The sequence below is a fragment of the Burkholderia sp. YIM B11467 genome (genome assembly GCF_052952715.1).
This window is the reverse complement of record NZ_JBQVSQ010000011.1, coordinates 1-230,686: the sequence shown is the minus strand read 5'-3', so window position 1 is coordinate 230,686 and position 230,686 is coordinate 1. Positions and strand designations below refer to the sequence as shown.

Below are 230,686 nucleotides of genomic sequence, written 5' to 3'. Positions count from 1 at the left end.
TGTTCTCGCCAGAAAGGACGTTCGTAAGCAACCAGTGCCTTTATCACCGAACCCATCGGCATGCGGGCATGGAGCTGCATGCGCATCGCGGGCAACGGTGTCATGAAATCGATGCGCGCAGCAAGAGTGGGGGCAACTGCTACGATGAGACGCGATGCCCGCACCTCGCCGCCCGCATGCCGGATCGTCACTTCGGACTCCGACTGCTCGATCGCGTATACGGGCGAATTCAACTTCAGCATGCCCGGTGGAAGGCGTTGGGCCAGACGCTCGGCCAGCTGGAAGGCACCACCGCGCACTTTCAAGCGCTGCGCCCCGTCGCCGCGAACTTCTACCTGTGTCTGTATCGTTCCGGCGGCGGCGACAAAGCTCAGAATACAGAGCAATGAAACTTCGTGTGGCTCACTGGTACTTAAGGCACGCGTGACGGTCTCCATCAACCTTCGGCCGCTGCGTGTATGCATCGTCTTTTGTATCCACTGGTCAACGGTCATTCGATCCCAGAGCGGTGCATTCGGGGCCTCCCATGGCGCCCGCGGATCGATCGTCTTCGCAGCGCGGTTAATACGCCGCATGGCACGATCCGTGTCCAGGAGGCCCATGACCGACATGCGGGGAATGGTGCCACTGTAGCCTCGAACCTTACCCTCAATCTCCATTACCCTCCGACCGTCCGCATACTGCTCATAGAGCTCCAAATCGAGCTCTTTACACATCGCGACCGCTCGAGTTTGACCTATCCCGATCCACTGACCACCCAGATCAACGGATTCACCGCATAACGTACCGCCTTGGGTGCGGCCACCGACGCGATCTCGGGCTTCAAGCACGCACACACTATGACCGCGCTCAGCGAGTTGCTGTGCTGCGCGGAGCCCGGCGAGACCGGCGCCGATAATGCATACGTTGACTCGCTCTCTTCCGCTCATGACGAGGCCCTCGAAAGCTTCCACAAGATGATGTTCGCCGAATTGGACGCCGACATGAATACCCCGTTAAATTCTCTACTGCCCTGAAAGCCAAGCGACTTCTGCCACGACTTCGCTGGCAGGATCCGGCACTCGCTATGCGGTCGGCGATGAATCCTTCCTATCCACACATAGCCATTATTTATTCGCATTCCTATTTATGTTGGTTAAAAAATAATTCATTCTTTCTCCAAGATACCGTCACATGGTCTGAACGACACGATCTTCGAAGTGCTGACGCAACTACCAGCCGAAGACGAGCATCCGCGCGTCATTGTTAGTACGTCTAGAGTGAGTCGGAAAAGGCCGACAAAAAAGAGCCCGCTCCCAAATCTTCAGCAACAACGATCCTCTCCAACGTGCTTTCGTGGGCCGATTGCCGACAACCGACGACCAGAGAAGAACGGCAGGTCCTTCGACCCGCCACTGTCCTCCTTGAGCTTCGTGCGCGATCGTGATCCATGCTTTTGCCGCTGCAGCCCTCCCGGCGATATCGCCGACGAATGCAGTTGCGACAAGAGGCACGATAGAGGCCTCAGCAATCCCGCCGGTGCCATATAACATCATTGCCAGTATCGCCACCTCATCGAACGCGCCATTTTCCGACGCAACGCGCAATTGCGAGCAGTTGTAAGATCCGCGAATCCATCGCAAACCACAATCACATCACAGTGAACATCCGACGCCACACTCTTCGACTAGAGACCTACAGCCGAAGGTTGCGTCACGGCTGCCAGCGAAACATCGCTGACCATTGCAGAGTCTGCGAGCGCTGTCGCGACTGCTCCACGCAGGGACATACGTCGATCGATACCCTCTTTCCGATCCTCGCCCTCAATAAAAAGGTCATACGACCTATTTGTGTTATACATTGACAACATTTTGTACAGCAACTCTCGTTTACCCGCCTCCGAAGGAAGATAGCGCGCATGAGCTCCATCGCGATTTGTCCGCGCATAAATCTATGAAAATCAATTACATGCCGGCTTTTGTTCGCTTGAAAACCATCTTGGACTCGATCGGATTTTAGGTAGCAACCAGCTCGCCTCAAAATCGAAGGCATCACACATATAGGTTGGAAGACCTGTCATAAATCAGTCCTGCCGACGCTGAGCCCGAATGTCTGCGGCCGATATCGGCAGCGCCACCGAGTGAGCCCGTGCGCCGACAACTGGATTCAACCGGTGGGCGATGGCGTCGCTGATCGAACCGATCGGGAAATGACGGTAGTATCCCCAGCCTCCCTGCAGTCCAGTTGCATACTGCTCACGCGCGCGACTGTGGGCATCGAGCAGAAGGAGACGGGCGTTTGGCTCGTGAATCCATTGCAGTGATTTTTTATTGTGCATCGCAGCAATATTCCGCTCGCCGACCGCTACGAGGCGAGTCCATCCAGCACGATGAGACGCCATTGCGGGCTTGCACGCGGTTGATTAGACGACCCATAATGTCACTCCACAACCGTAATGACGGTGTTGCCCTCGCCAACACCCCGGAAGACAAATCGATGTCGTCGAAAACCATAAACCGCGACCTGCATGACAAGGCTGGTGGAAATGATCACGTCGATCCGCAGACGAGCGCGTTTCCATCACTGCTTCTCGGGGACAACCCGCGCCCGTTGACCGAACGCGGGCGTCAGACGATTGGTCGCATCCTGACGAACGCGATCGAGATTTTCGTCACGGATGGGTATGGCGAGTTGAGTATGAGGAAGGTCGCGACGAAGACCGGACTGTCGCTGTCGAATCTGCAACATTACTTTCCGTCCCGCGAGGACCTCTTAGCAACGATCATCAACGTAACGCTCGCCAACTATGCGGGTTCGTACGACGATCTTCGCGCCGACACAACGCTTACGCCCGAGGCACGCCTCGAGAAGCTGGTGCGGCTGCTGATCGAGGACAGCAAGCAATCGAAAACCCAAGGACTTTTCGTCAATCTGTTTGCACTGGCGCAATCGCAGGAATTCGCGCGCAAAACCATCGAAGAAGCGTATACGCTCCAGCGTCACATGGTTGCCGAGTTCGTGATGGCCATCAACCCTGCGCTGCCGCCCCCCGTGCTCGCGCGAAGATCGGCATTGATTACTGCCCAGATCGAGGGACTTGTCGTATTCATTCCTCAACGCAACCGCTTCCCATCGGACCTCAAAGGCCTGGAAGACGACGCTGTCAAAGCGGTCCTAGCGCTCGCGAAAATGCCGTAACCAAAGCCGGCCTTGCGACGGTTTCCTGTAGATCGCCGCACGGGTAGACGTACACAATTAGCGCTAGTTGCGTCCGCAAGAGCGCCAGCAAGTTCAATAATTCTCCTAGCAAAGGGTTCGGAGTCGGGCAGTTCGGTTGCTTATTATTGCCCGGAGCGTGGTATCGAAGTTGTCGGCTTTATGAAAATCGGATGCCTGAATCAAATCCCGCATACTGTGAAGCGTACTTCAGTATTCTGCTGCCGGATCCACCATTCTTCTTCTATCGCGGTCTGTAAATGTCGGCTTCATTGAGCACGAGGTATCTGAAGCAAGACACAAGATAGCGCTGTTCGATTATCTGTTCGGACGGTGTCTGGATCTCCGTCAATCCAACGGCTTATACACTCCGATGTCGAGAGCAGATCCAAGGCGATGCTGCCACCGGAGGAAGCAATGACCCTGGCCCACAAAACTGTCCCGGTTGAAGTGAAGTGGGAAATTCCGGCGTGACGTTGTCATCAAGACCAGTTGGTCATGCCGTGAAGGAAGACCTTCACACCAGACTCAATGGTGAAGCGAGCATGATCGGACAGTTCCTTTCCTCGATCCCAGGTCAATGATCGCCACAACAGGGCAGGCACCAAGAGTTGCAGCATTACGCGCGAGCTCTCGTGAGACCGTTGACGCGCTGCGGCCAATACGGCGCGCGATCTCACGCACTCCGACGCCTTCGGCTTTGAGTAATCCCATCTCTTCACGCTTGGCATCGTTGGGCGCGTTACAGCTTCGGCGATTGCCTCGGCGTCGAGCGTGTCGTTCTTGTTCGACTTCAGGTGGGGCTTGACGAATTGGGCCGCTATCAACTTGATGTCGTGGCCGAACGCGATCAGTTTCCGTGCCAACCAATGCAATCCCGGACAAGCTTCCATGCCCACGCGTGCGGGAGAAGCTGTTGCAAAGAACGGTAGCAACGCGCCGCGACGAAGCTTGATTCACAGGGTGGGCTGTCCATGCTTGTCGGCTCCGGCAATGTGAAATGTCGTCTTGCCCAGGTCGACGCTGTAGACGGCGCAGCTGTGAGGAACGATACGCATGATCATTCTCCGATGGTTTCAGGGGCTTCAGTATCCCCCTTGGGGGAGGGGCGGACCATCCTATTAGCGCCGAGGCCTTCTCGGCCCCGTGAACTGGTCACGGACTTGATGCAGCGTTTCTGCGCAAGCCAGCGACAGACCAGTGCGTTGTTGCAGCTGTCCCGCACGGTCTACCGTTACGAGTCGGTCACGCGTGCTCAAAGCGCGCTGGAGATGCGCATCAACGGGATCACGGAAGTTACGGTACGCCCCGCCCCGCGGGTACGTGATGCTTCGCCGGGAAGGCTGACGAGACAACCATCGACACGTTGAACGCGTGTATCGGGAACTGGGGCTTTCGTTGCGCCACAAAAGACCTCGACGGAACAAGTCGGCCCGGAGCCGACAGCCGAAGCAGCCAGTGAGCGCAATCAACGAAATCTGGAGTATGGATTTCGTCGTTGATGCGCCGTTCAATGGCCGTCGCTTATGTACGCGCACGATCGTGGACAACTACACGCGGGAATGTCTGGCCATGGAAGTCGACGGCTCATTGCGTGGCGGGCACGTTGTCGCCGCACTGACCCGGCTTGCGTAGCATCGTCCGCTTCCCTGCCATATCAAGGCGGACAATGGTAGCGAATTCATTTCGAAGACGCTGGACAAATAGAATGGCGTCGAGATTGACTTCTCACGTCCTGGCAAACTGACCAACAATGCGAAGAATGAATCCTTCAACGGACGCTTATTGGGCTAGCCTCAGGTGAGAAAGATTAACGACTGGACGCGAATTATCGCCCCAAATGCTGCGCGGCACACGATCCGAGGTCGGACCCGGACACGCAAACCGTTACCGCCGGCGGAACGCCGTTGGCTTATAGTGCGGAGTGCCCATTCAACGAGGAGAGCTGCAATGAAACTGCTGGCCAACGGTCCTTTTGAAGTGAAGCTGAATCCGGAAGCCCTGAGTAACGTCGCGGAAAACACCGGGCTCGGCCGCATGTCACTGGACAAGCAATTTCACGGCGACCTGGAAGCCGTCAGCCACGGAGAGATGCTCGCGTTCCGAAGCAGTGTCCAGGGCTCCGCTGGCTACGTGGCAATGGAAACCGTGCAGGGTGTGCTGGGTGGACGCCAGGGCAGCTTTGTCCTGCAACATAGCTCCACGATGACGCGCGGGCAGCCGAAGCAATCGATCACCGTCGTGCCCGATTCCGGGACGGGAGAATTGCTCGGGCTCTCCGGCTCGATGATCATCAACATCGACAACGGCCAGCATTCGTACAGCTTCGACTACGCGTTGCCTGAATCCGCGCAGTGAGCCGCGCACGCACGAGCGCCACTGATTCCGTGTGCCGTTGTTGACCCGATGCGATAACGCGTTCCAGTGTCACGCGACGGCCTCTTCACGCAGTCGGAACTGCGCGACCGCCGCGCTCAGCCGCGAACCCTGTTCGTCGAGCGACAGCGCCGCGGCCGCCGCCTCCTCGACCAGCGCGGCATTGCGCTGCATCGTCTGCTCGATCTGGATGACCGCGGCGTTCACCTGCTCGATGCCCGACGACTGCTCTTCGAATGCGTTGCTGGTTTCGCTCATGATTGCATTGACGCGCTCGACCGCGGCGACGAGTTCGGCCATCGCCGAGCCGGCCTGCGTGACAAGGCCGCTGCCGTCCGCGACGCGCCGCGTGGAATGGCCGATCAGGTCCTTGATTTCCTTCGCCGCCGACGCACTGCGCTGCGCGAGCCCGCGCACCTCGGTCGCGACCACCGCGAACCCGCGCCCCTGCTCGCCGGCACGCGCGGCTTCGACAGCAGCGTTCAACGCGAGGATGTTCGTCTGGAACGCGATGCTCTCGATCACGCCGACGATGCCGGAGATCCGCGCGGAGCTGCTGGAAATCTCGGACATCGTCTCGACGACGCGCTGCATTGCATCGCCGCCGCGCGACGCGATGCCGGCCGCGCCCTCGACGTACGTGCGTGCGTCGCGCGCGTTGTCCGCGTTCTGACGCACGGCCGCCGTCAGTTGTTCGACGCTCGCCGCCGCCTGCTGCAGCGACACGGCCTGCTGCTCGGTGCGCGCGGACAGGTCGACGTTGCCGCTCGCGATCGTGCGGACGTCGACGACGATCGTCTCCGTGCTCGCACGCACCTGGTTCACCGTATCGACGAGGCCGTCCTGCATTCGCTTCAGCGCATGCAGCAGATAGGCCATCTCGTTTTTGCCCGGAATGACGACCGTCCCGGTCAGGTCGCCCTTCGAGATCCTGTCGAACTGGCCGACGGCCAGATTGATCGGCTCGATGATTGCCTTCGCAAGCATGCGCTGCGCAAAGAAACCGACGACCAGCGCAAACACCGCGACCGCCGCCATCCCCCACACGATCCGGTGGAAATGGACGCCGGCCGCCTCGTAGCGGGCCTTTTCGCGCGCGACCTGGAACGATTCGAGCGCATCGATCGCATCCTGGTACGCGGCGAACAGCGCGGGCGGCGCCGTACGCTGCGTGTCGAGGAAGTTGAACGCGTCGTCGCCGTCGAGCTGTGATAGCGCCTTCAGGAACACCCGGTCCAGCAACGCACGACGACGGCTCTGCAGCGTGTCGAACAGCGCCTGTTCATTGGCGTCGCGCGCATGCAGACGCGTGTAGGCATCCAGTTCGTCGTTACTCTGCTTGAGGAGCGTGTGGAGCTGCGCAATTCCGTCCTTGCCCGACTGGCCGGCGCTGATGATCTGCGCGACGTCGCTCATGCGTTCGCGCAGCACCAGCATCCGCTCGGAGCTGGTCTTCAGGTGCAGCAGCGACGCGGTGTCGTCGCGGTACATCGCCTCGAGCGAAGCGTTGCCCTCGTAGAGGGCCGCGATGCAGGCGCCGACCACCAGCACGAGCAGCACGGTATAACCGGCGATGGTCGCGATGAGTCCACCACGAATAGTGAGTTGTTTTCGCATGACGTTCCCTTGCGCTGGCCGGGCGCGGCCAACAGCGGATGTGGACTACGGATCACGAAAGACGGGCGTCACGTCGCAACACGTGGCGCGAGGGCTGCGAACGGGTTAACGGCGGGCTGGACAGGAAGGTTTTACCTGCACGCGACGTGAATCTTGACGATTACGACAGATTTGACCGGCGGAAGACGCATGACGCTGAAGCGTGTGCTGTCGCGCGAAGCCCTGTCGGTGGCCCCACGGATGGATGTCGGACGACCGTGGACGGGAAACGAGGTGCCCGACGTGCTCCCTGCCCGGCAACGATCGGCTATCCGCCGTTGGCCAGCCTCGAGCGGATCTCGTCGGCCGAGAGGTCGCGCTGGTGCGTGGCGATCTGCCACGTGTTTCCCCACGGATCTTGCACCATTGCCCGCCGGTCGCCGTAGGGCATGTCGGCGGGAATTTCGAGCGAGATCGCATTCGCCGCGATCGCACGCCGATAGGTCGAATCGGCGTCCTCGACATAGACGTACAGAAACGCCGGCATCGGTTCGCGCAGGCCGTCTCCGCCGCTGATCATCACGACGGAATCGCCGATCCGGATTTCGGCAGGCAGCCCGGCGCGGAATTCGCCCTGTGCGTGAAATACCGTCCTGACGAACAGGATCAGGTTCTCCGGATCGCGCACAACGATTCGGGGCGTGACGGTATGCCATCCATCGGGCTGAAACGTGGCCATGATGCACAACCTCCGACGAGATTTCCGGGGGTATTGTCCTCCGGGTGCGGATGGTCTGCAAAGGGGCGTGTGCGGCTACGCTCACTGATTGCGGCAATCGTTGGCGGGCTGCTGCCTGTCGCAGCGTTTTTCGGCAACGGCGTTCCGGGAAAAGACCGGCAGACCACGGGTATGGAGAGAGGGTCGTGCCGGGAAAATCGCCTGCATCAAGGAGTCGATGAGTTCACGGATCGATTCCGCGAACTCACGTACCCGTGATTTATTGCGTGGACATCTGCGACATATCGACGAACATCACTTCCCAGATATGGCCATCGGGGTCTTCGAAGCTGCGGCCGTACATGAAACCGAGATCCTGTTTCGCATTGACGTCCGCTTTGCCGCCGTGCGCCCCGGCCGTTTCAGTCATCTTGTCCACGCTCTCGCGATCTTGCGCGCTGAGCGCCAGCATCACCTCGCTTTCGCGCCGCGAGTCGACGATCGGTTTCTTCGTGAAATGCGCCCATTTTTCATGCGTCATCAGCATCACGAAGATCGTGTCCGACCACACCATGCAGGAACTCGTATCGTCGCTGAACTGCGGATTTCTGCTGGCACCGATGGCGGTATAGAACGCCGTCGCCTTCTGCAGGTCTTGCACCGGCAGGTTGATGAAGATTTGCCTGGACATATTTTTTCTCCTTTTAGTAATGGTTGAGACAAAAATGCGGCGCGGTGCCTTTCATGACCTTCAGAGGAGATGCAGGCCGCCATCGCATTCCATGATGCTGCCGGTGGTGTAGCCGTTTCCGATCAGGTAGGCGATCGCCTGCGCGACATCGTCAGGCTGCCCGACGCGCCCCACCGGCAATTCGCTGGCATGCTGTTCGAAGAATGCCCGCCGGGCTGCGTCGGGCATGGCGTTCCACCACGCCGTCTCTACCACGCCCGGGGAGACTGCGTTGACTCGGGTCGGTGCCAATTCGCGGGCAAGCACCGGCACCATCGCCTCGATCGCCGCATTGATCGCGGCCAGGCCGCTCGTGCCCGGGTTGGCGATGCGAGCGGAAATCGCGGTGACGAACGTTATGCTGCCGCCCTTGCGCAGGGTCGGCAGGACAGTCTGCGCGGCCTGTACATGAGGCCAGAATTTCGCCTCGAAGCCACGACGCAACGAGGCTAGATCGAGATCCTTGAACGCGCCGGCGCCTTCGCCACCGCTCAATGCGATCACCAGATGGTCAATGGTCCCGATGCTCGTAAAGAAACGTTCCAGTTGATCACGCTGCGCGCCATCAAACGCTTCGACGCGCACCGATCCCTTGATCGATGCGGCCACTGTCTGCAGCTTGTCCGCATCACGTCCCGTGGCGATCACTTCGTAACCGGCGCCAGCCAGGCGCCTCACCGTAGCCAGTCCGATACCGGACGAGCCGCCTAGTACCACCACCTTGCCAGTGTCGCTGTTCATTACGCTCTCCTCCCTTTACGCGGCCGCTGTTGCGGCGGGCGGAGATAGCATGCATGCTAGGCGGACTATTATTCCAATTGCTTATTGTGATGACATCCATCATCGAGAATGATCTTCGGCGATTCGATCTCAATCTGCTACTTGTCTTCCATGCACTCATGAAAGAGCGCCATGTCACGCGCGCAGCCGAGCGGTTGTTCCTCGGTCAGCCCGCCGTGAGCGGCGCACTGAAACGACTACGCACTGCGTTTGGTGACGAGTTGTTCGTGCGGAGTCGTTCCGGAATGGAACCCACACCGCGTGCACTGGAGCTTTCCCGGCAGATCGACACGCTGCTGATTGGCCTTCATGAAAGCATGCGCGTCGGCCAGCCATTCGATGCCCGAAATTCCGATCGAACATTCCGGGTCGGTGTTTCCGAAGCGATAGCGGTGACGCTTTTTCCTGCCTTGTTCAACAAGCTCGCCGTCGAAGCGCCGGGCGTGAAGCTCATCTCCCTGGATGCGGACTGCCACCGTGTCTCCAGCATGTTCGAGCGCAACGAGATCGAGGTCGCATTCGGCGTGTTCAACGAATGCGCGCCATGGCAACAGCAGTGCGCGCTATTGGACTGGCGCTTTGTATGCCTCTACAACCCGACGCTGATACGGACGCGAGGCGAAACCTTGAGCATGCGCGAGTTTCTGGCGCATCCGCATGCGCTGACCTCGTTCAAAGGCGAGCTGCGAGGATTCATCGACGAACGGCTGGAGGCGCTGGGCAAGCAACGGCGCGTGATATTTTCCAATCCTCACTTTGCGACGCTGCCTTTCATTGCGCGCGACAATCCCGTGTTCGTCACGGTGCCCGACTACATCGCTCGCATCTGGAGCCGCAGTCTTGGCCTGCGCATCAGCACGTTGCCGTTCGAGACGCCGACACATCAGATCAGCGCGCTGTGGAAGACTGCGCATCAGGGCGATCGCGGCCTACGTTGGCTCATCGGGTTGGCCGAGCAGGTGGCGCGAGCTATCTGAGCGCTCGCACCGAGAAATATCGACTGCACCGGGCGACAATCGGCCAATTGCCTACCTTCGACAACCGCACGTGGATCGCTGACAATGCGGACTACTCGCTCAGGAATCATCCCTCGGCAGCGGTGAGGGTTCTGAGGGTGGCACCTGATTTTTTGGATATATCGATTACTTCATGAAGCGCGTTCTCCTTCCCCTGATTCTTTCCCTGTTTGCCTCGGTGGCATACGCTGGACTCGACGTCACGGCATACAGTGGATTGAAACGTGTCGAATTTCCTACCCTGTCATCGGATGGGGAGCCACAAGGAAAAAATCAAGTCATTCTGTCTCCCGTGGATTTCCCTGAGCGTTTTCGCGGACTCGAGAGTGGCAAGGTGTACCAGTTCGACTCGTCATTCGACTTCAGAGCGGGCTCCTACTCGGGCTACAACGCATGGCGAAACGAATTGGCCAAGCTCGCCGGATACCAGCCAAGCGCATCCACGCGGAACAACGTGGTTGAATCGAGATACGACGAAACGGCATGGAAGCTTGACCATGGACCGTTTTGGGAATTGATCAATTTCTCCGACGCGGAAGGCGTGATCGGTCCGGAAGTGTGCCGCAAGGTCTATCGAGATTTCGTCCAGTACCGCGATCAGGCAGCACACGTACCTGATGCATACTTTTACGAGTCTTATGGCGACTGGATGAAGGCCTTCGAGATGTGCGCAGACAATGGCGCGATTGTGTTTCACTAGCAAGAGTAGAGCCCTCATCGCACAATCGACGTAACCGCGGCTTGCGTCGCATCGATTTCGAATGGGCAACGGCCAGGCTCAATCGACCGGATCTGGCCGTGGCCGCCGCCAGTTCGAAACACGCGACTGCCACGACCGGATTGCCGACAACCGTTGGCATACGGGTGCCGCCGCACATCAGGGCAAGCCATCGGCCACCACTACTGCGCGAGCATCAGGTTCAGGTTCTGAACCGCAGCGCCGGCTGCGCCCTTGCCGAGATTATCGAAAACCGCGGAAAGAAGAACGTGCCCGTGCTCCATGTTGGGAAACACGCTCAAGCGCATATCGTCGGTACCGTTCAGACCTTGCGGATCCAGCTGCTTCATAGCGCACGATTCGTGCAGCGGCACGACATGTACGTGAGCCGCCTCGGCATAGTGGCGCGCGAGGCACGCGTGTAACGTGGCGCCGTCAGCGTCGGGTGCCAGCAGCCGCACATCCAGGGGCACCGTCAGCACGATGCCCTGGCGGAACGCCCCATACGCAGGGACGAAGATCGGACGCCGCGCGAGCCCGGCGTGCTGCTGGATCTCCGGGGTGTGCTTGTGCGCGAGCTCCAGACCATACACCTGGTACGACGGTGCGTTGACGGCACCCGGCCCTTCGTGTTCTTCCACACCGGCACGCCCGCGTCCTGAGTAACCGGACACCGCGTAAATGCTGACCGGGTGGTTCCCTGGAATGAGCCCGGCTTGCAGCAGGGGACGCAACAAGCCAATTGCACCGGTCGGATAGCAACCTGGATTGGTGACGCGCCGTGCGGTCGCAATGCGCTCAGCCTGTCCCGGCGTCATTTCCGGAAAGCCGTAGGTCCAGTCCGGCCGTGTGCGATGAGCGGAACTTGCGTCGATGACTCGGACGGCAGGATTGACGATGGCGTCCACCGCCTCGCGCGCGGCGCCATCGGGCAGGCACAGGATCGCGATGTCACAGGCGTTGATGGCTTCGGCGCGACGCCTGGAATCCTTGCGTTCCGCCGCGGGAAGCGTGACCAGTTTCAGATCGGTCCGGCCGCGAAGCCGTTCGTGAATTTGCAACCCGGTGGTGCCTTGGTCGCCGTCGATGAAAACAAGGGGAGAGCTCATGCGCGCAATACTCCGGTGACTGGTAACAAGCGGAACGAGCCTGTTATCTTCCGCGCGCCGCTAGAATAGCGAAAGTTGAATTTCATAACGCTGACATTCAGTTTTTCTGAATCGAGACGCCGACATGCGAGAGATCAGCCTGGACCGCTTGCGCACCCTGGTCGCGATTGCCGACCGTGGTTCATTCGCCGACGCGGCGCGTGCGTTGCATCTGGCGCCACCAACGGTCAGCCTCCACATCGCCGAACTCGAAGAGCGCATCGGGGCTCCGCTCCTGTCGCGCAAGCGTGGACAGATTCGGCCGTCGGCAACCGGCGAGTTGTTGATCGAGCGCGCACGCCGACTGTTGGCCGACGCGGAACAGGCGTTGGACGATGTTCACCGCCAGGTTCAAGGGCTGGTCGGACGCGTTCGGCTCGGCGCATCGACCGGCGCGATTGCGCATCTTTTGCCGCAAGCGCTTGACGTGCTGCGTCAGCAGCATCCCGCGATCGATATTCAGATCGCGGTACTCACCTCGCATGAAACGCTGACCCGATTGGCGGATGGGACGCTCGATATCGGGCTGGTCGCACTGCCTCAGCCTCCGGTGGCCGGACTCGTGATAAAGCCTTGGCGCCGCGACCCCGTGATGGCCTTTGTACCGGCGCACTGGCGGTGTCCGGCTCGCATTACGCCTGAATGGCTCGCCGCTCAACCGCTCATTCTCAACGATGCGACCACGCGTCTCTCGCGTCTGACCGCGGAATGGTTCGCGGCCGGAGGGCACCATCCCGCGCCGCGCATTCAGCTCAATTACAACGATGCGATCAAGAGTCTGGTCGCGGCAGGTTATGGCGCGGCGCTGTTGCCTCATGAGGCCACGACACCATTACCCGACAAGCGCATTGTCATGCGTCCACTGCGCCCGGCGTTGTGGCGCCGGCTCGGCATTGCGCATCGTGCGGGGCACGTCGAGCGTTCCACGCAACATGTACTCGATGCGTTGTGGGATCTGCGATTGGCGTAGGCGTTTGCCCTTTCTCGCGTCGGTTCATTCTCGCGACGGGGCGGTGGCCTATTGCTCGCCACGACGAACAAATGGCCGGTTTGTCGATATTTGACCGGCCGAATCCGGTCGTTCAAAGCCATCGGCCAAATCGGCCCCTGCCGAACCCGCGCGCCATGCCAGGCACGGCGCACAGCCAAGCAGGGCCACATCGCCTCACCCACAAAACGGACCGTCCGGAGACACAGTTACAAGTTAATCATTGACGCCACCCCTGCCCGACCGTTAGTGTGTGCCCCGAAGTCCAAGAAGTCCGATTGCTGTTCATCAATTGCTCGCTCCCCAGCGGTATTCGTTGTCCTCTCCCTCCTTGACGCTTCAAGCGCTCTTCAACAGAGCAACTCTTCTTATTTTTTCCTCAAGGATTCTTCATGGATACCGGTATCGTTAAGTGGTTCAACGACAGCAAAGGCTTTGGCTTCATCACTCCGGACAACGGCGGTGACGACCTGTTCGCGCACTTCTCCGAAATTCGCGCAGACGGCTTCAAGACGCTCGCTGAAAATCAAAAAGTGAGCTTCGAAACGAAGCAAGGCCCGAAGGGTCTGCAAGCGGCCAACATCAAGCCGCTGTAAAGTTTGAAGGACCCGGCCTCCCACGACGGACGCCGGGTCGCAGCGACACCCTCACGGAGCTTTGTCTCCTAAAGTTGGCGCGATCGCTTTTAGCTGCATCTGTTTGTTCAGCAGCCTGCCAAGCGCCACACGCCTCGTTGCACTTCACTCTCCCCTCCGGCAGCAACGCCTTTTTTCGCTTTCCGACTGCTTCAGATTCAGCTCGCAATGGCTTTGAATCGGCGCACCCGTGCACATTCGGCACGGCACGCGCGCACTCGAACATCATTAAAATTAAAATGCAAATGCAAATGCAAGACAAACGAACTCAACAGTACAACGGCTATGCCGTCCAACCCTCGGCGCATCGCTTGCCCGACGGTAGTTTTTCATCCAACCTGCTGCTCGAACGCGCCGGCAGCTCGCGCGCCGAAGGCCGCTACCAGTTCTATTCGCTCGATTACTTCCCGAGTGAAGTGCAGGCGCTGCAGCACTCGGCACGCTGGGCACGCAACTGGGTCGACACGCGCGGTTAAAGGCGGCGCACCCAACGCATGTAAGTCACCAGGACGCGCGCAACAAAGCGCGCCCGAACATCACGCCCGGTCGATTCGTTTTCTTGCGATTTGATCGGCGCGCTCGGTTCGAACTTCCGGATCTGCTGCACCGCCTGTAAGGCCAGCGCTCAAGGAATGAGTGTGGCCGCAACGACAAGGACGTGCGTAGCACACGCCACCGGCAACGACGCTGCTACGCACCTACTGCGGAAAATAGACCTACAGAACGCGGTTCAACGCGTCGGCGAACCTGGCGACCGCGCCGTCGACATCATGCAGTTTGTCCAGGCCGAACAATCCGAGGCGGAAGGTCTTGAAATCCTCGGGCTCGTCGCATTGCAGCGGAACGCCCGCCGCGATCTGCAAACCGACATCGGCGAATTTCTTCCCGGAGCGGATGCCGTCATCGTCCGTGTAGCTGACCACGACGCCCGGCGCCTGAAAACCTTCGGCCGCCACGCTTTTGAAACCCTTGTCGGTCAGCAGTGAGCGAATGCGCTTGCCGAGTTCAAGCTGCTCCGCTCTCACCTTTTCGAAACCGTATGCCTCGGTTTCCTTCATCACGTCGCGCAGCGTCGTGAGACTGTCCGTGGGCATCGTCGCGTGGTACGCGAACCCGCCGTTCTCGTAGGCTTCCATGATCTGCAGCCACTTGCGGAGATCGCAGGCAAAGCTGGTGCTGGTCGTTGCATCGATTCTTTCGCGGGCGAGCGGGCTGAGCATGACCATTGCGCAGCAAGGTGACGCGCTCCACCCCTTTTGCGGTGCGCTGATCAGGATATCGACACCACTGGCCTGCATGTCGACCCAGACCGTACCGGAGGCGATGCAATCCAGGACGAACATGCCGCCGACGGCATGCACGGCGTCGGACACCGCGCGCAAATAGTCATCGGGCAACAGCATCCCGGAGGCGGTTTCGACATGCGGCGCAAAAACGAAATCCGGCTTGTTTTCCTTGATCGCAGCGACCACTTCGTCGATCGGGGCCGGTGCATACGGGGCCTGTCTTCCCGGTTCGACCGGACGCGCCTTCAGCACGATCGATTCGGACGGAATGCTGCCCATGTCGAAAATCTGCGACCAGCGGAAACTGAACCAGCCATTGCGGATAACCAGACACTTCTTGTTCGTCGCGAACTGCCGGGCAACGGCTTCCATGCCGAACGTCCCGCTGCCGGGGACGATCACGGCCGACTTCGCGTTGTAGACGTTTTTCAGCGTAGCGGAAATGTCGCGCATGACGCCCTGAAAGCGCTGCGACATATGGTTGACCGACCGATCCGTGTAAACCACTGAATATTCGAGGAGCCCCTCGCGGTCGACATCGGGAAGTAAACCTGGCATGCCCGCCTCCGGTAATAGATGAACAATCGAATCAGGGCGAGCAGCGTCTGTAACCGGATACCGCTCTGCACCAATGCAAATACGTTGTTTCCTCGACGAAAGCAGATTCTAGCGAACACCGCGTGCCACTTGGGCATATTTTGTCTGCTGTCTGGCGCGCGCACGAAGGTGTGCGGCCGCCGCCCCAAGCAGGACATCCGCGAGGACGCCCACGTCGGCTCACGGGCAACGGCCAATACAGTTCGGGATCACGAGTCGGACTTGACGATGCGACTTAGGGCAAACACTCATCACCGAATCGGGTCGACTACGACCAACCGAATCTGGTTGCAACCGGTTCAATCAACGATGAACAATTTGGCGCCTGCCTGCGTGGACGACCGGTGCGCTTCCGCATTGTCGGCGACCTGGTAGCTCATGCCCGGTCGAAGGATGAACTGTCGCCCATCGTCGAGCTCTGTCAGCAACTCGCCCTCAAGGCAATAGAGGATGTGACCTTTGACGCACCAATGATCCGCCATGTAACCGGCCGAATATTCAACGTGCCTCACCCGAATATCGCCGAATTGCAGTGTCCGCCAGCGAGCGACGCCGCGCTCTCCGTTGTGTTCCGTCGGTTCCACTGCGCTCCAGTCGGTCGTGCCGAACGGGATGCCAGTCATTTTCATCATTCATCTCCCTTTTCTAAGCGCTTCTCAGATGATCTCCACTTCGATGAACACGACTTCGTGTTCAGTCGCGTTGACGACATTGTGTTCGACGCCCTTCAACCCCGCATAGCTGCTCCCGGCATGCAGTTGCGACTCGCGGTTGCCTTGCGTGGTCTCGAGGAGAAGCTGGCCGTCCGTTTGCGGCACGACGACATAGTCATGCTGATGGATATGCCAGCCGGTCTCGGCACCGGGCGCAAATCGCCATTCGGTGACGATCACGCGCTCGTTCGATACCTGGCGTGTCGGGACTGCTTTCGGACGGTCGTGCATCGTGTTTCTCCCAAAGTAAAGTCTGCGACGAGGTCCATCGGTCGGCCGTCAGACCCTGTCGACGGCCGAACCATTGCGTATTGAAAGCGCCCCGTCAGACGCGACACCCATTCTAAAGATGCCGCGCATCTTCAGACACAAACAGATTGCTCGCGAAGACGCCACACCCTGTTTGCGTGAGAAACAACGCGGCAAGGGTGTTGCATCGCCGAATGACGGAAGACACAGGACGGATACAAAGGGGATCTTGCATCAAGACTTTTCGCGCGAGCAACCGCAGCCAATGGCATTCGAGTTGTCCGCGTTGTTCTCTTCGAATCGCTTGGCTAAGGCGCGCTCGTTCGGATGGCCGACGCGATATCGCGACTCACTGCGGCAATCGCACGATCGTACGCGCCGATGAGTGCCTCGTAACCGTTCCCCTGCACGGGCTCGCGCGTAACGGAACGGCCCGTCACCGCCGCCGCCTTCCCCGGCGGCCGCACGGCCCACTGGGCTTCGACCGTGACCGATTCGCCCGATATCGCGTCGAAGCGCATGACGTCAACACGAACACGCCAGGCAGGCGCCGCAGCCGCTCCCGCGTCGAACACGTTGACGCGCGGCGAGCCCAGCAACTGGCCAACATCGGCGGCGATGACACGGGCGATATCGGACCTCAACGGTTCCGCCCAGCGCGCAAACTCATCCAGCGACACCTGATTGCCGGCAACGCGTGTAACGATCTGCGGGCGATCGACGAGTTCAGGCACGGTTACCGGATTGACCACGACAGAAACCGGCATGGCGGCACCGTCGGCGGTGAGCGTCGCATCGGGGCTCAGCGTGTAGAAACGGGCCGTCGGCGAACTGCCGCAGCCGCCGAGCAATCCGGCCATCAGCACCACGGGGACGAGCGAATGGATGCGTGTCATGGCCGGCCCTCCGCCTTGCCCCGCACCAGTGCTTCCGGATGCCGCTCGAGGTAGTCCGCCAGGTTCCTGAACGCCGCAGCCGTGCGGGCAATCTCCCGCATCGCGTCGCCGGTGTTCTGCTGCAGATCCGAGCCCGGCTGCAGCGCACTGTTCGCCGAATCGAGCGCGGAGTGTGCCGATGCCAGCGTATCGCGCGCCTGCGGTACCACGGTGTCGAGTTGCTTGAGCAGCAGGTTGGCACTCGCCAAGGTCTGTTGCGCGTTGTTGCCGATCTTGTCGAGCGGCATGCCGTTGAGCTTCGCCATCAGGTGCGTCACCGAATCCTGCAGCGATTGCAGCGATCCCGGAATCGCCGGCAGTTCAGGCGGGTTGGAGGCCCAATCGATCGACGCCTTCGCTGAACCCGGAAAGAAATCCAGTGCGACATAGAGTTGTCCGGTCAGCAGGTTGCCGGTCCGCAACTGCGCGCGCAGCCCGCGCTCCACCAGCATGTTCGCCAATTGCTCGGGGTGCTGGGAAAGGCGCCCGCCTTTGGCACCTGTCCGGTAGCGCGACGTGAAACGCTCCGGATATAGATTGAATTCGACAGGAATGCTGAACTTGCGGGTTTCGCGATCGAAGCGCGTATAGATTCCCGTCACTTCGCCAACCGTCACGCCGCGGAAATCGACCGGCGCGCCGACCGTCAGGCCGCGCACCGAATCGGTGAAGTTCACCAGATACTTCGCGACGATGGCGTCGTGGCGCTTCATCGCCTCCGCGCGGTCGTGGTACAGCGTGAACGTCATGTCGGTCGGCGCCGCCGCCTGCTCGAGCGGCTCGCCGGGCGTCTCGAACGCGATGCCGCCAATCATGATCGACACCAGCGACTGCGTCTCGACCCGCAAGCCGTCGGGGCTGAGCGCGACGTCGATGCCGCTCGCGTGCCAGAACCGCGAATCCGTGTTCACGAACCGGTCGTACGGCGCATTGACGAATGCGTGCACCGTCACGCCCTTGCCGTCCGCGTCGAGCGAATACGAAACGATCTGCCCGACCTGGAGCCGCCGGAAATAGACCGGCGTGCCGACGTCGATCGACCCCATGTCCATGCCTTTCAGCACGAACGTCCGGCCCGGCTCGTCGCTCGTGAACACCGGCGGGGCCTCCAGGCCGGTGAAGTCGCGGCGCGCGCCCTTCGCATCGCCGACGTCGGCGCCGATGAACGAACCGGACAACAGCGTGCCGAGGCCCGACACCGTGCCGCCGGCAATGCGCGGGCGGACGACCCAGAAGCGCGTGTTGTCGACCAGCAGCGTCGTCGCGTCCTTGGAGATATCGGCGGTCGCCACCACGCGCTTGTGATCGGTGGACAGCACCACCGACCTGACGACGCCGATATCGACGTTCTTGAACTTGATCTTCGTCTTCCCGGCTTCGAGACCTTCTCCGGTCCTGAAGGTGATCGTGATCGTCGGGCCTTGTTCGATGACGGCCTTCACGGCCAGCCATCCGCCGATCAGCACCGCGACAATCGGCACGAGCCACACGAGTTGCATGCGCCAGCGCGAGCGCGTCGTCGCGACGGCGTCCGGTATGTCCGGCATGTCAGGCTTCTGCTCGGGGCCACCCATGATGCTGCTCTCCAGTGTCCCAGATCAGGCGGGGGTCGAATGTCGTCGCCGCGAACATCGTCAGCACGACCACCGCCCCGAACGCGATCGCCGCAGGACCGGCCTTGATCGTCGCCAGCGCCTGGAACTGCACGAGCGCGACGAGCATCGTGATCACGTAGATGTCGAGCATCGACCAGCGCCCGACGAATTCGACCATCCGATAGATGCGCGTACGCGGTTCCCGCAGCCATCGCGAATGCCGCTGGACCGTGAATGCGAGATATGCGAGCGCGAGAATCTTGAGCAGCGGCACCGCGATGCTCGCGACGAACACCACGACCGCGAGCGGCCACGAACCGGAGACCCACAGATAGACCACGCCGCTCAGGATGGTGTCCTTCTGCGCGCCGAACAGCGAACTCGTGTACATCACCGGCAGCACGTTCGCGGGAATGTAGAGGACCATCGCGGCAATCAGGAGCGCCCACGTGCGCGACACGCTCGCGGGTTTGCGCAGGTGCAGCGCCGCGCCGCAGCGCGGACAGGCCAGATCGTGCACGTCGGCCGGCGCACGCGCGAGTTGCCCGCAGTCGTGGCACAGCGCGAGGCCGCAATCGGCGGCCGTGACGGCACCGCGCGGCACTGGCATGCCGCTGCCGCGCCCGTCGCCGTGGCCTCGCGCCGCGTCGATACGCGACCACAATTCGTGCGCATCGAACGCCGCGCCGGCAGCTGCAAGCACGAGCATCAGCCCGCCGAACGAATAGAGCGCGACGCCCGTCACGACACTCGCGATGTGGGCCAGCTTGACCAGCGCCACCAGCAAGCCGAGGATCAGCACTTCCGTCATCCCCCACGGCGCCGCGAGGTGGCAGAGCCGAAACACGAGCGCCGCGCACGCGGGCACGCGGTTCATCCGCAACGGCACCAGCAGCCAGAGCATGCCGGCGATCTGCACGAGCGGCATCAGCATCGTGGTCGCGAACACGAGGCCGGCGAGCGGCCAGATCCCGTCCGCATACAGCACGCGCACGGATCCGGCGAGCGTCGTCTCGACCACTGTCCCGCCGACCGACAGGCCGACAATCGGGTACAGGTTGGAAATGACGAACAGCACACCCGCGGCCGTGGCAAACGCCAGCGCGCGCGTCAGGCTGTCCTCGCGATTCCGGTAAAGCTCGGCGTGGCAGCGCCGGCACCGCAGCGCGCCGCCAGGTGCCACGGGCACGTTCCGCTGCAACAGGTCGCATTCGTGGCACACGATCAGGCCGGCGCGGTTCATCTCGGCCCCTCGTCGGAAACGGGTCGATTGGCGTCGGCGTGCGGCGGTGCGGTCGTCCGCTCGGCCGTGACGACCCAGCCCCCGCCCATCGCCATGTAGAGACTGACGAGCGACGTGAGCGTCGCGCTGCGCGTCTGCGTGTACGACAGCTCCGCGTTGAACAGCGTGCGCTCCGCGTCGAGCACCTCGATATAGCTCGTATAACCGCCCTCGTAGCGCAACCGCGCGAGCCGCTCGTAGGTGCGCAACGCGTCGATCTGGCGCGCCTGCGTGGCGAGCTGCTCGCGCGACTTCTGCGAACCGATCAGCGCGTCCTCGACCTGCTGGAACGCGACCTCGATCGCCTTCTCGTACGCATAGAGCGCCTCCTGCTGACGCGCCTCCGCCTGGCGGACCTGGCCCGTAATGTTGCCGCCGGTGAAGATCGGCAGCGTCGCCGATCCGGCAAACGACCAGACGCGCGCGGGCCCGGTAAAGAGATTCGAGAACTGCGCGCTGACCGAACCGAACAGCCCGGTCAGCGAAATCGACGGGAAGTACAGCGCGCGGGCCGCGCCGATCAGTGCGTTCTGCGCGATCAGGTTCTGTTCCGCCTGCAGCAGGTCGGGCCGGCGTTCGAGCAGATCCGCCGGCAACCCCGCGGGAACCGCGGGTGCCTCCAGCTCGGCGAGCACGCGGCCGCGTACGATCGGGCCGGGATTGCGGCCGAGCAGCACGGACAGCGCGTCCTCCTGTTGCGCAATCTGCGTTTCGAGCTGCGGGATGGTCGCCAGCGTCGTCTCGTATTCGGACTGGCTCTGCGCAAGCTCCATCTGCGATACTTCGCCCCCGTTGAAGCGCGCGGTAAATACCTTGACGGAGTCCGCGCGACTCGCTGTCGTCGCTTTCGCGATCTCCAGCTGGCGGTCCAGGCTGCGCAGCGTGATGTAGGACGACGCAACCGACGCCACCAGCGTCAGGATCGTCGCGCGGCGCGCTTCCTCGCTCGCGCGCAGGTTGGCACGCGCGGCTTCCGTTTCGCGTCTGACCTTGCCGAACAGGTCGAGGTCCCACGTGGCGGACAGGGTCGCCTGAAACTGGTTCGAGACCGACGGCACCGTCGGCGGCAGCGGAATCGCGCCGCTGCGCGACGAGCGCTGGCGCGTGGCGTCGAACCCGGCGGCGACTTGCGGAAACAACGCCGAGCGCGTGCTGACGAACTGACCGAGGAATTCGTCGACGCGCGCCGACGCCACCTTGAGGTCGCGGTTTTCCGCCAGCGCGGTCGCGATCAACGCGTTCAGTGTCGGGTCCTGAAACTGCTCCCACCACGCGCTGTTGGCGACGTCCACGGCCTCGCCGGACGCGAACCGGAACGACGCCGGCACGTCGACCTTGGGCCGCACGTAGTCCGGGCCGAGCAGGCATCCGCTCAAGCCCATCAGCAAGACCGGCGCGCAGAGGCGCCAGAACGCGGCGCGTCGCATGTCAGCCGTCCTTGCGGGGTGCGGATGGAGCGGTGTGCGGCGACCCGGGGCCGGCCCCCGGGGAAGGCGGCAGGGCCTGGTCGCGCGAGCGCGACGACAGCGCCTCGAGCAGGTAATAGAACATCGGGATGAAGAACACGGCGATCGCCGTGGCCCCGAGCATCCCGCCGATGACGCCCGTGCCGATCGAATGGCGGCTGTTCGCCGACGCGCCCAGCGCGATCGCCAGCGGCACGACGCCGAGGATGAACGCCAGCGAGGTCATGACGATCGGCCGCAAGCGCTCTTCCGACGCGGTGAGCGCCGCGTCGTAGGGCGATGCGCCCGCCTCGCGGTTGATCACCGCGAACTCGAAGATCAGGATCGCGTTCTTGGCGGCCAGCGCCACCAGCATCGTCAGCCCGATCTGGAAGTAGACATCGTTATTGAGCCCGCGCAGCATGATCGCGACCAGCGCGCCGAACATCGCGAACGGCACCGCCATCAGTACGCCGAACGGCAGCGACCACTTCTCGTATTGCGCGGCGAGGATCAGGAACACCATCACGAGGCCGAAGCCGAACACCAGGCCGGACGTTCCGCCCGCCTTGCGCGCCTCGTAGGCCTCGCCGCTCCATGCGACGTCGTAACCGGGCGGCAACTGTGCCGCAAGCTCTTCGAGCACGGCGATGACCTGGCCGGAGCTGTAGCCGGGCGCCGCATTGGCCGTGATCTTGACCGCGGGAAAATTGTTGAACCGCGTGATCAGGTCCGGGCCCGTCACGTATCGGTAGGACACCACGGACTTGAGCGGCACCATGTTGCCGTTCGTGCTGCGCACGTAGATCTGGTCCAGGTCCTGCGGCTTGAGGCGGTAGGACGGTTCCGCCTGCAGGATGACCTGCCAGAGCCGGCTCGCCCGGTTGAATTGCGACACGTAAAGCGAGCCGAACATCGTCTGCATCGCGCTATACACGTCCTGGATCGGCACGCCGAGCGTCTCGGACTTGTCGCGATCCACATCGACCAGCAGCTGTTGCGACGATGCGTTGAAGGTCGATGTCACGCCCGACAGCTCCGGCCGCGCTTTCGCCTTGTTCACGAAGTCCTGCACGACACCCGCCAACTGGGCAATCGACGCGTCGCCCTTGCTCTGCACCCATACCTCGGTGCCGCCGGTCGTACCGAGCCCCGGAATCGACGGCGGATTGACCGGAATGACGATGCCCTCCCTGATCCCGGACAGGTTCACATACGCGTCGACCAGCACGGCGCGGGCGTTCTGCGTCCTGATGTTCGCGAACTTGTAGCGCTCGTCGAAGCCTTTCAGGCCGATGAAGAACGTGCCGGCGTTGTTCTTGTTCTGACTGTCGAGCAGGCTGAAGCCGTCGATCGTCGTCACGCTGCTCACCGCCGGCTGCTTCATGAAGTAGTCGGCGACCCGCTGCGACACGTCGCCCGTGCGGTCGAGGCTCGCCGCATCCGGCATGACGATCGCGCCGAGCAGGTAGCCTTGATCTTCCGGTGGCAGAAACGCGCCCGGGATCGTCCTGAACATCAGCACCGTCAGCACGATCATGCCGCCGAACAGCACAAGCGCGAGCACGAAGCGCTTGATGACGAACCTGACCGCGCGCGCGTAACCGGCCGTCAGCCGCGCGAACACGTTTTCGAACCATCGGAAGAAGCCCTTCTTCTCGTGGTGCGTGCTCGTGAGCAGCAGCGCGGCCAGCGCCGGCGACAACGTCAGTGCGACGACGCCCGAGATCACCACCGAAATCGCGATCGTGATCGCGAACTGCTTGTAAAGCTGCCCCGTGATGCCGCCGAGAAACGCGACCGGCACGAACACCGCGCAGAGCACCAGCACGATCGCCACCACCGGCCCGGCCACCTCGTCCATGGCCCGCTTGGCGGCCGCCTTCGGGTCGAGCTTGTGCACCGTCATGTTGCGCTCGACGTTCTCGATCACGACGATCGCGTCGTCGACCACAATGCCGATCGCGAGCACCATCCCGAACAGCGTCAGCATGTTGATCGAGAAGCCGAGCAGCGCCATGCCCATCGCCGTGCCGAGAATCGACACCGGCACGGCCAGCACCGGGATGATGGTGGCGCGCAGGCTTTGCAGGAACACGAACACGACGATCACGACCAGGATCAGCGCTTCGAAGAAGGTGTGCACGACGTCGGTGATCGACGCGCGCGTGAATTCCGTCGTGTCCATCGCGATCTGGTAGTCGAGCCCTTCGGGAAACGACTTCTTCATGTCCGCGAGCGTCGCGCGCACCTGCTTCGACACATCGAGCGCATTGGCGCCCGGTTGCTGATAGACCGCGATGATCGTGGCCGGCTTGCCCTGGAAACGGCTGCGAATCGAATAGTCCTTCTGCCCCAGCTCGGCCCGCCCCACATCCTTGAGGCGAACGATCGCCGTGCCCTGGCTCGCCGCACGGATGATGATGTTGTCGAAGTCGGCCGGCTCGGCGAGGCGGCCCGGGGTCGTCACCGCGAACGACTGCTCGACCGCGCCGCCGGTCGGCGCCTGACCGAGCCGCCCGACCGCGAACTGCTGGTTCTGGTTGGCGACCGCGCGCTGGACGTCGGCTGCGGTGATGCCCAGTTGCGCCATGCGGTCCGGCTTCAGCCAGATGCGCATCGCATAGTCGGGCGTGCCGAAGATGGCGGACTGATTGGCCCCGCCGATGCGCTTGATCGCATCGAGCACGTAGATGTTCGCGTAGTTCGCGATATAGGTCGCGTCGTAGCGTTCCTGCGGCGAATAGATCGCGATGACCATCATGAACGCCGACGATTTCTTCTGGATCTGCACGCCCTGTGCCTGCACCGATTGCGGCAGTTGCGGCAGCGCCAGGTTCACGCGGTTCTGCACGTCCACCTGCGCGAGTTCGGGGTTGGTGCCGATCTCGAAGTACGCGTTGATCGTCAGGTTGCCGGTCGACGAGCTGGACGAATTCATGTAGATCATGTTGTCCGCGCCGTTGACCTGCTGCTCGATCGGCGCGGCCACGTTGTTGGCGACGACGTCCGCGCTCGCGCCCGGATAGGCGGCCGCGATCGTGATCTGCGGCGGCGTGACGTCCGGGTACTGGGCCACCGGCAGCGCAAGCATCGTCAATGCGCCGCCCAGCGTGATGACGATCGAGATGACGGACGCGAAGATCGGCCGGTCGATGCAGAAGTGAGAGATGTTCATGAAGCCGCCCGTCACTGGGCCGCGGCGACGCCGGATCCGCTCGCGGCCGACGGCGGCGCTCCGGCAACGATCTTCAGCGGCGTATCCGGCGCCACGCGGATCGCCCCGTCGACCACCACGCGCTCGCCGGCCTTCAGCCCGTCGGTGACGAACCAGTCGTCGCCGTGCCATTCCCCGACTTCGACGACGCGCTGATGCGCCTTCGATTCGTTGTCGACGACCCACACGTAGTGACTCTTCGCGCCCTGCAGGACAGCGCGCTGCGGTACCAGCACCGCGCCGGGCCGCGTCGCGCCGGACACGCGCGCGCGCACGAACTGCCCGGGGCGCAACGTGCCGTTCGGGTTGTCGAACACGGCGCGCACCAGAAACGTTCCGGTGTCGGTGCTGAATGCCGGATTCGCGAAATTGATCCGCCCGCGCTGCGGAAACTCGGTACCGTCGGCCAGCACGAGTGTCACGACGAATTCGTCGTTCGGCGGAAAGCGCAGCTTTCCTTTCGCAATTTCATCGCGGCGCTTGAGCATCTCGTTTTCCGAAATGCTGAAGTTCACCCACATCGGGTCGAGCTGGTAAATGTACGTGAGCAGTCCCGCTGCAGTGGCCGTGACGTAGCTGCCGTCCTGCTGCCGGGCGAAACTCGACAGGCCGGTGATCGGCGACTTGATCGTCGTGTAGCCGAGGTTGAGTTGCGCCGTCTGCACCTGCCCCTGCGCGGCGATCACGGCGGCCTCGGCCTGCTGCACGTTGCCGACTGCGTCGTCGAGATCCTTCTTGCTCAGCGCGTTCTGAGCGGCGAGCGGTCTGACCCGCGCGAGATTTTCCTTCGCGACGTTGAGCCTCGCCTGCTGCTGCGCGAGCTGCCCCTTCGCAGTCTGCAGCGCGGCGTCGAACGGCTTGTGGTCCATCTGGAAGAGCGTCTGGCCAGCCTTCACCATCTGACCTTCGACATAGGTGCGCTTGTCCAGGAATCCGTCCACCCGCGCACGAATCTCGACCTCGTGCGAACTCTGCGTCTGCGCGGTGAATTCGAAGTCCACCGGCGTGTCGCGTGGCGCGATCGTCACGACCGTCACTTCAGGCGCACCGAGCGTCGGGATCGCTGCGGGCTTCTTGCATCCGGTGCAGACGGTGAGGGCCGCGATCAGCGGCATCGAAAGAATGAGGGTTACGGGCTTCATGGGATGATTCCCGACGCTACTTCGCCGTGCAGTCTCCGAACACCACCACGGCGTCTTCGCGATTGACAAGGGTCGCGGTGATGGTCCCGTCGCGCGTGTCGAGCACGAGGGTCCACGCGAAGCCGAGTTCGGTGCCCTGCATCGCGATCTGGTTCTGGCCTTGCTCCATGAATTGAATCGGTGCGCTGCGCGCGGGCCCGGCAATCGTCTTCTTGTTGAAATCGATGGACAGGAACCTGGGCGCACCGACGTCCGCGGGTAGCGCACGCACGCAAGCAAGACCCGGATCGCATGCGTGGGCCTCGACCGTCGCGCATAACAACGGCTTGCTTCCGTCGAAATCACCTGCGCATGCGCCCGCACAATCCAGCAGGAAGGTTGCCGCCAGCGCCGTCCGTACGAGGTTGTTCATGGTGCGTCCACCGCTCGGCTCCGATGACTATTGGCTCGTGTAACCCCGCCCGTTCATGCATGCGGTCACGGCGCGCATGAACGTCGACAACTGGCTCGCGGTGCTGCTCTCCACGGCCTGCTCCTGCCGGGCAGCGGCCTCTTCCCGGCGCAGCCGGCGCATGCCGCCGCCGGCCGTGCCGGTGATCGCGCCGATCGCCGCACCCTTGCCGGCATCGCCCGCGATCGCACCGATCGCCGCCCCCATGGCTGCACCGCCCGCGGCACCTCGCAACATGCCGCCCTGCGGTGGCGGCTGAGCGGACGGCGAGGCGGCGCGCTGCGCGAGGGCAACCGGATCGACGCCCGTGGTCTGCTTCGCCCATACCTGGCATTCCGCCGTATCGGTCTGCTGCTTTTGCGCACTCTGCCCCTTCGCGGGATAGAAGATCGGCTGTTGCGCAACAGCGAAGCCGCCAAGCGTCAATGCGACAAGACCCGTCGCGAAGGATGCGAATCGCCGCTTGCAGGCCGCGCCATGCTTACCTGGCCGTGCAGGCTTCGATCGCTGCAACGCGCATTCCATGTGTGGCCTCGCTTCCACCTGGTCTTCCGACCGCCATCCACGCCACCGTTCAACTGCGTGCGGCAGGCAAGCGGCGCCTGCTTCATCGATTGAGGCGGGTGATCTTCGATCCTCTCAAGCCGATCCCGGCCATCAATCCCTTCTGGTCGAAGATGAACGCGTAGATATCCGACTGTAGCGTGGCCGTAGTCAGATTCCTGGCGGCGCCGGCATCGCCGATCACGACGGTCGGCGCCATGCCGACTTCGAAACCGGCACTCGTCTTGAGGTTGTCGAGTGCCTTGTCCGACATGAACATCATCACGTACCCGTAGGTCTGGACACCCGCCTGAAGACCGTAAGTCACCGATGTCGTCGCGTAGTATCCGGTGACCTTGCCACCCTCGATCAATTCGCCCGTACCGTGCGACGCGCCGGCAATGAACCCGGCTCGCACCACGCTCGGAAACACGAGAATGCCCTTGGCCTTGGCCGCCACGTCCTTCGCCTGCGGCGTGGCGACATACAGATTCGCCAGCGCTGCCTGCGCATCCTGGTCGAGGACGGCGTCCCCGGATTCGGTACCGGATTGACTGGTCGAGCAGGCCGCCGTCACGGCGAGCAGCGAGATCGCGGCCAGCTTGCGTATGCATTCGATCATGATGCGTACTCCCGTTGAATTCCCGCAATCGTGCAAGCCCGCGCCATCGCCGATGACATCGGCCGCACGTTGTCGGATTCCAGTGTGGTTGCCGCATTCATCAAGAACAATGGGACTTTGGTCCCATAGGGCACCGGCGGCACCGGCGCGGATATGCCGTCACGACGGCGACGCGATACCCAGTGCCGTGCACACGGTCTTGATCAGCAGTGCATCGTTGAACGGCTTGCGCACATAGGCGATCGCCCCGGCCGCGAGCGCCTGTTCACGCACGGCGACGTCGTCGTAGGCGGTGATCACGATCACGGGCACGCCGGTGCCGTCGAGGCGCCGTTGCACCTCGAGTCCGTTGAGCCCGGGCATCTGTATGTCGAGAATCACGCAAGCCGGGCGGTATGACGGCATCGACGCGAGCGTGTCGAGAAAATCGTCGCCACTCTGAAAAGCGTCCGCACCGATGCCGACGGATCGCAACAGACGCTTGATCGCCCGGCCCACCGATTCATCGTCGTCGACAACCGCAACGAATTGCTTGACGTTACCCATTGTGAGAATTCCGGATTCGGCCGTTGACCGCGTCACAGCGATCCCGCAAATTGAGGCTATCAGGCGCAAAGCGAAACCGGTATAAGACTTTGGTCCCGCGTCGTGACGGTGGATGCGCCGAGCGGGGGGTCAGCGCGCAGGGCGCATGGATGTCGAAGCGCCGAAGCCGAGCTTGTCGGCGAGGCGCACGAGGTCCGCCAGCGACGCCGCCTCCATTTTCTCCATCACGCGTGCGCGATGAATCTTGATGGTTTTTTCGGCGATGCCGAGATCGTCGGCGACCTGCTTGTTCAGGCGGCCCGTCACGACGAGCGTCATGACTTCCCGCTCTCGCGGCGTCAGGCGATCGAAGCGCGCCTGGAGGCTCGCGAGTTCCCGGCGACGTTCGCCCATCTGCATCGAACGCTCGAGCGCGCGCCTGATTGCGTCGAGCAGAACCGTGTCGCTGACCGGCTTCGGCAGGAAGTCGGCCGCACCAGCCTTCATTGCGTCCACGGTCGTGCCGATATCGCCGTGCCCGGTAATGAAGATGATCGGCAGCGCCGCATTCAATGTGCGCTGGATTTCGAGCCCGTTCACGTCCGGCAGCTGGAGATCCAGCAGCAGACACGCCGGGCAATTCGTCAGGTCGGCTGCGTCGAGAAACGCGCGTCCCGACTCGAACGACTCGGCCCGGTAGCCCGACGACCGGACGAGCCGTGATAGCGCGTGTCGTACCGAAGCGTCGTCGTCCACGATGAAGACAATCGAAGCGGGATCGCTCATGGCTGCCGGTGCGCGTGGTTCGATTCCGCCGTACCCGATGCCGGCAACGCCACATGGAACGACGCGCCGCGGTCCGCATTGTTTTCCGCCCAGAGACGGCCGCCGTGCGCGGCGATGATCGTCCGGCTGATCGACAGGCCCAATCCCAACCCGTGCGGCTTCGACGTGAAGAACGGCTTGAAGATCTTGTCGAGCTGGTTGACCGTCAGCCCATGCCCACGATCGCACACGCAGATACGCACGGCCCCATCGGGCTCGGCCCATACCCGTGTGGTGACGACACGATCCACGGCAGGCCCGTCGTGTACCGCGTCGAATCCATTGAGCAGAAGGTTGAGCACGACCTGCTGAAGCTGCACCCGGTCGCCGCGCACGACCGGGAGTTCGTTTTCGATGTCGAGCGTCGTCCGGATCCCGCGCATGATCGCGTCGCTATGCACGAGCAGCACGACGTCCCGAACGACACCGCCGACGTCGAGCGGCTGCAGATCCACGTCGCCCTTACGGACGAGCGCGCGCATTTTTCGGATGATTTCGCCCGCGCGGCAATTGTCATCCACGATGTCCTTCAGGGTTTCCCGCACCTCGTGCAGGTCGACCGGGTCCGCCACCAGGAAGTGCTGTGCGGCCTGCGCGTTGCTGAGGATCGCGGTCAGCGGCTGGTTCAGTTCATGCGCGAGCGACCCCGCCAGTTCGCCGAGCGCGGAGATACGCGTGAGATGCGCGAGCTCCTGCCGGCTTCGCTGCAATTCGACCCGCTCGCTGCGATCGACGATCACCGCGAGCCGGGTCGGCGCGCCGTCGACGCAGCATTCGCTCGTCGTCACTTCCGCCGGGAATTCCGCTCCGTCGCTGCGTCTCGCCACCACCGATTGCATCGACTGCACCCGCGGCGGCATGGGTGGCGCAACCTGCGCCCGCGCATCCCACTCGACGCCTGCGGAACAACCGATAAACAGCATCCGACCGGACACGCCGGTCAACGCATCGCCGTGGTACCCGAACAGCACCATTGCCCTTTCATTGGCAAAAGCGATTTCATTGCGCTCGTTGAAACCGATGATCGCGACCGGCACGTGTTCGAACGCATCACGCATCGGCGTGTCCGTTTCACGATGCTCCGGACCGGGTTTCAACCGCTTGCCGAACCAGGGGATGCGTGCTGCCGCGTCCGACGCGCGGCGCAGCGCCGGCGGAATGTGCAAGCCCGCATGCGCGATGATTCCTTCGCCGCGGGGCTCCCGCCACGCTGCGGCGCATTGCGGCGCAGCAATGCCTGACGGCACACTGCGCGCATGCGCGTGACGAGATGAATGCCGGCCTGCGGGGCCGCTGATCGAGCCGATCGGCGATTGCAGTTGCGTGTGCAAGTTATATAAGCGCCACACGAACGACTCCATGGCCGCCGCCAGCACGACCCCGATATCCAGCGTAGGGACAGACATGACTGCCTCTCTCCGTGGCGACGCGGCCCCCGCGCACGGTCACACCTGCTGCGGCGCGCAGTCGCTCCGGCAGTCCGCCCCATGGAACGGACCGCGATAGCCCCGATGCTCCACCGTGTTCCGGCGCTTCATGCGTGGTGTTGCGTTTGCTATCTGCCGTCTGGGAATCGGTGGCGCAAGCCGTGATTACTCACGTACTCGCAACCAATTCTAGGTATACCGATCGATTAGATTCCAGTTCCGATGGAAATCTTCGCCGTCGCAACGCGGATATTTTCGATAGGCTTGATCGAAGTCATTGATATGCCGGAACACTGTTCATCGCATCAATCGTGCCGGCGCCAGCGCGATCACGTACAGCACCGACTACCCGCTCGTCACCCCTGCGCGCGAACCGAACCCGCTTCGTCATAAGCCACGATGGTCAGCCCTTCCGCCGGATCCGGCGCGACGAAGTAACGCGTGATCTGCTCGAACTCGGCGTCCGATGCCTGGAACGGATGCTCCCCTCGCGCATTGCGCACGCGCAGACGCGCCTTGCAAACCGCATCGCTTACATCGAGGTAATGCAGTCGATGGTCGCAACCGGCAGCCTGCGCAACAGCCCGCCCCCATGCACGCGCAACGATCGTATTGAACGGAAGATCGAGAACCACCGAGACGCCGGCCTGCAACACCGCGGCGACGTGGTCGGCCATCACCTCCTTGATGCGCTTTGCACATCGGACATAGTCGTCGATCGACAGGATCTCGCCCGGATACAGGCGAGCGAGCCAGACGTCTTCGCTGATCAACAGGGTCCGCTGCGCGCTCGCGAGCGTCGCGGTAAGCGTCGATTTTCCGGATGCGATCTTGCCGCATACCATGTGGAGCAATACCGCGTCGTTCGAGGTTGTCGTGTGATTGTTGTCGGTCTGCATTTCCAGGCGCTCCATCGAATGCCCAGAAAGCAAAAACCCGCCTTCCGGGCGGGTTGTGATGACATGCATTCAGTCGATGGCTACCCCGCCGGCGAAATTGCGGCGCAAATAATCGAGCGGGTATGCGATCGGTTCATGTGCAGCAGAATAACCAAGTGCCCGATCGCGAGCAAGCCGGGTTGAGATCGACACCGATGGCTACGCAACCATCAGCGAACGACGCGCGCCTTCGCGCGCTAACCATCCGCCGTGCCTCGGCGTAACCGCGACCGGCTCCCGAAGCACGCGCCTCACGCCGCCGCACCGCCGCCCTTCGGAAACACCCCCTTGCTCATCGCATCCAGTTGCCGAACGATCTCCGCACGCATCTCGGCCGATACCTCGACGCTGTCGAGCAATTCCGAAATCCACAGCCCGTCGGCCGCGAGCCGGCAGATCATCAGCGTGGCGGCTTGCTCGAGCGGCACGGGATCGGGCCGCGTCCATTCCCGCATCGGCACCGACCATCGCGCGCGCGTCTCCTGCTCGGTAATCATCGACGCGACCAGCACGCGCAGCACATCGGTACTCGCGGCCGGATTCGCCGCATCGAGCACCGCATGCAGATAGGCCCGCGCCGCCGCGCCGTCGCCGCGTGAATCCGCGGCCATTCGCGCGGCCATCTGCGCGGTGAACCGCTTGGTCGCCTGCCCGAACAGCGCATCCAGCAGCCCCTGCTTGTTCGCGAAGTGATACTGCAGCGCGCCTTTCGTCACGCCCGCACGCTCGGCCACCGCATCGAGCGTCAACGCGGCCACGCCGTGATGCGTCGCAATCTCCGATGCGGCCGACAGCAACTGCGCGCGCACCTGATCCGGCGCTTTTTTCCGCCGCACACCGGCGGCTACGGCCACCGCCGGCGACGATGATCCTTCGGACGCCCGTGCGCCGGCCATTTCAGCCGGTTCGACAGGCACGGACACATCGCGCGGCGCGGGTTCGAGGCGTTTTTTCATAGCGCGGATGGTAGCACCCGAGCGTCTCGAGATAAACATTCCGGCTGGATGGTATGATCTGCCGCATGAATAAACCGTCCCCCTCCTCCTGGTCCGCGCTCGACACCGCCATCGCCCGTGGACGCGACGCGCTCGTGCGTCTTCAGCAGCCCGACGGCAGCTGGTGTTTCGAACTCGAATCCGACGCGACGATCACCGCGGAATACATCCTGATGATGCATTTCATGGACAAGATCGACGACGTGCGCCAGGAGCAGATGGCGCGCTACCTGCGCGCGAACCAGCGGCTCGACACGCATGGCGGATGGGCGCTGTACGTCGACGGCGCGCCGGACGTGTCGTGCAGCGTGAAGGCGTATTTCGCGCTGAAGGCGGCCGGCGACAGCGAACACGCGCCGCACATGGTCCGCGCACGCGACGCGATCCTGCAGCTCGGCGGCGCGGCGCGTTCGAACGTGTTCACGCGCATCCTGCTCGCGACGTTCGGCCAGGTGCCGTGGCGTGCGGCGCCGTTCATGCCGATCGAATTCGTGCTGTTCCCGAAGTGGGTGCCGATCTCGATGTACAAGGTCGCGTACTGGGCGCGCACGACGATGGTGCCGCTGCTGGTGCTGTGCTCGCTGAAGGCGCGCGCCCGCAATCCGCGCAACGTCTCGATCCGCGAGCTGTTCGTCACGCCGCCGGACGCCGAACGTCACTACTTCCCGCCCGCGCGCGGCATGCGCAAGCTGTTCCTCGCGCTCGACCGCACGGTTCGTCATATCGAGCCGCTGATGCCGAAGCGCCTGCGAGCGCGCGCGATCCGACATGCGGAGGCATGGTGCGCGGAGCGCATGAACGGCGAGGACGGGCTCGGCGGTATCTTCCCGCCGATCGTGTACAGCTACCAGATGATGGACGTGCTCGGCTACCCGGACGATCATCCGCTGCGGCGCGATTGCGAAAACGCGCTGGAAAAGCTGCTGGTCATGCGGCCGGACGGCAGCGTGTATTGCCAGCCGTGCCTGTCGCCGGTATGGGACACCGCATGGAGCACGATGGCGCTCGAGCAGGCGCGCGGCGTGGCGGCGCCGGAAGCCGGCGAAACGGCCGGCGCGCTGCGCGAACTCGACGCACGCATCGCGCGCGCGTACGACTGGATGGCCGAGCGCCAGGTGAACGACCTGCGCGGCGACTGGATCGAGAACGCGCCGGCCGATACGGAGCCGGGCGGATGGGCGTTCCAGTACGCGAACCCGTACTACCCCGACATCGACGACAGCGCGCTCGTCACCGCGATGCTCGATCGCCGCGGCCGCACGCATCGCAACGCGGACGGCACGAACCCGTATGCGCCGCGCGTCGCGCGCGCGCTCGACTGGACGCGCGGGCTGCAATCGCGCAATGGCGGCTTCGCGGCATTCGACGCCGATTGCGATCGCATGTACCTGAACGCGATCCCGTTCGCCGATCACGGCGCGCTGCTCGATCCGCCGACGGAAGACGTGTCGGGCCGCGTGCTGCTGTGCTTCGGCGTGACGAAGCGCGCGGACGACCGCGCGTCGCTCGCGCGCTGCATCGACTACGTGAAGCGTACGCAGCAGCCCGACGGCAGCTGGTGGGGCCGCTGGGGCACGAACTATCTGTACGGCACGTGGAGCGTGCTGGCCGGCCTCGCGCTCGCCGGCGAGGACAAGTCGCAGCCCTATATCGCGCGTGCGCTCGACTGGCTGCGCGCAAGGCAACATGCGGACGGCGGCTGGGGCGAGACGAACGACAGCTATATCGACCCGAAGCTCGCTGGTACGAATGCCGGTGAGAGCACGTCGAACTGCACCGCGTGGGCGCTGCTCGCGCAGATGGCGTTCGGCGATTGCGAATCCGATTCGGTGAAGCGCGGCATCGCGTATCTGCAGTCGGTGCAGCAGGACGACGGTTTCTGGTGGCACCGTTCGCACAATGCGCCGGGTTTTCCGCGCATCTTCTACCTGAAGTATCACGGGTATACCGCGTACTTCCCGCTGTGGGCGCTTGCGCGGTATCGGCGGCTGGCGGGAATGACGCTTGCATCAGACCACGATGCAGCAACGACCGAACGACGCGTGTCGGAGACCGTCTAGGCCCGGGGCCGCCGGGCGTCGCTCACTCGGTACATTGAGGCACGTCGGCGGTGCCGGACCCTTGGTAGCCTGGATGGACCGGCACATTGCATCCCTGCCCAAACAGCGGCGTCTCGGGTATCTCTGAAGCCGGCGCGCTCGCGGCAGCAGCGCCCGCCGCCGAACGTGCCGGTGCGTGTGCGTCTGCCGCCCATGACGTCGCAGCCGATATCGCCATGGCCAGGCATGCAAGACAGGCCAGTCCGCGTGACCGAGATTTCATGATGGTGCTCCCCTTCATCGTTGCAACCAGGCGCCGCGTGCATTCCGGTCGGAATGCACCGGTCGGCCTGAAGCGATTCCCGTGATTCGAACGTACGCAGTCACTGTTTGGTTGATTGCCCTTGCCCCGGCAGCGACACGTACCGGTACCCAACGACTACCGGGTGCTCGAACGTCTGCACCAACGAGATTTCGTTGTCGCTGATCGTCGCGATCGAAAACGACGATCCCGGCACCGGCGACGAACTCAATTGCTGCGTCTGACTCTGCGTCGACGCCAGCAGCGCGTCGAGATCGGACTTGATCGCGGCGAGCGCGTCGGCCGACGGACTCGCCGGCGGCGCACCGCCCGCGGCGGCCGGCGTGCCGCCCGCATCGGCGGCCTGGCCCGCCTTCGCTTTCACCGGCGTATCTTGCGCGGGCGCGTTCGTGCCACCCAGCGCCGTTTTCAATGCGGCCTGGTTCGCCAGGACCTTCTGGAGCAGTACGTACACGCTCCCCTGCGCCGCCGTCGACGACGACGCCTTGTAGGTGAACTCGATACTGCGCGTCAGGTAGATCCGGTTGACCAGTGCGATGGCCACGTCCGGCGGCGGCCCCTTGCCGCTCAGGTTGGCGATTTCGCTTTCGAGCGCCTGCTTGAGACAGAATCCATATTTCTGCGAATTGCTCTTGCAATAGGCAAACAGTCGGATCTTCGCGGGATAAGCCGGCACGCCATACGTTTCGGCCTGGCGAATGGTGACCGATATCTGATCCTCGCTGCGATGAGAACCGCTGAAGACGGCGTTGAAGAATCGCAGCGGCAGGCTGCCGCTGAACTGTTCCGCATTCCCATGCGCAACGGTGAATGCCGGGAACGTCGCGATCGGAAGGCGCATCCATGTCCCTGTCCGCGCGAATACGTTTGCGCTGCTGCATCGTGCGGATGGGGCCGCTGCATGGTGGGCAGGCTGTTCTGCGGTCTGCGCGGCGTGCACCCCGGCGGCAGCCGCGTGGTTTGCCGCGACTTGCTTCTTCGGCTGGTGCGCCGATGCGGGCGCCGGCGCTGGCGCCGGTCGTGCAGCCGGAGGTGCATCGGTACACGCTGCCGTCGTCGGCTGATGCCAGATGGCCGTGGATGACGCAGGCGTGTCGTCGGTGGCCGGGAACGTCTGCACGCGCGAATAATAATCGTTGAGTTCCTGGTCCAGCGGGATGAAATCGAGTTTCTCCGATCCCCACAGCGCGCCTTCGATAGGATTCCCGCTGCTGTCGGTTTGACCGATCGCGATCGCATAGACGTCGCCGACGTGCAGATCTTCGGTAGGGGGATAGACCGGCCGGATATTGTAGGTTTGCATGGCTTTCGTCCACTGCGTCGAAAGCCAGTTTTCGTCATAGGTCGGCGCGCATCCGAAAAGAACGGAACTGGCAAGTACGCCACCCGCCATGGCAAGTATGGTTCTCACATTCACCCCGGACTTGTTTTGTTGATATTCGATTTCCCCCGCTCATCAGTTCTAGCGGATAAAAATGGGCGATTCAAGAATCGCGCGGGAAAACATCCTGCGAGCGCCTTACGTCCCGTAATATCAATAGCTGTGCTGCATGGGCATTGCTCGTGCAGATGACGTTCGACGACTGCGAATCCGACTCGGTAACGCACGGCATCGCGTATTTACAATCGGTTCAGCAGGGCGACGGATTTAGGCGGGAGCACCCATCACGAATATCTTGCTGCTTTTCATGAAGTGCTCCTAGGGCGTGTTATGCACTTTGAAGGATCGGTACGGCATGGACGAGCATGAGGATGGCGAAGACAACGAAATGCAACCCGGCCAAGGTCTCGGGCAATCGCTCGTAGTCCCGGGTGAGCCGCCGGAAGCGGTTCGCCCAACCGAAACTACGCTCAACAACCCATCGGCGCGGCAGCAGCACAAAGCCGTTTTTCGCCTCCGGCAGCTTAATAACCTGCAAGTCGATGCCTTCGTCGCGAGCGGCTTGTGCGGGCGCTTCGCCCGTGTAACCTTGATCGGCACAGGCCAGCTTCACTGTCTGTCCCGTCACATGCTGAACTTCCTGTGCCAGCGCCTGGACCTGCGCGCGCTCTTGCTCGTTGGCCGGTGTGATATGCACGGCCAGCAGATGACCCAACGTATCCACGGCCCTATGCACTTTGCTTCCATTTTTGCGTTTATAGTCGTCGTAGCCCGCACGCGGGCCGCTTTCACACGTCGATTGCAGCGTGCGCCCATCGAGAATCACCGCGCTGGGCTGCCCCGGACGACCCTGCGCCACGCGCAGCACCGATCGTAGATCGTTGACCATCGCCTCGAAGCAGCCGGCCCTCAACCAGCGCTGCGCTTGCTAATACACCGCTTCCCAAGGTGGGAAATTCGTCGGCAATAGTCGCCAGGCCGCGCCCGCCCTGGCAAGCCAGCGCAGCGCGTTGTACAACTCCCGCAACTCATACTCTCTTTGTGGAGCGTCTTCTTTCATCAAGGTCAGATACGGCGCCACAAAGCTCCATTCGCCGTCTGAGACATCCGTCGGGTACGGTCTGCGTTTTTCCATTTTCCTGCGACCATATGCGATACGAACAATGTATAACACGCTCTACATCACAAATATCTCAACTTCCTGAAGTTATGTTTTTTTACAAAAACAATCCAACCCGGATCCACATACGGAACTACCACCTGAGCATACTTACCCCCCCATAAATTGGCACCAGAGAACAACAAAGATTTTAAATAATGCTGACTCAAATTAGAATTTTCAGACAGGGAGTCGCTCAGCATTATATTCCAAACAGAATATGAAGATTGCAATGCAAGATTGCGCGGAACTTTTAGCTTGATATGAACGATATTTCGTTTGTGATCGGTAGCACAATCAGAGCCATCAAATCCTCCGAACAGGTCCTCTATCGCCTGCGCTTGTACTCGCCGACTGCTAAATTTCTCCCATGCCCATATAGGCGGATTGGTCAGTTCCGTGCCCAAAAAATTCGACAATCTCGTCGTCATCCATTCGTACGCAGGACGCCATGTCTTTTCTACAAACTGCCATTCGAAGAAGAATCGGCCTTTCAACAGCAATTCGACCGGGAATGGCTGAATGTGAAATGTGTGAATAATTAAATGGCGACGCCCCCTCCGCTTTGCTTGCCGCCGAATTTTACTTCCGATTTTCATGAGCGACCGCCAACAAAATCTCTGAATTCAAATAATATCGATACATTAAATCGCGCCTTGTTGCAATAGCCTCGCACACGACCACTCATTGCGTAGATAGGATTGTTCAACTCCTCCACACATGCATTCGACACCCGCGCCACAATTGAGTTCGTCATACCCAAACGTCGACTCTCAATCTCATCTGCAATACGTGTGAAAGCGGGATTGGGATTTCGGTCGGACGAACCGCTTCCGGCGGCTCACCCGGGACTACGAGCGATTGCCCGAGACCTTGGCCGGGTTGCATTTCGTTGTCTTCGCCATCCTCATGCTCGTCCATGCCGTATCGATCCGTCAAAGTGGATAACACGCTCTAGGGCGTTACGGTCATGCGGCACACGCCTCGCTGAATATGCTGGAAGTCGTGCGGCGCAGTATCGGCGGACGATACCACCCCGGGGAAAGGCGCGAATTGCCAAAACAGTTTTGAGTTCAACGAGATGATCGGCCGCAGTCACTGACCAGTCGCGTCAAACAAATCCCTCGTCAACCAGCGTGCATCCATTCGCCGTGATCTCGTGCCGCTGGCCCGAGCCGCCGACCACGCGGCTCCAGCTCTCGGACACGAGCACGGCCGCGTCACCATCCGTGCGCAGCGCATAGCCGAATCCGCCATACATGCCCGGCACCGCGAACCACATGCGTGCGGCCTGCGCGTCGAGTTCGAGCAGCGGTTCGAGTTCAGGCAAGCGCAATGCGTCGACACGCAGGTGCGCGATGCGGCCGACGATCATCGCGTGGAAATGGCGCTGGATTTCAAGCACCGTGTCGTCGGGCACGAAGCGTTTCGGTCGCGGCGTCAGCCAATCGACCAGATGCCGATGCCCGCGCGCCACCGCAATATCGACCGCGCGCTCGCGTTGCGCATCGCGCAGCATGCGCCACGCACCGAGCCGCAGCAGTTCGGCGACGACCTCCTTCGGCGCGCCGCGATACGCGGCCTGATGCAGCGGCGCATAAAACGACGTGCCGCCGAGCCGTGTCGCATTGACGAGTTCAGGCTGCTTCGCAACGAGGTCGAGCATCGTCGCCCAGTCGCCGTTCCTCGCTGCGTCGGCCAGCGCATGCCGGCTCGCGACCTCCGTTTTGCCGAGCACGTCGGCGCTCGTGATTCCGTCCCATGCGATGCTCAATCGGCTCTCCTCGTGTGTCGCATCTGCGTAACCGCGTCGACCGCTCATCATAAGCGTTCGTCACGACTACGACCGTGCGATCACGCATCGCTTCTCCGGGCCGACGACGCATCGAGCGCGTCATGATCCAGCAGCAGGTTCAGCAACTGGCGACGCGATTCGATGCCGAGCTTCGCGAATGCACGCCGTGCGTAAGTATCAATCGACGACGGCCGAATGCCGAGTTCCTGCGCGATGTCCTGCGTCTTCCTGCCGCGAATGAGCCGCGCACATACCTCCGATTCGCGGGACGTCAGCTTCTCGAACACGTGGATCAGCCGCTGCGCGGCAACACTTTCGTTGCTGCGCGCCGCGTCCGCATCGGCCGGCCGGTCGCCGACGATCCGTCGATGTGCAACAGCCAGCGGCAACACGATCAGCGCGACATGCCGGACGATGCTCAGCTCCTTGAGCGTAAACGGCGGCAGCCGTCGCGCACGGCATACCGACAGCGCATAGGTGAGTTCGTCCACGCGGTACGTGACCACGCACTCGTCGTGAATGTCCTCGCTGTCGTAAAACGCGCGCCGAATCTCGGGGTTCAAGCGCAGCGTCGACAACTGCAGCAACTGCGTATCGCGTTCGCCGCGGATGCAGTCGAACGTCGTATCGATCCGCGCGAAATCGCGGTAGTAGTGCGTCATCGTGCGCTCGATCTGGTCCGGGTACGTTCCGTAGCTGCCGATCCAGCCGACCCGGCGATCGAGCAGCGACTCGTCCTCGTAATCCAGATGAATGGAATCGCAATCGACGATGCGCGTCAGGTTCTCGAACACGACCGCGACGAAATCCGGCGAGCCGATCGCGCCGGCCACGGCCGACAGCGCGTCGGACATGAACACGAGCTGGCCCAGCTGGATATCGATCGTCGCGTCGGCGTCATGGTCGGTCATACGATGCACGGAAGAATGGGACGGTTACCGTTACCACGCCAAAAGTGCGTTGCCAATTCCCTCGCGCGGGTTTCCGGTGCACACCGCCGCCCGGCTGTACGGATTTCATGGACAGACAGCCGGATGCCCGCCGCATACAGTCATCCCCGATATCCGGCGAGGCCCGCCAGTGCATCCCTGGTTCGAAGCGAACCGTTGCGAGCCTCATCGACCGCCCCGCGGCGCGCGTGCGCAATGCAGCGCCCCGCCCTCGTTTCGAAAGGGAGTGACCATGATCGTCCGCGTTTTTCGTCTCGCCTTCCCCGTCGCCATCGCGACCGCCGCATGCTTCGCATCGCTGTCGGCAACGCCGGCCCGCGCGTCGGACGCCGAACTGAACGTCTACAACTGGTCCGAGTACATCGCGAAAAACACGATCCCCGACTTCCAGAAGCAATCGGGCGTACGCGTGCGCTACGACGTCTACGACAGCGACGACACGTTGCAGTCGAAGCTGCTGGCCGGGAGCTCCGGGTACGACATCGTCGTGCCGACCTCGAACTACATGGCCAAGCAGATCCAGGCCGGCGTCTACCAGAAGCTCGACAAGACGAAACTGCCGAACCTGGCAAACCTCGACCCCGCGCTGATGAAGAAGATCGCCGAATCCGATCCCGGCAACCAGTACGGCGTGCCGTGGGCCTACGGCACGGACGGGGTCGGCTACAACGTGCAGGCGGTCAAGAAGGCGCTCGGCGACAGCGCGCCGCTCGACAGCTGGGCACTGGTGTTCGATCCGGCCAACGTGTCGAAGCTGAAGAGCTGCGGCGTGTCGTTCCTCGATGCACCGGACGACGTGTTTGCCGCCGCGCTCCAGTACCTCGGGAAGGATCCGAACAGCAAGAGCCCCGCCGACTATCAGGCCGCGTTCGAGATGCTCAAGAAGGTGCGTCCGTACATCACGCAGTTCAACTCGTCGGGTTACAACAACGATCTCGCCAACAACGACGTCTGTGTGGTGCTGGGCTGGTCGGGCGACGTGAGCGTCGCGCGCCGCGAAGCGGTGGCGGCGAAACGCGGTTACGAGATCCGTTATGCGAACCCGAAGGAAGGCGGCATCCTGTGGTTCGACGTGATGGCCATTCCGAAGGACGCGCCGCATCCGGAAGCCGCGTTGCAATGGATCAACTACATCGAGGATCCGAAGGTCAACGCGGACATCACCAACGAGATCTACTATCCGAGCGCGAACAAGGCGGCCCATCAGTACGTGACGCCGGCCGTCGCGCACGATCCGAACGTCTATCTGCCCGCCGACGTGCTCGACAGGATGGCGCTCTCGAAGCCGCGTTCGGCTGACATCGCGCGGCTCGAGAACCGGTTGTGGCAACAACTGAAAACCGGCAACTGACCAGCCCGGTCGCAAGTATGAAATCATGCGAACGCGCCGTCGGCGCGTTCATTCCAACTCGACGAAGACTGCCCATCATGATCGACGTTTCATCCATTACCGACGCGCTCATCCCGAGCGGCGAGCCGACGCAGTACCGTGTGTCGCCCGAGAAGCTGATTGCGGGCGATCCGCTGCAAACACTCACGCCGGGTTTCGCGAGCCCGTGCGGCCGTTTCTCGACCGGCATCTGGGAAAGCACGCCCGGTTGCTGGCACGTCGCCTACACCGAAGCAGAATACTGCGAGATCCTGGCAGGCACGTCCGTGATCACGGACACGGAGGGAAACCGGAAGACCGTTCGTGCCGGCCATCGTTTCGTGATTCCGCCGGGTTTTCGCGGTACCTGGGAAGTCGTCGAACACACGCGGAAGATCTTCGTTGCGTACGACGAACAACCGCCCGCGTAAGCGCCACCGCTTCGTCGGCCGGCATGCGCCGTTCGCAACATTGCGCCCCAATTTGCCACGTCGCTCCACCGCAATGACACGGAATTGACACGCGCGGCCGGTAAGTTCCGCTCGTCTCGTTCCGTGTCTCGCCATGCTTGCCCTGCTTCTCGCCGCCTTCTATGAAACCGCCCGCCAGGGAAGCGTGACTGCGGCCGCGAAGCGCCTCGACGTGAGCCAGCCGACGATCACGTCGCGCATCCAGCAGCTCGAACGCCATTACGGCGTCGATCTGTTCCATCGCCGCGGCAACCGTCTCGACCTCAGCGACGCCGGCGCGTCGCTGATGCCGATGATCGGCCAGATGCTGCAGATGGAGAACGATATCGATTTCGCGCTGCGCAACGAGCGCGAACTGCACACGGGCAACCTGCGCGTCGGCACGACCGGCCCGTTCTACATCCTGCCCGCGATCGCCGCGTTCCGGCGCCAGTATCCGGCCGTGAAGATCAACATCGAGATCGGCAACTCGCAGCAGGTGCTCGACGCGCTGGTCGATTTTCGCGTCGACGTCGCCGTGTCGTCGCAGCGCGACGACGATCCGCGTTTCGTCCGGCATACGATCGCGAACGATCCGCTGGTGCTGGTCGTGCACCGCTCGCATCCGCTCGCGACGCGCGATACGACCCGGCTCGCCGCGCTGGCCGGCGAGACGCTGCTGCTGCGCGAGGCGGGCTCGCGTACGCGCGCGCTGATGGAGCACGTGCTGAAGGATGCGGGCATCAGCCTGCCCGCGAACGCGATCGAACTCGGCAGCCGCGAAGCGATCCGCGAAGCCGTGCGGCACGACATGGGCTGCACGCTGATGCCGCGCGGCGAGGTCGGCGCGCATCCGGAACTGCGCGCGATCGCGCTCGCCGACGACATGCCGCCGATGCACGAATACCTGTACTACCTCGACGCGCGCGCCGATACGCGGCTGATCACCGCGTTCATGGCCAATGTCGAATGCCGCGACGAGCGTACGCCGTCACGCGCGTAACGACACCCGCCTTCACACCGTCTCGAACAGCTCGATGATCTGCCAGCCGCGCGCCATTGCGAGCGCGCGCAGCCGCTCGTCCGGATTGGTTGCGACCGCATCGGTCACTTTCTCGAGCAGCGGCACGTCGTTGTGCGAATCGCTGTAGAACCAGCTGCGTTCGAAATCGGACCACGCGAGGCCGCGCGACGCAAGCCACGCATCGGTGCGCACGATCTTCCCTTCGCGGTAGCTCGGCACGCCGGCCGGCCGCCCCGTATAGCGCGAGTCGGGGTGTCCGTCGACGGTCTCGAGTTCGCACGCGATCAGTGCGTCGATGCCGAACGCATGCGCGATCGGCCGTGTGATGAACGCATTCGTCGCGGTGACGACGCAGCACAGGTCACCGCGTGCGCGGTGGTGGCGCACGAGGTCGAGTGCGGCGGGCGCGATCGCGGGCAGCACGACGTCGTCCATGAAACGCGCGTGCAGGACGGCGAGCCGCTCTCGCGAATGACGTGCGAGCGGCGCGAGCATCGCGCACAGGTGCGCATGGATGTCGAGCGTGCCGGCTGCATAACCGGCCGAAAACGCGGCGTCGAGCCGGTCGAATTCGTCGGCATCGACGAGGCCGTGTTCGACCATGAAACGGCCCCAGGCCTGGTCGCTGTCGAACGGAATGAGGGTGAGGTCGAGATCGAAAAGCGCGAGTTGCGGCATCGAATGAAGCGTGTGTGAACGGAAAGGAATGAAAAACGCGCGGCCCCGTCGACGCGAGGCCGCGCACCCAAGCCGCCGGCGCGGGTCGGCGCGCCGGCGGCAACCGGTGATGCGACGCCGGCCGCGCGGCCGGTGCCGGTCAGCTGGACACGCCCATCGCCGGATCGCTGATGCTGTCCTTGCCGGTCTCGACGCGGCCCGCGAAGCGGCGCACGAGGCCGTTCTCGGCCGCCAGCGTGAAGTCGTACCAGCCGCTCGACGCGGCGAGCGTCCAGTACGGCTCGACCTGCATGCCGGCCGGCACCGCATAGCTCCACGGGCCGTCGGTGCGGTACGCGTTCGACGTGACCGTGACCTGGCTCGCCGCGTTGCCGACGTTCATGATCGTCAGGTACACGGCGTCGTTGGCCGGGTCGTAGCACACGCGAATTTCCGGCACGGGCCCGCTCGCGGCCTTCGCGACGTTGCCCTGGAATTCGCGCAGGAAGCCGTTCGGCCCGAGCACCCACAGGTCGTAGTTGCCAGCGTCGTCGGCGACCGCGCGCCACGAATCCGACAGCTGCTTGCCCGCTTCCACCGTATAACGACGCGGCGCGCGGTCGAGATGCAGCTTGTCGTACACATGGAACACCGCGCCGACCGTGCCCGTGTTGCTGAAGGTGAGCCACAGCAGCCCGCCCGACACGTCGGCGTTCGCGCTCGTGTGCAGTTCGTACGGCAGCGCGCGCGACGGCCGCGTGCCTTGCGGCTGCGTCGGCATCTGCTGCGCGCCGACCGACGGCACCGGCACCGCGCCCATCAGGCTCTGCTGCACGTGCTGCGCATCGGCCGCGGCCTTGGTCGGCGCCGGCAGCGACGTCGTCGGGTTGCCGTTCGGGTTCCGGAAGTTGAACGCCGACGTCATGTCGCCGCACACCGCGCGGCGCCACGGGCTGATATTCGGCTCCTGCACGCCGAAGCGCTGCTCGAGAAAGCGCAGCACCGACGTATGGTCGAACACTTCCGAGTTGACCCAACCACCCGTGCTCCACGGCGACACGACGAACATCGGCACGCGCGGGCCGGGCCCGTACGGGCGGCCGTCCGGCGCGAGCGGCGACGAATCGCCGGGCGGGTTCGGCAACGTGAAGTACTCGTACTGCGTGGTCACGGTCGACTTGCCCGCATACGTGCCGTCCGCGTTGCGCGACGGTGCGTTCGGCGGCGGCATGTGATCGAAGAAACCGTCGTTCTCGTCGTAGTTCACGAACAGCACGGTCTTGCTCCACACGTCCGGGTTCGCGGTCAGCGTGTCGAGCAGGCGCTGCAGGTAGTACGCGCCCTGCCCCGGCGTCGATGCGCCCGGGTGCTCGCAATACGCCTGCGGCGACACGATCCAGCTCACCTGCGGCATCCGGTTCGCCGCGATGTCGTCGGCGAGCGACTGCAGGAAACCACCGTCGGGCATCGTGTTGCCGATCCCCTTGTACAGCGGCGACAGCGCTTCCATCGCCGGCGTATAGGGCGCGTTCGGCGAGCCCGGCACGGTCTCGTTGACCTTGCGGAACGTCGCGAAGCCCGCGAGCGGGTTGTCGGTGTAGTTGTCCGGCATGTTCTGGTAGACCTTCCAGCTCACGCCGGACGCCTGCAGGCGCTCCGGATAGGTCGTCCAGGTCAGGCCCGTCTTCGACGCGCCGAGGCCGTCCCAGCCGTCGTTGTTCACGACGGCCGTGTTCGAGCCGGTCGGGCCGTTCGTGCCGGTCCACAGGAAGATCCGGTTCGAGTTCGTGCCGCCGTGCAGCGAGCAGTGATACGCGTCGCAGACCGTGAACGCGTTCGCGAGCGCGAAGTGGAACGGCAGGTCGGACTGCCGCAGGTAGCCCATCGACGCATCGCCCTTCGACGCGGGCCACGCGGTCATCCGGCCGTTGTCCCACGCGGTATGTGAATCGGTCCACGAGTGCGCGCCGCCGACGAGCAACGCATTGCCCTTCGTGCTGTCGAGATAGAACGGCAGCACCGGCCGCTTGCCGTCGCTCTGCTGCCAGACCGGTGTGCCGCCCGGCTGCGGGATCGTCAGGCGGTCGCCGAAACCGCGCACGCCGGGCATCGTGCCGAAGTAATGATCGAACGAGCGGTTTTCCTGCATGAAGATCACGACGTGCTGGACGTCGTTGATCGTGCCGGTCTGGTTGTTGGCGGGAATCGCGAGCGCACGCCGGATCGCCGGCGGGAACATCGAGAAGGCCGTGCCGGCAGCGGCGGCACGGAGAAACGAACGGCGGTCGATGGAGGTCATGGTCGAGAAGGAAGGTCGTCCCGGAAAGGCGCGCGCGTCACGGCGCGCAGCGCAGCTGCGAGTTCAGCGACGGCGACTGCAGCGCGGCCGTGCCCGATGCGGGGCACGGGCCGGCGCCCGGCAGCGCGACGATCGGCACGGGCGCGCTCGCGCCGCCCGCACCTGCCGGTGCGGCGTTCGTCTTCGCGGCGCTCGCGGGCGTGCCGTTCGACGCATCGTCGCCGCCGCACCCGGCAACCAGCGCGCTCAGCACACAGGCGGCGAGCGCGACGCGCACGCGGCGCAGGTCTGTCGTGTTCATGTGAGGACTCCGTCAGTGAAGGATTGTCGACAGCGGCTTGCCCGAGCCCGCGATCGACTGCAGTTCGGTTTCGGTCACGACGCGGCTCCACATCGCGACGTCGGAGAAGCTCTCCACGTTCGGCTTGACCGTCGTGCACGCGTTGACCGTGTAGCCGCCGCTGTAATGGCTCGCCGGGTAACCGCACGCGAGCATGTGGTACTGGCCCGTGCCGTCTTCATTCACGCCGAACGTCTTCGTGCCGAGGCCTGGCAGCGCGCTCGCCGACACCGTGAGCGGCGTGCTCTGTTTCTGCTCGCCGAGCACCGGGTCGAACGTGTAGGCCGTCATCGTCTTGCCGACGGTGTCGATCACGAACGCCGCGTACACCCACTGGTTCGCGGTCACGCTCATCGTCTTCAGGTCGTTGCGGTTCGTGCCGTCGCCCGCGTTGTACTGGATGTTGCAGGTGCCCGACGGCGCGCCCGACGCCTGCGGGAACAGCCCGATCGCGATGCCCGCGTTCTTGCCGCTCTGCCAGTTCTTGTTCGCGAACACCGGCGTGCCAAAGCCGACCACGTCGGTGCACGGCGTCTTCACCCACATGCCGATCGTGAACTGCGCCTGCGTCGCGATGTCGGCGTTCTGCACGAGCTTGTAGCCGTCGTAGCCGTTCGTGTCGACGGTCTGCGTCGTCACCTGCAGCGCCTGCCCGCCGAACGGATCGGCGGTGAGCGAACCGCCGTTCGCGGCGGCCGAGAACGGGCCCATCGTGCTCGCGTTCAGCGCATCGACGGCCGGCAGCGCGCCGAACGGGTAGTACGACGCGAGGCCGTTCTTGAGCGTCGTCGCGAGCGGCGGCGGCGGGGGCGGCGGCGGCACGTACGCGATCTGCGCGATGCTGCCCACGGGCGCGCCGCCCGCCGTCACCACGTAGTCGAAGCTGTAGGTGCCGGCCGCGGTCAGGCCGAGATTGCTGTCGGTATAGGTCGTCGCGCCGGCGGGCAGCGTCGCGATCTGCTGGCCCGCGCGGTAGATCGCGATCGCGCCGCTCGCGGGTGCGGCCCACGTCAGCACGACGCTGTGGCCGTCGGTGCTCGTCGTGCCGGCGAGCTGCGACACCGGTTGCGCGCCGATCAATTCGCCGCCGTCCATTTCATATGCGGACGGCGCGGGCAACGCACCGAATTGCGCGAGCACGGTCGGCGCGATGTCCGCGATGCTGGCACGCGTGTGCAGGTCGGCCAGCGACGCCGGCTGCGCGGCGCTGCCGAGGCGCCCGTTGTCGGCCTGGTTCATCGCGATGAAGGTCGTCGATTCGGACAGCAGCGGCAGGCCGTCGCTGCCGCCGGCCGCGTTCAGGCCGTGGCCGCCGGTCACGACGACCAGCCAGTTTTCCTTGTTGCGCTTGGTGGTTTCCGCGACGAGCGCGCCGACGGCCGCGTCGAGCTGCTTCAGCGTGTTCGCGTATGCCGACGCGCCGAGGCCGTAGTTCAGCGCCGCATCCTGCGCCGAGTGGTATTGCGCGACGACCAGCGAGTAGCCCTGCTGGATCATCGTGGTGCTTTGTTGCGTGACGCAGCTGTCGACCGCCGCGCAGTTCGCGAGCGTGTCGAGGTTGCCTGCGTTGCGCCCGGCGGTCAGCAGCGACGCCAGCGCCGGCGACCCGACGGCCGCGCCGAGCAGGCCCGCGTTCGCGGTCTTCAATGCGTCGAACGCGGTCGGCGCCTGCAGCGCCTGGTTCGGCGCGTCGGACAGCACCTGGTGGCGGTTGCCCCATGCGCCGGTCAGCAGCGTGGCCCAGCTCGGCGTATCGAGGTTCGGCTGCTGCGACAGCAGCCCGTTGACGCCGCCGCTATAGGCGGGCGCGACATGCAGCTTCGCGAGGTTCGGCAGCGTGCCGCCGGCGATGCCGGCCGTCAGCGCCGCGTACGTCACGCCGTCGAGCTCGATCACGAGCGCGCGGTTCGCGACCTGCTGGCCCGGCGGCGTGCCGCCGTTGCCGGTGCCGTTATCGGTGCCGCCGGCCGCGTTCGACGCCGTGCCGCCGGACCCTGCCGTACCGTCCATGTTGCCGCCGCACGCGCCGAGCGTGCCGACCAAGGTCAGCCCGCACAGCAACCGTGCGAGAGTGGTCTTCCGCATGTTTCCCCCTGATTGGAATATCCGGACACGCCCGGAGATCTGCCCGGATTCTGCTCAGGGGATGCGATGCGCGTATTTCGTTTTGCAGAAGCGCGCCGATACAGGTATCAGTATTTTTGGGGCGGGCCGGACCCGCGGAACGGCCGGCCCGCCGGTGGAAACGTTACCGCCCGTCGCCGAGCGAACCGAGAATCTGGTACGCGACCTTCACGCGATCCTCGATCGGGTAACTACGATTCGCGAGCATCACGATCGCGATCCGCTTCGCGGGGACGAACGCGACATACGTGCTGAAGCCGTTGGTCGAGCCCGTCTTGTTGATCCACCTATTCGGGTTCGGCGCCAGCGGCGGCGTGATCGCGCTCGCCGGCGTCGCGTTGAACAGCATCTTCGGCGCGTTGCCTTCGAGCAGCGTCGGCAGCGCGACCGGATACGGATACTGTTCCCAGATCAGGTCCTGCGTCAGCGGCCCCGAGCGGAAGTAGCCGGTGTGCGTGCGTTCGATCGCGCGCTGCAGTCGCGGTGCCGTGTCGACCAGCCCCATGTTCGCCTGTACGAAGCGCAGCAGGTCGGCCGCCGTGGTCCGCACGCCGTAGGCCTGCTGCCACAGCATGCCGCCCGTCATCCGGATCGGCTTGCCGTCCTGCGTATAGCCCTGCGCATAGTCGGCCTTGCGTGCGTCGGGTACGTTGATATACGTATGCGTCATCCCGAGCGCGGGGAACAGCCGCTGCTCCATCAGCACGGCGAAATCGCGGTTCATCGCCTTCGCGGTAAGCCACCCGAGCATCCCGATCGCGACGTTCGAATACGTGCGGCGCGTGCCGGGTGTATACGCGGGCCGCCACGCGTCGAGATAGCGCATCAGGCCGGCTTCGTCGTGGATGTTGTCCGGCACCTGCAGCGGCATCCCGCCGGGCGTGTGCGTGCCGAGCTGGAGCAGCGTCAGGGCACCGAACGGCTTGCCCTGCATCGCGGGCAGGTACTTGCCGGCCGGGTCCGACAGCGACAGCTCGCCGCCCTCCTGCGCGTCGGACGCGAGCGTCGCCGTCAGCGTCTTGCTGACGGAACCGATCTCGAACAGCGTGTCGCCGGTGACGGGCTTGCCGGTTTGCGTCGACATCACGCCGTAGTCGAACACGTAGGGCTTGCCGTCGGCGACGACGCCGATCGCCATGCCGGGAATGGCGTACTGCTTCATCAGCGGCGCGATGTGGCGGGTCACGGTGGCGTGGATGTCGTCCTGCGTGACTGCGGCCGCGCGGCCGGCCGTCGCGGTGGCGCACGCGGCGACGAACAGGGTCGCGGCGAAGCGGGTCGCGTTGAATCGCATGGTTGCGGTTCCTTTGGTATCGGATGGTTGCGTGAACAACAGATCCGGCCGCACCGCGCGAGAATCACGGCGGCCGGCCTGTCGAAGCAGGACTATCCGCTACCGGCCGGCCGCCAACAATCGACGATATGTTGCGCGAGCCTAAAGAAAATCTTATGAGATACGCGCGTTGCTGGAGTGGCTCGCGTGCAGCCGTTTCAAGCGCCGTGAATATGAACGGCCTATGCGCGGTTGCAGGAAGCCGAGCGCGACCGGCAGATCAACGACAACCAAGCGATCGAGATGGGCGCGCGCGTCAGCCCGGCAGCCGGTCGAGAAAGTCCAGCATCGCCGCGTTGAACCGCGCGGGCCGCTGCAGCGGCGCGAAATGGCTCACACCGGGCAGGATTGTCAGCGTCCCGCCCGGAATCGTGCGCGCCAGATACGCCGCATGCTCGGGCCGGATGAATTCGTCGTGCTCGCCCTGCACGATCGTCACCGGCACGGCGATCGCCGCAAGATCCTGCGCGCGGTAATTCGGTTGTGTGCGCATCATTTCGCTGACGGCCGCGACGAATGCGTCGAACTGGTCCGGCGTCGTGGACAGTTGCGCGTAGTCCTTCCTGTGTCGCGCGAAACAACGGTCGATCAACGGGCTCGGCACCATCTCCTTCGTGCCGCCCGGATCCATGTTGCACGCGAAGAAGAACACGCCGGCCGCGCGTTCCGGCGCGCGGGCGGCGAGCACGAGCGCGATGCACGCGCCGTCGCTCCAGCCGACGAAGCGCGCGCGGCCGATGTGCAGCGCGTCGAGGACCGCGAGCACGTCGGACGCCATGCGTTCGTAGGAATAGGGTTGGTCGTCGCGCGTGCTGCGGCCGTGGCCGCGGCTGTCGATCAGGATCGCGCGGTAGCCGGCCGCGAGCAGCGCGGGCACCTGGTTGCCCCAGTTGCCGCCGTGACCGAGGCCGCCGTGCAGCAGCACGACCGGCGGGCCATCGCCGAACGACGCGTGCCAGATGCGCGCGCCGTCATGTTCGAGCCATCCTTCGGCATCGGCCGCCGGCAGCGGCGCGCCACCGTGCGCGTCGAAGCGGACGAGTTCGTCGTCGTCGAGTTCCGCATTCATCGTTCTGCCGTCCTTTCGAGGGAGACGAGCTTGCGATTGTAATGCGTACGACGAAAGCGGCCGCGACGATCGCGCGGCCGGAGCGCGTCACGCCTGCGTCGACACCAGCCCGCCCGACGGCGAGCCGCCCGACTTCTCGATCGCCGCGGCAAGCTGCGAGATCGCCGTCGCCAGCGCCCCCGAGATCGCGCTGGCTTCCGCGCTCAGCGATTGCTGTTCGATCGCCGCGGCCGGGTCGTCCTTCGCGCGCTGGGCCGCGCTCGCCATCTGCCGCTCCAGCGTCGCGAGCTGCTGCTGCAGCCGCTCGATCAGCGCCTTCAGCTGGTTGACCGCCGGGTTATCCGACGAGCCACCCGATGCGCCAAGCGTTTCGCCGGTGCCGCCGGCCGAATCCTTCGTGCCGGTGGTGCCGGTCGTGCCCGTGGTACCCGTCGCGCCATCGCTGGACGACGTCGCGGCGGATGGGGTCGACGTCGCCGTCGCGGCACCCGGCGACGCGTTCGCGCTCAGGCTGCCATCGGTAAGCGGGGATCGCGCGGTCGTGGAGAAATCGATCTGCATCGTATCGGTCCGTGTATCGGTAAATGCATCATGACAGGGGGCAGGAATTGCCTTCCAACTCGTTTACGGCATTCGTCACATGAAACTTGAGTATCGGGGCCGGACTGATTTTCACGAGGATCGCAGCGCTTGAGCCACGAAAGGGCCAGATTCGCGACGAAGCGACGCTGGTAAAATTGCCGCTTCGCCGGCCGGATCCGCGCGCCGATCGCCTCCGGGCTCGATCGCGCAACGCCGCCGGTGTCGGCTCCCGCCCGTTCGGGCGCGGCACGCAACGCGTGCCGGCGCCGCCGTCACGGCTTCGCGGGTCGCCTTTTCCGTCCGCCTTCGTGTCCCGCTCGCCGGTTCGAGCGGTCAGCACCGTGCGGCACGTTGACGTCATCACGCATTCGAGGAACACACGATGGCCCGCATCGGCGCCTTCTGCATCACGACGTGGCTTGCCGCCGCGATTCTCTACTTCGGCCAGCACTCCGTCGCGATGATGGTGCTCAGCGGTGTCGTCGTCTTCGGCGGGTTCGATCTGCTGCGTCCGTAACGCGCATCAGCAGACCGCGAACGTCGGCACCGCCTGATCGACCGCCAACGCGCGCTCGTTGAACACCACCGGCACACCGCCGAGCCCCAGCCTGCAGTTCGGGCGATCGAGCCTCCACCCGTCGACGCGCAACGCGACGCGCGACACCGGCGCGCCGTTCGCGTGCGGCAGGTCGATCGCGATCTGCCGCTTCGCGCCCGGCACGAGGTTCAGGTAGTTGTCGCTGTAGAACGCGGGCAGCACGCGCGCACCGGTCGACGGATCGAATACCTGCAGGTGCGTCATCAGCGCGAGCGTCGCGCCGACGTTGGCGACATCGACCGTGATGCGTGTCGTCACGTCGTCGGCCTCGGCCGCCGTCGCGCTGATCGCAACCGCCGCCCCCGGCATCGTGTCGAGCGATGCGTACGCGTCGTCACCACCGTCGCGCTGCCGCCAGTAGACATTCTCCGCCAGCGGTTTGCCGCCCGAATCGACCAGCGCGAGCGCGACGATGCACACGTCGGATCTCGCGGCGGCCATCGCCGACGCCAGGTTCGCCACCACGCGATACGACGCCTTCGCGACGCCGCCGACATCCGCGGTGGTCCGGCTGCTCAGCGTGCCGTCCAGGTTGTACACGCGCATCTCGACGCGGCCGGTGACCGACGCCGCCGTGTGATTCGCGATCGTCACGTCGGCGGTATTCGCATCGAGGATCGCATTGACGCGACGGCACCCGTGCCGAACCGCAAAAAACGACGCGTGCTCCTCGAGATCGTGGCTGTACATCTGCCACACGAAGCTCGGTTGCGCGGGGTTCGTCATCCACATGATCACGCCGGTGGCCGGCGACGTGATCTTTCCGGCCACCGGGCCGATCATCACGGCCGCATTCGCCTCGTAGATCGAGCGAATGCATTCGTAGTTCATCATCTGCGCCTTGCGCACGAAGTCGGCGAGATTCCGGATCGCGCCGTAGCGCAGCGCCGTCATCGCGATGTACCCCGCGCCGCCCTGCTTGCCGACCGCGTCGTAGTACGCGCCGTTGCCGTTCATGTCGCGGTCGGCCCAGAAATCGTCGGGGCATTCGACCGAACTGGCCGGCAGCATTGCTTCGACGCATTCGAGCGTCGGGATCGAATGCGAGCCGACTTCGTTGTGAAACGCAACAGAAGTCGTGCCGTAGCCGCGGCCGAACGCGGCCTGCGGCGACGCCCAGTTGTACGGGCCGCCGGACGAGTAGCCGTTCACCGCGCCGGCGCCGGTGTCGCCCGCCGAACTCGTGAGGCACAGGCGTTGCGGGTCCAGCTCGGCAACGAGCGCGTCGAGCCCCTTGACGAGCGCCGGCGGCGGCGCGCCTTCGTTGCCGCCGCACCAGAGCAGGATCGACGGGCGATGACGGTTGCGCGCGATCACGTCGCGGATGTTGTCGAGATCGCGCGGCACGTTGGCGGCGCCCGACCCGTCTCCTTCGGTCGAGAAGAAGAAATCCTGCCAGACGAGGATCCCGTAGCGGTCGCATGCGTCGAAGAAATCGTCGCTCGTGCTCTGCCCGTTCCAGTTGCGGATCAGGTTGAGATTCGCGTCACGATGGAGCCGCACCTGGTTGAACAGCCGTTCGCGCGGAATGCGCTTCAGCGCTTCGTCGAGCCCCCAGTTGCCGCCCATCACGAGGATCGGCAGCCCATTCACGGTGATGCTCAACTGCGGGCCCATGCCGATGTCGCGCGCGTAGTCGATGCGGCGCAGGCCGATGTTCAGCGTGCGCTCGTCCGACCGCTTGCGCGCCACGTCGATTCCGATCGTCACCGCGTAGAGATTCGGTTCGCCATACCCGTTCGGCCACCACAGGCGCGGCTGCTTGATTGCTAGCGCCGCGATATCCGACGACGTGAGCGACACCTTCATCGTCGTGCTCCATGCGGGAATCGCGATGTCGTGGCGGAACGGCGTGCCGTTGCCGATGGTGCCGACGACGGTCGCGACGAGGTCCGTGCCCGAGCCGTTGTCCAGTTCGAGATCGAGGCGCAACTCCGCGCGCGAAAGATCGGCGGACAGCGTGTGGGCGATATTGATCGCCGCGATGCGCACCGCGCCGGTCGTGAACCACGCGACCGGTTGCCAGATACCGAGATTGCGGTCGGGGATCGTCGGCAGCCAGTCCCAGCCGGCCGAGCAGAAGAACGTCGGCCCGTTCTTCAGCGTGACGCCGGTCGGGCCGCCATTGCGCCCGCCGCGCGTGACGCCGCTCTGGTAGTTCGGCAGCAGCGGCCCTTCCGAGAAATCCAGCTTGACGACCCGCACCGCAAGGCTGGCCGCGCCGCCCGCCTGCGGCAGCCGCCGCGTGATGTCGAACGCGCCTTGCTTGAACGCGCCTTCGAGCCGGCCGACGAGCGCGCCGTTCAGCCAGATCTCCGCGCAATAGTTGACGCCGCCGAAGCGCAGCCACAGCCGCTGCCCCGGCTGCCGGGCCGGCGCCGCGAAGGTCGTCCGGTACCAGTAGTCGGTGTCCTTCAGCGTATCGGGAATGGTGTCCGTGACGATGCGGCCATGGAACGGATCGGGATACTTGCCGTTGACGATCATGCTGTTCAGCACGGTGCCGGGCACCGTCGCCGGCGCCATGCCCGTCACGCCGGCGGCGCTCGACAGTTGCGCGCCGCTCGCGCCCGGCAGGCTGCTCGCGGACGCGAACGTCCAGTGCTCCGACAGTTCCTGCGCGGCCAGCAGGCTGTGTTCCGGGTCAGCCGGCACGCCCGGCGCGATGGGCGTGACCGTCGCCGGGCCGTCGGCGCCCGATGTGCCGGTTACGCCCGACGTCGAATCGATGTCGCCATTGCAGCCGGCGAGCCAGCTCGTGCCGACCAGCGCGGCGCTGTAGGACAGGAATTTCCGGCGTTCTTTCGATGTCACGTTGTGTTCCTCCCTGATTGCGTCGTCGTCAGTGCGAGCTGGCCTGGCGTATCCGCATCACGTCGGACGAACCGCTGGCCGTCATGCGCGTGTAGTCCGCATTCGGCCCGGACGGCGGCGTCAGGTTGTCGGCGGCCGCCCATTGCGTCGGCGTCGCCGACAGCGCGTAGTTCATCGTGCCGCCGTTGGCGATCGTGCCCAGCGGCAGCCACGAGCCCGCGTAGTCCGCGCCGTTGACCTTCAGCGACTGGATATACGCGAACGACGGGTGACCCGAGTCGTCCACCGTGACCTGCTTGTCGCTTTCGAGCCGCAGCGTCTTGCCGTTACCGAACCAGACGGTGATCCCGCTGAACTGCGGCGTGGACAACGTCAGCCCGGCTTCCGACGGAATGACCGGGAACATGCCGAGCGCCGCCCACACGTACCAGCTCGACGTCGCGCCCATGTCGTCGTTGCCCGGCAGCCCGTCGCGACCGGTCGTGAATGCCTCCGACATGATGATCGGGAGAACGTACTGTGCGCCGCTCGGCTGCCCAGCCCAGTTGTACCCCCACGGCGACTGGAATGACGGTTCGTTGCCGATGTACAGGTTGTCGGACGATTGGCCACCGTTCAGGTCGCTGGAGGCCGGCACGGTCGAGAACGGCGTCGTGATCCCGAACAGCTTGTTCAGCCGCGTGACGGCCGCCTGCTTGCCGCCGATCGCGTCGATCAGCGCGGTCCAGTCCTGCGCGAAGGTCCAGAAGTAGTTCGGCTCCGTCGATTCATGGAACTCACCCGACACGAGCGTGCCCAGCGTACCGGGCGGCGAGCCGGCCGGCGGTGCATTGCGCGCGGCAATCACCTTGTTCGTGTAGTCGAAGATGTTGCGCCACCAGCCTGCCCGCGTGTACAGCGTGCCGATGTTGTCCGGCGTGACGCTGACCGACGGCGCGTTCAGCACGCTCGCCGGCAGCGCCTGCAGGAATGCGGCCGCCGAGCGGTCGCTCAGCACGCGCTCGATGGTCGCGGACGACGAGTGACCGTCGTCGCTCTGCGACAGGTAGTGGGCCGACAGGAAATGGGCCAGCCCCCCATCGCTCGGGCGGTCGTTGCAGGCACTCGACGGGTCGAACACGGATTGCCTGGTCAGGCGCGCGGCCGACACCAGATCGAAGTCAGTCGCACCGAACTTGTAGGCGCCTGCAATCACGTTCAGCGCGTTGTCGCCCGCCATCGGCGTCGAGTCGTCGCTGCCGTCGACCCAGTGCGGGAATGCACCGCACTGCAACGCGTCGACGACGAGTGACTGCATCATGTCGCTCGATTCCTTCGGCGCGAGCAATGCGAGCAGTTGCGCCTGCGACCGGTACGTGTCCCACAGCGAGAAGCCCGTGTAGTGGTTGCCGGCTCCGCCCTGCGAACCGTCAGCGCGCCGGAACGCGTAGTCGCCGACCCTGGCCGTCGCGCGCGGCGGAATGGTGCCGGTCTGGTCGACCGACTTCGGATAGCTGCCGTCCGGGTTCCTCGGCTGGCGCATGCTGCGGAATTCGCCGTTCGTGTCGCTATAGAGCGTCGGCGTGCCGAACACGTGATAGAGCGCGGTATAGAACTTCGTGAGGTTCGCCTTCTGCGTCGCGTTCAGCGACGCGGGATTCGCGGCCTGGTCGATCTGGATCGTGTTGAGGCGGTCGTTCCACAAGCCTGATGCGTTCGTGCGTGCATCGTCGAACGCCAGCTTCTCGCCTTCGTCGTGCAGGTTGCGCTGCGCGTTCTCGACGCTGACCGACGAGACGCCGACCTTCACGGTCACCGTCCTGTCCGCGTCGGTCAGGTCGAATTGCAGCGTCGCCGCGCCGTTGCTGGCGGTGTTCACCGCCGACGTGCCCGTTTGCTTGCGCAACGGCTTGTCGAAGGTCGCGTAGAAATACACGGGCGCATTCCACACGGTGCCGTACGGCGTACAGAATGCAGGCGCCACGGCCTGCCCGCTCATCGACTTGCCGTCGCTCGCGATCGCCAGCGCGACGTTGTTCGCGGTGACCTTCGTGCTGCCCGAATCGCTGTTGCCGTTCAGCTTCGCGTCAATCGAGAAGAAGCCCTTGTCCTTGTTCGTGTACGTGAAGCGCGCGATGCCGGAGCGGGCGGTCGCGCTCAACTCCGTCACGATCCCGTTTGCGAGGCGGACCTTGTAGTACCCGGGTTCGGCCGTTTCATCCGCATAGCTGTACCCGATGCCGGTCGGTTGGCCGCCGGACGCGACCCCCGTCGCCGCATCGCTCGGCAGCATCGCGACCGCGCCCTGCCCCGGACAGCCGACGCCGCTCAGGTGCGTTACGCTGAAGAAGTCGATCGTGCCGCCCGACCCATCCGACGACAGGTAGCCGCCCGAACCGTTGAAGTCGTAGCGCGGCGTGTTCGGCCCGAAATTCACCATCCCGAACGGCACCGTCGCGCCCGGACTCACGTTGCCCGCATAACCGGAGTCGGAGTTGACCTGCGTGCCGATGAGCGGATTGACGAACTGCGTCAACTGCATGTTGGTGCGTTTGGGCGGAGTCGGCTGCGACGGCTGCCCCGGTTGCGACGGCCCCGAAGTCGGTGGCGGCAAGGTCGACGGCGTGTCTCCCGCGCCGTTGCTTGCCGTCGAAACACTATTCACGTCGTCGCCGCCACACGCGGCAAGCGCTGCGCAAGTCAGTGCAGCGACGATCAAGAGTCGTGGATTTTTCATTTTTCGTTTAGTGATGTTAATTAAAATGAATCGTCCGGCGTCGACCACCGCCGCCCTCCTCCTGCATCCGGGAATGTCACAGGCTTCCCAGGGGCTTACAGTGCCGTAACGACTGTTTATTCACCACGAGAAGTTTCCCGAATTTTCAGTTTGTTTAACTAAACAATTGGGAGTTAAGTGGCTTTGGGTACAAATTGCCGCTATATGTTGCGTTGCAGCGGCGCTGGAGAGGGTCGTCCATCGGCAAGCACCCGGCAAAATCCGGGCGCCGCGTGACCTCGGGGATGAGAATGAATCGCCGATGCTCGCGCCGGCACGTGCGTCAGTGCCGGCGTCGGAGCGATACGACGCGCATCAGCGCGGCAACGTCCTCAACGACGACGGCCCGCCCGTCAGCGCGATCCGCTTGCCCGTATCGCGCAGCTTGCCGCCTTCCACCGCATACAGCGCAAGCTGCCGTTCGACGTTGAACTGCACGATCACGTGCCGGCTGTCGGCGGTGAACACGATCCCCTGCGCCGCTTCGCCGCCGGGCAACTCGCTGGTCTTCACCGCCTGCCCGTCGCGGATCTCGAACAGCAGCACCTTGCCGATCTTGTGGCGGCCCGGATTGTCGGGCGTCAGGTTCGAGCCGTCCATCGCCTGCACGGCGATCCACTTCCCGTTCGGCGAAATCGCGACGCCTTCCGGCAGCGACGGCACCGTCAGGTACTGGACCGTGCGGAACGGCACGCGCGACACGTCGATCAGCGCGATCGAATCGGCGTCGCCCGCGAGCGTGCCCGTATAGCCCGGCAGCCCCGCGAGCCCGACGTTGCTGACGACGGCCCAGCGGTTGTCGCTCGACACGTCGATCGTGTACGGCGCGACGCCGGTGCTCAGGCGAGTGCCGCTGTCGGTCACCTTGCCGTCGTCGACGTTCAGCACCGCGACGCCCTGCTCGTCGCGCAACGACACGAGCGCATGCTTGCCGTCGTGCGTGAAGCTGATCCCGGCCAGCCGCTTCTTGCCGATCTTCAGGTTGCCGTCGAGCGTCGCATGCGTGCCGTCGATGCGCAGGATCGAGACGCTGCCGTCGACGTTCGCGACGAGCGCGAGCCGGCCCGAGCGGTCGATCGCGATCCCTTGCGGATGGGCGCCGAGCTCGATGCGCGTGATCGCGGGCGGCGCGGCGTCGAGATTCACGACCTGCAGGAACGTGTCGTACACGAGCTGCTTCGCGGCCGTATCGTAACGCGTCGGTGCGCCGACGAGCGCGAGCTTCGCGTCGGACGTAATCGCGACGGCCTGCGGCGGCCCCTGGATACCGTTCTCGACGTCGACCTGCAACGCAACCTTCGGCGGGAACGTGCTGGCGTCGAGCAGCGTCAGCGTGTCGGCAGGCGGTGAAGCCAGATAGGTGTCGCGGCCTTCGACGCGTTGATACTTGCCGTCGTTGCCGGACACGATCCAGTCGGCGGCGTGCACGGCAACAGCGGTCGTAACGAGGGTCAGCGCGGCGAGCAGGCACGCGCTGCGCAGGTGGAAAGGCTTCGAATGCATGGCGGTCGGGTCTCCGGGTCGGTTGCGGACGCAATGGATTGCTCGACCCTGCTGCTCGACGGGTCGATGCCATCGCATGATGCCCGAAAGCGGACGAATCCGGCGTCTCGCGCCCGTTTCCATCAGGCCGTCGTTCGCGCGCCAGGCTCCCACCGGCCGACATCGTCGAGCGGATACACGGGCCGCGCAAGCCGCTCGTAGCGAAACAGTCCGTAGTCCGAGCCCGTCACGCCGCGGCTGTCGCATTCGACCAGCGCGGCCGCGATCGGCACGAACACCGGCCGGCAATACATCCGCGACTTCAGCAGCAGAAAGCGCGCGCGGCGTGGATCGACGCCGACGCTCTCGAACACGCCGAGATCCCACGGCTCCTGCGTGCGCTCGGTGACGACGAGCGTCGCCGCGCCGATGTCGAGCACGGCGGTGCGACCCATGTACGCGCGCTGGCCCGTATAGGTCGGCCCCGTGATCACGTATTCGCCGTCGGTTATCGCGCGCACGACGCCCGTCGCGCGAAACGGCTCGCGCCGCACGCCGCCGTGCGACGGCAGCCGGTTGCCGACCGGCACCGTGACGGTCGCGCCGACGCCGGCATCGATCAGCGCCGCGACGGCTTGCGGGTCGCACAGCGGCCCGCTAACGATCCCGTCGAGCCCGTGCGCGAGCGCGGCCTCGAGCAGGTCCATCGTGTCGCACGGGCCGCCCGACATGCAGTTGTCGCCGTGATCGAGCATCAGTACCGGGCGGTCCGCGTCGCGCGCGAGCGCCGCGGCCTGTGCGACCGATTCCGCGAGCGGCGCGCTGCGGTACACGAACGCGTCGCGCGCATCCCAGATCTGCCGCGCGATGCGCTCGGCCACCGCATCGGCCGCGGCGCGATCGCCGTCGGCGACCACGACGACGCTGATGCACGGCGCGGGAATATCCGCAAGCGAAAAGCCGGGCAACACCGACACCGCGAGCATCCCGTCGGCCTCGGCGGCACGCGCGGCCTCCACCGCGCGCCGCATCGCGCCTTCCGCGCTCGCGCTGCGCAGCGTCGACGTCATCAGCGGCGGCTGCCGCCACGCAAGCACGGGCTGCGCGCGACCGTGAAGCCGGTCGAGCAGCACGCGCGCCGCATGCTCGCCCGTCTCATACATGTCGACGTGCGGATAGGTCTTGAAACTGACGATCACGTCCGCGTGGTCGATCATCTTCTGCGTGACGTTCGCATGCAGGTCGAGCGCGACCGCGATCGGTGCGTCGGGCAGCGCCGCGCGCACGCGCGCGAGCAGGTCGCCCTCGCCGTCCGCGCTCTGCTCGGCGACCATCGCACCGTGCAGGTCGAGCATCACCGCATCGCAGCCGGGCGCGGCCGCGACGATCGCATCGCAAATCGCCGCGTAGGCGTCGGCCGCGACGGGCCCGCTCGGGTTCGCGGCCGCCGATACCGGCGTCACGATTTCCGCGCCTTCGCGCGCAGCCGCGTCGAGGAATGCGGCCATCGCGGTGCGCATCCCGTGGTTCGCGCGATACGCGTCGTCGCCCCAGTCGGGGCCGTGGCGGCCGAACGCGGCAAGCGGCGTCGGCACCGGCGAGAACGTGTTGGTCTCGTGGTTCATCCGGGCGATCAGGATCTTCATCGCGCGTCACCCTCCGCGATCCCGGCAGCACCCAGCATCGCCTGCAGCAGCACATTGCAGCCGGCTTCCAGATGCACCGGATCGGCGTCCTCGATCTCGTTGTGGCTGATCCCGTCCTTGCACGGCACGAAGATCATCGCGGTCGGCGAAACACGCGCGAGATACACGGCATCGTGGCCCGCACCGCTGATCACGTTCATCGACGACAGCCCGAGCGCGCTCGCGCCGGCGCGAACCTGCTCGACCAGCGTCGCGTCGAACGGTTGCGGCGGGAAGTACACGACCTGCTCGACATCGATGCGCATGCCGGCCGACGCGCCCAGGTCGGCACACGTCGCGCGCAGTTCCGCATCCATCGCCGCGAGCGTCGCATCGTCGGCCGCGCGCAGGTCGACGGTCAGCGTCACGCGGCCGGGAATCACGTTGCGCGAATTCGGGTGCACGTCGACCCAGCCGACCGTGCCGCGTCCATGCGGCGGATGCGCGCGCGCGATTCCGTTCACCGCGCGCACGAGATCGGCCGCGACCAGCAGCGCGTCGCGTCGCAGTTCCATCGGCGTCGGGCCGGCGTGCGCCTCCATCCCGTGTACGGTCACGTCATACCAGCGCTGCCCGAGCGCGCCCTCGACCACGCCGATCGTCGTGTCGTGCGCCTCCAGCACCGGCCCCTGCTCGATATGCGCTTCGAAATACGCGCCGACCGGATGCGCGCCGCGCCCATCGTCCGCATCGCCCGCATAACCGATCGCGACCAGCGCGTCGCGTACCGACACGCCGTCGCGGTCGCATTGCTCGAGCGCATGGTCGAGCGTGAACGCGCCCGCGAACACGCCGGAGCCCATCATCACGGGCACGAAGCGCGAGCCTTCCTCGTTGGTCCACACCGCGACCTCGAGCGGCGCACGCGTGCGCACGCCCGCATCGTCGAGTGTGCGCAGCACTTCAAGGCCCGCGAGCACGCCGTAGTTGCCGTCGAACTTGCCGCCGGTGGGCTGCGTGTCGATATGGCTGCCCGTCGTCACGGGCGGCAGGTCGTCGCGTGCGCCCGCACGCCGCGCGAAGATGTTGCCGATCGCATCGACCCGCACCGTGCAGCCGGCTTCCTTCGCCCATGCGACGAACAGGTCACGCGCTTCGCGATCGAGTTCGGTGAGCGCGAGGCGGCACACGCCCCCCTTGTCGGTCGCGCCGATCCGCGCGAGACGCATCAGGCTGTCCCACAGCCGCGCGCCGTCGACGCGCAAGCCGGACGCCGCGACGCCCGGTGTCGAATCCTGAACTTGCATCGATGGAATTCCTCGCAATGAAAGGGCACGGCGCTTACGCGACGCCGACGCCCAGGTAACGGTCCTTCACCTCGTGATCGGCGGCGAACGCCGCGTTGCTGCCTTCGTAGACGATCACGCCCTGTTCGATCACGAAGTGGCGGTCCGCGAGCTGCGTGCACACTTCGAGGTTCTGTTCGACGAGCAGGATCGCGACACCGGCCGCCTTGATCCGCTTCAACTGCTCGACGATCTCCTCGACGATCACCGGTGCGAGCCCCTCGACCGGCTCGTCGAGCATCAGCAGCCGCGGGTGGTTCATCAGCGCGCGGCCGATCGCGAGCATCTGCTGCTCGCCGCCCGACAGCTGCGCGCCGCCGTTGCGGCGGCGCTCCTTCAGGCGCGGAAAGATCCGGTAGATGTCGTCGAGCTGCCACGGCGAGTCGCGGCGCGCACCGAGCCGCAGGTTTTCCTCGACCGACAGCAGCCGGAAAATCCCGCGATGTTCGGGCACGAAGCACAGGCCGCGCGCGGCGATCCGGTGCGCGGGCTGCCCGGACACCAGCCGGCCCGCGAACGTCACCGTGCCGCCGCTCGGCGCGACGACGCCCGCGATCGTCTTGAGCGTCGTCGACTTGCCCGCGCCATTGCGGCCGAGCAGCGTCACCGTCTCGCCTTCGTTCACGTTCAGCGCAATGCCCTGCAGGACATGGCTCTTGCCGTAGCAGGCATGGACCTCCTTCACGTCGAGCATCACGCGCGGCCTCCCGTGATCATGTTGCCGAGATACGCGCTACGCACGCGCTCGTCGCCGCGAATCGCGTCGGGTTTGCCTTCGACCAGCACGCGGCCCTGCTGCATCACCGTGATCGTGTCCGAGATGTCCATCACGATTCCCATGTTGTGTTCGATCAGCACGACCGTGTAGTCGTCGCGCAGGCCGCGGATCAGCGCCTTCATGTCGTCGAGATCGTCGATCCCCATGCCCGAGGTCGGCTCGTCGAGAAAGATCGCGCGCGGCCGCGCCGCCAGCGCCATCCCGACCTCGAGCCGGCGCTGCTGGCCGTGCGACAGCACGCCGGCCGCCGTGTCGGCGAAGCGCTGCAGGCCGAGCCGCTCGAGCACGTCGTCGACGATGCCGTCGTGCGCAAGCGCGCCGCGCGGCGGCGTCCACGGATTCAGCGCGCGCCGCGATTCGACGCCCTGTGCGGCAACCCGCAGGTTCTCGCGCACACTCAGGTTCGGAAACAGGCTCGTCACCTGGAACGAGCGGGCGATGCCGCGCCGCACGCGCTTGTGATCGGGTTCGCGCGACACGTCGTGACCGTCGAACAGGATCGAGCCCGACGTGATCGGCAGCGTGCCCGTCAGCGTATGGAACAGCGTCGTCTTGCCCGCACCGTTCGGGCCGATCACCGAATGCACGGTGCGCGGCATGATCCGCAAATCGACGCCGCCCAGCGCCGTGAACTTGCCGTAGCGCTTGACGACGCCGCGCGCCTCGAGAATCGCTTCGCTCATTGCTGCCCCCTGGCATCAGTCGCCACGCCTTCGGTGCGCCGCAGCTTCGCAGCGACGCGTTCGCCCAGCCCCCACAACCCGCGCTGCATGAACAGGCTGACCGCGATCAGCACGAGGCCGAGCAGCAGCAGCCAGCGCGGCCACAGCGTCGACAGCCAGTCCGCGAACAGCACGTAGAACGCCGCGCCGAGCACCGACGCGAACAGGTTGCCCGTGCCGCCGATCACCGTCATCACCAGGATCATCTCGCTCGTGTGATAGTCGATGTTCGACAGCGGCGCGATGCCGGTCATCAACGCGTGCAGCGCACCCGCGAGGCCCGTGACCGCACCCGAGATCACGAACGCCGCGAGCTTGAAGCGCTTCACGTCGTAGCCGGCCGCCGCCGCGCGCGCCTCGTTGTCGCGGATCGCGAGCAGCGTACGGCCGAACACCGAGCGCGACACGCGCAACAGCAGCCAGAACACCGCGACGAACAGCACCGCGACGAAGCCGTAGTAGCGCCACGGCGAGTCGAGCGAGACGAGCGGATGCCCGAACGCGGCGAGCGCGGGACGCGGGATGTCGAGCAGCCCGTTGTCGCCGCCCGTGACGTCCGGCGTCGTATAGGCGAGAAAATAGAACAACTGCCCGAACGCGAGCGTCAGCATCACGAAATAGGTGCCGCGCTGCCGGATCGAGAACCAGCCGACGAGCGCGGCCGCGACGGCACCGAGCACGGCGGCCGCGATCAGCGCGGCCGTCACCGACGCGACGCCATGCGTCAGCACCAGCCCCGCCGCATAACTGCCGAGCCCGAAGAAGATGCCCTGCCCGAACGACAACAGCCCCGTATAGCCGAGCAGCAGGTTGCAGCCGAGCGCGGCGAGCGCGAACACCAGCACTTCGGTCGCGAGCGAGCCCGAGCTCAGCGCGACCGGCAGCACGCACACCACGGCCACCGCGAGCCAGCCCTCCGGCCGCTGCAGCGCGCCGCACCACGGCCGCGGGCGTTGCGAGGTTGCCGCCCCCGGCGGCAGCGGTTTCGACGATTCGATCATGCAGCCCTCCCCAGCAACCCGTTCGGACGCAGCAGCAGCACGGCCGCCATCGCGACGTAGATCATCAATCGCGCGCCTTCCGGCCACAGCGTGCTCATCAAGCTCTGTACGATGCCGACCAGCAGCCCGCCGACGAGCGCCCCGAGAAAATTCCCCATCCCGCCGACGACGACCACGACGAACGCGACGCCGAGCGCCTCGATGCCCATGAACGGATCGACGCCGCGGATCGGCGCGGCGAGCACGCCCGCGAGTGCCGCCGTCGCCGCGCCGAGCGCGAACACGAGGCTGAACACGCGCGTCACGTTGATGCCGAGCAGCGAGACCATCTCCGTCGATTCGCTGCCCGCACGCACCGTACTGCCGAGCCGCGTGCCTTCGAGCACCCACCACAGCAACGCGGCGAGCACGGCCGTGAAGCCGATCACGAACAGCCGGTATTTCGGGTAGACGAAGCCGCCCCAGATCACGACGCCGTTCAGCGCATCGGGCGGCGGCACGTTGTCGCCGAGCGGGCCCCATGCGAGGATCGCGCACTCCTGCAGCACGAGCGCGAGCCCGACCGTCGCCAGGATGTGGAATTCATGCTGCTGCGCGTACACGTGACGCAGCACGAGTTTTTCGACGCCCCATGCGAACGCGCCGACGACGAGCGGCACGACCGCGAGCGCGACCCAGAAATTCGCCGACCATTGCAGCGCCTGGTAGCAGAGATACGCGCCGAGCAGGTAGAACGCGCCGTGAGCGAAATTCACGAAGCGCAGCAGGCCGAACACGATCGACAGGCCGACGGCGAGCAGGAAATACAGCATGCCCACACCGATGCCGTTGACGATCTGCAGCAGATAGACGTTCATGGCTTCCGTGTCAGAAAGGAAGGTAACGGACGTCCGCGGCGCACGACGGCCGCGGACGCATGCACCGCGTCACGCGAGCTTGCAGCTCGTCTTGTCGACCGGCAGGAACGACTGGCCGGAGCTGACGATGTCGGCGTAGTCGTCCGCGTTCTTCATCCGGCCCTTCGGCTTGCCCTTCAGCAGGTAGTAGTTCTTCAGCACCTGGTGGTCACCCTTGCGGATTTCCTCCGGGCCCGTGAGGCCGTCGTACTTCATGCCCTCCATCGCCGCGACGACCTTCTTCGGATCAGCGCTGCCGGCCTTCACCATCGCGTCGATCAGGATCTTCGAGCAGATGTACGAACCGGCGAGGCTGTAGTTCGGGTTCGCCTTGAACGCCGTGTTCGCGCGCTTCACCAGGTCGCGGTTCAGCGGCGAATCGATGCCGTGCCAGTACTGCGCGCCGAAATACACGCCCTCGCAGATGTCGGGCCCGAGTGCCTCGAACTGCTCGAGGCCCGACGCCCACGCGAGCAGGATCGTGCAGTTGCGCTTCATCCCGAAGCTGACGGCCTGGCGCAGCGTGTCCGACGATTGCGAGCCGAAGTTCAGGATCAGCAGCACGTCCGGCTGCGCGGCCGCCGCGTTCGTCAGGTAGCCGCTGAACTCCTTCTCGGCGAGCGAGTGATAGCTGTTGCCGACATGCTCGATGCCCTTCTCCTTGAAGATCGCTTTCGCGGCCGACAGCAGGCCGTCGCCGAACACGTATTGCGGCGTGATCGTGTACCAGCGCTTCGCCTTCGGCAGCATCTGGATCAACGGGCGCACCGTCTGCTCGATCGCGCCGAAGGTCGGCACCGACCAGCGGAACGTCGCGGCGTTGCAATCCTTGCCGGTGATCTCGTCCGCGCCGGCCGTCGTGATGAACACGCCGCCCGCCTTCTGGACTTCCTTGCCCATCGCCAGCGATTCGGACGACAGGATGCCGCCCGCGAAGAAGCGCACGCCCTTCTGCTGCGCGATCTCCTGCACGCGCCGCACGGCGGTCGCGGGCTTGCCCTCGGTGTCGAGCGCCGTATACGCAAGCGGCGCGTCGAGCACCTTGCCGTATTGCTTGACGACGAGCTGCATGCCGAGATCGGCGTACTTGCCGTTGGCGGCGAACGGCCCCGACATCGGCACCGGGCACGCCAGCTGGATGGGCGAACCCTGCGCGAACGCGGCACGGGACGACATGCTGCCGAGCGCACCCGGCACGGCCGACAGCGCGGCCAGTTTCAACAGTTCTCGGCGATTCAAGTTGACGCTCCTGATAAAGGGGGACACACGCGATGCGACCGACTGCCAAACCGTGCCCACGCCCTGCAGGATGCGCGCCGCCGGTTGATCCTATTTATCATGATAAATAGAATGAACCCGATGCTAAAGTTGATCAAAATTAGTGTCAATCAGGCAAAATTCCGTACCCTGCGCCGGAACGGATCGTCGACGATGACGTGGCGCGCAGTCAGACAAAGGAGTCTTGAAGATGGTCATGGACCGAGCCAGGGCGGGCCTCGCGGTCGAAATCAAGCAGCCGAAGCGGGCCGACCTCGTCGCCGAGGAGATCAAGCGGCTGATCACCGAGAAGGACCTGAAGCCGGGCGACCGCCTGCCGCGCGAAGCCGAACTGCAGCAGCTTTATGCCGTCAGCAAGAGCACGATCCGCGAGGCGCTGAAGTCGCTCGAGGTGCAGGGGCTCATCAAGGTCACGACGGGGCCGTCGGGCGGCGGGATGGTCGTCGAGGTGCCGCTCGACCGCACGTTGCAGCTCCTGCAGAACTACCTGTTCTTCAAGGACGTGACGATCGACGACATCTATACGGTGCGAAAGCTGCTCGAACCCGAGCTGGCGGCGGGCGCCGTGCCGCACCTGACCGAGCGCGACTTCGCGGCGCTGGAGTCGAACATCGCGTGTTGCGACGGCGCGTCGGGCGTGCACGACCGCGGCCACATGCTGCGCCAGCGGCAGGAGGACACGACGTTCCACGACATCCTCGCGGCCGCGAACCCGAACCCGTTCCTGCGCTTCAGCTGCGAGCTGATCAACGAGATGATCCGGCAGTTGATCGAGTTCCGGAACGACACGCCGCTCGTCGAGCACAAGCGCTTCGGCGAAGCGAACGTATCGATCCACAAGGCGATCCTGCAGGCCGCGCGCGAGCGCGATGCCGAGCGCGTCCGCGCACTGATGGTCGAGCACATGACCGAAGCGCCCAAGCATGTGAAGCGGATGAAAGGCAAGCTGCGCGGGCGTCTGATCCTCGACTCCGAGATCCGCAGGCGGGCCGCCGCTCACGTGGCGGGATCCGATGCGGCCGCAACGGATCCCGACGAGGACTGAGCGTCGGCCAACGCGGTCGCCTTCGGGCCGACTGCTTCGCGGCGGCCCGAATATCCCTACCGCGCCGTGAATGCCGATGACACGCCGTTGCGGCCGAACGCCGCGAGCGGCGTCGGCACCGGCTAGAACGTATTCGTCTCGTGGTGTACCCGGGCGGTCGGGATCTTCAGCGCACGGCGCCTTCCGTGTACCCCGTCGTGCCCTTCGTCTCCAGATATTCGACGAGGCCGAACTCCGCATACTCGCGCCCGTTGCCCGAGCGTTTGTAGCCGCCGAACGGCGCGGCCGGGTTCCATGCCGGGTAGTTGATGTGGACATTGCCGACCCGCAACCGTGCCGCGACCCTGCGTGCACGCTCGAGATCCTTCGACTGTACGTAGGCCGCAAGCCCGTAGACCGAATCGTTCGCGAGCGCGACGGCCTCGCCCTCGGTCCGGTAGGTCATGATCGACAGCACCGGCCCGAAGATCTCCTCGCGCGCGATCGACATGTCCGGCGTGACGTTCGAAAACACCGTCGGCCGCACGTAGAATCCGTCGCCGAGCCCGTCCGGCCGCCCGGGGCCGCCGGCGACGAGCGTGGCGCCTTCTTCGATCCCGAGCCGGATGAAATGCTGGATGCGGTCGAACTGCGTGCGGCTGACCACCGGCCCGATACCGGTTTCCGGCGAACGCGGATCGCCGACGACGGTGCGTTCCGCTTCGCGGCGCGCGGCCTGCTCGGCCAGCGCCAGATGATCGGCGTGCACGAGCATGCGGGTCGGCGCATTGCACGACTGGCCGCTGTTGCTGAAGCAACTGCGCACGCCGCGCGTGACCGCATCCTCGATGTCGGCGTCGGGCAGGATCAGGTTCGGGCTCTTGCTGCCGAGTTCCTGGTGCACGCGCTTCACGGTATCGGCCGCGGCCTTCGCGACCTCGACGCCCGCGCGCGTCGAACCCGTGAACGACACCATGTCGACATCCGGGTGCCGCGACAGCGCGTCGCCCACTTCATGCCCGTAGCCATGCACGAGGTTGAACACGCCGGGCGGCACGCCGGCCTCGTGCAGGATCTCCGCGAACAGGATCGCGCTGAACGGCGCGATCTCGCTCGGCTTGAGCACCATCGTGCAGCCGGCCGCGAGCGCCGGCGCGACCTTGCACACGATCTGGTTGATCGGCCAGTTCCACGGCGTGATCAGCGCGCACACGCCGATCGGCTCGTGCGACACCAGCAGCGAATCGGTCTGCGTGCTGAACCGGAACGACTGCAGCGCGCGGATCGTCTGCTCGAGGTGCGCGGTGCCGACCGCGGCCTGCATCGCACGCGCGAAAGCGATCGGCGCACCCATTTCCTGGCTGATCGTTTGTGCGACCTCTTCGTAGCGGCGCTGGTAGATCTCGAGCACGCGCCGCAGCAGCGCGACCCGCTCGTCGACCGGCCAGCGCGAGTACGTGTCGAATGCGCGCTTCGCCGCGCCGACCGCACGGTCGACGTCGGCCGCGCCGCCGATCCTGAGCTGCGCATACGGTTGCGCGGTGGCCGGGTCGATCACGTCGATCGCCGGTGCGCCGGCCGGATCGAACCACTGGCCGTCGAGATAGGACTGTTGTGACGTTCGCATCGAATGCTCCTGTTGTGACGGATGCCGGCGCCGCGCTCAGCGCGTCGCTCGCGCAAAGGTATCGACGAGGATGTCGCGAATCTGCGCGACGAACCACACGATCTCGTCGCGCGACATCACGAGCGGCGGCGAAAACTGCACGATCGGCGTGCCTTCGTGATCGACGCCCGCGCGGCACAGCAGCCCCGCGTCGAAGATCGCGGGCGCGAGCAGCGTCGACACGAACGCCTGCGCGCTGATGCCGGCCGCCCAGCGGCGCGCGGCCTTGTCGGTCACGAGTTCGAGCGAGTAGTGGTAACCATCGCCGCGCACGTCGCCGACGCACGGCAGTTCGAGCAGCCCGTCGAGCGTCTGGCGGAACACCGCTTCGTTGTCGCGGACGTTCGCGAGCACGCCTTCGCGCTCCATGATCGCGAGGTTCGCGAGCGCGGCCGTGCATGCAACCGGATGGCCGCCGTACGTCGCGCCGTGCAGGAACATCTGCTGCGGCCCGTCGAGCACCGTATCGACCACCGCGTCGCTCGCGATCACGCCGCCGAGCGGCACGTAGCCCGACGCGATGCCTTTCGCGAACGTGATGATGTCCGGCTTGAGCCCATAGCGCGCCGAGCCGAAATATTCGCCGAGCCGGCCGAACCCGCAGATCACTTCGTCGGCGACGAGCAGCACGCCGTGCCGGTCGCAGATGTCGCGCAGCCCGGCCGCGTAGCCGGCCGGCGGCGTCAGGCTGCCGCCCGCGTTCTGCAGCGGCTCGACGACGATCGCGGCCACCGTATCGGGCCCTTCCTGCACGATCAGCGATTCGATCTCGTCAAGCAGGTGGCGCGTGAACTGCGCTTCGGTCTCGCCTGCCGGGCGGCCGTAGCGCTTGGTGTTGCCCACGTGCCGCACACCCGACATCAGCGGCTCGAAATGCTTGCGGAAGTTGGTCATCCCGTTCAGCGCGAGCGCGCCGAACGACGTGCCGTGATACGCGACGCGACGCGCGATGAACTTGCGCCGCTGCGGCTCGCCGCGCGACTGGTGATACTGGCGCACCAGCTTGATCGCCGCTTCGTTCGACTCCGAGCCGCTCGACGTGAAGAACACGCGGTTCAGGCCTTCCGGCGCGAGCGCCGCGAGCTTGTGCGCGAGCCGGATCGCCGGCTCGTGGCCATAGCCCCAGTTGGTCGCAAAGGGCAGCCGCACCATCTGCTCGCGGATCGCGTCGCCGATCTCCGCACCGTGGCTGTAGCCGACCTGCACGCAGTACAGCCCGGCCAGCGCATCGAAATAGCGCTTGCCGTTGCGGTCGACGAGCCAGCAGCCTTCGCCGCGGTCGAACACGGTCAGCGCGTGGTCGCGATACGCATCGGCATGCGTGAAGTGCATCAGCAGGTGGCGCTTGCCGAGCGCCTGCAGGTCCGCATCGAGATTGACGTCAACAGCGTTCATGGATCATTCCTCCTTCAGGGTTTCAAGGCCGGCATCGCGCGGCCAGCCATTCAATTCATCGACAGCGTCGGCGCCGGGCGCGTGAAGCCGCGCGTCAGCCACACGAGCTGGCAGAGTCCGAGCACGAGCCAGCCGATGCCGACGTAGAACGTCTGGCGCGACAGTCCCGACCAGAGCCACACGTTCATCGCGAAGCCAATCGCCGGCATCACGCCGAACGCGATCCAGCCCGCGACATGACGGTGCTCGGGCCGGCTCAGATAACTGCGCATCACGCACAGGTTCACGATCGCGAACGCGACGAGCGCGCCGAAGCTGATCATCGTCGACGCAAGATCGAGCGTGATGAACAGCGCGGACAGCGACACGACGCCGACCGCGAGCGTCGCGCGCACCGGCGTGCGCAGCCGCGCATGCAGGTGACCGAACACGCGCTCGGGCAACACGCGGTCTCGGCCCATCGCGAACAGCACGCGCGTCACGCTGGCCTGCCCGGCCATCGCGCTCGCGAAGCAGCCGGCCACGTACACCGCGACGAAGAACGCCGACAGCGTGCCGCCGCCGATGCGCCGCATCAGTTCGAGGCTGGCCGAATCGAGATCCTTGAACGCGTGCCAGTCGGGGAACACCACTTGCCCGGCATACGCGATCAGCATGAACAGCAGGCCGCTCGCCAGCGTGCAGAGCAGGATCGCGCGCGGCACCGTGCGCCGCGGCTCGCGCGTTTCCTCCGACAGCGTGGTGACCGCATCGAAGCCGAGAAACGACAGGCACAGGATCGCGGACCCGGCGAAGATCGCGTGCGCATCGCCGGACGTCGGCAACGCAACCGCCAGCGACAGCCCTTCGCCGACCGCGACCTGCGCCGATGCGATCACGAAGATCGCGATGAACACGAGCTGGCTCGCGATCAGAATGAGGTTCACGCGATTGACGAGCCGGATGCCGACGATGTTCAGCCCGGTGATCAGCACGATGCTCCCGACGATCCACACGCTGGCCGGCACCATCGGAAACAGCTGCTTCATGTAGATGCCGATCGCGAGGTAGCTGATCATCGGGATGAACAGGTAGTCCATCAGCAGCGCCCAGCCGACCATGAAGCCGGTCGACGTGCCGAAGTTGCGGCTCGCGAACGTATAGGCGGACCCGGCGCTCGGCATCAGCCGCGCCATGTGGCCGTAGCTGCGCGCGGTGAACAGCATCGCGATCAGCGTGACCGCATACGCGGCCGTCAGATGCCCGTTCGTTTCGCTCGTGACGAGCCCGTAGGTCGTGAACACCGTCATCGGCAACATGTACGCGAGGCCGAAGATCACCAGCGTCGAGAGTCCGAGCAGATGCGGCTTGCGGCGTCCGTCCGCGTCGTCTCGATGCATGCGCGGCCCGATGTCATTCATCGCGGCGACTGATGCGGATCGACCTGGCCTGTCGTTGTCCATGCTGTCCTCACGTGGGTGGCTTCCATGACTTCAACGCTCGTTCGCGCGGCACGGCCGGCGTGTCACGATTCGAAGAAAGTGTGGTGCGCCAAAAAATCGAGGACGAATGAGAAAAGCGGACGTAATCGGGGGATATTTCCGGACGCATTGCCGTGCGTCGCGCCGGCCGGTCGTCACGGATGCTGCGCCGCACTGGCGTTTCGCGGACATTCCGGCTATGTTCTACGCGAACCCGTCGCCCCGTCAGCCCCATGGATAGCAGGTCACATCGAAACCAGAGCAGGGCCGAGCGCAGCCTGCGTTCGTCACTCGGCCTCGCGCGTCCGGCCGGACGCCAGGAGGACATTCCCGCCACTGTCCATGCGATCGCGGTCGCGCTGGACGAGTGCCGCGTGCGGCACATCGACGGCGCCGCGCTGCTCGAAGGCACGGGGCTCGGCGCGGACGAAGTCGCATCGCCGAACCTGCACGTGAATCGCGGCCAGGAGCAGCGCTGTTTCAGCAACCTGCTGCGCTGCAGCGGCGTGCCGTCGATCGGGCTGTCGATCGGCGCGCGGCTGCACGTGTCGACGCTCGGCCTCGCCGGTTACGCGATGCTGATCAGCGGCTCCGTGATGCAGGCGTTCCGCTGCATGAGCCAGTTTCCGCTGTTCATGGGGCTGTATTTCGACGTGCGTATCGACGCGCACGCGGACGGCATGAGCGTGACGATCGGCCGCTACAACGGCGAGCCCGATCTCGAGGTGTTTCAGGTGGACATGTGCCTGTCGAGCCTGCGCCTGATCGTGTCCGATCTGGTCGGCAAGCCGGTCTGGCCCGAACAGCTGCAGCTCGCGCGCCGCACGCCGCGCAACGCGGCCGATTACGCGCGCCACTTCGGCTGCAAGGTCGCATTCAATGCGGGCGACAACCGTCTCGTGTTCACGTCCGTGAACGGCACGGAAGCGCCGCGTCTCGCGAACGAAGTCAGCTTCAATGCGCTGCACGGCCAGTGCGAGGCGCTCGAACGGCAGTGGGCCGCGTCGGTCGGCACGCGCTTTGCCGATCGCGCGAAGGAGCTGATGGCACGCGACCTCGCACGCTTCAAGTCGATGACGGCGCTCGCGAACGCACTGCACCTGACGGAGCGCACGCTGCGCAGGCGGCTCGACAAGGACGGCATCACGTTCCAGTCGCTGCTCGATGAAGTGCGTCACGACGAAGCAGTACGGATGCTCGACGATCACACGCTGACGGTTGCGGCGATCGCCGAACGTCTCGGCTACAGCGAGCCGCGCAGCTTCCGTCACGCGTATCGGCGCTGGACGGGCAAGACGCCGCGCGCCGACGCGGACGTCGACGCGTGAAGCGGACCGGTTACGGCTGCATGACCGGCATCACGACTTCTTGCACACGTAATCCATCACGAGTTTCTGCATGGAATCGGGCACGACATTGTCGTAGTCGTCCGGGTATTCCGGAGACACGCTCACCTCGCCGGGCGCTGTTCCAACCATCGTCGTCTCGCCCATAGACCAGGTCTTGTCGGCGCAATTGAACGACCACAGGGACACCATGCTCTTCGTCGGAAACGGCGCCGAATAGGGCTGGGGATCGCCGAAGACCACCCTGACCCGGGTCCGGGTCAGGCTCTTGTCGTGAACGACGGAAGATGTGTCGACATAGACGGCTGTGGTCGACCCTTCGATGAGCGTGGTCCAGTTCGCGGCACACGCCCCGTTGATCATGAATGCAAGCACGGCACCCGCGAGCGCGCTTCTTTTCATTTTCGTTCCTTGAGTCTTGCCGGGGAATTCCGATGGCGTGATTCTACGTTCTTCGCTTACGCGTCATGCAGGCGAATCGACTCGCGTAGAATGCGCGCATCAAATCAACCAGAACGGGGCCGCGGCCGCTTGCCGATTCCACCCGAGACGCGTCAGCCGATGCGGTCGATACGACTCGCAACGACGCAGCGCAATCATCGGTAACCGCGGCGGCGATCGACGTCGTCGCCTGCCCGGGCGAACGTCGCCGCGACGCTCGTCGACCGACGAAGCATCCATGAGCAAACCGATCCTGTACCTCCTCGCCGGCAACGGCAGCGCGGCCGACTGGTGGGACGATGCGCTGCCCCACTTCCGGCACTACCGGCCCGTGCCGCTGGAACTGCCGGGCTTCGGCGACCATCCCGCGCCGCCCTGCGAAGACCTCGCCGCCTACGCGCAAGCGTTGCTGGAGGCGACCGAGCCGGGCCACGCGATCATGGCGGTCGGCGTGAATGCGCTGCTGGTGCTGCACGCGTTGCAGCGGCGCCCCGGCCACTTCAGCCGCAGCGTGCTGCTCGCGCCCGTCGGTGCGTTTCTGTGGGAGCGACGCCTGCCGAAGCTGATGGCGCCGAAGCCGCTGCGCAAGACCATCCACTGGCTGCTCGCGCACTACCCGACGCTGTTTGCACGCAAGTTCTCGAACCAGACGTGGACACCCGCGCAGTATCGCCGCATGGGCGCCGGCTATGCACGCTGCCGCGCGTTCCTGCCGCACTGGGATCTCGTGCGCGCCGATACCGCGCTGCCGCTGCTCGAATGGGTCACCGATCGCATCGAACTCGTGTGGGGCGATCAGGACAACGTGCTCGGCGTGCGCCAGGCCGCCGCGTGGTCGGCCATCCTCGCGCGCGCCGACCTCACCGTCACGCTGCAGGCCGGCTGGGGACACTATCCGTGGATCGACGCGCCGGCGGCGTTCGCGCAGTGGCTCGAAGCAGGCGATGCCGGCTTCGTCGCACACACGAAAGGCGGGCGCCTCGCGCTGGCCACGATGGCCGGGCTGCCCGTGCCGCCCGCGCTTTCGTTGACCCGCGCCGACGACCCGCGCCTGCCCGGCTTTCTCGCGAGCCAGCCCGACGCCGTGTGGGCGATCCGCTCGTCGAGTCATGGTGAAGACCAGGCCGATGCGGCCAATGCCGGCCTGCACACCACGTTCCTGCGCGAACCTGCGTCGCAGGCGGCCGCGCGCGTGGCCGAACTGCTCGACGGCGGCCTCGAGGAAGCGGTCGTGCAGCGCTTCATCACGCCGGTGCTGTCCGGCATCGCGTTCATGCGCCATCTCGCGGTCGAAGTGGAATGGGTGCAGGGCCACCTCGAAACGCTCGCCGACGGGCAGGCGAGCCCGCAGCGCGCGATCCTGTCGCGGCTCGGCGAGCCCTGGCAGAGCGGCACGTTCCCGACCGCGCACGGCCTGACCGCACAGCAGCTGTGGGCCTTCCTGCAACGCGTGCTGCGCGCGTTCCATTACGTGCCGGGCGATGTCGAATGGGCGTGGGACGGCACGCAACTGTGGCTGCTGCAGTACCGCCCGATCAGCAGCTACGGCTGGCACCGGCACCTGACCTCGGCCAACATCGCCGAGATCCTGCCGCCGCAGCCGAGCCGGCTGGTCGAGTATGCGCAACGCCGCGCGGCCGGCAGCATCCCGGCCATCATGGCGCGCTGGGATGCGCGCGTGCTGCGCGACAACGAACCGTTCACCGCGCTCTATGGCGGCGCGTCGTACATCAACAACGACCTGTTCCTCGCGCGCCTGGCCGACTGGGGCGTATCGGCCGGCAACTACAGCGGCGAGATCGGCGGCGCGACGCCGCCGCTGCGCTGGCGCCCGCTGCGCCTGCTGCGTTCGCTGCCGGTGTTCTGGCGCATGCTGCGCGTCGCGCGCGGGCACCTGCCGACGCTCGAGCGCGGCTTGGAGCGCTTCGACCGGGAACTCGCGACGCTCGTCGAACAACGCGCCGACGGCCAGCAACTGGCCGACTGGTTCACGCGCTTCTACGTATTCGTCGTGCAGGGCAACCTGTGCATCGCGGCATCGCTGGCCAGCAGCGGCGGCGCGCTGTGGGGACGCCCGCCCACCGTCTACGGCCAACTCGACGACAGCCCGCACCGGCTGCCGTGGGAAACCGATCCGGGCACCGCGCGGCCCGCGGCCACGGACCTGCCGCTGCAGGCGTTTCCCGACTGGCCGCTGCCGGTCCGCATGCTCCACGCGCTCGGCGCGCCCGGCCTGCGCGGCTGGTATCTGCAGGTGCGCGAGTGGTATCGCGACAACCTGATGCGCGTGTTCTTCCGCCTGCATCACGCGATGCCGGCCGCCGAGCGCGATGCGTGGTTCGCCCCCCATCCCGAGCGCCGCGAACGCAACGGCAGCTTCTGGCAGGACGGCGGCGAAGGCACCGACGAGGCAACCGGCTTCATGATCTATCCGGGCCACACGCAGGGCGTGCTCGGCCACGACATCCTGCTGGAAGACACGCTCGACCCGGGCCGGCACGCGCAGTATCAGGCCGCGCGTGCCGTGATCGCACGCATGGGCGGCCGGCTGTCGCACGGCGCGACGCTGCTGCGCGAACTGCGCAAGCCGTCGGCGGTGCTGCCGCGCGTCGATGCGGCCTGGGTCGGGCGCGAAGTGCGGCTCAGCGACGGCCGGCTGACGTTGGTCGAGTAAGCGCCCGCCGTCGTGTTGAACGGCACGGCGGCGGTCGCTACACTGGTCCGGCGAATTCCGGAGACCCCACATGAAAGAAGCGCTCGCAAAACTGTCGGCGGACCTCGAACGGCTGCTCAAGCTGCGCAGCATCCCGTTCGGGATGAAGCTGTTCGAACGGCGCGAGGACATGGAAGCCGTGCCGCGCATTCGCCGCCCGACAGCGATCCATTCGCTCGACCAGATCGTCGGGCAGACGGCGCGGCTCGGCTTCACGCTCGGCATCACCGCCGACGACCTGGTCGGCGCGCAATGCCGGTCGGTCATCGGGCTCGGCCACGCAAAAGATGTCGAGTGGACCTCCGGGCAGCAGATGGCGGGTGTCTGGTATGCAACGCAGGAGGATTCGCGTGCCCATCAGGCCGCGATGCACTGCGTGCCGGACGGCAAGTACGAAGCGCTCGTCGTGTCGCCGCTCGCGGCCGGCCGCATCGAGCCCGACATCGCGCTGTTCTACGCGACGCCCGGCGCGATGATGTACTTCATCAACGGGCTGCAATGGTCGGGGTACAAGCGTTTCGACTGGAGCGTGGTCGGCGAATCTGCATGCGCGGATTCGTGGGGGCGCGCGCTGGCGACCGGGCAGCCGAGCCTGTCGATCCCGTGTTACGCGGAGCGCCGCTACGGCGGCGTGCTCGACGACGAGATGCTGATGGCCTTGGCGCCCGATGCACTGGAACAAGCCATTACCGGGATGGAGGCGCTGGCGCGGAACGGGCTGCGCTACCCGTTCGCGCAGTACGGCATCCAGCAGGACGTTCGCGCGGGGATGGAAGTCAGCTACCCGAAAACGACATGATGCGTCGCGATTGACCCGCGCCGGAATCGGACCTCAGCGCAGCGGCGTGCGGATCTTGCCATCCACCTTCAGCGTGCGCCTGTCGTGCGCCGCCTCGTATTCGACCGTCTGCGCGGGCGTGACCGCGCCGTACGACCGGCCGTTCACATAGACGATACCGTCCCGCAGTTCGACCTTGTCGCCGTTGACCATCGCGGTGGCCCGCTCGCCCTGCAACACCGCGCCCGAACACCCGGCGGTCGAAAAGCTGCGGACCGACGTGCCCGGCATCGCGGCGTTGCCGCCCGGGTCCGCCGCGTTCGCCGCGCTGCAGGGCGGCGCATCCATGCTGCCGGCCGCGCGGAGCGTTCCCGCGCTGATGCCGCATCCGGCCAGCAACGCAATCGTCATCGGCAACAGCTTGTTCATGGTGATCTCCGTGGTCCGTGGCAGCGAATCGAGACCGCGGCATCACGTCGGCTGATGGCCCTTGCCTGCAGGTCGGCCAGATGCGCCGAGTATGCGACCACTTCACGGCGCCCGGCCATCCGCTTCACTACCATTCACCGCCGATCCCTGCCGGCTGGTCCCGACCCCTGAATCCGCTTCGACGCCGCCGCCGGAAACAACCGGTTCGCGTGAAAATCCGCCTTGATCAAGTTGCGTATCGCAACTATTATTGATTGCGATACGCAACCATTCCGGGCAAACCATGGATCTCATCGACGCTCCCGCCAAGCCTCGCGAGGCGACCATCCTCGAGCTTCGCGACTTCTCCCGCAAACTGGTCCGCGAGCTCGGCTTCATGCGCGCCACGCTGGCCGACAGCGACTGGGCGCCGTCGGCCGTCCACGCGATCCTCGAGATCGGGATGACGCCCGGCATCAACGCCAGGGATCTGGGCCATGTCCTGCGGCTGGACAAATCGAACACGAGCAGGCAACTCGCCCGGCTCGAGGCGGCCGGTGTCGTGGAGCGGCGCGTGTCGAGCGACGACGCACGTGCGACCGAGTTGTACCTGACGGCCGACGGGAAAAAGCTCCAGAAAAGAATCGACAAGTTCGCGACGGATCAGGTGTCGAATGCGTTGCGTCGCATGATTCCCGCCGACCAGCAGGCGCTGCTGCGTTCCCTCGCGCTGTATGCCGATGCGCTCGCGCAGGACAACGCGGCCAGGACGCCCGCCGCGACACCCGAGGCGCCGCCGATTCGCGAAGGCTATCAACCGGGCTGCATCGGCGACATCGCGAGCCTGCACGCACGCTTTTATTCGGAGCACTGGGGATTCGGTGCTTTTTTCGAAAAGCGCGTGGCGACCGAGCTTGCCGAGTTCGCGAGCACGTTGCCGGCCGACGGCAAGGCGCTTTGGCTCTGCCAGGAAGACGGACGCACGCTCGCGTCGCTCGCGATCGACGGAGACCCGGCAACCGGCGTCGCCCACCTGCGATGGTTCATCGTCAACGATGCGTTGCGCGGATCGGGCGTCGGGCGCCAGCTCATGACGCAAGCGATGCGCTTCGTCGACGCGCAGCGGTTTCGCGAGACCTACCTGTGGACGTTCAAGGGCCTGGATTCGGCGCGCCATCTGTACGAGTCGTTCGGCTTTGCGCTGACCAGCGAATCCGCGGGCACGCATTGGGGAACCGAGGTGGTCGAACAGCGCTTCAGCCGTCCGGGGCCGGGCCGCTGATGGTCAACGGGCAGCGTCCGTTCCGAATGCCGCTATAGTCTGTCGACGAACCATTCCCGATTCGCCGACACAAGGACGCAACGCATGTTCGAACGTCTCGCGGCCCTCACGCTCTGCGCGGCGATCACCGCGCCAGCCGCCGCAGCCGACATCGACCCGATCGACCAGCAGATGACGCTGTGCCTGAACGACCCCGAGCACGCATCGACGGGCGGCCAGGACGAATGCATCGGCGACGCGGGCCGCGCATGGGACGCGCGGCTCAATGCCAGCTATCGCGCGCTGCAGGCATCGCTGCCGGCCGCGGACCGCCCGGCACTGCTGCACGCTCAGCGCGCCTGGCTCGCACGCCGCGATGCCGACCTGAAGCTGATCGATGCCGTCTACGCGACGACGCACGGCACCGTCTATGCGCCGATGAATGCAAACGATGTGATGAGGCTGACGCAGCGACGCGCGCAGACGCTGCAGCGCTTCGAATCGGATCGCGCCGCACACCGCTTCAGCATGACCGGGCGTCTTCCGCCGGCAACCGAAACAAAGCCCGAACGTGTCGCAACCGTCCCGCAACGCGGCGCGCGCTTCGAACGCGCGCACTGTGCGGCACTCGTCGATCTCGACGCAATGGGCCGCTGCGCGGCGCAGGCCACGCCGCTGTATCTGCAAGACATCGACGACGCGACGAAGGCGATCGAGCGTCGCCTGCCGCGCACATCGCGCGATGCGATGCGGATGTCGTCGCAGAAATGGCAGGCGTTTGTCGCTGCCCAGCCGCCGCTGATCAGCGTGCTCCACCCGGCAGCCGATCCTGCCGGCGTAAAGCCGCAGATCGCGATCGAAATGCGCGACGAGGCCGCCGCACGCCTGCAGCAGCTCGTGTACGCCGAAGACAAGATCGGCGCCGATTGATGCGCCGGCATGCTCACGACAACCGTCTCTCCATCTTCACGATTTCCAGCTGAATCGGGCTGTTCCCGTGGGAGAAGTGCCCTCGTCCGATCACGTCGAAACCATGCCGGCCGTAGAACGGCACTGCGTTGGTCGTCGCCTCGAGATACACACGGGCATATCCGGCTCGCGCGATACCGGACACGGCGGTCTCCAGTAGCGCCTTCCCCGTGCCACGCCGCGCGCGATCGCCGCGAATGAACAGCTTGGTCAGTTCTTCGCCGGCCGTTTCCGCGAATCCGAGCAGGTCGCTGTCTTCGGCAACCCACAGCGCGTGACGCCGGATCGCATCGAGATACATCGCCGGCGTGCGCCCGTCCAGCCAGCTGGCGATCTGCTCGCGCGAGTAATCCCCGGCACACAATCGCGCGACGGAATCCAGATGGACATCGAAGATCCGCTGTATGTCGGCTTCGTTCGCGGCTCGGATTTCAAAGGCGGACACGTTCGCTCCCGGTTAATCGCCGCACAGCGGTGCAGGCGGCAGACCGTCGAATATTCTCATCGCCTCCGACGCATCAAGACCCGGGAAAACCCTCGCCGACACGCCATTTCGCGGAGCGTGGTTTCTCGCGCCGAACGCACTCATCGGTATTCGAATCACTAGGGAAAATCCGGAGACATCCTTACAGCGATTTACCTGATGATTCACAGGAGCGTCATGCTTCGGTGATTCCGCAGCATGCCAAGCTTTCAGTCCGCGTCACGAAGCCGATGCCGCCGCGCGGCAATCGCGATGCCTGAAGATTGAAACGGCAGTCGTTGGCGTATCGTCAGGTGTTCAATACTTTCAACAACCCGGTCGAGAGTAATCGTGAGAATCCGTGGCCCGCTGGTGCGGTGGAGACGAGGCGATGCGCGCAACCTGCGCGCCGCGATCGCGTCCGCCGACGACAGTGACGGCCGGCAAAGTCCTCGCCTGCCTCTGTCGATCTACACCATCCTGTCCCGCCGTTCCGTGCGCCGTCACAACGCCGTCGCCGCGCGCGCCTCCGTCGCGATCCATACCGACGACGTGGCGTCGCTGCTGCCGTAGCGCCCCGCCTCCTTTCCCGTTTTCCGTTCGACCTGCCCGCCGTGTCGCCCGACTGGTGAAGGGATCAACTCGCGCTTCGTTTTCACGCGAGCCGGTGCAAGGTCGAACGGACTCCTGATCGTCGTGCCCAGCCAGCGCTCGTGTGAGCGGCGGTCGTGCACGCCCGTTCCATCCGAAGAACCGTCGCGCAACGACCCGCGAATCGCGGATCGATACGCGCACCGCCATGGAAAACCTTGTCATGCGAATCCGAACGCTTCGCCGCACCATTGCAACCGCCGCCGTCATGTCGGTTGCCGCCTACGCCAGCACAAACGCCCATGCGGCCGGCGAACTGAACATCTACAACTGGTCCGACTACATCGCACCGGACACGATCCCGAACTTCCAGAAGCAGACCGGCCTGCACGTCCGCTACGACAACTACGACAGCGACGACACGCTGCAGGCGAAACTGCTGTCGGGAAATTCCGGCTACGACATCGTCGTGCCGACGTCGAACTACATGGCCAAGCAGATCCAGGCGAGCGTCTACCAGCCGCTCGACAAGTCGAAGCTGCCGAACCTGTCGAACCTCGATCCGCTGCTGATGAAGATGGTCGCCGACGCCGATCCGGGCAACCAGTACGGCGTGCCGTGGGCATACGGCACCGACGGCATCGGCTACAACGTGCAGGCAGTGAAGAAGGCGCTCGGCGACAAGGCGCCCACCGACAGCTGGGCGCTGGTGTTCGATCCGGCCAACATGGCGAAGCTGAAGAGCTGCGGCGTATCGTTCCTCGACCAGGCCGTCGACGTGTTCGCCGCGACGCTGCAGTACATGGGCAAGGATCCGAACAGCACGAACCCGGCGGACTACCGCGCCGCGTACGAGGTGCTCAAGAAGGTGCGCCCGTACATCACGCAGTTCAACTCGTCGGGCTACATCAACGATCTCGCGAACAACGACCTGTGTGTCTCGCTCGGCTACTCGGGCGACGTCGGCATCGCGCACCGCCGCGCGGCCGAAGCGAAGCGTCCGTACGAGATCCGCTTCGCGAATCCGAAGGAAGGCGGCCTGCTGTGGTTCGACATGATGGTGATCCCGAAGGACGCGCCGAACCGGGATGCCGCGCTGAAGTGGATCAACTACCTGCAGGACCCGAAGGTCAACGCGGGCATCACCAACGCGGTGTTCTATCCGACCGCGAACAAGGCTGCGCGCCAGTACGTGAAGCCCGCGATCGCGCGCGACCCGTCGGTGTATCCGGCCGACGAGGTGTTGAGCAAGATGACGCTGCTCAAGCCGATGTCGCCCGAGATTCGCCGGTTGCAGAACCGGCTGTGGGCGCAGTTGAAGACCGGGCGCTGAGCAAGCCGCCGCGATGCTGGATCGTGCCTGCGGCGGCTTGCGCCGCGGGCACGCGTCGCAACGAACACGGTCGAAATCGATCGCGCAAACTATCGCAACGCCTGCGCCGGCTCCGCCGCAAACGCGTCTTCCACGAACCGGATCACGTCATCGAGCGACGATGTGCACACCGCGCCGGCGGCAAGCTCCCGAAACGCGCCGTCCGGGCCGAAGCAGACGAGCGGCTTGCGCCAGCGCTGCGCGAGCGAAATCTCCTCGGCCGTGCCGGGCCCGCCCGGCAGCGCGACGATCAGGTCGCTGCTCAGCACGTTCACGTAGTTGCGGTTGATCATCTGCGGATCGGCGCCCGGTTCGCGGCGCGGCAGCGGCGTGAGAATCGGGATGTCGACGAACGGATGCGGGTAGCCGTCGAGCGGCACGAAGCCCGCGAGCGGATCGGCCTGCGTCGGCAGGATGCCGATCGATCGGCCGGCCCGCCCGGGCACGCCGGCGAACGCGCGCGCGACCGCCAGCATCACGCCCTGCCCGCCGCCCGTCAGCAGGTTGAACCCGGCCTGCGCGAGCCACGCACCCAGCGGTTCCGAAAACGCGAGCCACGGTTCCTTGCCCGAGCCCATCACGCCGATCGTCTTGTTCTTCTGTTGCATCGTGGTTTCCGGTGAAGTCGTTGCGGCGCGCCGCACTCATTCGAGCTCGATGCCCTTGAGCTCGGGAATCAGGAACAGCGTCGCGACCATGTCGAGCACGTAGAGGCCGGCGAGCAGCGCGATGGCCGTCTGGAACGAGTAGTGCGCGGCGAGCGCGCCGACCGCGACCGGACCGAAGCCGCCGACCGCGCGGCCGATGTTCCACAGCACGTTCTGCGCGGTCGCGCGCGCGGCCGTCGGATAGCCTTCGGACATCAGCGTCCCGTAGCCGCCGACCATCCCGTTGACGAACATGCCCATCAGCGCGCCGGCCCACAGCATCGCCGTCGGGTCCGACAGCCGCGCATACGCGATGACCGTCACGACCGAGCCGAGCTGGTACAGCAGGAACGTCGGCTTGCGCCCGATGCGGTCGGCCAGTTGCCCGAACACCCACACGCCGATCATCATCCCGACGACCGTCGCCGCCGTCCACAGCCCCGACTTCGTCAGCGAGAAGCCCATCTGCTTCGACAGGAAGGTCGGCAGCCAGATCATGATCCCGTAGTAGCCGAAGTTCTGGACCGAACACAGGATCACGATGCCGAGGCTCGTGCGCGCGGTGCGGCCGTCCGCGACCAGCATGCGGAACGCGTTGGACTTCGGCTGCGTCGCGCGCTGCACGAACGCTTCCGGCTCGTGCAGCTTGTTGCGCATCGCCCACGCGAGCAGCGCGGGCAGCACGCCCACCAGGAACATGCCGCGCCAGCCGATGTGGAGCAGCAGGAACGGCGTCAGCAGCGCGGCCAGCAGCACGCCGGCCTGCCAGCCGAGCGCGACGTAGCACGACACGCGTGCGCGCTTGCTGGCGGGCCACGCTTCCGCCGCGAGCGCCATGCCGATCCCGAACTCGCCGCCCAGCCCGATGCCGGCGATGGTGCGGTAGACCAGCAGATCCCAGAAGCCGCGCGCGAACGCGCACAGGCCGGTGAAGATCGCGAACAGCAGGATCGTCCAGGTCAGCACGCGCACGCGCCCGTAGCGGTCGCTCAGCGCGCCGAACACGATCCCGCCCGCGACGGCGCCGATCAGCGTCCACGTGACCAGCGCGCCGCCCTGCCCGGGCGTCAGGTGCAGTGCCGCCGTGATCGCCGGCAGCATGAAGCCGAGGATCAGCAGGTCGAAGCCGTCCATCGCATAGCCGATCGCCGAGCCGGCCAGCGCTTTCCACGCGTACGGCCCGACCTGCTCCACGCGCGGGGCCGACGGGCCGCCGAGCGTCGAAGATTTCATGTTTGCTGCCATGGTGTCCTGCCACGAATGTCCGGCGACATTCTAAGGCCTGTGCCCGCGCACGACGGGCCGGCGAACGTGCCGGCGGCGGCCACCCGGGCGCGCGTCGGCGCCCGCTTGCGGGACGGCAAGCGGGAATCTGCGGGCAATGAACGGGAAAGCGGCGATCCGGTGTCGGCGGCGAAGCCGGCGATGTCGCGGTCAGGCCGGACACCGGATGAAAGACAGCGTGCCGGCGAAGTATTGCCGGCGGGCCCGCCTGCGCGGCCCGGACAACGCCGGGCGGCCTGGCGGCGCGGCCGGCTTCAGCCCTGATCGTCCCCGGGCCACCAGGCCTTGGCCTCGCGGTCGACGACGAGCATGTCGAGATCCTTGCCTTCGAGCCATTTCGGGCGCGGGCCGCGGCCCGACCACGAGCGGCCCGTCGTCGGGTCGTAGTACTTGGCAGGCGCCTTGCGTTTTCGCTGGACGATGTAGCCGAGCGCGCTCAGCACTTCCTGCTGCGAAATTCCCAACAACTCGACCTGTTCCTTGAATGCCGCGAGCGCGGCCTGCTTCTCCTTCTGCTTCGCATCCGACAGCTTGATATTCAGGTCCCGAAGTTGTGCTTCGAGTTCCTGCAGGGCCTGGGTCATGTATTCATCCTCTCTGGGCATGTTTTTGCAAAAAGCTCCGATGGGCGAACCTACCACGAAGTTCCGCGAATCGGTGCTGTCATATGTGTGAATCGTTTGCCTGATCCGGCATGGTTTGCGCAACGCGCAAAAAACGACGTCGTGCGTCAATGACAGACAGGGCTGGGCCGGCAGCGCGCGGCACGCCGCATGCGGATGCGCGGCGAACCACTGCGGCAAGTGTTGCGCCGCACCTGGCATTGGCGCGGCATGGCGCGAATGATAGCAGGCGTATTGCAGGAGTCGCGGGCCGGAGTCGATGCGGGCCGGCGGTTTACCGGTCGGCGCCGTGGGCATCCCACGCGATCCGGTCGAGCAGCGCGCGCAGCTTTGCGCCGCGCGCCGCGTTCAGCGCGGCCGCATGCGCGACGCGCCCGGCGAGATGCGCGCGGAAATCCGGATGCGCGTCGCGATTCTGCGAAGCCGGGCCGCGCCGGATGCAATTGGTCAGGATGGCCTTCAGGAGATCGAACTCATCGCGCGCCAGGTTCGGATGACGATTGACCACCACGCCGGCCAGTTGCTGCCGCGTGCCGCGCCGCATCACGCGCGTCTTGCGCAATTGCAGCGCGAAGCCTTCCTCGAGCGCGATCGCGGCAACCCTGACCTGCAGCCGTTCGACTTCGCGCGCGAGCGCGCCGCCACCCGAAAACGCGAGATCGTCGGCATAACGCGTGTAGGTCGCATCGAGCGAACGCGCGAGCGCGGCAAGCCGCATGTCGAACCGGAAAGCGCTCAGGTTCGCGAGCGCCGGCGACGTCGGCGCGCCCTGCGGCAGGTGCCGTTCGCGATAGCGCTGCCGGCCGATCCAGTCGAACCGGTCGCGCAAGTCCCGCGCGAGCAGCCGCGCCGACGGCACGCGATTGGTGCACAACCCGGTGAGCGTGCGCGCGACTTCGGCCGGATACCCGAGCGTCACGAACAACGCATGGACGCGTGAGGCGCGCACCGACACGAAGAAATCCGCGAGATCGAAGCGGACCACGACATCGCGATCCGCGTGCGGCGCCGCAAACGACACGATCCCGTGCCCCTTGCGGAAACCGTGTACGGCGCCGTGCGGCGCAATGCGATCGAGCAGCCCGTGCAGGATGCGGCGTTGCGCTTCGCGCAGCCGCCCCTTCGGGATCTCCACCAGGCGGCAGCCGCCGCTGCGCTTGTCGACCGCGACGTACATGTAGTGATGCAGCGGCGTGGCGCTGTCGCGCGCATCGACGCGCCAGTGGTCGGACAGCCAGTCGAGTTCCGCCGCGCTCATGCCGAGCCAGCCGGCGAGATCGCCGGGCGTCGCCCATTGCGGCACGTCGCAGCCGGCAAGCGGCGCCGGCAACGGCCGCTGGACCAGCGGCCGCCGCATGACGCGGATCACGGTCGGCCGATGGTCGCCGTACCATGCGCTCACGAACCCGGGTGTATCGGCTACGACCGCGGCAACGGCGTCGACGCCGGCATCGGCCCAGTTCGTGCCGAAGCGCGCGAGCGCGTCATCCGCGGCTTCGTGCGCCCAGGCCGGCGCATCGCCGAGCACGGCCGCGATCCGCGCGACGACACCGCCGCGTTCGGGTGAACCGGCCAGCATCGCTTCGGCAATCACGTGGACGGTATCGCGCAGGGATGAGTGCATGGGCAGAGATGGGCGGGACGATGAGTCAACGTGACCGGTACTGCGAGAGCCGCCGTTGCGCGACGCGCAACTCGGGCTCTTGCGACGCATCGGGGTGTCGATCTCATCCACGGGGTAGCCCCGTAGTCCTGGAACATCGAATGCCTGTTCCGGGCGTGTGCTTGACCCACCGCCCCGCGACGCGACTTTAATGGCCGGGAAGGTGGCATGTCAAACGTGACGGCGATCCGGCGACGCCCCTGCGCGCCGGATCGCGTTGTGGGGCTTACCTGCTCCGGGCAAACAGTTCGCTGAACGCGATCGGCGCGACACCGACGCCCGCCATGTTGTTCAGCATCGCCGCCCAGGTCGCGTCCGCGACGCTCACCGGAAACGACCGCGCGCGATTGGCGAGCAGCCAGTAGGTGCGCGTCATGCCGTTGCTCATCGCGACTTCGTAGCCGCGTCCGTCCAGCCAGTAGCCGACCGGCGGCAGCTCGACCGGCTCGAGGCGGCCGGCCCGGAACGCGGCGGCGGCCGACGCGTACTTGCCGTCGAGCGGCATGATCCGGCGCGGCACGCAGTCCTGCGAATTCGGTTTCGGGAAGGCCGGGCTCGTGCCGAGCCACAGGCCGTAGAACGTTTCCGCGTCGAGATGCACGACGTAGCGCTCCGTCTCGCCCGGCGTCGCCGCCAGATAGCAGTCGGCCTGGCCCGGAACGGCGACGCGCCACGTCGCGCGCTTCGCGTTCAGGTCGACCAGTTCGCTGGCCCGCGGGCGTGGCTGGATGGGAGATGGTCGTCCCGCGTCGCGCAGGTCGCGCGCACGATCGAGTCCGATACGAAGACGTGTCAGCATGGGCCCTCTCTTTCTCTCGTGATTTGTTCGAATCGGTCAGGGCGCGGGCCGACACCGTGTGGCGCGTGTGCGGCCGGCCAGCCAGCCGGTGCGGGGCTGCGGGTCGCGCCGTCGCGATACGTGTGCTCGGCGCCCTGACGTTCCCGACGTGTTCGGGAACCCGCGCAGTGTATCGCCTTTCCATGCCGCATCCGCGACACGGTCTCAGGGTGCGGGCAGCCGGCGCCCCCGAGGTCTCTCGTGCGACACGCGAGCAATCCTCGAACGCATGACGCAACGGATCGAGACGCTTCGCGCTCGGATCCACGGTCCGGACACGCATGCCTCACGCCGGTGCTCAGAGCCTTGCCTGGCAAGGGTTGCCGGGCGCACTCCCGGTTCAGGGGCGTCGGGCGTCGATGCCCATGACGACGGCTGCTCGCCGAATGTTCGTAAACGACAAATATGAACATTTTATGAAATTGTTTACATTTCATTTCGACGTTGGTAACGTTCGCAATCGAACATTTGGCGTTCACTTCTGTTCGTTCGAAGACCCGACGGACAACAAGACACGCGCTCGCCCCTTCACAACAGGGCTGCGTGCGCGGCGAGTTCCGCCCACATGCGCCCTCCCGTGCGACTGCACGAGCCGCACGCAATCATGGGCAAACACGAAACTCGCAGCTTAGTTTTCCTAAGTAAAACGTTTTCGTACGAAAAATACAAATCACTCGAAGGAGACACAAACGCATTCCTTGAGCAGGCCGACGTTCAAATTATCGAGCCGCACCATCCTGATGCAGACGGCTCAACGGAGGAGACACATGAAGTCGAATTTGTACAAACGTGCGGGGGTTGCACTCGCGCTCGCAGGCATTTCCACGTTCGCACACGCCGCGACCGAAATTCAATTCTGGCACGCGATGGAAGCCGCACTCGGCGAGCGCGTCAATGAAATCGCTGCCGATTTCAACAAGTCGCAGAGCGAATACAAAATTGTCCCGGTCTTCAAGGGAACCTACGACCAGACGCTCGCGGCCGGTATTGCCGCGTACCGCAGCGGCAACGCGCCGGCAATCCTGCAGGTCTATGAAGTCGGCACGGCGACGATGATGCAGGCGAAAAAGGCGGTTGTTCCCGTCTCCGACGTGTTCAGGCAAGCCGGTGTTTCGCTCGATGAAAAGGCGTTCGTGCCGACCATTTCGAGCTACTACAGCGATGCGAAAACGGGGCACCTGGTCGCGATGCCGTTCAACAGTTCGACGCCTGTCCTGTACTACAACAAAGACGCCTTCAAAAAGGCAGGACTCGATCCGAACAAGCCGCCAAAGACGTGGGCCGAAGTCAAGACCGACGCGGAACGGCTACGCAAATCCGGCATGAGTTGCGGCTTTACGACCGGCTGGCAAGGCTGGATACAGCTTGAAAATTACAGCGCCTGGAACGCTTTGCCGTTCGCAAGCCGCAACAACGGCTTCGACGGCACGGATGCAAGCCTGGAATTCAACAAGCCGCCGCAAGTCGCGCACATCGCGCTCCTGCAGCAAATGGCGAAGGATGGCACGTTCACTTACGCCGGCCGCAAGAGCGAAGCCGAATCGAAATTCAACAGCGGCGATTGCGGCATTATTTCCGCATCCTCGTCGGCGCTCGCGAACATCAAGAAATACGCGAAATTCGATCTCGGCACCGGGATGCTGCCCTACGACGCCAGCAACAAGGGCGCGCCTCAAAACGCGATCATCGGCGGCGCGGCACTTTGGGTACTCGGTGGCAAGGACGCAGCGACCTACAAGGGCACGGCCGAGTTTCTCAAGTATCTGGCATCGCCTGCCGTTGCCGCGAAATGGCATCAGGACACGGGTTATCTGCCGGTCACGACGGCCGCTTACGATCTGACACGTAGTCAGGGCTACTACGCGAAGAATCCGGGCACGGAAACGGGCATCAAGCAAATGATGAACAAGCCGCCCCTGCCTTTCACGAAGGGGATGCGACTCGGCAACATGCCACAAATCCGCACCGTGATCGATGAAGAGCTCGAGCAGGTCTGGACGGGTGGCAAGACGCCGAAAGACGCGCTCGATAGCGCCGTTGCACGCGGCAACGAACTGCTGCGCCGCTTCGAAAAATCCGCCGGCTGACCTGTCGTGGATCAAAACCGCACGCTGCTTCCGTGATGTCGCGGAAGCAGCGCGGATACAACGAAAATCTCTCGATGGAGACAAGCCTTGTATTCCCGTTCTTACTACGGCAGAAGCCTGTTGCCCTATCTCTTGATCGCGCCTCAGCTTGCGATTACCGGCGTGTTTTTCCTGTGGCCTGCCGGCGTTGCATTGTGGCAAGCGATGCAACGGCAGGATGCGTTCGGCACGTCGAGCGAATTCGTCGGCCTCGCGAATTTCGCACAACTATTCGCTGATCCGCTCTATCTCGACTCGTTCAAGACGACCATTCTTTTCAGCGCAATGGTGACGGTCAGCGGTCTGGTCGTGTCGCTGCTGCTCGCCGTGTGCGCGGATCGCGTTGTTCGCGGCGCCAGGATCTACCGCACGCTGCTGATCTGGCCGTACGCCGTCGCGCCGACCATCGCGGCCGTGCTGTGGGCGTTCCTGTTCAACCCGAGTATCGGCATTGTCACCTACGTCCTGTCGAAATACGGGGTCGTCTGGAATCACGCACTCAATCCTGGCCAGGCGATGTTTCTTGTCGTGCTTGCGTCGGTGTGGAAACAGGTGAGCTACAACTTCCTGTTCTTTTACGCCGGGTTGCAGGCCATTCCCCGCTCGCTCATCGAAGCGGCCGCTATCGATGGCGCGGGCCCGGTGCGCCGTTTCTTCAACATCGTGCTTCCGTTGCTGTCGCCGACGAGTTTTTTCCTGCTGACGGTAAACCTGGTCTACGCATTCTTCGACACGTTCCCGGTGATTGATGCGGCGACGGGCGGCGGCCCCGCGCAGAGCACGAAGACGCTGATCTACAAGATCTTCACTGAAGGTTTCCAGGGATTGGATATCGGTAGCTCCGGGGCGCAATCGGTTGTGTTGATGGTGATCGTCGTCGGCCTGATGGTGATTCAGTTCAAATTTGTGGAACGGAAGGTGCAATATGCATAGGGTGATGGTCATGCGCGTACAGCGCACGAAAGTCCGTCGTGCGAAAGCATCCAGAATCGAATCGTCCATGATCGAGAATCGAAAGGGTTTCGATCTGTTCTGTCACGCGATCCTGATCGCGGGCATCTTGTTGATCGTGTTTCCGCTTTACGTTGCGTTCTGTACGGCGACGATGAACTCGGAACAGGTTTTCACCATTCCGCTGTCGCTCACCCCAAGTACGCACCTGTTCGAGAATATCGCGCATATCTGGCAGCACGGCAGCGGCGGCACGTCGGCCCCGTTCGGCAGGCTGCTCGTCAACAGTTTTCTGACGGCGTTGGCCATCACGGTCGGCAAGATCACCGTGTCGATCCTGTCGGCGTATGCGATCGTTTATTTCCGCTTTCCTTTTCGCAACCTCGCGTTCTGGTTGATCTTCGTGACGCTGATGCTGCCGGTCGAAGTGCGGATTTTTCCGACGGTGCAAGTCGTGTCGACGCTCCATATGACGAACACGTATGCGGGCCTGACGTTGCCCTTGATCGCATCCGCAACCGCTACGTTTCTTTTCCGCCAGTTTTTCATGACGTTGCCCGCCGAACTAATGGAAGCCGCACGCATCGACGGCGCGGGCCCACTGCGCTTCTTCTGGGATATCGTGCTGCCGCTTTCGAAAACCAGTATCGCGTCGCTGTTCGTGATCACCTTCATCTACGGCTGGAATCAGTATCTCTGGCCGATCCTGATCACGACGGATGCATCGTTGTCCACGGCAATCGTCGGCATCAAGACGATGATCGTGGCCGGTGACGCGTTGACCGAATGGCATTACGTCATGACCGCAACGCTGCTCGCGATGCTTCCGCCGCTGGCAATCGTGCTGATCATGCAGCGCTGGTTCGTGCGCGGCCTGGTCGATTCTGAAAAGTGAATGGGGAGATTGAAATGGCTACGCTGAGCCTGAGGAACGTCAAGAAATCCTACGACGAAAAGCATACCGTCCTGCACGGTATCAACGTGGATATTGCCGACGGTGAATTCGTCGTGCTCGTGGGTCCGTCCGGTTGCGGGAAATCGACGCTGCTTCGCATGATCGCGGGGCTGGAAAACATCACGTCGGGCGACATCGCAATCGGCAAGCGCGTTGTGAACACGCTGGAACCGAAGGACCGCGATATCGCGATGGTATTTCAGAACTACGCGCTGTATCCGCACATGACGGTTGCTCAGAACATGAGTTACGGCCTCAAGATTCGCGGCGTCGACAAGAAGACGATCGATACGCGAGTGGCGGCCGCCGCGAAAATTCTCGACCTGGAGCAGCTGCTGGAACGCAAGCCGAGCGCGATGTCGGGCGGTCAACGCCAGCGCGTGGCAATGGGTCGAGCGATTGTGCGCGAGCCGTCCGTGTTCCTGTTCGATGAACCGCTGTCGAATCTGGATGCGAAGTTGCGCGTGCAAATGCGTCTTGAGATTCAGCGGCTGCACGCGCGTCTGAAAACGACCAGTGTCTACGTCACGCATGATCAGATCGAGGCGATGACGCTGGCTCAACGCGTGATCGTGATGAACAAGGGCTACGCGGAGCAGATCGGCACGCCGATCGACATTTACGAAAAGCCCGCAACGACGTTCGTCGCCAGTTTCATCGGTTCGCCAGCCATGAATCTGCTGCACGGCGAACTGAGCGAAGACGGCAAGACGTTCAACGTCGCCAACGGCCCGGCGCTTCCGGTCGCCGGTGCGCAGGGTATGCCCTTCGCGATTGCGCGCGGACGGGAAATCATTCTTGGCATCCGCCCTGAACACATGACGCCGCGTGCCGATACACCATCGGCGACGCTGTCTGTCGACTCGTGCGAATTGCTTGGCGCAGACAATCTGGTGCATGGCCGGTGGGGCACGCACGATCTTTCAGTTCGGCTGCCGCACGCTGATCGCCCTGCACGCGGCGCCAACCTGCAGGTGTCGCTACCTGCGGACAAGCTGCATTTCTTCGATCCGCAGACGAAACAGCGCGTGAACTAGTCACGGGCACCCGGCTTCATCGACGCACTTTTCCAGCAGGAGGAGACACATAGGAAACGTCCAACCATAAAAAAACGAATTCAAATTTTAGGAGACCTCAGTGAAAAACAAGTTCGGATGGGTATTGGTGGGCACTGCCGCACAAGCGCTGTTTGCACAAGCGACGTTCGCTCAAAGCAGCGTGACGCTGTACGGCCTCGTCGACAACGGCCTCGCTTACGTGAGCAACCAGTCGTCGGTCGGTTCCACGAGCGGCGGAAAATCGGCTGTCAAATTCAACACCGGCGCGTGGGCAGGCAGTCGATTCGGCCTCATGGGTTCCGAAGATCTGGGCGGCAATACGAAGGTGATCTTCAGGCTCGAATCCGGGTTCAACACCGCCAACGGCAATCAGCAGTTCGCGAACGCCGAGTTCGGCCGTGAAGCGTCGCTCGGCGTGACGAACCCCGCGTTCGGTACGTTCAAGCTGGGGCGCATGAACACGGCCTATTACACGATGCTGTCGCCGTACAGCCCGACGAATTACCTCACCGGCTTTACCGGCGCGCATCCGGGCGATATCGATTCGCTCGACACCGGTTACCGTGCGAACAACACCTTTCTATACCAGACACCGACGTGGAACGGCCTGACGGCCGCAGCGTCCTACTCGATGGGTGGCGTTGCCGGAAGCTTCAACAGCGGTTCCACGATCGCCGCGGGCGTGCAGTACCTGAACGGGCCATTCGGTATCGCCGCCGGCTACACGAAAATCAACAATTCCACGTCGGGTGGTGGTGCGTGGGGCGCGAACTCCACCACGTCATCGGGTGGCCAGGCGGGAGTTTCAGCGCTCACGAACGGCTACCAAACAGCGCAATCCCAACAGCGAATTGCCGTGACGACGGGCTACCAGATTTCCGGTGCGTTTGATGTCTCTGCGTCGTATTCGAACGTGCAATACACGCCGGGGACGGGCTCGAGTTTCAGGAACAAGGCCGTATTCAACTCGGCCGGTGCCGTGCTGCACTGGAAACCGTCCGTCGTCTGGGATTTCGCGGCCGGCTACGCCTATACACGCGCATCGCAATCGAACGGCATCGAGAAAGCCGCGCAATACCAGCAATTCAGCCTGTCGCAATACTACAGCCTGTCCAAACGCACGGGCCTCTACCTGGTTCAGGGCTACCAGCGCGCGACCGGCGAAACGCTCGGCACGAACGGCGGGATTATCCAGGCCACCGCGAACGTCGGTGACGGCATGAACGGCACACCGTCGTCCGGCCGCTCGCAGTTCGTCGCGGCGGGCGGTCTGATCCATCGCTTCTAAATCAACCGGCGCTCGGCGTTTCCCGACGTCGAGCTTTTCGACGAGAAGATATATGACGACAAAAAGCGCTCCGTGGGTCTACCCGACTTTTCTCGCGCATCGTATCGGCGGCACGCTGGCCCCGGAGAATACTGTTTCAGGTATCGACGTGTGCGTGAAACACGCCTACCGAATGGTCGAATTCGACGTGCGCCTGACCGCAAACAACGTGCCGTTTCTGATGCACGACGATACGCTGGAACGCACGACGAATGGGCACGGGATGTCGAACGAATGGCAATGGATCGACCTGTACAACCTCGATGCCGGTTCGTGGTTCGGTGAGCAATTCGCAGGCGAGAAGTTGCCGGCCCTCTACCAGATGGGGATTGTTTGTCAGCGTCACGACATCCTGGCCAACATCGAAATGAAGTCCTGTCCCGGAAACGAACGGCGCACGGCTACACACGTTGCGCGCGCACTGAATATGTTCTGGAAGGGCCGGTGGCCGCTGGTGTCGTCTTTCTCCCAGGAAATGCTTGCCGTGTTCCGGGAATGCGCGCCGGACTTTCCGGTCGGGATGCTGTTCAAGGACATCCCCGCGGACTGGAAAGACATCGTCAAACGGCTCGATTGCTCATCGGTTCACGTCAAGCATACGTTCCTGAACGCGGAAATCGCCAAGGAAATGCACGCGCTGGGGCTCAAGGTGATGGCGTATACCGTGAACGACGTCGACGCGGCGCAAGCGTTGCTTTCCATGGGCGTCGATCACATTTGCACGGATCGTCCTGATCTGCTTCGTTGCTGAATCAAATCAGAACTTAGGGGGAATAAGCGGGTCATGCTTATTTTGCTGAATCTTCTTTCTGCCGTCGCGCTGCTTGTGTGGGGTTCGCACATCGTGCGCACCGGTATCCTGCGTGTATTCGGCTCGGACCTGCGCACCGTGATCAGCCGCAGCACCGATGGCAAGCTCAGAGCATTCGCGGCGGGCATCGGTGTGACGAGCCTCGTGCAAAGCAGCAACGCGACGGCGGTCATCGTCGCATCGTTTGCCGCGCAAAATCTGCTGCCGCTGACGAGCGGACTTGCCATCCTGCTCGGCGCGGATGTAGGTACGGCCTTGATGGCCCGTGTGCTGACGCTTGATCTATCGTGGCTGTCTCCGCTTTTCATCCTCGTCGGCGTTTTTCTGTTCCTGTCGAGAAAACAACATCGCGTCGGGCAAATCGGCCGCACCGGGATCGGTCTGGGCATGATCCTGCTGGCCTTGCATTTGATCGTCGAAGCGGCGCAACCGATGATGGAAGGGAACGGAATTCGCGTGATGTTCGGCGCACTGACCGGCGATACGATGCTTGATGCGTTGGTCGGCGCCGCGTTCGCGATCGTGTCCTATTCGAGTCTCGCCGCGGTCTTGTTGACCGCCACGCTGGCTGCCTCCCACGTGATTTCATTGAAAGTGGCGTTGTGTCTCGTCGTGGGCGCAAACCTCGGTAGCGGCATGCTCGCGATGTTCGGCACACTCGCGCAGAACGCAGCCGCCCGTCGTTTGTCGGCCGGTAGTTTGCTGTTCAAGTTTGCAGGCGCCGTCCTGATTCTTCCGTTCGCCGCAATGCTCGCAGACGGATTGCCGCTGTTGACTGCCGATGCACGCGAAACCGTCGTGACTTTTCACCTGGTCTACAACGTGGCACGTTGCGTCGTGTGCCTGCTGTTCATCGGCCCGGTCGCGACTCTCTGCACCCGCTTCCTGCCGGACAAGCCCATGCCCACAGACGGCATTCGTCCGCTGCATCTGGACGAAACCGCGCTGACTACGCCGACCCTGGCGCTCGCGAATGCCGCTCGTGAAGTGCTGCGCGTTGGCGACATCATTCGGTCGATGCTCGGCAACGTCGGGGAATTGATCCGGAGCAATGACGCCACGAAAGCAACGGAAACGGTTCTGCTCGATAACGACGTGGATGAGCTTTACCGTGCGACCAAGCAATACCTGTCTCGCATTTCCCGTGAAGACCTCGACGACGCGGACAATCAACGCTGGACGGACATATTTGCGTTGACCATCAACCTTGAGCATGCGGGCGACATCATCGAGCGCATTGCGAACGACGTGAAGGAAAGGAAGATAGCGCAGCGTCTGGAGTTCTCGGAAGAAGGTGCCGCGGAACTCAACGACTTGTACACGAGGCTTCAAAGCAATCTGCAGCTCGGATTGTCGGTGTTTTTCAACAACGACCTGCGCTGCGCGGAACAACTGTTGATCGAAAAAGAATGCTTCAGGGATCTGGAACGGAAGTACGCGAACGCGCACGTCGATCGACTGGTGAACCAGACGTTACGCAGCATCGAAACAAGCGCACTGCATCTTGACATGCTGAGCGATATGAGACGATTGAACTCGCTGTTTTGCTCAACGTCTTACTCGGTGCTGGAAGCGGCGAGCAAGCTGCACCGATCACGTCTGCGTGGACGCACGAACGGTTAAGTTATTGACCCTGCATTCGATCGAAAGAACGACCTTTTGATCGTCCTTCCCATTGACCCTTATGTCGTCTCTCCATCCAGGGTCAATTTTTCGGCGGGCATTCTGGAATCCGGACGCCCGCCATTTTTTCCCTGGACCGACGAGCGGCACGGCGTGAATGGCTTCGCCGGCCGCGACTGCGTTGACGGGTTCCCGTTTGTTCATGAATGGACCTCGTGCGGCGAGTCAGACTCCCTCCTGCCGCACTGACCGACGCCGGGGCAAACCCGGACTGCCGTCGTCATGCGTCCAGTAGCGCCCGATCCTACAGCGCCTGCGGCGCACCGCCCAGCACGGTGCGCAACGCGCTATCGAACGGCGTCGCGTAATCGATCCCGAGCTGGCGCACGCGCGAGGCGTCCAGATGACAATCGTACGGGCGCGGCGTCGCATCGGTCGGCTGGTCGATCCGCGTGAGCGATGCGTCGATGCCGAGCGCGGCCGCGATTCGCCGCGCGATGTCGTACTTCGTCATCGGCTCTTCACCCGACCAATGACGGATGCCCGTGACGGAGGTGCCGGCGAGATGACGCAGCGTCAGGTCGCGGATGACCTGCGCGACGTCCGGTGTGTAGGTCGGATAGCGGATCGCCCATGCGTCCATGCCGACGGCGTCGGCACCCGGGCGCGCGGAGGCGACGATCGCCGGGACGAGGCTCGTGACGGCCGATTCGCTCCAGTCGGCGATCGGGCCGTACAGCAACGGCAGGCGCAGCACGCATGACAGCGGCGACGCGGCGAGGAGTGCCGCCTCGCCTTCCAGCTTCGTGCGGCCGTAAATGTTCAGCGGATTCGGGGCGGCGTCTTCACGGTACGGGGCGGCCTTGCCGTCGAATACGTAGTCGGTGGAGATGCCGAGCGTCCACGCGCCATATCGCGCGGCGAGCGCGCCGATGCGGGCCGGGGCGTTGACGTTGATCGCGCGGGCGGCGGCGGGGTTGTTTTCGCAGACGTCGGGGCGGCGTTCGGCGGCGCAGATGATGACGGCGGCGGGTTTGCGGGTTTCGAAGAGGTGTTCGAGGGCCGGTTGGTCGAGGGCGTCGAGCTCGGTGATGTTGTCCGGTGGTAGTGCGAGCAGTTTTGCGCCCGCGCTTTGCGGGTTCCGGATGGTCGCGATGAGGGTCAACGACGGTTCGCTGACAAGGGACACGGCGACCGCTCGGCCGAGCAGGCCGGAGGCACCGATGAGGAGGACGGACGGAAGTTCGGTCGACGAGGGTGTACGTGGCATGGGTTGCGACTCGGAAAATGATGCGGGTGGCGCGACGAGTGGCCAGCGGCCAACTCGAAAAGTTTACGCCATTGCTCCGACATTCCACTACAAAAACCGGCTCGGTGCGATATCAAACGGTGTCGACGGCGCGTGGGTCGCTTATAGCCTTCCGGATACCCGAGCCCGATTTCCCCATCCTATCGTCATAGAGCTCGCCAATTCATTTCAAGCAGTTCATCCGACAGACAATCTGATCAACTCCATCACGTCTTTTACATATTTTTTTGCAGCCGGAATCCGTGATTTTTTTACATACTCTTCGAGATACTGTTGCCCCTTGATCCCCAACAGAAACTCAATGGCATACATCACCAAAATTCCACGAGAAAAGCCAAGGATCTTCTCCTTTTTGTCGAAATCCTCAACCTCCTCTCCCTTCGGGAAATCCTGCTTGGTCTCATGCGTTCTGAAGAAATCGATCTTTGCAGCACAAAAATCGATAAATCTTTTATCTTTCTCCTGCACCAGGGCCTTGATTTCATCCGAGCCCAACCCGGACGCCTCAACCCTACCCTTATCAAATCTGAAAATTACATCGTTATATTGCGCATGAATAGATATACCTTCCCGCCCGCAAAGTTCATCAAGGACCTCTTGATATTGAGGAGAAAAAGCAAATTCATACAAACCGTGGATATCCTCTACCATGTGTCTATTCCCTTTATAGTGCTGATCAAGTCTTCGCCGGTGTGTCGATAAGGATCGACCGCCTCATGCTGCCAGGGCGTCAACTCGCTGAGGTTCGATGGCGCATGCACGCCTGTTCCCCCAACACGCTGCGGTATCGTGGTGTGATGCAGTTCCATCGCAACGTCCTTGGTTGAGATCGCGCCTGTCTTCCGGTTGATAACCTCGACTGTCATCTTTGGCGCTCTACCCGCCGCCATTTCGTTGATGTTGTTTTGCGAATACCGTCCGGTCGGGTTCAAACTTTCGTTCTCACCGACGGACTTCCAATAATTCTTGCGCTCGGTACTCCAGCACGCCCAGCCCCACGGATCGATCCAGCTTAGCGGATTCGGCGCATACCGATACTGATTCAACCCACCCGCCAACCCGATCGGATCCGGCGTGATGAACCGCCCGACGTCCGGGTCATAGTACCGGAACGTGTTGTAGCAGAACCCCGTCTCCAGGTCCTCATACTGCCCCTGGAATCTCAGCGTCTGGGGCAGCGGCTGCATGACATCGCCGACCGGGTTCGGCTGGAACTCCTGCGCATACTCCTGCAGCACCGTATTGCCCCACGCACGATACCGCGTCCGCCACACCACCTTGCCGTCGCGGTCGGTCAATTCCTCCGGCGCACCGCTCACGTTCGCATGGAAGTAATAGATCTTCGCGTCCGGCTTCGCATCCGCCGGCGGCTTGTTCCGTTCATCCTCGTGATACAGCCGCCACAGCCAGTGACTGTCTTCATGAAGCGCGTCGATTCGCGCGAGCGGCACATACCCGCCCCCCTCATACAGATACGTCACCGCCTGATGCCCGCGCTGCTCCTGCGCGAGACGCATCCCGTCCCACACGAAACGTGTCGTGCCGAACGCATCGCGCTTTTCGGTCCGGCGTCCAAGCGCGTCGTAGCGGAACCGCACCGTCTGCTCGACACCGCGTCGATTCGTGTTCACCTCGATCAACTGATGCTCGGCGTTGTACTTCAAACGCTGGATCGTATGACCGCCGGTCAGTTTCTCGATGAGCCTGCCATGCACGTCATACCGGTAGCGCCGGTCACCGCTCATCAGCAGGCGGTTACCTTCGACGCGGCCCGGTTGCCCGGACGGCCGCAAATTCGACGCCGCGTCGTACGCGAACTGCTCCGTCAGCACGCCCGCCGCATCCGTCCGCCCGCCCGTGCCCGCTGCGGCGCTGCCCAGCAAGCGCCCGGCAGGGTCGTAGCTGTACGTCAGTTCGCCGCCGAGCGGATCGATTCGCGCGGTCAGTTCGCCCGCACGGTCATACGCAAACGCCTTGCGCAGCACGTCCTGCCCCTGCCGCGCGCCGAACGCGGTCCATGCGCCCGGCGCATGCTGCGCATCGCCGATCCATTGCGCCACTTTCCGCGACAGGCTGTCATACCCCGTCGCCAGTGTCAGCGCACCCTGCGTACGACTCACCTCGCGATGCAGCCGATCGCGCTCGAAGTCGCACACGACCTCGTCGTTCGATGCGATCTGATGCAAATGGCCGCTGCCGTAGTACAGCCAGTTCACGGTCCGGTTGCCCGGCAGCGTGGTTGCCGTCCGATTGCCAAGCGCGTCGTATTCGTGCGCCAATCGCGTCGCCAGCATCTGGCCATCGTCGCCGACCGTCTCCGACACTTCCTCGACCAGCCGGTCCAGCGCGTCGTACGCAAACGTCACCGTATCGATCGGCTGGTTGTCGCGATCGGTTCGCGCGACGCGTTCGAGCCGCCCCGCCTCGTCGTAGCTGTACGTCGTCACGGTCTCAGGCGTACGCTTGCGGACCAGACGCCCGAGCGCGTCGCGCGTCAACCCGACCGTGATCTGCTGCGGCGTACCGGCACCTTGCCTGACCACGATCGGCGCACCGCGCGCGTCGTGCTCGTATTCGACGCGCATGCCGTCCGGACCGACCTGTTCGATCACCCGATCGGCGGCGTCGTACGCGAACCGGTAGCTGTCGCGGACTTCGTTGTAGAGCGTGCACAGGTTCCCGGCCGCGTCGTATTCGAGGCTGACCCGATGCCCGTTCGCATCGGTTCTCGATGTCACGCGTCCGGCCGCATCGTAGTCGAACGAAGTGGCATGACCATTGCCGTCGACGGCAGCCGCGAGGCCGTCGGCCGCGGACCAGCGGTACTGCTGGCCGCTGCCGTCCGGCAACTGAACCTCGATGGTCCGGTCACGGCCGTCATGACGATAGCGCGTCGCATGGCCGAGTGCGTCGACGAGCGCGGTGACGCGCCCCCGCGCGTCATACTCGAACCGCGTCGTGATCCCCGAACAATCGGTACGGGCGATCAACCGGTGCTGCCGGTCCCAGCCGAACTGCGCGATCCCGCCGCGCGCGTCGACGATCGCTGCCGGCCTGCCCTGGCGGTTGAGCCGGAACTCGGTGCGCTGCCCGAGCGGATCGATCTCGCCCACGCAATTGCCGCGCATGTCGAACTCGTATTCCCACAGGCGCCCGTCCGCGAGCGTCTGGCGCTCGAGCGTCATCCACATCGGATGCCACTCGAACTGCGTCGTCTGCCCCAGCGCGTTCGTCAGTTCGGTCGGCAAACCGCGCTCGTCGTCGTAACGAAGCTGCGTCGTCGCATCGCCCGGCTCCACGATGCGCAGCAGCTCGCGAGACGGACTCCAGTCGAACCGCCAGGTCTGTCCGAGCGCATTGGTATGCGCGGTCACCAGGTAATCGGTATTCCATTCGCACAGCTGCACGCGGCCGAGATGATCGGTCACATGGGTAGCTTGTCGCACGAAATCGTAGGTCAGCCGATAGCGCTCGCCGTCATCCGTCCAGTGCTCGACGACACGCGCCTCGCGCCCCGTGAGGCCGTTCTCTTCCGCAAGCGCGTCGCGCTCGAACTCCTCCCATGCATAGAACGCCGATTGCCCGCTCGGCAGCCGATGCATCGTCATGCGCGCGGCCGGGTCATAGGCGAACCGGCGCCGCTCCGTGCCGTCGCCGTCGGCAACGCGCTCGAGCAATCCGTCGGCGGTATAGCCATAGTTCACCAGGCATTCCGTTCCGCCGTCGGTATGCAGCATCACACGCGCCATCCGCTGCGCATGCACGGCGTCATAGTCGATCGTCACGCGATGGCCGGCCATCGTCGCGAGCTCGACCAGCCGCCCCTGCGCGTCGTAATGGAAATTGAGCCAGTTGGCGTTGCGATCCTCGATCACGCGCGGGCGCAGCGTCTGGACCGTTTCGCCCGGCACCGGCAAACCGAAATCGAAACAGGTGCCGTCGTCCTGCTCGATCATCCAGTGGCCGCCCGGCGTGCACGCGAAGGTCAGTGCCTCGCTGCGGTTGAAGTATTTCTGCCCCGGCTGGAGATCGGGCACGGGCGTCCGCCGCCCCTGCGCGTCGATCCACAGATGCGGATTCTCGCCGCCGGCGCCGAGCCGCAGTTCGACCGCATACGGCACGTTCCAGCCGCGGCCGAGCGGCCGGTCCGTACGCGGATCGAGACTGCTGTAGAAGCGTTGCCAGACGATCGGCACTGGCGCGTCGAGCACGAAATCCAGATCCTCGTTTCCGTCGAGAATCTTCGCGCCGGTCGGCAGGTGAACCGGGTGGCCGAGGCGGCCGGACATCGCGGTGCTGACGAGTTTGTCCGCGGCGACGTTGATCGCAAAGTTCATCGCGAAACACGCCAGCTTGCTGGCGAGCGATCCGTGACCGCGCAACGCCTGGCAGATCGCGATTGCAAGACCCGCGTACTTCGCGATCGTCGCGAGCCAAGGCGGCATCTCGCTCGTGACTTCCCGCACGCGCAACCGCTCGCCGCCGATGCTGACGTTGGTGGAGCCGGTGTTGATCTTGCCGTCGCAAGTCGTCGCATCCTTGATGCGCGATGCGGGCCGGCCGTTGATGAAGACGCTCGACGAGCCCTCGGCCAGATGCTCGCCTTTCGGATTCGGGTGATTCGAGCAGCCGACCAGATCCTGGTCGACCGGCGTGAACAGGTCGGCGACCGACTGCGGTTCGACCCCCACCGGAAGCGGCGGTTTCGGAACGCCTGCCGCGCGCGCGGCGCCCTTGCTGTTGACGAATACATCGGCGGAGCCGGTCAGGATCGCGCCCTTCACTTCGCCGGGTATGAGGCTATCGATCAGTTCTCCTGCCTTTTCTGATAGATATCCCTCCAATGAATCACTGCCGAGGAACTTCGACGTCGCGGCGTTAACGACTTGCGACAGCACCGCACCGACGATCGCGCCCACGACGACCGCGCCAAGCCCGCCCGTCCCGACGATAAAGACCGCCGCGGCCCCGATCGCCGCGCCGACCAGCAACCCGGCCCCGATGGTCGACGCAACCTTGAGCATCTGCGCGAGCAGGGACGTATGGGTAAAGGTATCGCCCAGGCGGGCAGCGGCGAGCAGGGACATGACGGGATCGATCCTGATTCGTTACGGAATGGCCGCGCCGGGAACGCAAGCACGGGCACTCGGCGTTCGATGAAGTAGATGTGTCCTATCCGTGAGGGTGATAACTGTCCAGCAGCTGCTTCCACGCGGTGCGATGCTCGTCCGACAGCGGCGTCTGGCTCGACAGCGTGATGACGAGAAGGCGCGGCGCGTCGACGACGGTCATCGCCTGGATCTGGTGAAACGTCGAACCCGACTGCCGGAACGTGCTCTCGAGCTCCAGCGCCGGCACGTGTTGCGCACCGATCTCGACCTGCCGCCGCGCGATCTCCTTGAAACCCGTCACGTGCCGCGTCATCAGGCCGATCTGCCGCTGCATGCAGCGTTCGAGATCCTCTCCTCCGACAAGCTGGTCACGGCTGACGACGATCTGGTACGTGCCGCTCGTCTGCGGATGCTCGAGCGTCAGCACGTTGACGGTGCGATCGTCGGTCAGCGACGGCACATCGAAACTGCCTTCCTGAATGAGATATTTCATATGCGTTGTCGTCTTCGGAATAATCCGGCGCCCTCGCCGGTCAGGGGTTCAGATCGATCTTCTTGCCCTGCATCAGGAAGTAGTCCGACGCGTTCTCGACGATCTGCACACCTTCGAGCCGGATGACGCCGTCCTTGGTCAGCGTGATGCGCGCCTTGCCGCACTGGATCACGATCTGTTCGGTGACGTTGAGCGTGTAGGTGCCGGCGTCGGGCGGCGGCGCGTTGTCGGGCGGCAGTGCACCGACCGTCATCGCAAAGCCGCTGCCCACGCCGACCGTCTGGTTGTTGCCGGTGTTCGACGCGTGATCGACCTTGACGTTGAGCGTGTGATTGCGGCCGACGGCCCAGCGATGATCGTTGCCGACGACGCGCAGCTCGTCGTGCTCGACCTCGGTGCGCATGTCGCGTTCGGCCTGCAGCCAAAGCTCTTCTTCGCCCTGCTTGTCCTCGAAACGAATCGCGTTCGCGGTACCCGAGTGGCCCTTGGTCGAGCGCGACAGGATGCCGCTTTGCGTCGCATTCTCCGGCAGCTTCCACGGCGGCATGTTCTGCGCGTTGTACACGCGCGAGATGATGATCGGCCGGTCGGGGTCGCCGTCGAGAAACGACACGACCACCTCGTCGCCGATACGCGGAATCTGCACGCCGCCGAAGCCGCCGCCCGCCCACGGCTGACCGACACGAACCCAGCACGAACTGCTCTGGTCGCGCTTGCCGAGGCGATCCCAGTGGAACTGCACCTTCACGCGGCCGAGCGAATCCGTGTGGATCTCCTCGCCCTTCGGCCCGACGACGATCGCCGTCTGCGGACCGGCGATGACCGGCTTGACCACCGACAGCAACGGCCGCCACGGAATCTTCTTGCGGATGCACTGGAAGCTCGCCGAGTACCGGCCCGAGCCCTCGTTCGACTGGTAGTTGTTCATGCCGTGGTGCCGCACGGCCGTCACCAGGAATTGCCGGTCGGTCTCGTTGGCACTGCCGGGATCGTAGTGATCGGTCAGTTCGAAATAGCGATCGGGCGACAGCGTGCGGCAGTTGGTGGCGCCGGAGAATGCCTTGCCGTTGGCGGCCAGCGCCTCCAGCCGGAAGCGCGCCAGCTCTTCGCCATGATCCGTGGAATCGAAACCGTACCCGCCGAGATAGTCGTAGATCTCGTAGTGGTCGACGTCGCCCTGTTTGATCGGTGCGTCGCCGGACACATAGCGCCGCGCATTCGGCACCTTGTAGTCGAACGTCTTCATGCTGACGCTATCGGACGACAGGTGTCGCTGCGCGACCCATTGCGTGACCACGCTTTCGTCGTCGAATGCTTCGCCGGCCGCGGCATAGCGCAGTGCCGACGGTCCGTCGATCGGCTTCGCATTGGTCGACGCGTCGGTCACGATCAGCTTGTGGCTGTCCTTCGCATGCTCGAAATAGAAGAACAGCCCGTCCTGCTCCAGCAGGCGCAGCACGAAATTGAGATCGGTTTCCCGGTATTGCGTGCAATAGCTATACGGCTTCAGCGTTCTCGATACACGAAACTCGTAGGACGCAAGTTTCGCGTAACGCGAAAAAACATCGCCGAGAATATCCTGGACATTCTTGTCCTGGAAAATGCGCGAATCGACGCGACGCGACAGCATCCACAACCACGGCCGCACGGTTGCCGTATAACTGGCCAGCCCGCCGTCGGTTCCGGTATGCGCGAACTGCGTCACGTAACCATGGAAAACCCGTTCGTCGCTGCTCGCCAGCGCATTGCTCAACTGCAACGATACCGTCACGGGTTGCCCGATCATCTGCTTCAACTCGATGTTCGGGTTTCTCGACGCGAGTCCGAGTTGCATGTCGTACAGAACCGACAGCCCCTCATTGCATTGAAAGTCGCCCAGCACGAGTTCCGACGCCCCGGACAAGGGTGTTTTGATCGTCAGCAGACGGCTGTTCTGCAGGTTGAGAAAACCTGCCAGATCGGACAATTGCATAATGGCCCCCTCAGATTGCTTTTGCCCTTGTCTCGGGTATCAAGCCGCAAAATCATAATCCACGACCGGCCAAAAAGGGGACTCCGGAATCGTTATTTGACAGTTCAACGAACGAACCCCAATAATCGATATAGAAATAATTACCGACATAAAATCGACTTGAAATACAGTCCGGGAATTATTACCTTTCCGTTGACTTTCCCTTTATTGACAACGACTTCCTTTCGTCCAACCGGCTGGTTTTCGTCATGCAGCCGGATTATATTTGCGGCTGATCGCCGAAAGCGTCGGCACGCTCACTGGCCTCATCGATAATCAACTCAGCATTATTAATACGACGCCATGCCGAAATCACCCGCACTGTGGGAACCCTATTGCCACCGGGCCGATGCCGAGTTTCACCTGTCGAATTTCGCCGGACGGGTACTCGGCCCCAAGGCGGGTGTGATCTTTTTCGACGGCCTGGCCGCGGCGCGGCTCAAGCCCGCGCTTCCCGACGCCGACGGCCATGCGCTGGATCTGATCGTATCCGCGTCGAGGTTTCCCCTTGCGGCGCCCGATCCGTTGAGCAATGCCAGCCCGCAGACCATCGCGCAGCTATCGCACGCCTGGTCGCAACGCGTCGCGGCGGCATCGGGGCCGACGGCGCTCGACAGGGGGCTCGCGGCGACACGGCAGTTCATGGGCGAGCACAAGATTGCATTTGGCGCGGCGGCCGTCGCCGGCGATGCATTCGGGGTGCTGGCAGGCGTCGTGTCGCTCGGCCTGCTGTTCGCCGGGGGCGCCGTGCTTCTCCCGGCCCTCGGCGTGGTCGCCGGCGCCGCCTCTGCCGTGCTGCTGTTCGAGGACGGCAAGATGCTCTACTACGAGCTGAGCGGCGACGAAGTACACCGGAAGGCGCTCGAAAACTCGTGGCATTACAAGCTGGTCGAAACGATCGGCCCGATCCTGCTTTTGCCCGATCTCGCGTTCAGCGGTGTACGAACACTGGCGTCACTGCCCAGGCTTTCACGGGAAGCCGGCGAAGCAGCGGAGGAAGCCGCTCAAGCGGTCAAGCGGCTGGCCAATCAACGCAAGGACATCGATACGTTTACCCGCAACAACCTCGATCACCCGAATCAGGCGCTGATGCGTGAACAGGCCAATCAGATGCGCGGACAGGCAAGCGGTTTCGCGAACGACGTGCGTGAGGCACAGAGAAAACTCGACAAGGCCCACCGCGAGCTGATGCTGGCGCGGACCATCGGCGCGCCGGCATACTTGACGACGACCTACGGCACCGGTGTCTACGGCGTCAATTCGCCCAACAACTGGCCGGAAATCATCGCGTGGGTGAAAGAACATACGCATCAGTTCGCGGACCATGCAGCCGGTTTGCTCATGCCGCCGCGCGTGGCCAACGATACCGGGGCCGGCGACCCGATGACCGTGTTGCAGTTTCAGGTCGGTATCAGCCGCCATCCGGAGCACGCGCAATGACCGACCTCGATCGACCGTCGATCGCTTTCGACGACCCGCAGCCGGAGCGCCCGGGCGATCGTCCGCGCGGTGCGCCCGCACAAGCCGTCCTTGCAGGCGGTGCGTTCTTCGTGGCGGCGGGATTCACGTTCGTGGAACTCGTCTATGGCATCGCCTCGCTGATGCACGTCGGCGACGAAGTCGTGATGCTGCCGACATGGATCGTGCTGTCGATCGTCATGCTCACGGTCGGTATCGGCGTAGGCCGCGGCAAGCTCTGGGCCGTCCGCCTGTTTCGCTGGCTCTCGTTCGTCTCAATGGCGCTCTATCTTCCGTTGCTCGTCCTCGCGCTCTACCTGAACGCGGGCCCGATACCCATCGATCGGGGCCTGGCCGTCGTCATGTTTGTCTCGGCCGTCGTCAAGCTCCCGCCGTTCATCATCATCTACCGCGCGCTGCGCAAAGTCCGCTGGCTCGACCCCGATTCGCTGCCCCATGAATGGGAACCGCCCTACATCCAGCGCTGACCCGATCGAGGATGGACGAACTCCTGCCCCACTACGAGCGCGAGCTGGCGCTGCTGCGCCGCTCGACGCGCGAGTTCGCCGCGCGCTTTCCGAAGATCGCCGCGCGCCTCGGGATGACCGACGGCGAAAACGACGATCCGCATCTCGGCAGGCTGCTGCAGTCGTTCGCCCTGCTCGGCGCGCGCATCAGCAGGACACTCGACGACGACTATCCGGCGTTCGCGCAGGCCGTCATCGACACGCTCTATCCCGAGCAGCTGCGCCCCATTCCGTCATGCTCGATCGCGCAGTTCGACGCAGGCGTCGCGCTCGGCCAGCTGACCGAACCCGTGACGGTGCCGCGCGGCACCGAACTCGAGGACCGGGCCGGCACCTGCCGGTTCCGGACCAGCTACGACGTCACGTTCGCACCGATCGCGATCGATCGGGTCGGCGTCGCGCCGGCCGCCGCATTGTCGCCGCGCAGCAAGCTGCCGCCGAATACGTCGATCGTCCTGTCGATTACGTTCGCATCACTAACGGATGAAGCGGCGTTTCGCGCGGCAACGCCGGAGCAGATCCGCATCCACTTCCACGGCATGCCGGCACTGTCGTCCACACTGGCCGATGCGATGCTGCTGCATGCGCCGATGGCGTTCGTCGAAAGCGATCGCGGCGGCCACTGGAAACGCCTGCCGCACTTTCCGCTGAAGCCGGCCGGGTATGACGAACGCGACGCACTCGTGCCGCACGCGGAAGCGGAACATGCGCCGTGGCGCCTGCTGCGCGAATACTTCGCGTTTCCCGACAAGTTCGCATTCGTCGACATCGACTTCGGGATGCTTGCGCGCGCGGCCGGCCCGTGCCGAAAGCTGACGCTGCACGTGCCGATCGTCGACGTGCCGGAATCGTCTGCCGCACGCGTGCAGCTCGACGCGATCACGACCGACCACCTGCGGCTGTGCTGTACGCCGATCGTGAACCTGTTCAGTCGCGACGCGATGCCGATCACGCTCGGGCCCGACGCCACGACCTATGCCGTCACGCCGCACGTGTTGAGCATGCGCGGCATCACCGTCCGCTCGATCGATTCGGTTCGGCTGGCTGCCGAGGGCGCACCGGAAACCGCGGGCGGCACGCCGGTGCCGTGTTACCGCGGCTTCGTGCATGAACGGTCGTCGCGCGACGCGCCGGCCTACTGGCTCGCATCCGGACGCGAACACGACGACGACGCCAACGTGTCGCGACACCCGGAGATCATGCTCGTCGACCTGACCGGGCGTGCGATTGCGCGATCGGGCGGCCAGCTGATGCTCGGCCTGACCTGCACGAACGGCAACCACCCTGCGACACTGCCGTTCGGCGCCCCCGACGGCGACCTGTTCAACGAGAACGACAATCTCGCGGGCCACGTGACGCTGTTGCGCGCCGCGTCTCGCTGCCGCACCGTGCCGCGTCGACAGCGTGCGCTCTGGCAGCTCGTCGCCGGCCTTGCGCCGCATGTGCTGACCCTGAACCCGGCCAGCGTCGAAACGCTGCGGGCATTGCTGCGCCTGCTGGCGGCCGACGCAGCGGGGCCGACGCCGATCATCGACGCGATCGTCGGCGTCTCGCACCGGTCCGCCATGCAATGGACGGCCGTCAAACCCATGTCGACGTTCGTGCGCGGCATCGAGATCACGGTAAGCATCGAACCGGCCGCATTGAATACGGCAAGCCTGTACGCATGCAGCCGCATGCTCGACCCGTTCTTCGCCCATTTCGCGCCGGCTAACGGCTTCGTGCAATGCGTGATCCGCGATGCGTCCGGCCGCGAGCGGGTGCGCTGCCCGCCGCGCTTCGGCACGACGGCGGTGCTGTAGGCAACGCCTGCGCGCAAGCCCATCCACCACCAACAAAAACAAGGCCCGGTGCAGTTCACACCGGGCCCATCCTGCTTCACGAAATTCCCGCGTTATCTCACTTGCGGTCGAGCGAATACCGCCCCGGCCCGCTCAGCGCGAGCAGCAACATGCCGCCGATGATGCTCACGTTCTTGTAGAAGTTGATCATCGCCATGTACTGGTCCATCCCCTGCAGCGCCCAGTAGCGATGGCCGATCAGCGCGGTTGCGAGCGTATAGGCGGCGAACACCAGTGCAAGCGGACGCGTATAGAAGCCGATCGCGATCAGCAAGCCGCCGGCCAGCTCGACCGCCACCGCGATCGCGGCCGCCAGCTCGGGCGCCGGGTTACCCGTCGACGCCATGTACGCGACCGTGCCCGAGAAACCGGTTAGCTTCTGCCAGCCGAACAGCACGAACAGGATCATCAACAGCACGCGAGCCGCCAGCAGCAGCTCGTCCTTCTTCGATTCCAGCGAAAAGTAACGCATGACAATCACCCTTGATTTGACGGTTTGATGCACCCGGTGCCGATGCGCGTCGAATCGGCGCGCCAGTCCGGCAACGGACCACTCCTCGCACAATCGGACAGCGGGCCGACCGGCCTGCCGCCGGGGAATCCGATCCGGAGAGCGCCGTTCCTGGCGCGCTCCGGATCGGTTCTGGCGAAGCACGAGTGCAGTCTACTGTCTCACCAAGAATCATCAATCCGTCAAAACATGATTCGCTGTCTCGAAAAAGTGGACAATCGGAGACGACGAGGCCGTACATGGCAGCAGACCGGGCAGCGCCCACGAACCTGTTCCCGTGTTTCAAGAGCGTGAAAATTACCCGGCTTTTTACCGGTCACCGTCTCCAATAACTATTCCCGACTTCAATTGACGCGAACCAGCCGCAACAACGCGCCACAACCGCTATTCAGTGACATGCTCAATACGCGACTCGCTCGCGATCACTTCAGCCTGACAACTCGACGGTCTTTGCAATTGCCGAAGCATCATGATCCGCATAAGGACACATGGCCCGGGAATGCGGATCGGCAAGCGAAAACATTTCACGTGCATGTGGCCTGGTGTCGCACGTGACGAGATGACGTCCGGTGGGCAAGGCTCACAGCTCGATGCCCGCCGGGAAGCACGCGTTCTCCGCGCAGTCGATCCGCTCGATGTTTAGCGAAATACACGAAAACTTCTTCATCAAACATTCATGCTTTCAGCAAGATTTCAATGCCGGCGGAAATCCTCGAATAAATACAATTAAAATCATGCGCTTACGAAAAAAAATCGCCAACCGCCCTCGCGCATCCACCCGCCCGCACCCCGTCTACAATTTTCTCAAGAAGCATTACAAAAAATTACCAATTAATACCGATTTAAATATAGGATAGCGCACTGTCACGTTCTTACGTTTCCCCGACACCGCCCGTGGACCCGGAAGGCGTCGCGCGGGAAACGGCATGCAGGCGAATCGCGACGAGGCCGCCCGGATCTCCGCATGCGGGCTCGGCAGCCGCTCGTCTGAGGATCGCCTTTCAACCGGAGCTCACCCATGCCAACGAACACGCCTGTGAATAGCAGCGCGAACGCAAACAGCCTGATGCAACAGGCGGCGCAATCGATCATCAACGGCTCGACCGGCAATCCGTCGATGGACATCGGCTCGCTCGTCAAGACGCTGGTGAACGCGAAGACGGCCGGCCATGCCGCGTCGCTTACCGCGTCGCAAACGTCCAGCAGCACGCGGATTTCCGCATTCGGCGCGCTGTCGTCGGCACTGGGCGCGCTCCAGGCGGGCCTCACGTCGCTGACGAACGGCGGGCTGCAATCGACCTTCACCGCCGTCGCGAGCGGCAAGGGCCTGACCGCGACGTCGGGTGCGGGCGCGGTCGCCGGCACCTACACGGTCGGCGTCACGCAGATCGCCACCGCGCAGGCGCTGTCGTCCGCGGGTTTCACCGGGAACAAGGCGCTCGGCACCGGCACGCTGACGCTGTCGCTCGGCAGCCAGTCGTTCAAGGTCGAGGTCGGCGGCACGAACAACACGCTGTCGGGCATCGCGGCCGCGATCAACTCGGCATCGAACAACCCGGGGATCAGCGCGACGGTCATCAACGGCACGGACGGCGCGCACCTCGTGCTCGCGTCGTCGAAGACGGGCTCGGCGAACGCGATCAGCGTCGCGGTCGGCAACGTGGCCAACGACAACGGGCTGTCGAGCCTCGGCGTCACGTCGACGGCCGACACGACCGGCGGCGCATCGAAGATCGACTCGGCGAACAGCGCGGCCGCGTGGCGGCAAAGCGCCGCCGCACAGGACGCGAAGTTCACGATCAACGGGATCGCATCGACCAGCGCGAGCAACGCGGTGTCGGGTGTGTTGACGGGCATCACGCTGAACCTGTCGGCTGCCGCGGTCAGCGCGACCGATACGCAGACGCTGACGGTCAGCACCGACACGAAGTCGCAAGCGGCGACGATCACGAATTTCGTGAACCTGTACAACACGGCCGTCAAGACGATGGGCGCGCTGACGAGCTACACCGAAGGCGCGAACGCGCAGGGCGCGCTGATCGGCGATTCGACGCTGAACACGATCCGCAACTCGCTCGCGTCGATCGTCGCGCGCGGCGTCGACGGCGCCGCCACCGAGAACGGCCACGGGCGCATGAACCTGATGGCGATCGGCATCAAGCTCGAGAAGGACGGCACGCTGAACGTCGACAGCGCGAAGCTCGGCGACGCGCTGTCCGCCAACCCGACGGCGGCCGCGCGCCTGTTCGACCCGACGAACGGGATCGGCACGCGCCTGAACGATCAGATCACGCACTTCACGAAGAAGGACGGCATGATCGACGTGCGCACGAACGCACTGAACGCCGACCTGAAGCGCGTCACGCAGCAGCAGTCCGATCTATCCAACTACGCCGCGCAACTGACCAAGCAGTACCAGGCGCAGTTCACGGCGCTCAATACGCTGATGGCCAGGATGAACTCGAACACGCAGTACCTGACGCGGCTGTTTGGCGGTGCCAACAGCAGCGGCACGCTGGCGAACAAGTGAACGGCCGGGCAGCACGCTGAACGCGCCGGCGGCTCGCGCCGCCGCGCGCGGTGTATCGCCTCGCGGTATGGTTCATGCCCGGCGCTGCACCAGCGCCTGCCGGGTGCGCTTGCCCGATTCATGCGATCGCGGCAGGCGGCCTGCACTCGGTTCGTCGCCCGACATGGGTGTGCCGTCAGCCGAGACCTTCGACCCGATCGGCGAACAAATCGATCGCACGCGAAACCTGACGCCCGAAATAGCCTGGCCGCTCGCGTTCGTACGCGCGCAGCAGCGACGTGCATTCGCGTTCGGCCCAGCGCCACACCGGGCCCTGCTTCGCGAATGCCGGATGATCGAGCAGTTCGGCAGGCACCGTGTGCTCGTCGTCCCAACCCCAGAAATAAGCCTGATACGCACGGGCAAACGGCATCCCCAGATTGGTCGCGACGGTCTCGTCGTGGCGCAGCGTGAAGTCGACGATCTCCTTGCGCGCGCGGCCGCCGACGTCGTCGTGACGCGCTTCGATCCAGCAGTGATAGCGCGCGAGTTGCGACAGATGCCGTGCGGTCCGGCGCCGCTCGCGCGTCGTGCACAGCGCGTACAGGTTGCCGGCGCCGAAATCCATCACTTCGCCGCCCGCGAAGGGCCGGTAAGGCTTACCGGTCAGCAGCGTCAGCACCTGCGCGCCGACGATCGCGTAGTCGGCACAGCGCATGTAGCCGCTGCGCGTCGTCGCCTCCGATACGCTCCGGTGGACGGCCTCGTCGATTACGGCGTGCAGCATGGCATCAACCGGCGCCGCCAGGATCGGTGGCTGGCTTGTCGTCGTCACTTGTTGCATGGAGGGTGAATACGGATTCAACGGTTCGTCGGTAAAAATCACACCGCGGCATAATATTACGAATTGTTACGGGAAACGACGGGAAGGTTTGGCTAAATTTGTGTGCTTTTGTCGTACGGCACGGCGGCACGTCGGACGGCCGGTGGAAGCAGCAAACGCGGGACGCAGCGCGGCACGCCGGACGAGCGTCGGTGACGCGCTCGCGGATCGCCGGCGGCTCGCTGTGGTGATGTGGTGAAGGAAGGTCGGACAGCGCGTCGGCCTCGTGTCGGCGATGCGCTGTCGTTCGTGGCGATGGGTATCGTGACGGACCGGCCGGCTAGTGTGGACTTGCGGGCGCGGCAGACGGCTGTGCCGTCATCATCGACGCGCTCGGGAATCCCGGCGGTTTCGTCGCGTGGCGCACGCGGCCCGGTCGCGGCGCCGGGCTCATGTCATCCGGGGCATTGCACGCACACCGTTGACCCCGCATGGCGCGACGCATCTCGAGGTGCCGATTCTTCTTGCAGCAAACGCACGCGCCGGCCGCGCGCTTCCTGACGATCAAACGCAAAGGCGGCCGCACGCGCGGCGCGCCCGGGTATCGCGCGCCGCCCGATCCGCACGGCACACGGCGCGCATCACGCGCTATTGCGCGGCGATCCGCCGGCGGAAATGCTCGGTGCCGGCCACGATCTTGTCGAGCACCGCGTCGAGCGCCCAGAATCGTTCGCGCACGTCGTAGTCGATCGCGCGGCACTTGATCGACCCGAAGGTGCCGATCCGCTGATGGTAGAGCTTCGCGAGCGCCGGGTAGCCCAGTGCCTCCGATACCGCCGAGACGACCAGGAACGTCGACAGCTCGTCGGCCAGCGCCGGATTCGTATGTCCTTGCGTGCGCAACCACCGGTAGAGATCCGGATGGAAGTTGGTGAACACGCCGTTGAAGCCGGCGGACCCCGCCTTCATCGCGTCCCACGCAATCGCCGCGTTCGCGTTCAGGATCTTCAGCGGCGATCCCGCAGCGAGCGCGACACGCCGCTTCACCGTCTCCAGGTCGCAGCTCACGTCCTTGAGCATCACGAACCGGCCCGTGTCGATACACGCACGCAATTCGTCGTCGGACAGCAGCCGTCGATAGGGTGCCGGACACTCGTACAAGCCGAGCGGCAGATCGGACGGCAATCGCGCGAGCAGCTTGTGAAGATGGTCGAGCAACGCGGCGCTGCCCTTGCGCTGCGGATCGAGGCGGTTGGTCACGAGCACGACGCCCTGCGCGCCCGATTCGGCCGCCGCGCACAGCTCGGCCACCTGCGCATCGAGATCGTCGCTGATGTGCCCGGACGCGACGACGGGCACGCGCCCGGCCACCCGCTCGACCACGAAGCGCGCCAGTTCCGCGCGTTCGGCAAGCGTCAGGAACTGCATCTCGCTCGATTGCGCCACCGCAAACAACGCATCCGAGCCGTGCGCCAGATACCATTCGATGAGCCGTTCGAGCCCCGCGTAGTCGATCGCGCCGGCGTCGTCGAACGGCGTCAGCATGACCGGCACGATCCCCTCGATGGTCACGCTCGATTGCTGCTGGTGTTGCATCTGTTTCTCCTTGCTTCAGTGAATACGTGGTGCGAACCGCGGGCTCAGGCCGGCAACGGGCCGGGCGCGGCGTTCGCGGCGTGCTCGGGAATCGGCTTGCGCACCAGCAGCAGGTACGCCATCGCACCGGCGAACGCGATCGCCGCGGCAGTCAGCAGCGCCGGCACGAACGACCACTTCTGCGCGATGACGCCCGTCAGGATCGGCGCGAGCGCACCGCCGATGAAACCGCCGAAATTCTGGATCGCGCCGAGCGACGCGATACGGCTCGGCGGCGCGGCCGCCGTCGCGAGCGCCCACGAGCAGGCCGACGCCGCGTTGGCGAGAAAGATCACGACCGAAATGCACGCGAGCGCGACCACGTTGCTCTGCACCAGCGCGGCCGGGATCGTGAATGCGACCATCCCGAGCATCGCGACCACCACCGCATTGCGCCGGCTCACGACCGGCGAACGGCTGCGACGCGTGACCAGGTCCGACAGCCAGCCGGCGACCAGCGAGCCGATGAACCCGCACAGGAACGGCACCGACGCGGCGAATCCGGTACGGATCAGGCTCATGTGCCGCTCCATCGTCAGATAGCCGGGCAGCCAGGTCAGGTACACCCAGTTCAGGTACACCGACCCGAAGAAGCCGATCAGCATCCCCCAGGTCGTGCCGTGCGAAAACAGGCTGCGCCATTCGGCGAAGGTCAATTTCGGCGCGGCGACCACGCTTTGCGCATCGGCATCGAGATAACCACGCTCGGCCGCGGTCAGTTGCGCACGCACCGGATCGCGGTACAGCGCGAACCAGACCACGGCGACGACGAGACCGAGTGCGCCCGTCACAATGAACGCCCAGCGCCAGTCGAACGATACGACGAGGATCGACAGCAGCAACGGCGCGAGCGCGGTGCCGAGCGGCGACGCGGCGTTGAAGATCCCGGTCGGCGTGCCGCGCGCGCGCAGCGGAAACCAGTTGCTCACCACGCGCGCGGCCGACGGGAATTGCGGCGCCTCGCCGATGCCGAGCACGATGCGCGCGACGATGAACCAGCCGAAGGTGGACACGATGCCGCCCGCCGCCTGCGCGAACGACCAGACGATCAGCCCGATGCCGAGCAGCCGGCGCGGACCGATGCGGTCGACCAGCCCGCCGACCGGGAACTGGCACAGCGCATAGCTCCACGAGAACGCCGACAGCAGCAGCCCCATCTGCGCGAGCGACAACCCGAGATCGCCCCGGATCGCCGAGCTCGCGACAGCCAGCGTGCCGCGATCGAGATAGTTGACGATCCCGCTCGCCATCAACAGCGCGAGCGCGATGCGTTGCCCGCGCCGGATCCGCGGCGGCGCATGCGGAACAGATTGGTTTTCGCTCATTTCGATTGTCTCCATGTCATGGGTATCGGCCGGATCCGGCCGTTCCGTCGTGTGCGGAATTCAAGCGTCCATGCGTGCCACTTCTTCGCGTGTCGGGATCGACGTCTGCGCGCCGTAGCGCGTGACGCTGATCGCGGCCGCACGCTGGCCGAAGCCGATCGCGTCGTCCATCGATGCGCCGTCTGCCCGGGCCGCGGCGAACCCGCCGACGAACGTGTCTCCGGCCGCGGTCGTATCGACGGCGACCACCGTCATCGCCCGATGGCGGCCGTGCCCTGCGCTGCCGCGCCAGCACACGCCGCGCGCACCGAGCGTGACCAGCACGTTGCCGACGCCCTTCGCGCACAGCGCATCGGCGGCGCGCACGGCCGACGCATCGTCGCCGACGGCGATGCCGGTCAGCGACTCGGCTTCGGTTTCGTTGACGACGAGGTAGTCGACCCGCGCCTGCAACGCGTCGAACAGCGGCTGCGCGGGCGCGGGATTGAGCAGCACCGGCGTGTGGTGTGCGGCCGCACAGGCAATCGCGTGCGCCACGGTGGCGATCGGCACTTCGAGCTGGCACACGAGCAGCGCCGCTCCGGCGATCGTTTCGCGCGCCGCGTCGATCCGGTCGGTATCGACGCACGCATTCGCGCCGGGCACGACGACGATGCTGTTCGCACCGCGCGCGTCGACCGTGATCGTCGCGACTCCGGTTGCCGTGCCGCCGACGCGATGCAGGTGCGTCACGTCGATGCGCTCCGCCGCCAGCGCGTCGTGCAGGCGCGCACCGAACGCGTCGTCGCCGACGCAGCCGATCATCGCGACCGACGCGCCCAGGCGCGCGGCGGCGACTGCCTGGTTCGCCCCCTTGCCGCCGTGAACGGTCTGGAAATCCGTGCCGAGCAGCGTTTCGCCCGGCACCGGCAGGCGCGGCGCGCGCGTGACGAGGTCGATGTTCACGCTGCCGACGACAGCGATCCGCGGTGAATGAGCGCCGTTCATTTTCGAATGTAACCGCTTACATTTTCGGCGGACAAAATGGCCGGGAAGGCCGTCGTCGATGAAAATTTCGCCATGCGGATGGAAGGGTCGTCTGACATAATAGGAATACAGCATCAAGATAGCGCTTACATTCTCACAGGGTCGAACGGGAATGCAAGCGGGACCATCATGAATCGAGGGTAAACAATGACGCTTTTGACAGCACGCGGCGCCGGCCACCCCGCCACGCCGGGAGACGGCCGATGAGCACGACCCCGTCCCGCGGCGGTGCATCGCGTGCGCGCCGCGGCAGCGGCCGCTCGGTGCTCGGCGATGTCGCGAAGCTGGCCGGCGTGTCGACCGCGACCGTCTCGCGCGTGTACAACGATCCCGGCAAGGTGTCGGCCGATGTGCAGCAGCGCGTGCGCGATGCGGCGCGCGCACTGAACTGGATTCCGAATGCGGCCGGCCGCGCGCTCGCGTCCACGCGCACCCACATCACGGGCGCGATCATTCCGACGCTCGACGACCAGGTGTTCGCGTCGCAGGTCGCGGGCATGCAAACGATCATGGCCGAGCACGGCATCACGCTGTTTCTGGGCTGCTCGAACTACGATCCGGCACAGGCGCTGGCCCAGGTGCGCGCAATGCTGTCGCGCGGCGTGGAAGCCGTGTCGCTGGTCGGCGAAGCGTATCCGCCGGAACTGTTCGAACTGCTCGCGCTGCACCGCGTGCCGTACGTCGTCACTTACGCGTATCGCGACGACAGCCCGCACTGCTGCATCGGCTTCGACAACCGCGCGGCGTTCGCGCGCCTCACCACCCACCTGCTCGACCTCGGCCACCGCGATTTCGCGATCATCATGCAGCCGTCGGCGGACAACGACCGCGTGCAGGCGCGCCTGCGCGGCATTAACGACACGCTGGCCGCGCACGGGCTCGCGGTGCGACCGGTACATCAGCACGAAGGCGCGGCCACGATCGCGTTCGGGCGGGCCAGCCTGCGCGCAATCGCCGACAGCGACGCGGCGACGCGGCCGACGGCCGTGATCTGCGGCAACGACGCGCTCGCGCTCGGCGCGTTGCTCGAGGCGCAGGCGCTCGGCATCGACGTGCCCGCGCAATTGTCGATCACCGGGTTCGACGACATCGCGCTCGCGCGCGAGATCCAGCCGCCGCTGACGACGATGTGGGTCGACACCGATGCGATCGGGCGCCAGGCCGCGCATGCGTTGCTCGACGCGCTCGAAAACGGCGCGACGGGGCCCGGCCGGGCGGTGATGCCGGAGTTGCGAACGCGGGAATCGGTCGCGCCGCCGGCGCAGGCGCACGCATCGCGCAAAAAATGAAGCGGCGCAGGCCGCTCCGCGCGCTTACTGCATCACGTCGATCGGCAGCGTCTTGTCGAGATTGTCGTGCCACGCCTGGAGGGTCTTCGGCACGGTTTTCTTCCACGCCTGCGCGTTCGAGTAGTAGCGCATCCTGACCTTGTCGTGCGCGTCGAACACGAGCAGCCCGATCCACAGATCGGTGCCGCGGCTCATCACGATCGCCGCGTTCGTCGTCGCGATGCCGCGCACCCAGTACGACATCACGCGCGCGTGCAGCCCGTCGAGATCCTTTTCGTCGGCACTGCTGTTGACCATGTCGACAAGCGTCGCGTAGTCGGCGCCGAGCAGCTTGTGCGCGATCGCGTTCTGCGTCGCGTCGGTCACGACCTTCAGGCTCAGCAGGTCGGCCTGCGGCCTGGCCTGCACCTGCGACGCGGTCACGTAGTCGCCCGCATAAACGACACCCGAGCCGGCGCCGCAATCGAAATCCGCGCCCTGCTGCGTGACGCGGATGCGTCCGCCCTTCCGTTCGAAATCGAGCCGGCATTTGTCCTTGCGGTAGGTGCCGCTGTCGCCATGCAGCACGACGTCGCCGTCGAGACCGCCGGTATTCGCGCCGTTGTTGGCACTCAGCTCGAAATGCAGGCGCGGCGCGGTGCCGGTCAACGTCAGCACGCCGCCGAACGACGGGTTGTCGCTCGTCATGGTCCAGGTCTGCTGCCAGCGATCGGCGGCAAGCGGCGTACCGTTCAGGCTCGCGAGCCGTTCGCGATAGCGGTCGCCAAGGCATGGCGCATCGGCGCCGCACTGGTCGCGCTGCTTGAGCCACTTCAGCTGCGCGGCCTTCAACGTGGCCGTATCGCCGCCCTTCGCGAGCGCCTTCTTCCACGCCGCCGACAGATCGCCGTCGAGCTTCGACAGCGCGGGGTCCGCGCAGATCGTCTTCTCGGTCGGCGAAGCGGCCTTCGCGCAGTCGAAGCCGGCCGCGTGCGCGGCGATCGGCAACAGCGACAGCAGTGCGGCCATCGCGACGGATCGCAGCGGCGTGTGCCGCGCATCGCATGGAGCAGTCGCGGCCGGGCCGCGCACGTTCGATCGGATCTGGAGGGTCATCGGCTTGGCTCGTCGCTGGTTTGCGCGCTTGCAGAAGCTACCTGCACGCGACATTCGAGGTAAAAACGCCCGGCCCGGCATGCGGCGCATGCCGTCGCCCGCCGAAGCGTAACCCGAATGCGCGACACCGATCAATCGACGTTCGATGCCATCGCAACCGTCGCGGCTGCCACGCTGCATTGCACGATGCCGTCGCGCAACCCGGCTTCCGCAGCGGTGTCGATGATCCCAACGAAGACCATCACGCCGTCGGCCCCTGTGGCCGGGCGCAAGCCCGTCGAACCGGCCACGGCGAGCACGCCGAGGAGCGCAGACATCAACAGAAACGTATCGCTAAGCAGTCCGATCTTCTCTGCATTGTGCCGGACGCAGGTTATGCGCGAGTGACCGACGGGGAACCACGACGGAGATCCGTCGCTGACCGGGCAAACCGGTGCCCGGCGTCAGACGTCGAACGGCGCCAGTTCGTAACTCGTGCTCCGGCCGCCGGACGACGAGCGACGCAGCACGCCGCGCTCGACGAGTTCCAGGATGTCGCGCAGCGCCGTATCCTGCGAGCACTTCGCCAGGGCCGCCCACTTGCTGGTCGTCAACTTCCCTTCGAAGCCGTCGAGCAGGCGATTCATGACCTTGACCTGGCGTGCGTTCATCGCGAAGCCCGCACATCGCTGCCAGAAGCGCGCCTTGACCAGGACCGCGTCGAGCGTCGTGTGCGCGTGATCGATGGCCCTGTCGAGTGCATTCAAAAACCATGCGAGCCATTCGGTGACGTCGAGCGAGCCGCGCTGCGTACGCTCCAGCACGTCGTAATACGCGTTACGCTCGCGCTGGATTTGTGCCGACAGGCTATAGAAGCGCTGCGGACTCCGATCGGCGCGCGCAAGGACCAGATCCCCGAGCGCTCGCGCGATACGGCCGTTGCCATCGTCGAACGGGTGAAGCGTGACAAACCACAAATGGGCCAGGCCGGCCCGGATCAGCAACGGCTCGGCCGGCGTGGCATTGAGCCACGCAAGAAAGCGCCCGACCTCGTTGGCCAGCCGCGCGGCGGGTGGCGCCTCGAAATGCACATGCTGTCGGCCGATCGGCCCGGACACCACCTGCATCGGCCCGCTTGCATCCGTACGCCATGCGCCGACCGTGATCCGCGACATCCCCGAATAGCCGGTCGGGAACAGTGCCGCATGCCACCCGAACAGACGGCTTTCGGTGACCGGCGCCGCCGAATGGGTCGTCGCATCCAGCACCATGTCGACCACGCCCTCGACGTGGCGATCGACCGGCGCGAGCGCACCGATATCGACCCCGAGCCGGCGCGCAATCGACGATCGGACCGATGCGACGTTCAGATTTTCGCCCTCGATGGCGCTGGTCTTGACGACGTCCTCCGTCAGCGCGACCAGGCTGGCCTCATCGCGCAGCGCCAGGCCGATATCCGCCAGTCGCCCGACCAGCGTGCCTTGCGCACGGCTGACGTCGGCGAGTGACGTGGCAAGTGCCGGGAGGTCGAAGCGCCATGCAGGCCAGTCGGCCGACTCCCAGATGAAGGTGTAATCTCCGCTCATGATGCGGAGATTATCCCACCGATTCACCGCATACCTCAATATTCTCCGCAAATTCTGCGGAGAATAGCCGCCCTATTCACCGCAAACCGGCCCGCTACCGCGCGCGGCCCGCCCCGCCCTTCGCCGCCGGCGCCGCCTGCCCCAGCCGTTCCGCGAGAAACCCGATGAACGTGCGCAGCGTGACGAACCCTTCCCGGTGCTGCGGAAACACCGCATTGAGCGTGATCGGCGACGGCGCATACGCGTCGAGCACCGGCACGAGCGCGCCGCTGTCGAGCGCCGCGCCGACGATGAAGTGCGGCAGCAGCGCGATGCCGAGCCCCGCGATCGCCGCGTCGCGCACGACTTCGCCGTTGTTCGCGACGAGCGGCCCCTGCACGTCGAACGTGCGCGCCGCGCCGTCGACCCGAAACTCCCAGCCGACGCGCCGCTCGCGCCCGTACAGCAGGCACGTGTGGCCGGCGAGATCGGCCGGTGTCGCGGGCGGGCCCTGCCGCTTCAGATAGGCCGGGCTCGCACACGCGATCATCTGCCACGCGCCGAGCGGCCGCGCGATCAGCGTCGAATCCTCGAGCGAGCCGATCCGCAGCACCAGATCGAAACCCTCGCCGATCAGGTCGACGCGCCGGTCGGTCAGGTCGAGGTTCAGCCGCACGGCCGGGTGCGCGGACAGGAATTCGGCGATCAGCGGCGACACGTGCGTGATCCCGAACGACAGCGGCGCACTGATCTTCAGCGACCCGTGCAGCTCGGTGCTGCGCACCGACATCGCCTGCTCGGCGTCGGCGATCTCCGCGAGGATCCGCTGCGCCCGCGCATAAAACTCCTGCCCCGATTCGGTCACCGCGAGATTGCGCGTGTTGCGATGCAGCAGCCGAACGCCGAGCGACGCCTCCAGCGCCATCGTGCGCCGGCTGACGAACTGCTTGGACAGCATCAGCTGGTCGGCCGCCGCCGTGAAGCTGCCCGCATCGACCGTCGCGACGAAGATCCTCAGATCGTTGAGTTCCATATTGTCCACTCCATAGCGACAGTCATTATCTCTTCAGCCATTTATTTGTCAAATCGATTGACCTAAGATTCATCTCAACGAACGGCCGGTCCCACTTCCGAGGTCCGGCGACTTCAAGGACAGAAATCATGATCGAAATCCGTGCAGCAAACCAACGTGGCCGTGCGGAGCATGGCTGGCTCAGCTCCCGTCATACGTTTTCGTTCGCGAACTACTACGATCCGAAGCAAGTCGGCTTCTCCGACCTGCTCGTGATCAACGACGACCGCGTCGCGCCGGGCGGCGGCTTCGGCACGCACCCGCACCGCGACATGGAAATCCTGTCGTACGTGCTCGACGGCGCGCTCGAACACAAGGATTCGATGGGCACCGGCTCGGTGATCGTGCCGGGCGACGTACAGTTGATGAGTGCGGGCACGGGCGTGCGCCACAGCGAGTTCAACCACTCGCCGGAAACGCCGGTCCACTTCCTGCAGATCTGGGTCGGGCCGGCCGAAAAGGGTGCCGAGCCGCGTTATCAGCAGACGAATATCACGGCCGGCGACAAGCGCGGCAAGCTCACGCTCGTCGTGTCGCCGAACGGCGACGCCGGTTCGCTGAAGATCCGGCAGGACACGCGAATCTACGCAGGCCTGTTCGACGGCGCTGAACAAGCGACGCTGGAACTGGCGCCGAACCGCTTTGCTTACGTGCACGTTGCACGCGGCAGCGTGACGGTCAACGGCATGACGCTCGGCGAAGGCGACGGCCTGCGCGTCCGCAACGAGCAGGCGCTGACGTTCGCCGACGGCAACGATGCCGAAGTGCTGGTGTTCGACCTGCGTCCGGTCGAAGTGACGGCCGAGTGGGCATGACGCCCGTTCGGGAAACCGGGCCCCGCTGAACGCGGGGCTCTTTTAATCGGAGATTCGCAACATGGCCAAGGTACTCGTTCTTTACTACTCGTCCTACGGGCACGTCGAAACGATGGCGCAACACATCGCGGAAGGCGCGAAATCGGTGCCCGGCGTCGAGGTCGCGCTCAAGCGCGTGCCGGAAACGATCCCGGTCGACCAGGCCAGGGCCATCGGCGTGAAGGTCGATCAGGCCGCACCGGTCGCCACCGTGGACGAACTCGCCGATTACGACGCGATCATCTTCGGCACGCCGACCCGCTTCGGCAACATGGCCGGCCAGATGCGCACGTTCCTCGACCAGACCGGCGGGCTGTGGATGAAGGGCGCGCTCGTCGGCAAGATCGGCAGCGTGTTCGCGTCGACCGGCACGCAGCACGGCGGCCAGGAAACGACGATCACGTCGTTCCACACGACGCTGCTGCATCAGGGGATGGTGATCGTGGGCGTGCCGTACGCGTGCAGCGGGCTCGTCAACATGAACGAAATCACGGGCGGCACGCCGTACGGCGCAACCACGCTCGCGGGCGCGGACGGCAGCCGCCAGCCGAGCGCGAACGAACTCGAGATCGCCCGCTACCAGGGCAAGCACGTCGCGGAACTCGCGAGCAAGCTCGCGTCGTAACGCCTGCGCAGGCTTCGCGGCCCGCACACGAACAAACGGCGCCGGTCGACCCGGCGCCGTTTGCGCTGTGCACGCGTTCCGGCCGTTACTGCCCGGAAGCCGGCGCGGCGGGCGCCGCCTTCGTCGCGGGCGCCTTCTGCGCGGCGTTCTGCGGATAGTTGCTCTGGTCGTTGGTCAACCGGTAACCGCTGCCGGTGCCGATCGACTTCAGGTCCGACGCGTGGCGCGCCCGGGCCGCCTTGCGCGCGGCCTTCTTCTGCGCCTTGTCGAGCTGCTTCTGCGTCGGCGCGGACGCCGGATCCTGCGCGTATGCCGCCGGCACGGCGGTCAACAGCAGACCGAACGACGCCGTTACTGCTACTGCCACCGAAACCACGCGAGACTTCTTCATGGCCGGATCTCCTTGTCGATTGTTGGTTGTGGGTCGAACACCGGCGCGCACGCGAAGGCTTGCGGCAACGGCGCCGATGCAACGTTAGCCGATCACTGCACAAATGTCCCTGTGCGTTCCTGAATTCTCCCGATAACGGCAGCGATACGTGCGTGCCGCGCGCGCCGCCGTTTCGGCACGCCGTGCGCGCCATCAGGGAAACCGATACCCCCGGGTAACCGGCGCTCAGACCCAGCGCGACAGCAACGGCAGCAGGATCGGCACGACGAAGGCCGTCAGCACGCCGTTCAGCCCCATCCCGAGCCCGGCGAACGCGCCGGCCTCCTCGCTGACCTGAAACGCGCGCGCGGTGCCGATCCCGTGCGACGCGACGCCGAGCGCGAAGCCGCGCACGGCCGGCTCCTCGACCCGCAACACGTTGAGAATCCCGCGCGCGCACACGGCCCCGAAGATCCCGGTCGAGATCACAAGCACGGCGGTGAGCGACGGAATACCGCCGATCTCCGCGGCGACGGCCATCGCGATCGGCGTCGTCGCCGATTTCGGCGCGAGCGATGCAATCGTCTGATGCGACGCACCAAACAGCGCCGCGATGCCGACCGCCGACACGATCGCGGTCAGCGAGCCCGCGAGCAGGCCGACGAGCAACGGCACCGCGGTGCGCCGCAGTTTCGACCACTGGCGATACAGCGGCAGCGCGGGCGCGACGGTCGCGGGGCCGAGCAGGAAGTGGACGAACTGCGCGCCTTCGAAATACGTCGGATACGGCGTATGGGTGATCGTCAGCAGCACGACGATCAGCGCGACCGCGATCAGCACCGGGTTCGCGAGCGGGTTGAAGCGCGCCCGTGCATAAACGGCCTGCGCGAACAGATACGCGATCAGCGTGATGGTCAGGCCCAGCAGCGGGCTCGCGGCGAGATAGACCCAGATCGCGCCGAGTTTCGGGAAGGCCGTCATTGCGTGCCTCCCGCGGTGTCATCGGCGCGCCGCTGGCGCCGCAGCAGCGCGCGCGTGACGAGCGCCGTCACGGCGATCGCGAGCGTCGTGCTGACGGCCAGCGCGACGACGACCGCGACCGCATCGCCGCGCACGCGGTCGGCCGACACCATGATGCCGACGCCGGCCGGCACGAACAGCAGCGACAGGTGGCGCAGCAATTCGAGTGCGGTCGGCTCGATCGCATCGGCCACCTGCGGGCGCAGCATCACGAAGCCGAACAGCAGCAGCATGCCGATCACGGGGCCCGGCACCGGCAGGCCGAACAGATAGGACACGCCTTCCCCGAAACACTGGAAGGTGAGCAAGACCGCGAACGCCTGCAGCATGGAGCGCCTCTCCCGAACGTGGCCGAGCCGGCGGCTCGCGGCGCCGGCGTGAACGATATGCGCGATCGTATCAACTTCGCGCGCTGTCGGACATCACGCCGCGACCCATTCGAGTCACCGGCGCTTCGCCGCCACCGTCACTGCGGCCGCAGCATCCGCTGAATGATCGTCCGCAACATCGCGCGGTGCGCGCGCGGTTTGAACCCCGGCTCGAACACGACGCGCCCGACCGCACCTTCCGCAAGCGCGAGCAGCCAGGTCGCGACCAGGTCGGGCTTCAGGCTCCCGTCGATCCGCCCCTGCGCGACGCCGCGCTTGATCAGCGCGACCATCCGCCCTTTCACCTGCGCCTCGTTCGCCGCGAACAGCGCGGCGACGTCAGGGTTGCGCGTCGCCTCGGCCGCGGTCTCGATGCTGATGCGCGCATAGACGGGATCGCTCGACAGTTCCATCAGCGCCAGTGCGATCTCCTCGATCGCGGTCAGCGCATCGTCGGCGTCCGCATGCTGCGCGAACAGTTCGGCCATCTCGCGCTGGTCGTCCTGCGCGATCGCCTCGATGATCGCCGCCTTCGTCGGGAAGTAGTGAAACAGATTGCCGGGGCTCATGCCGGCCGCCTTGCATATCGCGGCCGTGGACGTCGCATGGAAGCCGTCGCGCGCAAAACAGTCGATCGCGGCGTCCAGGATCTGGCGCCGCTTCGCTTCCACTCTTTCAGGATCGATCTTTCTCAACGGGAACTCCGGGCTCGACGGTGACTCGAATCTTTACTAGACTGATTAGTCGATCTATTATCATCGAGATGTCCCGCATGCGTCAAGGCGTCGTGCTCATGCACATGCCGCCGGCGGGTTCGCATTGTCCGTTTCGCACCATCGATCAGAGGGCCCCTTGAAACGAATCGTCATGATCGGCATCGCAATCGTCCTGCTCGTGCTCGCCGCGCTCACCGCGCTTGCATTGCGCGGCCTGTCCGATTTCGAGCTGAAGGGCGCGGAGGTATCGACGCTCACGTTCCATGCCGGCGGCGCCGATCTCGTCGGCACGCTCGCGCTGCCAGTCCATGCACCCGACGCGCCGATCGTGCTGCTCGTCCATGGCGACGGGCCGCGCACGCGCTTCGCGGACGACGCGATGCTGCCGCTCGTCAACAGCCTGCTCGACGCCGGTATCGGCGTGTTCGCATGGGACAAGCAGGGCACCGGCAGGAGCGGCGGCGACTGGCTCGCGCAATCGATGCAGGACCGCGCGAATGAAACGATCGCGGCGCTGGCGCGCGTGCGTGCGGCCGCCGGTCCCGCGCACAAGGTCGGCCTGCTCGGCTTCTCGCAGGGCGGCTGGGTCGTGCCGCGCGTGGCCAACGCCGTGCGGCCCGCGTTCTCGGTAATCGTCGGCGGCGCCGTCAACTGGCGCCGGCAAGGCACCTACCTGACGCGACAGCAGCTCGAGGCAACCGGCCTGCAGCCGGATCGAATCGATGCGACACTGGCCGCCGAGCGACGCGACAACGACGCAATCTTCGGTCGGGCGGACGTGCCGGCCGATCCGGGCCGGCGCCCCGACATCGAGCCGCGCCGCTTCGGCTTCATCGCGCGCAACTACCTGGAAGACGCGTCGCAGGCGCTCGCGACGATGCACGGGCCCGTGCTGGCCGTGTGGGGTGCGCTGGACCGCAACGTCGATCCGGGCGACGAGGCGAACACCTATGCGCACGCGTTCGCGAACCGGCCCGACCGGCGCGTGGTGGTCGTGCCCGGTGCGACGCACGCGTTGCTGCGCGCCGGCTGGTTCGACTACCAGCTCGAGAGCGACTGGCCGAAGTGGAAGACATGGCTGTACATGGCGCTCGGGCGCCATGCGTATGCGCCGGACACGCTCGGCCCGATCGAAGCGTGGATCCGGTCGCATTGAACACGCGTGAAGCACGGCGGCGACGCGGATCGCGCCGCGCATGAAACAGGCAATCCCGACTGCGTCGTTCGGCGCGGCCGCATCAAGGAGAAGTTCCAATGTATTCGTGGTTTGAACGGCGCCTGCCGACTTTCCCGCTCGAAGATCCCGTCACGCCGCCGAAGGGATTCTTCTCGTTCGTCTGGGCGTGCACGAAAGGCGCGCGCAGCTGGATTCTGCTGATCGCGCTGACGTCGGCCGCGTTGGCCGCGTACGAGGCCGCGCTGTTCGCGATGATGGGGCGCGTGGTCGACTGGCTGTCGTCGGCGACGCCGGCCGATTTTGGCGGCCGGCATTTCGGCACGCTCGCCGGTTTCGCGACGATCCTCGCCGGCAGCACGGTGCTGATCGCGCTGCATACGATGGTCAAGCACCAGGTGCTCGCGATCAACTTCCCGATGCGGCTGCGCTGGCTGTTTCACCGGCTGATGCTCGACCAGAGCCTGTCGTTCTACGCGAACGAATTCGCGGGCCGCGTGACGACCAAGATCATGCAGACCGCGCTCGCCGTGCGCGACGCGCTGTTCATGTCGGTCGACGTCGTGATCGGCGTCGCCGCATACCTGATCGGCATCCTCGCGCTCGCGGCCAGCTTCGACTGGCGGCTGATGATTCCGCTCGTGCTGTGGGCGCTCGGTTATGGCGTGGCATGCGCGTATTTCGTGCCGCGCCTGGGCAAGGTCGGCAGCAGACAGGCCGATGCGCGCGCGCTGATGACGGGGCGCATCACCGACGCGTATTCGAACATCACGACCGTGAAGCTGTTCTCGCACACGCGGCGCGAAGCCGACCACGCGCGCCGCGCGATGGAAGCGTTCAAGGCGACCGGCGACGCGCAGATGCGGCTCGTCAGCGCGTTCGAGATCGTCAACCACCTGTTGTCGACGCTGCTGCTGGTCGGCTCCTCCGGCCTCGCGGTCTATCTGTGGATGCACGGCGAAGTGAGCGCGGGCGTCGTCGCGGCCGTGATCGCGATGGCGCTGCGCCTGTCGAGCTATTCGCACTGGATCATGTGGGAGATGACCGAGCTGTTCGAGAACGTCGGCACGATCCAGGACGGCATCAACACGCTGACGAAAGTGCACAGCGTGGTCGACGCGCCCAATGCAAAGCCGCTCGTGGTGCAACGCGGCGGGATCGTGTTCGACAACGTGCAGTTCGCGCACGAGGACAACGACCGCGCGGTGTTCGACGGGCTGAACCTGACGATCCGGCCGGGCGAGCGGATCGGCCTGATCGGCCGCTCGGGCGCCGGCAAGTCGACGCTCGTGAACCTGCTGCTGCGCTTCTACGACGTGGGCGGCGGCACGATCCGGATCGACGGCCAGGACATCGCGCACGTGACGCAGGACAGCCTGCGCAGCGCGATCGGGATGGTCACGCAGGATACGTCGCTGCTGCACCGGACGATGCGCGAGAACCTGCTGTACGGGCGCCCCGACGCGACCGAGCGCGAGATGCAAGACGCGGCCGTGCGCGCCGAGGCGTCCGAGTTCATCGACCGGCTGCGCGATCGCCACGGGCGCAGCGGTTACGACGTCGAGGTCGGCGAGCGCGGCGTGAAGCTGTCGGGCGGCCAGCGGCAGCGCGTCGCGATCGCGCGCGTGATGCTCAAGGACGCGCCGATCCTCGTGCTCGACGAAGCGACCAGCGCGCTCGATTCCGAAGTCGAAGTCGCGATCCAGCGCAGCCTCGACGGCCTGATGCACGGCAAGACGGTGATCGCGATCGCGCATCGGCTGTCGACGATCGCGGCGATGGACCGGCTGATCGTGCTCGACGAAGGGCGCATCGTCGAGGAAGGCACGCACCAGCAGCTGCTGCAGGCGGGTGGCATCTATGCGGCGCTGTGGGCGCACCAGAGCGGCGGTTTCCTCGGCGAAACGGCGGATGCGGAGGGCGCGGCGCAGTAAGGGGGCGGCATGTCCGCTACCGGCACGTCCGCTACCGGCATGTCCCGCTATGGCAACATGGCGGCACATCGATCAACGGCGGTTCTGGCCGCGATCGATTTCCCGACGGCCGGACGCCGTCGCCCGGATTCGTATCGACCGACGCAGATCCAAGGAGCCCCGATGACCACGCGACCGGATATCGCCACCGCGCTGGACGCACCCGATTCGGTGCTCGAAGAAGACGAGCAACGATTCGTGAACCAGATTCGCAAGCACGGCTGGTTCCGCACGGAAGTGTTTGCGGAAGCGGACCAACCGGGTTTCTCGTTCACGACCGGGCTTTGGGTCAATCACGGTTTTCCGGAGATCATCGTGTTCTCGATGCCGGCACGCATCGCCCATGACGTGCTGTGGGACGTCTACCGGATGGTCGCGGCCGGCGAGCCGCCGCCGGTCGGCGAAGTCACGGCAACCGTCTACGGCAACGCGAACGCGCTGCTGATGCCGGTGGCGAAAGCACACTATGAAGCCCACCTCGGCTGGAACCGCTGGTTCTACGGTAACGACGATTTCCCGTGCGTGCAGTTGCTGTGGCCCGACCGCGACGGGATTTTCCCCGGGCAGCCCGAAGCCGACGACGCGTTGAACGCGGCGCAGCCGCGCCTGTTCGGTTCCGGCGACGAGCGCCACTGACGTGTCCGCCGGAACCGCGCGGCCGGCGCGGCCCGACACTACAGGCGCAAGATCGTCGATTTCAGCTCCGTGTATTTGTCGAGCGCGTGCAGCGACTTGTCGCGGCCATTGCCCGACTGCTTGTAGCCGCCGAACGGGAAATTCAGATCGTCGCTGCCGTCGCCGTAGCAGTTCACCCACACGGTGCCCGCGCGCAGCCGCCGCGCGACCCGATGCGCCGTCGCGAGATCGGCCGACCACACGGCCGCCGCCAGCCCGTACTCGGTGTCGTTGGCGATCCGCACGGCGGCGTCGACGTCGTCGAACTCGATCACCGACAACACGGGCCCGAAGATCTCTTCCCGCGCGATCTTCGCATCGGCCTTCACCTCGAACACGGTCGGCTCGACGTAGAACCCGCCCGTCTCCTCGCGCACGCGCGCGCCGCCCGTCACGAGGCGGCCTTCGTCGCGCCCGGCGCCGATATAGCCCATCACGCGATCGAGCTGCATGCGATCGACTATCGCGCCCATCGTCACCGACGGATCGAGCGGATGCCCGGGCGCGAAACGTCGCGATGCGTCGACCACCTTCGCGACGAAGGCGTCCTTGATGTCGCGATGCACGAGCAGCCGCGAACCGGCCGTGCACACTTCGCCCATGTTGAAGAAGATCGCGTCGGCGGCCGCCTGCGCGGCCCGGTCGAGATCGGGGCAATCGGGCAGCACGATGTTCGGCGACTTGCCGCCGAGTTCGAGCCACACGCGTTTCAGGTTCGACTGCGCGGCACACGCCATGATCTGCTGTCCGGTGCGCGTCGACCCCGTGAACGCGAGGCAGTCGACATCGCGATGCAGCGCCAGCGCCCTGCCCGGCGCCGCGCCGCCCGGCACGACGTTGAACACGCCGGGCGGCATGCCGGCGTCGCACGCGAGCTGCGCGACGCGGATCGCGGTGAGCGGCGATTTCTCGGACGGCTTCAGCACCACGCTGTTGCCGGCCGCAAGCGCCGGCGCGAACTTCCACGCGGCCATCAGCAGCGGAAAATTCCACGGCACGACGGCCGCGACGACGCCGATCGGTTCGCGCGTGACGAGCCCGACGAGATGATGGTCGGCCGGCACGACCTCGCCGCCGACCTTGTCGATCGCTTCCGCATACCAGTCGACGCAATGCGCGGCGGCCGGCACGTCGATCGCCGTCGTGTCGCCGATCGGCTTGCCGGTGTCGAGCGTCTCGAGCAGCGCGAGTTCGTCGAGATGCTCGCGCATCAGCGCGGCCCAGCGCTGCAGCACGGCCTTGCGGGCGCGCGGATTCATGCCGGCCCAGACCTGCGCGTCGAACGCGCGGCGCGCGACCGCGACAGCTGCGTCGACATCGTCGTCGCCACAATCCGCCACGTGCGCGAGCACGCGCCCGTCGATCGGGCTCACGCACGCGAAGGTCGCGCCGGTGTGCGCGTGACGCGCTGCGCCGTCGATGAACGCGCGCCCTTCGATCCGCAGTCCCGCCGCGCCGGTTTGCCAGTCTTCGAATGTCCGTTGATTCATTTGGATTCCTGTAAAAATCGGAGAATCACGATCCGGCGACCGGATCGATCGGCGTGAAGATGCCCGCGCGCGCCTCGATCGCGTCGCCCGCGGCGAGACACAGCGCTTCCTGGAAGCGTCCGGCGACGAGCTGCACGCCGGTCGGCACGCCGTCGCGGATGCCGGTCGGCACCGACAGCCCCGGCAACCCGAGCAGCGCGGTCGCGAGCAGCGGCCCCTGCAGGTCGACGATCCGGCGCATCGCGTCGTCACCGCGCAGGTCGGCGTCGATCGGGAACGGCCGCGCGCACGACACGGGCATCAGCAGCAGCGGATAACGCGCGAAGAACTGCTGCCAGTCGCGCAGCAGCGCGGTGCGCCGCGCGAGGCCGTTCATGTAGCCGGCGAGATCCAGCGGCGCCGCGAGATTGCGCTGGCTCGCGAACGCGGTGCGGATCGCCGCGTCGCCGTGCTCCATGATCACGTCGCCGAGCCCGCTGCGCGCTTCGTTGGTCACGAGGTCGACCCACAGCGCGCAGGCTTCGGCGATCCGCGGCGGTTCCGCTTCCTCGACGATGCAGCCGGCGTCCTCGAGCCAGCGCGCGGCCTGCCGGATCGCGTCGACCACCACCGGATCGGACGGCACGCCCGGCAGCGCCAGGCACACGGCCACGCGTGCAGGGAACGCGGCATCGCGCGCGGCCGGGGCGACCGGCATCCACCACGCGTCGCGCACGTCGCCGGCTGCCATCGCGTCGAGCGCGAGCCGCAAATCGCCGACCGTGCGCGCGAGCGGCCCCTGCACGGACGCGAGCTGCACCGCGAGCGTGCGGTCCTTCGACTGCGTCGGGTTGTACGCGGGGACGCGCCCGGTGCTCGGCCGCAGCCCGGCGACGCCGCACGCGTAGGCCGGGTAGCGGATCGAGCCGCCCAGGTCGTTGCCGTGCGCGATCGCGCCGATGCCGGCAGCCACGGCCGCGGCCGCGCCGCCGCTGGAGCCGCCCGGCGTCAGCGACGCATCCCACGGATTCGTCGTGCGGCCATGCAGTTCGTTGTCGGTGAACCAGCGATACGAAAACGCCGGCGCATTGCTGCGCCCGATCACGATCGCGCCGGCCTTGCGCAGGTTCGCGGTCACCGGGCTGTCCTCCTGCGCGATCAGGTCCGAAAACGCGCGCACGCCGTTGGTCGTCGCGTGGCCGGCCGTGTCGACGTTGATCTTCACGGTCACCGGCACGCCGTGCAGCGGGCCGACCGGCGCGCCGCGCGCGATCGCCGCGTCGGCATCGGACGCCGCCTGCAACGCGCTGTCGGCCATCACGTCGACGATCGCGTTGATGACGGGGTTCACCTGTTCAAGCCGCTGCAGGCAGCTGCGCGTGAGCTCCGTCGCCGACACGTCGCGACGCGCGACGCGTGCGGCCATCTCGGCCGCGCTCAGACGCCACAATTCCTGGGTCATGGTTTGCTCCTCGTTGATCTCGATGATTGGGTTGACTCGGCCACGCACTACGTGCGCAACGGTCCGGCCTGCGGTGCGTGCGACGCATAGATCTTGCGGCACGTTTCAACGACTTCCCACGTGCCGCGAAACCCCGGCGGAATCACGAAACGGTCGCCGGCGCGCAGCACGCGTTCGCGACCGTCCGTGTCGCGCACGATCGCGACGCCGCTCAGCATCTCGCAATACTCCGACTCGTCGTACTCGATCGTCCAGCGGCCGGGCGTGCATTCCCAGATCCCGCAACTGAACTGCCCGCACGGGCTGATGTAGTGATGCGACAGCGTCTGCATCGGGTTGCCGTCGAGCAGCAGCCCGCTCGGCACGCGGCTCTGCGTGAGCTTTGCCGGCGCCCGCATCAGGTCGACGAGATGCGTGATGTTGGTCATGGTTGCCTCCAGGGCATGAGTGTTTCGAAACGTTTCGGTGGCGCGCGGCCGTGCGAGCCGGCCCGCGCGGGTCAAAGCAGGTCCATCATCCGGTGCCACGTCATCGCGAGCGCCAGCATCGGCGTGCGCAGCGCCCGCCCGCCGGGGAAGTCGCGATGGCGAATCCGGCCGAACAGGTCGAAGCGCGCGGCCTGCGCATCGATCGCTTCGGCAATCAGCCGCCCCGCGAGGCCCGTCACGTTGACGCCGTGCCCGGAAAAGCCCTGCGCGAAATACACGGTCGGTTCGAGCCGGCCGAAATGCGGCGCGCGATTCATCGTCGCGTCGATCAGCCCGCCCCATGCGTAGTCGATCCGCACATCGGCCAGCTGCGGGAACGTCTTCAGCATGTCGCGCCGCATCGCGGCCGCGAGGTCGCGCGGCGTGTCCGTCGAGCTGCTCGCCTTGCCGCCCCACAGCAGCCGGCGGTCGGCCGTCAGCCGGAAATAGTCGAGTGCCGACTTGCTGTCGCAGATCGCCGCATTGGCCGGCATCGTCTCGGCCGCGCGCGCGTCGCCGAGCGGTTCCGTCGCGATCAGGTACGTGGCCACCGGAATGATCTTGCGCGCGAGCGCCGGCGCCAGCCGCCCCAGGTACGCATTGCAGGCCAGCACGACGTAACGCGCGTCGACGTGCCCGCCCGCGCAGGTGACGCGGTGATGCTGCGCCGTTCGATCCAGCGCGAGCGCGGGCGTGTCCTCGTGGATCGTCACGCCGGCGTCGCGCGCCGCCCGCGCGAGACCGAGCGTGTAGTTCAGCGGATGCAGGTGGCCGCTGCCTTCGTCACGGAGGCCGCCGACGTACCGGTCCGATGCGACGAAGCGCGGCATGTCGGCGCGCCCGACGAATTCGTAGCCGCGATAGCCGAAGCGGTTCGCTGCGGTATCGCGCCACGCGCGCAGCGCATCGAGATGGCGCGGCTTGTTCGCGGCGGTCAGGTAACCGAAGGTCAGGTCGCAATCGATGCCGTAGCGCTCGACCCGCTGCCTGACGATGTCGACCGACTCCAGCCCCATCGCCCACACGCGCCGCACGTCGTCTTCCGGCAGGTAGGCCGCGAACGTATCGACGTCGCACGCGTAACCGGCAATCAGTTGGCCGCCGTTGCGGCCGCTCGCGCCCCAGCCGATCCGCGACGCCTCGACGAGTACGACCGAATGGCCGCGCTCGGCGAGATCGAGTGCCGCGGACAGGCCGGTGAGGCCGCCGCCGATCACGCAGACATCGGCGGTCACGGCCCCGTCGAGCCGCGGATGGCACACCCGGTTGTTGACCGTCGCTGCGTAGTACGACTGAACATGTTGCTGATTTTCGAACTTGAGCATAAGTAAGACTCGCGAACGGCGTCGCGTCAGAACGCGTAGATGAGTTGGGTCGCGAGCAGGTCGTTCGATTTCGTATACGACCCGTCATGACGCAGGAAGACCTTGTTGCTCGCCCAGTCGTGCCGGTATTCGACCTTCACCGTCACTTGCTGGGTCGGGTAGAACAGCAGGTCGAACGCGGCGGCCTGCCGTGTCGCGCCCTTGCACTCGAAACCGACGCCGCCGTTCGCCTTCGACATGGCGAGGCAGTCCGCGTCGATGCCGAAGCCGTTGTTCGGGTCCATCCCGTTGCCGTTCAGGCCGATCGACGAACCGCCGCCGCCGTTCTTGCGGTTCACGAGCAGGTCGTAACGCAACGTCGCGCCCATGCGGCCGACCACCGGCGCGTTGAACTTGCGGTGCGCGAGCAGCGACAGCCCGAACCACTGCGCGAGCCCGCCGTTGAACGCGCCGTGCTGCTGCTGACCGTAGTCGAGCTCGGCGTTGTACTGCGCATCGGCGAGCGTGTAGGTTGCGTCGGCTTCGCCGAAGAAGAACGCACCGTACGCGCTCGGCGCGTTGCCGCCCACGCCGTAGCGCACGTTTCCGGTGGCCGGGTCGATCGCGCTGACCAGCGTCTGGCGGCCGATGTTGATCGAGCCGCCGACGTCGAGCGCGCTGCCGCGCATGTAATCGACGCGCGCGGTAAAGGTCGGCACCTTGTTGCTCGTCGTGATCGGGTCGCCGAGCGCGTTGACGCCGGTCTGCGTGACCGCGCCCGCGCTGCGGAACTGCTCGTTGCCGACGAAGAACTTCCACGCCCAGTGGCCGTCAGCGCTCTGGTAGTTGATCCCCGCGCCGATCGACGAGCCCGGATCGGAGAAGTCGTACAGCAGGTTGTGCGTGAGCGTGAGCATCTGGCTCGACTGCTGGTACTCGTAGCCGCCGAAGCCGAGCACGAGCCCGCCGACGAACGATGTCGTGCCCGACAGCGGCACCGTGACGACCGCCGTATTCACGATGTCGAGCCCGCTCGCGCCGCTGCCCGTCATCATCGACAGGCCCGCGCCGCGGTTCGGCATCAGCGTGATTTCCGCGGACGGCGCGGTCGGGCCGACGCCGAACGTCTTCTTGATATCGAGGAACACGTCGCCGAACGTGCTGTTGTAATAGGTGTACGCGTTCTCATGGTTCGCGAACTGGAACGACGACGTGCCGGCGCCGCGGTTGACCACGTAGGTCGGGTCGAGGTAACCGGTCACCGACAGCCCCGCGATCGGGCCCGTGCGCGCGGCGTCGGTCAGCGAATCGACCTTCAGTTGCTGGTTCGCGACCTGCTGCCGGATCTCCGACACGTCGTCGTTGCTCAGCACGGCCGGCGCCTGCCCGTAGCCGGGCGCGGACGGGTCGGCCGCCGTCGCGCCGGCCGCGACGTTCGACGACGCCGGTGCAGCCGGCGATTTCGCGGCGAGTTGCGCTTGCATCGCGCTCATCTGCCGCTGCAGCACCGCGAGTTGCTGCTGCAGCGCCCTGATCTGGTCGGCGCTCGAATTGGCGGCGGCCAACCCCGGCAACGCACCGGCAATCAGCGCGCAGAGGATCTTCTTTTTCATGAAACGTCTCCTTGTCGTTCGTCACTTCGTGGGATGCGGTACGCGGTCGCGCAGCGCCGGCACGGCCGGTGGATGCGCGGGCGGCATGGCGGACGGTGAAGCGGGCGTGTCCGGCGCGGATGCCGCGTGCCACGCACGCGCGTCACGCGCCTGCCGCCGCTCGCGGGCCAGCATCGCGCGGTTCACGACGACGACACCGATCGTCACGACCGTGATGAACACCGTTGCGAGCGCATTCATCTCCGGGTTCAGCCCGAGCCGCACGCGCGAGAACACGACGAGCGGCAGCGTCGTCGAGCCGGGGCCCGACAGGAACGCGGACAGGATGACGTCGTCGATCGAGACGGTGAACGCGAGCAGCCAGCCGGACACCAGCGCCTGCGCGATCAGCGGCAGCGTGATTACGAAGAACACCTTCCATGGCCGTGCGCCGAGGTCGAGCGCGGCTTCCTCGATCGAGCGATCGAGCTCCTTCACGCGCGACTGCACGATCACCGCGACGAACGACAGGCACAGCATCACGTGGCCGATCCAGATCGTCAGCCAGCCGCGGCCGGCCGGCCAGCCGAAGGTCTGCTGCATCGCGACGAACAGCAGCAGCAGCGAGATACCCTGGATCACTTCGGGAATCACGAGCGGCGCGTTGATCATCGCCGCATAGAGCGTGAAACCGCGAAAGCGCCCCATGCGGGCCAGCACGAAGCCGGCCCAGGTGCCGATCGCGACCGACGCGGTCGCCGTCAGCAGCGCGATCTTCAGCGACAGCCACGCGGCCGTGAGCAGTTCGTCGTCGTGCAGCAGCGCGCCGTACCACTTCAGCGAGAAACCCGACCACACCGTCACGAGCTTCGACGCGTTGAACGAATAGACGACGAGGCTCGCGATCGGCACGTACAGGAACAGGAAGCCCGCGCCCAGCACGCACGCGGACAGGATGCGATTCGCGCGAATCATGGCTGCGCCTCCCCTTCGGCCTGGCTGTAATGGAGCAGCGCCATCGGCACGAGCAGCAGCAGCACCATCGTCACCGTCACGGCGGACGCCATTGGCCAGTCCATGTTGTTGAAGAACTCGTCCCACATCACGCGGCCGAGCATCAGCGTGTTCGCGCCGCCGAGCAGCTCGGGGATCACGTATTCGCCGACCGCCGGGATGAACACGAGCAGGCTGCCCGCGACGATGCCGTTGCGCGACAGCGGCAGCGTGATGCGCCAGAACGCCGACCACGGCGTGGCGCCGAGATCGTTCGCGGCCTCGAGCAGCGTGAGGTCCATCTTCACGAGGTGCGCGTACAGCGGCATCACCATGAACGGCAGGTACGAATAGACCATCCCGATGTAGACGCCCGCGTCGGTGTGATACAGCCGCAGCGGCGTCGCGATCACGCCGAGCGCGGCCAGCGCGTGATTCAGCAGCCCGTCGTCCTTCATGATCCCGACCCACGCATAGACGCGGATCAGGAATGACGTCCAGAACGGCAGCATCACGGCCATCATCAGCAGGTTGCGGCGGGCCGGCGCCGCCCGCGCGATGCAATACGCGATCGGGTAACCGGCCAGCAGGCACATCAGCGTCGACGCGGCGGCCATCTTCAGCGAGCTGACGTAGGTGTTCAGGTACAGGTCGTCCTGCAGCAGCAGCGCGTAATGCTTCAGCGACAGCACGACCTGCACCGTGCCGGTCTCCAGCCGTGCGAGCGCGGTGTACGGCGGAATGCCGAGCATCTGGTCGGCGAAGCTGATCTTCAGCACCAGCACGAACGGCAGCGCGAAGAAGATCACGAGCCACAGGAACGGCACGCCGATCGTCACGCTGCGGCCCGACGGCAGCCAGCGCGACAGCGACGACGGAACGGAAACGGAAGGTCTCGTCATGGCGTCCTCATTGCGTCAGCACGACGCCGCTGGCCGGCGACCACGACACGAACACGTCGTCGTTCCACGCCGGGGCCGTGTCGCTCATCAGGTGCGAGCTCGACAGGTTCGACACGACCGTCTTCCCGCTCGGCAGGCGCACGTGATACAGCGAATAGCTGCCCATGTACGCGATGTCGGTCACGACACCGCGCGCCCAGTTGTGCTTCGAGCCCGGCTTCTCGCGCGACACGTGCACGCGCTCCGGGCGCACCGAGATGTCGACCGGCATCCCGAGCGGGCCCGTCACACCGTGGCTCACGTGCATGCGTGCTTCGAGGTCGTCGCTCTCGACGAAGATGTGGTCGGGCTCGTCCTCGACGACGCGGCCCTCGAACAGGTTGGTCGAGCCGATGAATTCCGCCGAGAAGCGGCTGTTCGGAAACTCGTACACCTCGCCCGGCGCGCCGATCTGCACGATCTTGCCTTCGCTCATCACCGCGAGGCGGCTCGCCATCGTCATCGCCTCTTCCTGGTCGTGCGTGACCATCACGCAGGTTACGTCGACCTTGTCGATGATGTTCACGAGTTCGAGCTGGGTTTTCTGGCGGATCTTCTTGTCGAGCGCGGACATCGGCTCGTCGAGCAGCAGCAGCTTCGGGCGCTTGACCAGCGAGCGGGCCAGCGCGACGCGCTGCTGCTGGCCGCCGGAGAGCTGATGCGGTTTGCGTTGCGCGTACTTGCTCATCTGCACCAGCGCGAGCGCGTCGGCCACGCGCTCCTTGATCTCGTTCTTCGGCGTGCCTTCCTGCTTCAGGCCGAACGCGACGTTCGATTCGACCGTCATGTGCGGGAACAGCGCATACGACTGGAACATCATGTTGACCGGGCGGCGGTACGGCGGCAGCGAAGCGAGGTCCTCGCCGTCGATCAGGATCTTGCCCGACGTGACCGTCTCGAGACCTGCAAGCATGCGCAGCAACGTCGACTTGCCGCAGCCCGAACTGCCAAGCAGCGCGAACAGTTCGTTCTTCGCGATCGTCAGGCTCACGTTGTCGACGGCCGTGCTGTCGCCGAATTTCTTCACGACATTCTCGATGCGCACGAATGCGTCGTGGCGTGCGCCGGCCGCGGCCGGCGCGGCGGGGAGCGTATGGATCATCGTCGTCGCCCTCAACCGCCCGACTTCAGTTGCAGCCACAGACGGTTCTGCATCCGTGCGATATCGGCGCTTCTCGGCATCGCGAGCGACGCCTTCGCAATCGTGCTGTCGGACAGGTAGACGCTCGGGTCCTGCACGATCGCCGGCGTCACGAACGCGCGCGCGGCCTTGTTGGCGGTCGGATAGAAGATCTCGTTCGTGATCGCCGCGTTGGTCTTCGGCTCCTCGATGTAGTTGATCCACTTCAGCGCGGCTTCCGGGTGTGGCGCATCCTTCGGAATCGCCATCACGTCGAACCACAGCAGGCCGCCTTCCTTCGGATTCACGTAGCGGATCTCGTACGACCGCTTCGCGTCCAGCGTGCGCCGCCGCGCGATGCTGACGTCGCCCGACCAGCCAAGCACGACGCAGACGTCGTTGTTCGCGAGATCGTCCGCATAACCGGCCGAGCTGAACTGCGTCACGTACGGGCGGATCTTCTTCAGCACGTCGTAGGCCGCCTGGTAGTCGGCCGGGTTCTTGCTCTCGGGATCCTTGCCCATGTACTGCAGCGCCGCCGCGAACGCGGCGTCCGGCGCATCGAGCAGCGAGATCCCGCAGCCCTTCAGCTTCGCCGCGTTCGCCGGGTCGAACAGCAACGCCCAGCTGTCGGTCGGCGCGTTGTCGCCGAGCCGCTTCCTGACCGCCTCGACGTTGTAGCCGATACCCGTCGTGCCCCACGCCCACGGCACGCCGTACTGGTTGCCCGGGTCGGCCTTCGCGATCATCTTCATCAGCACCGGGTCGAGGTTCGCGAGATTCGGCAGCTTCGACTTGTCGAGCTTCTGGTACACGCCGGCCTGGATCTGCTGCGCGAGATAGTTCGACGTCGGCACGACGATGTCGTAGCCCGAGCTGCCGGCGAGCAGCTTGGTCTGCAGCGTATCGTCGCTGTCGTAACTGTCGTAGCGGACCTTGATGCCCGACTGCTTCTCGAAGTTCGGCACCGTGTCCTTGGCGACGTACTCCGACCAGTTGTACACGTTCAGGTTGGTGTCGCCTGCCCGCGCGGACAGGCTGGCCGCGAGGGCGAGCCCGGCCGACGTGACGAGCGCGGCGCGCAAGGCCGGGTGGCGACGGATACGGATACGCATGGGGAGTCTCCTTGTGATGGGGATCGGCCGTTGCGCCCGGTCCGGGTCCGGACTCGCGTCAACGCCGTCGAGCGGTGTTCAGCACAAGGGTCAATGTAGAGATCGCGGCGCGCACCGTCAGTCCCGAAAACCGGGACAAACGGCAACGCCGATCGGGGCCGGTTGGGTAGATTCCCGCGTAGGCAGTCGAAAATATTCGTGATACCTGTAGCGCCACCTGAAATCTTCGAAACACGACGCCATGAGCGCTGCGCTTCCCGCCCCCGATCTCCCGCTGAGCCACGTCGCGTTCGTGACCGAAACGCTGGGCGACATCGCGCAAACCGTCGGGACGCCGCAGTTCATGCGCGCCGTCTACGACACCCTCGTGCGCTACGTCGACTTCGACGCCGTGCATCTCGACTACGACCGCGGCCCGTCGTCGGGCCGGCGCAGCGTCGGCTGGATCGGCAGCTTCGGCCGCGAGCCCGAGTTGGTCGCGCAAGTGATGCGCCACTACTACCGCAGCTACGCGAGCGACGACGCGACGTACGCGGCGATCGAAACCGAAAGCGACGTGCAACTGCTGCAGGTATCCGCGCAGCGCGTCGCGAGCGAGCTCCGGCATCTGTTCTTCGACGCCGGCGACATTCACGACGAATGCGTGATCGCCGGCGTGACCGGCGGCACACGCTACTCGATCTCGATCGCGCGCTCGCGGCGGCTGCCGCCGTTTTCGCTGAAGGAACTGAGCCTGCTGAAGCAGCTTTCGCAGGTCGTGTTGCCGATGGCGTCCGCGCACAAGCGCCTGCTCGGTGCGATCTGCGCGGACGACGTGCCGCGCGACGAGCTCGATCTCGATCTCGTCGCGCAATGGCTGCCGGAATGGCAGGAACGGCTGACGGCGCGCGAAATGCACGTATGCGCGTCGTTCATCCAGGGCATGACGTCGGCCGCGATCGCGCAAGCGATGGGGCTCAAGACGTCCACCATCGACACGTACGCGAAGCGCGCGTTCGCGAAGCTCGGCGTCGATTCGCGCCGGCAACTGATGACGCTCGTGCTTAAAAACGCGTCGCGGCGGCACGACGCGTAGATTCCCCGCGCAGCGGCCACCGACCGCCTGCTCGTTGCGTGCGCATCCATCTCCGCGCCGCCTCATAACGATCCGACAATTTATTGGTTCCCTCGACGATGCGCTGTCCGTATCGTTCACCGATTCGTCAGACCTATCGACCAACGGGGGAATCCAACAATGAAACGAATCCGGTCATTCGCACTGCTCGCGCTGCCGGCCGCGCTCTACGCCACCGGCGCGCATGCGCAGAGCAGCGTCACGCTGTACGGCATCGCCGATGCGGGCATCGCGTACGTGCACAACGCGCAGAACGCGAGCGGCGGCAACGCGTCGAGCCTCGTCAAGTTCAGCAGCGGCAACCTGTCGGGCAGCCGCTGGGGGCTGCGCGGCATCGAGGATCTCGGCAGCGGCCTGTCCGCGCTGTTCCAGCTCGAGAACGGCTTCAACATCGGCACCGGCGCACTCGGCCAGGGCCAGCGCGAATTCGGCCGCAAGGCCGTCGTCGGCCTCGCAAGCAGCACGTACGGCACCGTGACGCTCGGCCGCCAGTACGACCCGGTCGTCGATCTCGTGCAGGGTCTCACGCAGGACAACTACTTCGGCGGCGTGTTCGCGACGCCGGGCGATCTCGACAACTACGACAACAGTCTGCGCGTCAGCAACTCGGTGAAATACACGAGCCCGCTGATCTCGGGCTTCCAGTTCGCCGCGCTGTACGGCTTCGGCGGCGTCGCGGGCGCCACCGGCAACGGCCGCACGTACAGCGTCGGCGCGAGCTACGCGAACGGCCCGCTGTCGCTCGGCGCCGGCTTCTTCTACGCGAACGGCGGCTCGACGGTCGCCAATGGCGTGCGCACGTGGTCGAGCAGCTCGGACACGCTGTTCAACACCGTGATCAACCAGGGCTTCTCGAGCGCGAAGTCGATCCAGATCGTGCGCGTCGCCGGCCAGTACGTGGCCGGTCCGGCGACCTTCGGCCTCGCGTATTCGAACACGCAGTACGGCGCGGACACGCTGTCGGCGTTCAGCCAGAACGCGAAGTTCAACAACGGCTCGGCGTTCTTCAACTGGCAGTTCTCGCCGGCGCTGCGCGCAGGCGTCGGCTACAACTACACGTCGCTGACGGGCCCGGCTTCCGCGCACTACAACCAGGTCAACCTCGGCGCGGACTACGCACTGTCGAAGCGCACCGACCTGTACGCGTTGTTCGGCTATCAGAAGGCGAGCGGCAACACGCTCAACGCGAGCGGCGCGACCGTCAAGGCCGCCGCGTCGGTCGGCTCGTACGGCGTGAACTCCGGCACCGATACGCAGGAACTCGCGATCGTCGGGATTCGCCACAAGTTCTGATCGCGTCGTTGCGCGACGCAAGCCCGGCAGGCGCGCACCGCGGTGCGCGCCTGCGGCGTTTACACTGTCCGCATTCCCGTTCCACCCGACGCAAGGAGGCCGGCATGCTGACCGTATGGGGGCGCCGCAATTCGTTCAACGTCCAGAAGGTGATGTGGCTCGTCGACGAGCTCGCGCTCGAGCATCGTCATGTGCCGGCCGGCGGGCAGTTCGGCGAACTCGACACGCCCGCCTTTCTCGCGATGAACCCGCACGGGCGGGTGCCCGTGATCGACGACAACGGCACGGTCGTCTGGGAATCGCACAGCATCCTGCGCTACCTCGCCGCGCGTGACGGACGCCCCGGCTTCTGGCGCGACGATCCCGCCGAACAGTCGCGCGCCGACCGCTGGATGGACTGGTCGCAAACCACGCTGCAGCCGGCGTTCCTGACCGGCGTGTTCTGGGGCTTCTACCGGACGCCGCCCGAGCGGCGCGACACGGCGCGCGTCGAGCAGAGCATCGCGCAGTGCGCGCGGCATTTCCAGACGCTCGATGCGGTGCTGGCCGGGCAGCCGTTTCTCGCGGGCGACGCGATCACGCTCGCCGACATCGCGGCCGGCACGCATCTGTATCGCTATTTCGAACTCGATATCGCGCGGCCGCACGTGCCGCATGTGGAAGCGTGGTACGAACGGCTGAAGGCACGGCCCGCGTTCCGCACGCACGTGATGATTCCGTTCGACGACCTGCGCGGCCGGCTCGACTACTAGGCGCGTGCCGGCGGCCCCGTTCCCGAAGTTCGCCGTGACCGGCTGCGCCGCATGTGTCGCGCGTTATCTGATTACCGGCCTTAATGCCGTCGCATTCCGCCGCCCCCGCTCATTCCACCGAACGGATGCGTGCCGCCGAACCCGTGACTCGCGCCAACCGGGAACGGACCATGATGAAAGCCTGCGCCCACCGGCATGCCGAAGCGGCGATGCCCCATCGTATTGAAGTGGTCGACGTGATCGAAGTGGTGGAAATGACGGAAACGATCGACGAACACGAAGCTCACGCCCGCGCCGATGAAAAGCGGCGGCCCCCAATACCACGGGTCGGCATACGGATAGGCAGCCGCCGGGTACCACAGCACGCTGCCGTCATCGCTTTGCACGATCTGCCACGTGCCATCGCTTTGCAGGCACGCACGCCCCACGATTTGCTGGTCCGTGCCATCGATGTTCGCCTGCGCGACCACCGCACGGCAGGTGGTGCCGTAGTCCGGCTGATCGTCATACATTTGCGCAAGGACGGACGCGGAAAAACCGAGACAGACGATCCCTATCCCGGCTCGAAACACGTTGCACATGATCGGCTCCTGCATGGTTGCCCCCGACCACTTGCTCCGTGGCGTCGCTCGCGGCGCCCGGCGCATCGGATTGCTTGCGCAAGATTCATCGCGCGGCGCGAATGGCTCGCCGCTTCGTATCGGGTCTCCTGATGCTTAGACGATGCAGCACACCCGGATATTCCAGGGGTCGGGGTGAGAATGACAACGGCTGGAACGCGCGGTAATCGCGGCCGAATCAGGCGTCCGATTCAGCGTCTGACGACGCGGTAGATGCCCGCCGCCGTGATCCCGAAGACCAGATGAGCCACCAGCGTGATCGCGCCGCGAACCGGAGCGAACCAGGGGAAGATCGCGGTGAAGGCATACAGGTTCACGCCGTACAGGACGAGCCCGAACACGCCGCCCGCGAGCAGCGCGGGCGCGAGCGACAGGCTGCGGATCACCTTCGCCAGCACGGCCGCATAGGCCAGCGACAGCGCAGCATGCACGAGTGTCGCGACACCCATCACCAGCGGGTCGAAACCGGTGGACGCGCCGAGCACGCGCCGCCCCATCACGATGGCTGCCGTGAGACGCGCGTCGCGAAACAGGTTCCGAATCGCGTCATCGCCGACGATCGACCAGAGCAGCAATTCGATGACGGTCGATCCGAGCGCCGCGCCAAACGCTGCCCACAGAATCGGGACCGGACTGTTTTGTTTCAAGTGTCGTCCACCCTGGCGAGCAGCGGATGCATCGATGCGGAGACCGTGCGCGACCGAGCGTTACGACGCCCGTTCGCAGTCCGACCAGTACGCGAAAGGATCGCGATGGTTGGGATAGTGCTCGTCGAGCCATTTCAGCAACGTCGCGCGTGCATTGTCCATGTCGGCTTTCAGCGACGACGTCGTCAGTTCGTGCACTTCGATCGACTTTTCGCGATCGATCACGAAGCAGTTCCAGTCGGGGCCATCCAGATCCGGATCATCGGATGCCTTCGACGACTTGCCCCAGCCGAACCCCTTGCGTGCGTCGATGTAGTATCGCGGATGCACTTTCAGGTACGACATCTCGCCACCCTGCAGGCTGCTCTCGGCGCGCAGCACATCGTGTCCGTCGACGATCTGCGTGACTTCCGGAAGCCGGCGCGAGCGCCATCCGACAGGCAGCGTCGCCACGGCTCGAACGCTGTCGTACGTTCCCCACTCCAGGCCCCACGCTTCGGCCATGCGCTTCATGAACGCGTCCGCGCCCGGATAGCCGCGCAGCTGGATTCTCGTCGACAGCGTGCATTCAACGCGGCCGCGACCGCCGGGACCAACGGGCCCCTCGTCTTCCGACGCTTCGAACGGATTGCCCGGACGCGACGCGCTCTTTGCGTCCGCGGGCGCAATGCCCGAAAACAGTTGGTCCAGCGCCGCACGCGCTTTCGACGACTTGTTGTCTGGTCGGTTCATCGTTGACCTCCCTTGCATCCGAACGGCTGCAAAAATTCTCGATTCTCGTTCATCTCTCCAACCTCACCGATTTCGGCGGCCGCATTGTCAGCGACCTTATAAAGACGTACACAAACTCCAGACGGCCCTTCGTGACAGGTCGCCACGACCGCGCCATCTAGCCCTCTTCCCGTAATGCCGCGCGCATGCGCTCCATCAACGCGAGCACCTCCGGCCGATTCTCCCCCTTCGCATGCACGAAGTGATACCGGAGCAACGAATCGACCTCATGACGGCTCACCCGGACAAGCGCGCTGCGCTTCAGATACGCATCCGCGAGCGGCGTCCGTGCCAGCGCCACGCCGAGCCCTGCTTCGGCTGCCGCCAGCACCAGGTTGTAATCCTCGAACCGGCGATCCTGCGCACGCGACTTGAACGGAATGCCCAGCGCCTCGAACCAGGTGCGCCATCCGGTCACGTCGGAATCGTGCAGGAGCGGCATATCGAGCAGCGCGGCATCGCCATGTCGCCGCCGCTCCCTGGCCAGTTGCGCGGCGAGCCGCGGATGCGCGACCGGATAAAGCCGCTCCGGCATGAACGCGCTGGTTTCGAGCTGACGCCAGTTGCCGCGCCCGTACCGAACCGACAGATCCGCTTCGCCGCCGGCGATATCCACGTTGCGCAGATCGATATGGAGATCGATTCGCAACGCGGGCGCTTCGCTCTCGAGCACACCCTGCCGCTCGAACAGCCAGAGCTGCGCGAATGCCGGCACCACGCTCATCCGGACCAGTCGCGGCGTACGCGGCGAGCGCCACTGATCGGCCGCACTGTCGATGATCGCGAACGCCTGCTCGATCCGGCCGACGAAGCGCTGCCCGTCCGGCGTCAGGCGCACGCCGCGTGCATGACGTTCGAACAGCGCCATGCCCAGCCAGTTTTCGACAGCGGCCACCCGCCGGCTGATTGCGCCGTGCGTCACGCCGGAAACTTCGGCGGCCGCCAGAAACGACCCCTGACGCGCCACCGTGCAGACCGTCTCCAGGCTCGCGAGCGGCCGCCGCGGGCCCGACGTCGGCAAACCTGCGGGCAGCGCCTCCGCCACCCGACGCTCAAGCACCGGACCGTCAGCCCGCCGCGGAAACGAGCTGTGAGCCATATTCATATCCGGGTGTTGATCTGTGCGCTAGCTTAGCATCTTGCCACGTCGCACCATTGCCGCATGAATACTCTTTCCTCGGCTTCGTCGCGCGGCGTGCGTCAACCGCTGGTCGCGGCAGGCGCGGTGGCTTTCACGATCGTCTCGTGGGCTTCCGCATTCCCGTTCATCCGGATCGGCCTGCATGGGCTGGCCCCACTGCAACTCGCGGCGGCGCGCTTCGCGACCGCGGCCGTGCTCGTGATCGCATGGCTCGCGTGGCGGCGGCCTCCCGTGCCGATGAAGCGCGACGCGTTGCGCTTCATCGCGTGCGGCTTTCTCGGCATCGCACTCTACAACGCGCTGCTCAATACCGGTGAGCAAACCGTGTCGCCCGGTGCAGCGAGTTTCATCGTGAACACGCTGCCGATCTTCACGGCGCTGCTGGCCGCCGTGTTTCTTCGCGAGCGTTTCAACCGGTGGGGATGGTTCGGTTCGCTGGTGAGCCTTGCCGGCATCGCGGTGATCGCGCACGGGCAGCCGGGCGGCCTGGTGCTCGGCTCGGGAAGTACGCTGATTCTCGGCGCGGCCCTGTGTTCGGCCAGCTATTTCGTGTTGCAGCGGCGGCTGATTCCCGTGTACGGCGCGCTGCCCTGCGCCGCCTACACGCTGCTGGCCGGCGCGCTGCTGCTCACGCCGTGGCTGCCCGGCGCGCTCGTGTCGCTCGGCGGCGCGTCGCGCGACACGACGCTGGCCGTGCTGGTGCTCGGTGTCTTTCCCGCCGCGCTCGGTTACGCGACCTGGACCTTCGCACTCGGCTACTTCGGGGCGGCGCGCGCCGCCAACTTCCTCTATCTGACGCCAGCGGTCGCGACGCTCTTGTCGATGGTGCTGACGGGCGAGCGCCCGGGCATCGAGACGGCGTGCGGCGGCCTGCTGGCGATTGCAGGCGTGATATTCGTCGCATTGCGCGGGCGTTCTTAGGATCGCGGTTGTTTCGGGCGGCCATGCCGGCCCGATGATCCGGAAGCGGGCCGGTCCATGAGCGCCCCGGCCTCTGCGAAACCGAATGGATTATCGGGGCTTTCGATCCACGCCAATTCGCAGGTGCCGCCGGGCTTGACCGTTAGTTGCATCCAAGGGAGATCGCGCTCGACGAAGCTTTTCGATGAATCCGGGTGCGCAACCGCGAGTGTCCAAACTGTGCAGACAATTCGACCGAACAGTTCCCGATTGACCGCACGTCAGTGTGCATGGCTTCGCCCCGGCGACCGGCCGAATAATGGATGCGGACGTAAGGCCATCGACAGCGAACTGCAGCCTTCGGCTCGCTGCGGCGCACGATTTCGGGCCTCGGGAATCGTCGAAATTCGGGCGCTGACCCGCGCCGCGCCGGCCCCACTACGCAATTCGCCGCAGCGCGCAAAATCAGCTTCGGATATATTCATACGAATTGCGTGGCGTCAGGCGTGGGTCCACCCACCCGCTCGCGCGGGCGGCCTGTCACACCGCCGGATGCCATGCAAGCGAAGCCCATGATGGGTATGGAGACTCGTCCGATCGCCCCGACCTCGCCGTCGGCCGGTCGAGACGTCAATAGAAAGATCATTCAATTCGGAGATGGCAGATGGAACGAAGCACTGTCGGCATGCGCTGCAAACCCCTGATCACCGTCGCACTGGCTGCCGCCGCGTTTGCGGCCGTATCGACCGCGATGGCCGACCAGGTCGTGAAGATCGGCAGCGTCGAACCGACGACGGGCGGCATCTCGCACCTCGGCAAGGACAACGAGAACGGCGCGCGCCTCGCGGTCGAGGAAATCAATGCAAAGGGGCTCACGATCGGCGGCAAGAAGATCACGCTGCAACTCGACGCGCAGGATGACGCGGCCGACCCGCGCCAGGCCACGCAGGTCGCGCAGAAACTCGTCGACGACAAGGTCGTCGCCGTCATCGGCCACCTGAACTCGGGCACGTCGATCCCGGCCTCGAAGATCTACAGCGATGCGGGCATCGTGCAGATTTCGCCGTCGGCCACGAACCCGACCTACACGCAGCAAGGCTTCAAGACGACCTACCGCGTGGTGGCAACCGACGCGCAGCAAGGCCCGGCGCTCGCGAGTTATGCGCAGGCGAAGGGCGTGAAGAGCGTGGCGGTGGTCGACGATTCGACCGCCTACGGCCAAGGCCTCGCGAACGAGTTCGAGAAGAAGGCGAAAGCACTCGGCCTGAAGGTGCTGTCGCACGACGCGACCAACGACAAGGCGGTCGACTTCCGCGCGATTCTGACGAAGATCAAGGGCGAGAACCCCGACGCGATCATGTACGGCGGCATGGACGCCACCGGCGGCCCGCTCGCGAAGCAGGCGAAGCAGCTCGGCCTGCGCGCGAAGATCCTGTCCGGCGACGGCGTGTGCACCGACTCGCTGGCCGAACTGGCCGGCCCGGCGGCCGACAACGTGCTGTGCTCGCAAGCCGGCGCGGCGCTCGAGAAGATGCCGGGCGGCGCGGCGTTCGTCGCGAAGTACGAGAAGCGCTTCAACCAGGGCATCAAGTTCGATGCGCCGTTCGCGTACGACGCGGTCTACATCGCGGTCGATGCGATGAAGCGCGCGAACTCGACCGATCCGGCCAAGATCCTCGCGGCGATGCCGGGGACGAAGTACGACGGCGTGATCGGCACGACGACCTTCGACTCGAAGGGCGACCTGACGCACGGGATCATCTCGATCTACGGCTACAAGAGCGGCAAGAAGACCTTCCTCGACCAGGTCAAGATGTAACCCGCCCTGGCGCCGGTACGACGGGAACGCCACCCGTCGGCGCCGGCGCCGCGCGGGCCGATTTCTGAATCACGGAGACGAAGCAACATGTGTGCAATGGCGTATACCGAATTTCAGCAGGAGTTGAGAAAGGCGCAGCTGACTGCGCGAGAGTTCGCCCGACTGATCCGGATGAACGAAAGCTCCATCACGAACTATTCCAGCAAGGGCACCGTCCCGTCCCACCTCGCGGTCATCGCGAAACTGATCGGCACGCTGGCCGCGCACGAGATCGACTTCCGGCGCGTGATCAAACAGATGCGGATCGAGCCGAAACGGCCGCGCGGCGTCGGCGTGTTTCCCGCGGCCGACAAGCCGCGTGCAAGGAAAACCGCGAAAGCCGACGCGTGAGCCGCGGCATGTGTCGAGTGCGGCACGGCTAGCCGCTCGACATTCGACGTCACCTCACGGGCACCGCGACACGCGCCGCCCGATCGTCACCCCGCCGCCCGCACGTGATCGAGCAGCGCCTGCAACGGATGGCGCAACTGCCGCGCGGACATGCGCTTCACCTGGCTGCGACATGAATACCCGGTCGCCAGCGCCTCGCCTTCCGCATCCGGTGCAGCGACGTGCGCGGCCCACGATTGCGCATAGATCGTCTTCGACGTGTCCAGGTTGCGCGCCTCGTGCCCATAGGTGCCGGACATCCCGCAGCACCCGGTCGCCTGAACCTGCAGGCACAACCCGCGACGCGCGAACACCTGCGCCCATTGCTTGCCGCTGTCCGGCGCATTGGTCTTCTCGGTACAGTGCGGCAGCAACCGGTACGTACCGGACACACGGGGCACACCGTCCGCGCCCGCTTCCGGCAGCGCGTGCAGCAGCCATTCCTGCGGCAACGCAACCGTCGGCACATCGCTGAGCCCCGTCACCTTCAGGTATTCCTGCCGGTACGTGAGCGTCATCGCCGGATCGAGGCCGACCAGCGCGACGCCCGACCGCGCCAGCGCGGCCAGTTGCGTCGCGTTGCGAATCGCCGCCTTCTCGAATGCCCGCAGAAAGCCTTGCACGTGCAGCGCCTTGCCGTTCGGCGCGAGCGGTGCGAGCCACACCTGAAAGCCCATGCGCGCCGCCAGCTCGATCAGCGTCGCCAGTTGCTCGGTATCGAAATAGCGCGTGAACGTGTCCTGCACGATGACGACGCTGCGCGCGCGCTGCGCCTCGTTCAGCGCCGCGAGCGCGTGCGGGTCGGCCGGCTTCACGCGCCATTGGCGCATCACGGCCGCGAGATCGAAGCGGCTCAGCAGCGGGCTGTCGACCATGCCGACCTGCCGCTCCAGCAGCGTGCGCACCCACCCCGCGCGCATCAGCCCGTTGTACAGCGCGGGCACCCGCGCCATCCACGGCATCGTGAATTCGAGCGAGCCGATCAGGTAGTCGCGCAGCGGCCGCAGGTAGCGCTGGTGATACAGCTCGAGAAAACGCGAGCGGAATTCGGGCACGTTGACCTTGACCGGGCACTGCCCCGCGCACGACTTGCACGCGAGGCACCCGGCCATCGCGTCATACACCTCGTGCGAGAAATCGGCGTCGCCGTTGCGTGCGGCGCGGCTGTTGCGCCAGCGGGCGGCAAGGCCGCTCAGGAATGGCTGCCGCGCGCGCGCCGCCGCGACGACGTCGACGCCGGCCTGCCCTTGCAGGCGCAACCATTCGCGCATCAGCGACGCGCGCCCCTTCGGCGAATGCACGCGTTCGCGCGTCGCCTTCCACGACGGGCACATCGCGTCGTCCGGATCGAAGTTGTAGCACGCGCCGTTGCCGTTGCAGTGCATCGCGGTGCCGTAGCTCTGCCACACACGCTCGTCGATCTGCCGGTCGTGATCGCCGCGCGTCGGCACTTCGTCGATCTTCAGCAGCCGCATCGCGGGTTCCGGCGGCGTCGCGATCTTGCCCGGGTTGAACTGGTTATGCGGATCGAATGCGGCCTTCAGTTGCTGCAGCGACGGATACAGCTCGCCGAAAAACGCCGGCGCATATTCGGAGCGCACGCCCTTGCCGTGCTCGCCCCACAGCAGGCCACCATGACGCTGCGTGAGTTCGGCCACCGCATCCGACACCGGCCGCACCAGCGCGGCCTGCCGCGGATCCTTCATGTCGAGCGCCGGGCGCACATGCAGCACGCCCGCGTCGACGTGGCCGAACATCCCGTACTGCAGCCCGTGGCCGTCGAGCAGCGCGCGGAATTCCGCGATGTACTCGGCGAGGTTCTCGGGCGGCACCGCGGTGTCCTCGACGAACGGCTGCGGACGCGCCTCGCCCTGCACGTTGCCGAGCAGGCCGACCGCGCGCTTGCGCATCGCATACACGCGCTTCACCGCATCGTCGCCGGCCGCGAGCGTATGGCCCAGGCGCTCCACGCTCGTATCGGTGCGCAGATGGTCGACGAACGCACGCACGCGCGCATCGACTTCTTCCGCATCGTCGCCGCTGAATTCGATCAGGTTGATGCCGAGCGTCGGCCGCCGGTCGTCCTGCGGAAAATACTCGGCCACGCTGCTCCACACGAAGTCCTTCATCGCCAGCATCAGCACCTTCGAGTCGACCGTCTCGATCGACAGCGGCTTGTGCTCGAGCAGCGCACGCGCGTCGCGCAGCGCGTCCATGAAACCGGCGTAGCGCACGTTGACCAGCACCGAAACCTTCGGGATCGGCAGCACGTTGAGCTTCGCCTCGACGACGAAACCGAGCGAGCCTTCGGCGCCGCACAGCACGCTGTTCAGGTTGAAGCGGCCGTCCGGTTCGCGCAGGTGCGCGAGGTCATAACCGGTCAGGCAGCGGTTGAGCTTCGGAAACTTCGCCTCGATCAGCGCCGCCTTGTCGTCGCTGATGCGCCGCGCGGTGCGGTAGACCTTGCCGATGCGGTCCTGCCGCGCACACCGGCGCTCCAGTTCGTCGTTCGCGAGCGCGTCGCTGTGCAACTGCTCGCCGCCCATCAGCACGAAATCCAGCTCGAGCACGTGGTCGCGCGTCTTGCCGTACGTGCAGCTGCCCTGCCCGCTCGCGTCGGTATTGATCATCCCGCCGACGGTCGCGCGGTTCGACGTCGACAGCTCCGGCGCGAAAAACAGCCCGTGCGGCTTCAGCGCCGCATTGAGCTGATCCTTGACGACACCCGCCTGCACGCGCGCCCAGCGCCGCTCGACGTCGATTTCGAGGATCCGGTTCATGTTGCGCGACAGGTCGACCACCACGCCGTCGGTCAGCGACTGCCCGTTGGTGCCCGTGCCGCCCCCGCGCGCGGCCACCTTGACGTCGCGATGCGCGGGCTCGGCGAGCAGCGTGGCCAGCAGCCGGACGTCGTCCGCATGCGCGGGACAGATCACCGCTTGCGGCAGGCGCTGGTAGATCGAGTTGTCGGTGGACTGGACCGTCCGGTTCGCATGGTCCGCGTGGATTTCCCCGGCGAATCCGGCGGCCTGCAGCGCGGCGAGAAAGTCACGGTACGCGTTCGCGGGCGGGCTGGCGGGACGGGGCAACGGGGCGATCGACATGGGGTAAAAGCGGGGCAAAGGCGCAACATGGGTGGAACCGGTGTGTTTGCCTGCGCCAAAACATGAGTTTTGAGCAAGTTTCCACGCGACCGGGAATTCCAGTATCTTTGGAATCTCCGCGAGAAACAAACGAATTCTCGCCCGGCGAATATTGCATAAAACTCATGAATTACCGTCGCCTCACCCCGTCCATGTCGCTGCTGCTCGTGTTCGAGGCAGCCGCGCGGCACGAAAGCTACACACGCGCGGCCGAGGAGCTGTCGCTGAGCCAGAGCGCGATCAGCCGGCAGGTCCAGACGCTCGAGGATCAGCTCGGCGTGCCGCTGTTCCGGCGCGAAGGGCGCTCCGTGAAGCTGACGGAAGTCGGGCGCCGCTATTTCGCCGAGCTGAGCGGCGCGCTCGGGCGCATCCGCGGCGCGACCTTGCAGGCGATGTCCCATCAGGCGGGCGCCGGCACGCTGCGGCTCGCGACGTTGCCGACGTTCGGCTCGAAATGGCTGCTGCCGCACCTGCACGACTTCTACGCCGCGCATCCGGGCGTGACCGTGCACCTTCATTCGCGGATCGGCGGCATCGATTTCCTCAACGACGACCTCGACGCGGCCATTACCGTCGGCGCGGGCGACTGGCCCGGCCTGCATGCGCATCGGCTGTACAACGAATTCCTGATCGCGATCGCGAGCCCCGATGCGGGCAGCCGCAAGGCCGGCACACGCACGCCGGCCTGGGCCGCGAAGCAGACGCTGCTCGGCGTGACGAGCAACCAGCAGGCGTGGGCCGAATGGTTCTCGCACTATCGGCTCGACCATCGCCAGATGCGCATCGGCCCGAGCTTCGAGTTGACGTCGCACCTGATTCAGGCCGTGCGCGCCGGAATGGGAATCGGGCTGGTACCGAAGGTGCTGGTGGAGGACGAACTGAGCCGCCACGAGCTCGTGTCGATCGGCGACGCGATTACCAGCCAGCGCAGCTATTACCTCGTCTACCCGCCGGGGAACGAAACGCTGCCGTCGCTCGTCGCGTTCCGCGAATGGCTGCTGAAGTCGTGCTGAAGCACCGCCGGCAGCGTGCCGGTCAGGTCCGCCATTCGCCGAGGATCTGCTCGGCGAGGTAGTCGCACGGCGGGCGCGCGGACTGCGCGCTGCGCGCGAGCACGACCTCGAGTTCACCCAGCGGCGGCAGCCCGTGGCTCTCCGAAAGCTGGACGAGGTGTTCCGGAACGCAGCAGCGCGCCAGCGGCGCGACCGCGAGCCCGGCCTCGACCATGCTGAGCAGCCCGAGGTAGCTCGGGCTTTCGTACGACATCCGGAACGGAATGTGCTGCCGGTTCAGCGCCTTGATCGCGTGATCGCGCGCCATGCTGCCGCCGTGCGTGAAAAACGCCACCGGCAGCGGCCGCTCCTCCCACACGTTCCGTTTCGGCGACCCGGTCCAGACGATCGGCTCCATCCGGATCAGCTCGCCGGTCACGCCCTTGATCCGCGTGAGGCACGCGAGGTCGACCGTGTTGTCCTTCAGCATCGGCACGAGCGCGCTGCTCGGCTGGCCGATCACGCGCACTTCCACGCGCGGATGCATCGCGGCGAATTTGCCGAGCACCTGCGGCAGCAGCGACGAGATGTAGTCGTCGGGCACGCCGATCGTCACGCGGCCGCGAATCTCCGGGCGCACGACCGATGCCCACGCCTCGTCGCGCATCGCCAGCATCCGGCGGCCGTATTCGGCAAGCATCCTGCCGTCGTCGGTCGCCGTCACGTTGCGCGTATCGCGGATGAAGAGCGGCTTGCCGAGCGCGTCTTCCAGCGCCTTGATCTGCATGCTCACCGCCGACGGCGAACGGTGCACGGCCTGCGCGCCCTGCGCGAACGATCCGGACTCCGCCACGGCCACCACCATCGCCAGCACATCGAGGTCGAGCTTTTTCATCGCATTCAGAAAATCTGATCAATCGATTCAGTTTATCCCGTTTTACTGTTCTCCTCCACGGTCGGACAATCAATCCCGTCAGCACTCGTTGCAGGAAGCGGAAAACATGCATACGTCCGGATCGATCTACGGATTTCTCGTCATTGGCGGCATGCTCGCGGTCACGCCGGGGCCGAACATGGTCTACGTGATGTCGCGCTCGATCGCGCAAGGACGCACGGCCGGGCTGATCTCGCTGGCCGGCGTGATGCTCGGTTACCTGTTCTACATGTTCGGCGCGGCGTTCGGCATCACGACGCTGTTCATGAGCGTGCCCTATGCGGGCAGCATACTGGGCGCGGTAGGTGCGGTTTATCTGCTGTATCTGGCATGGCAGGCGGTCAGGCCCGGCGGCCGCTCGCCGTTCGAGGTGCAGGCACTGCCGAACGAACAGCCGCTGCGCCTGCTCGCGATGGGCGCGACGACCAGCGTGCTGAACCCGAAGCTCGCGATGCTGTTCGTGTCGCTGCTGCCGCAGTTCATCGACTACCGGAGCGGCAGCGTGTTCGGCCAGTCGCTGTTTCTCGGTTCGCTGCTGATCGCCGCGTTCATGTCGGCAAACGGGCTGGTGGCGATCTGCTCGAGCAGCATCGCGAAGTTCCTGCACGGGCGCCCGACGCTGCTGCTCGCGCAGCGCTGGGCGATGGGCCTCATCCTCGGCAGCCTCGGCGTGCAGATGGTGGTCGATGCATCGAGACTGGCGGGCGTGGCGTAAGTATCGCGCGGGCGCGGCACGGGCCGACGCAATCGCGCGCCGCGCGTCGGCCCGCATCCATCACGCCGCCACCGCCTGCCGCTGCGCCTCGAGTTCGCGCACGAGCGGCAGCACGCGCTGGCCGAAGTACTCGACTTCCTCGATGAAATGCAGGAACCCCGCGAGCACGAGATCGACGCCGATCGCCTTCAGCGCGACGATCCGTTCGGCAATCTGCTGCGGCGTGCCGATCAGGTTCGTGCGGAAGCCGTCGTTGTATTGCACGAGATCCTCGAACGTGGATTTCGCCCAGTTGCCCTCGCGCTCCGGCGACGCGCTGCCGGCCTGCTTCACCGCATCGCCGAACGCATGCACGGCCTCGACGTGCGCGTGCCGGATGATGTCGTCGAGCACGGCGCGCGCCTCTTCCTCGGTGTCGCGTGCAATCACGAACGCGTTGACACCGATCCGCACGCGGTGGTTGTTTGCGGCGGCCTTCGCGCGAATGTCGTCGATCTGCGCCTTCAGGTTCTCCGGTGTATTGCCGTTCGTGAAATACCAGTCGGACACGCTCGCCGCGTTGTCGCGCGCCGCGCGCGAGCTGCCGCCCTGGAAGATCTCCGGATGCGGTTTCTGCACCGGCTTCGGGCTCAGCGTGTAGTCGTTGAAGCGGTAGAAGTCGCCCTTGAACGTGAAGTTGTCCTGCGTCCAGATGCCCTTCAGCGCCTGGATGAATTCCTTCGAGCGCCGATAGCGTTCGTCGTGCTCGAGCCACGGCTCGCCGATCGCGGTGAACTCGCCCTTGAACCAGCCGCTCACGACATTGATCGCGATGCGCCCGTTCGAGATATGGTCGATCGTCGCGAGCTGCTTCGCGACCACGGCCGGATGCCACGGCCCCGGCAGGATCGCGGCGAGCACCTTGAGTTTCGTCGTCGCATGCAGCAGCGCCTGGCTGAACGACACCGACTCGTGCTGGTATTCGGCGCCGTAGCCGGCCGTGAAGCGGATCTGGCTCAGTGCGTAGTCGAAGCCGGCCGCCTCGGCCGTGCGCGCGAGCTGCTGGTTGTATTCGAGGCTCCAGTCGGTGCGCTGCTCGATCGTGCTGACGACGAGGCCGCCGCTGACGTTCGGCACCCAGTAGGCGAATTTGACGCCGTCGGCGGAAGGGTCGGTAAGGCTCATGCAGGTGTCCTGGTCGGGTGGGGAAACGGAAGCGACCTACGCGGCCGCGGCGGAAAGCGCATGCGGGCGCAGTTGCGGCACCGCGCGCTCGACGGCAAGCGCGATGCGCGCGCGCAGCGCCGGGTTCGTGATCTCATATCGATCGAAATCGCTTTCGGACGCATACACGCCGATCGGCAGCGTGCGTGCCTGGAAGAAGCTGAACAGCGGCCGCAGCTGATGGTCGATCACGAGCGCATGACGCTCGCTGCCGCCAGTGGCGGCAAGCAGCACGGGCACGTCGACAAGTGCGTCGTGACGCACGAGGTCGAACAGGTGCTTGAACAGGCCCGTGTACGACGCGCGATAGACGGGGCTCGCGACGACCAGCGCATCGGCCGTCTCGATCGCGCGGATCAGCGCTTCGAGATCGGGCGGGACCTGCGCGCGTGTCAGCGCGCCAGCCAGCCGGCTACCGATCTCGCCGAGTTCGATCAGCCGCGTGTCGATCGGCAGCGCGGCACCGAGCGCCGCGACGATCGCGCCGGTCAGCGCCAGCGTGCGTGACGGCCGTTGCAGGCCGCCCGATATCGCGACCACGTTGAGGGTGTGGCTCATCCGATGCATTTCCGTTGTCGAGCCGCGTATCGATGCGGCGATACCGCTTCGGGTGAGCAAGGAGTGTGCCATTCACATGCGTGTGTGTCGGGACGATCATCTGCATCACGAAATTTCATCCGATCGCCCATCCGACAACGCATTCGCTCAAATGCACAATCGTGGTTAGCGTTCCGACGCACGCGTCACATCGATATTCCATGGCGTGATGAACCATGAGAAGCAGCCTCGCTTGCACGCTGCTGCTCAGGCAGCAGCGTGCCGTGCGTCATCACGTCGAATACGCTGCATTGACGGCATGCCCCCCTCGCTCTCCCGCACCGTTGCACGCTGCGCGCCAATCGCGCTTTGGTTATCAGAAATCGATACTTTCAGCGCGCAGCGAAACGGTGAACACTCTGCTGACCACGCAGCAGCCGGACCACGGCACCCATCGACACGGGATCGCTTCCCTCGGCCATCCAACGGTTCACCGCCATGACATCCCATTCCGCATCGCCGCGCCCGCTCAATCTTCGCGTCGTCACCGCGCCCCGTGGCGCACCCGTGTTGACGTTGCCCGCGCGGCAGGCACCGATCCGCGCCCGTGCGCAGGTATTCGTCGATCCGCGTTCGATCGCGCTGCTCGAACGGATTCGCCTCGTCGCGCCGAGCGACGCGAACGTGCTGATCGTCGGCGAGACGGGCACCGGCAAGGAGCTGATCGCGCGCCACGTGCACAGCCTCAGCCACCGCAACAGCGGGCCGTTCGTCGCCGTGAACTGCGGCGCGTTCTCCGAAACACTGGTCGAGAGCGAGCTGTTCGGCCACGAGAAAGGCGCGTTTACAGGCGCGTTCGGCGCGAAGCCGGGCTGGTTCGAAGCCGCCAACGGCGGCACGCTGTTTCTCGACGAGATCGGCGACCTGCCGCTGTCGATGCAGGTCAAGCTGCTGCGCGTGCTGCAGGAGCGCGAAGTCGTGCGGCTCGGTTCGCGCACGGGCATACCGATCGACGTGCGCGTGGTCGCCGCGACCAACGTCGACCTGCAGCAGGCGGTCACGACCGGGCATTTCCGCGGCGACCTGTTCTACCGGCTCAACGTCGTGCAGCTCGCGGTGCCGACGCTGCGCGAGCGGCCGGGCGACATCCTGCCGCTCGCGCGCCACTTCTTCGACGACTACCGCAGCCGCCTCGGCTACGGGCCGCGCAACATCGATCCGCGCGCCGAGCGACGGCTCGAGGCGCACAGCTGGCCCGGCAATATCCGCGAACTGGAGAACGTGATCCATCATGCGCTGCTCGTGAGCCGCCACGAGTCGCTGCAGGACACGGACCTGCACATTTCATCGCCGTGCGTGCCGGCGGCCGGCCCACGCGCGCAGGATTCGTCCGACGGTGCGCAGGACGCACTCGAACGCGCGCTGCGCGACCTGTTCGACGACGGGCACGGCAACCTGTTCGAACGCATCGAGGACACCGTGATGCGCGTCGCGTTCGAGTTCAGCCACCGCAACCAGATCCAGGCCGCACGGCTGCTCGGCATCAGCCGCAACGTGCTGCGCGCGCGGCTGATCCGCGCGAAGGAGATCGCGGCGACGAAGTAGCCGCATCCGGCGCGGGCCGCCGCGCCGGCACCGCACGATCGCGCCCGCGATCCGTGCAACGACGACCCGACCTGATGTATCGTGGCGCGAAGTGCAGGCCCGACCGCGCCCCGTTCACCCGTCAGGAATTGTCGCCATGAAAAAGCTTGTGAACCGCCCGTCCGATGTCGTGCGAGAAATGCTGGAAGGCATCGCGCGGCAATCACCGCATCTTGCGATCCTCGGCGACGAGCACGTGCTCGTCCGCCAGCCGCTGCCCGAGCCCGCGCAGCGGCCCGTCGCGATCCTCTCCGGCGGCGGCAGCGGCCACGAGCCCGCGCACGGCGGTTACGTCGGCGAAGGGATGCTGAGCGCGGCCGTCTGCGGCGAAGTATTCACGTCGCCGTCCACCGACGCCGTACTCGCCGCGATCCGCGCGAGCGCCGGCCCGAACGGCGCGCTGCTGATCGTGAAGAACTACACGGGCGACCGGCTCAATTTCGGGCTCGCCGCCGAACTCGCGCGGGCCGAAGGCATTCCGGTCGAGACCGTCATCGTCGCCGACGACGTATCGCTGCGCGGCCGCGTCGAACGCGGCCAGCGGCGCGGGATTGCCGGCACCGTGCTGATCCACAAGCTCGCCGGCGCGGCCGCCGCGCGCGGGTTGCCGCTTTCCCGCGTCGCTGCGATCGCACGCGACGCGGCGGCTGAGCTCGGCACGATGGGTGTCGCGCTCGACGGCTGCACGATCCCGGGCGCCGACAAATCAGGCTTCACCCTCGCCGACGACGAGATCGAGCTCGGCCTCGGCATCCATGGCGAAAAAGGCGTCGAACGCCGCACGCCGCTGCCGGCCGACGCGCTGGTCGACACGCTGCTGTCGAGCATCGCCGCCGATCTCGTGCTCGACAGCGGCGAACGCGTCGCGCTGTTCGTCAACGGCCTCGGCGCGACGCCGGACATGGAACTCGCGATCGTGCTGCGCACCGCGTACGACAACCTGAGCCGGCGCGGCATCGTCGTCGCGCGCGCGTGGGCCGGCACGTTCCTGTCGGCGCTGAACATGCCCGGCTGCTCGATTTCGGTGCTGCGGCTGAACGACGAACGCACGGCGCTGCTCGACGCGCCGACGCAGGCGCGCGCATGGCCGGGCGGCGGCGCCGTGAATACGCGGATCCGCGTAGCCGCGGCCGATTCGCACGACGCGCCGCTGCCGCCGCTCGATGCAGCCGGCCGCGCTTGGGCCGCGCGCCTGCAGCCTGCGCTGGACGCGGTCGCGCAGACCTTGATCGACCACGAACAGACGCTGACCGACCTCGATGCGGCAGCCGGCGACGGCGACCTCGGCGCGAGCATGCTGCGCGCCGCGCAAGCGATCCTCGAATTGCCGGACACCGCGTACGGCACGCCGGCCGGCGCGCTCGCGGCACTCGGCGCCGCGTTGCGCCGTGCGATTGCAGGCAGTTCGGGGCCGTTCTATGCGACCGCACTGCTGCGCGCGTCGCGCCGGCTGACCGATATCGCCGAGCCGTCGGCGCGCGACTGGGCCGCGGCGTTCCGCGGCGCGGTGGATTCGATCAGCGAACTGGGTGGTGCGCATGCCGGCGACCGGACGATGCTCGATGCGCTGGTGCCGGCCGCCGATGCGTTCGACCGTGCGCTCGACCACGATCGCGATCCCGCAAGCGCATGGGCGGCGGCGGTGGAGGCCGCCGAACTGGGCGCACAGGAAACGGCGCGCATGACGCCGCGCGCGGGGCGTGCGAGTTATCTCGGCGAGCGCGCGATCGGCACGCCGGATGGCGGTGCCGTAGCGGTGTCGTACTGGTTACGCGCGTTGCAGCCGCACGTGCGGTAAGCGGAAACGCGCGCCGCCGCACGTCGATATGCGATATGTGGCGGCAGAAAAACATCCTGTACTGTGTATCGTCCGATCCGGCGGCGTACACAATCGAATCTCGCCCCAACGACAAATCAGAGCAAACCCCCGCCCGCAGGCAGATACTCAGCCGATATAACTCGACGCGTGACAGTTGGTGAAGATTCGCACGCGCTCCGTCGATAGGCATTCTGCGCCGAACACAAACCAGTGCGAACACATCGTCCGACTGCTCGGCCGCCCGTATAACCAATACAGTCGGTCGTCCGCGCCGCGCACCGCCTTGCTATGCACACGTCGTAGCGCAAATTGGCCCACGCTTTGGTGCTGCATCGCTCAATCCGTGCCGATTTTCGACAGTCGGAACGCATGACACACTCTGAACCCGAGCCAGTTTTGGAATGCTGGCCCCCGAGACGGCGCACACGTCCGGTCGACAAATCAGAAACGAGGACAAACCATGCGGAGGGCCATCACTGGCCGATACCTGCTCGTTCCAAGTTACGCCGCCATCTGCATTCAAGCCTTTTCGGCACGGGCGAATTCGCGCAGCAAGGCAGTGCCAATGCGGAGCAGCTTCATTTGTCGACACGTAGCTTCATGCAAACCAACGGCCAATGGCAACGCCTCTGCGCCGCTCCCGCCTCTGCGTGCAGCGCTAAATGCATTCGACCGCCCTCCTGACGACACGACAATTCCGCTGGTTTGTGCAGTCTGCCCGATCAACAGCGATGCAATCAAGAAGGGGAAGTTACCCACGCTGCCGCGACGACGAAACGGCCGGGCGGCTCCGCCATCACTGCGTGCCTTTGATGGCGGAGACGTCCAACGCCCCTGTATAGGCTCGACGCTTACGCCTACGGCACTACGGCACGCCGGTTCGACGCCACACCGACCAGCGATTGGCCTCGTCGCACAAATGGCATTTCGCAAAACCTCTCTTGAATATCGCCCGAAGGAGATTCGACTCATGAAGAAAATATACCCCTTATTCCTCATCTTCCTAAGCTTGTTTATTGCACCGACAAGCCGTGCACAAACCAACCCACACGAAGAATTTCATGGGATCAAAACATTCTCATTGGGATTGGTAGGATTTGCTGGGCACATCAGTTTGGAGGAAAAAATTTACAGAAAAATAAAACAAAGCCCTGACGCAAAACATTATTTTGTCGAAACAATTAAATCAGGCAACTCAACCATCGAGTCGAAAATGTATGCCATGTGCGGCCTTCGCGACATCGACTACAAAATATTCAAAAAATACGAAAAACGCCTTTCGCCATCACTCGAAGCATCAACCATGAAAGGAGACATTCTATCGAAAGAGAAAGTTGCCAATATTTTATATCGTATCGATAAATTTGGATGTAATACAGGAACACGAGACCATGAAGATTCTCACTAATTCCGACACGATTTTCGTCTCCGGTGGGCTGGATCTATCCGGCGAACTTGAGTCAACCAACGTGATTGACTTGCGGGGCACACAAAAGAATGGTTGGGTCGACGCAAACGGAACGTGTTGGGCCCCTGGCTCATCGTCGTCCACCATGTATCCCAATTACGGTGAAGACGGCGACGGCTAACCAACTTTCAACAAATCAACGTATCCGACTCCTGTCGCGGGTCGGATACATACTTACCTGGAGGCATCGCTTGTCATGATCAATTTTCCAATCGAAAGGAAAGATTTTCTACAACATTTTTTTGAGAAAAAACCTGCAATATTTCGAGGTGCTGCTTCCTGCGAGAACTTCGAGTGGCCCGACATCGACGAGGCGATATACGCCAGCCAATCCAGTCCACTGCGAATCAAGATTCACAGTGGCAGTAATTTCCTTCCACCCGAGAGCTATGAATGGAAATGCGTCGAAGTCGGTGTCCTCAAAAGTCAGCTTAACGTCGCGGAAGTCCATCACCAACTCGACAACGGATCCACATTGGTTTTCAATAGAATGGAATCACTCTCATTGAAGATTAGAAATATCTGTCAGAATATTTCCAATTTCCTATCGACAGACATCGTTGCGAATGGCTACCTCTCTTTTGGAAAAAAAGGATCATTTGGAGATCACTGGGATACTCACGATGTTTTCGCCGTCCAGCTAATCGGGAGAAAGCATTGGAAGATTTACAATCCGACATTCAATCTCCCGGTCGAAGGACAAACCAGCAGAGACCAAAAACATCTCCGCCCGACTCATCCAGAACTGGATTTCACTCTCGAAAAAGGAGATGTCATTTATATTCCTCGCGGATGGTGGCATTCAGCAATCGCGCTTGGAGAACCGACGTTTCACGTCGCGGTGGGCATTCACACCAAGAAATACCTTGACTACATTGACTGGATCGCGAAAACGAAATTGAGAAACAACGAGTCCCTGCGAAAATCTCTCTCAATTGACAACACGGAAATGCACAATATCAACCAAATCATTGAAGACACGAATCGAGAAATTCTCGCCCCAAACAATCTCAGAGAATATCTCGACGAAATTAACTCGCAAACTGTCGCAGCGTCCGGCATAGAAATAACACGATATGCAGAAAAATTTACCCCAAAGAGCATATCCTGAACAGTCTCATCCTAAACAATCGGCGCCGCTGTCTTTCATCGATTTCGATTTTCTAGGCAGAAAATTTAGAAATCGCGTTGCGCACAAGCATTTGACAAGACAGCGGCTCAACCAGTGTATTGGCCCGCGTCATCACGGTTGCAATCGCCAATGCAATAAGCGGGAACGCGCACCGGCGCACCGTGTGCTACCTCCTCCGCCCGGGCAACAACGCAGCGCCGGCCACCGCCGCGCCGAAACTCGCCAGCCAGCACCAGTAGCCGATCGCATCGAGATGCACGGGTTCGACGTCCCCGGCTTCGTTGACGAGGATCTGATGCTGCGTCAGGAAGCTCATCCCGAACAGCAGCGCCAGCACCGCGAGCACGACCGCCTGCGTGCGATACCGCTTCACCGTCAGCAACCACGCCGCAAGCACGAGCGGATTCGCGAGCCACGCGTAGATGCCGGCGAGCACGCCCATCCAGCCCGTCAGCAGCACCTGCCAGCCGTCGGCCCACGGATGCGGTTGCGGCGCGCCCGTGCGGAACGGCGCGGTGAACATCGCGACCAGATAGAGCAGCAGGCTGATCGCCAGCAACGACGTGGCCGCGCGGCCCATCGGCGGGCGGCCCGATTCAGGAGACGACGTCGTCGTGTTCATGACGCGTCACGCGTTGCGTTCAAACGCCCTCGACCAGCACCGCGCGATAGCGTGAGCCCTTGAAGCGGTGCTGGACGACGGCCTGGTATTCGGGGCCGTGGTACCACGCGTGCGCGGCTTCCTTCGACGGAAACTCGACGATCACGACACCCTCCGGCCCTTCGCCTTCCAGCGTTTCCTGCGGGCCATAGGCGGCGAGCACCTTGACCGGATGACCAGCAAGTGTCGCGCCGACCTTGCTCTGGTAGAGATCGAGTTCTTGCTGGTCCTGCGTGCTTTCTCGCGTAAAGACGATGTAGGTTGCCAAGATGCGTACCTCTTGTGCGATGGGTGGGAGATCGGACGCACGTCGCCGTTCCGCCGGCTGCATGTGCCGTCCCGGGCGCGGCGGTGCGCCGCGCGGCCGGTCGTGAGGATTATAGGTGGCCGCCGGCGATTGCGCCGGCCGCCTATCCGCGCAGGATGCGCTGTGCCTTCAGGATCACCGGCGCGTCGACCATCTTCCCGTCGAGTGCGACCGCCGCGCCGCCGCTCGCGCCGACGGCTTCGAGCACGCGACGCGCCCACACCCGCTCCGCATCGGTCCATGCATACGCGCGATGCACCGCGTCGAGCTGCTTCGGATGAATGCACAGCTTGCCGCCGAAGCCGAAGCGCCGCGCGTAGCGCGCATGCCGTTCGATCGCATCGGCATCGTCGATGACCGTCGACACGCCGTCAACCGGCGGCGCGATACCGGCGAGCCGCGAAGCCAGCACGATCCGCGAGCGAAACGCGTTCAACTCCTCCCCGTCGCCGTCGATCCCGAGGTCGACCTGAAAATCGAGCGTACCGAAGGCCACGCGCACGACGCGCGGCGACATACAGACTTCATCGAGCCCGGCAATGCCGGTCGCCGTCTCGACGATCGGCAGCAGCTCGAGCGCGCGATGTGCGTGCGCGAGCACCGCGTCGATCTGCGCGCGCGCGTCGCACTTCGGCAGCATCACGCCGGCCGTGCCCGGATGCGCGGCGATCGCCGCGATGTCGTCGGCAAACCAGGCGGTGTCGGCCGCATTCACGCGCACCCAAACGGGCCGCGCGGCATCGAGATGCGCGACGACCACATCGCGCGCCGCCGGCTTGCCGTCCGGCGGCACCGCATCCTCGAGATCGACGATCACCGCGTCGGCGCCGGCCGCACGCGCCTTCTCGAAGCGCTCCGGGCGATTGCCGGGAACGAACAGCCACGAACGGGCGGATGCGGCCGTCATGCCGAACCCTCCGGAAACAGCGTGCCGAGCGCGTCGCGCGACGCGACCTGCCACGCGTCGGCCACGAGCCGCTCGACCTCGCCGGCCGATGCGGCACCCGAGAACGCGGCGAGCGTGCGCACCTTCCGCGCGATCTCGTCGCGCGACAGCGTATTGCCGGGATCGCCCTTAGGCTCGTCGACACGGCCCGCGAACGTGCGGCCGTCGCGCGTCGTCACCGTCACCTTGCCGATCCAGCGCGCCGGATACGCGCGATCGACCTCATCGTCGAACGCCATCGACACGCGATCACGAAACGCGACGACATGCGCGGCAGCGTACTCGCGCTCGAATTCGTCGACACCGGCGTGCCCATGCCACGCGGCCAGCGCGAGCACGGTGCCCATGTTGAACTTCGCCTGATGCACGGTGCTCGGCACCGTGACCGCGCCGAGCACGTCGATCGCCCCCTGGTGCACGTGCGTGACGACCGCTTCGATGTCGGTCGCGGCGAGCCGCTCGCGCGCCATCACCGCGAGCAGCGCATCGGCGGCCGGATGCGTGTGGCGGCACGACGCGTGATACTTGAACGACGTTTCCGCCGTCGCCCAGCGTTCGCCGAGCCGGTCGGTCAGCCGCGCGGGGTCTGCATCGGTCGACATCCCGGCCGCCATCCCCTGCGCGCCTTCGAGAATCCGCGTCGCGCCGCGAAACCCGTCGTGCGCGAGTTCGGCTGCCATCAGCCCGTTCGCGGCGGCCATCGCCGTATGCAGCTGCTTCGAATCGGCCGCGTCGCGCAGGAATTCCCACAGCCCGCTCGCCTGCGTGCCGGCCGATCCGAACGCGTCGAGCATCCGTTCCGGCGACAACCCGAGCAGCCGCCCGGCCGTCGCGGCTGCCGCCACCGTGCCCGCGGTGCCGGTCGTATGGAACACCTTGTAGTGCGAACGCCCGAGAAACTCGCCGACGCGGATGCCGACTTCATACCCGGCAACCGCCGCCTCGATGAATGCGCGCCCGCTCGCGCCGCGTGCCTGCGCAAGCGCGAGCGCCACCGGAAACACGACGGTCGCCGGATGGAACACCGCGCCGTTGTGCACGTCGTCCTGCTCGGCGAAGTGCGACGCCGCGCCGTTCATCATCGCCGCGAAATACGGCGTCGCACGCGTGCGGTCGATCAGCACGTCGGCCGTGCCGGACCCGCCGGGCGAGCCGCCCGCGCGGCGCGCGAACGCGGCGATCGTCTCGACCGGGCGCGCGCCCTTGCCGGCCAGCGCGGAGCCGAGCCAGTCGACATAGAGATTGACGGTACGCGCGACGACGTTGGCCGGAATCGCGTCGAAGCGCAGTTGCGACGCGAAGGTCGCGAGCGTGAGGCCGGGCGCGGGCAATGTATTCGTCATCATGGGTCGTCGAAGCGAAATCAGATCGTGCCGTTCGCGCGCAGCGCATCGATATGTGCGCGGTCGTAGCCGAGTTCGGCGAGGATCGCGTCGGTGTGCTGGCCGAGCGCCGGCACCGCGTCCATCCGCGGCTCGATGCCGTCGGGCAGCCCGGGCGGCAGCAGCGCGGGCATCGGGCCAGCCGCCGTGTCGACGCTGCGCCAGCGTTCGCGCGCCTTCAGTTGCGGGTGCCGCCACACGTCGTCGAGCGTATTCATTTGCGCGTTCGCGATGCCGGCCGCATCGAGCCGCTGCATCACGTCCGCGGCCGTCAGCGTCGAGAATGCGTCGACGATCAGCGCATGCACCGCATCGCGCGCCGCATGGCGTTTCGAATTCGCGTTGAAGCGCGGATCGTCGGCAAGCGCGGGCTGGCGCAGCACCTGTTCGCAGAACAGCTTCCATTCGCGTTCGTTCTGCAGCCCGAGCATCACGGTCTTGCCGTCACCGGCCGGGAACGGGCCGTACGGGCAGATCGTCGCGTGCGACGCGCCCGACGGCGCGGGCGGGCTCTGTCCGTCGATCGCGTAGTAGAGCGGGTAGCCCATCCACTCGACCATGCTCTCCAGCATCGACACGTCGATCCGGCATCCTTCACCGGTGCGGCCGCGCATCAGCAGCGCGCTCAGGATGTTCGTGTATGCATACATGCCGGCCGCGATGTCCGCGATCGAGCAGCCGGCCTTCGCCGGTTGCCCGGGCGCGCCCGTGATCGACAGGAACCCGGCTTCGCTCTGGATCAGCAGGTCGTAGGCCTTGCGGTCGTGATACGGACCGTCGTCGCCGTAGCCCGAGATGTCGCACACGATCAGGCGCGGATGCGCGTCCTTCAGCGCGTCGTAGCCGAGGCCGAGGCGTCCGGCCGCGCCGGGCGCGAGATTCTGCACGAGCACGTCGGCATCCGCGAGCAGCGCGTTCAGCACGGCGGCCGCGTCGGGCTGCTTGACGTCGAGCGTCAGGCTCTCCTTCGAGCGGTTCACCCAGACGAAGTGCGACGACAGCCCGTGCGCGCGTTCGTCGTAGCCGCGCGCGAAGTCGCCGCTGCCGGGCCGTTCGATCTTGATCACGCGCGCGCCGAGATCGGCGAGCTGGCGCGTGCAGAACGGCGCCGCGATCGCATGTTCAAGCGTGATCACCTTGATGCCGTCGAGGGGTCTCATCGTCGGCCTCCGTCAGAACGAGCGCGGCAGGTCGAGGATATGCTCCGCGACGTAGGCCAGGATCAGGTTGGTCGAGATCGGCGCGACCTGGTACAGCCGCGTCTCGCGGAACTTGCGCTCGACGTCGTATTCGCACGCGAAACCGAAGCCGCCGTGAAACTGCAGGCACGCATTCGCGGCTTCCCACGACGCGTCGGCCGCGAGCAGCTTCGCCATGTTCGCCTGCGCGCCGCACGGTTCGTGCGCATCGAACCGGCGCGCGGCGTCGAAGCGCATCAGGCTCGCGGCCTCGACGTTCACGAACGCGCGCGCGATCGGAAACTGCACGCCCTGGTTCTGCCCGATCGGGCGGCCGAACACGACACGCTCCTTCACGTACTGCGACACCTTGTCGATGAACCAGTAGCCATCGCCGACGCATTCGGCCGCGATCAGCGTGCGCTCCGCGTTCAGCCCGTCGAGGATGTACCGGAAGCCCTGCCCTTCCTCGCCGATCAGGTTCTCGGCGGGAATCTCGAGGTTGTCGAAGAACAGCTCGTTGGTCTCGTGATTGACCATGTTCGGAATCGGCTGCACCGTCAGCCCGCGGCCGATGGCGTCGCGCAGATCGACGACGAAGATCGACATCCCTTCCGATTTCTTCTTCACGTCGGCGAGCGGCGTCGTGCGCGCGAGCAGGATCATCAGGTCCGAATGCTGCACGCGCGAGATCCACACCTTCTGCCCGTTGATCACGTAACGGTCGCCGCGTTTCTCGGCGGTCGTCTTGATCTTCGTCGTGTCGGTGCCGGCGGTCGGCTCGGTCACGCCCATCGACTGCAGGCGCAGTTCGCCGCTCGCGATCTTCGGCAGGTATGCGCGCTTCTGTTCGGCCGAGCCGTGGCGCAGCAGCGTGCCCATGTTGTACATCTGCCCGTGGCACGCGCCGGAGTTGCCGCCCGAACGGTTGATCTCCTCCATGATGATCGATGCCTCGGTAAGCCCGAGGCCCGATCCGCCGTATTCCTGCGGGATCAGCGCTGCGAGCCAGCCGGCCTTCGTCAGCGCGTCGACGAACGCGTCCGGGTAATCGCGCGCTTCGTCGATCTTGCGGAAATACTCGCCGGGAAACTGGCTGCACAGGTCGCGCACTGCTTCGCGGATGTCCTGGTACTGATCTTGTTGCGTGGTCTGCATGGTCCGTCGTCGAAGAATGGAAAGGAGCGCGAGGCGTGCGTCACGCGAGGGTCGCGGTGGCCTGCATCGTCAGCCAGCCGTCGCGATCCTTCGCCCACAGCTCGATCGTGCCGCCGTCGTCCGACGGCTTGCCGCACAGCGTGAACGGCTGCCCGTCGAAGGTCGGGCGCACCGCGCGGAACGCGAAGCTCGCGAGCGTCGCGTCGGGCCGTTCGCGATGCACGAGATCGACCAGCAGCGTCGCGATCAGCGGGCCGTGCACGACGAGCCCCGGATAACCTTCCTCCTGCGTCACGTAGCTGCGGTCGTAGTGGATGCGGTGACCGTTGAAGGTCAGCGCCGAATAGCGGAACAGCATCACCGCGTCGGCGGTGACGGTGCGCGTCCACGTCTCGCCCGTGGGCGCCGCGACCGGCTTCGGCGCGGGTGCGCCCGGCTGCGGTGCGTCGCGATAGACGATGTCGTGCTCTTCCTCGACGCACAGCGCGCCGTCGCACTCGATCCGGTGCTGCACCGTCACGAACACGAGCCGGCCGCTGCGGCCCGTCTTGTCCTCGATATTCGCGATCGTCGATTCGCGCGTCGCGCGCCGCCCGGCGCGCAGCGGCGCATGGAACGTCAGCCGGCCGCCGGCCCACATGCGGCGCGGCAGCGGCACGGGCGGCAGGAAACCGCCGCGCTTCGGGTGGCCGTCGGGGCCGACTTCGGCCAGCGGCGCGACAGGCAGGAAGTAGAGCCAGTGCCACATCGGCGGCACGACGTCGCCGGGCGGCGCCCGGTCGAGCGTGGCGGCCAGCGCGTTCAGCGGGAACGCGGTGATGTCGTCGCCGAGCGTTTCGGTCTTGCCGAGCCACGCGTCGAGCGACGCGGCGGCGGTGGGTTGCGAGGATGAGGTCGACACGTGCGGAGTCTCCGGTGCGCTTGCAATGTCCCCAATATGCATGCCGCGCGCCGTTTCGCGAAGTCGGCTTTCCCGAACCGGGGCTTCGAATTTGCTTAACTGGCACGCGCTGCCCGGCCGGACGGATCTCGTCTGACCATTCAATATAGTCGCCGCGCCGGCCGCGCGCGGTTCGCTCACGCCAACCTTACAGTTTGACCATCCCCGGCACGCCGCCTAAATTGCTTCAGACGGGCCGGCCGCGCCGCGTGCGACGTGTCATCCGGGTGACAAAAACCGATAGTTTGCTATCGAATTGTTTTGCCCCTATCATCTCGCCCATGACCAATCTGCACGACCTCCGCCTCGCCGTCAGCAGCCTGCTCGTGCTGTCCGCGCGCAAGTGGCGCCGCACCAGTGACGGCGTGCTGAACGCGTACAACGTGTCCGAAGCCTGCGCGACGCCGCTCCTGATCGCCGGCCGCCTCGGCGAAGGCGTGCGGCAGGGCGCACTCGCCGAACACGTCGGCATCGAAGGGCCGTCGCTCGTGCGCCTGCTCGACCAGCTGTGCGCGGCCGGCCTGGCGCGCCGTGACGAGGATCCGCACGACCGCCGCGCGAAAACGATCTCGCTGACGGCCGCCGGCCGCGCGGTCACCGCGAAGATGGAGGAAGACCTGCGCACGCTGCGCGCGCAGGTGCTCAAGGGCGTCTCGCGCGCCGATCTCGAAGCGACGCTGCGCGTGCTCGACGCGTTCAACGCATCCGAATCGCATGCGCCCGCGGCGGGCGCGTCCCACACGGGTCACACTGCGTCATGACTTACCCGAGCCTTCGCGACTGGCTGTTCTCGGGCAAGACGTTTGCCGCGTCGATGCTGGCGCTGTACCTCGGCCTGTATTTCCAGCTGCCGCGCCCGTACTGGGCGATGGCGAGCGTCTACATCGTGTCGAACCCGTTCGTCGGCGCGACGCGCTCGAAGGCGCTGTATCGCGCGCTCGGCACCGCGCTCGGCGCGGCCGCGGCGATCCTGTTCGTGCCGCCGTTCGTCGAGACGCCGCTGCTGTTCGCCATCATCGTCGCGACCTGGTGCGGCACGCTGCTCTATCTCGCGATCTCCGACCGTACCGCGCGCAGCTACGTGTTCATGCTCGCCGGCTATACGATGCCGCTGGTCGCGCTGCCGACCGTGACCGATCCGTCCACGATCTTCGACGTCGCGATCGCGCGCACCGAGGAAATCGTGCTCGGCATCGTGTGCGCAAGCGTGGTCGGCAGCGCCATCTTCCCGAACCGGCTCGCGCCGATGCTGATCGAACGCACCGACGCGTGGTTCAAGGACGCCGCGTTCTACGGCCGCGAAACGCTGTCCGGACAGATCGCCGGCAAGGCGCTGTCCGCGTGCCGGCAGCGCCTTGCTGCGACCATCACCGGCCTCGAATTCCTGCTGAGCCAGCTGGGCTACGACCATGCGCATCCACGCATTCTCGCGCGTGCGCAGGCGCTCGCGGGCCGGATGCAGCTGTTCCTGCCGCTGATGTCGTCGCTCGCCGATCCGCTGATCGCGCTGATGCGCGACCTGCATGTGCGCCCGCCCGCGCTCGACGCGCTGCTGGCCGACGCCGCGAAGTGGTTCGACGCGCCGCTACCGGCCGTGAAATCCGGCACCGAAGGCGACATGGCCCACGATCCGGTCGCGGACAACCTGCGCGAACGCATTGCCGCGCTGCAGCCGCCCGACAGCGCGCTGGCGAGCTGGGACGGTGCGCTGCTGTCGAATGCGCTGTGGCGGTTGCGCCAGGTGATCGACATCTGGCAGGACTGCCGCTCGCTGCGCGCGCTGATCGCGAACGAGTCGGGCATCTGGCAGCCGCGCTACCGGCACTGGCGGCTCGGCGGCACCGAGCGCTTCTTCGATCGCGGGATGATGCTGTTCTCGACGCTGACCGTCATGCTCGCGATCGTGTTCGCGTGCTGGCTGTGGATCTCGTCCGGCTGGCACGACGGCGCGGCCGCCGTCACGCTCGTGGCCGTGTCGTGCAGCTTCTTCGCCGCACTCGACGAACCGGCGCCGCTGGTGTTCAAGTTCTTCCTCGCGACGACCGCGAGCGTCGTATTCGCGGGCCTGTACCTGTTCGTCGTGCTGCCGCACGTGCACGATTTCGCGATGCTCGTGCTGATGTTCGCGGGCCCGTTCATCCTGATCGGCACGCTGCTGCCGCGCCCGCAGTTCAACATGGTGACGATGCTCGTCGCGGTGAACACGGCCACCTTCATCAGCATCCAGAGCGCGTACGAGGCCGACTTCTTCGTGTTCCTGAACAGCAACCTCGCGGGCGTCGCCGGGCTGCTGTTCGCCTATGTATGGACCCGTGCGACGCGGCCGTTCGGCGCGGAACTCGCGGTGCGCCGCCTGTTGCGCTCGGGCTGGGAAGACGTCGCGCGCTCCGCGTCGACGCAGCCGCTCGACGATCAGCGCAACCACGCATCGCGGATGCTCGATCGCGTCACGCAGCTGCTGCCGCGCCTCGGTGCGTCCGACGACCACCGCCACCCGTCGATCGAGAGCTTCCGCGACCTGCGCATCGCACTCAACGCGCTCGACCTGCGCCGCTCGCGCCGCCGGCTGTCGGGCGACGTGCCCGACGCGATCGACCGCGTGCTGGCCGGCGTGACCGACCACTACGCGCGCTGCGCGGCCGCGAACGCGCGCCAGCCCGCGCCGCCAGCGCTGCTCGCGACGATCGACGACGCGCTGCACCGCGTGGCCGGCCGCACCGTGCCGCGCGCGGCGCCGGCCGACGACGGCACGACGCCCGCGGCACCGGCCACGCCCGCGACACACCGCCGGCTGCGCGACACGCTGCACGCACTCGTCGGCCTGCGCCTGTCGCTGTATCCGGCCTCGGCCGGGCAAGCGCCGCAGGCCCCGGACGGAGCACGCGCATGACCCGGCTTCCCAACCTGTCTTTCCGACCGCGACCATGATCGGCGAAATCGACATCTTCGGCGTGTTCGTGCCGGCTCCGCTCGTGCTGATGCTGATCGCGTACCTGATCAACATCGTCGTGCGCGCGGTGCTCGAGCGCGTCGGCTTCTACCGCCTCGTCTGGCACCGTTCGATCTTCGACCTCGGCATCTATGTCTTCGTGCTTGCCGCCGTCGTGATCGTTTCCCACCATCTCGTGGCTACCTAACGTGAAAAAAACCTGGCTCTCGGCAGGGCAAATCCTGCTCACCCTGATCGTCGTCGTCGTGGCCGGCCTCGTGCTGTGGCGGATCATCAACTACTACATGTTCTCGCCGTGGACGCGCGACGGGCATGTGCGCGCCGACGTAATCCAGGTCGCGCCGGACGTGTCGGGTCTCATCACGTCGGTACAGGTCGACGACAACCAGGAGGTCAAGCGCGGCCAGGTGCTGTTCGTGATCGACCAGGCCCGCTACACGCTCGCGGAACGGCTCGCCGAAGCGACGCTCGCGCAGCGCCGTGCGACGCTCGCACAGGCGAAGCGCGAATACGCGCGCAACCTGCAGCTCGGCAACCTGGTCGCGAGCGAACAGGTCGAGGAAAGCCGCACGCGCGTCGAACAGGGCGAGGCCGCCGTCGCCGATGCGCAGGTGTCGCTCGACACCGCGAAGCTGAACCTGCAGCGCACGACGATCGTGAGTCCCGTAGACGGCTACCTGAACGACCGCGCGCCGCGCGTCGGCGAATACGTGCCGGCCGGCCGCGCGGTGTTGTCGGTCGTCGACCGCAACTCGTTCCGCGTCGACGGTTACTTCGAGGAAACCAAGCTGCGCGGCATCCACATCGGCCAGCCCGTCGACATCATCGTGATGGGCGAGCCGCATACGCTGCGCGGCCATGTGCAGAGCATCGTCGCCGCGATCGAGGATCGCGACCGCACGCAGGGCGCGAACCTGCTGCCGAACGTGAACCCGGCGTTCAGCTGGGTGCGGCTCGCGCAGCGCGTGCCGGTGCGCGTCGTGCTCGACGAAGTGCCCGACGATTTCCGGATGATCGCGGGCCGCACCGCGACCGTCTCGATGCGCGCATCCGACACGCGCCGCAACGACAACGCGAAGCCGGCTGCCGGCGCAAGCGCAGCGTCGGTAGCCAAGCCGGTCGCGACGGCTTCCGGGATGGCCGCCAGCGCGGCGGGAGCGTCGCAATGAATCGGCACGGTCTGCGCCTCGCGGCGGCGCTCGCGCCGCTTGCGCTCGCCCTCGGCGCGTGCAAGTCCGTCGGCCCCGATTACACGCTGCCGCAGCAGGCGTACGTGAATGCGCCGCTCGCGAACCATGCGCTCGACGACGCGAACGGCACGCTCGTATCGCGCGACGCCGTGCCCGGCAACTGGTGGCAACTGTACGACGACCCCGTGCTCGACGAACTCGTGCGCGCCGCGCTGAAGTCGAACACCGACCTGCGCGTCGCCGCAGCCAACCTCGCACGCTCGCGCGCGGCGCTGGAAGTCGCGAACCAGCAGGGCGGGTTCTCGGGCGGGGCGGATGCAGCCGTGCAGCGCGCGCAGGAATCGGCCGAGCAATACCTGCTCGAAAACAAGCTGCCGGTCGTCAACGAGGGCGCGGTCGGCATCAACGTGTCGTACGAGATCGACCTGTTCGGCAAGCTGCGGCGCGGCGTCGAAGCCGCGCGCGCGGACAGCGAGGCCGTCCAGGCGGCCGGCGACCTGGCGCGCATCACGGTCGTCGCCGACGTCGTGCGCGCGTATGTCGAATCGTGCTCGGCCGGAGACGAGCTCGCGGTCGCGAAACTGTCGCTCGCACTGCAGAAGCAGCGCGTCGCGCTGTCGCAGCGGCTGCGCGATGCCGGGCGCGGCAACCAGACCGACGTGACACGCGGCGTGACGCAGGTGCGCACGCTCGCCGCCGACATCCCGCGCTTCGAAGGCCGCCGCAAGGTCGCGCAATACCAGCTCGCCGCGCTGCTCGCGCGCTCGCCGGCCGACCTGCCGAAGGCCGTCGCCGAATGCGAACGCCTGCCGAAGCTGCGCCAGCCGATTCCGATCGGCGACGGCGCCGCGCTGCTGCGTCGCCGCCCCGACGTGCGCGAAGCCGAGCGGCAGCTCGCCGCCGCGACCGCGCGCATCGGCGTCGCCACCGCCGCGCTGTACCCGTCGGTCAGCATCGGTGCGTCGGCCGGCTCGGTCGGCGTCGCCGCCGACCTGTTCTCGTCGACCACGAATCGCTGGTCGTTCGGACCGCTGATCAGCTGGTCGTTCCCCGTCAACGGCCAGCGCGCTCGCGTGCGCGAAGCCGAAGCGGCGACGGGCGGCGCGCTCGCGCACTTCGACGGTGTCGTGCTGAACGCGCTGCGCGAAACGCAGTCGAGCCTCGCAACCTATGCCGCCGACGTGCAGCGCACCGACGCGCTGCGCACGGCCTACGACTCGGCGCGCAATTCCGCCGACGAAACGCACCGCCTCTATGCGGCCGGCCGCGAATCGTTCATCTCCGATCTCGACGCGACACGCACGCTGACGAGTGTGCAGGCGCAGGTCGCCGCGGCCGAAGGGCAAGTCGCCGCCGACCAGGTGCGGCTGTTCCTCGCGCTTGGCGGCGGATGGGACAGCGACCACGCGGCGACCGCGCAGAACGCCCGGCCCGACACCGCGCACGCCGCTTCGGCACCCGCGGCGAACGAGTAATACCCCAGTCGTCATAGACTTCGGTATATAGCGCCAGCGTCGCAAAACGCCTTGTATAAAGGGGTTTTCGTGATTCGCACCATAGCATCCGGACGGCGACGGACGCCCGCATTGGCGGTAAACTCGCCGATGCATTCCATTCATCTTTCGCTGCCGGTCCGGCAGCGACATCCACTCCGGAGATCCATCATGCGAACCAGCGCCCGCAACCATTTCGCCGGCCAGGTCGGTGCCGTCAAGCCCGGTGCCGTCAACGACGAAATCACGCTTCGCACGCAGGACGGCCTCGACATCGTCGCCGTGATCACCCACGGCAGCGCGGCTTCGCTGGGCCTCGCGGCCGGCACGAAGGCGTTCGCGCTCGTCAAGGCGTCGTCGGTCATCGTGATGGTCGACGTCGACAGCAGCAAGGTTTCGGCCCGCAACTGCGTCGCGGGCACCGTATCGTCGGTCGTGAAAGGCGCGGTCAATTCGGAAGTCGTGGTCAAGGCCGCGGGCGGCGCCGAGATCGTCGCGATCGTCACCAACGACAGCGTCGCTCGTCTCGGCCTCGCGAGCGGCACGGCCGCGTCCGCGATCTTCAAGGCATCGAGCGTGATCGTCGGCGTCGAGTGATCGCGTGACGATCGCGATGGCGATCCGTTTTGCGCCGCGTATTCGCGCGGATCGTGCGGCCCGGCTGCCCTACGGGTGCGCACGATGACGACCGAACCCGATCGCGCGAAACCGTCCTCGCATGACCGGGCGTTGCCGTCGCTGCTGCACGCGGCGGCCAACGCCGACACGCCCGACGCACGCCTGTTCGGCGCCCTCGTTACGGCACGTGCGTGCCGCAACGAACTCGCGCTGCTCGGCCTGTCTCGCGCGCAACTGGCCGGCCTGCTCACCCGCCAGTTTCCGCACCTGCCTTCCGCCGATGCCGGCGCACTCGTGTCGACGGTCGCGATGGCACTGCTGCCCTCCACCCACGCGGCATTCGTTGCGACGCTGCACACGCGGCTGATGGACGACGCGAATCCCGCCGCCCCCCGCGACGACGCCGACTGTCTCGCGTCGATCATCGCGCATGCGTGCCTGCGCCCCGACCATCTGTGGCGCGATCTCGGGCTCGACGGGCGCGACGCGGTATCGGCGATGCTCGATCGCTTTTTCCCCGCGCTCGCCGCGCGCAACGTCGCTCACCTGCGCTGGAAGAAATTCCTCGCACAGGAAGTGGCCGCATCGCTCGGCGTGCCACCGGGGCCCGCACCCGGATGCCCCGGCTGCGAGGATTTCGGGTTCTGCTTCCCGCAAGCGCGATAGCCGTCGCGGTAGCCTGCGCGGCCCATTCGTTTCAGCTGGAATTCTTTCCGCACCCCGAACCCGATCCGGCGACGAGCGGTTCAGTTGCTGCTTCCGGCTCGCGGATGTCGGCGCGTTCTTCGACGACGTGCTCACGGCCGGCATTCCGGAGCAAGCAAGCGGCTGGCCGCACGCACCGGCCGACATGCGAAGCCTGAGGCGGCACGATCGGCGCACTGATCGACCCGACGGTTCGCTGATCCCGTTGCTCCAGACCGACGACCAGGCTCGCACCCGCTGTCGTTGTCGTGATCGAGCGGCGATGGAAATGGGCGGTCGCGCGATTCGACGCAGGTCCCATAAACGGTCACCTTGCGATGCGTATCGCATGCGATGTGGCCGCCCGCCGTTCATCACGCAGTCAATGTCGATGCCGGTGATGAATGTCCGGAAAATGCGCATGGCTGTGCGTGATCGGCAGATGCACGTGCGGATGCGTGTGCGGTTCGTCACCGTCGTACGCGAAGTCGTGCGTATGCTGGTGATGTTCGTCGTGCCGATGCCGGTGCGTGTGCTCGAGCCGCTCGTGCGCATGCGTGTGTTCGTGCCGCTCGCGCACGTGCAGCCAGATGCCGAGCGCCATCAGCGCGGCGGCGATCCAGAACGTCGCCGGCGGCAGCGCGGGCCAGATCAGCAGCGACAGCACGACGCCGAACAGCGGCGCGATCGAGAAATACGCGCCGGTACGCGCACTGCCGAGATGCCGCAGCGCGACGACAAACAGCACGAGGCTGATCCCGTAGCCGCCGAGCCCCGTCAGCATCGCGGCAGCCGTGACCGGTACGGCGGGCAGCGTCGCCCCGGTCGCCAGTGCGATGCCGATGTTCACGGGTCCGGCGATCAGCCCTTTCACGCACGCGATGACCATTGCGTCGTTCGCGGCGACCTTGCGGGTCAGGTTGTTGTCGATCGCCCAGCACAGGCATGCACCGACGATCAGCAACGCGCCGACCGGCACGCCGGCCTGTCCCGGCGTCCACGACAGCAGCGTGCCGCCGGCGACGATCGCGACCATCCCGAGGAACACTTGCGAGTCCACGTTCTCGCGAAACACGACCCACGCGATGACGGCCGTCAGCACGCCTTCGAGATTGAGCAGCAACGCGCTCGTCGCCGCCGGCGTGCTCGACAGCCCGAGCATCAGCAACGCCGGGCCGGCCACGCCGCCCGCCGCGATCGCGCCGGCCAGCCACGGCAGGTCGGCGCGCTGCAGCGGCGCGGCGGCCGCGGCCGGTGCGCGACGGTTGTGCAGCCCGCGCAGCAGGATCCCGATACCGAGCCCGACACCGCTGCCGAGATAGAACAAGCCGGCGACCATGAACGGCGACATCGCGCCGATCAGCGCCTTGGCGAGCGGTGTCGCGGCACCGAACAGCGCGGCGGCGGTGAGTGCGACGAGAATCGCGGAATGTCTCGGGTTCATGATCCGGTTTGAATTGGCGTTGAAAAACGATGGACGTGACTTCGGGTCGTGTCGACGCGAGCGCCCCTTACCTTTCGAAATGCAAGCTGCATCGCACTGGCCGACTTGCTCTCGGCCTGACGATCCCGGCGAGATTATCGCGCGTCATCGTGTCACGATGGCCGGACGACATCGTTCACATGCCGATCGACGATCCCGATATCAATATTTTAGGAAACCGAATTATTTGACTGAGGCGTTACTGCATTCAGGCATGCTTGCTATTCATACGCGCACAGGAACGTCGATGCATCGCGCAGGCAGCGCACGTTGACGGACCTGTTTCGTCCGGTCGCGTTGTCTGTCTGATACGGGATGGATGCGTGCCGGCAGTCGAGCGCCGGAGAGGCAGTCCTGACCTGCCTCGAGCGAGGCAGGTCAGTCTGTCGTGTCATGCGCCGCATGCGGCATGCATGCGGGTGAGCGCCATGCAGTCGCACGGCGGCGCGGCACGTGTTACTCGTTTCCGGCCGTTTGCTGCTCGACCTGCGGTGCCGCGTGGGTCTGCGCTTCCGTGTTCGCCGGTTGCGGCGCAACGGCGGCGGTGTCGGTCTGCGCTTCCGTGTTCGCAGGTTGCCGTGCGACGGTGGCGGCGGCCGCGGAGTCCGTCTGCGCTTCCGCTTCCGCCGGTTGCGGCGCGGCAGCGGCCTCGGCCTGCTGCTCGGCCTTCGGCGGCTGCTGCGCGCCCTTGGCCGATTGCGCCGCACCCTTGCCGGGGCGGCGGGCCTTCAGCCGGCGCGCACGCGCTGCGTCGTCATGCGTCACGCGCCCTGCTTCGTTGCCTTGCAGATCGACCCGCACCGCGTCTTCGACGAGGCAGGACCAGTAGCGATTGCCACGGCACCACGTCGACATCGCTTCGCGCAGTTCAGCTTCGTTGAGACCCACCGACTGTGCCTCGCGTGCGAGGTCGTCCCAAATGCCGACCTTGAGCGGCACTTTGGGGGCCGGATTCTTCGGGAACGCGCGCGGAAACTTCCGCTGCAGTTTGCCGATCGCGACGATGACCGGATCGACCGGCGCCGACGGCTTCGCCGCAGCGGGTTTCGCGCGATGCGATGCTTTCGCGCCGGCACCCGGTTTGGCGCCGCGGGGCGGCTGGTCGCCACCGGACTTCGGCTTCGCGCCGGCGTCCGTCGGCGCTGCCGGCCGCTTCGCGTTGCGATCCTGCTTGGCCTTCGCTGCGAGCTGCGCCCGCAATTCGGCAAGTTGTTCAAAACCCATAAATTCAATCCACCAGGAATATAAGGTGTGGTTCGTGCGGCCATTCCGCGCGGCGCAACTGCTTCGCCGCCATACATGCGCCCCGTCCGCCTCCGATGCGGAACACTGCGGGGCCGCATCGCGCACGCCACTCTGTTTTCAGGCACCCGGCCACGATGCCGGACAAGGCAGGAGTGGAAGTATACCGTTACGCGCGGCAGCCGGCTGACTCGCCGGTCTGCAATTGCTCGATCCGGGGGCCCGGAAATGCGTCCGCGCGGTCGTGTTGCGCATTATATGGATACGCTCCCGGATGTCACGTCGCTCACCGCCGTCATCGAAAATCGGGCCAGTCTCGCGCGACATGATCTGTCCGGATTCGGCGCTTGCCGACACCCACCGTGCGGCATTCCGCCCGACAAATCGCGTCGCCCGAGTGCGGTGACGAACATGCCAACGATCCCGGTTCGCGAGCGACGCACCGCATGCGGCGATGGATTGGCGCAACGTCTCTGCGACACGCCCGTACGCCCATCGATTGCACCGGCACCCGGACCCGACTCGTTGCGCCCGCATCGATCGCGTGGCGGACGAGGATGCCGAAAAATGCGTAGTATGGCCGGATCAACGTCGTCGGCAGCATACATCGACCCGCCTCGCTGCGCACCCGTTCGGCTGGCGACATCCCGCTTGCCTGCGAAAAGAACCGGTTGTATGAAACGGAGCGGATTCATGGTTCCCCAACACGACATCCTCCACGACGGCATCACGCGCGAGGAGATTCACCATCGACAGATCGACATGCGCGGCTATCGGCGCAGCGACGGCCTGTTCGAAGTGACGGCCTGTCTCGCGGATCGCAAGACAAGCGATTTCACGCCGCCGGGCGGCACACGCACGGTCGCGGCACTGTCGCCGATCCACGACCTTGGCGTGACGCTGGTTTTTGACGTCGACATGGTCGTCCGCACCGTATCCACCTTCATCAAGTCGCATCCGTATGCGCAGTGCCCGGGCGGCGGCGACTCGCTGCAGGCGCTCGTCGGGCTGACCATCGGTGCCGGCTGGAACAGCGAGATCCGCAAGCGCCTGCCGTCCTGCGATACGTGCACACACCTGAAGGAATTGCTCGGCCCGGTCGCCACCACGGCCTATCAGACGATGGTCGGCATCCGGCCGTCCTCGCTCGACTCCCGCGACAGCGAAGGAAAGCCGCTCAAGATCGACAGTTGCCATGCGTATGGCGCATCGCGCGATCTCGTGAAACGTCTTTGGCCCGAATACCATCAGCCTTCGACGCCGGCACAAGGCAGCTAGGGACTCGGCATTCGGCCGGTCCGGTGTCTGCAGGAACGTGTGAGTTGTGTGCACAACCGGCCGCAGCTCTCGTCTCGCGTCGACCGGTTGCCGCTGACACCACACCGGACGTCAAAACACGCCCAGCGCGAGTCCCGCGGCAAGACCCGCACCGAGTTCGGCGCAGCGCGCGAGATCATCGGTATCGATCGTCTTCGGTGCGAGGATGCGCTCCGGCGTCTGCGCGTGCGTACAGACGATCAGGCCGGGCGCCACGTTCTTCAGCCGCCATCCGGTCGCGATCCGGTCGATCTGCCGCAACGCGTTCTGTCCGTCGCTACCCGCGCAGATCATGGCCGCATACGGGCGGCCGTTCACACGATCGAGCGCCGCGTAATAACAGCGATCGAAGAAGTCCTTCATCAGCCCGGACATCGCCGCGAGATTCTCGGGCGTCGCAAACAGGTAGGCATCGGCGGCCAGCACATCGTCGGCGCTCGTCACGTCCGCGCGCTGCAGCCTGACGTCGACGCCGGGTTGCTCGCGCGCCGCGCCGGCAGCCGCTTCGGCCATCTGCTGCGTGCCTCCGGTCATCGTGTGATAGACGATCAACAGCGTCTTCATTCGTAGTCGCTCGGGTTCGGCTTCAGGTACGACGGCGGCAGCCGGTATCTGCTGGATGGCTATTCGTCACGTGTCGAGGCGGTTCTGCGTTCGCTGGTGCGGATCGGCTGGTTGCCACGCACGTCGGCTCGTTGGCGCGAAGCACGCATCGATCGTACGCATGGCTCCGGCTTCGATTCGCGCATGATCTTCTAGGGTGTACGGTCAGCCTGGCGTGGCGCGCGATGCATCGTCGCCGTCCGACCGCGCGTAGTACGCGAGAAACATGTCGGCAGCGGAGTGCGCAACTTTCTGCTGCTCCGGCGCCGTGAGCGGCGGCTGGCCCATCGTGATCTGCGGCCAGAATGCGAATGCCTTCACGACGCCATGCAGCTGATGCGCGGCGAACACCGGATCGGTGACCGACAGGCGACCGGCGGCCGCGGCCGCCCGCAACCAGACCGTCACGTCTTCCTCGCGCTCGCCAAGACGCTCGACCATGTCGCGGGCGCGTTCCGGTGAATGAATGGCCGCCCCGATCGCGACGCGCGCGAGCGCGAGAAATGACTCATCGTTCATCAGGCGCAATTTGCGGTCCAGCAACGCGAGCAGTTGCTCGCGCAGCGGCACATCGGGGAGATAGGTCGGCGAACTGCCGGTCCGGGTCGCATCCCACAACTTGTGCAGGATCGCGGCGAACAACGTTTCCTTGCCTGGAAAGTGGTTGTAGACCGTGCGCTTCGACACGTCCGCGCGCGCGGCGATGCGATCCATGCTGGTCGCGTCGTAGCCGGCCGCGAGAAATTCCTCGATGGCCGCATCGACGATGGCTGCGCGCTTTCGATCGGTCAGCCGCTGAGGGGGAGTGCTGGTATCCATACGGAAATTTTACACCGGGTAGTTTACTTATCCTAAAAATAAACTACACTGTTTAGTGTACTTTATTCTCCGGACGAACCGACATGGCATCGCCTCTCGTTTTGATTCACCGCATTCTGGGTTTTGCGGCCGCCAGGCGCGGCCGCGCGCTGTCCGGCGGGTCGCCGCAGCACAATGGCGAGCGCTTCAGCAATGTCGCGCCGCGTCCGGTCGAAGGGTTCGGCAAGACGCTCGGGATCGCCTGGAACATGCTGGTCAACAAGCCGCGCAATACCGTGCCGGCAGGCACCCTGCCCGTCGATTCGCTGACCCGCGCGGAACTCGACGCGGCCCCCGATCGCAGCCTGTACCGGCTCGGCCATTCGACGCTGCTGCTCAAACTGCGCGGCGAATTCTGGCTGACCGACCCCGTGTTCGCCGAACGCGCATCGCCGTTTCGACGCGTCGGCCCCAAGCGCTTCCATGCGCCGCCTATCGCGCTTGAAGAGCTTCCGCCGCTGCGCGGTGTGATCCTGTCGCACGATCACTACGATCACCTCGACCGCGATACGGTGCTCGCACTCGCGGCAACCACCGACGTGTTCGTGACAACACTGGGCGTCGGCGATCGCCTGATCGAATGGGGTATCGACGCGACGAAGGTCCGTCAGCTCGACTGGTGGCAAAGTGTCGACGTGGCCGGCCTGACGCTGACCGCGACACCCGCGCAGCACTTCTCCGGGCGCAGCCTGTTCGACGGCAACAGCACGCTGTGGGCGTCGTGGGTCATCGTCGACGACGACCTGCGCGTGTTCTTCAGCGGCGACACCGGCTACTTCGACGGATTCCGGACGATCGGCGAGCGCCTCGGGCCGTTCGACGTGACGCTGATCGAAACGGGCGCATACGATGCGCAATGGCCGTACGTGCACATGCAGCCGGAAGAAACCGTGCAGGCACACATCGACTTGCGCGGACGCTGGCTGGTCCCGATCCACAACGGCACATTCGATCTCGCGATGCATCGCTGGCAGGAGCCGTTCGAGCGCGTCACGGCGCTGTCCATCGTGCGCGGCGTCGAGCTGTCGACGCCCAGGATGGGCGAGCGGCTCAATCTCGACGCACCGCATCGCGGCGAGCGGTGGTGGCGCACGGTAGACGAGCGCGTGACGACGCCGGCAACGAAACCGCGCCGCTGGCAGCTCTGCGCGTCGCAGGCGACGAAGTAACAGGTTCACCGTTCGTGGCGCACGCCTTCCGGGAGCGCGGCAATGCCGCGATTCCGGAAGAAACGTTACCGGGGCACCTGCACGTCGGCGGCGTGCCTGAAGACACGATCCCCTGAATAGAGAAGTCATGCATCCGGCACCCGTCCGATACACACCCAGCCAACAAGACGACGGCGTCGCCATCGCCGCACGCAACCAGGCAGGTCCCAGGCCGACCAGTCGCGAGAACGATCTACGGCACACGCTCGCTGAGCGCGTCGCGAAATGGACCGAAGGCGTCGACCACCTCACCACTGCCATTCCGAACCTGAGTTTCCATCGAAGGGAGGCGCCGACGCAGCCGATGGACTGCATGGTCGAGCCGAGCTTCGGTCTCGTCGTCCAGGGCGCGAAGCGGATGATTCAGAGCGGAGATGCCTATATCTACGACGCCAATCGCTTCCTGATCACGTCGCTCGATTTGCCGGGTTCGACGCAGGTCATCGAGGCCAGCCGCGAAAAGCCGTATCTCGGGCTCGGCCTCAAGCTGGATTTTCGCGTGATGGCCGAACTGATGGCGCAGGTCGCACCGGATCACGACGAGGCCCCCGCAGGCCGCGGCCTCGTCGTCGGCGACATGACCGAACCGTTGTACGACGCACTGAACCGGTTGCTGGCATTGCTGGACGACCCGAGCGCCATTGCCGTGCTCGGACCGTACGTCGAGCGGGAAATCTACTACCGCCTGCTGACGAGCGACCAGGGTACCCGCCTGCGTCAGATCGCGTCCGCCGGCAGCCAGGGCAACCGTGTGTCGCGCGCGATCCGGTGGTTGCGGACCCACTATGACGAGTCGCTGCGAGTCGATGATCTTGCCGCGCAGGTTCAGATGAGCAGTTCGACCTTCCATCACCACTTCCGCCAGCTCACCGGCATGAGTCCGCTGCAGTATCAGAAATGGATACGCCTCAATGAGGCGCGTCGGTTGATGCTGTCCGAGCGGCTCGACGCCGCGTCAGCGTCGTTCAGGGTCGGATATGCGAGCCCGACCCAGTTCAATCGCGAATACAGTCGGTTGTTCGGCAATTCACCGCGGCGAGATATCGATAGCCTGCGCGGCGGGACGGACGTCGTTCTGTCGATCGCGGCAACGTATTGATTGCGGGGCTAGAGCAGGGCGTTGTCACGTGACAACTCGCGTTGAAAATTGGCGTTCCGCGTCGGAGGGAGACTCGACCGGGTGTCGCGATGTACTGAAGCTGCGGCAAATCGATTGCCCTTCGGGGCCGAGCCGACAATGCTACGTATTGAAAACCACAAATTACGTATCACAAAATACAATTTGTGCCACTTCCGTTTCTCGCGACGACCGCAACACCCTAGAAAGCCATGCGCCCCTATTTCCGGGAGTGATCTCATTCATTTTGCGTGAAACAACATGAAGAATATGGCGCAAGTCATTGCCAGGCAAGGATTTCCAAGAATACCCCATTTCTCGAAAATGTTTCACGATCCGACCTGTTTGTGTTGGCACGCCTCCGTCAGCGCATGCATTTGCGCCCCAATCGGGGCCCGCACGCGTGAGACGCCACGGATAGATACCAAACTGCGCTGATTCAGTACGGGATCAGCATGACAAAACCACGCCCCTCCCCTGCCGACAAGGTAGGCGATGAAACAAGGTGATGGCACCCCTACTAAATAGGGACATATCATTCACGCCTACGATGGGTTCGCCTGGATGCAGCTCGGCAAGCAGCAGGGTCATTCGTCTGGCACGGGAGTGCGAGTAGGCCGCGATAGAGTATTCAGACCGACAGATCGATTGATGTCTCGCGACCTCTTCGACATGGACGCGTCCACGACGACAAGTCGAGCGCCTCGGACCGATTCGCCGCTCGAACCACCGGGTATAGCTGCCCTGTTGTCACGTGACAACTCGTCAACCGATCCTTCTGGCAAACGCGGTTTGGCGGCAACCCGTTGCCGGAAAACCCATCCCAAGTTTTGCGATCCCCTTTGGCGTCCTTTGTTTTTGTAGATCGCAACGTGTCCTGAGAAGCATAACGACGACGCCATTGATGACACCCTCGGGCGCTTGTCACGTGACAACTCACCCCGGCGCCAAGTAATCGAGGTCGCCAATGGCCGTATATCGGACGTTGAAGCGATGTCGCTGCAATCGGAACCGCAATCGGCTCAAGAACTCTCTAGCAACGTACGACACCAACAGGGATCTCTTTCTGGCGACTTGTCACGTGACAACTGCATATCTCGACGATACCCACGAAACCAATCGATCGGCGTCGCTCCACTTTTGTCAGCGATAAAGACCTAGTCAGGCGACCAGTCTCTCCGATTCAACTTCGTCACCCACGTGAAAAAACACCGAGTTCTCTTCCTGTCTTTACGCAATAGTCACGAACGCAATCCACATTTTTATTTTTACTCGATTACTAATTGCGAACGATTCGTTAGCCATTTGGCCCACTTGTCACGTGACAACCACATCGACTACCAAGACATACACCGAGTCGAACGCTTTTCTGGACATTTAGACAATAACTGCATATATTACGCAAAACTCCTTGGAGGAATTAAATGGCTTTCAAGATCGCCGTCAGTAATCAAAAAGGTGGGACTGGAAAGACAACCATCTCCGTCAATATCGCGGCTGCGTTCGAGGCCGGCGGCAACAAGGTCGCCTTGATCGATGCCGACCCTCAAGGCACTTCGGTCCGATGGGTCACGAGCGGCGAGAACACGCTGCCGATGACGGTCCTTTCGCTGGCCCCCGCCGGCCGCGGTATCGGTGGCGAGATCAAGAAGCAGGACGCGAACTTCGACGTGATCGTCGTCGACTGTCCCGGCAACCTTGAGGATCCCCGCATCGCATCCGTCCTTGAAGTTGCGGACTTCTGCCTCGTGCCGCTGTCGCCGTCGCCGGCCGACCTGTACAGCACGGTCGCGATGATTCGCATGATCGAGTCGATGCGCGCCGTTCGTAATCCAAGTCTTTCTTCCGCATTGATGCTGAATAGTGTCAATGGAAAAACTAAAATGCGTGAAGAAATTTTAAAAATTCTAAGGGCTGAAGAAATAGGGGAGCATCTGCTCGACAGCCAGATCGCGCAACGCGAGGTCTACCGTCAGACGTTCGCACTCGGCACCACGATCCATCATCACAATCGATACCTGAAGGGCCTGAAAGAAGCCCGCGCGGAAATCGAAAGGCTGGTCACGGAAATGGCCCAATACATCGCGTCGACGCGCGCTACCGGAGCCGCCGCCCATGGCTAAGGACACATCGAAAGAGAAGAAACCGACCGGCAACCTGCATCTCGCGGCCGGTCTGTTGCGCGGACTCGCGCAGGAAAACGCGGCACTCGAAACGCGTCTGCCCGAACCGGCGGCCGCGCCGAATCTCGCCGGCGAAGCGGCACCTGTCGTTGCCACCGCCACGGCCGCCCCCGCCGGCACGCAGGATCTCGGCGCACCGCAGAAGGTGCTGGTCAAGGACTGCATCCCGAACCCGTTCAACCCGCGCGTGTTCTACTCGGAGTCGAGCCTGCACGAGCTCGCACTGACGTTGAAGCGGGAAGGGCAGATCGAGCCGATCAAGGTCACGCGGCTCCCGGAGTTTCCCGGCAAGCTCGTCGTGATCGACGGGCAACGCCGGCTGCGCGCGACGAGCATCAACGGCGACGAAACCATCAACGCCACGTTCCGCACGGACCACACGCCCGAGCAGCTCTATACGATCGCGTATCGGGCGAACCACGACCACGAACGCCAGACGATCTTCGACGATGCGGTCGCGTGGAAGCGCCTGCTCGACGAGAAGGTCTTTTCCGACCAGAACACACTGGCGGAGAAGATCGGCAAGGACAAGGCGTCGATCAGCAAGACGCTGTCGCTCAACGCGCTGCCCAACACGCTCCTGGAACGGATGGCCAGCGCGAACGATGTGGTCGGCCTGCAGGCGGCGTACTTCCTGAAGCTGATCTTCGAGCGGCTCGGCGAACCGACGGCCGACCGGCTGCTTACCGCCGTGATCGACCGGAAGAAATCGGTCCGCGATCTCGAGAATTTCCTGCGTGCGCAAAGCGACGGCAACAAGAAAGCAGGACGCACGCGCTACAGCGTTCGTCACGACTTCGCGCTCGAATCGCGCGCGGTCGGCCAGTTGAAGACCTACCCGGACGGGCGTCTGGATCTGCAGTTGAAGGGCGTCGACGCGTCCCACCAGGAAGCGCTCGCCGACAAGCTCAAGACCGTCATCGACGCGTACGTCGCCGAGCTGGCGGCGGACACGCCAAAGTAACGCGCCAAAAGCAGAAGGCCTCGCATCCGCGTTGCGCCGCGAAGCCGGACGTTCGAGTCCGGCGCACGACGCACACTCGGCTGCGAGGCCTTGTTCAGTTGCCGGCGAGACTGCTTTTGAGCAGGAATTCCAGCAGGTCGTCCGAGGTCGGTTCGCCCCAGGTATCCAGTGCCAGCCAGCGGAAGAAGCTGGTCTGCGCGAGCTTGCTCGCCTTCTTCTTCGGCGACAGCGTCAGGTCCTTCGAGCCCGCCACCGTCTCGTTGTAACGCTCGATCAGCTTGGTCTGGTCGTCGATCTCCAGCTCGCGGAAATACGCACCGGCTTCCTCGACCTTCGCCGCCAGATACTTGTCGCGAATCTGCTCCTGCTTGCTCTGCGAGGATTCCTTCGCCGGCGCGGCCGCCTCGGTGCCCTGCCCGTCGGCCAGCGTATAGCCGTGCGTCAGCGCCTTGCGGAAATACGCGGCCACGTTGTCGACCGGCGCCGCATTCTTCTTCGTAGTCCGATTGAGCGTATAGGCGATCGCCGCCTTGATGCGCTGGACGCCATATTGCGTGATCAGCCGGCGCGCTTCCGAACGCGGAATGCCGAACTTGGCGACCTCCTCGACCAGCGCTTCGTTCTTGACGTCGCCATCCTCGACCGTATCGGCACTCTGCTTGCGCGTCACCTTGAACTGAACGGCTTCCACGCTACGGCCGGACTTGTGTTCGATCAGCTCGAGCGTGTGATCCGATACTTCGTTCACCTCCTGAATGCACGGCACCAGGACCTTGCTCTTGAACAGCTTGTATTCCTTGTACGACTGCGACGCCTTGTCCTGGCCGAGAATCAGGTCGCGGAATTTCGGCAGCGGGATCTTCGCGGTGATGCCGATCCCTTCGTAACGCACCGTGTTCTCCCACAGCGCGAGCGAGTGCGACCGCCGGAACTCGCGGGCGATTCGCATATCGATCAGCGCGTAGATTTCGGGGTTGAGCAGTTCGCTGCGAATCTGGTCGGAGAAGCTGTACTTCAGCACCGATTGCTCGAGCTCCGCGCCCGCAAGCAGGCCCGATGCTTTCCAGACGGTCGAACGGTCCGCGGCCAGGTAGTCCCAGTTGACGACAGTACTGATCAGCGAGTTGACCGTGTCCTTCACGTACTTCGTGTTGTTGCTGTTCAACCCGCTCTCGTGCGAAAGCGACGCGATCGAGATCGAGAAGCTCGTCCGGCCCGGCTCGAACGCCTCCTGCCGAAGCGCGTTCTTGATCAGCGAGCTGAACATCTTGCGCTGCTGCAGACCGATCTTGCCCGACTTGGGCGCGATATGAATCGCCTGGACCGCCTTGCGCAGCAAGTCGGGAGGCTCTGGTGTCTGAAACAGCGAAACCTGTTTGTCTGAGCCTTTGCTTGCGGGCTTGCGCGGCATCGTAATGTCCGGATAAGGTGACCGTGTTGGAAGCGGACTTTATACCTTTTCGCGCCCGGGGGCAACGTCCTTGCTCCTGCATCACTTGCACTTTCGCAGCTAAGCTCCAGATGCAAAAGGGAAATTTCAGATTAACCGATCTGCGCGGAGCCCCATATCCATCTACCTTTTGGCCAAAATACGTCCCACAAGCCGCTACCTTTCATGTTCGGGCACAGAAACCCGGCACGAGATTTGCCCTCGGGAAGGTACCCATCCATGGGGAGCAAACGAGCGGAATCGCGATCGTCGGCCAAATTCGTGGTGCCCTGCAGCACAGTCGCGTTTTGCTCCCATAAATTGCTACCTTCATCGATTCCCACAGGAGGGTACCTGTCGGCAGACGTCGGCTTCGCGGGTTGCGTTATTTTCGGTCTCGAAGGTAGAAATCGCTCCCATAAACGGCAACCAATTATGTTCCCCATAAAGGGTTACCTGTTTGCTGCAGCGATCCTGTCTATGGGAACCGTACACAGAGCACCATGGCGAAATGCAATCGATCGATCCCGGATGCCCCCCATAAACGGATACCTTCGAGATGCCCCACAAATGGCTACCCAAAGAAATTCGCTGTGCAACCAGACACTTACGGATCGATAAAAGCGCCCCATAAAAGGCGACCTTCATGTGTTCCCATAGACGACTACCTCACGCGTTTTACGGTCGATTTCCCATAACCGGGTACGCTTGCCCCATATCCACAACCCCGATTCCCCACAACCCGGTACCCCAAACCCCAAATCCACAGACCTTAAGCCCCAGACCCTTCCACCTGTGCTCCCATAAATGGGTACCGAACAAGGCTCAAACCCTTATCGAATAAGGCTGTGAGCCGTCTAAAAGTAGTTAAAGAAGTAAACGTTGTTAACCAAAGATGTAAACACACGTGTGCAGACACAGAAAGACAAGCCCCATAAACCGCTACCAATGGGAGCCGTCTGTGGTGCTCTAAGCGTCCCGATGCCGCGATTCAGGTGTACCGAGCAATGCCCTGGCGCCTTGTTCCACCAAGGCTTCAAGCCCGACAGGGCTTCCAGAAGAGGTGAGTACCCACTCACATGAGGCGAAACGTAGAAACCTATGGGGGAAATCGGGATGAAAAAGCCCGTTTTCACTGACAGGTTCCCTTTTATGGGACCAAAAAATCAACGGCGCGGCTACCCACGTGCCGGCGATTGACCAGCAAAACCCATCCGCGACCGAAAACGCGGACACCTTCGGTTTCACCCACAGCAGTTCGAAATCATCCTGGTCTGAACGTGCGTGGTTTTTTGCACTCGTGCTTCCCCGTCCGCGGACAAGTTTTTTCCGATCGTCTGTCGACGCGCCTCGTCATATTTAGCCTGTGGACTGTGCACAGAGGAAACGGACCGAGGTTCATTTCGCCACCCGGAGGTCTTCCAACTTTTCTACCTTTGGGAATAAACCGACGAGCAATGCTGTGCCGCCGGGTCGCGAGGCGGGGTCAGGACGGCTTCCCGGGAGCAAACATCGTGTCCGGCACCGTCCGCACACAGCGATGGCTCCTGGGTCGATCTCAAGCTTGTTGCGAGCCAAAGTGAAGATACCGTCGACGACGAAGCTCACCGCAATCGAATCCGGGCGACGATCCCGAACATGCTCACCTTCCAAAACATCCGAATCCCGTAAAAGCTCACCGACACGGCTGCCCCACAGGTATATGCAAGCTGTGCAGACCAGGTCGAGCGACGGATGTCGGCCTACCGACACGATCAAATAAAAGACCTGTGGCACTTATGCGCGGTGCCTGATGTGTCGGCCCGCACGGTCGCGCGGACCAACCAGTCTTGTGGCGACTTCCGCGCAGAAGCAACTTTCGCGAGACGAGCATCGCTCGTCCGTGCGGTTTCCTCGGTGCACCCGTGAGGCGATTCCGATTGACCGCTTCACCTTGCGTCTGGCGTCTACCGTTTTCGTCATACATGCCACACGGCAATGTGTTTCTGCCAAGGTAACCATCGACATCACAGTGCTGCGATAGGTCGCCGGATTAATCGCCTCGCCCCGACGTGACGCGCCACGGTCGCCTTGATCGCCGAACGAACCGAATCGTGGCCGTTTATGGGAGAAGCCGACGCTTGAACCGCGTCGACTGGCAACGTGGCACACAGGTCGACTGCTGCAGCGGTGATCGCGGTCGTGTGATGACGATCACGTCGAACATGAGCGTGCCGGCGACACCACCGGTGAAATCGTCATGGGGTATCTCGCATCGCATTGCGTGACCTGTCCTCTTCTATTCACAGAAGCATGAGGTTCATCGGACGTTTCCGCTTCCCGTAACCGCACGATCCGCACGCGCGCCGAAACGCGATATACCGTCGCTGTCCCGCTCAGGCGACGGTCGCGTGACCCCCGCGTTTTCTCCCATACGTGTATCCCCAATTCCGTTTGCACGTTGGCGCCACATTTTTCCCGACACGGTTATGATGCACAGGTCCTGATCGCGACACGACGACCGATCGGGACAGGGGCGGTATCTCGACGGTCTTTCAATCCGTGATAAACCAGAAAAGAGAGTTCAGCGATGCGAATCCAGATCAGAAAACTCACGTTGGCTGCGACCGCAGCCGCGTTCCTGTTCGGCTCGGCAGTTCCCGCGTTTGCCCAGACCGACGCCAGCGCGCCCGCTGCACAGGACGCCAAGGCAGCGAAGAGCCAGGCACGCAAGGCGGCCAAGGCCCAACGCAAGGCAGAGCACAAGGCTGCGCGCGCGAAGAACACCGCCGAGCTGAAGAAGCTCGAGGACGCTGGTTACAAGCCGGCGGCTAACGATCCGAACTATCCGCAGAACCTGCAGAACGCAGAGAAGAAGGCGAACCCCCAGTAAGCGTTGCCCACGCAGCAAGCCACGGTTTGATCCGCGGCTTGCGTCGTGCATCGCAATCACGCGATGCACATCAAAAGCGAATGCCCAGCGTGAACGACGATCAACACGTTCGGCGAATCCGCATTATTTGATTCGTAATCCTGCATTTCAATGTCATCGCGCGCATGACCCGCATGTCGATGCGGTCAGTGTCTCCCGCCCGACGTACCCCCGTTTCCCGTCATCTTCAGCCAGTCCTTGAACGCTCGCACGGCGTCGTCATCCGCGCGCGCGGATGCCACATACGTGAAGTAGCGCCACGGCGGCAACGCCGGTTCGCTGAACGGCTGCACGAGCCGGCCTTCGGCGATGTCGTCCGCGACGAGTGCGATCGGTCCCATCGCGACGCCAAGCCCGTCGAGCGCGCCTTGCAGCGTCAGGTAGAAATGCTCGAGCGTGAGCGAGTGTCGCGGCACGAGATTCGCGTGCCCGGCCGCCGCGAGCCATTCGGGCCACATGCCGGGATAGGTTGCCGCGTGCAGCAGCGTGAAGCCGGCGAGATCGGCGGGCGTATGCAACGGCCGGCCCTCCAGCAGCTTCGGCGCGCACACCGGCAGCCGCACTTCGGACAGGAATTCCTCGGCGATGTAACCGTCGATGGCCTGCGGGCCGCCGCGAACAATCAGGTCGACTTTGTCGCGGAGTTTCTCGATCGGCTCGTTCGACGTCGACAGCCGCACCTCGATGGTCGGATGCGCGACCTGGAACGACGACAGCTTCGGCACGAGCCACCTCAACGAAAACGTCGCGGGCGCGCTGACGCGCAGCACGCGCTGCTGCGCGTGGCCGAAGTGTTGTGCGGTGGCGAGCGCGATCCGGTCGAACGATGCGCCGACCTCGGCGAGATACGCGCGGCCGGCGTCGGTCAGTTCGACGCGCCGGTTGTGGCGTTCGAACAGCGGCCGCCCGAGCCACGCCTCCAGTTGCTGCACGTGCCGGCTGATCGCGCCGTGCGTCACGCACAGCTCGTCGGCGGCCAGCGTGAAGCTGCCGAGCCGCGCGGCGGCTTCGAACGCACGCAGCGAATTCAACGGAGGGAGGCGTCGGGCCATTGTGTCGTTTCGCGTGATATTTCCTCGCGCGATGTCTCAGGTTTAATCGTTTGATCGGGCGATCCAGCTCCGCCAATATGGCACACAAACGGCCGGCTCGGCCGAATCAGTGTCTGAATTTCTCACATGGAGTATGGAGCATGCCGAACGTGGTGGTCGTGGGCGCCCAATGGGGCGACGAAGGCAAGGGGCGCGTCGTGGACTGGCTGGCCGCACAGGCCGATCTCGTCGCACGCTACAACGGCGGCCATAACGCGGGCCATACGCTGGTCGTCGACGGCAAGACATACAAGCTCGCACTGCTGCCGAGCGGCGTCGTGCGCGGCAAGCGCGGCGTGATCGGCAATGGCGTGGCGCTCGATCCGGAAGCGCTGCTCGCGGAAATCGCGCGAATGGCCGAGCTCGGCCTGTCGGTGACGCCGGACAATCTGTCGATCGCCGAGAACGCGACGCTGGTGCTGCCGATTCACCGCGCGATCGACCAGGCGCAGGAGCGTCTGCGCCGCGAACCCATCGGCACCACGCTGCGCGGGATCGGGCCGGCGTATGAGGACAAGGTCGGGCGCCGCGGGCTGCGCGTCGGCGATCTCGCGGAACCCGGCCAGCTTGCCGACAAGCTCGACGTGCTCGTCGAGTATCACAACGCTTGGTTCCGTGGCCTGGGGCTCGACGAGGTTTCCCGTGACGCGATGCTGGCGACGCTGGTCGACCTTGCGCCGAAGATCCTGCCGTTCGTGCGCCCGGTCTGGGCCGACCTCAACGACGCGACCGACCGCGGCGAGCGCATCCTGTTCGAGGGTTCGCAGGCCGTGATGCTGGACATCGACTGGGGCACGTACCCGTTCGTGACGTCGTCGGGCACCGTCGCATCGGCGGCGGCGGCCGGCACGGGCCTCGGCGCGTCGAAGCTCGGCCACGTGCTGGGCGTGACCAAGGCGTACGCGACGCGTGTCGGCGGCGGCCCGTTCCTCACCGAGCTGACCGACGCAACCGGCGAAGCGCTGCGCGCGCGCGGGCAGGAATTCGGCGTCAACACCGGCCGGCCGCGACGCTGCGGATGGCTCGATGCCGCGCAGCTGCGCCAGGCCGTCAGGATCTCCGGCATCGATTCGCTGGCGCTCACCAAGCTCGACGTGCTCGACGGTTTCGCATCGATCGAACTGTGTGTCGGCTACGAACTCGATGGCGCGCGGGTCGACCATCTGCCCGCGAGCCTCGATGCGCAATCGCGTGCGACGCCGGTCTACGAACGGTTCGACGGCTGGCACGGCACCGTGAAGGGCGTGCGCGAGCGCGCGGCGCTGCCGCAGGCCGCGCAGGATTTCATTGCGCGTATCGAAGCGGTCGCGGGTGTGCCGGTATCGATGATCACGACCGGTGCGGAGCGCGACGACACGATCGTGTTGAGCAATCCGTTCGATGCGGCGGCCGCGTAACGCGCCAAACGTGACGTAAATCGCGGGTCGGCATCCTGGTCGCCGGGTAGTTTTTGCCGACCCGATGCCGCTGGCGTGTCAGCGCGTTCGATCGCATACACACCGCTTCCGGGCGTCGCGCGCATGGCTGCTCCGCGACACGATTCGGCGTCCGGATCACGCCGCGTATGGCGAACTGGACACGCCTGCAACGCTGCGGTACTGTTCCGCACAATTCGCGCCAGACCGGCTTCGGCCGGCGCCGCCGGCACCATGGCCGCACGGCGGCGCGACGTGATCTCAATGCCGGGGACAGGTCGATGGACACGTTACAGATGATGCGCATTTTCGTGCGGGTCGCGGAGGAGGGCAGCTTCACGAGCGCGGCCCAGCGCCTCGACATCACGACGGCCTACGCATCGCGTTCGGTCGCGCAGCTCGAAACGCATCTGCGCACGCGCCTGCTCAACCGCAGCACGCGCCGCATCGCGCTGACCGACGCCGGGCAGCGTTATCTCGACCGCTGTCAGCGCATCCTCGGCTATATCGACGAAGCGGAAGCCGAGGCGGCGGACGCACAGGTGAAGCCGTCGGGACGGCTGCACGTTCACGCGACGACGAGTTTCGGCCAGGCCTATGTCGTACCCGCGGTCGTGCGCTACCGGCAGCGCTATCCGTCGGTCGCGGTCGAGCTGACGCTGTCGCAGCATGTGCCCGACATCATCGACGAAGGCTACGACGTGTCGCTGCAGTTGAGCACGGCGGAGTTGCCCGATTCGGGGCTCGTGTCGCAGCGGCTCGGCGAGGTGCACAGCGTGTTGTGCGCGTCGCCCGCGTATCTGAAGGAGCGCGGCACGCCGCGCACGGTGCGCGAGCTCGAAGGGCATGCGTGCCTGCAGATCGTCACGCCGGTGTTTCCGCGCGATCGCTGGCATCTCGACGGCCCGGACGGCCACGAGACGTTCGACCTGCCGTTGCCGGACTTCCAGGTCAACATCGCCGATGCGCTCGGTGGTGCACTGCGCGCTGGCCTCGGGATCGGTTCGCTGCCGATGTCGTCCGCACTGCCGGCGCTCGCGAGCGGTGCGCTGGTGCGTGTGCTGCCCGACTACCGGTTGCAGAAGCTGACGGTCTACACGCTGTACGCGTCGCGTCAGTATCTCGATGCGAAGATCCGCACGTTCGTCGATTTCCTGCGCGAATGCGTGCCCGAAATGCTGGCCGCCGACGAGGCTGCGCTGAACGCTTCCTGCAATTCCCGGGATTCCTGAGTCCGGCACTGCCGGTGTGCAGTGCACCGCGCTTCGTTCTGGCGAAGCAATTAATTTGCAATCCTGCCTTTATCGAAGGCGTCCAGCAGTCGGCAACGATGGACCCGGGCAACGATGCCCGGGCAACCGGCGCCCTTATGAGAACGCTTGCTTTCGATATCGAACATCGTTGGTTCGACGCGCGGTGGCAACCTCCTAGAATCGGTTCGACCTGCTTCATCGCATGCGTGTGCAAATCCGCACTCACTCCATCGAATCCGAAACGACATGGCAGATCACCTATCCAGAACCCGCCGCCGGCTTCTTCATGCCGGCTTGGCGATCGCGGCGGGCGCCGCTCACCCGGGCTTCGCGCTGGCGAGCACGGCCGGTGCGCGGACGTTGCGCATCGGTTATCAGAAAGGGCCGCTCAGCCTGCTGAAGGCGCGCGGCACGCTGCAGGGCAAGCTCGCGACACTCGGCGTGAACGTCACGTGGACCGAGTTTCCGTCGGGACCGCCGCAGCTCGAGGCGCTGAACGCGGGATCGATCGACTTCGGCGACGTCGGCGAGGCACCGCCGATCTTCGCGCTCGCGGCCGGTGCGCCGCTCGTCTATTACGCGCAGACACCGGCCGGCCCCGCGGCCGAAGCGGTGGTCGTCGCGAAGGATTCGCCGGTCAGGACCTTTGCGGACCTGCGCGGCAAGCGCATCGCGCTGGTGAAGGGATCGAATACGCACTTCCTGCTGGTCCGGCTGTTGCAGGCCGCAAAGCTCAACTACGCGGACGTCACGCCGGTCTGGCTGTCGCCGTCCGATGCACGGGCCGCGTTCGAGAATCGTTCGGTCGACGCGTGGATCATCTGGGATCCGTTTCTCGCGGTGGTCCAGCAGGCGTTCGGCGCACGTATCGTCGCGGACGGCACGGGGCTCGTCGAGAATCGCGGCTACTACTTCGCGTCACGCAGCTATGCGCAGCGCAATGCCGACGTGCTGGACGTCGCCGTGTCGGAACTGACGGCGGTTCAGCGATGGCTCGATGCGAACCGCGCGCAGGGCGCGGCCGAGTTCTCGAAGCTCTGGGGGATTCCGGAGCCGGCCGTGGCGCTTGCGTTCCGCCGCGCGCGCTTCGGCGTCGAACCCGTCACGCGCGACACGCTCGCGTATCAGCAACGCATTGCGGACGTGTGCTACCAGGCTGGCATCCTGCCGAAACGCGTCGACGTCAGCCAGGCTACGCCGCCCGCGCTCGCGTGACGCAAGCGGCCTACGGCGCGACGCGGGACAGCGGCACCGCTTCGCCGCGTAGCTTCGCGACGTCGCGGCCCGGCGCCTCGCCGAAGAGCCGCGCGTATTCTCGGCTGAACTGCGACGCGCTCACATAACCGACGCTGCGGCACGCCTGCCGCGCATCCATCGCCGACAGGCACATTAACCGGCGCGCTTCCTGCAGCCGCAGCACCTTCTGGCATTGCAACGGGCTCATCGACGTGACCGCACGGAAGTGGTGATGGAAGGTCGACGGGCTCATGTCCAGCTGTCGCGCGAGCGAGTCGACCGACATCGGATCGACGTAGTGGTCGCGAATCCACGCAACGGCGCGCGAGATGCGCTGCGTCGTAGAATCGGCCTGGCCGACCTGCGCGACGCGCGCGCCCGACGGGCCGCGCAACAGGCGAATGAGGATTTCGTCGACGATCAGCGGTGCCAGCAGGTCAAGGTCGTCGGGTTGTGCGATCAGCTGCATCAGCCGCGCAACGGCGTCGACGATTTCCGGCAGTGCATCGTGCGTGTCGACCGCGCTGCAGTCGACGGCCTTCGGCAGCCCGCGCGGAAACACGCGCGGCGTGAGCGCCGCGATGCGGGCCGGGTCGAGTTCGAGCTGGACGGAAAGAAACGGCTCGGCCGGGTCCGCGTGCGTCACGCGGCCGGTGACGGGCAGGTCGGCCGTCGCGACCAGCATCCGCGATTCGTCGATCACGTAGGTGTTGTCGCCGATGCGCATCGACTTCGCGCCTTGCCCGATGATGCTCACGCACGCGTGGTGCACGCCGTGGTGCCAGTGCGTCGGCGACGCGGATGCGCGGGCGATGCGCATGCCGCGCACCGGGAGTTCGAACGTGCCGTCATGTGGCGCGTAAGCGGCGATCAGCGCTGCGAGCCGGGCTGCGGGCGACCGGGCAGGCGACCGAGAGTCGTGACCTGGCGTGGTGCGCGGTAGCGGCGGCGTTCGGGCGTCGATTTCCATGTTGTGCGAGCGAATGGCGGAGTGGTCGGTACAAGGCGCGCGACTGCGATTCCCTGTTGGCCTCCAGGCAGGGCGCTCGCGCGGCGGTCACATCGTACGGCGAGTTGCGTACGCGGGATTGCCTAAACCTGTCGGAAATTAGCCCGATCATCCGGACCTGCAGGGCCCGCACTTGCATTGCCCGTCGTCGCGCGGTGTGCAGCGCACAAATTCGGAAATTAAGGCAAAACAATCGCAGGATCGGGCAAGCCATTTCCCGGCGGTTTTCATACTATTGCACCTGCTGAAAGAAATGTGTTCCGGCACGCATCGGGTGATGCGGGCAAGTGTCGCATGACTCGCGGACGCCGCCGGCCCGGCCGCGCGTGTCGCCGCCGCGATCCGTCGGAAAAGACTCAGGACTGCTATTCGAATGTTCGTGCATCGGGCCAGCCGAGGTCGGCTTGCACCCGTTGTATACCGGCGCGCGACGCGGCGGCGGATGCAGATGCAAGTAGATGCAAAGGCAGCCTTCCGCGCAGGGGAACCGGACAAATGGACCAACTTCAATCGATTCGGGCATTCGTGACGGTAGCAAGGGAAGGTGGGTTTCGCCGGGCGGCGACGCGGCTGCGCGTGTCGACGGCGATGGCGAGCCGGCTGGTCGATGCGCTCGAGACGCGCCTCGGTGCGCGTCTGCTTCAACGCAGCACCTGCCACCAGTCGCTGACGGAAATCGGCGAACTGTATCTCGCGCGCGTCGAGCGGATTCTCGGCGCGATCGACGAGATCGACGGCCGTTTCGTCGCGATGGGCAGCAAGCCGGAAGGCGTGTTGCGCATTGCCGCGCCCGTCGCGTTCGGGCTCAGCCAGTTGAGCGCGTTGCTCGATCGCTTCGTGCACCGGTTTCCGGACGTGCGGCCGATCGTGACGCTGACCGATGCCCATGTCGATCTGACATCCGAAGCCATCGATGTCGCGTTCCTGACCGACGGCATGCCGGTTTCCGGTGCGCACGCGCTGCATACGCTGGCCGCGTACGAGTCCGTGCGTGTCGCGGCACCCGGTTACGTCGCCGCGCGCGGCGGCGCGGCCGCATCGAGCGACTGGCCGGACATCGCGACCGTGCGGCTCGATCTGCCGGTGGCCGACGACGAGTATGCGGCCGGGCTGCGACCCGACGCGGCGCCTGGCCATACGGGTGTCGGCCATCTCGAGATGGCGCGACGCCTGGCCGTGGCCGGCATGGGCGCCGCGGTGCTGCCCGCGTATCTCGTCGACGCCGATCTGGCGGCCGGCACGCTGGTTCGCGTCGCGCCGGTCCGCCCGCTCGCGCCCGTCACGTTGAAGCTCGCGCACGCGCGTGCCGCACGTCTGCCGGCCGCCGCGCGAGTGTTCATCGAATTCGCCGGCGCCGCGTTCCGGCCTGCGCGCTAGCGGCCCGGTTCGCCGCCGCGGCAACGCGCGCCCGCCGGGGCCGCGCGCTCGGCATTCTTTTTTCACGGAAGCAGTTCGGCAAACGAACGCTCCGCAGGGCGCAGTGCACGCCCGCCACACGCGTCCGCCTCCACGGCGGAAAGGAAGCGACAGCATTCCGACTCCGCGTGCGGGCCATGAGGAGACCTGGTGATTCCCATTGAAGGTCGTTTATTTGTGAGAGGTCGCTCCATGCGCGTCGAACGGGTTCCATACCGCTTAATCACTGCCGCAACGGCTGCCGTTTTCCTGGCCGCGTGCGGGAAAAAAGAATCGGCGCCGCCGCCGCAAACGCCGGAGGTCGGCGTCGTCACCGTGCAGCCGCAAGCCGTGCCGGCGGTGACCGAACTGCCGGGCCGCACCAGCGCGTTCCTCGTCGCGCAGGTGCGTGCACGCGTCGACGGTATCGTGCTGCGCCGTGAATTCACCGAAGGCGCGGACGTCAAGGCCGGCCAGCGCCTCTACAAGATCGATCCGGCGCCGTATGTCGCCGCGCTGAACAGCGCGAAGGCGACGCTCGCGAGGGCGCAGGCGAACCTCGTGACGCAGAACGCGCTGGTTGCGCGCTACAAGGTACTGGTGGCCGCGAATGCGGTCAGCAAGCAGGACTACGACAACGCGGTGGCCACGCAAGGTCAGGCCGCGGCGGACGTCGCGGCCGGCAAGGCAGCGGTCGATACCGCGCAGATCAACCTCGGCTACACCGACGTGGTCTCGCCGATCACCGGCCGTGTCGGCATCTCGCAGGTGACGCCGGGCGCGTACGTGCAGGCGAGCCAGGCGACGCTGATGTCGACGGTGCAGCAGCTCGACCCGGTGTATGTGGATCTCACGCAGTCGAGCCTCGACGGGCTGAAGTTGCGCCAGGACGTGCAGAGCGGGCGTCTGAAGACGACCGGCCCGGGCGCCGCGAAGGTGTCGCTGGTGCTGGAAGACGGCAAGACCTATTCGGAGCCGGGCAAGCTGCAATTCTCGGACGTGACGGTCGACCAGACCACCGGCTCGGTGACGATCCGCGCGGTCTTCCCGAACCCGGGCAAGGTGCTGCTGCCGGGGATGTTCGTGCGTGCACGGATCGAGGAAGGCGTGAACGAGAACGCCTTCCTGGTACCGCAGATCGGCGTCACGCATGACCAGAAAGGCCAGGCGATCGCGCTGGTGGTGAACGCAGCCAACAAGGTCGAGACGCGTCCGTTGACGACGACAGGCACGTACGGCCAGAACTGGATCGTCGAAGGTGGTCTGGAAGCGGGCGATCACGTGATCGTGCAGGGCGTCGACAAGGTGCGTCCGGGCGCGACCGTGAAGACCGTCGCGGCACAGCTCGCACCGGCACCGGACACCGCATCCGCCACACCGGCAAGCGCCGCGCCGGCGAGCACCGCCGCCCATGCTGCAGCAAGTTCGGCCGCCGCATCGGCCGCGCAATAACAGGGAGTCCGTTTCATGGCCAAGTTCTTTATCGATCGCCCGATCTTCGCGTGGGTGATCGCGATCGTGCTGATGCTGGCCGGCATCGCGTCGATCTTCAAGATGCCGATCGCGCAGTATCCGACGATCGCGCCACCGACGATCCAGATCCAGGCGAATTACCCGGGCGCTTCCGCGAAGACGGTGGAAGACACGGTGACGCAGGTGATCGAGCAGCAGATGAGCGGTCTCGACAACTTCCTGTACATGTCGTCGACGAGCGACGATTCGGGCAACGCGACGATCACGCTGACCTTCTCGCCGGGCACGAATCCGGACGTCGCGCAGGTGCAGGTGCAGAACAAGCTGTCGCTCGCGACACCGAACCTGCCGCAGGTCGTGCAGCAGCTCGGCATGCAGGTCACGAAGTCGAGCAGCAACTGGCTGATGTGGTTCGCGTTCAACTCCGAGGACGGCAACATGTCGAAGGAGGACCTGACGAACTATGTCGCGTCGCACGTGCTCGATCCGCTCAGCCGCGTCAATGGCGTCGGCCAGACGCTGCTGCTCGGTTCGCAGTTCTCGATGCGCATCTGGCTCGACCCCGTCAAGCTGACCAACTACAGCCTGACGCCGGTCGACGTGACGGCCGCGATCACGCAGCAGAACGTGCAGATCGCGGGCGGCCAGATCGGCGGCACGCCGGCGAAGCCGGGCACCGTGCTGCAGGCGACGATCACCGAATCGACGCTGCTGCGCACGCCCGAGCAGTTCGGCAACATCCTGCTGAAGGTCAACCAGGACGGTTCGCAAGTCCGGCTGAAGGACGTCGGCCGTGCGGCGCTCGGTTCGGAGAACTACACGTTCGACACGAAGTACATGGGGCAGCCGACGGCCGGCCTCGGTATCCAGCTCGCGACCGGCGCAAACGCGCTCGCGACTGCAACCGCGCTGCGGGCCAAGATCCAGGAGCTGTCGAAGTACTTCCCGCACGGTCTCGTCGTCCACTACCCGTACGACACGACGCCGTTCGTGCGCCTGTCGATCGAGGAAGTGGTCAAGACGCTGATCGAGGGCATCGTGCTCGTGTTCCTCGTGATGTACCTGTTCCTGCAGAACCTGCGGGCGACGATCATCCCGACGATCGCGGTGCCGGTCGTGCTGCTCGGCACGTTCGCGATCATGGGCGTCGCCGGCTTCTCGATCAACACGCTGTCGATGTTCGGCCTCGTGCTCGCGATCGGCCTGCTGGTCGACGATGCGATCGTCGTGGTCGAGAACGTCGAGCGCGTGATGGCGGAAGAGGGCCTGTCACCGAAGGAAGCGACCAAGAAGGCGATGGGCCAGATCACCGGCGCACTCGTCGGCGTGGCGCTGGTGCTGTCGGCGGTGTTCGTGCCGGTCGCGTTCTCGGGCGGTTCGGTCGGCGCGATCTATCGCCAGTTCTCGCTGACGATCGTGTCGGCGATGGTGCTGTCGGTGCTGGTCGCGTTGATCCTGACGCCGGCGCTGTGCGCGACGATCCTGAAGCCGATCCCGCAAGGGCATCACGAGGAGAAGAAGGGTTTCTTCGGCTGGTTCAACCGGACCTTCGATCGCAGCCGCGATCGCTACACGAGCGGCGTAAACCACGTGATCCGGCGCTCGGGCCGCTGGCTCGTGATCTACCTCGCCGTCTTCGTCGCGGTCGGCGTGATGTTCGCGCGTCTGCCGAAGTCGTTCCTGCCCGACGAGGACCAGGGCTACATGTTCATGATCGTGCAGACGCCGTCCGGCTCCACGCAGGAAACGACCGGCAAAACACTCGACAACATCAACACGTACCTGACCACCGCGGAGAAGGATGTGGTCGACTCGGTGTTCACGGTCAACGGCTTCAGCTTCGCGGGCCGTGGCCAGAACGCGGGTCTCGTGTTCGTGAAGCTGAAACCGTACGAGCACCGCCAGCGTTCGGACCAGAAGGTCCAGGCGCTGATCGGCCGGACCTTCGCGCATTACTCGCAGTACAAGGATGCGATGGTGATTCCGTTCAACCCGCCGTCGATCCCCGAACTTGGCACGGCTGCGGGTTTCGACTTCGAGCTGACGGACAACGCCGGTCTCGGCCACGAAGCGTTGATGGCCGCGCGCGGGCAGTTGCTCGGGATGGCTGCGAAGGACCCCGCGCTCGCGCTGGTGCGCCCGAACGGCCTGAACGACACGCCGCAGTACAAGGTCGACATCGATCGCGAGAAGGCGAATGCGCTTGGCGTCACGGCGGCCGCGATCGACCAGACGTTCTCGATCGCGTGGGCGTCGCAGTACGTGAACAACTTCCTCGATACCGATGGCCGGATCAAGAAGGTCTACGTGCAGTCGGATGCGCCGTTCCGGATGACGCCGGAAGACATGAACATCTGGTACGTGCGCAACAGCGCGGGCGGGATGGTGCCGTTCAGCGCATTCTCGACCGGCCACTGGAGCTACGGCTCGCCGAAGCTCGAACGCTACAACGGCGTGTCGTCGATCGAGATCCAGGGGCAGGCCGCGGAGGGCAAGTCGACCGGCCAGGCGATGACCGCGATGGAAGCGCTCGCGAGCAAGCTGCCGGAAGGCATCGGTTATTCGTGGACGGGCCTGTCGTTCCAGGAAATCCAGTCCGGCTCGCAAGCGCCGGTGCTGTATGCGATCTCGATTCTCGTCGTGTTCCTGTGTCTTGCTGCGCTGTATGAAAGCTGGTCGATCCCGTTCTCCGTGATCATGGTCGTGCCGCTCGGTGTGGTCGGCGCACTGCTCGCGACGATGCTGCGTGGCCTCGAGAACGACGTGTTCTTCCAGGTCGGCCTGCTGACCACCGTGGGCTTGTCCGCGAAGAACGCGATCCTGATCGTCGAGTTCGCGCGCGAGTTGCAGGCGAAGGAGAACATGGGGCCGGTGCGCGCGGCGATCGAGGCGGCGCGGCTGCGGTTGCGCCCGATCCTGATGACGTCGCTCGCGTTCATGCTCGGCGTGCTGCCGCTCGCGATCAGCAACGGCGCGGGTTCGGCGAGCCAGCACGCGATCGGCACGGGTGTGATCGGCGGGATGATCACGGCGACGTTCCTCGCGATTTTCATGATCCCGATGTTCTTCGTGCGGGTTCGCGCGATCTTCAGCGGCGAGACGGAAAACGTCGACGATGCCTGGCGTCTCGTGCAGGGCGACCTGCAGCACGGTCACGGCGACGCACACGATTCGAAGGGGCAGTAACGATGCAAAAACACGCTTTGACTGCAACCGCGGCCGCACTGGCTGCCGCGCTGTTTGCCGCGGGCTGCACAATGGCACCGCATTACACGCGGCCCGACGCGCCGGTTTCGCAGGCATTCCCGTCCAGTGGCGTCTATGCGACGCAGCCGGGTGCCGCGGCCGGCGCGCGCAGCGCGAACGGCCAGGCGGCGACCGCCATCGGCTGGCGTGAGTTCTTCGTCGATCCGCGCCTGCAGCGGCTGATCGAAATCGCGCTGAAGAACAACCGCGACCTGCGCGTGTCGGTGCTGAACATCGAGGCGGCGCGTGCGCAGTACCAGATCACGCGCGCGGGCTTGTTCCCGACGCTCGATGCGACGGGTACCGGTAGTCGTCAGCGCTTGCCGAATGCGCTGACGTCGGTGCCGGGTCAGAACATCACGACGACCTACAACGTCGGCTTGTCCGCGTCGTGGGAGCTCGACCTGTTCGGCCGCGTGCAGAGCCTGAAGGACCAGGCGCTCGCGCAGTATCTGTCGACCGCGTATGCGCGGCAGGCGTCGGAAATCTCGCTGGTGTCGCAGGTGGCTGATCAATACCTGACGGTGCTGTCGACCGACGATCTGCTGAAGGTCACGGAGAACACGCTGAAGTCCGCGCAGGCGTCGTACGACCTGACGAAGCTGCAGTTCGACAACGGCACGGGCTCCGAGCTCGACCTGCGTCAGGCTCAGACGGTCGTCGAGACGGCGCTCGCGAACCAGCAGGCTCAGGCACGCGCCCGCGCGCAGGCCGTGAACGCGCTGGTGCTGCTGATCGGCGAGCCGTTGCCGGACGATCTGCCGCCGGGCATGCCGCTCGACTCGCAGAACCTGCTGACGGACGTGCCGGCAGGCCTTCCGTCGGACCTGCTGACGCGTCGTCCTGACGTGATGCAGGCCGAGCAGACGCTGCTGGCCGCGAACGCGAACATCGGCGCGGCACGTGCGGCGTTCTTCCCTCGCATCTCGCTGACGGCGGCGTTCGGCACCGCGAGCCCGACGCTGGGTGGCCTGTTCAAGGCCGGCACGGCGGCGTGGTCGTTCGCGCCGAACGTTGCGCTGCCGATCTTCGAGGGCGGGCAGAACGTCGCGAACCTCGATCTCGCGCACGTGCAGAAGCGCATCGAGATCGCGAACTACGAGAAGGCGATTCAATTGGCGTTCCGCGAAGTGTCGGACGGGCTGGCCGCACGCGGCACGTACGACCAGCAGATCGCGGCTCTGGAGCGCAACGAGTATGCGCAGCAGCGTCGTTTCGACCTGTCGGACCTGCGTTACAAGAACGGCGTCGACAGCTACCTGTCGGTGCTGACCGCGCAGACGGACCTGTACTCGGCGCAGCAGTCGCTGATCAGCGCGCGTCTGGCACGCTGGACGAACCTGGTCGACCTGTACCGTGCATTGGGCGGCGGGTGGATCCAGCGGGCCGGCGAAACGCCGCGTGCGCCGGACACACCTGTCGACTATGACAAGGCGGCCGCGAACGGGTAAGTGCGACGAAGGGCGGGAGCGGACGACTGCTTCCGTTTGCCGAACCGGTTACACGCGCAGAAACGAAAACGCCACGGACATCAATCCGTGGCGTTTCCATTTGCATGACCGCCCGTCGCAGGCGCGGCGGCAGCGGCGTTACGTTACCCCTGCTTCGCCCAAAGCGTGCGGCCGAAGAACGTGAGCGTGCGATCCCATGCGATTTGCGACCACACCGGATCGAACTGCGTGCCGGCGATGCGGCCGGTGCCGACGGCCTCTTCGTTCGCGAACGCATGATGCGCGAGATAACGATGGAACTCGAACCCGACCTTCGCATCGGTCAGCTTCTTCTCGAGCGCATCGACCTGATCGATCGCAAAGAACGCGTCCTGCGTGGCCCAGTGGCCCATCAGCGGCACCTTGAGCTTTGCCGGATCGATGTAGTCGAGCGGCGGGAGGCCGTACCACGTGACGCCCGCATCGGCATCGGCGTACTGCAGCGACAGCAGCGTGAGTGCGCCGCCCATGCAGTAGCCCGTCACAGCGACGCGCGGAGCAAGCGTCTTCAGATAGGCCACTGCGCCGGGAATGTCCTGCGATGCGGCGTCGCCGAAATCGAGCCCGGTCATCAGGTGGTGCGCTTCTTCCTCCTCGACCGTCGACTTGCCGCGGTACAGGTCGGGCACGAGCGCGAAGTAGCCGCAGCGCGCGAGGCGATCCGCGACGCCGCGGATCTGGTCGTTCAGCCCCCACCATTCCTGGATGACGACGACTGCGGGCGCGCCTTCGGTCTGTGCCGGCGTGGCGAGATAACCCTGCAGTTCCTGGCCGTCCGGGCGGCGAAACGTGATCATGGAACCGGATGTTTGAGACATGAAACCGCTCCTTGTCGAAAAATGCGATGAGTGCGGCATCGGGCCGGCCAGCGGGCGCGGCGACGATCGGGCATGCCGGGCGTCGTGGTTCCGCTCGCATTTGTTTCGGCCGACGCCGACCACGCGGCCATTCTATGCGCAAACACCGGCTGCCTGCGTGAACGACGCTGCGCGGTGCGATCCACGGGCTCGTTCACGTCGGTCGAAGATGGCGATCCCGTTGCGGAGCGGATGACCGAAAAGCGAACACCCCGCCCTGAACTGGGGCGGGGTGTTCCGCTTGCCGCGCGCGGACCGGAATCCGCGCACGTCGGTCCGGCTTACTGGCCGAAATAGACGGAGTCGCGGCCTTCCTGCTTGACCGAGATCGCGCGGCCGGCACGCACGCCGGCGGCAGCTTGCGCGCCGTAGCCGGTTTCATCGGCGTTCGTCACACGGGCCTGTGCGGTCTGCAGCGCGCGCGGGTAATACTGGTCGGAGACCTCGGGCTTGTAGCCGGCCTGTTCGAGCTGGACGAGTTCGGCGCGCACCTGGGCACGCGTCAGCTGGCCCGACGGGTTCGATTGTGCGAAGGCGCCGTACGAGGCGGACAGGGCGGTTGCGGCGACGACTGCGTAGATGAACGACTTCATGATGACCTCCGGTTTCGTTGATTTCGCGCTTCGCTTGTTGCGTTCAGCGGTTGATTGCATCGTAGCGATCACGTTACCGGTCGGAAATACGCGTTCCAGTGATTCATTATTGCAACTGGGTAAACGATCCGCGTGGATGGGTGGTTTTGTCTGATGATTGACGGGTGCGTCGGGCCTGACTCTTTCGAACTCGATATTGTCGGCCGGCACGTGTCGAAGGGACGACCTGTTGAATCGTATTCCGAAGTATTTTTGAAAGCTCGCCAGCATTGCCCATGCCGGGTCACTCGGCCAGAACCGCCTGCCGCTTCCGGTATTCGGCCGGCGTGATCCCGACGTGCCGTGCGAACGACCGCCTGAGCGTATCGACATTCGCGAAGCCGCATTTCGCGGCGACCTGTTTCGGCGTGTCGTGGCCGTTCTCGAGCAAGTGGCGGGCCGCCGCGATGCGGGTCGCCTCGACCCATGCGGCCGGCGTCATGCCGACTTCCGTGCGGAACAGCCGCGCGAAGTGGCGCGGGCTCATGCCCGCATGCTTTGCCATCTCGGCCACCGAATGCTCGAGTTCCGGATTCGCCGCGATCCAGCGCTGAACCTCCTGCAGCACCGAGCGTCCGGCGGGGCGTGCCTCGCCCTTGCGGCTGAACTGGAGTTGCCCACCCGGGCGCTTGAAGAACATGACCAGTTGCGCGGCGACGCGCCGCGCGATCTCGCGGCCGAGATCCTCCTCGACCAGCGCGAGCGCGAGATCGAGCCCGGCCGTGACGCCGGCGCCGGTGCGCAGCTTGCCGTCGCGCACGTACAGTGCGTCCGCATCGACGGTGAGCGACGGATAGGCTTCGGCAAGCGCGTCGGCGGCGGCCCAGTGCGTGGTCAGGTGGCGCCCTTTCAGCAGGCCGGTGGCCGCGAGGATGAATGCGCCGGTGCAGATCGAGCCATAGCGTTTGCTTTGCACGGCCGCCGATCGCAGCCACGCGAGGACGTCGGTGCGCAACGTGATCTGGCCGGCGCTTGGTGCGCCGGCGACCAGCAGCGTATCGATGCGCTCCGGGATGGCGGGCACGATCCAGTCGGGCAGCAACTGTGCACCGGATGAACTGCGGATCGGACCGGATTCGCCCGCGATGATCCGCAACGTATAGAACGGCTTCCCGCATTCGGCGTTCGCTTGCGCGAAGACGTCGAGCGGGGCGGAGACATCGAGCAGCTGAACGCCCGGTACGGCGAAAATTCCCACGACCTTCGGCATGATCGGTTGCGTGTTGTGTCGAACGTGATGCGTAGCAGTATAGGGGTGCCCCTTTGGCCCCGCAGGCACCGTGTCCGTTCGTCGCGCGAAATGGCAGGATTTGACGTGGTACGTCTATTGATGACAGCTATCGGGCTCCGGAGAATCGGGGGTGTCTTCAATGGAGGTCGATCATGACTGTGAACGTTGCCGGCATCACCCTTCCCGATAGCCAACTGGCTCGCGAGATCACCGAGCTTGTGCGCGATACCGAATCCGAATTGCTGTTTCACCACTCCAGCCGCGTCTTCTATTTCGCGGCGCTGGCGGGCCAGCGCCGCGGGCTCGAATACGATCCCGAGCTGCTCTACTGCGGCTGCATGTTCCATGACATGGGGCTCACGCACAAACACAGCAGCGCGTGCGAGCGCTTCGAAGTGGACGGTGCCAACGCCGCCCGCGATTTCCTGAAAAGCAAGGGCATTTCGCAGCAGGATATCGATGTCGTGTGGACCTCGATCGCGCTGCATACCACGCCGGGCATTCCGCAGCACATGCATCCGGTGATCGCGCTCGTCACGGCGGGCGTCGAGATGGACGTGCTGGGCCTGACGTATCCGGAATACAGCGACGCCGAGCGCGAAGCGGTCGTGAGCGCGCATCCGCGCACGCCGCATTTCAAGGAGGACATCATCCAGACGTTCTACGACGGGATCAGGCACAAGCCGGATACGACGTTCGGCAACGTGAAGGCCGACGTCATCGCGGACAAGGAACCGCATTTCCACGCCGGCAATTTCTGCAGTGTGATCCGCTCGTCTGCGTGGGCCGGCTGATCGCCATCGGTATGGCACACGATTCCCGGCATTGAGCGGGAATCGTTTGCACAACGCGCATCACGATTCCCGAAATATTCAGGAGAACGATCATGTCGGACCAATCGAACGATCGAAAGCTGACCCACGCGAACGGTGCGCCCGTCAGCGACAACGTCAACATCCAGACGGCCGGCCCGCGCGGTCCTGCGCTGCTGCAGGACGTCTGGCTGATCGAGAAGCTTGCGCACTTCGATCGCGAAGTGATCCCGGAGCGGCGCATGCATGCGAAGGGCGCTGGCGCGCACGGCACGTTCACCGTGACGCACGACGTCACGCGATATACGAAGGCGAAGCTCTTCTCGGCGATCGGAAAGCAGACGCCGATGTTCGCGCGCTTCTCGACGGTCGCCGGCGAGCGGGGCGCGGCGGATGCGGAGCGCGACATTCGCGGCTTCGCGCTGAAGTTCTATACCGAGGAAGGGAACTGGGACCTGGTCGGCAACAACACACCGGTGTTCTTCTTCCGTGATCCGCTGCGCTTTCCCGATCTGAACCACGCGATCAAGCGCGACCCGCGCACGGGGCTTCGCAGCGCCGAAAGCAATTGGGATTTCTGGTCGCTGCTGCCCGAGGCGTTGCATCAGGTGACCATCGTGATGAGCGAACGCGGCATTCCGCGCTCCTTCCGTCACATGCACGGTTTCGGTAGTCATACGTACAGCCTGCTCAATGCGGTGAACGAGCTGACCTGGGTGAAATTTCACTTCCGCACGCAGCAGGGAATCGAGAACCTGACCGACTCGCAGGCCGAGGCGCTGATCGCGAAGGATCGCGAGACGCATCAGCGCGATCTCTTCGACAGTATCGAGCGCGGCGATTTTCCGCGCTGGACGCTGTTGATCCAGGTGATGACGGACGCGCAGGCGAAGGCGTTCCGCTTCAACCCGTTCGACCTGACCAAGGTGTGGCCGAAGGCCGAGTTTCCGTTGATCGAAGTCGGCTACTTCGAGCTCGACCGCAATCCGGACAACTTCTTCGCCGAGACCGAGCAGGCGGCGTTCACGCCCGCGAACGTCGTGCCGGGGATCGGTTACTCGCCGGACAAGATGCTGCAGGCGCGCCTGTTTTCCTACGGCGACGCGCAGCGCTACCGTCTCGGCGTCAATTTCAATCACATTCCGGTGAACGCGCCGAAGTGTCCGTTCCACAGCTATCACCGCGACGGCGCGATGCGTACCGACGGCAATCTCGGCGGCACGCCGTCGTACTGGCCCAACAGCAAGGGTGTGTGGACGGATCAGCCGCAGTTGAACGAACCGCCGCTCGAACTCGACGGTGCCGCCGCGCATTGGGATCATCGCGTCGACAACGATCACTATCAACAGCCGGGCGACCTGTTCCGGAAGATGAACGCCGGCCAGCGGCAGACGCTGTTCGACAACACCGCGCGGCAGATTGCCGGGGTGTCGAAAGATATTCAGCAGCGGCACATCGACAACTGTACGAAGGCCGATCCGGCTTACGGCGCGGGCATCGTGGCGGCACTGGCGCGGCTGGCGGCAGAGGCGAAGTAAGTGGGGCGGCCCGGGCGATGCGGCACGGGCCGCATCGCCGGCGACAAGGTACCCGCGCATGGGAGCGCGGGGCGTTGCGGCGCCGGATTTTCAATCGACACGAGTGTTCCCATGACTTCCACGCTTCACGACACGCCTGACAGTCCCTGTGTCGGCGTGTGCTCGACGCTGTTCGACGATGTCTGCAAGGGGTGTGGCCGAACGGCCGATGAAGTCTCGAACTGGGTGTTCATGAACGACAACGAGAAATGCGCGATATGGGAGCGTATCCGGCGCGAGGGTACGGCGATGCGGTTCCGTCGTGACGGTCAAGCGCGATTTTAATCAGTAAAAAAGTTGTTACGTGACAACCGCAGGATGTTCGTCAGACTTTATATACTGAATAAATATACTCAGTCACCTTGGCGAATCTTCGATTCGCGGCCCCCGTAACCCGCTACCAGACAGGCGGGTTACGTCCGCAATCCCTTGTCGACGCCTTGGCGGACGGACTACCGACGCTCGTCCAACCCCGCTCCCGCAAATTTCCGGCAAAACGCCTATAATGATTGGGCAAATTGCCGGAGAGAGGTCATGAGCACCATCGCTTTTCATCCTTCAGGCGTCGCGCATCCGCGTCAGGCCGAATTCACGATTCTCGAGCAGCTGTTGGCGATCCGCGTCCGATCGGGGGCCGATCTTGCCGAGCTGGCGAGCGCGCGCGTCGACGTGTCGGTGATCGACCGGCTGTCGGAGCGCGGCCTGAAATCGGACGAGCTGGCCTTCATCATCCCGCGCCGCACGCTGAGCCATCGTCGCCAGGCGCACGAACGCCTGTCGCCGGAGGAATCCGACAAGGCGATCCGCCTCGCACGCATCGTCGCGCAGGCGACGGCCACGTTCGGCGACCAGGACAAGGCGATGGCGTGGCTGCGCAACGGGCTCCAGCGCTTCGGCGGCCGCACGTCGCTCGACATGGCGAGCACCGAGCATGGCGCGCGGCTCGTCGAAGAAGCCCTCACGCAGATCGACGAGGGGTACTTCGCTTGACGACGCTGTGGCGGATCAGCAATTACGCCGACCTGAAGGGCATCGGCGGGTTGCGTGCCGGCGGGCGCTGGCATTTCGCCGGGCAGCCCGTCGTGTATCTCGCCGAACATCCGGCGCTCGCGCTGCTCGAGACGCTCGTTCATTTCGAAATCACCACCGTCACGCAATTGCCGAGCGGATATCAGCTGCTTCGCATCGAGGTGCCCGAATCGGTGGACGTCGCCGAGATTGCGGAAGGCGATGCGCCGGATGACTGGCGAACCAACGTCGACTGGACCCGCAGCGCCGGCACCGAGTGGCTGCATACGCAGCCGAGCGCGCTGCTGCGCGTGCCGAGTGTCGTCGTGCCGCACGCGCACAACTTCCTGCTGAACCCGCTGCATCCGGCGGCGTCCGAGGCCCGCGTCGCGGAAGTCATGCAATCGCCGTACGACACGCGGATTCTGCGGTTGATCCAGTCGAAGCCGGGCGAATAGGAAACCACGAGGAAACGGGCCCGTGCCGGGCGCCGGCTCAACGCTCGTGCGCGGCGCGATCCGCGGCCGCGTCCTGCGGCAGCGTCTGCCGGATACGCGTGACCGTTCGCGTGCTGACGAGACCGAGCATCGCGCTGACATCGGCATGCGTGTGGCCGGCGAGCAGCTGGCGGCGCGCATACGTGTTGCGCAGCACGCGCGGGCTCATGTCCGTCGCGTGGAAGCCGATTGCGGTCAGCGCGTCGCGCACCACGAGCAGCAAGAACATGTCGTTCATCGCGCCACCGCCGCGCGGCGCGGGAAACAGCAGCGCCGATGCGGGTGCGTCTGCCGAGCGCGCGCGCCATGTGGCGAGCGGCGCCAGCGCGAACGCCGCGAGTTCGATCCGGCGCGCCGGTCGCGCGCGATCGCGCGGCACGGACAACGCCGGCGCACGCGCGTCGAGGTCGGGCGCGTCGTGCGTCGTCGCGCGAATCTCGGCCGACGTGATGCCGCTCGCGAGCAGCAGCGCGACGATCGCGCGATTCCGGCAGTCGGCCGGCGTGTCGTCCGGTTGCGGTTGGACATGAAGTTGCAGCGCCGCGTCGGCATCGGGCGGCAGGTAGCACGGCTCGGGCTCGCCGTCCGGCCAGGCGAGTTCGCGCGTCGTCCGGCCGGCCGGATGAATCGTCCGCACGCCGGTGTCGACCAGATGCCGGCCCAGCCGGTCGATCAGCTTCGCGTAGCGCACGCGGGTCGAGGTGCCGGGCGCGCAACTGCGTTCGAGTTCGGTCAGGAAGGCTGCGACATGGTCGGGCCCGAACGTGGCCAGCGACACGCGGTGTGCGATCAGATGGCGCAGGAACCGTTCGAACATCGCGACGTGCTGCACGACCGAACGCGGCGCGAACGGCCGGCGGCCCGCGCCGGTGGCGGCGGTTTCCTGCCACGTGCGAAAGGCGCCGACGGGGTCGTGAATCCAGCGATTCGTGTCCATCCACGATTTATAGCCGGAACGCAGTGGCGCCGGCAATTGTTCCGGGATTCAGCCGGCCGGCGCGTCAGCGCGCGCCGTCGCCATTACGCGTCGTGCGAAGGCGCCGGCGTCGCGGCTGCTTCCGTGCGTGCCTGTCCGCTCAACCTCGCGAACGCGGTGAACGCCAGTTGCGTCGCGATGGCCGCGAGCGTGCCGGCGGCCATGCCGTTGCCGAGCACGATCTGCACGGGCGCGCCGAACTGGCGATACAGGTTCGGCACGAGGATCGGCGCCAGGCCGACGACGAGCGCGGCCGCGAGCGTGTACTGGTTGGCGCGCGTGTGCAGGTCGACGCCGGCGAGCAGCCGGATGCCCATCACGCCGATCATCGCGAACACGACCAGCGCGGTCCCGCCGACCACCGCGGCCGGAATCGCATACGCGAGCCGTGCGAGCGGCGCGAACAGCGCGATGACGATCAGGATCGCGCCGGCGGCGGCGGTCACGTAGCGCGAGCGCACGCCGGTCGTCTGCACGACGCCGATATTCTCGGCGCTGGTCACGATCAGCGGCGTGCCGAACAGCGCGCCGGCCAGCGATGCCAGCGCATCGCCGCGTATCGTCTTCGGCACGTCGCGCGTCAGCGAGATCGTCTTGCCGCACGTTTCGCCGACGGCGACCGTCTGCGCGGTGGCCTCGGCCATCGAGATCGCGGTGAAGATCAGCAGCGGCAGCGCGGCCAGTACGTCGAAGCGCGGCATCCCGAACGGCAGCCACACCGGATGCGTGAACAGCGGGCCGCGCCACACGTCGGCGAGCGCGGGCATTGCGTCGAGCGCCCAGCCGAGCGTCGCGCCGGCCATCAACCCGATCAGCACCGCGAGGCGCCCGAGCGTGCCGCGGAACGCACCCGCGACGACGATGGTGGACACGATCGTCGCGAGCGCAAGACCGAGCGCGCGCGGCTGCGCGAAATCGGCCGCTCCGGGCTGGCCGACGACGATCGTCGCGTAAATCCGGATCAGGTTGACCGACACGAGCAACAGCATCGCGCCGACGACGATGCGCGGAAAGAGCCGCAGGCAGCGCGTGAAGACGGGCAGCAGCACCCAGTAGAACGCGCTTGCGAGCAGCGCCGCGCCGGCCGCGGTCGGCAGGCCTGATTGCGCGGCGATGCCCGCGAACAGCATCGTCGGTGCGCCGCCGGGCACCATCACGAACGGCATGCGCGCGCCGATCGGGCCGGCGCCGAGCGATTGCAGCAGCGTGCCGATGCCGCAGGCGAAGAACGTCGCGCCGATCAGCTGGACCGTCAGGTCGGCCGGCAACGCGAGGACTTTCGCGATCAGGAACACGGCCGTGATCGGGGACGCGGCCATCGACAGCACGTGCTGCAACCCGAACAGCACGAGCTGCCACGCGGGCAGCCGTGCATCGACGGGCGGAGAGATCGGTTCGTGCGACACGGTAGGCCCCTCGGAAGCGAACGGCGACGATGGCCGGAAACCGGCGGTGAACGGACCGTCAGGTCCGCAGCCAGGGCAACTGTGCGGCGCTGTAGCGGAACGTCTGGAACACGCTGTTCAACTGGCCGGGGCCGGTCTTGCGCGCGGCTTCGTCGGGGTATTCGGCGAACCACGGGATCACGTATTCCCACACGACTTCGCCGGCGGGCGTCACTTCGAACAGCCGGCCCGTCGACGATTCGGTGATGTGCGTGTTGCCGTTCGGCAAGCGCTGCGCGTTGCCCATGAACGGTGTGTAGAACAGGTTCACGACGTCGTCCGCATACGACCACACGACGCGCTGCGTCGACGGGTCGATCTCCACGACGCGCGAGAACACGACGTGTGCGCCGTGGCGGAAATTGCCGTTGTCGAAGGCGAGGATGTTGCCGTTCGCGAGCGGCACCGGCGCATGCTGGTGCGACACGACGTCGGACCCGATCCGCAGGTCCACGCGGCCGGTTTCCCGGTTCACGCCGATGATGCCCGACGTCGTGCGCAGGCTCATCAGCACGCGGCCGTTCGCATCGACGCCGAGACCGTTGACGAGCGGCCAGTGATAACGACCGAAGCCGGCCGCGATCGGGAAATCCTCGGGCCGCAGATGGTCGCGCGCATGCCATTCCCAGACGATCTGCCCGGCCCGGTTCACTTCGCGGATCACGTCCGCGTACATGACCTCGTCATTGCCGTGCGGCGTGCCGCCCGGCACGCGCCGCGCGAACGCCGCGTCGACCGGTTCGCACGCGGCGTAGAGCAGGTTGCCGTTCGGCAGCCACTGCGCGTCGTGGTGATGCGCGGGATCCTCGTAGCGCCACACGGTTTCGCCTTGCGGCGTGACCTCGTAGAAATCGCCGCCATGCCACATCGACCACGGCGCATAGCGCGATTCGGAGCGCGGATGATTGCCGTTGTAGCCGAGGTTGCCGTTCGCGAGGATGACCGCATGGCGGCCGGGGCGCACGGGCATCTTCCACTGATGAGCGACTTCACCGTCGATGCCAACGAGATAGACGTTGCCATCGGCCGTCTGCGGCGCGATGAGCGTATAGCCGCCCGCGGACAGCGCGGGATCGTGGGCGATGAGGCCGACGCCACGGCGGCGCTGGGTGATCTGGTCGACGGTCGTCACTGCGGTCTCCATTCGAATCGGACACGGGGATGCAGCGAAATCTAGACGATCCTGGCGGTCAGTAAAATCGGATTATTCTTGACGGCCTGTTCGGAAAAATCTAACGGTACCCTCATGCGTTCGATATCGCAGACATTCCGCTGTTTCGACGAAGTCGCGAGACGCGGCTCGATTCGCAAGGCGGCCGACGCGCTGCACCTGACCGCCGCCGCGGTGCACCAGCAAATCCGCAATCTCGAGGAGCAGGTCGGCGTGCCGCTGTTCGACCGGCTGCCGCGCGGTATGCAACTGACGCTCGCCGGCGAGATCGTCATCGCGGCCGTACGGCGCGGCCAGCGCGACTTCGACAACGCACTGACGCAGGTTGAAGACCTGCGCGCATTGAGGCGCGGGCACGTGAACCTGGCCGTGCCCGCATCGACGGCCGAACAGCTCGTGCCCGACGCGATCCTCGCCGCGATGCAGCGTTATCCGGGCGTCACGTACAGCGTGCGCTCGGGAAACGGCGAGAGCATCGTGCGCTGGGTCGAGACGGGCGAAGCCGACATCGGTTATGCGCTGCGCCGGCGCACGGCGGCGGGCGTCGTCGAGGTGCGCGCGTTCGCGCAGCCGCTGGGTGTCGTCACGGCGCCCGGCCATCCGCTGGCGTCGACCGGCGGCAAGGTGCGGCTGCGCGATTGCTTCGCGCATCCGCTGATCCTGATGACGCCCGACACGGAACTGCGCGCGATGTTCGACCAGATCGATGCACGACAGCCGCGCACCGTGCGGCCGCTGGTCGAGACTGGATCGGTGCCGATGGTGCGGCGCCTCGCGGCCGAAGGTGCGGGTGTCGGCTTCCTGATCGCGGAGAACGTCGCCGACGACGTGGCCGCCGGCCGGCTCGCCTGGACGCCACTCGCGGATGCGGGAGCGCGTTCGTTCAGCTGCATCTACCAGCGGGCGGACATGAGCGCGACTGTTGCAATGACGATGTTTCTCGAGTTCTTCTCCGCGGCGATCGACGCGATGGAGCGCGGTTTCGCGCGTGACGGCGGGGCGGCCGGCAAGCGGCGCCGGGCGCCAAGGTAACGGAAACGGCACGGGCCGTGCGCCTGCATGGCGATGCAGTGCAACAAGCGAACCGCATGCCGGTTCGGCGAAGTTGCACACACAACGGCCGGTCGCATCGCGTCATTTCCTTATTGCGGAAAAAATTTTGTTCATGGGACTATCGAACGCGTTGCCCGCGCACCGAGGGGGTCGCAGGCAGCGAGACGCCCATCGCAACGAACGACAAGAACATCGACACAATGAAAAAACCGGCGATTTTCCCGTATGCATCCGCGTTGCTCGCGGCCGCCATGATGACGGCCTGCGGCGGCAACGACATCGAAACCGATGCGGGCTCCACGACGACACCCACGGCCGACACGAGCTGTCTCGCGATCGACAACAGCGGCTCGACGGTCGTCGTGGGCTCGAACCAGCCGGGCGATCCGTCGCTGCCGGAAGCGTCGTCGGGTTATCGCACCGGGATGAAGCCCGTCTATGCGAAAACGTACCTGGTGGCCACGTCGAACGCGTACGCGAGCGCGGCCGGTTGCGCGGTGCTGAAGAAAGGCGGCACGGCCGCCGACGCGGCGGTCGCCGTGCAGGCCGTGCTCGGCCTGACGGTGCCCGAGGCGACGGGCCTCGGGTCGGGCGGTGTGCTGCTCTACTACGATGCGCGCGGCAAGACGCTGCAGGCGTACGACGGCCGCGAAACCGCGCCGGCCGCCGCGACGGAGAACTACCTGCGCTACGTCGACGACGCGACCGACCAGTCGGCACCGCAACCGAACGCGCGCGCAAGCGGCCGCTCGATCGGCACGATCGGCGTGCCGCGGCTCATCGAGGCGCTGCAGCAGGACCACGGCCGGTTGCCGTGGCAGAGCCTGTTCGGCGACGCGATCACGCTCGCGACCAACGGCTTTCCGATCGGCGGCCGGCTTGCCGACGCGATCGCGGCGAACGCGCCGAACCTGAAGCGGGACGCCGAAGCCGCCGCGTATTTCCTGAACGCCGACGGTTCGCCGAAGACGCTCGGCACCGTGCTGAAGAATCCCGCTTACGCCCATACGCTGACGCTGATGGCGCAGTCGGGCGCGAACGCGCTGTACACGGGGCAGATTGCGCAGGACATCGTCGCGAAGATCGCGACGACGAAGGGCGCGGACGGCTCGACGCTCACGCCGGGCAAGACGACCGTCGCGGATCTGGCTGCGTATCAGGCGAAGCGTCGCGAACCGGTGTGCACGACCTATCGCAGCTACTGGGTGTGCGGGATGCCGCCGCCGTCGTCGGGCGGTATCGCGGTTGCATCGGCGCTCGGCATTCTCGAGAACTTCGACCTGAAGTCGCTGAAGCCGACGGCGATCGATCTCGAAGGCGGCAAGCCGACCGTCGCGGGCGTGCACCTCGTCACCGAGGCCGAACGGCTCGCGTATGCCGACCGCGACAAGTACGTGGCCGATACGGACTTCGTGCCGCTGCCGGGCGGCACGTGGGACACGATGCTGAACAAGCCGTACCTGAAATCGCGCGCGGCGCTGATCGACACGAGCAAGAGCATGGGCACCGCGCAGCCCGGCAATCTCGGCGCGGTGCCGCTCGGCGTCGACACGACGCTGATCGAGCACGGCACGAACCAGTTCACGATCGTCGACGGCGACGGCAACGTGTTGAGCGCGACGACGACGGTCGAATCGAGCATGGGCTCGTTCCACATGACCAACGGCTTCCTGCTGAACAACCAGCTGACCGACTTTTCCGCGAACCCGGTCGACAGCGCCGGCAATCCGGTGGCCAACCGCCTGCAGCCGGGCAAGCGGCCGCGCAGCTCGATGGCGCCGACGATCGTGTTCGGGCAGGCCGCGGACGGTTCGCGCGGTAACTTCGTGATGGCGACCGGTTCGCCGGGCGGCGGCACCATTCCGCAATACGTGGTCAAGACGCTCGTCGGCGCGCTCGACTGGGGGCTCGACGCGCAGCAGTCCGCGGGGCTCGTCGATTTCGGCGCGAGCAACAGCCCGACGACCACGATCGGCGGCGAGCATCCGAACGTCAATACGGCGAACAACGGGGCGAACGATCCGCTGATCACGGGGCTGCTCGCACTCGGGCACAAGGTGTCGACGTCCGCGCAGGCGAGCGGCGTCAACACGGTGATGCGCGTGACGGTCGGCCAGTCGCCCGCGTTGCAGGGCGGCACCGATCCGCGTCGCGAAGGCGTCGTGCTCGGCGATACGTTCCGGCCGTAATCCGACGGAACACGTGCGGCCCCGATCTGCCTGTTTCCGCCGACAGGCGGTCGGGGCCGCGCGTCGTGAAGGAGTCGCAATGACGAACGCGCATCTGCTTGAAATGGACGCAATCCTGTCGACGCCGGGCTTTTTCGATTTCCTCGGCGACGTCGATTGCGACCGCGCGCTGGACAGTCGCGATGCCGACCCGTTCGATGCGCAGTGGATGGCGGCATTCGATGCGATCGACGGCGATCCGGGTGCCGCGATCGATACGCCCGCCGTGAATGCGTTGCGCGAAAAGGCGTACAAGCTCGCCTTCAGCGCATCGGGCAACGCCGATGTGGCTGCGTGCGTGTCCGACGACATTGAACTGATCGCGAGGAGCCGGTTGTCGGGCCGCACCGACGGCTGGCCGATACACATCCTTTGGGATGCTTATAAAAACGGCCGGTTTCCCTGCTAGCCGTTTCACCTGCCTGCTTGCACGATGCGTGATGGTCGGGTAGTTCGCCATCGCGACGCGGTTCGCGCCGCACGTCATCGAGTTCACGCCCGCCCGCCTGCAAATACGTCCGCCGTTTCGTCGCAAGTCCCCGATTGTCAAACTATGTGAGTCAATCGTCAGCATTTGCAACGGAAGTAACAGTCCCCGCAATTCAATCGTTTTGCACGCCGGCGCCGCTACATTAGCTCCACCTGCCGCACGTCGCGGCGAGGCATGCGACAAGCCGCCCGGAGGCGGCTCGCAGCAACAACGTCTTTGGGGAGAATGACCATGAACAAGATTCGTACGATTCTGCTGGGTGCCGCACTGACCGCGATGGCGACTTCGGCTGCGTTTGCACAGACGGCCCAGACCGGCGCCGAGGGTTCCGCTGGCGTTGGCGCACAGGTTCAGACGCCGCTGCTCGGCGGCGGCGTGGGCGTGCAGGCTGGCGCCGGCGCGAACGCGGCAGGCTCGGGTTCGGGCGCGGGCCACCTCGTCGGCGGCGCGCTGAACGGCGTCGGCAAGACGGTCGGCGGCGTCGGCTCGGCAGCCGGCAATGCGGTCGGCGGCGCGACGCATGCGGTGGGCTCGGCAGCGGGTACGGCGAAGGATGCCGCGGCATCGACCGTGCACGCGACGAAGTCGCATGTGAAGCACGTCGCCGGCACGGCGAAGAGCCACGCGCAAGGCGCGGTGTCGACGGCAGGCGATGTCGCGGGCGGCGCGAAGGCGAAGGCCGGCGAAGCACTCGAAGGCGCGGCGAATTCGGCGCAGGGCGGCGCATCGATCGGCCTGAAGGGTTCGGCGTCGGCACAAGGCGGCGCGCTGTAAGCGACACGCATCCCGTCACGGCCCGGCCCGCTTCGTTGCGGGCCGGGCCGTTTTTTTATGGGCGCGCGTGGCCCCTGCCCATTGCTCGCCCGCCATGCTTAAATAGCGGGGCTCCCGGTTGCCGGGCCGCCGCGACGGCGGTGCCGGCCGATCCGGGCAAGCATGTCCGATCGACATCGTGACGACAGACGAAACCAAAACGCCGTTCCGGCCCGCCCGGCGCGGTCCGATAACCTTCCGAGGCATCACGTCATGACCATCCTGTTCCGTCTTCTCGCGCTCGCCTGCGCGCTCTGGCTGGCTGCCTGCGCGGCACCGCCGTCGCCATCCGCCAGTACCGGCGCGTCCGCCGCCGCGCCGCAGGCGCCGGACGCCAGCGAACGCCGCGGGCTCGGTACCGCGTGGGGCGAGTCGGTGCGATCCGAAACCCGCAATGTCGAATTCGAACGCGCGGATCCGGCGAAGCCGACGGATCTCGCATCGGTCTACTACAACGATGCGTTGCCCGGACATCCTCCCGCCGCCCAGGTTCGCCGGTTGCCGACTCGCGTCGCACTCGCGAACGGCGACATCGCGCTGTCGTTTACCGACGAAAAGGGCGCGCTGCTGCGTCTTGCACGCAGCAACGGCCGCTGGCACATGGCAGGCGTCGAGGGTTCGCGCTACATGATCGTGCTGCGCAACCAGGGGCGCCGCACGTTCGAAGTCGTGTCGACGGTCGACGGGCTCGACGTGCTGTCGGGGCGGCCGGGCAGCTATACGAACGGCGGTTACGTGCTGTACCCGGGCCGCACGCTGACGATCGAGGGCTTCCGCAAGAGCCGCGACGAAGTCGCTGCATTCCGCTTCGCGGCGGTGCCCGACAGTTATGTCGCGAACTCGAAGTACGGCGATGCCGCGAACGTCGGCGTGATCGGTGTCGCGCTGTTCGCGCAGAAGGAGAACGACGAGGAAGCATTGCGCCGCAACGCGAATCCGTTCCCCGGCAACGACAACGGCTTTGCGCCGCCGCCCGTACCGCGCGGCGAGTGACGGCACGTGGCGAAGCGCACTGCATTCGTCGCAACGCACGACGCACGCGGTGCGCTCTTGAAACGGGACTGCCCGGCCTGCATGCCGGCGCATACGACGACCTCCAGGACACTCCTGCGCGATCCATGCGGACACGAAATAACCCGACGATATCGGTTGCGTTGAAAGCAGCGGCGCTCGCGCTGCTGGCCGCGAATGCCGCCGTTGCATGCGCCGAAACACCGGCGCCCGAATCGGTGCAGCTCGCCAACGGTCATGCGATCGAATGGGCGCGCCCGAGGTTGCTCGAGGTCGACGCGGCCCGCCACCGGACCTCCGTGCTGAGCGTGCCGGCCGCGCTTCGGCGCGCCCTTGCCGATGCATCGAGCGTCGCGTTCCCGTCGGATCGTTCGAAGCGGCTCGACGGCAACGACTATGTGCTGGTCGTCGTCAACCGCGCGTCAAGCAGCCGTCCGACCGGGTATTGCGGCGCGGGCGAAGAAGGGGCGCTGTACGTGCTGGAACTGCGCGGTGCCCGCGCGGTGCCGCGCTTCTCGTTGCCCGTGCAAAGCTGTCTCGACTCCGTTTCGCTCGAAACCGATGGCGGCACGCAATCGCCGTATCGGGCGATCGCGTGGCGCGACGCACCGGCCGGCATCGACATCCGGTGGGAATATCTCGCGCACGGCGGCGCAACGCATCGCGTCTATCGTTTCGTGAACGGCACGTTTGCCGAAGTCGAGGTTCCGGAGTAACGCAGTCGTGCTGCGGCACAATGGACGTTCGAATTCGCATCGCGTGCTTCCCCACCATCCGGATCGACGGAGAACCGCATGTCGTTACCCGCTTTCAGGTACCATCCCGACCCGCTCGCAACGGGCAGCGTGATCCGCTCGGACGCGCGCTGCGTGTGCTGCGGCGATGCGCGCGGCTACGTCTACGCCGGCCCCGTGTACGCGGTCGACGAGTACGAGCAGTGCATCTGCCCGTGGTGCATTGCCGACGGCTCGGCGCAAACGCGGCTCGATGCAAGTTTTACCGATACGGACGGCATCGGCGGCGGCGAATGGGACGAGGTGCCCGAAGCGGTCGTCGACGAGATTGCCTGCCGCACGCCGGGTTTTCAGGGCTGGCAGCAGGAACGGTGGTGGACGCATTGCGGCGATGGCGCGCAATTCATCGGCCGCGCGGGCGCTGACGAACTGATGGCGCTCGGCCCGCAGGCCGTCGCGTCGATCCGGGCGTCGACCGGGCTCGACGACGGTGCCGAGTGGCGGCGTTTTTTCGCCGCGCTCGACAAGGACGGCTCGCCGACCGCGTATGTGTTTCGCTGCATCCATTGCGGCGAACTCGGCGGCTACCAGGATTGCGATTGACGGCCGGTCCGCATCATCGTCATGAAACAGAGGAATCTTCGTGAAGTTCATCCACGCGGCAGACATTCACCTTGACAGCCCGTTGCACGGCCTGAGCGCGTATCCCGACGCGCCGGCCGCGCAGTTGCGCAACGCGTCGCGCGAGGCGCTGCGGCAACTCGTGGATCGTGCGATCGAAGAGGAAGTCGCGTTCCTCGTGATCGCCGGCGACCTGTACGACGGCGACTGGAAGGATCACAACACAGGCATCTTCTTCGGCCAGCAGATGGGGCGCCTGCGCAAGGCCGGCATTCGCGCATTCGTTCTCGGCGGCAACCACGACGCCGAAAGCGAGATGACGAAGAAGCTGACGTTGCCCGACAACGTCACCGTGTTCGGCCACCGCAAGCCGGAAACCGTCAAGCTGCCGGAATTCGACGTCGCGCTGCACGGGCAGAGCTTCAAGGACAAGGCCGTCGTCGACAATCTCGCGATCGCTTATCCGGACCCGGTGCCCGGCTGTTACAACATCGGCGTGCTGCACACCGCGCTCGAAGGTTATGCGGCGCACGCGAACTATGCGCCGTGCACGCTGGCCGAACTGCATGCCAAGGGTTACGACTACTGGGCGCTTGGCCACGTGCACGAATTCCAGCAATGGTCGGGGCCGTCCACCGTCGTGTTTCCCGGCAACCTGCAGGGCCGCCATATCCGCGAGACGGGCCGCCGCGGCGCGGTGCTCGTGACGGTCGAGCAAGGCCGCACGCAGGTCGAGCGCCTGTATCTCGACGTGCTGCGCTGGGAGGCCGTGTCGGTCGACGCGTCCGACTGCTTGACGGTCGCCGACCTGTCGAGAAAGATCGGCCAGTCGCTGGAGACGCTGCTGACCGTCGACGGCCACGTGCCGCGCGCGGTGCGCGTGACGGTCACGGGGCGCACGCCCGCGCACGGCCTCTTTTTCGGCCGCGCGCCGCAGTTGCGTGCGGAGGTGCTGAACCAGATCGGCATCATCGGCAACGAACGGCTGTGGCTCGAGAAGGTCCGGCTCGCGACGTCCGCTGCCGATCATCAGCAGGGCGAGAGCGAGCAGCTCGAAGCGCTGGAGGACCTGAAGCAGATCCTGGCCGACGCCGCGAGTGATCCGGATTTCCTCGCGCTGCTCGAACGCGACCTGAAGCCGTTCGTCGGCAAGGTGCGCAGCGACGTGAAGGAGGAAGTGCCGTTGCTGACGATGGCGCGCGCGGGCGAGCTCACCGCGCTGGTCGAGCAGGTCGGTCCCGCGTTGCTCGCGCGGCTGGCACGGGGGGAGTAAGCGATGCGCATCAATCAACTCGATCTGATCAAGTACGGCAAGTTCACCGACGAGACGCTGCGTTTCCCGTCGGCCGGCGAGGATTTTCATGTGATCGTGGGGCCGAACGAGGCCGGCAAGTCGACGATCCGCACGGCCGTGTCGGAGCTGCTGTTCGGGATGAAACTGCAGACGCCGCTCGACTTCCTGCACAGCACCCCCGAGCTGCGAATCGGCGGCGTGCTGGAGAACGGTACGGGCGAATACGCGTTCCACCGTGCGCGCGGGCGCAGTCCGCTGCGCACACCTGCCGACGACAAGCTGCCCGACGACTATCTGGCCGCCCTCCTCGACGGCGCGACGCGCGAATTCTTCGAGCAGATGTTCGGGCTCGATCACGGGCGGCTGGTCGACGGCGGCCGCAGCATTCTCGACGCATCCGACAAGCTCGGCCAGGTGTTGTTCGAATCGGCCGCCGGGGTCGGCAGTCTCGGGCCGGTGCGGGAGGATCTCGATGCGCGTTCGGTCGAGCTGTGGGCGCCGCGTCGTAGCGGCAGCGCGTTTGCGCTGGCCGAAACCTTGTTCACCGAAGCCGTGACCGAACTGAAGACGGTCCAGGTGCGCACGCGCGACTGGGTCGATCGCAAGGACGCGCGCGAAGCGGTCGAACAGCAGATCGAGCAGGCGCGCGCGGAGCAGCGCCGGCTTGAAGCGTTGCGTTCGAAGCTGGAGCGCGTGCGGCGGCTCGCGCCGTACCTGAAGGAGCTGACGGTCAAGGATGCGGCGCTGGCCGAACTGGGCGTGGTCGTCGAATTGCCGCCGACCGCGTATGCGGATTTGCTGAAGGCGCAGGGCGATCTCGCGGCGGAGCAGAAGGTGCTCGAGGAACGGCGTGCCGACCTGCTCGCCAAACGGCAGGCGCGCGATGCGATCGATGCCGATGCCGACACGCTCGCGCTCGAAGCCGATATCGAAGCGCTCGATCGGCTGCGCGGCGCCTGCATGAATCACGCGCAGGATTTGCTGTTGCTCGGCGCGGATGTCGAGCGGCACCTGTCCGCCGCGTTTTCGGCGGCCGCCCAGCTCGACTGGCCGACCGACGAAGCGTCGTTGCGTGCGTCGCTGCCGACGGCGCTGTCGCTGAAGACCGTCGCGAACCTGTTGCGCGAACACGGCGCGCTGCACCAGGCGCTCGCCGGCGCGCGCGAATCGCTCGACGAGCGCACGCGCGAGCTTGCGCAGGTGCGCGAGCAACAGGCGCGCGTGTCGACCGTCGACGTGCCGGAAGCGTTGCGCGCGGCGCTCGCCGACGCACAAGGTTTTCGCAACAGCGGCCAGCGCGAGCAGGCGCTCGAAAGTGAAATCGCTGCCGCCGAACGGACGCTGTCCGGCGCGCTCGATGCGCTCGGCCAGTGGCGCATGCCGGTCGACACGCTGCGCGCGCTCGACGTGCCGTCGGTGGCGCGGCTCGGCGTGCTGCTCAAGGAAGAAAGCGAGCATGCAAGCGCGGCTGCCGCCGCGCGCGAAGCGCGAGATGGCGCGCTCGAAGAGCTCGAGCGACTCGAACTGCAGGAGAAGCATTTCGCGGAGAACCACAAGGTCGTCACGACCGCGGACGTGCTCGCAGCGCGCGCGCGACGCGACGGCGCATGGGGCGACATCCGCAGCGGCGCTGTCGACCTTGCAACCGGCGCACCGGCGGTCGACGACGCGATTCGCCTCGCCGACGAACTCGTCGATGCGCAACTCGGCGCCACGCAGGCGGCGGCGACGCTGCAATCGCTGCGTCAGCAGGTTGAAGCCGCGCGGGCTGGCGTGACGCGCAGGCAGGCTGCGTCGGACGAGCGCGAGCGCGCGTTGGCCGCGCATCGCGACGCATGGACAGCGCTCGCCACGCAGGCCGCGGTGCCCGGCATGCCGCTGGCGGCGATGGGCGACTGGCTTGCGAAGCGCGACACGGTGTTTGCCGCGCAGGTCGATCTCGACCGTCAGCGCCGCGAGTTCGACACGATTCGTGCTGCACGGGCCGGTGCCGAAGCCGCGCTGCGTGCGGCACTGCATACCGTGTCGCGCGGCGGCGAGTCGGACGGACTCGCCGCGCTCGTCGCGATCGCCGAGACCTTCGTGCAGTCGGCCGAGAAAGCGATCGCGCAAAAGGACAGCCTCGAGGATCGCGCGCGGGAAGCCGAACGCGGATCCGCGACCGCGCAGTCGCGAGTCGACCACGCGCAGACGGCCTACGATGCGTGGCGCGCGCAATGGCGCGACGCGCTGGCCGACGCGAAACTGTCCGCGAGCGCGGTGACGTTGGCCGCGGCGGAAGGCGCGCTCGGGCTCGCGAACGCGGTGACCGCCGAACTGGCCGATGCGGACGCACCACGCAACCGGATCGCCGCGATCCGCGCGGAGCTGGCCGCGCTCGAGGCCGGCGCGCGGCGGCTTGCCGAAGCGCTTGCGCCGGAATGGCTGGCGAGCGGCGACTGGCCGGACGTTGCGCGCCGGCTGACGATGCGCCTCGCGGCCGCCAGGGAAATCGCGCGCGCGATCGGGCGTGCCGACGAGGCCGTGCGGCAGGCCGACGGCAAGGTCGCGGATGCGGCCGCCGCAGTGGCCGGTGCCGATGCGCGCATCCAGCCGCTGCTTCAACTGGCCGGCGTCACGTCGATCGACGCGGCGCTGCCGCTGGCCGAGCGCTCGGATCGCCAGCGCCAGCTGCGGCAAGCGGTCGATGCCGCGCACGAGGCGCTGGTGCGCGATGGCGACGGTCTGTCCCGGTCCGCCGTCGAGGCGGAGGTCGCGGAACAGGACATTGTCGACGTGCCGGCGCACCTCGAAGCGGTGAAGCAGTCGCTGGGCGATGTCGGCAAGCGGCTGAACGAGCTCGCGCAGCAGCAGGTCGTGGCCGACCAGGCGTTCGGTGCGATCGACGGCCAGGCGAATGCGGCCGTCGCCGAGTCGAAGCGGCAGGAAGCGCTGGCGGCGATGGGCGATGCGGCCGAGCAGTATCTGGAGGCGGCCACGGCGAGCCGGTTGCTGAAGTGGGCGACGGATCGCTATCGCGACCAGAAGCAGGGGCCGATGCTCAGGCGGGCGGGCGAGATCTTCGCCGGGCTCACGCTCGGCGAATTCGCGAAGCTGACCGTCGATACCGAACGGACGCCGCCCGCGCTGTATGCGCGGCGCACGAAGGGAACGTCGGTCGAGGTCGCCGGGTTGAGCGAAGGGACGCGCGACCAGCTGTTCCTCGCGCTGCGGATCGCGGCGCTGGAGCTGCAGCTCGGCAGCAGGACCGCGCTGCCGTTCGTTGCCGACGATCTGTTCATCAACTTCGACGATGCGCGCGCGAAGGCCGGGCTCGACGCGCTGCGCGATCTGTCGACGCGAACCCAGGTGCTGTTCCTGACGCACCACGATCACCTGCTGCCGCTCGTGAAGGACGTGTTCGGCGCGCGGGTCAACGTGGTCGAGCTGCAGCGCGCGCCGGCCGGCGCGTGATGCGGGGCGCGCACGGATGCCGGCGCACGGGAAGGGTCATCGCGTACAGGTAGTATGTGCGGTTCCGAAATGCCCGCGGCCGGTTCTGCCGGTCGCGGGACTGGCCACACGAGGGGGGAATATGAAAAAGCTGGTAGCCGCCATCGCGTTCGCGGCGGACAAGCATCGCAATCAACGGCGCAAGGACGAAGAGGCGTCGCCGTACATCAATCATCCGATCGCGCTCGCCGACGTGCTGGCCAACGAGGCCGGCGTCGAGGACGAACGCGTGATCGTCGCTGCCGTGCTGCACGACACGGTCGAGGATACCGAGACGACCGAGCAGGAGCTGCTGCGGCTGTTCGGCAAGGACGTCGCGGACATCGTGATGGAAGTCACCGACGACAAGTCGTTGCCGAAGGACGAGCGCAAGCGCCTGCAGGTCGAGCATGCGGCGACCATCAGCCGGCGCGCGAAGCTCGTGAAGCTGGCCGACAAGATCTGCAACCTGCGCGACATTGCGCGGCACCCGCCCGCGGACTGGCCGCTCGAGCGCAAGCAGGCGTACTTCGACTGGGCGAAGTCGGTCGTCGACCCGATGCGCGGCGTGCATCCCGGTCTCGAGGCGATCTTCGACACCGCATACGGCGCACGGCCGGTGGACTGAGGCACCCGCATGCGATCGGCCCGATCCGTCGGATCCGCCACGCGGCATTCGCCCGTCGTGGCGGGCGTGGATGTGGGTGGCGACAGGAAGCAATGCGATCTCGTGATCCTGCGCGGCTCGACGGTCGTCTGCCGCGAAGCGCGGATCGCGCCCGAGGCGGTGCCGGCGCTGTGTCTTGCACATGACGTCGTGGCCGTCGGCGTCGATGCGCCGAGTCTGTGGTGGGCGGGAAGCGGGCGCCGGGCGGCCGAACAGGCGCTCGCGCGCGAACGGATCTCGTGCTTTCCGACGCCGTCGCGGGAGCAGGCGGTCGCGAGCACGTCCGGCTTCTTCGACTGGATGTTCATGGGAGAGCGCGTCTACCAGGCGCTGGCGGTGGCCTATCCGCTGCTGACCGCCGCGCGATATGCGGGCGGGCGTACGAGCTTCGAAACCTATCCTTACGCGATTACCTGCGCGATGCTGGGCAAGGCGGTTGCGTCGGCGAAGCAGAAGCGCAATCAGCGCCGGCAATTGCTGGAGCGACTGGGCATCGACGTGTCGACGCTGCGTTCCGTCGATGCGCGAGACGCGACGCTTTGCGCGCTGACGGCGCAGTACGTCATCGACGGGAACGCGCATGCGTATGGCGATGCGGAGGGTGGATATATCCGCGTGCCGATCGTGAGCGAGACGATCATCCTCGACTCACCGTAGTTGCGATGCACGGCCCCGGAGCGGACGGAGATCGCAGGCTAGTCGTCGTGACAAGGTGAGCTTTTGCGGGAGGTGTACGGCCGGCCTGGCGACGCAGGTGCCAGGCCGCGATTGTCGGCCGGCACGCATCGGGATTGCTGGCGCACCTGGCACGAAACCGGCGTGCCGCGCGCTTCCGGGTGGTGCTGCTCAATCCTCGAGGATCGATTTCGGCACGCTGGCCAGATCGCAGGCTTGTGCCTGCTCGAAGTAGCCTTCTGCATCGTCGATCATCACGACCGCGACGTCGATCAACTCGTCGAGCCGCTGCAGCAGCGATTCACGCCACTCGATGTCTTCGTCGCGCTCGGGCGTCTTGTCCATCTGCTCGATGATCGAATCGGCCGTCTGCAGGAAAGGAATGGCCTGCTGATAGTTTTCGATCGAGACCATCGCCGCGTTGCGCGCGCCGACGAGCCGTTCGCGGTGCTCATCCGCCAGTGCGGATTCGCCGCTGATCCGCGGCAATACATCCGAGATGCGCTGCAGAAGCGGCGGGGCCTGTTCTTCCAGCATGATGGCGCGCTCGCGCAGGGCCGAATATTCGTCGCGAAGATCGGCGTCGCCGGGTTGAGTGGTGCTGTCCATCGTCGATGTGAGTACGTAGTTCAGTCGCGGCATGATACTCGACCCCACGAGATCCCTTGTCTGTTCCGCAGATTGGGGTTGCGAGGGCCGTGGCGGTGCGAATGCGCGCCGTCGAAGCCGGGAGGCTCGACATCACGTTCGGTGGTCTGACGATTGGCGGGGATGCGAGCCCGGAACGCGGTTGCGCATGCAATGCCGCCGGCCTCTATATATAGGACGAAAGAGCGGCTTGCGTCGCTTCCATGGAGGGCGGCTCGCGCTGCGATGCGCGGCCCGTCGAGCCCCAAGCCCCCGTGCGCGTCAGCGCACGGGGGCTTTTCAAGATATTTTCACAAAGGGGCTTGCGCGAAGGGCGAGGGGTGCATAGAATCACGCCTCTTTCGCGCTAACGGAAACGCAGCGCGGAAGAGGGAAGCGGTGCTGTTGGGGTGTGGTGGTAACGAGCCCGGGCAGCACTCGAAGTTGAACCCCGCAGTCGCAACGAAGCAGTTAAAAAGTTGTTGACGAACTGCGAAACACGGTTCATAATCTCGCTTCTCTGCTGCTGAAAACGCAGCGCTGCTGAGAAACACGAAGTTCCTCGCAGATTGCTCTTTAAAAATTAACAGCCGATAAGTGTGGGCGCTTGATGGAAGCGAGCTGATCCTCGGATCAGATAGCGAAAGTATCAAGAGTCTCACACTAAAGTAAGTCAGGTTCATGAAGCAATTCATGTTCCTGTCAGCTTTGAGTGAGCGACCGGTTCTTAACCGAACCGAAAACAGTAACAGGTTTAAACTGAAGAGTTTGATCCTGGCTCAGATTGAACGCTGGCGGCATGCCTTACA

The 230,686-nt window shown here is 65.3% G+C and carries 201 protein-coding genes and 5 pseudogenes (1 of these 206 cut by a window edge); 91 read left to right on the top strand and 115 right to left on the bottom strand.

Annotated features, from left to right (window positions below; translation table 11 throughout):
• Positions 1-896, bottom strand: partial view of a flavin monoamine oxidase family protein gene (locus ACTRWB_RS31045; protein WP_446904099.1) — the 5' portion only. The gene continues 448 nt to the left of window position 1, outside the view; only the first 896 of its 1,344 coding nucleotides appear in the window; its start codon is at positions 894-896; the stop codon falls past the left edge of the window.
• Here ACTRWB_RS31045 and ACTRWB_RS31040 point away from each other — a divergent pair.
• Together ACTRWB_RS31040 and ACTRWB_RS31035 are read left to right on the top strand one after the other, a co-directional pair.
• Positions 840-1,016: a hypothetical protein gene (locus ACTRWB_RS31040; protein WP_446904100.1), complete on the top strand. Its 177-nt coding sequence runs from the start codon at positions 840-842 to the stop codon at positions 1,014-1,016. The two genes, ACTRWB_RS31045 and ACTRWB_RS31040, sit on opposite strands and share 57 nt — an antisense overlap.
• Positions 1,017-2,415: 1,399 nt before the next feature.
• On the top strand, positions 2,416-3,177 hold the full coding sequence (locus ACTRWB_RS31035) for a TetR/AcrR family transcriptional regulator (RefSeq protein WP_446904094.1): 762 nt from the start codon (positions 2,416-2,418) through the stop codon (positions 3,175-3,177).
• A gap of 627 nt (positions 3,178-3,804) precedes the next feature.
• On the opposite strand, the pseudogene ACTRWB_RS31030 reads toward ACTRWB_RS31035, so the two are convergent.
• Positions 3,805-3,924: pseudogene (locus ACTRWB_RS31030) on the bottom strand (helix-turn-helix domain-containing protein); the annotation flags it as partial.
• A gap of 395 nt (positions 3,925-4,319) precedes the next feature.
• On the opposite strand from ACTRWB_RS31030, the pseudogene ACTRWB_RS31025 reads away from it, so the two are divergent.
• Positions 4,320-4,977, top strand: a pseudogene (locus ACTRWB_RS31025) (DDE-type integrase/transposase/recombinase); the annotation flags it as partial.
• Between the two features lie 168 nt (positions 4,978-5,145).
• On the top strand, positions 5,146-5,553 hold the full coding sequence (locus tag ACTRWB_RS31020) for a DUF3224 domain-containing protein (protein WP_446904093.1): 408 nt from the start codon (positions 5,146-5,148) through the stop codon (positions 5,551-5,553).
• A 69-nt stretch (positions 5,554-5,622) separates the two neighbouring features.
• On the opposite strand, the gene ACTRWB_RS31015 is transcribed toward ACTRWB_RS31020, so the two are convergent.
• The 4 genes from ACTRWB_RS31015 to ACTRWB_RS31000 all read right to left on the bottom strand — a co-directional run bounded on the left by ACTRWB_RS31015 (position 5,623) and on the right by ACTRWB_RS31000 (position 9,356).
• Positions 5,623-7,188 carry a methyl-accepting chemotaxis protein gene (locus tag ACTRWB_RS31015; protein ID WP_446904092.1) on the bottom strand — a complete coding sequence of 522 codons (1,566 nt, stop codon included), beginning with the start codon at positions 7,186-7,188 and terminating at the stop codon, positions 5,623-5,625.
• Between the two features lie 307 nt (positions 7,189-7,495).
• Positions 7,496-7,906, bottom strand: a complete 411-nt coding sequence (locus ACTRWB_RS31010; RefSeq protein WP_446904091.1) for a VOC family protein — start codon at positions 7,904-7,906, stop codon at positions 7,496-7,498.
• A 259-nt stretch (positions 7,907-8,165) separates the two neighbouring features.
• Complete coding sequence (locus ACTRWB_RS31005) at positions 8,166-8,576, bottom strand: VOC family protein (RefSeq protein ID WP_343492784.1); 411 nt, start codon at positions 8,574-8,576, stop codon at positions 8,166-8,168.
• 60 nt (positions 8,577-8,636) lie between these two features.
• Positions 8,637-9,356 carry an SDR family oxidoreductase gene (locus ACTRWB_RS31000; protein WP_446904090.1) on the bottom strand — a complete coding sequence of 240 codons (720 nt, stop codon included), beginning with the start codon at positions 9,354-9,356 and terminating at the stop codon, positions 8,637-8,639.
• A gap of 89 nt (positions 9,357-9,445) precedes the next feature.
• Here ACTRWB_RS31000 and ACTRWB_RS30995 point away from each other — a divergent pair, with 89 nt between their 5' ends.
• The gene (locus ACTRWB_RS30995; protein WP_446904089.1) at positions 9,446-10,372 is read left to right on the top strand and encodes a LysR family transcriptional regulator; all 927 of its coding nucleotides are present in this window, start codon (positions 9,446-9,448) and stop codon (positions 10,370-10,372) included.
• A gap of 172 nt (positions 10,373-10,544) precedes the next feature.
• Complete coding sequence (locus tag ACTRWB_RS30990; RefSeq protein ID WP_446904088.1) at positions 10,545-11,111, top strand: hypothetical protein; 567 nt, start codon at positions 10,545-10,547, stop codon at positions 11,109-11,111.
• A 200-nt stretch (positions 11,112-11,311) separates the two neighbouring features.
• On the opposite strand, the gene argC is transcribed toward ACTRWB_RS30990, so the two are convergent.
• Positions 11,312-12,238 carry an N-acetyl-gamma-glutamyl-phosphate reductase gene (argC, locus tag ACTRWB_RS30985; RefSeq protein WP_446904087.1) on the bottom strand — a complete coding sequence of 309 codons (927 nt, stop codon included), beginning with the start codon at positions 12,236-12,238 and terminating at the stop codon, positions 11,312-11,314.
• 124 nt (positions 12,239-12,362) lie between these two features.
• On the opposite strand from argC, the gene ACTRWB_RS30980 reads away from it, so the two are divergent.
• The 3 genes from ACTRWB_RS30980 to ACTRWB_RS30970 all read left to right on the top strand — a co-directional run bounded on the left by ACTRWB_RS30980 (position 12,363) and on the right by ACTRWB_RS30970 (position 14,376).
• Positions 12,363-13,247 (top strand): LysR family transcriptional regulator, encoded by an 885-nt coding sequence (locus tag ACTRWB_RS30980; RefSeq protein ID WP_446904086.1) that lies wholly within the window; start codon positions 12,363-12,365, stop codon positions 13,245-13,247.
• A gap of 410 nt (positions 13,248-13,657) precedes the next feature.
• The gene (locus ACTRWB_RS30975) at positions 13,658-13,861 is read left to right on the top strand and encodes a cold-shock protein (RefSeq protein WP_006485974.1); all 204 of its coding nucleotides are present in this window, start codon (positions 13,658-13,660) and stop codon (positions 13,859-13,861) included.
• Positions 13,862-14,151: 290 nt separating this feature from the next.
• The gene (locus ACTRWB_RS30970) at positions 14,152-14,376 is read left to right on the top strand and encodes a hypothetical protein (RefSeq protein WP_412026089.1); all 225 of its coding nucleotides are present in this window, start codon (positions 14,152-14,154) and stop codon (positions 14,374-14,376) included.
• A 240-nt stretch (positions 14,377-14,616) separates the two neighbouring features.
• Here the strand turns inward: ACTRWB_RS30970 and ACTRWB_RS30965 are convergent, their stop codons facing one another.
• The 17 genes from ACTRWB_RS30965 to ACTRWB_RS30885 form a co-directional block, all read right to left on the bottom strand.
• The gene (locus ACTRWB_RS30965; protein WP_446904085.1) at positions 14,617-15,744 is read right to left on the bottom strand and encodes an aminotransferase class V-fold PLP-dependent enzyme; all 1,128 of its coding nucleotides are present in this window, start codon (positions 15,742-15,744) and stop codon (positions 14,617-14,619) included.
• A 338-nt stretch (positions 15,745-16,082) separates the two neighbouring features.
• On the bottom strand, positions 16,083-16,412 hold the full coding sequence (locus tag ACTRWB_RS30960; protein WP_446904084.1) for a DHCW motif cupin fold protein: 330 nt from the start codon (positions 16,410-16,412) through the stop codon (positions 16,083-16,085).
• 27 nt (positions 16,413-16,439) lie between these two features.
• Positions 16,440-16,727: a cupin domain-containing protein gene (locus ACTRWB_RS30955; protein ID WP_343492775.1), complete on the bottom strand. Its 288-nt coding sequence runs from the start codon at positions 16,725-16,727 to the stop codon at positions 16,440-16,442.
• Positions 16,728-17,053: 326 nt separating this feature from the next.
• Positions 17,054-17,641: a PqiC family protein gene (locus ACTRWB_RS30950; protein ID WP_446904083.1), complete on the bottom strand. Its 588-nt coding sequence runs from the start codon at positions 17,639-17,641 to the stop codon at positions 17,054-17,056.
• Positions 17,638-19,227, bottom strand: coding sequence for a PqiB family protein (locus ACTRWB_RS30945; RefSeq protein WP_446904082.1), 1,590 nt, complete (start codon positions 19,225-19,227; stop codon positions 17,638-17,640). The genes ACTRWB_RS30950 and ACTRWB_RS30945 overlap by 4 nt, the downstream gene beginning before the upstream one ends.
• Position 19,228: 1 nt before the next feature.
• On the bottom strand, positions 19,229-20,518 hold the full coding sequence (locus tag ACTRWB_RS30940; protein ID WP_446904081.1) for a paraquat-inducible protein A: 1,290 nt from the start codon (positions 20,516-20,518) through the stop codon (positions 19,229-19,231).
• Positions 20,515-21,984 carry an efflux transporter outer membrane subunit gene (locus ACTRWB_RS30935; protein WP_446904080.1) on the bottom strand — a complete coding sequence of 490 codons (1,470 nt, stop codon included), beginning with the start codon at positions 21,982-21,984 and terminating at the stop codon, positions 20,515-20,517. The genes ACTRWB_RS30940 and ACTRWB_RS30935 overlap by 4 nt, the downstream gene beginning before the upstream one ends.
• Before the next feature lies 1 nt (position 21,985).
• Positions 21,986-25,180, bottom strand: a complete 3,195-nt coding sequence (locus ACTRWB_RS30930; RefSeq protein WP_446904079.1) for an efflux RND transporter permease subunit — start codon at positions 25,178-25,180, stop codon at positions 21,986-21,988.
• A gap of 11 nt (positions 25,181-25,191) precedes the next feature.
• A complete protein-coding gene (locus ACTRWB_RS30925) occupies positions 25,192-26,361 on the bottom strand; it encodes an efflux RND transporter periplasmic adaptor subunit (RefSeq protein WP_446904078.1) in 1,170 nt (389 codons plus the stop codon).
• Between the two features lie 16 nt (positions 26,362-26,377).
• Entirely contained in the window at positions 26,378-26,773 is a 396-nt protein-coding gene (locus ACTRWB_RS30920; RefSeq protein ID WP_446904077.1) for a hypothetical protein, read from the bottom strand.
• 27 nt (positions 26,774-26,800) lie between these two features.
• A complete protein-coding gene (locus tag ACTRWB_RS30915) occupies positions 26,801-27,337 on the bottom strand; it encodes a glycine zipper family protein (protein WP_446904076.1) in 537 nt (178 codons plus the stop codon).
• An 82-nt stretch (positions 27,338-27,419) separates the two neighbouring features.
• Positions 27,420-27,977 carry a lipid-binding SYLF domain-containing protein gene (locus ACTRWB_RS30910; protein ID WP_446904075.1) on the bottom strand — a complete coding sequence of 186 codons (558 nt, stop codon included), beginning with the start codon at positions 27,975-27,977 and terminating at the stop codon, positions 27,420-27,422.
• Positions 27,978-28,136: 159 nt separating this feature from the next.
• Positions 28,137-28,523 carry a response regulator transcription factor gene (locus ACTRWB_RS30905; RefSeq protein WP_193103088.1) on the bottom strand — a complete coding sequence of 129 codons (387 nt, stop codon included), beginning with the start codon at positions 28,521-28,523 and terminating at the stop codon, positions 28,137-28,139.
• 129 nt (positions 28,524-28,652) lie between these two features.
• Positions 28,653-29,288 (bottom strand): response regulator transcription factor, encoded by a 636-nt coding sequence (locus ACTRWB_RS30900; RefSeq protein ID WP_193102455.1) that lies wholly within the window; start codon positions 29,286-29,288, stop codon positions 28,653-28,655.
• Entirely contained in the window at positions 29,285-30,733 is a 1,449-nt protein-coding gene (locus ACTRWB_RS30895) for an ATP-binding protein (protein WP_446904074.1), read from the bottom strand. The genes ACTRWB_RS30900 and ACTRWB_RS30895 overlap by 4 nt, the downstream gene beginning before the upstream one ends.
• Positions 30,734-31,110: 377 nt before the next feature.
• Positions 31,111-31,653, bottom strand: a complete 543-nt coding sequence (locus ACTRWB_RS30890) for an AAA family ATPase (RefSeq protein ID WP_446904098.1) — start codon at positions 31,651-31,653, stop codon at positions 31,111-31,113.
• 290 nt (positions 31,654-31,943) lie between these two features.
• A complete protein-coding gene (locus ACTRWB_RS30885; protein ID WP_446904073.1) occupies positions 31,944-32,648 on the bottom strand; it encodes a TetR/AcrR family transcriptional regulator in 705 nt (234 codons plus the stop codon).
• Between the two features lie 53 nt (positions 32,649-32,701).
• On the opposite strand from ACTRWB_RS30885, the gene shc reads away from it, so the two are divergent.
• Positions 32,702-34,747: a squalene--hopene cyclase gene (gene shc, locus ACTRWB_RS30880; RefSeq protein ID WP_446904072.1), complete on the top strand. Its 2,046-nt coding sequence runs from the start codon at positions 32,702-32,704 to the stop codon at positions 34,745-34,747.
• Between the two features lie 362 nt (positions 34,748-35,109).
• On the opposite strand, the gene ACTRWB_RS30875 is transcribed toward shc, so the two are convergent.
• From ACTRWB_RS30875 to ACTRWB_RS30860, 4 genes and pseudogenes are all read right to left on the bottom strand, one after another.
• Entirely contained in the window at positions 35,110-36,465 is a 1,356-nt protein-coding gene (locus ACTRWB_RS30875) for a hypothetical protein (RefSeq protein WP_446904071.1), read from the bottom strand.
• A 292-nt stretch (positions 36,466-36,757) separates the two neighbouring features.
• Positions 36,758-37,564 (bottom strand): annotated as a pseudogene (locus tag ACTRWB_RS30870) (IS5 family transposase).
• A 47-nt stretch (positions 37,565-37,611) separates the two neighbouring features.
• The gene (locus tag ACTRWB_RS30865) at positions 37,612-38,187 is read right to left on the bottom strand and encodes a DUF3841 domain-containing protein (protein WP_446904070.1); all 576 of its coding nucleotides are present in this window, start codon (positions 38,185-38,187) and stop codon (positions 37,612-37,614) included.
• Positions 38,184-38,381, bottom strand: a pseudogene (locus ACTRWB_RS30860) (transposase); the annotation flags it as partial. The gene ACTRWB_RS30865 and the pseudogene ACTRWB_RS30860, both read right to left, overlap by 4 nt.
• Positions 38,382-38,401: 20 nt before the next feature.
• On the opposite strand from ACTRWB_RS30860, the pseudogene ACTRWB_RS30855 reads away from it, so the two are divergent.
• Positions 38,402-38,536: pseudogene (locus ACTRWB_RS30855) on the top strand (IS5/IS1182 family transposase); the annotation flags it as partial.
• Between the two features lie 163 nt (positions 38,537-38,699).
• Here ACTRWB_RS30855 and ACTRWB_RS30850 read toward each other — a convergent pair.
• Both ACTRWB_RS30850 and ACTRWB_RS30845 read right to left on the bottom strand, forming a co-directional pair.
• Positions 38,700-39,362 (bottom strand): ankyrin repeat domain-containing protein, encoded by a 663-nt coding sequence (locus tag ACTRWB_RS30850; protein WP_446904069.1) that lies wholly within the window; start codon positions 39,360-39,362, stop codon positions 38,700-38,702.
• Positions 39,363-39,442: 80 nt separating this feature from the next.
• A complete protein-coding gene (locus ACTRWB_RS30845) occupies positions 39,443-40,294 on the bottom strand; it encodes a helix-turn-helix transcriptional regulator (RefSeq protein ID WP_446904068.1) in 852 nt (283 codons plus the stop codon).
• Between the two features lie 271 nt (positions 40,295-40,565).
• Between ACTRWB_RS30845 and ACTRWB_RS30840 the strand changes: the two genes are divergently transcribed.
• The 3 genes from ACTRWB_RS30840 (at position 40,566) to ACTRWB_RS30830 (ending at position 43,154) form a co-directional block, all read left to right on the top strand.
• Positions 40,566-41,684, top strand: coding sequence for a polyamine ABC transporter substrate-binding protein (locus tag ACTRWB_RS30840; protein WP_446904067.1), 1,119 nt, complete (start codon positions 40,566-40,568; stop codon positions 41,682-41,684).
• A gap of 77 nt (positions 41,685-41,761) precedes the next feature.
• A complete protein-coding gene (locus tag ACTRWB_RS30835) occupies positions 41,762-42,133 on the top strand; it encodes a cupin domain-containing protein (RefSeq protein ID WP_193102447.1) in 372 nt (123 codons plus the stop codon).
• 133 nt (positions 42,134-42,266) lie between these two features.
• Positions 42,267-43,154: a LysR substrate-binding domain-containing protein gene (locus ACTRWB_RS30830; protein ID WP_446904066.1), complete on the top strand. Its 888-nt coding sequence runs from the start codon at positions 42,267-42,269 to the stop codon at positions 43,152-43,154.
• A 12-nt stretch (positions 43,155-43,166) separates the two neighbouring features.
• On the opposite strand, the gene ACTRWB_RS30825 is transcribed toward ACTRWB_RS30830, so the two are convergent.
• The 7 genes from ACTRWB_RS30825 to ACTRWB_RS30795 all read right to left on the bottom strand — a co-directional run bounded on the left by ACTRWB_RS30825 (position 43,167) and on the right by ACTRWB_RS30795 (position 51,558).
• Positions 43,167-43,853: a histidinol-phosphatase gene (locus tag ACTRWB_RS30825; protein WP_446904065.1), complete on the bottom strand. Its 687-nt coding sequence runs from the start codon at positions 43,851-43,853 to the stop codon at positions 43,167-43,169.
• 139 nt (positions 43,854-43,992) lie between these two features.
• Entirely contained in the window at positions 43,993-46,131 is a 2,139-nt protein-coding gene (locus ACTRWB_RS30820) for a phosphocholine-specific phospholipase C (protein ID WP_048251624.1), read from the bottom strand.
• Between the two features lie 37 nt (positions 46,132-46,168).
• Positions 46,169-46,432, bottom strand: coding sequence for a hypothetical protein (locus ACTRWB_RS30815; protein WP_048251623.1), 264 nt, complete (start codon positions 46,430-46,432; stop codon positions 46,169-46,171).
• Positions 46,433-46,444: 12 nt separating this feature from the next.
• The gene (locus ACTRWB_RS30810) at positions 46,445-48,556 is read right to left on the bottom strand and encodes a hypothetical protein (protein ID WP_446904064.1); all 2,112 of its coding nucleotides are present in this window, start codon (positions 48,554-48,556) and stop codon (positions 46,445-46,447) included.
• Positions 48,557-48,719: 163 nt separating this feature from the next.
• Positions 48,720-49,889 (bottom strand): class C beta-lactamase, encoded by a 1,170-nt coding sequence (gene ampC / locus ACTRWB_RS30805; RefSeq protein WP_446904063.1) that lies wholly within the window; start codon positions 49,887-49,889, stop codon positions 48,720-48,722.
• A 295-nt stretch (positions 49,890-50,184) separates the two neighbouring features.
• On the bottom strand, positions 50,185-50,997 hold the full coding sequence (locus ACTRWB_RS30800) for an alpha/beta fold hydrolase (protein ID WP_446904062.1): 813 nt from the start codon (positions 50,995-50,997) through the stop codon (positions 50,185-50,187).
• A gap of 87 nt (positions 50,998-51,084) precedes the next feature.
• A complete protein-coding gene (locus ACTRWB_RS30795) occupies positions 51,085-51,558 on the bottom strand; it encodes a hypothetical protein (protein WP_446904061.1) in 474 nt (157 codons plus the stop codon).
• Positions 51,559-51,961: 403 nt separating this feature from the next.
• Here ACTRWB_RS30795 and ACTRWB_RS30790 point away from each other — a divergent pair, with 403 nt between their 5' ends.
• Positions 51,962-52,096, top strand: a complete 135-nt coding sequence (locus tag ACTRWB_RS30790; RefSeq protein WP_048248033.1) for a hypothetical protein — start codon at positions 51,962-51,964, stop codon at positions 52,094-52,096.
• 6 nt (positions 52,097-52,102) lie between these two features.
• Here ACTRWB_RS30790 and ACTRWB_RS30785 read toward each other — a convergent pair whose 3' ends face one another.
• Positions 52,103-54,991: a glycoside hydrolase family 2 protein gene (locus tag ACTRWB_RS30785; RefSeq protein ID WP_446904060.1), complete on the bottom strand. Its 2,889-nt coding sequence runs from the start codon at positions 54,989-54,991 to the stop codon at positions 52,103-52,105.
• A 28-nt stretch (positions 54,992-55,019) separates the two neighbouring features.
• Entirely contained in the window at positions 55,020-57,512 is a 2,493-nt protein-coding gene (locus tag ACTRWB_RS30780; protein WP_446904059.1) for a glycoside hydrolase domain-containing protein, read from the bottom strand.
• Between ACTRWB_RS30780 and ACTRWB_RS30775 the strand changes: the two genes are divergently transcribed.
• Positions 57,511-57,816: a hypothetical protein gene (locus tag ACTRWB_RS30775; RefSeq protein ID WP_446904058.1), complete on the top strand. Its 306-nt coding sequence runs from the start codon at positions 57,511-57,513 to the stop codon at positions 57,814-57,816. The two genes, ACTRWB_RS30780 and ACTRWB_RS30775, sit on opposite strands and share 2 nt — an antisense overlap.
• Before the next feature lie 245 nt (positions 57,817-58,061).
• On the opposite strand, the gene ACTRWB_RS30770 is transcribed toward ACTRWB_RS30775, so the two are convergent.
• From ACTRWB_RS30770 to ACTRWB_RS30735, 8 genes are all read right to left on the bottom strand, one after another.
• Positions 58,062-59,249, bottom strand: a complete 1,188-nt coding sequence (locus ACTRWB_RS30770; protein ID WP_446904057.1) for a beta-propeller fold lactonase family protein — start codon at positions 59,247-59,249, stop codon at positions 58,062-58,064.
• Positions 59,250-59,371: 122 nt separating this feature from the next.
• Positions 59,372-60,874: a M81 family metallopeptidase gene (locus tag ACTRWB_RS30765; RefSeq protein WP_446904056.1), complete on the bottom strand. Its 1,503-nt coding sequence runs from the start codon at positions 60,872-60,874 to the stop codon at positions 59,372-59,374.
• On the bottom strand, positions 60,871-62,160 hold the full coding sequence (locus ACTRWB_RS30760) for a Zn-dependent hydrolase (protein WP_412026061.1): 1,290 nt from the start codon (positions 62,158-62,160) through the stop codon (positions 60,871-60,873). The genes ACTRWB_RS30765 and ACTRWB_RS30760 overlap by 4 nt, the downstream gene beginning before the upstream one ends.
• Positions 62,161-62,194: 34 nt before the next feature.
• Positions 62,195-62,896 carry an ABC transporter ATP-binding protein gene (locus tag ACTRWB_RS30755; RefSeq protein WP_446904055.1) on the bottom strand — a complete coding sequence of 234 codons (702 nt, stop codon included), beginning with the start codon at positions 62,894-62,896 and terminating at the stop codon, positions 62,195-62,197.
• Positions 62,893-63,660, bottom strand: coding sequence for an ABC transporter ATP-binding protein (locus ACTRWB_RS30750; RefSeq protein ID WP_072440446.1), 768 nt, complete (start codon positions 63,658-63,660; stop codon positions 62,893-62,895). Before ACTRWB_RS30750 ends, ACTRWB_RS30755 begins: the two co-directional genes overlap by 4 nt.
• Positions 63,657-64,700 carry a branched-chain amino acid ABC transporter permease gene (locus ACTRWB_RS30745; RefSeq protein WP_412026058.1) on the bottom strand — a complete coding sequence of 348 codons (1,044 nt, stop codon included), beginning with the start codon at positions 64,698-64,700 and terminating at the stop codon, positions 63,657-63,659. The genes ACTRWB_RS30750 and ACTRWB_RS30745 overlap by 4 nt, the downstream gene beginning before the upstream one ends.
• A complete protein-coding gene (locus ACTRWB_RS30740; RefSeq protein WP_059835207.1) occupies positions 64,697-65,557 on the bottom strand; it encodes a branched-chain amino acid ABC transporter permease in 861 nt (286 codons plus the stop codon). Before ACTRWB_RS30740 ends, ACTRWB_RS30745 begins: the two co-directional genes overlap by 4 nt.
• Before the next feature lie 69 nt (positions 65,558-65,626).
• Positions 65,627-66,835: an ABC transporter substrate-binding protein gene (locus ACTRWB_RS30735; RefSeq protein WP_412026057.1), complete on the bottom strand. Its 1,209-nt coding sequence runs from the start codon at positions 66,833-66,835 to the stop codon at positions 65,627-65,629.
• Positions 66,836-67,064: 229 nt separating this feature from the next.
• On the opposite strand from ACTRWB_RS30735, the gene ACTRWB_RS30730 reads away from it, so the two are divergent.
• Positions 67,065-67,919, top strand: a complete 855-nt coding sequence (locus ACTRWB_RS30730) for a FadR/GntR family transcriptional regulator (RefSeq protein ID WP_412026056.1) — start codon at positions 67,065-67,067, stop codon at positions 67,917-67,919.
• A gap of 166 nt (positions 67,920-68,085) precedes the next feature.
• Here the strand turns inward: ACTRWB_RS30730 and ACTRWB_RS30725 are convergent, their stop codons facing one another.
• From ACTRWB_RS30725 to ACTRWB_RS30715, 3 genes are read right to left on the bottom strand one after another with little or no spacing between them, the layout of a single operon-like run.
• Positions 68,086-69,525 (bottom strand): aldehyde dehydrogenase family protein, encoded by a 1,440-nt coding sequence (locus tag ACTRWB_RS30725; protein WP_446904054.1) that lies wholly within the window; start codon positions 69,523-69,525, stop codon positions 68,086-68,088.
• Between the two features lie 36 nt (positions 69,526-69,561).
• Complete coding sequence (locus ACTRWB_RS30720) at positions 69,562-70,959, bottom strand: aspartate aminotransferase family protein (RefSeq protein WP_129517662.1); 1,398 nt, start codon at positions 70,957-70,959, stop codon at positions 69,562-69,564.
• 50 nt (positions 70,960-71,009) lie between these two features.
• A complete protein-coding gene (locus ACTRWB_RS30715; RefSeq protein WP_446904053.1) occupies positions 71,010-72,401 on the bottom strand; it encodes an APC family permease in 1,392 nt (463 codons plus the stop codon).
• Positions 72,402-72,652: 251 nt separating this feature from the next.
• Between ACTRWB_RS30715 and ACTRWB_RS30710 the strand changes: the two genes are divergently transcribed.
• A complete protein-coding gene (locus ACTRWB_RS30710; RefSeq protein WP_446904052.1) occupies positions 72,653-73,747 on the top strand; it encodes an AraC family transcriptional regulator ligand-binding domain-containing protein in 1,095 nt (364 codons plus the stop codon).
• Between the two features lie 30 nt (positions 73,748-73,777).
• Here the strand turns inward: ACTRWB_RS30710 and ACTRWB_RS30705 are convergent, their stop codons facing one another.
• Positions 73,778-74,167, bottom strand: a complete 390-nt coding sequence (locus tag ACTRWB_RS30705) for a surface-adhesin E family protein (protein WP_446904051.1) — start codon at positions 74,165-74,167, stop codon at positions 73,778-73,780.
• 277 nt (positions 74,168-74,444) lie between these two features.
• Here ACTRWB_RS30705 and ACTRWB_RS30700 point away from each other — a divergent pair, with 277 nt between their 5' ends.
• Positions 74,445-76,880 (top strand): PEP-utilizing enzyme, encoded by a 2,436-nt coding sequence (locus ACTRWB_RS30700; RefSeq protein ID WP_446904050.1) that lies wholly within the window; start codon positions 74,445-74,447, stop codon positions 76,878-76,880.
• A gap of 70 nt (positions 76,881-76,950) precedes the next feature.
• Positions 76,951-77,718: a DUF169 domain-containing protein gene (locus ACTRWB_RS30695; RefSeq protein ID WP_446904049.1), complete on the top strand. Its 768-nt coding sequence runs from the start codon at positions 76,951-76,953 to the stop codon at positions 77,716-77,718.
• 33 nt (positions 77,719-77,751) lie between these two features.
• On the opposite strand, the gene ACTRWB_RS30690 is transcribed toward ACTRWB_RS30695, so the two are convergent.
• Positions 77,752-78,126, bottom strand: coding sequence for a sugar ABC transporter ATPase (locus tag ACTRWB_RS30690; RefSeq protein ID WP_193102424.1), 375 nt, complete (start codon positions 78,124-78,126; stop codon positions 77,752-77,754).
• A gap of 283 nt (positions 78,127-78,409) precedes the next feature.
• Between ACTRWB_RS30690 and ACTRWB_RS30685 the strand changes: the two genes are divergently transcribed.
• Positions 78,410-79,387 (top strand): bifunctional helix-turn-helix transcriptional regulator/GNAT family N-acetyltransferase, encoded by a 978-nt coding sequence (locus tag ACTRWB_RS30685; RefSeq protein ID WP_446904048.1) that lies wholly within the window; start codon positions 78,410-78,412, stop codon positions 79,385-79,387.
• An 84-nt stretch (positions 79,388-79,471) separates the two neighbouring features.
• On the top strand, positions 79,472-80,296 hold the full coding sequence (locus ACTRWB_RS30680; protein ID WP_446904047.1) for a lysozyme inhibitor LprI family protein: 825 nt from the start codon (positions 79,472-79,474) through the stop codon (positions 80,294-80,296).
• 13 nt (positions 80,297-80,309) lie between these two features.
• Here the strand turns inward: ACTRWB_RS30680 and ACTRWB_RS30675 are convergent, their stop codons facing one another.
• Positions 80,310-80,780: a GNAT family N-acetyltransferase gene (locus tag ACTRWB_RS30675; RefSeq protein ID WP_446904046.1), complete on the bottom strand. Its 471-nt coding sequence runs from the start codon at positions 80,778-80,780 to the stop codon at positions 80,310-80,312.
• A gap of 369 nt (positions 80,781-81,149) precedes the next feature.
• Between ACTRWB_RS30675 and ACTRWB_RS30670 the strand changes: the two genes are divergently transcribed.
• Both ACTRWB_RS30670 and ACTRWB_RS30665 read left to right on the top strand, forming a co-directional pair.
• Positions 81,150-81,371 carry a hypothetical protein gene (locus ACTRWB_RS30670; protein ID WP_080970893.1) on the top strand — a complete coding sequence of 74 codons (222 nt, stop codon included), beginning with the start codon at positions 81,150-81,152 and terminating at the stop codon, positions 81,369-81,371.
• Between the two features lie 241 nt (positions 81,372-81,612).
• The gene (locus tag ACTRWB_RS30665; protein WP_446904045.1) at positions 81,613-82,722 is read left to right on the top strand and encodes a polyamine ABC transporter substrate-binding protein; all 1,110 of its coding nucleotides are present in this window, start codon (positions 81,613-81,615) and stop codon (positions 82,720-82,722) included.
• Between the two features lie 89 nt (positions 82,723-82,811).
• Here ACTRWB_RS30665 and ACTRWB_RS30660 read toward each other — a convergent pair whose 3' ends face one another.
• The 5 genes from ACTRWB_RS30660 to ACTRWB_RS30640 all read right to left on the bottom strand — a co-directional run bounded on the left by ACTRWB_RS30660 (position 82,812) and on the right by ACTRWB_RS30640 (position 87,777).
• Positions 82,812-83,369, bottom strand: a complete 558-nt coding sequence (locus ACTRWB_RS30660; protein WP_446904044.1) for an SLOG cluster 4 domain-containing protein — start codon at positions 83,367-83,369, stop codon at positions 82,812-82,814.
• 36 nt (positions 83,370-83,405) lie between these two features.
• Positions 83,406-84,653 carry an MFS transporter gene (locus ACTRWB_RS30655; protein ID WP_412026045.1) on the bottom strand — a complete coding sequence of 416 codons (1,248 nt, stop codon included), beginning with the start codon at positions 84,651-84,653 and terminating at the stop codon, positions 83,406-83,408.
• Positions 84,654-84,946: 293 nt separating this feature from the next.
• Positions 84,947-85,276, bottom strand: a complete 330-nt coding sequence (locus ACTRWB_RS30650) for an H-NS histone family protein (protein WP_048248052.1) — start codon at positions 85,274-85,276, stop codon at positions 84,947-84,949.
• Between the two features lie 313 nt (positions 85,277-85,589).
• The gene (locus tag ACTRWB_RS30645) at positions 85,590-86,939 is read right to left on the bottom strand and encodes a reverse transcriptase family protein (protein ID WP_446904043.1); all 1,350 of its coding nucleotides are present in this window, start codon (positions 86,937-86,939) and stop codon (positions 85,590-85,592) included.
• 265 nt (positions 86,940-87,204) lie between these two features.
• Entirely contained in the window at positions 87,205-87,777 is a 573-nt protein-coding gene (locus ACTRWB_RS30640; protein ID WP_446904042.1) for a plasmid fertility inhibition factor family protein, read from the bottom strand.
• 806 nt (positions 87,778-88,583) lie between these two features.
• Here ACTRWB_RS30640 and ugpB point away from each other — a divergent pair.
• From ugpB to ACTRWB_RS30605, 7 genes are all read left to right on the top strand, one after another.
• Positions 88,584-89,903, top strand: a complete 1,320-nt coding sequence (gene ugpB, locus ACTRWB_RS30635) for a sn-glycerol-3-phosphate ABC transporter substrate-binding protein UgpB (protein WP_446904041.1) — start codon at positions 88,584-88,586, stop codon at positions 89,901-89,903.
• A gap of 87 nt (positions 89,904-89,990) precedes the next feature.
• Complete coding sequence (ugpA, locus tag ACTRWB_RS30630) at positions 89,991-90,875, top strand: sn-glycerol-3-phosphate ABC transporter permease UgpA (protein ID WP_129517648.1); 885 nt, start codon at positions 89,991-89,993, stop codon at positions 90,873-90,875.
• Between the two features lie 67 nt (positions 90,876-90,942).
• The gene (gene ugpE, locus ACTRWB_RS30625; protein WP_343492721.1) at positions 90,943-91,788 is read left to right on the top strand and encodes a sn-glycerol-3-phosphate ABC transporter permease UgpE; all 846 of its coding nucleotides are present in this window, start codon (positions 90,943-90,945) and stop codon (positions 91,786-91,788) included.
• Between the two features lie 14 nt (positions 91,789-91,802).
• A complete protein-coding gene (locus ACTRWB_RS30620) occupies positions 91,803-92,885 on the top strand; it encodes a sn-glycerol-3-phosphate import ATP-binding protein UgpC (RefSeq protein ID WP_129517646.1) in 1,083 nt (360 codons plus the stop codon).
• 100 nt (positions 92,886-92,985) lie between these two features.
• Positions 92,986-94,194: a porin gene (locus ACTRWB_RS30615; RefSeq protein ID WP_413463997.1), complete on the top strand. Its 1,209-nt coding sequence runs from the start codon at positions 92,986-92,988 to the stop codon at positions 94,192-94,194.
• A gap of 52 nt (positions 94,195-94,246) precedes the next feature.
• Positions 94,247-94,984 carry a glycerophosphodiester phosphodiesterase gene (gene ugpQ / locus ACTRWB_RS30610; protein WP_446904040.1) on the top strand — a complete coding sequence of 246 codons (738 nt, stop codon included), beginning with the start codon at positions 94,247-94,249 and terminating at the stop codon, positions 94,982-94,984.
• 33 nt (positions 94,985-95,017) lie between these two features.
• On the top strand, positions 95,018-96,667 hold the full coding sequence (locus ACTRWB_RS30605; protein ID WP_446904039.1) for a Na/Pi cotransporter family protein: 1,650 nt from the start codon (positions 95,018-95,020) through the stop codon (positions 96,665-96,667).
• Here ACTRWB_RS30605 and ACTRWB_RS30600 read toward each other — a convergent pair.
• The 6 genes from ACTRWB_RS30600 to ACTRWB_RS30575 all read right to left on the bottom strand — a co-directional run bounded on the left by ACTRWB_RS30600 (position 96,638) and on the right by ACTRWB_RS30575 (position 105,552).
• Positions 96,638-96,871, bottom strand: a complete 234-nt coding sequence (locus tag ACTRWB_RS30600; protein WP_446904038.1) for a hypothetical protein — start codon at positions 96,869-96,871, stop codon at positions 96,638-96,640. The genes ACTRWB_RS30605 and ACTRWB_RS30600 overlap by 30 nt on opposite strands.
• Before the next feature lie 100 nt (positions 96,872-96,971).
• Positions 96,972-97,937, bottom strand: coding sequence for a dTDP-4-dehydrorhamnose reductase family protein (locus ACTRWB_RS30595; RefSeq protein ID WP_446904037.1), 966 nt, complete (start codon positions 97,935-97,937; stop codon positions 96,972-96,974).
• Positions 97,938-98,153: 216 nt separating this feature from the next.
• Positions 98,154-98,627 carry a hypothetical protein gene (locus ACTRWB_RS30590; protein ID WP_446904036.1) on the bottom strand — a complete coding sequence of 158 codons (474 nt, stop codon included), beginning with the start codon at positions 98,625-98,627 and terminating at the stop codon, positions 98,154-98,156.
• On the bottom strand, positions 98,621-103,063 hold the full coding sequence (locus tag ACTRWB_RS30585) for an RHS repeat-associated core domain-containing protein (protein WP_446904035.1): 4,443 nt from the start codon (positions 103,061-103,063) through the stop codon (positions 98,621-98,623). The genes ACTRWB_RS30590 and ACTRWB_RS30585 overlap by 7 nt, the downstream gene beginning before the upstream one ends.
• Before the next feature lie 85 nt (positions 103,064-103,148).
• Entirely contained in the window at positions 103,149-103,580 is a 432-nt protein-coding gene (locus tag ACTRWB_RS30580) for a DcrB-related protein (RefSeq protein WP_446904034.1), read from the bottom strand.
• A 40-nt stretch (positions 103,581-103,620) separates the two neighbouring features.
• Positions 103,621-105,552: a type VI secretion system Vgr family protein gene (locus ACTRWB_RS30575; protein ID WP_419690692.1), complete on the bottom strand. Its 1,932-nt coding sequence runs from the start codon at positions 105,550-105,552 to the stop codon at positions 103,621-103,623.
• 342 nt (positions 105,553-105,894) lie between these two features.
• Here ACTRWB_RS30575 and ACTRWB_RS30570 point away from each other — a divergent pair, with 342 nt between their 5' ends.
• From ACTRWB_RS30570 to tssF, 3 genes are read left to right on the top strand one after another with little or no spacing between them, the layout of a single operon-like run.
• Positions 105,895-107,031: a hypothetical protein gene (locus ACTRWB_RS30570; RefSeq protein WP_446904033.1), complete on the top strand. Its 1,137-nt coding sequence runs from the start codon at positions 105,895-105,897 to the stop codon at positions 107,029-107,031.
• Positions 107,028-107,537 (top strand): hypothetical protein, encoded by a 510-nt coding sequence (locus tag ACTRWB_RS30565; protein ID WP_446904032.1) that lies wholly within the window; start codon positions 107,028-107,030, stop codon positions 107,535-107,537. Before ACTRWB_RS30570 ends, ACTRWB_RS30565 begins: the two co-directional genes overlap by 4 nt.
• 11 nt (positions 107,538-107,548) lie before the next feature.
• On the top strand, positions 107,549-109,378 hold the full coding sequence (tssF, locus tag ACTRWB_RS30560; RefSeq protein WP_446904031.1) for a type VI secretion system baseplate subunit TssF: 1,830 nt from the start codon (positions 107,549-107,551) through the stop codon (positions 109,376-109,378).
• Positions 109,379-109,475: 97 nt separating this feature from the next.
• On the opposite strand, the gene ACTRWB_RS30555 is transcribed toward tssF, so the two are convergent.
• Positions 109,476-109,889, bottom strand: coding sequence for a DoxX family protein (locus tag ACTRWB_RS30555; RefSeq protein WP_446904030.1), 414 nt, complete (start codon positions 109,887-109,889; stop codon positions 109,476-109,478).
• A 608-nt stretch (positions 109,890-110,497) separates the two neighbouring features.
• On the opposite strand from ACTRWB_RS30555, the gene ACTRWB_RS30550 reads away from it, so the two are divergent.
• Together ACTRWB_RS30550 and fliD are read left to right on the top strand one after the other, a co-directional pair.
• On the top strand, positions 110,498-110,785 hold the full coding sequence (locus ACTRWB_RS30550; protein ID WP_446904029.1) for a hypothetical protein: 288 nt from the start codon (positions 110,498-110,500) through the stop codon (positions 110,783-110,785).
• Between the two features lie 161 nt (positions 110,786-110,946).
• Entirely contained in the window at positions 110,947-112,458 is a 1,512-nt protein-coding gene (gene fliD / locus ACTRWB_RS30545; RefSeq protein ID WP_446904028.1) for a flagellar filament capping protein FliD, read from the top strand.
• Between the two features lie 175 nt (positions 112,459-112,633).
• Here the strand turns inward: fliD and ACTRWB_RS30540 are convergent, their stop codons facing one another.
• The 4 genes from ACTRWB_RS30540 to rbsK all read right to left on the bottom strand — a co-directional run bounded on the left by ACTRWB_RS30540 (position 112,634) and on the right by rbsK (position 117,207).
• The gene (locus tag ACTRWB_RS30540; RefSeq protein WP_446904027.1) at positions 112,634-113,281 is read right to left on the bottom strand and encodes a hypothetical protein; all 648 of its coding nucleotides are present in this window, start codon (positions 113,279-113,281) and stop codon (positions 112,634-112,636) included.
• Positions 113,282-113,908: 627 nt separating this feature from the next.
• On the bottom strand, positions 113,909-114,856 hold the full coding sequence (locus ACTRWB_RS30535) for a dihydrodipicolinate synthase family protein (RefSeq protein WP_343492708.1): 948 nt from the start codon (positions 114,854-114,856) through the stop codon (positions 113,909-113,911).
• Between the two features lie 44 nt (positions 114,857-114,900).
• On the bottom strand, positions 114,901-116,220 hold the full coding sequence (locus tag ACTRWB_RS30530; protein ID WP_412026030.1) for an MFS transporter: 1,320 nt from the start codon (positions 116,218-116,220) through the stop codon (positions 114,901-114,903).
• 60 nt (positions 116,221-116,280) lie between these two features.
• On the bottom strand, positions 116,281-117,207 hold the full coding sequence (rbsK, locus tag ACTRWB_RS30525) for a ribokinase (RefSeq protein ID WP_446904097.1): 927 nt from the start codon (positions 117,205-117,207) through the stop codon (positions 116,281-116,283).
• A gap of 242 nt (positions 117,208-117,449) precedes the next feature.
• Between rbsK and ACTRWB_RS30520 the strand changes: the two genes are divergently transcribed.
• Positions 117,450-118,535 (top strand): LacI family DNA-binding transcriptional regulator, encoded by a 1,086-nt coding sequence (locus ACTRWB_RS30520; RefSeq protein WP_446904026.1) that lies wholly within the window; start codon positions 117,450-117,452, stop codon positions 118,533-118,535.
• 24 nt (positions 118,536-118,559) lie between these two features.
• On the opposite strand, the gene ACTRWB_RS30515 is transcribed toward ACTRWB_RS30520, so the two are convergent.
• The 4 genes from ACTRWB_RS30515 to ACTRWB_RS30500 all read right to left on the bottom strand — a co-directional run bounded on the left by ACTRWB_RS30515 (position 118,560) and on the right by ACTRWB_RS30500 (position 122,207).
• Positions 118,560-119,630 (bottom strand): lysozyme inhibitor LprI family protein, encoded by a 1,071-nt coding sequence (locus tag ACTRWB_RS30515; protein WP_446904025.1) that lies wholly within the window; start codon positions 119,628-119,630, stop codon positions 118,560-118,562.
• A gap of 131 nt (positions 119,631-119,761) precedes the next feature.
• Entirely contained in the window at positions 119,762-119,947 is a 186-nt protein-coding gene (locus ACTRWB_RS30510; RefSeq protein ID WP_446904024.1) for a hypothetical protein, read from the bottom strand.
• A gap of 126 nt (positions 119,948-120,073) precedes the next feature.
• Positions 120,074-121,195 carry a Fic family protein gene (locus ACTRWB_RS30505; RefSeq protein WP_226800658.1) on the bottom strand — a complete coding sequence of 374 codons (1,122 nt, stop codon included), beginning with the start codon at positions 121,193-121,195 and terminating at the stop codon, positions 120,074-120,076.
• Between the two features lie 94 nt (positions 121,196-121,289).
• Complete coding sequence (locus ACTRWB_RS30500) at positions 121,290-122,207, bottom strand: LysR substrate-binding domain-containing protein (protein ID WP_446904023.1); 918 nt, start codon at positions 122,205-122,207, stop codon at positions 121,290-121,292.
• Positions 122,208-122,335: 128 nt separating this feature from the next.
• Here ACTRWB_RS30500 and ACTRWB_RS30495 point away from each other — a divergent pair, with 128 nt between their 5' ends.
• Together ACTRWB_RS30495 and wrbA are read left to right on the top strand one after the other, a co-directional pair.
• Positions 122,336-123,061 (top strand): pirin family protein, encoded by a 726-nt coding sequence (locus ACTRWB_RS30495; RefSeq protein WP_129517622.1) that lies wholly within the window; start codon positions 122,336-122,338, stop codon positions 123,059-123,061.
• Positions 123,062-123,122: 61 nt separating this feature from the next.
• Positions 123,123-123,725, top strand: coding sequence for an NAD(P)H:quinone oxidoreductase (gene wrbA, locus ACTRWB_RS30490; RefSeq protein WP_129517621.1), 603 nt, complete (start codon positions 123,123-123,125; stop codon positions 123,723-123,725).
• Between the two features lie 85 nt (positions 123,726-123,810).
• On the opposite strand, the gene ACTRWB_RS30485 is transcribed toward wrbA, so the two are convergent.
• From ACTRWB_RS30485 to ACTRWB_RS30470, 4 genes are all read right to left on the bottom strand, one after another.
• Complete coding sequence (locus tag ACTRWB_RS30485) at positions 123,811-124,116, bottom strand: hypothetical protein (RefSeq protein WP_446904022.1); 306 nt, start codon at positions 124,114-124,116, stop codon at positions 123,811-123,813.
• 225 nt (positions 124,117-124,341) lie between these two features.
• Complete coding sequence (locus ACTRWB_RS30480; protein WP_446904021.1) at positions 124,342-125,076, bottom strand: LrgB family protein; 735 nt, start codon at positions 125,074-125,076, stop codon at positions 124,342-124,344.
• Positions 125,073-125,444 (bottom strand): CidA/LrgA family protein, encoded by a 372-nt coding sequence (locus tag ACTRWB_RS30475; RefSeq protein WP_446904020.1) that lies wholly within the window; start codon positions 125,442-125,444, stop codon positions 125,073-125,075. The genes ACTRWB_RS30480 and ACTRWB_RS30475 overlap by 4 nt, the downstream gene beginning before the upstream one ends.
• Before the next feature lie 137 nt (positions 125,445-125,581).
• Entirely contained in the window at positions 125,582-126,178 is a 597-nt protein-coding gene (locus ACTRWB_RS30470; protein WP_048248080.1) for a TetR/AcrR family transcriptional regulator, read from the bottom strand.
• Positions 126,179-126,335: 157 nt separating this feature from the next.
• On the opposite strand from ACTRWB_RS30470, the gene ACTRWB_RS30465 reads away from it, so the two are divergent.
• From ACTRWB_RS30465 to ACTRWB_RS30455, 3 genes are all read left to right on the top strand, one after another.
• Positions 126,336-127,355 carry an alpha/beta hydrolase family protein gene (locus tag ACTRWB_RS30465; RefSeq protein ID WP_446904019.1) on the top strand — a complete coding sequence of 340 codons (1,020 nt, stop codon included), beginning with the start codon at positions 126,336-126,338 and terminating at the stop codon, positions 127,353-127,355.
• A gap of 98 nt (positions 127,356-127,453) precedes the next feature.
• On the top strand, positions 127,454-129,307 hold the full coding sequence (locus ACTRWB_RS30460; protein WP_446904018.1) for an ABC transporter ATP-binding protein: 1,854 nt from the start codon (positions 127,454-127,456) through the stop codon (positions 129,305-129,307).
• A 162-nt stretch (positions 129,308-129,469) separates the two neighbouring features.
• Positions 129,470-129,982: a DUF4262 domain-containing protein gene (locus tag ACTRWB_RS30455; protein ID WP_446904017.1), complete on the top strand. Its 513-nt coding sequence runs from the start codon at positions 129,470-129,472 to the stop codon at positions 129,980-129,982.
• A 38-nt stretch (positions 129,983-130,020) separates the two neighbouring features.
• Here ACTRWB_RS30455 and ACTRWB_RS30450 read toward each other — a convergent pair whose 3' ends face one another.
• The 9 genes from ACTRWB_RS30450 to ACTRWB_RS30410 all read right to left on the bottom strand — a co-directional run bounded on the left by ACTRWB_RS30450 (position 130,021) and on the right by ACTRWB_RS30410 (position 140,484).
• The gene (locus tag ACTRWB_RS30450) at positions 130,021-131,511 is read right to left on the bottom strand and encodes an aldehyde dehydrogenase (protein WP_446904016.1); all 1,491 of its coding nucleotides are present in this window, start codon (positions 131,509-131,511) and stop codon (positions 130,021-130,023) included.
• 25 nt (positions 131,512-131,536) lie between these two features.
• Positions 131,537-132,952 (bottom strand): amidase family protein, encoded by a 1,416-nt coding sequence (locus tag ACTRWB_RS30445; RefSeq protein ID WP_446904015.1) that lies wholly within the window; start codon positions 132,950-132,952, stop codon positions 131,537-131,539.
• A 47-nt stretch (positions 132,953-132,999) separates the two neighbouring features.
• Positions 133,000-133,380: a cupin domain-containing protein gene (locus tag ACTRWB_RS30440; protein WP_446904014.1), complete on the bottom strand. Its 381-nt coding sequence runs from the start codon at positions 133,378-133,380 to the stop codon at positions 133,000-133,002.
• A gap of 71 nt (positions 133,381-133,451) precedes the next feature.
• A complete protein-coding gene (locus ACTRWB_RS30435; RefSeq protein WP_446904013.1) occupies positions 133,452-134,744 on the bottom strand; it encodes an NAD(P)/FAD-dependent oxidoreductase in 1,293 nt (430 codons plus the stop codon).
• Between the two features lie 26 nt (positions 134,745-134,770).
• Complete coding sequence (locus ACTRWB_RS30430; RefSeq protein WP_446904012.1) at positions 134,771-136,336, bottom strand: DUF3138 family protein; 1,566 nt, start codon at positions 136,334-136,336, stop codon at positions 134,771-134,773.
• 21 nt (positions 136,337-136,357) lie between these two features.
• Entirely contained in the window at positions 136,358-137,290 is a 933-nt protein-coding gene (locus ACTRWB_RS30425; protein ID WP_446904011.1) for an ABC transporter permease subunit, read from the bottom strand.
• On the bottom strand, positions 137,287-138,210 hold the full coding sequence (locus tag ACTRWB_RS30420) for an ABC transporter permease subunit (RefSeq protein ID WP_446904010.1): 924 nt from the start codon (positions 138,208-138,210) through the stop codon (positions 137,287-137,289). Before ACTRWB_RS30420 ends, ACTRWB_RS30425 begins: the two co-directional genes overlap by 4 nt.
• Before the next feature lie 7 nt (positions 138,211-138,217).
• Positions 138,218-139,351, bottom strand: coding sequence for an ABC transporter ATP-binding protein (locus tag ACTRWB_RS30415; RefSeq protein WP_446904009.1), 1,134 nt, complete (start codon positions 139,349-139,351; stop codon positions 138,218-138,220).
• An 11-nt stretch (positions 139,352-139,362) separates the two neighbouring features.
• Positions 139,363-140,484, bottom strand: a complete 1,122-nt coding sequence (locus ACTRWB_RS30410) for a polyamine ABC transporter substrate-binding protein (protein WP_129517605.1) — start codon at positions 140,482-140,484, stop codon at positions 139,363-139,365.
• A gap of 241 nt (positions 140,485-140,725) precedes the next feature.
• Here ACTRWB_RS30410 and ACTRWB_RS30405 point away from each other — a divergent pair, with 241 nt between their 5' ends.
• The 3 genes from ACTRWB_RS30405 (at position 140,726) to ACTRWB_RS30395 (ending at position 143,643) form a co-directional block, all read left to right on the top strand.
• Complete coding sequence (locus ACTRWB_RS30405; protein WP_129517604.1) at positions 140,726-141,559, top strand: helix-turn-helix transcriptional regulator; 834 nt, start codon at positions 140,726-140,728, stop codon at positions 141,557-141,559.
• Positions 141,560-141,718: 159 nt separating this feature from the next.
• A complete protein-coding gene (locus ACTRWB_RS30400; protein WP_193102342.1) occupies positions 141,719-142,891 on the top strand; it encodes a porin in 1,173 nt (390 codons plus the stop codon).
• A gap of 104 nt (positions 142,892-142,995) precedes the next feature.
• On the top strand, positions 142,996-143,643 hold the full coding sequence (locus ACTRWB_RS30395) for a glutathione S-transferase family protein (protein WP_419690718.1): 648 nt from the start codon (positions 142,996-142,998) through the stop codon (positions 143,641-143,643).
• Between the two features lie 80 nt (positions 143,644-143,723).
• On the opposite strand, the gene ACTRWB_RS30390 is transcribed toward ACTRWB_RS30395, so the two are convergent.
• The 4 genes from ACTRWB_RS30390 to ACTRWB_RS30375 form a co-directional block, all read right to left on the bottom strand.
• Complete coding sequence (locus ACTRWB_RS30390) at positions 143,724-144,224, bottom strand: hypothetical protein (RefSeq protein WP_129517601.1); 501 nt, start codon at positions 144,222-144,224, stop codon at positions 143,724-143,726.
• 230 nt (positions 144,225-144,454) lie between these two features.
• Complete coding sequence (locus ACTRWB_RS30385) at positions 144,455-144,910, bottom strand: sodium:proline symporter (RefSeq protein WP_446904008.1); 456 nt, start codon at positions 144,908-144,910, stop codon at positions 144,455-144,457.
• Positions 144,911-144,970: 60 nt separating this feature from the next.
• Positions 144,971-145,642: a nitroreductase gene (locus ACTRWB_RS30380; RefSeq protein ID WP_129517599.1), complete on the bottom strand. Its 672-nt coding sequence runs from the start codon at positions 145,640-145,642 to the stop codon at positions 144,971-144,973.
• A gap of 157 nt (positions 145,643-145,799) precedes the next feature.
• Complete coding sequence (locus tag ACTRWB_RS30375; RefSeq protein ID WP_446904007.1) at positions 145,800-146,786, bottom strand: LysR substrate-binding domain-containing protein; 987 nt, start codon at positions 146,784-146,786, stop codon at positions 145,800-145,802.
• A 57-nt stretch (positions 146,787-146,843) separates the two neighbouring features.
• Between ACTRWB_RS30375 and ACTRWB_RS30370 the strand changes: the two genes are divergently transcribed.
• The 3 genes from ACTRWB_RS30370 to ACTRWB_RS30360 all read left to right on the top strand — a co-directional run bounded on the left by ACTRWB_RS30370 (position 146,844) and on the right by ACTRWB_RS30360 (position 149,931).
• The gene (locus ACTRWB_RS30370; RefSeq protein ID WP_446904006.1) at positions 146,844-147,743 is read left to right on the top strand and encodes a DMT family transporter; all 900 of its coding nucleotides are present in this window, start codon (positions 146,844-146,846) and stop codon (positions 147,741-147,743) included.
• Between the two features lie 643 nt (positions 147,744-148,386).
• Entirely contained in the window at positions 148,387-149,541 is a 1,155-nt protein-coding gene (locus ACTRWB_RS30365; protein ID WP_446904005.1) for a branched-chain amino acid ABC transporter substrate-binding protein, read from the top strand.
• An 87-nt stretch (positions 149,542-149,628) separates the two neighbouring features.
• Positions 149,629-149,931, top strand: a complete 303-nt coding sequence (locus ACTRWB_RS30360; protein WP_048242522.1) for a hypothetical protein — start codon at positions 149,629-149,631, stop codon at positions 149,929-149,931.
• An 86-nt stretch (positions 149,932-150,017) separates the two neighbouring features.
• Here ACTRWB_RS30360 and ydiJ read toward each other — a convergent pair whose 3' ends face one another.
• Positions 150,018-153,074, bottom strand: a complete 3,057-nt coding sequence (gene ydiJ, locus ACTRWB_RS30355) for a D-2-hydroxyglutarate dehydrogenase YdiJ (protein WP_446904004.1) — start codon at positions 153,072-153,074, stop codon at positions 150,018-150,020.
• A 164-nt stretch (positions 153,075-153,238) separates the two neighbouring features.
• On the opposite strand from ydiJ, the gene ACTRWB_RS30350 reads away from it, so the two are divergent.
• Positions 153,239-154,126, top strand: a complete 888-nt coding sequence (locus tag ACTRWB_RS30350) for a LysR substrate-binding domain-containing protein (protein ID WP_446904003.1) — start codon at positions 153,239-153,241, stop codon at positions 154,124-154,126.
• A gap of 22 nt (positions 154,127-154,148) precedes the next feature.
• Here the strand turns inward: ACTRWB_RS30350 and ACTRWB_RS30345 are convergent, their stop codons facing one another.
• Positions 154,149-155,000, bottom strand: a complete 852-nt coding sequence (locus ACTRWB_RS30345) for a LysR substrate-binding domain-containing protein (RefSeq protein WP_129517594.1) — start codon at positions 154,998-155,000, stop codon at positions 154,149-154,151.
• 106 nt (positions 155,001-155,106) lie between these two features.
• Between ACTRWB_RS30345 and ACTRWB_RS30340 the strand changes: the two genes are divergently transcribed.
• Positions 155,107-155,754, top strand: coding sequence for a LysE family translocator (locus tag ACTRWB_RS30340; protein WP_343492661.1), 648 nt, complete (start codon positions 155,107-155,109; stop codon positions 155,752-155,754).
• A 60-nt stretch (positions 155,755-155,814) separates the two neighbouring features.
• Here the strand turns inward: ACTRWB_RS30340 and sfnG are convergent, their stop codons facing one another.
• Together sfnG and msuE are read right to left on the bottom strand one after the other, a co-directional pair.
• Positions 155,815-156,918, bottom strand: a complete 1,104-nt coding sequence (sfnG, locus tag ACTRWB_RS30335) for a dimethylsulfone monooxygenase SfnG (RefSeq protein WP_343492660.1) — start codon at positions 156,916-156,918, stop codon at positions 155,815-155,817.
• A gap of 36 nt (positions 156,919-156,954) precedes the next feature.
• Entirely contained in the window at positions 156,955-157,515 is a 561-nt protein-coding gene (gene msuE / locus ACTRWB_RS30330; protein WP_446904002.1) for an FMN reductase, read from the bottom strand.
• A 477-nt stretch (positions 157,516-157,992) separates the two neighbouring features.
• Between msuE and ACTRWB_RS30325 the strand changes: the two genes are divergently transcribed.
• The 5 genes from ACTRWB_RS30325 (at position 157,993) to ACTRWB_RS30305 (ending at position 163,536) form a co-directional block, all read left to right on the top strand.
• Positions 157,993-159,099 carry a sigma-54 interaction domain-containing protein gene (locus ACTRWB_RS30325; RefSeq protein WP_446904001.1) on the top strand — a complete coding sequence of 369 codons (1,107 nt, stop codon included), beginning with the start codon at positions 157,993-157,995 and terminating at the stop codon, positions 159,097-159,099.
• A gap of 136 nt (positions 159,100-159,235) precedes the next feature.
• A complete protein-coding gene (locus tag ACTRWB_RS30320) occupies positions 159,236-160,936 on the top strand; it encodes a dihydroxyacetone kinase family protein (protein WP_446904000.1) in 1,701 nt (566 codons plus the stop codon).
• Between the two features lie 481 nt (positions 160,937-161,417).
• Positions 161,418-162,365, top strand: a complete 948-nt coding sequence (gene mchS3 / locus ACTRWB_RS30315; protein ID WP_446903999.1) for an MchS3 family protein — start codon at positions 161,418-161,420, stop codon at positions 162,363-162,365.
• Positions 162,349-162,546, top strand: coding sequence for a hypothetical protein (locus tag ACTRWB_RS30310; RefSeq protein WP_446903998.1), 198 nt, complete (start codon positions 162,349-162,351; stop codon positions 162,544-162,546). Before mchS3 ends, ACTRWB_RS30310 begins: the two co-directional genes overlap by 17 nt.
• Before the next feature lie 75 nt (positions 162,547-162,621).
• On the top strand, positions 162,622-163,536 hold the full coding sequence (locus tag ACTRWB_RS30305; protein WP_446903997.1) for a cupin domain-containing protein: 915 nt from the start codon (positions 162,622-162,624) through the stop codon (positions 163,534-163,536).
• 187 nt (positions 163,537-163,723) lie between these two features.
• Here ACTRWB_RS30305 and ACTRWB_RS30300 read toward each other — a convergent pair whose 3' ends face one another.
• From ACTRWB_RS30300 to ACTRWB_RS30270, 7 genes are all read right to left on the bottom strand, one after another.
• Positions 163,724-164,179, bottom strand: coding sequence for a hypothetical protein (locus ACTRWB_RS30300; protein WP_446903996.1), 456 nt, complete (start codon positions 164,177-164,179; stop codon positions 163,724-163,726).
• A 19-nt stretch (positions 164,180-164,198) separates the two neighbouring features.
• Positions 164,199-164,486 (bottom strand): DUF1330 domain-containing protein, encoded by a 288-nt coding sequence (locus tag ACTRWB_RS30295; RefSeq protein WP_129517587.1) that lies wholly within the window; start codon positions 164,484-164,486, stop codon positions 164,199-164,201.
• A 142-nt stretch (positions 164,487-164,628) separates the two neighbouring features.
• A complete protein-coding gene (locus ACTRWB_RS30290) occupies positions 164,629-165,432 on the bottom strand; it encodes an HpcH/HpaI aldolase/citrate lyase family protein (protein WP_446903995.1) in 804 nt (267 codons plus the stop codon).
• Positions 165,429-166,814, bottom strand: coding sequence for an MmgE/PrpD family protein (locus tag ACTRWB_RS30285; protein ID WP_446904096.1), 1,386 nt, complete (start codon positions 166,812-166,814; stop codon positions 165,429-165,431). The genes ACTRWB_RS30290 and ACTRWB_RS30285 overlap by 4 nt, the downstream gene beginning before the upstream one ends.
• Positions 166,815-166,834: 20 nt before the next feature.
• Entirely contained in the window at positions 166,835-168,013 is a 1,179-nt protein-coding gene (locus tag ACTRWB_RS30280) for a CaiB/BaiF CoA transferase family protein (RefSeq protein ID WP_446903994.1), read from the bottom strand.
• Between the two features lie 12 nt (positions 168,014-168,025).
• Positions 168,026-169,189 (bottom strand): acyl-CoA dehydrogenase family protein, encoded by a 1,164-nt coding sequence (locus ACTRWB_RS30275; protein WP_446903993.1) that lies wholly within the window; start codon positions 169,187-169,189, stop codon positions 168,026-168,028.
• Between the two features lie 40 nt (positions 169,190-169,229).
• Positions 169,230-170,090 carry an FAS1-like dehydratase domain-containing protein gene (locus tag ACTRWB_RS30270; protein ID WP_446903992.1) on the bottom strand — a complete coding sequence of 287 codons (861 nt, stop codon included), beginning with the start codon at positions 170,088-170,090 and terminating at the stop codon, positions 169,230-169,232.
• Positions 170,091-170,410: 320 nt separating this feature from the next.
• Between ACTRWB_RS30270 and ACTRWB_RS30265 the strand changes: the two genes are divergently transcribed.
• The 7 genes from ACTRWB_RS30265 to ACTRWB_RS30235 all read left to right on the top strand — a co-directional run bounded on the left by ACTRWB_RS30265 (position 170,411) and on the right by ACTRWB_RS30235 (position 177,046).
• Complete coding sequence (locus ACTRWB_RS30265; protein WP_129517583.1) at positions 170,411-170,890, top strand: MarR family winged helix-turn-helix transcriptional regulator; 480 nt, start codon at positions 170,411-170,413, stop codon at positions 170,888-170,890.
• Positions 170,887-173,019, top strand: coding sequence for an FUSC family protein (locus ACTRWB_RS30260; RefSeq protein WP_446903991.1), 2,133 nt, complete (start codon positions 170,887-170,889; stop codon positions 173,017-173,019). The genes ACTRWB_RS30265 and ACTRWB_RS30260 overlap by 4 nt, the downstream gene beginning before the upstream one ends.
• Before the next feature lie 34 nt (positions 173,020-173,053).
• A complete protein-coding gene (locus tag ACTRWB_RS30255) occupies positions 173,054-173,266 on the top strand; it encodes a DUF1656 domain-containing protein (RefSeq protein ID WP_039369242.1) in 213 nt (70 codons plus the stop codon).
• Position 173,267: 1 nt separating this feature from the next.
• Positions 173,268-174,248 (top strand): efflux RND transporter periplasmic adaptor subunit, encoded by a 981-nt coding sequence (locus tag ACTRWB_RS30250; protein WP_446903990.1) that lies wholly within the window; start codon positions 173,268-173,270, stop codon positions 174,246-174,248.
• Entirely contained in the window at positions 174,245-175,744 is a 1,500-nt protein-coding gene (locus tag ACTRWB_RS30245; RefSeq protein WP_446903989.1) for an efflux transporter outer membrane subunit, read from the top strand. The genes ACTRWB_RS30250 and ACTRWB_RS30245 overlap by 4 nt, the downstream gene beginning before the upstream one ends.
• Positions 175,745-175,933: 189 nt before the next feature.
• A complete protein-coding gene (locus tag ACTRWB_RS30240; RefSeq protein WP_129517579.1) occupies positions 175,934-176,359 on the top strand; it encodes a TOBE domain-containing protein in 426 nt (141 codons plus the stop codon).
• Positions 176,360-176,443: 84 nt separating this feature from the next.
• A complete protein-coding gene (locus ACTRWB_RS30235; RefSeq protein ID WP_446903988.1) occupies positions 176,444-177,046 on the top strand; it encodes a nitrogen fixation protein NifQ in 603 nt (200 codons plus the stop codon).
• A gap of 400 nt (positions 177,047-177,446) precedes the next feature.
• Here ACTRWB_RS30235 and ACTRWB_RS30230 read toward each other — a convergent pair whose 3' ends face one another.
• Together ACTRWB_RS30230 and ACTRWB_RS30225 are read right to left on the bottom strand one after the other, a co-directional pair.
• The gene (locus tag ACTRWB_RS30230; RefSeq protein WP_446903987.1) at positions 177,447-178,508 is read right to left on the bottom strand and encodes a DMT family transporter; all 1,062 of its coding nucleotides are present in this window, start codon (positions 178,506-178,508) and stop codon (positions 177,447-177,449) included.
• A 495-nt stretch (positions 178,509-179,003) separates the two neighbouring features.
• Positions 179,004-179,771: a ProQ/FinO family protein gene (locus ACTRWB_RS30225; RefSeq protein ID WP_446904095.1), complete on the bottom strand. Its 768-nt coding sequence runs from the start codon at positions 179,769-179,771 to the stop codon at positions 179,004-179,006.
• A gap of 711 nt (positions 179,772-180,482) precedes the next feature.
• On the opposite strand from ACTRWB_RS30225, the gene ACTRWB_RS30220 reads away from it, so the two are divergent.
• The gene (locus tag ACTRWB_RS30220) at positions 180,483-181,067 is read left to right on the top strand and encodes a DUF2889 domain-containing protein (protein ID WP_446903986.1); all 585 of its coding nucleotides are present in this window, start codon (positions 180,483-180,485) and stop codon (positions 181,065-181,067) included.
• A 111-nt stretch (positions 181,068-181,178) separates the two neighbouring features.
• Here ACTRWB_RS30220 and ACTRWB_RS30215 read toward each other — a convergent pair whose 3' ends face one another.
• Together ACTRWB_RS30215 and ACTRWB_RS30210 are read right to left on the bottom strand one after the other, a co-directional pair.
• Complete coding sequence (locus ACTRWB_RS30215; protein ID WP_446903985.1) at positions 181,179-181,670, bottom strand: flavodoxin family protein; 492 nt, start codon at positions 181,668-181,670, stop codon at positions 181,179-181,181.
• A gap of 204 nt (positions 181,671-181,874) precedes the next feature.
• Positions 181,875-182,528, bottom strand: a complete 654-nt coding sequence (locus ACTRWB_RS30210; RefSeq protein WP_446903984.1) for a TetR/AcrR family transcriptional regulator — start codon at positions 182,526-182,528, stop codon at positions 181,875-181,877.
• Positions 182,529-182,611: 83 nt separating this feature from the next.
• Between ACTRWB_RS30210 and ACTRWB_RS30205 the strand changes: the two genes are divergently transcribed.
• The 4 genes from ACTRWB_RS30205 to ACTRWB_RS30190 all read left to right on the top strand — a co-directional run bounded on the left by ACTRWB_RS30205 (position 182,612) and on the right by ACTRWB_RS30190 (position 188,039).
• Positions 182,612-183,736 carry an MBL fold metallo-hydrolase gene (locus ACTRWB_RS30205; RefSeq protein ID WP_446903983.1) on the top strand — a complete coding sequence of 375 codons (1,125 nt, stop codon included), beginning with the start codon at positions 182,612-182,614 and terminating at the stop codon, positions 183,734-183,736.
• A gap of 127 nt (positions 183,737-183,863) precedes the next feature.
• Entirely contained in the window at positions 183,864-184,874 is a 1,011-nt protein-coding gene (locus tag ACTRWB_RS30200) for an AraC family transcriptional regulator N-terminal domain-containing protein (RefSeq protein ID WP_446903982.1), read from the top strand.
• A 1,442-nt stretch (positions 184,875-186,316) separates the two neighbouring features.
• Positions 186,317-187,015 carry a ParA family protein gene (locus ACTRWB_RS30195; protein ID WP_129517569.1) on the top strand — a complete coding sequence of 233 codons (699 nt, stop codon included), beginning with the start codon at positions 186,317-186,319 and terminating at the stop codon, positions 187,013-187,015.
• Positions 187,008-188,039 carry a ParB/RepB/Spo0J family partition protein gene (locus tag ACTRWB_RS30190; protein WP_193102291.1) on the top strand — a complete coding sequence of 344 codons (1,032 nt, stop codon included), beginning with the start codon at positions 187,008-187,010 and terminating at the stop codon, positions 188,037-188,039. Before ACTRWB_RS30195 ends, ACTRWB_RS30190 begins: the two co-directional genes overlap by 8 nt.
• Before the next feature lie 94 nt (positions 188,040-188,133).
• Here ACTRWB_RS30190 and ACTRWB_RS30185 read toward each other — a convergent pair whose 3' ends face one another.
• The gene (locus ACTRWB_RS30185; protein ID WP_129517567.1) at positions 188,134-189,450 is read right to left on the bottom strand and encodes a replication initiation protein; all 1,317 of its coding nucleotides are present in this window, start codon (positions 189,448-189,450) and stop codon (positions 188,134-188,136) included.
• A 2,587-nt stretch (positions 189,451-192,037) separates the two neighbouring features.
• On the opposite strand from ACTRWB_RS30185, the gene ACTRWB_RS30180 reads away from it, so the two are divergent.
• Complete coding sequence (locus tag ACTRWB_RS30180; RefSeq protein WP_129517566.1) at positions 192,038-192,340, top strand: DUF4148 domain-containing protein; 303 nt, start codon at positions 192,038-192,040, stop codon at positions 192,338-192,340.
• Between the two features lie 185 nt (positions 192,341-192,525).
• Here the strand turns inward: ACTRWB_RS30180 and gcvA are convergent, their stop codons facing one another.
• Positions 192,526-193,431, bottom strand: a complete 906-nt coding sequence (gene gcvA / locus ACTRWB_RS30175; protein WP_446903981.1) for a transcriptional regulator GcvA — start codon at positions 193,429-193,431, stop codon at positions 192,526-192,528.
• 140 nt (positions 193,432-193,571) lie between these two features.
• Here gcvA and ACTRWB_RS30170 point away from each other — a divergent pair, with 140 nt between their 5' ends.
• From ACTRWB_RS30170 to ACTRWB_RS30160, 3 genes are all read left to right on the top strand, one after another.
• Positions 193,572-194,867, top strand: a complete 1,296-nt coding sequence (locus tag ACTRWB_RS30170) for an adenylosuccinate synthase (RefSeq protein WP_446903980.1) — start codon at positions 193,572-193,574, stop codon at positions 194,865-194,867.
• 299 nt (positions 194,868-195,166) lie between these two features.
• Positions 195,167-196,117 carry a LysR family transcriptional regulator gene (locus ACTRWB_RS30165; RefSeq protein ID WP_048242554.1) on the top strand — a complete coding sequence of 317 codons (951 nt, stop codon included), beginning with the start codon at positions 195,167-195,169 and terminating at the stop codon, positions 196,115-196,117.
• 267 nt (positions 196,118-196,384) lie between these two features.
• Positions 196,385-197,353, top strand: a complete 969-nt coding sequence (locus tag ACTRWB_RS30160) for an aliphatic sulfonate ABC transporter substrate-binding protein (RefSeq protein ID WP_446903979.1) — start codon at positions 196,385-196,387, stop codon at positions 197,351-197,353.
• A 10-nt stretch (positions 197,354-197,363) separates the two neighbouring features.
• On the opposite strand, the gene ACTRWB_RS30155 is transcribed toward ACTRWB_RS30160, so the two are convergent.
• Complete coding sequence (locus tag ACTRWB_RS30155) at positions 197,364-198,194, bottom strand: AraC family transcriptional regulator (protein WP_240674554.1); 831 nt, start codon at positions 198,192-198,194, stop codon at positions 197,364-197,366.
• A gap of 684 nt (positions 198,195-198,878) precedes the next feature.
• On the opposite strand from ACTRWB_RS30155, the gene ACTRWB_RS30150 reads away from it, so the two are divergent.
• The 4 genes from ACTRWB_RS30150 (at position 198,879) to ACTRWB_RS30135 (ending at position 205,948) form a co-directional block, all read left to right on the top strand.
• Entirely contained in the window at positions 198,879-199,760 is an 882-nt protein-coding gene (locus ACTRWB_RS30150) for a LysR family transcriptional regulator (protein WP_446903978.1), read from the top strand.
• Positions 199,761-199,991: 231 nt separating this feature from the next.
• Complete coding sequence (locus ACTRWB_RS30145) at positions 199,992-201,230, top strand: efflux RND transporter periplasmic adaptor subunit (protein ID WP_446903977.1); 1,239 nt, start codon at positions 199,992-199,994, stop codon at positions 201,228-201,230.
• A gap of 15 nt (positions 201,231-201,245) precedes the next feature.
• The gene (locus ACTRWB_RS30140; protein WP_446903976.1) at positions 201,246-204,437 is read left to right on the top strand and encodes an efflux RND transporter permease subunit; all 3,192 of its coding nucleotides are present in this window, start codon (positions 201,246-201,248) and stop codon (positions 204,435-204,437) included.
• A gap of 2 nt (positions 204,438-204,439) precedes the next feature.
• The gene (locus tag ACTRWB_RS30135; RefSeq protein ID WP_446903975.1) at positions 204,440-205,948 is read left to right on the top strand and encodes an efflux transporter outer membrane subunit; all 1,509 of its coding nucleotides are present in this window, start codon (positions 204,440-204,442) and stop codon (positions 205,946-205,948) included.
• Positions 205,949-206,091: 143 nt separating this feature from the next.
• On the opposite strand, the gene ACTRWB_RS30130 is transcribed toward ACTRWB_RS30135, so the two are convergent.
• The 3 genes from ACTRWB_RS30130 to ACTRWB_RS30120 form a co-directional block, all read right to left on the bottom strand.
• Positions 206,092-206,805 (bottom strand): dienelactone hydrolase family protein, encoded by a 714-nt coding sequence (locus ACTRWB_RS30130; RefSeq protein ID WP_193103072.1) that lies wholly within the window; start codon positions 206,803-206,805, stop codon positions 206,092-206,094.
• 320 nt (positions 206,806-207,125) lie between these two features.
• Positions 207,126-207,437: a DUF4148 domain-containing protein gene (locus ACTRWB_RS30125; RefSeq protein WP_129517553.1), complete on the bottom strand. Its 312-nt coding sequence runs from the start codon at positions 207,435-207,437 to the stop codon at positions 207,126-207,128.
• 283 nt (positions 207,438-207,720) lie between these two features.
• Positions 207,721-208,686 (bottom strand): GlxA family transcriptional regulator, encoded by a 966-nt coding sequence (locus ACTRWB_RS30120; RefSeq protein WP_446903974.1) that lies wholly within the window; start codon positions 208,684-208,686, stop codon positions 207,721-207,723.
• A 173-nt stretch (positions 208,687-208,859) separates the two neighbouring features.
• On the opposite strand from ACTRWB_RS30120, the gene ACTRWB_RS30115 reads away from it, so the two are divergent.
• The 5 genes from ACTRWB_RS30115 (at position 208,860) to ACTRWB_RS30095 (ending at position 212,562) form a co-directional block, all read left to right on the top strand.
• Positions 208,860-209,501 carry an HD domain-containing protein gene (locus tag ACTRWB_RS30115; protein ID WP_446903973.1) on the top strand — a complete coding sequence of 214 codons (642 nt, stop codon included), beginning with the start codon at positions 208,860-208,862 and terminating at the stop codon, positions 209,499-209,501.
• Between the two features lie 92 nt (positions 209,502-209,593).
• Positions 209,594-211,057 carry a catalase gene (locus tag ACTRWB_RS30110; protein WP_446903972.1) on the top strand — a complete coding sequence of 488 codons (1,464 nt, stop codon included), beginning with the start codon at positions 209,594-209,596 and terminating at the stop codon, positions 211,055-211,057.
• Positions 211,058-211,168: 111 nt separating this feature from the next.
• Complete coding sequence (locus tag ACTRWB_RS30105; RefSeq protein ID WP_446903971.1) at positions 211,169-211,381, top strand: DUF1289 domain-containing protein; 213 nt, start codon at positions 211,169-211,171, stop codon at positions 211,379-211,381.
• A gap of 249 nt (positions 211,382-211,630) precedes the next feature.
• Complete coding sequence (gene parS / locus ACTRWB_RS30100; protein ID WP_006480981.1) at positions 211,631-212,086, top strand: type II RES/Xre toxin-antitoxin system antitoxin; 456 nt, start codon at positions 211,631-211,633, stop codon at positions 212,084-212,086.
• On the top strand, positions 212,083-212,562 hold the full coding sequence (locus tag ACTRWB_RS30095; RefSeq protein WP_193103065.1) for an RES family NAD+ phosphorylase: 480 nt from the start codon (positions 212,083-212,085) through the stop codon (positions 212,560-212,562). Before parS ends, ACTRWB_RS30095 begins: the two co-directional genes overlap by 4 nt.
• A 37-nt stretch (positions 212,563-212,599) precedes the next feature.
• Here ACTRWB_RS30095 and ACTRWB_RS30090 read toward each other — a convergent pair whose 3' ends face one another.
• The 3 genes from ACTRWB_RS30090 to ACTRWB_RS30080 form a co-directional block, all read right to left on the bottom strand.
• A complete protein-coding gene (locus tag ACTRWB_RS30090; protein WP_446903970.1) occupies positions 212,600-213,538 on the bottom strand; it encodes a tyrosine-type recombinase/integrase in 939 nt (312 codons plus the stop codon).
• A gap of 83 nt (positions 213,539-213,621) precedes the next feature.
• Complete coding sequence (locus tag ACTRWB_RS30085; RefSeq protein WP_446903969.1) at positions 213,622-214,983, bottom strand: uracil-xanthine permease family protein; 1,362 nt, start codon at positions 214,981-214,983, stop codon at positions 213,622-213,624.
• Between the two features lie 58 nt (positions 214,984-215,041).
• Positions 215,042-216,166: an aryl-sulfate sulfotransferase gene (locus ACTRWB_RS30080; RefSeq protein WP_446903968.1), complete on the bottom strand. Its 1,125-nt coding sequence runs from the start codon at positions 216,164-216,166 to the stop codon at positions 215,042-215,044.
• A 102-nt stretch (positions 216,167-216,268) separates the two neighbouring features.
• Here ACTRWB_RS30080 and ACTRWB_RS30075 point away from each other — a divergent pair, with 102 nt between their 5' ends.
• The 11 genes from ACTRWB_RS30075 (at position 216,269) to ACTRWB_RS30025 (ending at position 229,232) form a co-directional block, all read left to right on the top strand.
• A complete protein-coding gene (locus tag ACTRWB_RS30075) occupies positions 216,269-217,225 on the top strand; it encodes a LysR family transcriptional regulator (RefSeq protein ID WP_193103061.1) in 957 nt (318 codons plus the stop codon).
• Between the two features lie 221 nt (positions 217,226-217,446).
• Entirely contained in the window at positions 217,447-219,435 is a 1,989-nt protein-coding gene (locus ACTRWB_RS30070) for a gamma-glutamyltransferase family protein (RefSeq protein WP_343492624.1), read from the top strand.
• Between the two features lie 79 nt (positions 219,436-219,514).
• Positions 219,515-219,883 (top strand): hypothetical protein, encoded by a 369-nt coding sequence (locus ACTRWB_RS30065; protein ID WP_446903967.1) that lies wholly within the window; start codon positions 219,515-219,517, stop codon positions 219,881-219,883.
• Between the two features lie 312 nt (positions 219,884-220,195).
• A complete protein-coding gene (locus ACTRWB_RS30060) occupies positions 220,196-220,738 on the top strand; it encodes a hypothetical protein (protein WP_129517542.1) in 543 nt (180 codons plus the stop codon).
• A 252-nt stretch (positions 220,739-220,990) separates the two neighbouring features.
• On the top strand, positions 220,991-221,770 hold the full coding sequence (locus ACTRWB_RS30055) for a hypothetical protein (protein WP_446903966.1): 780 nt from the start codon (positions 220,991-220,993) through the stop codon (positions 221,768-221,770).
• A 161-nt stretch (positions 221,771-221,931) separates the two neighbouring features.
• Positions 221,932-222,504: a hypothetical protein gene (locus ACTRWB_RS30050; RefSeq protein ID WP_446903965.1), complete on the top strand. Its 573-nt coding sequence runs from the start codon at positions 221,932-221,934 to the stop codon at positions 222,502-222,504.
• A 78-nt stretch (positions 222,505-222,582) separates the two neighbouring features.
• Positions 222,583-223,125: a CbrC family protein gene (locus tag ACTRWB_RS30045; protein ID WP_446903964.1), complete on the top strand. Its 543-nt coding sequence runs from the start codon at positions 222,583-222,585 to the stop codon at positions 223,123-223,125.
• Between the two features lie 40 nt (positions 223,126-223,165).
• Positions 223,166-224,416, top strand: a complete 1,251-nt coding sequence (locus tag ACTRWB_RS30040; RefSeq protein ID WP_446903963.1) for a metallophosphoesterase family protein — start codon at positions 223,166-223,168, stop codon at positions 224,414-224,416.
• Between the two features lie 3 nt (positions 224,417-224,419).
• Complete coding sequence (locus ACTRWB_RS30035; protein ID WP_446903962.1) at positions 224,420-227,890, top strand: AAA family ATPase; 3,471 nt, start codon at positions 224,420-224,422, stop codon at positions 227,888-227,890.
• Between the two features lie 121 nt (positions 227,891-228,011).
• A complete protein-coding gene (locus tag ACTRWB_RS30030) occupies positions 228,012-228,536 on the top strand; it encodes an HD domain-containing protein (RefSeq protein ID WP_446903961.1) in 525 nt (174 codons plus the stop codon).
• Positions 228,537-228,545: 9 nt separating this feature from the next.
• Positions 228,546-229,232 (top strand): DUF429 domain-containing protein, encoded by a 687-nt coding sequence (locus tag ACTRWB_RS30025; RefSeq protein ID WP_446903960.1) that lies wholly within the window; start codon positions 228,546-228,548, stop codon positions 229,230-229,232.
• 189 nt (positions 229,233-229,421) lie between these two features.
• On the opposite strand, the gene ACTRWB_RS30020 is transcribed toward ACTRWB_RS30025, so the two are convergent.
• Positions 229,422-229,892, bottom strand: coding sequence for an ATPase (locus tag ACTRWB_RS30020; protein WP_446903959.1), 471 nt, complete (start codon positions 229,890-229,892; stop codon positions 229,422-229,424).
• Positions 229,893-230,686: the final 794 nt, after the last annotated feature.

Bases quoted from the DNA above. Each gene is read 5' to 3' on its own strand.
- ACTRWB_RS31040 (WP_446904100.1), top strand. From the start codon at position 840: ATGACCGCGCTCAGCGAGTTGCTGTGCTGCGCGGAGCCCGGCGAGACC.
- ACTRWB_RS31035 (WP_446904094.1), top strand. From the start codon at position 2,416: ATGTCACTCCACAACCGTAATGACGGTGTTGCCCTCGCCAACACCCCG.
- ACTRWB_RS31020 (WP_446904093.1), top strand. From the start codon at position 5,146: ATGAAACTGCTGGCCAACGGTCCTTTTGAAGTGAAGCTGAATCCGGAA.
- ACTRWB_RS31015 (WP_446904092.1), bottom strand. From the start codon at position 7,188: ATGCGAAAACAACTCACTATTCGTGGTGGACTCATCGCGACCATCGCC.
- ACTRWB_RS31010 (WP_446904091.1), bottom strand. From the start codon at position 7,906: ATGGCCACGTTTCAGCCCGATGGATGGCATACCGTCACGCCCCGAATC.
- ACTRWB_RS31005 (WP_343492784.1), bottom strand. From the start codon at position 8,576: ATGTCCAGGCAAATCTTCATCAACCTGCCGGTGCAAGACCTGCAGAAG.
- ACTRWB_RS31000 (WP_446904090.1), bottom strand. From the start codon at position 9,356: ATGAACAGCGACACTGGCAAGGTGGTGGTACTAGGCGGCTCGTCCGGT.
- ACTRWB_RS30995 (WP_446904089.1), top strand. From the start codon at position 9,446: ATGACATCCATCATCGAGAATGATCTTCGGCGATTCGATCTCAATCTG.
- ACTRWB_RS30990 (WP_446904088.1), top strand. From the start codon at position 10,545: ATGAAGCGCGTTCTCCTTCCCCTGATTCTTTCCCTGTTTGCCTCGGTG.
- argC (WP_446904087.1), bottom strand. From the start codon at position 12,238: ATGAGCTCTCCCCTTGTTTTCATCGACGGCGACCAAGGCACCACCGGG.
- ACTRWB_RS30980 (WP_446904086.1), top strand. From the start codon at position 12,363: ATGCGAGAGATCAGCCTGGACCGCTTGCGCACCCTGGTCGCGATTGCC.
- ACTRWB_RS30975 (WP_006485974.1), top strand. From the start codon at position 13,658: ATGGATACCGGTATCGTTAAGTGGTTCAACGACAGCAAAGGCTTTGGC.
- ACTRWB_RS30970 (WP_412026089.1), top strand. From the start codon at position 14,152: ATGCAAGACAAACGAACTCAACAGTACAACGGCTATGCCGTCCAACCC.
- ACTRWB_RS30965 (WP_446904085.1), bottom strand. From the start codon at position 15,744: ATGCCAGGTTTACTTCCCGATGTCGACCGCGAGGGGCTCCTCGAATAT.
- ACTRWB_RS30960 (WP_446904084.1), bottom strand. From the start codon at position 16,412: ATGAAAATGACTGGCATCCCGTTCGGCACGACCGACTGGAGCGCAGTG.
- ACTRWB_RS30955 (WP_343492775.1), bottom strand. From the start codon at position 16,727: ATGCACGACCGTCCGAAAGCAGTCCCGACACGCCAGGTATCGAACGAG.
- ACTRWB_RS30950 (WP_446904083.1), bottom strand. From the start codon at position 17,641: ATGACACGCATCCATTCGCTCGTCCCCGTGGTGCTGATGGCCGGATTG.
- ACTRWB_RS30945 (WP_446904082.1), bottom strand. From the start codon at position 19,227: ATGCCGGACATACCGGACGCCGTCGCGACGACGCGCTCGCGCTGGCGC.
- ACTRWB_RS30940 (WP_446904081.1), bottom strand. From the start codon at position 20,518: ATGAACCGCGCCGGCCTGATCGTGTGCCACGAATGCGACCTGTTGCAG.
- ACTRWB_RS30935 (WP_446904080.1), bottom strand. From the start codon at position 21,984: ATGCGACGCGCCGCGTTCTGGCGCCTCTGCGCGCCGGTCTTGCTGATG.
- ACTRWB_RS30930 (WP_446904079.1), bottom strand. From the start codon at position 25,180: ATGAACATCTCTCACTTCTGCATCGACCGGCCGATCTTCGCGTCCGTC.
- ACTRWB_RS30925 (WP_446904078.1), bottom strand. From the start codon at position 26,361: ATGAAGCCCGTAACCCTCATTCTTTCGATGCCGCTGATCGCGGCCCTC.
- ACTRWB_RS30920 (WP_446904077.1), bottom strand. From the start codon at position 26,773: ATGAACAACCTCGTACGGACGGCGCTGGCGGCAACCTTCCTGCTGGAT.
- ACTRWB_RS30915 (WP_446904076.1), bottom strand. From the start codon at position 27,337: ATGGAATGCGCGTTGCAGCGATCGAAGCCTGCACGGCCAGGTAAGCAT.
- ACTRWB_RS30910 (WP_446904075.1), bottom strand. From the start codon at position 27,977: ATGATCGAATGCATACGCAAGCTGGCCGCGATCTCGCTGCTCGCCGTG.
- ACTRWB_RS30905 (WP_193103088.1), bottom strand. From the start codon at position 28,523: ATGGGTAACGTCAAGCAATTCGTTGCGGTTGTCGACGACGATGAATCG.
- ACTRWB_RS30900 (WP_193102455.1), bottom strand. From the start codon at position 29,288: ATGAGCGATCCCGCTTCGATTGTCTTCATCGTGGACGACGACGCTTCG.
- ACTRWB_RS30895 (WP_446904074.1), bottom strand. From the start codon at position 30,733: ATGTCTGTCCCTACGCTGGATATCGGGGTCGTGCTGGCGGCGGCCATG.
- ACTRWB_RS30890 (WP_446904098.1), bottom strand. From the start codon at position 31,653: ATGCAGACCGACAACAATCACACGACAACCTCGAACGACGCGGTATTG.
- ACTRWB_RS30885 (WP_446904073.1), bottom strand. From the start codon at position 32,648: ATGAAAAAACGCCTCGAACCCGCGCCGCGCGATGTGTCCGTGCCTGTC.
- shc (WP_446904072.1), top strand. From the start codon at position 32,702: ATGATCTGCCGCATGAATAAACCGTCCCCCTCCTCCTGGTCCGCGCTC.
- ACTRWB_RS30865 (WP_446904070.1), bottom strand. From the start codon at position 38,187: ATGAAAATCGGAAGTAAAATTCGGCGGCAAGCAAAGCGGAGGGGGCGT.
- ACTRWB_RS30845 (WP_446904068.1), bottom strand. From the start codon at position 40,294: ATGACCGACCATGACGCCGACGCGACGATCGATATCCAGCTGGGCCAG.
- ACTRWB_RS30840 (WP_446904067.1), top strand. From the start codon at position 40,566: ATGATCGTCCGCGTTTTTCGTCTCGCCTTCCCCGTCGCCATCGCGACC.
- ACTRWB_RS30835 (WP_193102447.1), top strand. From the start codon at position 41,762: ATGATCGACGTTTCATCCATTACCGACGCGCTCATCCCGAGCGGCGAG.
- ACTRWB_RS30830 (WP_446904066.1), top strand. From the start codon at position 42,267: ATGCTTGCCCTGCTTCTCGCCGCCTTCTATGAAACCGCCCGCCAGGGA.
- ACTRWB_RS30825 (WP_446904065.1), bottom strand. From the start codon at position 43,853: ATGCCGCAACTCGCGCTTTTCGATCTCGACCTCACCCTCATTCCGTTC.
- ACTRWB_RS30820 (WP_048251624.1), bottom strand. From the start codon at position 46,131: ATGACCTCCATCGACCGCCGTTCGTTTCTCCGTGCCGCCGCTGCCGGC.
- ACTRWB_RS30815 (WP_048251623.1), bottom strand. From the start codon at position 46,432: ATGAACACGACAGACCTGCGCCGCGTGCGCGTCGCGCTCGCCGCCTGT.
- ACTRWB_RS30810 (WP_446904064.1), bottom strand. From the start codon at position 48,556: ATGCGGAAGACCACTCTCGCACGGTTGCTGTGCGGGCTGACCTTGGTC.
- ampC (WP_446904063.1), bottom strand. From the start codon at position 49,889: ATGCGATTCAACGCGACCCGCTTCGCCGCGACCCTGTTCGTCGCCGCG.
- ACTRWB_RS30800 (WP_446904062.1), bottom strand. From the start codon at position 50,997: ATGAATGCGGAACTCGACGACGACGAACTCGTCCGCTTCGACGCGCAC.
- ACTRWB_RS30795 (WP_446904061.1), bottom strand. From the start codon at position 51,558: ATGCAGATCGATTTCTCCACGACCGCGCGATCCCCGCTTACCGATGGC.
- ACTRWB_RS30790 (WP_048248033.1), top strand. From the start codon at position 51,962: ATGGCCCGCATCGGCGCCTTCTGCATCACGACGTGGCTTGCCGCCGCG.
- ACTRWB_RS30775 (WP_446904058.1), top strand. From the start codon at position 57,511: ATGTTGGTGCGTTTGGGCGGAGTCGGCTGCGACGGCTGCCCCGGTTGC.
- ACTRWB_RS30780 (WP_446904059.1), bottom strand. From the start codon at position 57,512: ATGCAGTTGACGCAGTTCGTCAATCCGCTCATCGGCACGCAGGTCAAC.
- ACTRWB_RS30770 (WP_446904057.1), bottom strand. From the start codon at position 59,249: ATGCATTCGAAGCCTTTCCACCTGCGCAGCGCGTGCCTGCTCGCCGCG.
- ACTRWB_RS30765 (WP_446904056.1), bottom strand. From the start codon at position 60,874: ATGAAGATCCTGATCGCCCGGATGAACCACGAGACCAACACGTTCTCG.
- ACTRWB_RS30760 (WP_412026061.1), bottom strand. From the start codon at position 62,160: ATGCAAGTTCAGGATTCGACACCGGGCGTCGCGGCGTCCGGCTTGCGC.
- ACTRWB_RS30750 (WP_072440446.1), bottom strand. From the start codon at position 63,660: ATGAGCGAAGCGATTCTCGAGGCGCGCGGCGTCGTCAAGCGCTACGGC.
- ACTRWB_RS30745 (WP_412026058.1), bottom strand. From the start codon at position 64,700: ATGATCGAATCGTCGAAACCGCTGCCGCCGGGGGCGGCAACCTCGCAA.
- ACTRWB_RS30740 (WP_059835207.1), bottom strand. From the start codon at position 65,557: ATGAACGTCTATCTGCTGCAGATCGTCAACGGCATCGGTGTGGGCATG.
- ACTRWB_RS30730 (WP_412026056.1), top strand. From the start codon at position 67,065: ATGGTCATGGACCGAGCCAGGGCGGGCCTCGCGGTCGAAATCAAGCAG.
- ACTRWB_RS30725 (WP_446904054.1), bottom strand. From the start codon at position 69,525: ATGCGAACGTCACAACAGTCCTATCTCGACGGCCAGTGGTTCGATCCG.
- ACTRWB_RS30720 (WP_129517662.1), bottom strand. From the start codon at position 70,959: ATGAACGCTGTTGACGTCAATCTCGATGCGGACCTGCAGGCGCTCGGC.
- ACTRWB_RS30715 (WP_446904053.1), bottom strand. From the start codon at position 72,401: ATGGACAACGACAGGCCAGGTCGATCCGCATCAGTCGCCGCGATGAAT.
- ACTRWB_RS30710 (WP_446904052.1), top strand. From the start codon at position 72,653: ATGGATAGCAGGTCACATCGAAACCAGAGCAGGGCCGAGCGCAGCCTG.
- ACTRWB_RS30705 (WP_446904051.1), bottom strand. From the start codon at position 74,167: ATGAAAAGAAGCGCGCTCGCGGGTGCCGTGCTTGCATTCATGATCAAC.
- ACTRWB_RS30700 (WP_446904050.1), top strand. From the start codon at position 74,445: ATGAGCAAACCGATCCTGTACCTCCTCGCCGGCAACGGCAGCGCGGCC.
- ACTRWB_RS30695 (WP_446904049.1), top strand. From the start codon at position 76,951: ATGAAAGAAGCGCTCGCAAAACTGTCGGCGGACCTCGAACGGCTGCTC.
- ACTRWB_RS30690 (WP_193102424.1), bottom strand. From the start codon at position 78,126: ATGAACAAGCTGTTGCCGATGACGATTGCGTTGCTGGCCGGATGCGGC.
- ACTRWB_RS30685 (WP_446904048.1), top strand. From the start codon at position 78,410: ATGGATCTCATCGACGCTCCCGCCAAGCCTCGCGAGGCGACCATCCTC.
- ACTRWB_RS30680 (WP_446904047.1), top strand. From the start codon at position 79,472: ATGTTCGAACGTCTCGCGGCCCTCACGCTCTGCGCGGCGATCACCGCG.
- ACTRWB_RS30665 (WP_446904045.1), top strand. From the start codon at position 81,613: ATGCGAATCCGAACGCTTCGCCGCACCATTGCAACCGCCGCCGTCATG.
- ACTRWB_RS30660 (WP_446904044.1), bottom strand. From the start codon at position 83,369: ATGCAACAGAAGAACAAGACGATCGGCGTGATGGGCTCGGGCAAGGAA.
- ACTRWB_RS30655 (WP_412026045.1), bottom strand. From the start codon at position 84,653: ATGGCAGCAAACATGAAATCTTCGACGCTCGGCGGCCCGTCGGCCCCG.
- ACTRWB_RS30650 (WP_048248052.1), bottom strand. From the start codon at position 85,276: ATGACCCAGGCCCTGCAGGAACTCGAAGCACAACTTCGGGACCTGAAT.
- ACTRWB_RS30645 (WP_446904043.1), bottom strand. From the start codon at position 86,939: ATGCACTCATCCCTGCGCGATACCGTCCACGTGATTGCCGAAGCGATG.
- ACTRWB_RS30640 (WP_446904042.1), bottom strand. From the start codon at position 87,777: ATGCTGACACGTCTTCGTATCGGACTCGATCGTGCGCGCGACCTGCGC.
- ugpB (WP_446904041.1), top strand. From the start codon at position 88,584: ATGAAGTCGAATTTGTACAAACGTGCGGGGGTTGCACTCGCGCTCGCA.
- ugpE (WP_343492721.1), top strand. From the start codon at position 90,943: ATGATCGAGAATCGAAAGGGTTTCGATCTGTTCTGTCACGCGATCCTG.
- ACTRWB_RS30620 (WP_129517646.1), top strand. From the start codon at position 91,803: ATGGCTACGCTGAGCCTGAGGAACGTCAAGAAATCCTACGACGAAAAG.
- ugpQ (WP_446904040.1), top strand. From the start codon at position 94,247: ATGACGACAAAAAGCGCTCCGTGGGTCTACCCGACTTTTCTCGCGCAT.
- ACTRWB_RS30605 (WP_446904039.1), top strand. From the start codon at position 95,018: ATGCTTATTTTGCTGAATCTTCTTTCTGCCGTCGCGCTGCTTGTGTGG.
- ACTRWB_RS30600 (WP_446904038.1), bottom strand. From the start codon at position 96,871: ATGAACAAACGGGAACCCGTCAACGCAGTCGCGGCCGGCGAAGCCATT.
- ACTRWB_RS30595 (WP_446904037.1), bottom strand. From the start codon at position 97,937: ATGCCACGTACACCCTCGTCGACCGAACTTCCGTCCGTCCTCCTCATC.
- ACTRWB_RS30590 (WP_446904036.1), bottom strand. From the start codon at position 98,627: ATGGTAGAGGATATCCACGGTTTGTATGAATTTGCTTTTTCTCCTCAA.
- ACTRWB_RS30585 (WP_446904035.1), bottom strand. From the start codon at position 103,063: ATGTCCCTGCTCGCCGCTGCCCGCCTGGGCGATACCTTTACCCATACG.
- ACTRWB_RS30580 (WP_446904034.1), bottom strand. From the start codon at position 103,580: ATGAAATATCTCATTCAGGAAGGCAGTTTCGATGTGCCGTCGCTGACC.
- ACTRWB_RS30575 (WP_419690692.1), bottom strand. From the start codon at position 105,552: ATGCAATTGTCCGATCTGGCAGGTTTTCTCAACCTGCAGAACAGCCGT.
- ACTRWB_RS30570 (WP_446904033.1), top strand. From the start codon at position 105,895: ATGCCGAAATCACCCGCACTGTGGGAACCCTATTGCCACCGGGCCGAT.
- ACTRWB_RS30565 (WP_446904032.1), top strand. From the start codon at position 107,028: ATGACCGACCTCGATCGACCGTCGATCGCTTTCGACGACCCGCAGCCG.
- tssF (WP_446904031.1), top strand. From the start codon at position 107,549: ATGGACGAACTCCTGCCCCACTACGAGCGCGAGCTGGCGCTGCTGCGC.
- ACTRWB_RS30555 (WP_446904030.1), bottom strand. From the start codon at position 109,889: ATGCGTTACTTTTCGCTGGAATCGAAGAAGGACGAGCTGCTGCTGGCG.
- fliD (WP_446904028.1), top strand. From the start codon at position 110,947: ATGCCAACGAACACGCCTGTGAATAGCAGCGCGAACGCAAACAGCCTG.
- ACTRWB_RS30540 (WP_446904027.1), bottom strand. From the start codon at position 113,281: ATGCAACAAGTGACGACGACAAGCCAGCCACCGATCCTGGCGGCGCCG.
- ACTRWB_RS30535 (WP_343492708.1), bottom strand. From the start codon at position 114,856: ATGCAACACCAGCAGCAATCGAGCGTGACCATCGAGGGGATCGTGCCG.
- ACTRWB_RS30530 (WP_412026030.1), bottom strand. From the start codon at position 116,220: ATGAGCGAAAACCAATCTGTTCCGCATGCGCCGCCGCGGATCCGGCGC.
- rbsK (WP_446904097.1), bottom strand. From the start codon at position 117,207: ATGAACGGCGCTCATTCACCGCGGATCGCTGTCGTCGGCAGCGTGAAC.
- ACTRWB_RS30520 (WP_446904026.1), top strand. From the start codon at position 117,450: ATGAGCACGACCCCGTCCCGCGGCGGTGCATCGCGTGCGCGCCGCGGC.
- ACTRWB_RS30515 (WP_446904025.1), bottom strand. From the start codon at position 119,630: ATGACCCTCCAGATCCGATCGAACGTGCGCGGCCCGGCCGCGACTGCT.
- ACTRWB_RS30510 (WP_446904024.1), bottom strand. From the start codon at position 119,947: ATGTCTGCGCTCCTCGGCGTGCTCGCCGTGGCCGGTTCGACGGGCTTG.
- ACTRWB_RS30505 (WP_226800658.1), bottom strand. From the start codon at position 121,195: ATGAGCGGAGATTACACCTTCATCTGGGAGTCGGCCGACTGGCCTGCA.
- ACTRWB_RS30500 (WP_446904023.1), bottom strand. From the start codon at position 122,207: ATGGAACTCAACGATCTGAGGATCTTCGTCGCGACGGTCGATGCGGGC.
- ACTRWB_RS30495 (WP_129517622.1), top strand. From the start codon at position 122,336: ATGATCGAAATCCGTGCAGCAAACCAACGTGGCCGTGCGGAGCATGGC.
- wrbA (WP_129517621.1), top strand. From the start codon at position 123,123: ATGGCCAAGGTACTCGTTCTTTACTACTCGTCCTACGGGCACGTCGAA.
- ACTRWB_RS30485 (WP_446904022.1), bottom strand. From the start codon at position 124,116: ATGAAGAAGTCTCGCGTGGTTTCGGTGGCAGTAGCAGTAACGGCGTCG.
- ACTRWB_RS30480 (WP_446904021.1), bottom strand. From the start codon at position 125,076: ATGACGGCCTTCCCGAAACTCGGCGCGATCTGGGTCTATCTCGCCGCG.
- ACTRWB_RS30475 (WP_446904020.1), bottom strand. From the start codon at position 125,444: ATGCTGCAGGCGTTCGCGGTCTTGCTCACCTTCCAGTGTTTCGGGGAA.
- ACTRWB_RS30460 (WP_446904018.1), top strand. From the start codon at position 127,454: ATGTATTCGTGGTTTGAACGGCGCCTGCCGACTTTCCCGCTCGAAGAT.
- ACTRWB_RS30455 (WP_446904017.1), top strand. From the start codon at position 129,470: ATGACCACGCGACCGGATATCGCCACCGCGCTGGACGCACCCGATTCG.
- ACTRWB_RS30450 (WP_446904016.1), bottom strand. From the start codon at position 131,511: ATGAATCAACGGACATTCGAAGACTGGCAAACCGGCGCGGCGGGACTG.
- ACTRWB_RS30445 (WP_446904015.1), bottom strand. From the start codon at position 132,952: ATGACCCAGGAATTGTGGCGTCTGAGCGCGGCCGAGATGGCCGCACGC.
- ACTRWB_RS30440 (WP_446904014.1), bottom strand. From the start codon at position 133,380: ATGACCAACATCACGCATCTCGTCGACCTGATGCGGGCGCCGGCAAAG.
- ACTRWB_RS30435 (WP_446904013.1), bottom strand. From the start codon at position 134,744: ATGCTCAAGTTCGAAAATCAGCAACATGTTCAGTCGTACTACGCAGCG.
- ACTRWB_RS30430 (WP_446904012.1), bottom strand. From the start codon at position 136,336: ATGAAAAAGAAGATCCTCTGCGCGCTGATTGCCGGTGCGTTGCCGGGG.
- ACTRWB_RS30425 (WP_446904011.1), bottom strand. From the start codon at position 137,290: ATGATTCGCGCGAATCGCATCCTGTCCGCGTGCGTGCTGGGCGCGGGC.
- ACTRWB_RS30420 (WP_446904010.1), bottom strand. From the start codon at position 138,210: ATGACGAGACCTTCCGTTTCCGTTCCGTCGTCGCTGTCGCGCTGGCTG.
- ACTRWB_RS30415 (WP_446904009.1), bottom strand. From the start codon at position 139,351: ATGATCCATACGCTCCCCGCCGCGCCGGCCGCGGCCGGCGCACGCCAC.
- ACTRWB_RS30410 (WP_129517605.1), bottom strand. From the start codon at position 140,484: ATGCGTATCCGTATCCGTCGCCACCCGGCCTTGCGCGCCGCGCTCGTC.
- ACTRWB_RS30405 (WP_129517604.1), top strand. From the start codon at position 140,726: ATGAGCGCTGCGCTTCCCGCCCCCGATCTCCCGCTGAGCCACGTCGCG.
- ACTRWB_RS30400 (WP_193102342.1), top strand. From the start codon at position 141,719: ATGAAACGAATCCGGTCATTCGCACTGCTCGCGCTGCCGGCCGCGCTC.
- ACTRWB_RS30395 (WP_419690718.1), top strand. From the start codon at position 142,996: ATGCTGACCGTATGGGGGCGCCGCAATTCGTTCAACGTCCAGAAGGTG.
- ACTRWB_RS30390 (WP_129517601.1), bottom strand. From the start codon at position 144,224: ATGTGCAACGTGTTTCGAGCCGGGATAGGGATCGTCTGTCTCGGTTTT.
- ACTRWB_RS30380 (WP_129517599.1), bottom strand. From the start codon at position 145,642: ATGAACCGACCAGACAACAAGTCGTCGAAAGCGCGTGCGGCGCTGGAC.
- ACTRWB_RS30375 (WP_446904007.1), bottom strand. From the start codon at position 146,786: ATGAATATGGCTCACAGCTCGTTTCCGCGGCGGGCTGACGGTCCGGTG.
- ACTRWB_RS30370 (WP_446904006.1), top strand. From the start codon at position 146,844: ATGAATACTCTTTCCTCGGCTTCGTCGCGCGGCGTGCGTCAACCGCTG.
- ACTRWB_RS30365 (WP_446904005.1), top strand. From the start codon at position 148,387: ATGGAACGAAGCACTGTCGGCATGCGCTGCAAACCCCTGATCACCGTC.
- ACTRWB_RS30360 (WP_048242522.1), top strand. From the start codon at position 149,629: ATGTGTGCAATGGCGTATACCGAATTTCAGCAGGAGTTGAGAAAGGCG.
- ydiJ (WP_446904004.1), bottom strand. From the start codon at position 153,074: ATGTCGATCGCCCCGTTGCCCCGTCCCGCCAGCCCGCCCGCGAACGCG.
- ACTRWB_RS30350 (WP_446904003.1), top strand. From the start codon at position 153,239: ATGAATTACCGTCGCCTCACCCCGTCCATGTCGCTGCTGCTCGTGTTC.
- ACTRWB_RS30345 (WP_129517594.1), bottom strand. From the start codon at position 155,000: ATGAAAAAGCTCGACCTCGATGTGCTGGCGATGGTGGTGGCCGTGGCG.
- ACTRWB_RS30340 (WP_343492661.1), top strand. From the start codon at position 155,107: ATGCATACGTCCGGATCGATCTACGGATTTCTCGTCATTGGCGGCATG.
- sfnG (WP_343492660.1), bottom strand. From the start codon at position 156,918: ATGAGCCTTACCGACCCTTCCGCCGACGGCGTCAAATTCGCCTACTGG.
- msuE (WP_446904002.1), bottom strand. From the start codon at position 157,515: ATGAGCCACACCCTCAACGTGGTCGCGATATCGGGCGGCCTGCAACGG.
- ACTRWB_RS30325 (WP_446904001.1), top strand. From the start codon at position 157,993: ATGACATCCCATTCCGCATCGCCGCGCCCGCTCAATCTTCGCGTCGTC.
- ACTRWB_RS30320 (WP_446904000.1), top strand. From the start codon at position 159,236: ATGAAAAAGCTTGTGAACCGCCCGTCCGATGTCGTGCGAGAAATGCTG.
- mchS3 (WP_446903999.1), top strand. From the start codon at position 161,418: ATGCGGAGGGCCATCACTGGCCGATACCTGCTCGTTCCAAGTTACGCC.
- ACTRWB_RS30310 (WP_446903998.1), top strand. From the start codon at position 162,349: ATGAAGATTCTCACTAATTCCGACACGATTTTCGTCTCCGGTGGGCTG.
- ACTRWB_RS30305 (WP_446903997.1), top strand. From the start codon at position 162,622: ATGATCAATTTTCCAATCGAAAGGAAAGATTTTCTACAACATTTTTTT.
- ACTRWB_RS30300 (WP_446903996.1), bottom strand. From the start codon at position 164,179: ATGAACACGACGACGTCGTCTCCTGAATCGGGCCGCCCGCCGATGGGC.
- ACTRWB_RS30290 (WP_446903995.1), bottom strand. From the start codon at position 165,432: ATGACGGCCGCATCCGCCCGTTCGTGGCTGTTCGTTCCCGGCAATCGC.
- ACTRWB_RS30285 (WP_446904096.1), bottom strand. From the start codon at position 166,814: ATGACGAATACATTGCCCGCGCCCGGCCTCACGCTCGCGACCTTCGCG.
- ACTRWB_RS30280 (WP_446903994.1), bottom strand. From the start codon at position 168,013: ATGAGACCCCTCGACGGCATCAAGGTGATCACGCTTGAACATGCGATC.
- ACTRWB_RS30275 (WP_446903993.1), bottom strand. From the start codon at position 169,189: ATGCAGACCACGCAACAAGATCAGTACCAGGACATCCGCGAAGCAGTG.
- ACTRWB_RS30265 (WP_129517583.1), top strand. From the start codon at position 170,411: ATGACCAATCTGCACGACCTCCGCCTCGCCGTCAGCAGCCTGCTCGTG.
- ACTRWB_RS30260 (WP_446903991.1), top strand. From the start codon at position 170,887: ATGACTTACCCGAGCCTTCGCGACTGGCTGTTCTCGGGCAAGACGTTT.
- ACTRWB_RS30255 (WP_039369242.1), top strand. From the start codon at position 173,054: ATGATCGGCGAAATCGACATCTTCGGCGTGTTCGTGCCGGCTCCGCTC.
- ACTRWB_RS30245 (WP_446903989.1), top strand. From the start codon at position 174,245: ATGAATCGGCACGGTCTGCGCCTCGCGGCGGCGCTCGCGCCGCTTGCG.
- ACTRWB_RS30240 (WP_129517579.1), top strand. From the start codon at position 175,934: ATGCGAACCAGCGCCCGCAACCATTTCGCCGGCCAGGTCGGTGCCGTC.
- ACTRWB_RS30235 (WP_446903988.1), top strand. From the start codon at position 176,444: ATGACGACCGAACCCGATCGCGCGAAACCGTCCTCGCATGACCGGGCG.
- ACTRWB_RS30230 (WP_446903987.1), bottom strand. From the start codon at position 178,508: ATGAACCCGAGACATTCCGCGATTCTCGTCGCACTCACCGCCGCCGCG.
- ACTRWB_RS30225 (WP_446904095.1), bottom strand. From the start codon at position 179,771: ATGGGTTTTGAACAACTTGCCGAATTGCGGGCGCAGCTCGCAGCGAAG.
- ACTRWB_RS30220 (WP_446903986.1), top strand. From the start codon at position 180,483: ATGGTTCCCCAACACGACATCCTCCACGACGGCATCACGCGCGAGGAG.
- ACTRWB_RS30215 (WP_446903985.1), bottom strand. From the start codon at position 181,670: ATGAAGACGCTGTTGATCGTCTATCACACGATGACCGGAGGCACGCAG.
- ACTRWB_RS30210 (WP_446903984.1), bottom strand. From the start codon at position 182,528: ATGGATACCAGCACTCCCCCTCAGCGGCTGACCGATCGAAAGCGCGCA.
- ACTRWB_RS30205 (WP_446903983.1), top strand. From the start codon at position 182,612: ATGGCATCGCCTCTCGTTTTGATTCACCGCATTCTGGGTTTTGCGGCC.
- ACTRWB_RS30200 (WP_446903982.1), top strand. From the start codon at position 183,864: ATGCATCCGGCACCCGTCCGATACACACCCAGCCAACAAGACGACGGC.
- ACTRWB_RS30195 (WP_129517569.1), top strand. From the start codon at position 186,317: ATGGCTTTCAAGATCGCCGTCAGTAATCAAAAAGGTGGGACTGGAAAG.
- ACTRWB_RS30190 (WP_193102291.1), top strand. From the start codon at position 187,008: ATGGCTAAGGACACATCGAAAGAGAAGAAACCGACCGGCAACCTGCAT.
- ACTRWB_RS30185 (WP_129517567.1), bottom strand. From the start codon at position 189,450: ATGCCGCGCAAGCCCGCAAGCAAAGGCTCAGACAAACAGGTTTCGCTG.
- ACTRWB_RS30180 (WP_129517566.1), top strand. From the start codon at position 192,038: ATGCGAATCCAGATCAGAAAACTCACGTTGGCTGCGACCGCAGCCGCG.
- gcvA (WP_446903981.1), bottom strand. From the start codon at position 193,431: ATGGCCCGACGCCTCCCTCCGTTGAATTCGCTGCGTGCGTTCGAAGCC.
- ACTRWB_RS30170 (WP_446903980.1), top strand. From the start codon at position 193,572: ATGCCGAACGTGGTGGTCGTGGGCGCCCAATGGGGCGACGAAGGCAAG.
- ACTRWB_RS30165 (WP_048242554.1), top strand. From the start codon at position 195,167: ATGGACACGTTACAGATGATGCGCATTTTCGTGCGGGTCGCGGAGGAG.
- ACTRWB_RS30160 (WP_446903979.1), top strand. From the start codon at position 196,385: ATGGCAGATCACCTATCCAGAACCCGCCGCCGGCTTCTTCATGCCGGC.
- ACTRWB_RS30155 (WP_240674554.1), bottom strand. From the start codon at position 198,194: ATGCGCATCGCCCGCGCATCCGCGTCGCCGACGCACTGGCACCACGGC.
- ACTRWB_RS30150 (WP_446903978.1), top strand. From the start codon at position 198,879: ATGGACCAACTTCAATCGATTCGGGCATTCGTGACGGTAGCAAGGGAA.
- ACTRWB_RS30145 (WP_446903977.1), top strand. From the start codon at position 199,992: ATGCGCGTCGAACGGGTTCCATACCGCTTAATCACTGCCGCAACGGCT.
- ACTRWB_RS30140 (WP_446903976.1), top strand. From the start codon at position 201,246: ATGGCCAAGTTCTTTATCGATCGCCCGATCTTCGCGTGGGTGATCGCG.
- ACTRWB_RS30135 (WP_446903975.1), top strand. From the start codon at position 204,440: ATGCAAAAACACGCTTTGACTGCAACCGCGGCCGCACTGGCTGCCGCG.
- ACTRWB_RS30130 (WP_193103072.1), bottom strand. From the start codon at position 206,805: ATGTCTCAAACATCCGGTTCCATGATCACGTTTCGCCGCCCGGACGGC.
- ACTRWB_RS30125 (WP_129517553.1), bottom strand. From the start codon at position 207,437: ATGAAGTCGTTCATCTACGCAGTCGTCGCCGCAACCGCCCTGTCCGCC.
- ACTRWB_RS30120 (WP_446903974.1), bottom strand. From the start codon at position 208,686: ATGCCGAAGGTCGTGGGAATTTTCGCCGTACCGGGCGTTCAGCTGCTC.
- ACTRWB_RS30115 (WP_446903973.1), top strand. From the start codon at position 208,860: ATGACTGTGAACGTTGCCGGCATCACCCTTCCCGATAGCCAACTGGCT.
- ACTRWB_RS30110 (WP_446903972.1), top strand. From the start codon at position 209,594: ATGTCGGACCAATCGAACGATCGAAAGCTGACCCACGCGAACGGTGCG.
- ACTRWB_RS30105 (WP_446903971.1), top strand. From the start codon at position 211,169: ATGACTTCCACGCTTCACGACACGCCTGACAGTCCCTGTGTCGGCGTG.
- parS (WP_006480981.1), top strand. From the start codon at position 211,631: ATGAGCACCATCGCTTTTCATCCTTCAGGCGTCGCGCATCCGCGTCAG.
- ACTRWB_RS30090 (WP_446903970.1), bottom strand. From the start codon at position 213,538: ATGGACACGAATCGCTGGATTCACGACCCCGTCGGCGCCTTTCGCACG.
- ACTRWB_RS30080 (WP_446903968.1), bottom strand. From the start codon at position 216,166: ATGGAGACCGCAGTGACGACCGTCGACCAGATCACCCAGCGCCGCCGT.
- ACTRWB_RS30075 (WP_193103061.1), top strand. From the start codon at position 216,269: ATGCGTTCGATATCGCAGACATTCCGCTGTTTCGACGAAGTCGCGAGA.
- ACTRWB_RS30070 (WP_343492624.1), top strand. From the start codon at position 217,447: ATGAAAAAACCGGCGATTTTCCCGTATGCATCCGCGTTGCTCGCGGCC.
- ACTRWB_RS30065 (WP_446903967.1), top strand. From the start codon at position 219,515: ATGACGAACGCGCATCTGCTTGAAATGGACGCAATCCTGTCGACGCCG.
- ACTRWB_RS30060 (WP_129517542.1), top strand. From the start codon at position 220,196: ATGAACAAGATTCGTACGATTCTGCTGGGTGCCGCACTGACCGCGATG.
- ACTRWB_RS30055 (WP_446903966.1), top strand. From the start codon at position 220,991: ATGACCATCCTGTTCCGTCTTCTCGCGCTCGCCTGCGCGCTCTGGCTG.
- ACTRWB_RS30045 (WP_446903964.1), top strand. From the start codon at position 222,583: ATGTCGTTACCCGCTTTCAGGTACCATCCCGACCCGCTCGCAACGGGC.
- ACTRWB_RS30035 (WP_446903962.1), top strand. From the start codon at position 224,420: ATGCGCATCAATCAACTCGATCTGATCAAGTACGGCAAGTTCACCGAC.
- ACTRWB_RS30030 (WP_446903961.1), top strand. From the start codon at position 228,012: ATGAAAAAGCTGGTAGCCGCCATCGCGTTCGCGGCGGACAAGCATCGC.
- ACTRWB_RS30025 (WP_446903960.1), top strand. From the start codon at position 228,546: ATGCGATCGGCCCGATCCGTCGGATCCGCCACGCGGCATTCGCCCGTC.
- ACTRWB_RS30020 (WP_446903959.1), bottom strand. From the start codon at position 229,892: ATGCCGCGACTGAACTACGTACTCACATCGACGATGGACAGCACCACT.